This window comes from Buchnera aphidicola (Pemphigus populi) (genome assembly GCF_964058935.1).
Lineage (GTDB): Bacteria > Pseudomonadota > Gammaproteobacteria > Enterobacterales > Enterobacteriaceae > Buchnera_C > Buchnera_C aphidicola_D.
This window is the reverse complement of record NZ_OZ060372.1, coordinates 173,015-403,700: the sequence shown is the minus strand read 5'-3', so window position 1 is coordinate 403,700 and position 230,686 is coordinate 173,015. Positions and strand designations below refer to the sequence as shown.

171 protein-coding genes, 7 tRNA genes, 1 rRNA gene, 1 other RNA gene and 6 pseudogenes (2 of these 186 cut by a window edge) are annotated in these 230,686 nt (G+C 24.4%); 79 read left to right on the top strand and 107 right to left on the bottom strand.

Annotated elements, in window-relative coordinates; genetic code table 11:
- Together rplM and rpsI are read left to right on the top strand one after the other, a co-directional pair.
- A protein-coding gene (gene rplM / locus AB4W65_RS01680) for a 50S ribosomal protein L13 (RefSeq protein ID WP_367673438.1) crosses the window boundary here: on the top strand, positions 1–254 show its 3' portion. Its footprint begins 175 nt before the window's first position; only the last 254 of its 429 coding nucleotides appear in the window; the start codon falls outside the window, past its left edge; the stop codon is at positions 252–254.
- A 17-nt stretch (positions 255–271) separates the two neighbouring features.
- Positions 272–664 carry a 30S ribosomal protein S9 gene (rpsI, locus tag AB4W65_RS01675; protein WP_367673437.1) on the top strand — a complete coding sequence of 131 codons (393 nt, stop codon included), beginning with the start codon at positions 272–274 and terminating at the stop codon, positions 662–664.
- 367 nt (positions 665–1,031) lie between these two features.
- On the opposite strand, the gene cgtA is transcribed toward rpsI, so the two are convergent.
- The 4 genes from cgtA to AB4W65_RS01655 form a co-directional block, all read right to left on the bottom strand.
- Positions 1,032–2,042: an Obg family GTPase CgtA gene (gene cgtA, locus AB4W65_RS01670; protein ID WP_367673436.1), complete on the bottom strand. Its 1,011-nt coding sequence runs from the start codon at positions 2,040–2,042 to the stop codon at positions 1,032–1,034.
- A 187-nt stretch (positions 2,043–2,229) separates the two neighbouring features.
- Positions 2,230–2,484: a 50S ribosomal protein L27 gene (gene rpmA, locus AB4W65_RS01665; protein ID WP_367673435.1), complete on the bottom strand. Its 255-nt coding sequence runs from the start codon at positions 2,482–2,484 to the stop codon at positions 2,230–2,232.
- A gap of 14 nt (positions 2,485–2,498) precedes the next feature.
- Positions 2,499–2,813, bottom strand: a complete 315-nt coding sequence (gene rplU, locus AB4W65_RS01660; RefSeq protein ID WP_367673434.1) for a 50S ribosomal protein L21 — start codon at positions 2,811–2,813, stop codon at positions 2,499–2,501.
- A 1,334-nt stretch (positions 2,814–4,147) separates the two neighbouring features.
- The gene (locus AB4W65_RS01655) at positions 4,148–4,396 is read right to left on the bottom strand and encodes a BolA family protein (RefSeq protein ID WP_367673433.1); all 249 of its coding nucleotides are present in this window, start codon (positions 4,394–4,396) and stop codon (positions 4,148–4,150) included.
- A 574-nt stretch (positions 4,397–4,970) separates the two neighbouring features.
- Between AB4W65_RS01655 and greA the strand changes: the two genes are divergently transcribed.
- From greA to AB4W65_RS01595, 12 genes are all read left to right on the top strand, one after another.
- Complete coding sequence (gene greA / locus AB4W65_RS01650; protein WP_367673432.1) at positions 4,971–5,450, top strand: transcription elongation factor GreA; 480 nt, start codon at positions 4,971–4,973, stop codon at positions 5,448–5,450.
- 287 nt (positions 5,451–5,737) lie between these two features.
- The gene (gene rlmE, locus AB4W65_RS01645) at positions 5,738–6,343 is read left to right on the top strand and encodes a 23S rRNA (uridine(2552)-2'-O)-methyltransferase RlmE (RefSeq protein WP_367673431.1); all 606 of its coding nucleotides are present in this window, start codon (positions 5,738–5,740) and stop codon (positions 6,341–6,343) included.
- Positions 6,344–6,403: 60 nt separating this feature from the next.
- Positions 6,404–8,239 carry an ATP-dependent zinc metalloprotease FtsH gene (gene ftsH / locus AB4W65_RS01640; protein ID WP_367673430.1) on the top strand — a complete coding sequence of 612 codons (1,836 nt, stop codon included), beginning with the start codon at positions 6,404–6,406 and terminating at the stop codon, positions 8,237–8,239.
- A 1,694-nt stretch (positions 8,240–9,933) separates the two neighbouring features.
- A complete protein-coding gene (gene secG / locus AB4W65_RS01635) occupies positions 9,934–10,194 on the top strand; it encodes a preprotein translocase subunit SecG (protein WP_367673429.1) in 261 nt (86 codons plus the stop codon).
- 102 nt (positions 10,195–10,296) lie between these two features.
- Positions 10,297–10,385 (top strand) — tRNA-Leu (locus tag AB4W65_RS01630).
- Between the two features lie 391 nt (positions 10,386–10,776).
- Positions 10,777–12,264, top strand: coding sequence for a transcription termination factor NusA (gene nusA / locus AB4W65_RS01625; RefSeq protein ID WP_367673428.1), 1,488 nt, complete (start codon positions 10,777–10,779; stop codon positions 12,262–12,264).
- Between the two features lie 17 nt (positions 12,265–12,281).
- Positions 12,282–14,927 carry a translation initiation factor IF-2 gene (gene infB / locus AB4W65_RS01620; protein WP_367673829.1) on the top strand — a complete coding sequence of 882 codons (2,646 nt, stop codon included), beginning with the start codon at positions 12,282–12,284 and terminating at the stop codon, positions 14,925–14,927.
- Positions 14,928–14,975: 48 nt separating this feature from the next.
- The gene (gene rbfA / locus AB4W65_RS01615) at positions 14,976–15,377 is read left to right on the top strand and encodes a 30S ribosome-binding factor RbfA (RefSeq protein ID WP_367673427.1); all 402 of its coding nucleotides are present in this window, start codon (positions 14,976–14,978) and stop codon (positions 15,375–15,377) included.
- A 3-nt stretch (positions 15,378–15,380) separates the two neighbouring features.
- Positions 15,381–16,298, top strand: a complete 918-nt coding sequence (gene truB / locus AB4W65_RS01610) for a tRNA pseudouridine(55) synthase TruB (RefSeq protein WP_367673426.1) — start codon at positions 15,381–15,383, stop codon at positions 16,296–16,298.
- Positions 16,299–16,372: 74 nt separating this feature from the next.
- The gene (gene rpsO / locus AB4W65_RS01605; protein ID WP_367673425.1) at positions 16,373–16,642 is read left to right on the top strand and encodes a 30S ribosomal protein S15; all 270 of its coding nucleotides are present in this window, start codon (positions 16,373–16,375) and stop codon (positions 16,640–16,642) included.
- Positions 16,643–16,845: 203 nt separating this feature from the next.
- Entirely contained in the window at positions 16,846–18,927 is a 2,082-nt protein-coding gene (pnp, locus tag AB4W65_RS01600; protein ID WP_367673424.1) for a polyribonucleotide nucleotidyltransferase, read from the top strand.
- 378 nt (positions 18,928–19,305) lie between these two features.
- Positions 19,306–21,105 carry a DEAD/DEAH family ATP-dependent RNA helicase gene (locus AB4W65_RS01595; RefSeq protein ID WP_367673423.1) on the top strand — a complete coding sequence of 600 codons (1,800 nt, stop codon included), beginning with the start codon at positions 19,306–19,308 and terminating at the stop codon, positions 21,103–21,105.
- Between the two features lie 119 nt (positions 21,106–21,224).
- Here the strand turns inward: AB4W65_RS01595 and AB4W65_RS01590 are convergent, their stop codons facing one another.
- Both AB4W65_RS01590 and argF read right to left on the bottom strand, forming a co-directional pair.
- Positions 21,225–21,620: a Rid family detoxifying hydrolase gene (locus AB4W65_RS01590; RefSeq protein ID WP_367673422.1), complete on the bottom strand. Its 396-nt coding sequence runs from the start codon at positions 21,618–21,620 to the stop codon at positions 21,225–21,227.
- 1,123 nt (positions 21,621–22,743) lie between these two features.
- Entirely contained in the window at positions 22,744–23,754 is a 1,011-nt protein-coding gene (gene argF / locus AB4W65_RS01585) for an ornithine carbamoyltransferase (RefSeq protein ID WP_367673421.1), read from the bottom strand.
- Positions 23,755–24,319: 565 nt separating this feature from the next.
- Here argF and AB4W65_RS01580 point away from each other — a divergent pair.
- The 5 genes from AB4W65_RS01580 (at position 24,320) to AB4W65_RS01560 (ending at position 34,285) form a co-directional block, all read left to right on the top strand.
- A complete protein-coding gene (locus AB4W65_RS01580; RefSeq protein WP_367673420.1) occupies positions 24,320–25,831 on the top strand; it encodes a leucyl aminopeptidase in 1,512 nt (503 codons plus the stop codon).
- 183 nt (positions 25,832–26,014) lie between these two features.
- Positions 26,015–28,876 (top strand): valine--tRNA ligase, encoded by a 2,862-nt coding sequence (locus AB4W65_RS01575; protein WP_367673419.1) that lies wholly within the window; start codon positions 26,015–26,017, stop codon positions 28,874–28,876.
- A gap of 168 nt (positions 28,877–29,044) precedes the next feature.
- Positions 29,045–30,004 carry a rhodanese-related sulfurtransferase gene (locus AB4W65_RS01570; protein WP_367673418.1) on the top strand — a complete coding sequence of 320 codons (960 nt, stop codon included), beginning with the start codon at positions 29,045–29,047 and terminating at the stop codon, positions 30,002–30,004.
- A 1,673-nt stretch (positions 30,005–31,677) separates the two neighbouring features.
- A complete protein-coding gene (gene asnS, locus AB4W65_RS01565; protein ID WP_367673828.1) occupies positions 31,678–33,072 on the top strand; it encodes an asparagine--tRNA ligase in 1,395 nt (464 codons plus the stop codon).
- A gap of 115 nt (positions 33,073–33,187) precedes the next feature.
- Positions 33,188–34,285, top strand: coding sequence for a porin (locus tag AB4W65_RS01560; protein WP_367673417.1), 1,098 nt, complete (start codon positions 33,188–33,190; stop codon positions 34,283–34,285).
- Positions 34,286–34,706: 421 nt separating this feature from the next.
- Here AB4W65_RS01560 and AB4W65_RS01555 read toward each other — a convergent pair whose 3' ends face one another.
- The 10 genes from AB4W65_RS01555 to rluC form a co-directional block, all read right to left on the bottom strand.
- A complete protein-coding gene (locus tag AB4W65_RS01555) occupies positions 34,707–35,051 on the bottom strand; it encodes a histidine triad nucleotide-binding protein (protein ID WP_367673416.1) in 345 nt (114 codons plus the stop codon).
- Between the two features lie 162 nt (positions 35,052–35,213).
- On the bottom strand, positions 35,214–36,647 hold the full coding sequence (gene ptsG, locus AB4W65_RS01550; protein ID WP_367673415.1) for a PTS glucose transporter subunit IIBC: 1,434 nt from the start codon (positions 36,645–36,647) through the stop codon (positions 35,214–35,216).
- Between the two features lie 230 nt (positions 36,648–36,877).
- Positions 36,878–37,660, bottom strand: coding sequence for a YchF/TatD family DNA exonuclease (locus AB4W65_RS01545; protein ID WP_367673414.1), 783 nt, complete (start codon positions 37,658–37,660; stop codon positions 36,878–36,880).
- A 30-nt stretch (positions 37,661–37,690) separates the two neighbouring features.
- Positions 37,691–38,695 carry a DNA polymerase III subunit delta' C-terminal domain-containing protein gene (locus AB4W65_RS01540; RefSeq protein ID WP_367673413.1) on the bottom strand — a complete coding sequence of 335 codons (1,005 nt, stop codon included), beginning with the start codon at positions 38,693–38,695 and terminating at the stop codon, positions 37,691–37,693.
- On the bottom strand, positions 38,655–39,320 hold the full coding sequence (gene tmk, locus AB4W65_RS01535; protein ID WP_367673412.1) for a dTMP kinase: 666 nt from the start codon (positions 39,318–39,320) through the stop codon (positions 38,655–38,657). Before tmk ends, AB4W65_RS01540 begins: the two co-directional genes overlap by 41 nt.
- A 254-nt stretch (positions 39,321–39,574) precedes the next feature.
- On the bottom strand, positions 39,575–39,811 hold the full coding sequence (gene acpP, locus AB4W65_RS01530) for an acyl carrier protein (RefSeq protein ID WP_367673411.1): 237 nt from the start codon (positions 39,809–39,811) through the stop codon (positions 39,575–39,577).
- A gap of 55 nt (positions 39,812–39,866) precedes the next feature.
- On the bottom strand, positions 39,867–40,619 hold the full coding sequence (gene fabG / locus AB4W65_RS01525; RefSeq protein WP_367673827.1) for a 3-oxoacyl-[acyl-carrier-protein] reductase: 753 nt from the start codon (positions 40,617–40,619) through the stop codon (positions 39,867–39,869).
- Positions 40,574–41,539 carry an ACP S-malonyltransferase gene (gene fabD / locus AB4W65_RS01520; RefSeq protein ID WP_367673410.1) on the bottom strand — a complete coding sequence of 322 codons (966 nt, stop codon included), beginning with the start codon at positions 41,537–41,539 and terminating at the stop codon, positions 40,574–40,576. Before fabD ends, fabG begins: the two co-directional genes overlap by 46 nt.
- A gap of 96 nt (positions 41,540–41,635) precedes the next feature.
- Positions 41,636–41,806 (bottom strand): 50S ribosomal protein L32, encoded by a 171-nt coding sequence (gene rpmF, locus AB4W65_RS01515; RefSeq protein WP_367673409.1) that lies wholly within the window; start codon positions 41,804–41,806, stop codon positions 41,636–41,638.
- A gap of 229 nt (positions 41,807–42,035) precedes the next feature.
- The gene (rluC, locus tag AB4W65_RS01510) at positions 42,036–42,998 is read right to left on the bottom strand and encodes a 23S rRNA pseudouridine(955/2504/2580) synthase RluC (protein WP_367673408.1); all 963 of its coding nucleotides are present in this window, start codon (positions 42,996–42,998) and stop codon (positions 42,036–42,038) included.
- A gap of 616 nt (positions 42,999–43,614) precedes the next feature.
- On the opposite strand from rluC, the gene rne reads away from it, so the two are divergent.
- Complete coding sequence (rne, locus tag AB4W65_RS01505; RefSeq protein ID WP_367673407.1) at positions 43,615–46,644, top strand: ribonuclease E; 3,030 nt, start codon at positions 43,615–43,617, stop codon at positions 46,642–46,644.
- 346 nt (positions 46,645–46,990) lie between these two features.
- Here the strand turns inward: rne and AB4W65_RS01500 are convergent, their stop codons facing one another.
- From AB4W65_RS01500 to AB4W65_RS01455, 10 genes are all read right to left on the bottom strand, one after another.
- Positions 46,991–47,317, bottom strand: a complete 327-nt coding sequence (locus AB4W65_RS01500; protein ID WP_367673406.1) for a rod-binding protein — start codon at positions 47,315–47,317, stop codon at positions 46,991–46,993.
- A gap of 16 nt (positions 47,318–47,333) precedes the next feature.
- Positions 47,334–48,446: a flagellar basal body P-ring protein FlgI gene (locus AB4W65_RS01495; RefSeq protein ID WP_367673405.1), complete on the bottom strand. Its 1,113-nt coding sequence runs from the start codon at positions 48,444–48,446 to the stop codon at positions 47,334–47,336.
- A 179-nt stretch (positions 48,447–48,625) separates the two neighbouring features.
- A complete protein-coding gene (locus AB4W65_RS01490) occupies positions 48,626–49,333 on the bottom strand; it encodes a flagellar basal body L-ring protein FlgH (RefSeq protein ID WP_367673404.1) in 708 nt (235 codons plus the stop codon).
- 62 nt (positions 49,334–49,395) lie between these two features.
- Positions 49,396–50,178 carry a flagellar basal-body rod protein FlgG gene (gene flgG / locus AB4W65_RS01485; RefSeq protein WP_367673403.1) on the bottom strand — a complete coding sequence of 261 codons (783 nt, stop codon included), beginning with the start codon at positions 50,176–50,178 and terminating at the stop codon, positions 49,396–49,398.
- Positions 50,179–50,202: 24 nt separating this feature from the next.
- Positions 50,203–50,973, bottom strand: coding sequence for a flagellar hook-basal body complex protein (locus AB4W65_RS01480; protein WP_367673402.1), 771 nt, complete (start codon positions 50,971–50,973; stop codon positions 50,203–50,205).
- Positions 50,974–50,996: 23 nt separating this feature from the next.
- On the bottom strand, positions 50,997–52,211 hold the full coding sequence (locus AB4W65_RS01475; RefSeq protein WP_367673401.1) for a flagellar hook protein FlgE: 1,215 nt from the start codon (positions 52,209–52,211) through the stop codon (positions 50,997–50,999).
- A 33-nt stretch (positions 52,212–52,244) separates the two neighbouring features.
- A complete protein-coding gene (locus AB4W65_RS01470) occupies positions 52,245–52,928 on the bottom strand; it encodes a flagellar hook assembly protein FlgD (RefSeq protein ID WP_367673400.1) in 684 nt (227 codons plus the stop codon).
- A gap of 16 nt (positions 52,929–52,944) precedes the next feature.
- Entirely contained in the window at positions 52,945–53,355 is a 411-nt protein-coding gene (gene flgC, locus AB4W65_RS01465) for a flagellar basal body rod protein FlgC (RefSeq protein WP_367673399.1), read from the bottom strand.
- Between the two features lie 2 nt (positions 53,356–53,357).
- A complete protein-coding gene (flgB, locus tag AB4W65_RS01460; protein WP_367673398.1) occupies positions 53,358–53,765 on the bottom strand; it encodes a flagellar basal body rod protein FlgB in 408 nt (135 codons plus the stop codon).
- Positions 53,766–55,555: 1,790 nt separating this feature from the next.
- A tRNA-Ser gene (locus AB4W65_RS01455) sits at positions 55,556–55,640 on the bottom strand.
- Positions 55,641–55,814: 174 nt separating this feature from the next.
- On the opposite strand from AB4W65_RS01455, the gene AB4W65_RS01450 reads away from it, so the two are divergent.
- Positions 55,815–55,885, top strand: a tRNA-Cys gene (locus AB4W65_RS01450).
- A 17-nt stretch (positions 55,886–55,902) separates the two neighbouring features.
- Positions 55,903–55,986 (top strand) — tRNA-Leu (locus tag AB4W65_RS01445).
- A gap of 20 nt (positions 55,987–56,006) precedes the next feature.
- On the opposite strand, the gene rsmC is transcribed toward AB4W65_RS01445, so the two are convergent.
- The 5 genes from rsmC to zwf form a co-directional block, all read right to left on the bottom strand.
- A complete protein-coding gene (rsmC, locus tag AB4W65_RS01440) occupies positions 56,007–57,020 on the bottom strand; it encodes a 16S rRNA (guanine(1207)-N(2))-methyltransferase RsmC (protein WP_367673826.1) in 1,014 nt (337 codons plus the stop codon).
- Positions 57,021–58,495: 1,475 nt separating this feature from the next.
- Positions 58,496–59,152 carry a tRNA (adenosine(37)-N6)-threonylcarbamoyltransferase complex dimerization subunit type 1 TsaB gene (gene tsaB / locus AB4W65_RS01435; protein WP_367673397.1) on the bottom strand — a complete coding sequence of 219 codons (657 nt, stop codon included), beginning with the start codon at positions 59,150–59,152 and terminating at the stop codon, positions 58,496–58,498.
- Between the two features lie 79 nt (positions 59,153–59,231).
- On the bottom strand, positions 59,232–60,806 hold the full coding sequence (locus AB4W65_RS01430; RefSeq protein WP_367673396.1) for a TerC family protein: 1,575 nt from the start codon (positions 60,804–60,806) through the stop codon (positions 59,232–59,234).
- A gap of 662 nt (positions 60,807–61,468) precedes the next feature.
- Entirely contained in the window at positions 61,469–62,347 is an 879-nt protein-coding gene (htpX, locus tag AB4W65_RS01425) for a protease HtpX (protein WP_367673395.1), read from the bottom strand.
- A 585-nt stretch (positions 62,348–62,932) separates the two neighbouring features.
- Positions 62,933–64,408, bottom strand: a complete 1,476-nt coding sequence (gene zwf / locus AB4W65_RS01420; protein ID WP_367673394.1) for a glucose-6-phosphate dehydrogenase — start codon at positions 64,406–64,408, stop codon at positions 62,933–62,935.
- Positions 64,409–64,963: 555 nt separating this feature from the next.
- Between zwf and pyk the strand changes: the two genes are divergently transcribed.
- The 3 genes from pyk (at position 64,964) to znuB (ending at position 68,362) form a co-directional block, all read left to right on the top strand.
- Positions 64,964–66,409 carry a pyruvate kinase gene (pyk, locus tag AB4W65_RS01415; RefSeq protein WP_367673393.1) on the top strand — a complete coding sequence of 482 codons (1,446 nt, stop codon included), beginning with the start codon at positions 64,964–64,966 and terminating at the stop codon, positions 66,407–66,409.
- 411 nt (positions 66,410–66,820) lie between these two features.
- Positions 66,821–67,537 (top strand): zinc ABC transporter ATP-binding protein ZnuC, encoded by a 717-nt coding sequence (znuC, locus tag AB4W65_RS01410; RefSeq protein ID WP_367673392.1) that lies wholly within the window; start codon positions 66,821–66,823, stop codon positions 67,535–67,537.
- A 33-nt stretch (positions 67,538–67,570) separates the two neighbouring features.
- Positions 67,571–68,362 carry a zinc ABC transporter permease subunit ZnuB gene (gene znuB / locus AB4W65_RS01405; RefSeq protein WP_367673391.1) on the top strand — a complete coding sequence of 264 codons (792 nt, stop codon included), beginning with the start codon at positions 67,571–67,573 and terminating at the stop codon, positions 68,360–68,362.
- Positions 68,363–68,432: 70 nt separating this feature from the next.
- Here znuB and AB4W65_RS01400 read toward each other — a convergent pair whose 3' ends face one another.
- The 4 genes from AB4W65_RS01400 to trxB all read right to left on the bottom strand — a co-directional run bounded on the left by AB4W65_RS01400 (position 68,433) and on the right by trxB (position 72,782).
- Complete coding sequence (locus AB4W65_RS01400; RefSeq protein ID WP_367673390.1) at positions 68,433–69,164, bottom strand: YebC/PmpR family DNA-binding transcriptional regulator; 732 nt, start codon at positions 69,162–69,164, stop codon at positions 68,433–68,435.
- Positions 69,165–69,188: 24 nt separating this feature from the next.
- The gene (gene aspS / locus AB4W65_RS01395) at positions 69,189–70,961 is read right to left on the bottom strand and encodes an aspartate--tRNA ligase (protein WP_367673389.1); all 1,773 of its coding nucleotides are present in this window, start codon (positions 70,959–70,961) and stop codon (positions 69,189–69,191) included.
- 346 nt (positions 70,962–71,307) lie between these two features.
- The gene (gene infA, locus AB4W65_RS01390) at positions 71,308–71,526 is read right to left on the bottom strand and encodes a translation initiation factor IF-1 (protein ID WP_367673388.1); all 219 of its coding nucleotides are present in this window, start codon (positions 71,524–71,526) and stop codon (positions 71,308–71,310) included.
- A gap of 290 nt (positions 71,527–71,816) precedes the next feature.
- Positions 71,817–72,782 carry a thioredoxin-disulfide reductase gene (gene trxB, locus AB4W65_RS01385; protein WP_367673387.1) on the bottom strand — a complete coding sequence of 322 codons (966 nt, stop codon included), beginning with the start codon at positions 72,780–72,782 and terminating at the stop codon, positions 71,817–71,819.
- 459 nt (positions 72,783–73,241) lie between these two features.
- Between trxB and serS the strand changes: the two genes are divergently transcribed.
- From serS to tpiA, 7 genes are all read left to right on the top strand, one after another.
- Positions 73,242–74,537 carry a serine--tRNA ligase gene (serS, locus tag AB4W65_RS01380; RefSeq protein ID WP_367673386.1) on the top strand — a complete coding sequence of 432 codons (1,296 nt, stop codon included), beginning with the start codon at positions 73,242–73,244 and terminating at the stop codon, positions 74,535–74,537.
- A gap of 290 nt (positions 74,538–74,827) precedes the next feature.
- Positions 74,828–75,913, top strand: coding sequence for a 3-phosphoserine/phosphohydroxythreonine transaminase (gene serC, locus AB4W65_RS01375; protein WP_367673385.1), 1,086 nt, complete (start codon positions 74,828–74,830; stop codon positions 75,911–75,913).
- A 58-nt stretch (positions 75,914–75,971) separates the two neighbouring features.
- Entirely contained in the window at positions 75,972–77,252 is a 1,281-nt protein-coding gene (gene aroA, locus AB4W65_RS01370; RefSeq protein ID WP_367673825.1) for a 3-phosphoshikimate 1-carboxyvinyltransferase, read from the top strand.
- A 147-nt stretch (positions 77,253–77,399) separates the two neighbouring features.
- A complete protein-coding gene (cmk, locus tag AB4W65_RS01365; RefSeq protein WP_367673384.1) occupies positions 77,400–78,086 on the top strand; it encodes a (d)CMP kinase in 687 nt (228 codons plus the stop codon).
- Between the two features lie 108 nt (positions 78,087–78,194).
- Positions 78,195–79,877: a 30S ribosomal protein S1 gene (rpsA, locus tag AB4W65_RS01360; protein WP_367673383.1), complete on the top strand. Its 1,683-nt coding sequence runs from the start codon at positions 78,195–78,197 to the stop codon at positions 79,875–79,877.
- A gap of 58 nt (positions 79,878–79,935) precedes the next feature.
- Complete coding sequence (ihfB, locus tag AB4W65_RS01355) at positions 79,936–80,232, top strand: integration host factor subunit beta (RefSeq protein WP_367673824.1); 297 nt, start codon at positions 79,936–79,938, stop codon at positions 80,230–80,232.
- A gap of 128 nt (positions 80,233–80,360) precedes the next feature.
- Entirely contained in the window at positions 80,361–81,125 is a 765-nt protein-coding gene (gene tpiA, locus AB4W65_RS01350; protein WP_367673382.1) for a triose-phosphate isomerase, read from the top strand.
- Positions 81,126–81,262: 137 nt separating this feature from the next.
- On the opposite strand, the gene pfkA is transcribed toward tpiA, so the two are convergent.
- The 6 genes from pfkA to phrB form a co-directional block, all read right to left on the bottom strand.
- On the bottom strand, positions 81,263–82,225 hold the full coding sequence (gene pfkA, locus AB4W65_RS01345; RefSeq protein ID WP_367673381.1) for a 6-phosphofructokinase: 963 nt from the start codon (positions 82,223–82,225) through the stop codon (positions 81,263–81,265).
- Positions 82,226–82,290: 65 nt separating this feature from the next.
- Positions 82,291–82,989, bottom strand: a complete 699-nt coding sequence (gpmA, locus tag AB4W65_RS01340) for a 2,3-diphosphoglycerate-dependent phosphoglycerate mutase (RefSeq protein ID WP_367673380.1) — start codon at positions 82,987–82,989, stop codon at positions 82,291–82,293.
- Between the two features lie 819 nt (positions 82,990–83,808).
- On the bottom strand, positions 83,809–85,035 hold the full coding sequence (gene sucB / locus AB4W65_RS01335; RefSeq protein ID WP_367673379.1) for a dihydrolipoyllysine-residue succinyltransferase: 1,227 nt from the start codon (positions 85,033–85,035) through the stop codon (positions 83,809–83,811).
- Positions 85,036–85,043: 8 nt separating this feature from the next.
- Positions 85,044–87,815 (bottom strand): 2-oxoglutarate dehydrogenase E1 component, encoded by a 2,772-nt coding sequence (locus AB4W65_RS01330; protein ID WP_367673378.1) that lies wholly within the window; start codon positions 87,813–87,815, stop codon positions 85,044–85,046.
- Positions 87,816–87,941: 126 nt separating this feature from the next.
- A complete protein-coding gene (locus AB4W65_RS01325) occupies positions 87,942–88,685 on the bottom strand; it encodes a Nif3-like dinuclear metal center hexameric protein (protein ID WP_367673377.1) in 744 nt (247 codons plus the stop codon).
- Positions 88,682–90,127 carry a deoxyribodipyrimidine photo-lyase gene (phrB, locus tag AB4W65_RS01320; protein ID WP_367673376.1) on the bottom strand — a complete coding sequence of 482 codons (1,446 nt, stop codon included), beginning with the start codon at positions 90,125–90,127 and terminating at the stop codon, positions 88,682–88,684. The genes AB4W65_RS01325 and phrB overlap by 4 nt, the downstream gene beginning before the upstream one ends.
- 466 nt (positions 90,128–90,593) lie before the next feature.
- On the opposite strand from phrB, the gene fldA reads away from it, so the two are divergent.
- Positions 90,594–91,121, top strand: a complete 528-nt coding sequence (gene fldA / locus AB4W65_RS01315; protein ID WP_367673375.1) for a flavodoxin FldA — start codon at positions 90,594–90,596, stop codon at positions 91,119–91,121.
- 114 nt (positions 91,122–91,235) lie between these two features.
- Here fldA and gap read toward each other — a convergent pair whose 3' ends face one another.
- Positions 91,236–92,231 (bottom strand): type I glyceraldehyde-3-phosphate dehydrogenase, encoded by a 996-nt coding sequence (gene gap / locus AB4W65_RS01310; protein ID WP_367673374.1) that lies wholly within the window; start codon positions 92,229–92,231, stop codon positions 91,236–91,238.
- 722 nt (positions 92,232–92,953) lie between these two features.
- On the opposite strand from gap, the gene mfd reads away from it, so the two are divergent.
- On the top strand, positions 92,954–96,418 hold the full coding sequence (gene mfd, locus AB4W65_RS01305; RefSeq protein ID WP_367673373.1) for a transcription-repair coupling factor: 3,465 nt from the start codon (positions 92,954–92,956) through the stop codon (positions 96,416–96,418).
- A 363-nt stretch (positions 96,419–96,781) separates the two neighbouring features.
- Positions 96,782–97,771, top strand: coding sequence for a 6-phosphogluconolactonase (gene pgl / locus AB4W65_RS01300; protein WP_367673372.1), 990 nt, complete (start codon positions 96,782–96,784; stop codon positions 97,769–97,771).
- Between the two features lie 33 nt (positions 97,772–97,804).
- Here the strand turns inward: pgl and bioA are convergent, their stop codons facing one another.
- Entirely contained in the window at positions 97,805–99,094 is a 1,290-nt protein-coding gene (bioA, locus tag AB4W65_RS01295; protein WP_367673807.1) for an adenosylmethionine--8-amino-7-oxononanoate transaminase, read from the bottom strand.
- 84 nt (positions 99,095–99,178) lie between these two features.
- Here bioA and bioB point away from each other — a divergent pair, with 84 nt between their 5' ends.
- On the top strand, positions 99,179–100,243 hold the full coding sequence (gene bioB / locus AB4W65_RS01290; protein ID WP_367673806.1) for a biotin synthase BioB: 1,065 nt from the start codon (positions 99,179–99,181) through the stop codon (positions 100,241–100,243).
- 724 nt (positions 100,244–100,967) lie between these two features.
- A complete protein-coding gene (gene bioD / locus AB4W65_RS01285) occupies positions 100,968–101,642 on the top strand; it encodes a dethiobiotin synthase (RefSeq protein WP_367673805.1) in 675 nt (224 codons plus the stop codon).
- 110 nt (positions 101,643–101,752) lie between these two features.
- On the opposite strand, the gene glyA is transcribed toward bioD, so the two are convergent.
- From glyA to rlmN, 3 genes are all read right to left on the bottom strand, one after another.
- On the bottom strand, positions 101,753–103,006 hold the full coding sequence (gene glyA / locus AB4W65_RS01280; protein ID WP_367673804.1) for a serine hydroxymethyltransferase: 1,254 nt from the start codon (positions 103,004–103,006) through the stop codon (positions 101,753–101,755).
- Positions 103,007–103,229: 223 nt separating this feature from the next.
- Positions 103,230–104,498, bottom strand: coding sequence for a histidine--tRNA ligase (gene hisS / locus AB4W65_RS01275; protein ID WP_367673803.1), 1,269 nt, complete (start codon positions 104,496–104,498; stop codon positions 103,230–103,232).
- Positions 104,499–105,807: 1,309 nt separating this feature from the next.
- On the bottom strand, positions 105,808–106,890 hold the full coding sequence (rlmN, locus tag AB4W65_RS01270) for a 23S rRNA (adenine(2503)-C(2))-methyltransferase RlmN (protein ID WP_367673802.1): 1,083 nt from the start codon (positions 106,888–106,890) through the stop codon (positions 105,808–105,810).
- Between the two features lie 219 nt (positions 106,891–107,109).
- On the opposite strand from rlmN, the gene AB4W65_RS01265 reads away from it, so the two are divergent.
- The gene (locus AB4W65_RS01265) at positions 107,110–107,895 is read left to right on the top strand and encodes an inositol monophosphatase family protein (protein WP_367673801.1); all 786 of its coding nucleotides are present in this window, start codon (positions 107,110–107,112) and stop codon (positions 107,893–107,895) included.
- A 1,569-nt stretch (positions 107,896–109,464) separates the two neighbouring features.
- Here the strand turns inward: AB4W65_RS01265 and sohB are convergent.
- From sohB to AB4W65_RS01245, 4 genes are all read right to left on the bottom strand, one after another.
- Positions 109,465–110,457, bottom strand: a complete 993-nt coding sequence (sohB, locus tag AB4W65_RS01260; RefSeq protein ID WP_367673800.1) for a protease SohB — start codon at positions 110,455–110,457, stop codon at positions 109,465–109,467.
- Between the two features lie 135 nt (positions 110,458–110,592).
- Complete coding sequence (locus tag AB4W65_RS01255; RefSeq protein WP_367673823.1) at positions 110,593–111,108, bottom strand: pseudouridine synthase; 516 nt, start codon at positions 111,106–111,108, stop codon at positions 110,593–110,595.
- 23 nt (positions 111,109–111,131) lie between these two features.
- Positions 111,132–111,335, bottom strand: a complete 204-nt coding sequence (locus AB4W65_RS01250) for a S4 domain-containing protein (RefSeq protein WP_367673799.1) — start codon at positions 111,333–111,335, stop codon at positions 111,132–111,134.
- 217 nt (positions 111,336–111,552) lie between these two features.
- Positions 111,553–112,425, bottom strand: coding sequence for a DMT family transporter (locus tag AB4W65_RS01245; RefSeq protein ID WP_367673798.1), 873 nt, complete (start codon positions 112,423–112,425; stop codon positions 111,553–111,555).
- 426 nt (positions 112,426–112,851) lie between these two features.
- Between AB4W65_RS01245 and trpD the strand changes: the two genes are divergently transcribed.
- From trpD to hns, 9 genes are all read left to right on the top strand, one after another.
- Complete coding sequence (gene trpD, locus AB4W65_RS01240) at positions 112,852–113,844, top strand: anthranilate phosphoribosyltransferase (RefSeq protein ID WP_367673797.1); 993 nt, start codon at positions 112,852–112,854, stop codon at positions 113,842–113,844.
- Between the two features lie 7 nt (positions 113,845–113,851).
- The gene (gene trpCF, locus AB4W65_RS01235; RefSeq protein WP_367673796.1) at positions 113,852–115,216 is read left to right on the top strand and encodes a bifunctional indole-3-glycerol-phosphate synthase TrpC/phosphoribosylanthranilate isomerase TrpF; all 1,365 of its coding nucleotides are present in this window, start codon (positions 113,852–113,854) and stop codon (positions 115,214–115,216) included.
- Positions 115,217–115,240: 24 nt separating this feature from the next.
- On the top strand, positions 115,241–116,431 hold the full coding sequence (gene trpB / locus AB4W65_RS01230; RefSeq protein WP_367673795.1) for a tryptophan synthase subunit beta: 1,191 nt from the start codon (positions 115,241–115,243) through the stop codon (positions 116,429–116,431).
- Complete coding sequence (trpA, locus tag AB4W65_RS01225) at positions 116,428–117,231, top strand: tryptophan synthase subunit alpha (RefSeq protein WP_367673794.1); 804 nt, start codon at positions 116,428–116,430, stop codon at positions 117,229–117,231. The genes trpB and trpA overlap by 4 nt, the downstream gene beginning before the upstream one ends.
- A gap of 52 nt (positions 117,232–117,283) precedes the next feature.
- On the top strand, positions 117,284–118,027 hold the full coding sequence (locus AB4W65_RS01220; protein ID WP_367673793.1) for a YciC family protein: 744 nt from the start codon (positions 117,284–117,286) through the stop codon (positions 118,025–118,027).
- Between the two features lie 23 nt (positions 118,028–118,050).
- Positions 118,051–118,584, top strand: coding sequence for an inner membrane-spanning protein YciB (locus AB4W65_RS01215; RefSeq protein ID WP_367673792.1), 534 nt, complete (start codon positions 118,051–118,053; stop codon positions 118,582–118,584).
- Positions 118,585–118,609: 25 nt separating this feature from the next.
- Positions 118,610–119,020 carry an acyl-CoA thioester hydrolase YciA gene (gene yciA / locus AB4W65_RS01210; protein ID WP_367673791.1) on the top strand — a complete coding sequence of 137 codons (411 nt, stop codon included), beginning with the start codon at positions 118,610–118,612 and terminating at the stop codon, positions 119,018–119,020.
- Between the two features lie 181 nt (positions 119,021–119,201).
- Positions 119,202–120,668 (top strand): cardiolipin synthase, encoded by a 1,467-nt coding sequence (gene cls / locus AB4W65_RS01205; protein ID WP_367673790.1) that lies wholly within the window; start codon positions 119,202–119,204, stop codon positions 120,666–120,668.
- Between the two features lie 681 nt (positions 120,669–121,349).
- Entirely contained in the window at positions 121,350–121,757 is a 408-nt protein-coding gene (gene hns / locus AB4W65_RS01200; protein WP_367673789.1) for a histone-like nucleoid-structuring protein H-NS, read from the top strand.
- Positions 121,758–122,380: 623 nt separating this feature from the next.
- Here the strand turns inward: hns and ribA are convergent.
- The 10 genes and pseudogenes from ribA to mnmA all read right to left on the bottom strand — a co-directional run bounded on the left by ribA (position 122,381) and on the right by mnmA (position 133,865).
- Positions 122,381–122,965: a GTP cyclohydrolase II gene (ribA, locus tag AB4W65_RS01195; protein ID WP_367673788.1), complete on the bottom strand. Its 585-nt coding sequence runs from the start codon at positions 122,963–122,965 to the stop codon at positions 122,381–122,383.
- Positions 122,966–123,426: 461 nt separating this feature from the next.
- A complete protein-coding gene (gene pyrF, locus AB4W65_RS01190) occupies positions 123,427–124,137 on the bottom strand; it encodes an orotidine-5'-phosphate decarboxylase (RefSeq protein WP_367673787.1) in 711 nt (236 codons plus the stop codon).
- Positions 124,138–124,362: 225 nt separating this feature from the next.
- The gene (gene lipA / locus AB4W65_RS01185; protein ID WP_367673822.1) at positions 124,363–125,325 is read right to left on the bottom strand and encodes a lipoyl synthase; all 963 of its coding nucleotides are present in this window, start codon (positions 125,323–125,325) and stop codon (positions 124,363–124,365) included.
- A 161-nt stretch (positions 125,326–125,486) separates the two neighbouring features.
- Positions 125,487–126,122, bottom strand: coding sequence for a lipoyl(octanoyl) transferase LipB (gene lipB / locus AB4W65_RS01180; RefSeq protein ID WP_367673786.1), 636 nt, complete (start codon positions 126,120–126,122; stop codon positions 125,487–125,489).
- 63 nt (positions 126,123–126,185) lie between these two features.
- Positions 126,186–126,827, bottom strand: coding sequence for a YchE family NAAT transporter (locus AB4W65_RS01175; RefSeq protein ID WP_367673785.1), 642 nt, complete (start codon positions 126,825–126,827; stop codon positions 126,186–126,188).
- A gap of 202 nt (positions 126,828–127,029) precedes the next feature.
- On the bottom strand, positions 127,030–128,976 hold the full coding sequence (locus AB4W65_RS01170) for an exoribonuclease II (RefSeq protein WP_367673784.1): 1,947 nt from the start codon (positions 128,974–128,976) through the stop codon (positions 127,030–127,032).
- Between the two features lie 188 nt (positions 128,977–129,164).
- A pseudogene (locus AB4W65_RS01165) lies at positions 129,165–129,949 on the bottom strand (enoyl-ACP reductase).
- A gap of 677 nt (positions 129,950–130,626) precedes the next feature.
- A complete protein-coding gene (gene purB / locus AB4W65_RS01160) occupies positions 130,627–131,997 on the bottom strand; it encodes an adenylosuccinate lyase (protein WP_367673821.1) in 1,371 nt (456 codons plus the stop codon).
- A gap of 59 nt (positions 131,998–132,056) precedes the next feature.
- Complete coding sequence (gene hflD, locus AB4W65_RS01155) at positions 132,057–132,698, bottom strand: high frequency lysogenization protein HflD (protein WP_367673783.1); 642 nt, start codon at positions 132,696–132,698, stop codon at positions 132,057–132,059.
- Positions 132,699–132,749: 51 nt separating this feature from the next.
- Positions 132,750–133,865, bottom strand: coding sequence for a tRNA 2-thiouridine(34) synthase MnmA (gene mnmA / locus AB4W65_RS01150; protein WP_367673782.1), 1,116 nt, complete (start codon positions 133,863–133,865; stop codon positions 132,750–132,752).
- Positions 133,866–134,278: 413 nt separating this feature from the next.
- Here mnmA and lepA point away from each other — a divergent pair, with 413 nt between their 5' ends.
- The 5 genes from lepA to acpS all read left to right on the top strand — a co-directional run bounded on the left by lepA (position 134,279) and on the right by acpS (position 139,142).
- On the top strand, positions 134,279–136,075 hold the full coding sequence (gene lepA / locus AB4W65_RS01145; RefSeq protein WP_367673820.1) for a translation elongation factor 4: 1,797 nt from the start codon (positions 134,279–134,281) through the stop codon (positions 136,073–136,075).
- Positions 136,076–136,087: 12 nt separating this feature from the next.
- A complete protein-coding gene (lepB, locus tag AB4W65_RS01140; RefSeq protein WP_367673781.1) occupies positions 136,088–137,041 on the top strand; it encodes a signal peptidase I in 954 nt (317 codons plus the stop codon).
- 132 nt (positions 137,042–137,173) lie between these two features.
- Positions 137,174–137,854 carry a ribonuclease III gene (gene rnc, locus AB4W65_RS01135; RefSeq protein WP_367673780.1) on the top strand — a complete coding sequence of 227 codons (681 nt, stop codon included), beginning with the start codon at positions 137,174–137,176 and terminating at the stop codon, positions 137,852–137,854.
- Positions 137,851–138,699: a GTPase Era gene (era, locus tag AB4W65_RS01130; RefSeq protein WP_367673779.1), complete on the top strand. Its 849-nt coding sequence runs from the start codon at positions 137,851–137,853 to the stop codon at positions 138,697–138,699. Before rnc ends, era begins: the two co-directional genes overlap by 4 nt.
- Before the next feature lie 62 nt (positions 138,700–138,761).
- Positions 138,762–139,142 (top strand): holo-ACP synthase, encoded by a 381-nt coding sequence (acpS, locus tag AB4W65_RS01125; protein WP_367673778.1) that lies wholly within the window; start codon positions 138,762–138,764, stop codon positions 139,140–139,142.
- A gap of 38 nt (positions 139,143–139,180) precedes the next feature.
- On the opposite strand, the gene tadA is transcribed toward acpS, so the two are convergent.
- The 6 genes from tadA to dnaQ form a co-directional block, all read right to left on the bottom strand.
- Entirely contained in the window at positions 139,181–139,642 is a 462-nt protein-coding gene (gene tadA, locus AB4W65_RS01120) for a tRNA adenosine(34) deaminase TadA (RefSeq protein WP_367673777.1), read from the bottom strand.
- A 117-nt stretch (positions 139,643–139,759) separates the two neighbouring features.
- The gene (smpB, locus tag AB4W65_RS01115) at positions 139,760–140,254 is read right to left on the bottom strand and encodes an SsrA-binding protein SmpB (RefSeq protein WP_367673776.1); all 495 of its coding nucleotides are present in this window, start codon (positions 140,252–140,254) and stop codon (positions 139,760–139,762) included.
- A 442-nt stretch (positions 140,255–140,696) separates the two neighbouring features.
- Positions 140,697–141,272, bottom strand: coding sequence for a nucleotide exchange factor GrpE (gene grpE / locus AB4W65_RS01110; RefSeq protein ID WP_367673775.1), 576 nt, complete (start codon positions 141,270–141,272; stop codon positions 140,697–140,699).
- A 215-nt stretch (positions 141,273–141,487) separates the two neighbouring features.
- Positions 141,488–141,955 (bottom strand): xanthine phosphoribosyltransferase, encoded by a 468-nt coding sequence (gene gpt, locus AB4W65_RS01105; RefSeq protein WP_367673819.1) that lies wholly within the window; start codon positions 141,953–141,955, stop codon positions 141,488–141,490.
- Between the two features lie 432 nt (positions 141,956–142,387).
- Positions 142,388–142,461, bottom strand: a tRNA-Asp gene (locus tag AB4W65_RS01100).
- A gap of 75 nt (positions 142,462–142,536) precedes the next feature.
- Entirely contained in the window at positions 142,537–143,265 is a 729-nt protein-coding gene (gene dnaQ, locus AB4W65_RS01095) for a DNA polymerase III subunit epsilon (RefSeq protein WP_367673774.1), read from the bottom strand.
- A gap of 39 nt (positions 143,266–143,304) precedes the next feature.
- On the opposite strand from dnaQ, the gene rnhA reads away from it, so the two are divergent.
- Entirely contained in the window at positions 143,305–143,781 is a 477-nt protein-coding gene (gene rnhA / locus AB4W65_RS01090) for a ribonuclease HI (RefSeq protein WP_367673773.1), read from the top strand.
- A gap of 77 nt (positions 143,782–143,858) precedes the next feature.
- Positions 143,859–144,599: pseudogene (gloB, locus tag AB4W65_RS01085) on the top strand (hydroxyacylglutathione hydrolase); the annotation flags it as partial.
- Between the two features lie 17 nt (positions 144,600–144,616).
- Here gloB and AB4W65_RS01080 read toward each other — a convergent pair.
- The 3 genes from AB4W65_RS01080 to AB4W65_RS01070 all read right to left on the bottom strand — a co-directional run bounded on the left by AB4W65_RS01080 (position 144,617) and on the right by AB4W65_RS01070 (position 146,385).
- A tRNA-Ala gene (locus tag AB4W65_RS01080) sits at positions 144,617–144,689 on the bottom strand.
- 13 nt (positions 144,690–144,702) lie between these two features.
- Positions 144,703–144,779: transfer RNA gene (locus AB4W65_RS01075), tRNA-Ile, on the bottom strand.
- Positions 144,780–144,831: 52 nt separating this feature from the next.
- Positions 144,832–146,385 (bottom strand): 16S ribosomal RNA (locus AB4W65_RS01070).
- A 439-nt stretch (positions 146,386–146,824) separates the two neighbouring features.
- Here AB4W65_RS01070 and argS point away from each other — a divergent pair.
- Complete coding sequence (argS, locus tag AB4W65_RS01065; protein ID WP_367673772.1) at positions 146,825–148,555, top strand: arginine--tRNA ligase; 1,731 nt, start codon at positions 146,825–146,827, stop codon at positions 148,553–148,555.
- An 83-nt stretch (positions 148,556–148,638) separates the two neighbouring features.
- On the opposite strand, the gene flhA is transcribed toward argS, so the two are convergent.
- Both flhA and flhB read right to left on the bottom strand, forming a co-directional pair.
- Positions 148,639–150,732, bottom strand: coding sequence for a flagellar biosynthesis protein FlhA (gene flhA, locus AB4W65_RS01060; protein WP_367673771.1), 2,094 nt, complete (start codon positions 150,730–150,732; stop codon positions 148,639–148,641).
- On the bottom strand, positions 150,725–151,861 hold the full coding sequence (gene flhB / locus AB4W65_RS01055) for a flagellar biosynthesis protein FlhB (RefSeq protein WP_367673770.1): 1,137 nt from the start codon (positions 151,859–151,861) through the stop codon (positions 150,725–150,727). The genes flhA and flhB overlap by 8 nt, the downstream gene beginning before the upstream one ends.
- 271 nt (positions 151,862–152,132) lie before the next feature.
- On the opposite strand from flhB, the gene AB4W65_RS01050 reads away from it, so the two are divergent.
- Positions 152,133–153,836 carry a proline--tRNA ligase gene (locus AB4W65_RS01050; RefSeq protein WP_367673769.1) on the top strand — a complete coding sequence of 568 codons (1,704 nt, stop codon included), beginning with the start codon at positions 152,133–152,135 and terminating at the stop codon, positions 153,834–153,836.
- Between the two features lie 27 nt (positions 153,837–153,863).
- Here the strand turns inward: AB4W65_RS01050 and dnaE are convergent, their stop codons facing one another.
- Positions 153,864–157,361, bottom strand: coding sequence for a DNA polymerase III subunit alpha (gene dnaE, locus AB4W65_RS01045; RefSeq protein WP_367673768.1), 3,498 nt, complete (start codon positions 157,359–157,361; stop codon positions 153,864–153,866).
- 320 nt (positions 157,362–157,681) lie between these two features.
- On the opposite strand from dnaE, the gene AB4W65_RS01040 reads away from it, so the two are divergent.
- A complete protein-coding gene (locus AB4W65_RS01040) occupies positions 157,682–157,873 on the top strand; it encodes a hypothetical protein (RefSeq protein ID WP_367673767.1) in 192 nt (63 codons plus the stop codon).
- 247 nt (positions 157,874–158,120) lie between these two features.
- Here the strand turns inward: AB4W65_RS01040 and fabZ are convergent, their stop codons facing one another.
- The 7 genes from fabZ to rpsB form a co-directional block, all read right to left on the bottom strand.
- On the bottom strand, positions 158,121–158,570 hold the full coding sequence (gene fabZ, locus AB4W65_RS01035; RefSeq protein ID WP_367673766.1) for a 3-hydroxyacyl-ACP dehydratase FabZ: 450 nt from the start codon (positions 158,568–158,570) through the stop codon (positions 158,121–158,123).
- Between the two features lie 113 nt (positions 158,571–158,683).
- Positions 158,684–161,083 carry an outer membrane protein assembly factor BamA gene (gene bamA / locus AB4W65_RS01030; RefSeq protein ID WP_367673765.1) on the bottom strand — a complete coding sequence of 800 codons (2,400 nt, stop codon included), beginning with the start codon at positions 161,081–161,083 and terminating at the stop codon, positions 158,684–158,686.
- A gap of 170 nt (positions 161,084–161,253) precedes the next feature.
- Complete coding sequence (gene uppS / locus AB4W65_RS01025) at positions 161,254–161,967, bottom strand: polyprenyl diphosphate synthase (protein WP_367673764.1); 714 nt, start codon at positions 161,965–161,967, stop codon at positions 161,254–161,256.
- Between the two features lie 922 nt (positions 161,968–162,889).
- Positions 162,890–163,447: a ribosome recycling factor gene (gene frr, locus AB4W65_RS01020; protein WP_367673763.1), complete on the bottom strand. Its 558-nt coding sequence runs from the start codon at positions 163,445–163,447 to the stop codon at positions 162,890–162,892.
- A gap of 96 nt (positions 163,448–163,543) precedes the next feature.
- Positions 163,544–164,278: a UMP kinase gene (gene pyrH / locus AB4W65_RS01015; RefSeq protein WP_367673762.1), complete on the bottom strand. Its 735-nt coding sequence runs from the start codon at positions 164,276–164,278 to the stop codon at positions 163,544–163,546.
- 144 nt (positions 164,279–164,422) lie between these two features.
- Entirely contained in the window at positions 164,423–165,217 is a 795-nt protein-coding gene (gene tsf / locus AB4W65_RS01010) for a translation elongation factor Ts (protein ID WP_367673761.1), read from the bottom strand.
- A gap of 130 nt (positions 165,218–165,347) precedes the next feature.
- The gene (rpsB, locus tag AB4W65_RS01005; protein WP_367673760.1) at positions 165,348–166,061 is read right to left on the bottom strand and encodes a 30S ribosomal protein S2; all 714 of its coding nucleotides are present in this window, start codon (positions 166,059–166,061) and stop codon (positions 165,348–165,350) included.
- Positions 166,062–166,337: 276 nt separating this feature from the next.
- Between rpsB and map the strand changes: the two genes are divergently transcribed.
- Both map and dapD read left to right on the top strand, forming a co-directional pair.
- Positions 166,338–167,129, top strand: a complete 792-nt coding sequence (gene map / locus AB4W65_RS01000; RefSeq protein WP_367673759.1) for a type I methionyl aminopeptidase — start codon at positions 166,338–166,340, stop codon at positions 167,127–167,129.
- 227 nt (positions 167,130–167,356) lie between these two features.
- Positions 167,357–168,178, top strand: a complete 822-nt coding sequence (gene dapD / locus AB4W65_RS00995) for a 2,3,4,5-tetrahydropyridine-2,6-dicarboxylate N-succinyltransferase (protein WP_367673758.1) — start codon at positions 167,357–167,359, stop codon at positions 168,176–168,178.
- Positions 168,179–168,245: 67 nt separating this feature from the next.
- Here dapD and degP read toward each other — a convergent pair whose 3' ends face one another.
- Positions 168,246–169,676, bottom strand: coding sequence for a serine endoprotease DegP (gene degP / locus AB4W65_RS00990; protein WP_367673757.1), 1,431 nt, complete (start codon positions 169,674–169,676; stop codon positions 168,246–168,248).
- Positions 169,677–170,423: 747 nt separating this feature from the next.
- Here degP and AB4W65_RS00985 point away from each other — a divergent pair.
- The 7 genes and pseudogenes from AB4W65_RS00985 (at position 170,424) to AB4W65_RS00955 (ending at position 178,385) form a co-directional block, all read left to right on the top strand.
- On the top strand, positions 170,424–170,753 hold the full coding sequence (locus AB4W65_RS00985) for an FAD:protein FMN transferase (RefSeq protein ID WP_367673818.1): 330 nt from the start codon (positions 170,424–170,426) through the stop codon (positions 170,751–170,753).
- 127 nt (positions 170,754–170,880) lie between these two features.
- Positions 170,881–171,054, top strand: a complete 174-nt coding sequence (locus AB4W65_RS00980) for an FAD:protein FMN transferase (protein WP_367673817.1) — start codon at positions 170,881–170,883, stop codon at positions 171,052–171,054.
- Between the two features lie 302 nt (positions 171,055–171,356).
- Positions 171,357–173,087, top strand: a complete 1,731-nt coding sequence (gene ilvB, locus AB4W65_RS00975) for a biosynthetic-type acetolactate synthase large subunit (protein ID WP_367673756.1) — start codon at positions 171,357–171,359, stop codon at positions 173,085–173,087.
- The gene (ilvN, locus tag AB4W65_RS00970; RefSeq protein WP_367673755.1) at positions 173,084–173,560 is read left to right on the top strand and encodes an acetolactate synthase small subunit; all 477 of its coding nucleotides are present in this window, start codon (positions 173,084–173,086) and stop codon (positions 173,558–173,560) included. Before ilvB ends, ilvN begins: the two co-directional genes overlap by 4 nt.
- Before the next feature lie 114 nt (positions 173,561–173,674).
- A pseudogene (gene rsmH / locus AB4W65_RS00965) lies at positions 173,675–174,624 on the top strand (16S rRNA (cytosine(1402)-N(4))-methyltransferase RsmH).
- Positions 174,625–177,253: 2,629 nt separating this feature from the next.
- A pseudogene (gene erpA, locus AB4W65_RS00960) lies at positions 177,254–177,597 on the top strand (iron-sulfur cluster insertion protein ErpA).
- Between the two features lie 83 nt (positions 177,598–177,680).
- Complete coding sequence (locus tag AB4W65_RS00955; protein ID WP_367673754.1) at positions 177,681–178,385, top strand: 5'-methylthioadenosine/adenosylhomocysteine nucleosidase; 705 nt, start codon at positions 177,681–177,683, stop codon at positions 178,383–178,385.
- Positions 178,386–178,600: 215 nt separating this feature from the next.
- Here AB4W65_RS00955 and lpdA read toward each other — a convergent pair whose 3' ends face one another.
- The 6 genes and pseudogenes from lpdA to truA all read right to left on the bottom strand — a co-directional run bounded on the left by lpdA (position 178,601) and on the right by truA (position 189,810).
- Positions 178,601–180,010, bottom strand: coding sequence for a dihydrolipoyl dehydrogenase (lpdA, locus tag AB4W65_RS00950; protein WP_367673753.1), 1,410 nt, complete (start codon positions 180,008–180,010; stop codon positions 178,601–178,603).
- Between the two features lie 119 nt (positions 180,011–180,129).
- A complete protein-coding gene (locus AB4W65_RS00945; protein WP_367673752.1) occupies positions 180,130–181,353 on the bottom strand; it encodes a 2-oxo acid dehydrogenase subunit E2 in 1,224 nt (407 codons plus the stop codon).
- A gap of 13 nt (positions 181,354–181,366) precedes the next feature.
- Positions 181,367–184,033 (bottom strand): pyruvate dehydrogenase (acetyl-transferring), homodimeric type, encoded by a 2,667-nt coding sequence (gene aceE / locus AB4W65_RS00940; protein WP_367673751.1) that lies wholly within the window; start codon positions 184,031–184,033, stop codon positions 181,367–181,369.
- A gap of 646 nt (positions 184,034–184,679) precedes the next feature.
- Positions 184,680–185,729, bottom strand: coding sequence for a GMP reductase (locus AB4W65_RS00935; RefSeq protein WP_367673750.1), 1,050 nt, complete (start codon positions 185,727–185,729; stop codon positions 184,680–184,682).
- A 314-nt stretch (positions 185,730–186,043) separates the two neighbouring features.
- A pseudogene (gene secA, locus AB4W65_RS00930) lies at positions 186,044–188,536 on the bottom strand (preprotein translocase subunit SecA); the annotation flags it as partial.
- Positions 188,537–189,030: 494 nt separating this feature from the next.
- Positions 189,031–189,810, bottom strand: coding sequence for a tRNA pseudouridine(38-40) synthase TruA (truA, locus tag AB4W65_RS00925; RefSeq protein WP_367673749.1), 780 nt, complete (start codon positions 189,808–189,810; stop codon positions 189,031–189,033).
- Between the two features lie 498 nt (positions 189,811–190,308).
- On the opposite strand from truA, the gene dksA reads away from it, so the two are divergent.
- Complete coding sequence (gene dksA / locus AB4W65_RS00920; RefSeq protein ID WP_367673748.1) at positions 190,309–190,764, top strand: RNA polymerase-binding protein DksA; 456 nt, start codon at positions 190,309–190,311, stop codon at positions 190,762–190,764.
- Positions 190,765–191,001: 237 nt separating this feature from the next.
- Here the strand turns inward: dksA and hpt are convergent, their stop codons facing one another.
- On the bottom strand, positions 191,002–191,538 hold the full coding sequence (gene hpt, locus AB4W65_RS00915) for a hypoxanthine phosphoribosyltransferase (protein WP_367673747.1): 537 nt from the start codon (positions 191,536–191,538) through the stop codon (positions 191,002–191,004).
- A gap of 579 nt (positions 191,539–192,117) precedes the next feature.
- Between hpt and thrA the strand changes: the two genes are divergently transcribed.
- Genes thrA through thrC form a run of 3 tightly spaced genes read left to right on the top strand, consistent with a single transcriptional unit; the run spans position 192,118 to position 196,810 of the window.
- A complete protein-coding gene (gene thrA, locus AB4W65_RS00910) occupies positions 192,118–194,580 on the top strand; it encodes a bifunctional aspartate kinase/homoserine dehydrogenase I (protein WP_367673816.1) in 2,463 nt (820 codons plus the stop codon).
- A 1-nt stretch (position 194,581) separates the two neighbouring features.
- Positions 194,582–195,514 carry a homoserine kinase gene (gene thrB, locus AB4W65_RS00905; RefSeq protein WP_367673746.1) on the top strand — a complete coding sequence of 311 codons (933 nt, stop codon included), beginning with the start codon at positions 194,582–194,584 and terminating at the stop codon, positions 195,512–195,514.
- On the top strand, positions 195,515–196,810 hold the full coding sequence (gene thrC / locus AB4W65_RS00900) for a threonine synthase (RefSeq protein ID WP_367673745.1): 1,296 nt from the start codon (positions 195,515–195,517) through the stop codon (positions 196,808–196,810).
- A gap of 128 nt (positions 196,811–196,938) precedes the next feature.
- On the opposite strand, the gene ychF is transcribed toward thrC, so the two are convergent.
- The 3 genes from ychF to AB4W65_RS00885 form a co-directional block, all read right to left on the bottom strand.
- Positions 196,939–198,030, bottom strand: coding sequence for a redox-regulated ATPase YchF (ychF, locus tag AB4W65_RS00895; RefSeq protein ID WP_367673744.1), 1,092 nt, complete (start codon positions 198,028–198,030; stop codon positions 196,939–196,941).
- A gap of 56 nt (positions 198,031–198,086) precedes the next feature.
- Positions 198,087–198,617 carry an aminoacyl-tRNA hydrolase gene (gene pth, locus AB4W65_RS00890; protein WP_367673815.1) on the bottom strand — a complete coding sequence of 177 codons (531 nt, stop codon included), beginning with the start codon at positions 198,615–198,617 and terminating at the stop codon, positions 198,087–198,089.
- Positions 198,618–198,742: 125 nt separating this feature from the next.
- Positions 198,743–199,354: a Fe-Mn family superoxide dismutase gene (locus AB4W65_RS00885; RefSeq protein WP_367673743.1), complete on the bottom strand. Its 612-nt coding sequence runs from the start codon at positions 199,352–199,354 to the stop codon at positions 198,743–198,745.
- Positions 199,355–199,668: 314 nt separating this feature from the next.
- Between AB4W65_RS00885 and rnt the strand changes: the two genes are divergently transcribed.
- Positions 199,669–200,301 carry a ribonuclease T gene (rnt, locus tag AB4W65_RS00880; protein ID WP_367673742.1) on the top strand — a complete coding sequence of 211 codons (633 nt, stop codon included), beginning with the start codon at positions 199,669–199,671 and terminating at the stop codon, positions 200,299–200,301.
- A 185-nt stretch (positions 200,302–200,486) separates the two neighbouring features.
- Here rnt and grxD read toward each other — a convergent pair whose 3' ends face one another.
- Positions 200,487–200,819: a Grx4 family monothiol glutaredoxin gene (gene grxD, locus AB4W65_RS00875; RefSeq protein ID WP_367673741.1), complete on the bottom strand. Its 333-nt coding sequence runs from the start codon at positions 200,817–200,819 to the stop codon at positions 200,487–200,489.
- A 326-nt stretch (positions 200,820–201,145) separates the two neighbouring features.
- Between grxD and ssrA the strand changes: the two genes are divergently transcribed.
- Positions 201,146–201,501, top strand: a transfer-messenger RNA (tmRNA) gene (ssrA, locus tag AB4W65_RS00870).
- A 49-nt stretch (positions 201,502–201,550) separates the two neighbouring features.
- On the opposite strand, the gene nadK is transcribed toward ssrA, so the two are convergent.
- Positions 201,551–202,435: an NAD(+) kinase gene (nadK, locus tag AB4W65_RS00865; RefSeq protein WP_367673740.1), complete on the bottom strand. Its 885-nt coding sequence runs from the start codon at positions 202,433–202,435 to the stop codon at positions 201,551–201,553.
- Between the two features lie 111 nt (positions 202,436–202,546).
- Here nadK and grpE (AB4W65_RS00860) point away from each other — a divergent pair, with 111 nt between their 5' ends.
- On the top strand, positions 202,547–203,143 hold the full coding sequence (grpE, locus tag AB4W65_RS00860; RefSeq protein WP_367673739.1) for a nucleotide exchange factor GrpE: 597 nt from the start codon (positions 202,547–202,549) through the stop codon (positions 203,141–203,143).
- Positions 203,144–203,204: 61 nt separating this feature from the next.
- On the opposite strand, the pseudogene ung reads toward grpE (AB4W65_RS00860), so the two are convergent.
- Positions 203,205–203,871 (bottom strand): annotated as a pseudogene (ung, locus tag AB4W65_RS00855) (uracil-DNA glycosylase).
- 188 nt (positions 203,872–204,059) lie between these two features.
- Here ung and AB4W65_RS00850 point away from each other — a divergent pair.
- Complete coding sequence (locus AB4W65_RS00850) at positions 204,060–204,665, top strand: peroxiredoxin C (RefSeq protein WP_367673738.1); 606 nt, start codon at positions 204,060–204,062, stop codon at positions 204,663–204,665.
- A gap of 134 nt (positions 204,666–204,799) precedes the next feature.
- Here AB4W65_RS00850 and AB4W65_RS00845 read toward each other — a convergent pair whose 3' ends face one another.
- Complete coding sequence (locus tag AB4W65_RS00845; RefSeq protein WP_367673737.1) at positions 204,800–205,516, bottom strand: DUF2076 domain-containing protein; 717 nt, start codon at positions 205,514–205,516, stop codon at positions 204,800–204,802.
- Between the two features lie 562 nt (positions 205,517–206,078).
- Between AB4W65_RS00845 and gyrA the strand changes: the two genes are divergently transcribed.
- From gyrA to yfaE, 4 genes are all read left to right on the top strand, one after another.
- Positions 206,079–208,646, top strand: coding sequence for a DNA topoisomerase (ATP-hydrolyzing) subunit A (gene gyrA / locus AB4W65_RS00840; protein ID WP_367673736.1), 2,568 nt, complete (start codon positions 206,079–206,081; stop codon positions 208,644–208,646).
- 214 nt (positions 208,647–208,860) lie between these two features.
- Positions 208,861–211,146 (top strand): class 1a ribonucleoside-diphosphate reductase subunit alpha, encoded by a 2,286-nt coding sequence (nrdA, locus tag AB4W65_RS00835; protein WP_367673735.1) that lies wholly within the window; start codon positions 208,861–208,863, stop codon positions 211,144–211,146.
- A 71-nt stretch (positions 211,147–211,217) separates the two neighbouring features.
- Positions 211,218–212,348 (top strand): class Ia ribonucleoside-diphosphate reductase subunit beta, encoded by a 1,131-nt coding sequence (gene nrdB / locus AB4W65_RS00830; protein ID WP_367673734.1) that lies wholly within the window; start codon positions 211,218–211,220, stop codon positions 212,346–212,348.
- Positions 212,349–212,351: 3 nt separating this feature from the next.
- Positions 212,352–212,618 (top strand): class I ribonucleotide reductase maintenance protein YfaE, encoded by a 267-nt coding sequence (yfaE, locus tag AB4W65_RS00825; RefSeq protein ID WP_367673733.1) that lies wholly within the window; start codon positions 212,352–212,354, stop codon positions 212,616–212,618.
- Between the two features lie 44 nt (positions 212,619–212,662).
- Here the strand turns inward: yfaE and pta are convergent, their stop codons facing one another.
- The 5 genes from pta to prfA all read right to left on the bottom strand — a co-directional run bounded on the left by pta (position 212,663) and on the right by prfA (position 220,122).
- The gene (pta, locus tag AB4W65_RS00820) at positions 212,663–214,741 is read right to left on the bottom strand and encodes a phosphate acetyltransferase (RefSeq protein WP_367673732.1); all 2,079 of its coding nucleotides are present in this window, start codon (positions 214,739–214,741) and stop codon (positions 212,663–212,665) included.
- A gap of 45 nt (positions 214,742–214,786) precedes the next feature.
- On the bottom strand, positions 214,787–215,998 hold the full coding sequence (locus AB4W65_RS00815) for an acetate kinase (RefSeq protein ID WP_367673731.1): 1,212 nt from the start codon (positions 215,996–215,998) through the stop codon (positions 214,787–214,789).
- A gap of 1,097 nt (positions 215,999–217,095) precedes the next feature.
- The gene (gene sirB1, locus AB4W65_RS00810) at positions 217,096–217,905 is read right to left on the bottom strand and encodes an invasion regulator SirB1 (RefSeq protein WP_367673730.1); all 810 of its coding nucleotides are present in this window, start codon (positions 217,903–217,905) and stop codon (positions 217,096–217,098) included.
- 305 nt (positions 217,906–218,210) lie between these two features.
- Positions 218,211–219,041, bottom strand: a complete 831-nt coding sequence (gene prmC / locus AB4W65_RS00805; RefSeq protein ID WP_367673729.1) for a peptide chain release factor N(5)-glutamine methyltransferase — start codon at positions 219,039–219,041, stop codon at positions 218,211–218,213.
- Positions 219,028–220,122 (bottom strand): peptide chain release factor 1, encoded by a 1,095-nt coding sequence (prfA, locus tag AB4W65_RS00800; RefSeq protein WP_367673728.1) that lies wholly within the window; start codon positions 220,120–220,122, stop codon positions 219,028–219,030. The genes prmC and prfA overlap by 14 nt, the downstream gene beginning before the upstream one ends.
- Before the next feature lie 1,175 nt (positions 220,123–221,297).
- Between prfA and AB4W65_RS00795 the strand changes: the two genes are divergently transcribed.
- Complete coding sequence (locus tag AB4W65_RS00795) at positions 221,298–222,245, top strand: ribose-phosphate pyrophosphokinase (protein ID WP_367673727.1); 948 nt, start codon at positions 221,298–221,300, stop codon at positions 222,243–222,245.
- 101 nt (positions 222,246–222,346) lie between these two features.
- Here the strand turns inward: AB4W65_RS00795 and folC are convergent, their stop codons facing one another.
- From folC to nuoI, 8 genes are all read right to left on the bottom strand, one after another.
- Positions 222,347–223,609, bottom strand: coding sequence for a bifunctional tetrahydrofolate synthase/dihydrofolate synthase (gene folC / locus AB4W65_RS00790; RefSeq protein ID WP_367673726.1), 1,263 nt, complete (start codon positions 223,607–223,609; stop codon positions 222,347–222,349).
- Between the two features lie 148 nt (positions 223,610–223,757).
- The gene (locus tag AB4W65_RS00785; protein WP_367673725.1) at positions 223,758–224,738 is read right to left on the bottom strand and encodes a TerC/Alx family metal homeostasis membrane protein; all 981 of its coding nucleotides are present in this window, start codon (positions 224,736–224,738) and stop codon (positions 223,758–223,760) included.
- 183 nt (positions 224,739–224,921) lie between these two features.
- Positions 224,922–226,388 carry an NADH-quinone oxidoreductase subunit N gene (locus AB4W65_RS00780; RefSeq protein ID WP_367673724.1) on the bottom strand — a complete coding sequence of 489 codons (1,467 nt, stop codon included), beginning with the start codon at positions 226,386–226,388 and terminating at the stop codon, positions 224,922–224,924.
- Positions 226,389–226,419: 31 nt separating this feature from the next.
- Entirely contained in the window at positions 226,420–227,904 is a 1,485-nt protein-coding gene (nuoM, locus tag AB4W65_RS00775) for an NADH-quinone oxidoreductase subunit M (protein ID WP_367673723.1), read from the bottom strand.
- A gap of 71 nt (positions 227,905–227,975) precedes the next feature.
- Positions 227,976–229,838 carry an NADH-quinone oxidoreductase subunit L gene (gene nuoL, locus AB4W65_RS00770; RefSeq protein ID WP_367673722.1) on the bottom strand — a complete coding sequence of 621 codons (1,863 nt, stop codon included), beginning with the start codon at positions 229,836–229,838 and terminating at the stop codon, positions 227,976–227,978.
- Entirely contained in the window at positions 229,835–230,137 is a 303-nt protein-coding gene (nuoK, locus tag AB4W65_RS00765; protein ID WP_367673814.1) for an NADH-quinone oxidoreductase subunit NuoK, read from the bottom strand. The genes nuoL and nuoK overlap by 4 nt, the downstream gene beginning before the upstream one ends.
- Positions 230,138–230,168: 31 nt before the next feature.
- Complete coding sequence (gene nuoJ, locus AB4W65_RS00760) at positions 230,169–230,666, bottom strand: NADH-quinone oxidoreductase subunit J (protein ID WP_367673721.1); 498 nt, start codon at positions 230,664–230,666, stop codon at positions 230,169–230,171.
- A gap of 10 nt (positions 230,667–230,676) precedes the next feature.
- Positions 230,677–230,686: the final stretch of an NADH-quinone oxidoreductase subunit NuoI gene (nuoI, locus tag AB4W65_RS00755; protein ID WP_367673720.1), read on the bottom strand. Its footprint extends 533 nt past the window's final position; only the last 10 of its 543 coding nucleotides appear in the window; its start codon lies beyond the right edge, outside the window — the gene reads right to left on this strand; its stop codon occupies positions 230,677–230,679.

Genomic DNA, 230,686 nt, shown 5'->3' with positions numbered 1-230,686 from the left:
CAAAAAATATTTTGGTTTCTGGAAAGAAAAAAAGAAATAAAATATATCATCATCATACAGGTTATATTGGAGGAATTAAAAGTTTCTCTTTTGTAGAAATGATACAGAGATGTCCTGAACGTGTTATAGAAAGAGCTGTAAAAGGTATGTTACCGAGAGGACCATTAGGGCGTATTATGTTTAAAAAGTTAAAAGTTTATGCCGGCAATACTCATAATCACATAGCGCAAAATCCACAGTTATTAAATATTTAAATTGGGTTTATATAATAATGACAGTTATTCAAGGTTATGGAACAGGTCGTAGAAAAAGATCTTCTGCTCGAGTTTTTATGAAATTAGGTACAGGTGAAATTGTTATTAACAAACGTAAGTTAGAGGATTATTTTGGTAGAGAGACGGCGTGTATGATTGTTCGTCAACCTTTAGAATTAGTAGATTTACTCACTAAATTTAATTTTTATATTACTGTAAAAGGAGGCGGTATTTCTGGACAAGCAGGTGCCGTTCGCCATGGTATTGCTCGGGCTTTAATTAAATATAATGAATTATTGCGAATTGATTTAAGAAAAGCTGGATTTGTCACTCGTGATTCACGTCAAGTAGAACGTAAAAAAGTAGGTTTCCGTAAATCTAGAAAACGTCCACAATTTTCTAAACGTTAGTTAAAAATATTGTTAATACCATCTTATAAGGAATCCGGAATAGAACGTTACCGGATTTCTTTTTTAAAATTATTTATTATTTATGAGTATAGTATGTGGATGCATAATTTTTTATTAAAATTTAAGAAAAAAATTTTTATTGATAATATAAGTACATTTATTTTAAAAAATATATTTAATAATAAAAGTATACTGAATATCAAAGCTGTTATATATAAAATATTTTTATTTTTTTAGCATGATTTTCTATAAAATATTATTTTTTACTATTTCTTTTATTAAATTAAATTCAAATTAAATAATTTGAAAAATAATAGACTATAGCAACATTCTTATGAAATAATGTTTTATTGTATATTTTAAATCTTTATTCCATCGTTTTTAAAAAATTAGATATATCAGAACAGAGTAATTTTGTTCCAGTTTTATAAATTGCAGAAATAACATAATATTTTTCTAACTTATTTAGAGATAATAATACTTTACTTATTATCTTTTTTGTTTTTTTTATTTCTAATAAATCAGTTTTATTAAAAATAATCCATCTTGGTTTATTATATAATGTTACATTATAATGTTTTAATTCATTTAAAATGACATGAATATTATTAATAATATCTGTAGTATTATTTGAAGAAATATCGATAATATGAAGTAATAAACGACATCTTTCTAAATGTTTTAAAAATTGAAATCCTAAACCAATTCCTTTAGATGCATTTTTTATTAATCCTGGGATATCAGATATAATGAATTTTTTTTTGTTATTTATAAAAACCGTACCTAAAGTGGGAGTTAATGTTGTAAAAGGGTATTCAGCTATTTTAGGTTTAGCAGAAGATATTGCTTGAACTAAAGTAGATTTTCCCGCATTAGGCAGACCCAATGTACCCACATCAGCTAATAGCATTAATTCTAATAGAATTTCTCTTTTTTCTCCTGGTGTTCCAAGAGTTTTTTTCTTTGGTGTTCGATTAATACTAGATTTAAATCTAGTATTTCCTAATCCATGCCAACCTCCTTTTGCAATTAATAATGTTTGATTATTGTCTAGCATATCACTGATAATTTCATTGGTTTTTATATCAATTATTCTTGTTCCTATTGGAACAGGAATAGTGATATCAACGCCTTTTTTTCCTGAACATTTCCCTGACAGCCCATTTTTTCCGTTACCGGCTAAAAAAAATTTTTTAAATTTAAAATCTATCAGTGTATTAAGATTATTAGTGGACTGTAACCAAATATTTCCACCATTACCACCATCTCCTCCATCTGGTCCTCCTTTTGGTATATATTTTTCTCTCCTAAAACTTATACAGCCATTACCTCCATTTCCAGCAATAACATGAATTACCGCTTGATCTAGAAATTTCATTTTTTCTCCGAAATTTAATTTTTTATGAAAATATATTTTATTTTTTACAGTATTTTTCTTAAAAGCATAATGTATGCTATTTTTAAAATTTAAAGATAGTATTTATTTTTATGTTTCAAGAAAGTAAAAAGATCTCTTAATATAGAAAGAGATCTTTTTTATTTTAAAAAGTTAATTTTTATTATTTTTATTTTATTATACTGACATATTTTCTCTTTTTTATACCTTTAATTTCAAATTTTACTATTCCATTTTTAGTTGCAAATAGAGTGTGATCCTTACCACAACCTACATTATCACCAGGATGAAATTTTGTTCCTCTTTGTTTAACTATAATACTACCAGAAGATATCAATTCTCCTCCAAAATGTTTTACCCCCAAACGTTGGGAATGGGAATCTCGACCATTTCGTGTAGAACCACCTGCTTTTTTATGAGCCATTAATTCAAACCTTTTTAGTTGTTAAATATTTTTTTAATTTTTACATCGGTGAATGCTTGTCTATGACCTTGGGTTTTTTTATAATGTTTTCGTCTATTAAATTTTATAATTTTTATTTTTTTATGTTTTCCATGATTATCAATATAAGCTTCAATATAACATTTTGATAAAATTGGTTTTCCTATTTTAATATTTTCTTTATCCGAAAGCATTAATATTTTTTTGAATTCTATTCTTTGTCCTATCTTTAAATCTAATTTTTCTAATCTTATTATTTGTCCTTCTTTTACTCGATGTTGTTTACCGCCATTTAAGAATACTGCGTACATAAATCACTCCAATAGTTGATTTTTATATAGAGGTTGATATTAATATAGATAATTTTAAATGAGCAGTATTAATATAAATATATTTTAGGATTAAAGAGTATAGATATATTGAATAATATTCATTATATAAAAAGTGATTAAATTTTATTAGTATTTTTAAAATATACTTAAAGATTAAATTATCTTAATTCTATTTCTTAATATTTTGATATTAATTGCATTAATGTATTGTAAATAAAAAATATAGATAGTATTTGCTTATATAAAATAACTATTTTAAAATTAAAGTAGATAATTATATTATTTTTTAGCAATGATATTTTTAAGATTTATAACTCATATTAATAATTTTTCTTTAATAGATGTATAATTTTTACATAAATCATGGATTTATTAATTTTAATTTCTTTTATTAAGAAATTATTAAATATTCTATTTTTTATACATATTATTAACTGTAAGTGAAGAATAGATTTATTTATTATTTTTATTTTTTTATTATGAATTAAAGAATAAATGTAAACTTATTTTTAATAATATTCTGATCGGCGGTATTGATACTGTTATTCCATTATGTTTAATAACATGAATTATATTTTTACTCATTTTTACAATATTTGATAAAGGTATATAAATATTGGTAGATTCTAATCTTTTTATTTTTTAAGAAAATATAGTTTTTAGTACTAATTTAATTTTATTTTTTACAGTAATAATCTATTTTGATAAATGCATTTTATGCTATAAAACGTTAATTATATAAATTATCAATAATAATTTAAAAATTTGTTGATTCCAATTTCATTGGATACAATGTAGGAAGAAATATTTGTAATATTTTTACAAATATGTAAATAGAGATACTTTCGGTTTATATTTTATTTTTTAGATCTGTATTTATTGATTAATTAGTAATGTAAATGATTTCTGGTGTACCGATATTATTAATTTAATAGAAATTGGTAATTATGATCAATAATATCAGTCTTTGCAGTAATTGTAATGGATTTATTTTTAATTTGATTTAAGCATGATATGCTTGTCTTTTTTATTTAACCAGAATAGATATGTAGAAAATTTATCAATAAAAATTTTACTTTTTAATTTATCAAAAATTTATAACTATGTTTTAATGTTGATCTATTTTATTTTGATTATACTATTATATAGTAACGTAGAAAAAATAGTTATATTAAGTCTTTTTAAAAATATCATTTTATCTTTTAATACTATTTTTATATAAAAAAAGTTAATTTTATTATATTAATATATGATTGATCATTTATAATTATTATTTCCAGTAATACAAATCTATTTATTCATGTAGTTATGAACTATAAGTGTGATTTTTTTTTATTCCATTCTTTAGGAGAATAAGACTTTATAGATACAGCATGAATTTTTTTTTCTAAAATATATGATATTAAAGGTGTATAAATAGATTGTTGTCTTTTTACTTCACTCATTCCTGTAAATATTTCTCCAATAGCGATAATCTTGATAAGATTGCTATCTCCTTTTACATATATTTCTTTCAGTGATAATGTATTCATAAGTAGATTTTCTATTTTTTTATTGTACATAACTAATTTTAGTTTAATTGAATAAAAATGTTTTTAAAAAATATTCTATATTTATATATATATTATTAGTATTGTTTCTTTAGTAAAGTATAAATTTTATTTACAAAATAAAAAATATTTTTTAACCGAGTAAAATTGTATTTTGATCTGCATAAAAAATAAAATATACGTAATATAATTTATTTTAAAAATAAATTATGTATAAAAATACAATTTTATGAAAAATTATAATGTTTTTATATGATATTGTATATCAATTAAGTATCTTACTTAATACTATTTTATATAAAAATGGTTATTTTAACATTGGTATTTATTTTATTATTTAATAATACGATAGAAAAAATTAGGAGTTATAAAAAATTAACAAATTATAGCATAAATTTCATTTTTTATAAAATATATTTTATTTATAAATTTTCATTTACAAATTTTTATGTATATAAAATATTTTTTAGGAAAATAATTTTGTATTTAAAATACACTAGATTAATTTAGTATGTTTAATATTCTTTATTTTAAAAAAATATAGTCAGAAAAATAATAAATAATATTTATTATTGATGAGGTTATTATGAATAATAAGATTCCAATGACGGTAATTGGTATAAATAAACTGCGTAAAGAATTAAAAGAATTGAAAGAAGTTATACGTCCCCGTATTATTTCTGATATCTCTGACGCAAGGTCTCATGGTGATTTAAAGGAAAATGCGGAATATCACTCTGCCAGAGAAGCGCAAGGATTTTGTGAAGGAAGAATTCAAGAAATTGAATCTAAACTTGCTAATGCTGAAATTATTGATGTTACTAAAATATCGAATAATGGTACAGTAATTTTTGGTGTTACCGTAACCATATTAAATACACATACAAAAAAAGTATTTACTTATGGTATTGTTGGAGACGATGAAGCTGATTTTAAAAAAAAATTAATTTCTATTAATTCCCCTATTGTTCGTGGATTACTTGGTAAAAAAATAAAAGATATGGCTGTAATAAAAACACCAGGTGGAGTAATAAAGTATAAAATATTAAAAATAGATTATATTTAATATTTTTATTTTTAAACATAAAATATACTTGCATAAAATTAGAGATCGTATCATATAACAATATTTATGTTTTTCTTATATAAATACTCTGAAATACAGAAATATTTTAATAAAATTAACATAAATTTGGTAACAGTTTATTATTAATAATAATATTGTCGTGCATAATCGCTTATATAAACAATATGTCGGTATGGATATATAGTTTTTTATTTTTAGTAAATATTATATGTTAATTTAACCTTTATATTTTTAGGATATAATTTTGATGATTAAAAAAAAAATCAATGTATTCCAATAATTGGTTGCATAATCATTTTTGTGATAAATATGTAAAATTAGCTCATAAAAAAGGATTTAGATCAAGAGCAACATTTAAGTTAGCAGAATTAAATAATTCTGATAAAATTTTTCAATTGGGTATGACTGTGATAGATTTAGGATCAGCACCTGGTAGTTGGTCGGAATATGCTGTTTCTAAGATAGGAGAAAATGGTAAAATTATAGCATGTGATATATTGCCTATGGTGCCTATTAAAAATGTACATTTTATTCAAGGAGATTTCAGAGAGAAAATTATTTTTGATAAACTATTGAACCATGTAAGATCAACTTCTGTTAGTGTAGTAATGTCTGATATGGCTCCTAACATAAGTGGACATTCTTGTATTGATATTCCTAAATCTATTTTTTTATGTAATTTAGCTCTCAACATATCTAAAATAACATTAGTGTCAGGAGGAACATTATTGTTAAAATTATTTCAAGGAGAAGGATTTGATACATTTTTAAAAAAAATTCATAATTTGTTTTCAATAGTAAAAATTCGTAAACCAAATTCTTCTCTAGCTAGTTCTAGAGAAGTGTATATTGTAGCAGCTAAGAAAAAATAATTATCTCTTATGCTGTTTTTTAAATATTATTGTAATAATGAGGTTAATACCTTGAGTGACATGGTTAAAAATCTGATTCTTTGGTTAGTCATTGCAGTAGTATTCATGTCTATATTTCAAAGTTTTAATTCCGATGATGGAAATATTCGCAAAATAGATTATTCAACTTTTTTATCAGAAGTCAACCAAGATCAGGTCCGAGAAGTGCATATAAATGGGCACGAAATTAATGTTGTCAAAAAAAATAATAATAAATATACAACATATCTTCCAATTAATGATGTTAAGTTACTTGATAATCTTTTGGTAAAAAATATTAAAGTAGTAGGAGAAGCTCCTGAAGAAACAAGTTTGATAACATCTATTTTTATCTCTTGGTTTCCGATGTTTTTATTAATAGGGGTTTGGATTTTTTTTATGCGTCAAATGCATCTTGGTGGTGGTAAGGGAGCCATGTCGTTTGGTAAAAGTAAAGCTCGTATGCTATCTGAAGATGAAATTAAGATTACTTTTTCTGATGTAGCTGGTTGTGATGAAGCTAAGGAAGAAGTTGGTGAATTGGTCGAATATTTAAGAGAACCTAGTCGTTTTCAGAAATTAGGTGGTAAAATTCCAAAAGGAATTTTAATGGTAGGTCCTCCGGGCACAGGAAAAACATTGCTTGCAAAAGCGATAGCTGGAGAAGCTAAAGTTCCTTTTTTTACTATTTCTGGATCTGATTTTGTTGAAATGTTTGTTGGAGTAGGAGCATCACGGGTACGTGATATGTTTGAACATTCTAGAAAATCTGCTCCATGTATAATATTTATTGATGAAATTGATGCAGTAGGTAGGCAAAGAGGTACCGGTGTTGGTGGTGGACATGATGAAAGAGAACAAACATTAAATCAGATGTTAGTAGAAATGGACGGATTTGAAGGGAATGAAGGGATTATTTTAATAGCTGCTACAAATCGTCCTGATGTTTTAGATCCTGCTTTATTGCGACCCGGTCGCTTTGATAGACAAATAGTAGTTGCTTTACCTGATGTCAGAGGAAGAGATCAAATCCTTAAAGTACACATGCGTAAAGTTCCGTTAGATAAAGATGTTGATGCAATGATTATTGCTCGTAGCACTCCTGGATTTTCTGGTGCAGATTTAGCTAATTTAGTCAATGAAGCAGCTTTGTTTGCGGCTAGAATGAATCGGCATACTGTATCCATGTCAGAATTTGAAAAAGCTAAAGATAAAATTATTATGGGTTCTGAACGTCGGTCTTTAGTTATTACGGATGCACAAAAACAAGCTACAGCTTATCATGAAGCCGGTCATGTAATTGTAGGTAGATTAGTACCTGAACATGATCCTGCTCATAAAGTAACAATTATTCCAAGAGGTAGGGCTTTAGGAGTGACGTTTTTTTTGCCGGAAAGTGATACTATCAGTATCAGTCGTCAAAAGCTAGAAAGTCAAATATCTACTTTATATGGTGGTCGTTTAGCTGAAGAAATTATTTATGGTGAAAAAAATGTGTCTACTGGTGCTTTTAATGATATTAAAATCGCAACTACTTTAGCAAGAAATATGGTTACTCAATGGGGTTTTTCGGATAAATTAGGACCTTTATTATATGCCGAAGAAGATGATGAAATATTTTTAGGTCGTTCGGTAGCTAAAGCAAAACATATGTCTGATAAAACAGCTAGAATTATTGATGAAGAAGTGAAATTATTAATAGAATTTAACTATCAACGAGCAAGGAGTATTTTAAATAATAATATGGATATATTACATGCTATGAAAGATGCATTGATGAAATATGAAACAATTGATTCTTTACAAATTGATGATTTAATGGCTAGAAAAGAGGTTCGCAAACCAATAGATTGGAAAGATCATTCTTCTATTAATTAAATGAAGTAAAATATTTTTATATTTTAACTTTCAAAGGATTGTAGAAATATATTGGTTCATAGAAATATTTAGTATTATTTTAAGTTAATAAAAATAGGAAAATAATTTAAGAGTATTGTAAATTTTATATCTATTTTTTTAAAAAATAAAAAATAGATATAAATCCAATAAATATTCCCGTGTTTAAATTGAATAAATTTTAGATATAAAATTATTATTTCTTGTTATTACAATAATATACGACTATCTCTTTATTTTATAGGAGATAGTTGTTTTAAAAGTGATTGTTTTATCAATATTATCATTGACTAATATTTTAAATTTTTTAGTAGTATTTAATTTTTAATTTTTATATAAAAATTATTTTTTATTAAAACAAATAAATCATTTTTATATCATATTTTATATATTTCGAAGATTTAATGTCAATTAAATAAAAAATGATATAAAAATCATTAAATAATTAGATGTTTAATTTAAATAACAATATTTGAAATAATGAAAGTATTTTTAATGTGTGGGAATAAGAGAAATATAAAGATAGTACTTATTTGTATACTTTTTATTATATTATGTGGTTATAGATGGTTTATATCACGATAGTGAAATAGAAAATTATATTTGTAAAATATACCCGTATTATTAGTTTTATGTTATTATTAGTAATAAAAAATTTATCACTAATTTTAGATTATTAAAATAATATAATAAATGTTAAAAAATATAAAATATGATTTTATATCACGTATATTTTAAATATTTTTCTAAAAAAGTCAATATACAGATGTTGAAAATTTTATATATATAAAATATTAGTCAATTTTATTAGTACTAAAAAACAATAGGATAGCTAAAATATTTGCAGAGTGTAGTATATTTTATCACTAATTTCAATTAATTCATGTGACTAATATCAATTAGTTTTAATGTTTAATAAAAATACTCATTTTAATAATAATTAGTACTTATTAAAATAAGTAAGACATATCTTATATTTTAAATATTGTTATTATGATAGATTAGTTTAATAATGGAGTATTTAGGAATATTATTAAAAAGTTTTAAGTAAATTTATAATTTTAATTTTTTATATCAAGTATCATATATTATATATGATTACTGTTTTTAAAAAAAAGTAACTGTATATTTTATTTTTTAAATTTATAATAAGAATTATTTCATATTTAAAAATAATAAAAATCATTGAACATAAGAGAAAATGTTTTGCAATTTAACATTGCACAATGAAAAAATTAAAAAAATATTTTTTATATTAAAAATTTTAAAAAATTAGTTAATTGCGTACAGAATACTATTCTGTTTTTATTTAAATAAATTTATGTAATTTTTTTGATATATTTAAAAAGATAAAAATCTATATACTAATAAAAAGTTAAAAAATATAGACGACTAAAATAAAATTTTAACCAGTAAGTAAATGATAACATCACATTCATTTAGAACTAAATTATTAATTAAAATTGTATGATCAGCAAAATTTACTAAAAAATTATATTAATTTCACTTTATAAAAAGTATAACATCTATTTATATCTAAGTAGTATTTAAATATGGTATTCATTATCAATACGATAAAAAAATTTAAAATATATAAATATATTTTATATTGTTATTAAATTTGTTTATATACAAAAAAATTTTTCAATAGTGATGAAAATAGGAATCTATTTCGTATGTATCATTTTTTTTTAAGCGTATTTTTTTTCGTATCAGTTATTTTGATTTTTTTAATTATGGTACAACAAGGTAATAATATAGATTCATCTAGTTCTATTGCCAGTTCTGAAAAATTATTGACTCATTCTAATCGTAATAAATGTATTACTTATATTACTATTTTTTTTGCAATTATATTTTTTATTACTAGTTTAGCATTATCTAATATTCATATTAATAATAATAAGATTAATGCAAGTAGTATACTGGATGATTAATAAATTTAAAAATTAAAAGAATATATTTTCTTATAGTAGATTATAATTAATTTTTTATCTGTAATATTTTTTCAATTTAGAACAATATTAATTAAGAATTAAGCCGAGGTGGTGAAATTGGTAGACACGCTACTTTGAGGTAGTAGTATCTTTTTATCCAAGATATACGGGTTCAAGTCCCGTCCTCGGTATAGATCATTAAATAATTAATATTTTATTTACTATATAGTGGTTTTATTTTCATTTTTTTAATATTATTTAAAATAAAGATATATTTTTTATTATTAATAATAATATTGATTATATGATAAGCATCATCTTCCCCGACTATTCGGGGTTTTTTATTATTAAAAATATTTATTTTTTTTAAAAATTGTTTTCTTATTATTTTTTACAAATTCAAAAAAAATATAATTTATATTATATCAGCATATAAAAATTATATTAAATAGTTTTTTTAAAAAAATATCATTGGATAAGATGTTAAAACATTAATATTGGTGGTATAAAAAGTGTTTTTTAGTAATTTTAAAAAAATAAACTTAGCTTTATTTTTTCAATTTAGAATCGAGGCTAATTAAGGTGAATAAAGAAATTTTAGCTGTTGTGGAATCTGTTTCTAATGAAAAATCTTTACCACGTGAAAAAATATTTGAAGCTTTAGAATGTGCGTTAGCTACGGCAACAAAAAAAAAACATGATCAAGAAATAGATATACGAGTAAAAATTAATCGCAAAAATGGAAATTTTTACATATTTAGACGTTGGATCGTGGTATCGCAAGTTACTCAACCAACAAGGGAGATTACATTAGAAGCGGCTCGTTTAGAAAATAATACAATACAACTAAACGATTATGTAGAAGATGTAATTCAGTCTGTTACTTTCGATAGAATTGCTACTCAAACAGCAAAACAGGTTATTGTTCAAAAAGTAAGAGAAGCTGAACGTGCTATGATAGTGGAACAATTTCAAGAATATAAGGGTAATATCATTACTGGAATTGTAAAAAAGATAAATAGAGATAATATTATTTTAGATTTAGAAAACAATGCTGAAGCATTAATTATGAAAGAAGATATGTTACCAAGAGAAAATTTTAGATTAAGTGATCGTATCAGAGGAGTTCTTTACGCTATTCATCCTGAAGCTCGTGGAGCTCAATTGTTTATGACTAGGTCTAAATCAGAAATGTTAATTGAATTATTTCGTATTGAAGTTCCTGAAATTGGAGAAGAAATCATTGAAATTAAAGCTGCAGCTCGTGATCCAGGTTCAAGAGCGAAGATTGCGGTAAAAACGAATGATAAACGAATAGATCCCGTGGGAGCATGTGTTGGAATGAGGGGTGCGCGAGTTCAAGCGGTATCTAGTGAATTATGTGGGGAAAGAATTGATGTTGTTTTATGGGATAGTAATCCAGCGCAATTTGTAATTAATGCTATGGCTCCAGCGGATGTATCTTCTATCATTATGGATGAGGATCGTCATACTATGGATGTTGCCGTAGAAACTGCTAATTTAGCTCAAGCTATTGGTAGAAATGGTCAAAATGTGCGATTAGCTTCCCAGTTAAGTGGATGGGAATTAAATGTAATGACAGTGGATGATTTAAAATCAAAATATAAAGAAGAATCACATTTGATTAAAAGTGTATTCAGTAATCATTTAAGTGTTAGTAAAAATATTATTAATATTTTAATTGAAACAGGTTTTTCTTCTTTAGAAGAAATAGCTTATGTTCCTTTTAATGAATTATTGTCCATTCCTGGAATTGATAAAGATTTAGCTCAAATTATTAGACAGAATGCAAAAAATGCTTTAAATATACAGGAATTAGAAAAAAAAGAAAAATTTGAATCAATTAGTATTAAAGAAGAGTTATTGAATTTACATGGAATGGATCGATCTTTAGCCATCAAGTTAGCCAATATAAATATATCTTCTTTAGAAGAATTAGCCAATCAAGGGGTTGATGACCTTATTGATATTGAAGGTTTAGATACTGATAAAGCAGGTGCGTTAATCATGGCAGCACGTAATATTTGTTGGTTTGGAAGCAAAAGTTAATAACAGGAAGGAATGGAATGACAGATGTAAGTATAAAATCATTAGCAAAAGAATTAAATATTCCGATAAAAAAAATAATTGATATTTTTTATAAAATAGGTATATCAAAAAGCATTAGCGATTTAATAACTCAAGAAGAAACAACCGTTTTATTAAGTTATTTACGTAAAGAAAAGAATTTTTTTCAAGAATCATTAATTTTAAAGAGAAAAACATGTAGCTTTTTAAATGTTTCCAGTACTGGAGGGAAAAATAAATTAGTTAGAATTGAAATAAGAAAAAATCACACTTATTTTAAAAATAATGTAGAAAAAGATAAGTTTTGTTTTAATAAAATTAGCATGAATGATACTAAAAAGGAAAAGGAGACTATAATTATTAATAGTAGAAAAAAAATTATGATTAATATTAAAGAAGAAAATAAAAAAAAAATAATTAATAAAAACACACGTGAAGTAATTAATAATAGTACATCTAATATGTTAGGTGATAAATTAATTACTTCTAAAAGAGTTGAAAAAAATAATCGTGATTATAAAGTGAAAAATACAAAAAAAAATATAGATAGACGAAATTCTTCCATAGAAGAAAAAAAAATATTTAAAGATAGATCGCATAACCAAATAAGTAAAAAAAATATAAAAGAAGATTATCATTTAACTACGTTCTTACATGCTCGTCAAGCTGAAGATGATAACGATAGAGCAGTAGAAATTAGTCGTCGTATTAGAAATAAAAAGATTAGAAATACTCGTTATAAGAAAAATAATAAAAACTTAGAATCTAAAAAAAATCGTGAAGAAATACAATCAGAAATTCGTACTATAAAATATAGTAAACAAAAAAATAAATCTAGCATATTACAACAATCTTTTAAAAAACCACTTTTGACTATCAATAGAGATATTATAATAGGTGATGCATTAACTGTATCTGAATTAGCAAATAAAATGGCAGTAAAAAGTTCTGAAGTTATTAAAAGAATGATGAATTTAGGTTTAATGATTACAATAAATCAAGTTATAGATCAGGAAACAGCTCAATTGGTGGCTGAAGAAATGGGTCATAAAGTCACCATACATCGTGATAATCAAGCAGAAGAATTATTAATGCAAGATAGAAAAAAGAATTGTGGGATAATGGAATCACGACCACCAGTTGTAACTATTATGGGTCATGTTGATCATGGTAAAACGTCATTACTAGATTATATACGATTAACTCAAACAGCATCTAAAGAAGTCGGTGGTATTACTCAACATATAGGTGCATATTATGTACAAACAAAAAATGGTATCATTACATTTTTAGATACACCTGGGCATGCTGCTTTTACCGCGATGAGAGCAAGAGGAGCTAAAATTACCGACATAGTTGTTTTAGTTGTTGCCGCTGATGATGGTGTTATGCCTCAAACCATAGAATCTATACAGCATGCAAATGCTGCTAAAGTTCCCATCATTGTTGCCATTAATAAAATTGATAAGATAGAAGGTTCACTTGATCCATTAAATAAAGAATTAATAAAACATTCTATTGTTTCTGAAGAATGGGGGGGAGAAAATATATTTGTTAAAATTTCTGCTAAGTCAGGATATGGTATTAAAAATTTACTTGATGCAATTTTATTGCAAGCAGAAATATTAGATTTAAAAGTGGTGTTTAGTGGAATGGCCAGCGGAATTGTAATTGAGTCTTTTCTTGATAAAGGACGGGGTCCTATTGCAACGGTATTAATTCGTGAAGGAACATTAAGAAAAGGAGATATTCTGCTGTGCGGTTGTGCACATGGTAAAGTTCGAGCGATGAGAAATGAAAGTAATAACAATATTATAGAAGCAGGTCCTTCTATTCCAGTACAAATATTGGGATTATCTAGATTGCCAGAGGTTGGTGATATATTTAACGTAGTGAATAATGAAAAAAAAGCTCGTGAAGTGGCTTTTTATCGACAAGGTAAATTTCGTGAAATTCAATTGTCTAAAAAGAAAAAGATCAAGTTAGAAAACATCTTTGATCATATAGAATCGGGTGACAGCTCTGTATTGAATATCGTCTTAAAATCTGATGTTCAGGGTTCTTTAGAAGCTATTTCCGATTCTTTAATTAAATTATCTAGTAATGAAGTAACAATTAACATAGTAGGATCAGGTGTAGGAGGAATTACTGAAACAGATGTTTCTTTAGCAGTAGCTTCTAGTGCTATTATTGTAGGATTCAACGTTAGAGCGGATACTTCTGCTAAACGTATGATTATATCAGAAAATATAGATGTGCGTTACTATTCGATAATTTATAAGTTAATTGATGAAGTAAAAACAGCTATGTTGGGTCTTTTATCTCCTGAATATAAACAAGAAATTATTGGATTAGCGATGGTTAGGAATGTATTTCAATCACCAAAATTTTCTGCTATTGCTGGTTGTATGGTAACTGAAGGTGTTATAAAAAGGAATAACCCTGTACGTATATTAAGAAATAATATAGTAATATATGAAGGGGAATTAGAATCACTGCGTCGTTTTAAAGAAGATGTAAATGAAATTAGAAATGGAATGGAATGCGGTATTGGTATAAAAAATTATCACGATATTCGTATTGGAGATATCATAGAAGTATTCGAAGTTACAGAACATCAACGTAGTATTGAAATTAACCATTGATATATCAATAAATTTATTTCTTATAAATTATATTTAGAGAATTTTTTTATGTTACATGCAGTTAGCCGTGCTCATAGAGTAGCCCAGGAATTAAAAAAAATATTATCATTTATTATTCAATATTCATTAAGAGATCCTCGTTTAAATAAGATGATAACAATATCTGAAGTTCTTTTATCTACTGATTGCAGTTACGCTAAAGTTTTTATTACTTTATTAGAAAATGAAGATAAACTAGTTATCATCGAAACTATTAAAGTTTTAAACAATGCTACTGGTTTTATTAGAACATTATTGAGGAAGAAAATAAATTTACGTATTATACCAAAATTGTTTTTTATTTATGATAACTCATTTATTAATGGTATTAAAATATCTAATATTATTTCTAATGAAATAAAAAAAGAAAAAATACATAATAATACTATTGACTATAAGAAAGGAAGATAAATATTGTTTCCCAAATTTAATAGTATTCATGGTGTATTATTAATAGATAAACCGTCTGGTTTGTCTTCTAATAACGTATTACAGAAAATAAAAAATTTTCTTGGTATTAAAAAAGCTGGTCATACAGGTACTTTAGATCCCCTTGCTACAGGCATGTTACCAATTTGTTTTGGTGAAGCTACTAAATTTGCACAATATTCTATTAATTCTGGTAAACATTATAGAGTTATTGCAAAATTAGGTGAATCAACTACAACATACGATTCAGATGGAGAAATAATAAAAAATCGTTTGATAAATTTTACTGATGATGAATTTAGTAAAGCATTAAAACAGTTTCAAGGTAACATTAAACAAGTACCTCCTATATATTCTGCTATCAAATATAAAGGAATACCATCTTACAAATATGCAAGAAAAGGAATTAAGACACCTCGTATTAATCGAACGGCGGTTATACATCAATTGATATGTATTGAAAGAAGAAAAAATTTTTTTGAACTAGAAATAAAATGTTCTAAAGGTACTTATATTCGTACTATTATTAATGATTTAGGAGAAATATTAGGTTGTGGTGCTCATGTAATATTATTGCGTCGTTTACAGGTTGGAAGTTATCCAATAAATAAAATGATTACTTTAAATAAATTATATTCTCTAGTAAAAATTAATAATTTTTTTTTGAAAGAAAATATATATGATTTTTTAATGCCTATTGATTCTCCTATTGCGTCTTTTCCAGAAGTCATAATTTCCAGTAGATCTGCATCTTATTTTAGAACGGGAAAAATGATTAAAATTTCTTATTTTCATAAGAGTCAATTTGTGCGGGTAATGGAAGGGAAAAAATTTATTGGATTAGGTGAAAGTGATAATCAAGGTCATATAAAACCAAGACGTCTATTATCTAATTACAAGTAACGGATAGAAATTAATCATAGTAATAAATATAAGTTCATTACAATACTAATTCACTTTAAAATATGGAGAATAAAATGTCTCTTGATGAGATAGAAAAGAAAAAAATATTTAAAAAATATGGATTGAATGATAAAGATAGTGGTACATCTGAAGTGCAAGTAGCTTTACTAACTTCTCAAATAAATTATTTACAAAATCATTTCTTAATACATAAGAAAGACCACTCTGGAAGACGTGGTTTATTAAAAATGGTTTCTAAACGTCGAAAATTATTAAATTATTTAAAAAGAAAGAATATGATTCGTTACAATAAAATTATTGAATTTTTACAACTACGTCGTTAGAAAGTAAAGATATCCGTCTCAATAAACTAATTTTTTCGTATCAATAATATAAGATTTATAAGAGATTCATATTTTTTAAAGGGCTGAATTAGCCCTTTTAGTCTATAAAAAATTATAAAAACATATATTCACAGCAATATATAATGTAATCATATATATTAGATTACATGTATCATTAAAATTTATATATTAAGGATGTTATTTTGTTAAATCCGATTGTTCGTAAATTTCAGTATGGTAGGCATACTGTTACTTTAGAAACTGGCATAATGGCACGACAAGCTACTTCTGCTGTAATGGTTAGCATGGATGATACTGCTGTATTTGTTACTATCGTTGGTGAAAAAATATCAAAATTAGGACAGAGATTTTTCCCTTTAACCGTTAATTACCAAGAAAGAACTTATGCTGCAGGAAGAATTCCAGGAGGATTTTTCCGTAGAGAAGGGCGTCCTAGTGAAAATGAAATATTGATAGCAAGATTGATAGATCGTCCTATTCGTCCTTTATTTCCAAAAACATTTTTGAATGAAATTCAAATAATAGCTACTGTAGTCTCTGTTAATCCTCAAGTAAATCCAGATATTGTATCTATTATTGGAGCGTCAGCAGCATTAAGTTTGTCTGGTATTCCTTTTAGTGGCCCTATTGGTGCAGCCAGAGTAGGTTATATTAATAATAAATATATTTTGAATCCTACCGTAGAAGAATTAAAATCAAGTCATTTAGATTTAATTGTTTCCGGTACAGAGACTGCTGTTCTCATGGTTGAAGCAGAAGCTAATGTATTAAGTGAAGATAAGATTCTTAATGCTATTTTATTTGCTCATAAAAATCAAAAAGTAGTAATTGACAATATTCGATCTTTTTCAGATGAATATGGTAAATCTGAATGGAATATAAATTTATTACCAATAAGTAATCATTTAAATTTTTATATTTTAGAATTATACAAGGAAGAAATTAGCAGCGCTTATAAAATTATTGCAAAAAAAGAAAGATTCGAAAAGCTTAAATTAATTAAAAGTAGTATAATGGAACGATTGATTAATGAAAATATTACGTCAGACGAATCAGAAATTGAATATATTCTTTATGATATTGAAAGAAATATTGTACGTAATCGTATTTTAAATGGAGAATTACGTATTGATGGAAGAGAAAATGATATGATTCGTGCTTTAGATGTAAGGACTGGAATTTTACCTCGTACACATGGTTCTGCTTTGTTCACCCGAGGTGAAACACAAGTATTAGTATCTACTACTTTGGGAACATCTCGAGATGCTCAAAGTTTGGATGATTTATTGGGAGATAGAACCGATAATTTTATTTTTCATTATAATTTTCCTCCTTATTCTGTGGGTGAAATAGGGATAGTTGGTTCCCCCAAAAGACGTGAAATAGGTCATGGTAGACTTGCAAAACGAAGTATGTTAGCAGTTATGCCTAAGGTAGAAGATTTTCCTTATACTATAAGAATAGTATCTGAAGTTACTGAGTCTAATGGATCTTCTTCTATGGCGTCTGTTTGTGGAGCATCATTAGCTTTAATGGATGCAGGTGTTCCTATTAGTGCAGCAATTGCTGGTATTGCGATGGGGTTAGTGAAAGAAGGTGATAAATATGTAATATTATCTGATATATTAGGAGATGAAGATTATCTTGGTGATATGGATTTTAAAGTTGCAGGAACCAAAGAAGGTATTACAGCATTACAAATGGATATTAAGATTGAGGGAATTACCAGTAATATAATGAAATTAGCATTAAATCAAGCGAAAAGTGCTCGTTTGCATATTTTACAAGTTATGGAAAAAGCATTAAGAATTCCTCGTACTGATATTTCCGAATTTGCTCCTCGTATACATAAAATAAAAATAAATCCAGAAAAAATAAAAGATGTTATAGGTAAAGGAGGATCTGTTATTCGTATGTTAACTGAAGAAACAGGTACTACTATTGAAATTGAAGATGATGGTACAGTTAAAATTTCTGCAATTGTTAAAGAAAAAGCCATGAATGCTATTCGTAGAATTGAAGAAATTACTGCGGAGATTGAAGTAGGTAAAATTTATATTGGTAAAGTTACACGAATTGTTGATTTTGGCGCTTTTATTTCTATTGGTATAGGGAAAGAAGGCTTAGTACATATTTCTCAAATATCTAACAAAAGAGTAGAAAAAGTAACGAATTATCTTAAGATTGATCAAATTGTATCTGTAAAAGTTTTAGAAATAGATCGACAAGGGCGTTTACGGCTTAGCATTAAAGCTGCAGAATAACTGTTTATTAATAAAAATAAAAATTTTTATATTTAAAATATTTATATATAATTTTTATATATGAAAATAGTGTTTTTTATTTAAAATTATTCTATTATTTTTAATAATAATATAAACTTATTTTTTACTAAAAAATTAAATTAAATTTACTTTTTATGATATTAAATAAACTTTTCTATGTTATAGATAATGTATAATAATATGATCTTTTTTAAAGATAGAAGATTTTATTTACATTTATTCCCCATTTTTTATGTAATAGAAATATTTTTTTATTTTTATTATTTTATTTTATACAGTTTATACTTTTTAATAAAATAATTTTTTATTATAAATTGTATTAACTAGTATTTGTCACTTAAGAGGTACATGTACTACATGAATCACACTGAAACTACATTTTTTGCTCTTGGTTTAAATTCTCAAATAATTCAAGCATTAAATGAAATGGGATATGTAAAACCTTCTCCTATTCAATTAGCTTGCATTCCTCATTTATTACTAGGTAAAGATGTATTAGGGATGGCCCAAACAGGTAGTGGAAAAACCGCTGCTTTTTCGTTACCTTTACTAAATAATATTAAATTAGCTTTAAAAGCTCCTCAAATTTTAGTTTTAGCTCCGACTAGAGAATTAGCTGTTCAAGTCGCTAAAGCTTTTTCAGGTTTTTCAAAATATATACCTGGTATACAAGTATTGGCACTATACGGTGGACAAAGATATGAATTACAATTAAGGGCACTTCGTCAAGGGCCTCAAATCGTTGTAGGCACCCCAGGTCGTTTATTAGATCATTTAAAAAGAGGAACTTTAAATCTTTCTAATTTACATGGATTAGTCTTAGATGAAGCTGATGAAATGTTACGAATGGGATTTATAGAAGATGTAGAAACCATAATGGCTGAAATTCCAGCATGTCATCAAACGGCATTATTTTCTGCTACTATGCCCGATGTTATTCGTCGTATTTCACGTAGATTTATGAAAGAACCTCAAGAAGTACGTATTCAATCTAATGTTACTACTCGTCCTGATATTAAACAAAGTTATTGGATGGTATATGGTCGTAAAACAGATGCTTTAATACGTTTTTTAGAGGTAGAAGATTTTTCTGCAACTATTATTTTTGTAAGAACCAAAAATGCAACTTTGGAAGTATCAGAAGCTTTAGAAAGAAATGGATATAATAGTGCTGCATTAAATGGAGATATGAATCAATCTCTTCGTGAACAAACGTTAGAAAGATTAAAAAATGGACGTTTAGATATTTTAATAGCTACTGATGTTGCAGCTCGTGGATTAGACGTAGACCGTATCAGTTTTGTAATTAATTATGATATTCCGATGGATGCCGAATCGTATGTTCATAGAATCGGTCGTACCGGTAGGGCGGGTAGAGCTGGTAAAGCATTATTATTTGTTGAACACAGAGAACGTCGTTTATTAAGAAACATAGAACGTATAATAAAATTAAGTATAAAAGAAGTAATGTTACCCAAAGCAGAATTATTAAGCCAACGTCGCCTTGAGAAATTTTCTAAAATAGTAGAGCAACAATTAGAAAGTAAAGATTTAAATGATTATCGCGCTTTGTTATCTAAAATACAACCAGAAAAAAAATTAGACATGGAAAATTTAGCAGCAGCGTTATTAAAAATGGCTCAAGGAGAACGACCTTTAATTATTAAACCAGATATTCAAATACGAAAACATAATATCTTGAATGCTTATGAAAATCGTCAGTACAATGATGTTAAAATTAATAAAGTACGTCGTGAACGTCGAGGGGATATGGTTAAAGACCTTGATTTATATCGAATTGATGTAGGTCGTGACGATGGAGTAGAGGTACGACATATAGTAGGTGCTATTGCTAATGAAGGTAATATTAGCAGTCGTCAGATTGGTAATATAAAACTTTTTGCTTCTTATTCTATGATTGAATTACCTTATGGGATGTCTCAAGATTTATTAAAACGTTTAATGCGTACTCGTATTCTCAATAAAAATATTAATTTAAAACTATTGTGTCGTAATAATTATGGTTCTTTCAATAAAAAAAATACACGAACTAGCGATCGTTCAGATACGCGTAGATGCAATGAACATTATCAAAATTCTAGAGGAATTCGTCGAGACAATAAAAACTTTACCACCTCTCGTCGTCGTCATGTTTAATTAATATTTAAATTTTATTTATGCCACTTTGTGGCATATTTTTTAAAACAAAATTAATTTTAATTAAATATATGTAAATATTTTTTACAGATTAATAACTATTATTTAGTATAACTGCATTATACTGTATTTTCTAGCACTAAAGCTTCTATTTCAATCTTTACATTGTTAGGTAGCGCTGATACTTGTACGCATGATCTAGCTGGAAATATAACTTGTTGGTGAGTTAAAAAAAAATTTTTATAAACTTTATTTACAGTATTTAAGTCATTCATATTAGTTAAAAAAATTGTTGTTTTGATGATATTTTTTATTGTTAAATTAGCAGCTTCTATTATTGATTTGATATTTTTTAAAGTTATTATTGTTTGTTGAGTAATATCATTTGTTATTTTTTCGCATTTTACATCTATAGGTATTTGTCCTGATAAAATAAGTAATCTTCCTATTTTAATAGCTTGAGAATATGGTCCTATTGGTTGAGGAGCTTTTTTAGTATTAATTGGAATTAACATATTTATCCTTAATTTTATTTTGCTAATATCTCATATTTAAAAGAAATATAATACGTTATTTTAGGTTTGTCTACTTTTGTATATATAAAATATGGAATCAATTTTATTGATTGATATTTATTTCATAGTAATTAATCTATTAATTTTATTAACATGAATGTTTATTAGTATAAAATTATTTTTATATTTTTTATAACATAAAAATGATAGAGATAGCATATAACTACTATAGTTAGTTTTGATAACTAAGTTTGTTAATATTGTTGATTACCTATATAGAGTATGTATATCGTTGGATATAGGTTCTTATATGTTTTTAAATTGTATATTTAGTATTATATTCTTACTAAATATTAATTGAATATTGGAAATTATAGTATAAAATATATATAAAATATATATATCTATTTTAAATATAAATCTATATCTCAGTATATATTATTTTTCATAAGAAATAGTATATTTACACTGTAAAAATATTAATATTGTTTACTAGAATATACATTTAATTTTATTACATAAAATTTTATATTATAATCATTCTAATAATTTGACATTAATTTTATTTTTTTATTTTTTTAAGATATAAAAATTAAGAGTAATGTTTATTTTGCAGTTTCTATCAACATGATATCAATCAATACATCATATATCTTTATATTGTACATAAAATATAGTAAGGAATTAGTAGTTAATATTGTATCAAATATTAAATAAAATATATTTTTTTAATCATGTATTAATTAATAAAATTTAGTTTGATCCTATATTTATTATATAAATGATTTATCAAGACAGTTCTTTTTAAATATGATTATTTTATTTATCAATATTTTATTGACATTTTATTACTAATAAAAATCAAGTATGTTACTTAATGATATTAAGTAATTTTTTAAAAAATATTTCCAAATATTTTTATAGTAATAAAATTAGTGTATAATTAAATTGGAATTTATTTTTATAAAATATTGTTATAGTGAATTTTTATTTTTATGATATTACGAATATAGTTTATTTTTTTATATTATTTATTATGCCCTTAAGTTGTCAAAATTTTTCTTATATTTATAATACCAAAAAAATTTTATTCTTGATTTAATAATAAAATAGCTATTGCTAATTATAATATTTTTATTAAAGATGAAATCATTAGTGCTTTAATAGTATGTAATTTATTTTCAGATTGTTCAAAAATAGTACTAGAATGTTCTTCAAAAATTGAATTAGTAATTTCTAATCCATTATGTAAATTAAATTTTTCTAATATTTTTTTACCGATAATAGTATTATTATCATGAAAAGCAGGTAAACAGTGTAGTATTTTTACATTTTTATTTTTTGTTAATAAAATCATAGAATCATTTATTTGGTATTTTTTTAATAATTCAATTCTTTTTGTCCATAATTTATTTGATTCTCCCATAGATACCCAAACATCGGTGTATATAAAATCTACATTTTTCACACCTTTTGCAATATTTTCAGTACATATAATTTTACCTTTATTTTCTATTGATTTTAATTGACATTGAGATAATAATTGACGATTAGGCCAATATTTTTTAGGTGCCACTATTCTTAAATCAAAACCTATAATTGCTGCCGCTTCAAGTATGGTGTTAGCAATGTTATTGCTTGCATCGCCGACATAAGCACAACTGATTTCGTTTATTTTTCTATTTTTAATTATTTCTTGCATAGTTAACAAGTCTGCCAACAATTGAGTAGGATGAAATTGATCTGTCAATCCATTCCATACAGGAATTTTAGAAAATTTTGCTAAATTATTTATTACATTATGGTCATGACCCCTATATTCTATTCCATCATACAGGCGACTCAATACTTTTGCTGTATCTACAATAGATTCTTTATATCCCAGATGTGTATTACCAGGACCTAAATAAGTTACATGTGCCCCTTGATCAAAAGCCGCCACTTCAAAAGCACATCTGGTTCTGGTTGATTCTTTTTCAAAAATTAAGACAATATTTTTTCCTTTTAAATATTTTATTTCTTGTTGATCTTTTTTTAATTTTTTTAATTTCTTAGCAAAATTAATTAAATATTGTATTTCTGAGTTATGAAAATCTAATAACCTGAGAAAATGATGTTTATATAATGTTAACATAAATAATACCCGATTTTATTAAAAATAAATGGTTAGTTAATTATTCGATATATTAGTTTTATAGATTTTATTTTATTTAATTTATAATTTAGTTTTTTTTAAAAAACATGTCATTTAACATTGTTTATTTAAATAAAATCTTAAATAATAGTTTTTATTAGTAGTTTTATTCTCTAAAAATATTTTTTTAATTTAAAGATATGGAGATAGTTACATATTTTATTTGTAAATATATTAATTGTAGTATAAATTTTAGGTAATAGGTGTGATATATGCAATATTAATGTTAAATTAATATTTAATTTAAAATTTTAATGTTCAAAAAATTATTTTTTTTTATGTATAATACACTAAATAAATATTTTATTTATTCATAATTATTAAATATATATAAAGATATATATTTGATCAACTCATTTTAAATATTATTAAATGTAATTTCGGTATTAAATGGGTTTTATCTTTTTTAAAAAAAAGACATTAGCTTGGGTAGATTCTTAAAAAAATCAGTCATTATATTTTAATAATATAATATATCTTATGATGATGTATTTAGGTTGATATTATGAAATTCCATATAAATTATATAAGCATAGAAAAATTAAAAAATGAATGTCTTATCGTAGGTGTATTTGAGAATAAAAAACCATCATTTTCCGCTCAAAAGTTAGATGAAATTAGTCAAGGATATATTAATAAATTTATTATGTCTGGAGAATTAGATGGCAAAATAAATCAATCACTATTATTGTATCATGTACCGTATATTTTTTCTGAACGAATTTTATTGATTGGATGTGGTAAAGAATCAGAATTTGATGAAAGAAGATATAGGACAGTTATAATTAATAGTATCAATATTTTAAAAAATACGTCTTCTACAGAAGTGGTATTCTTTTTAAATGATTTATGTGTTAAAAATAAAAATATGTATTGGAAAATTAGAGTAGCCCTAGAGGTTATTGATAGTGCTATGTATAATTTTAATTTATTAAAAAGTGGAATAAAAAAAGAAAATATTTTACTTCATAACATATTTTTTAATGTATATAAGAAATCAGAAATTATTTCTGGAGAAGTTGCAATAAAACATGGTGTAATTATTAATCAAGGAATCAGGTTAGCAAAAGATATTGCTAATTTACCACCGAATATTTGTACTCCAAGTTATTTAGCAGTAAAATCGCAAAATTTAGTACAAAAATATAGTAAAAAGATTATATTAAAAATAATAGATGAAAAAGAACTTAAAATTTTAGGAATGAATGCTTATTTATGTGTCAGTCAAGGTTCAAAAAATAAACCTTATATGTCTGTGATTAAATATAATGGGAATTATGATACAACAAAAAAATCTATTGTTTTAATTGGTAAAGGAGTGACTTTTGATTCTGGTGGTATTTCTATTAAGCCTTCTCGATTAATGGATGAAATGAAATATGATATGTCTGGTTCTGCTGTTGTCTACGGTATTATGCATATAGTATCTCAGCTGAAATTACCGTTAAATGTTGTTGGTATTTTAGCTGGATGTGAAAATATGCCCGGAGGTAATGCATGTCGTCCCGGAGATATAGTGACGACCATGTCGGGGAAAACTGTAGAGATTTTAGATACAGACGCCGAAGGTCGTTTAATATTATGTGATGTACTTACTTATGTAGAAAAATTTAATCCAAGTATAGTCATTGATATAGCTACTTTAACTGGAGCATGTATAGTAGCATTAGGTCATTATGTCAGTGGTTTATTCTCTAATGATGATACTCTTGCTAATGATATATACCATGCTGGTGAAGAGGTAAATGACAAAGTATGGCGTTTACCTATGTTGCTTGAATATTATGATGATTTAGTTTCTAATTTTGCTGATTTTTCTAATGTTGGTTCTAGATCAGCAGGAGCAATAACTGCAGCTTGTTTTTTATCTCATTTTACAAAAAAGTATCATTGGGCTCATATAGATATAGCAGGAACTAGTTGGAAATCTGGAAAAGAAAAAGGATCAACAGGACGACCTATTTTATTATTATCTCAATTTTTATTGAATAAATCTGGTTTAAATTTAAATAATTAAGATTAAATTATTATTTAATAAACATTATATATAATACTTAATATTATTTACTTCATTATATATTTTATTATTTGATGATGATTAAAAAAATCATTTATAGTTGTATGATGATGTTTTATATATAAGATATTATATTTCTTCGTATTTCATACTGAGTGAATATCTATTTTTTAAAAAATAAATATGAAAAAAAATTTTGATCCGCAAGAAATTGAAAAAAGATTGTATTGTTTTTGGGAAAAAAATGGTTTTTTTAAATCCAATAATAAATCTAATAAAAAAAATTTCTGTATTGTTATTCCACCTCCTAATATTACTGGTAGTTTGCATATGGGTCATGCTTTTCAGCAAACAATTATGGATATTTTAATTCGTTATCACCGAATGCAAGGTGAAAATACATTATGGCAAGTTGGTACTGATCATGCTGGAATTGCTACACAAGCGATAGTTGAAAAGAATCTTATTCTAAAAGAAGGAAAAAATCGTAAGGAATATACCAGACAAGAGTTTATAAAAAAGATATGGGACTGGAAACAACAATACGGTAAAAAAATAATTAATCAAATGCGTAGATTAGGTAATTCTGTTGATTGGGAACGTGAGCGTTTTACTTTAGATCCAGATATGTCTAATGCAGTAACAGAAGCATTTATTATGCTTTATAAAGATCATTTAATTTATAGAAAAAAAAGATTAGTTAATTGGGATCCTGCTATTCAAACTGTGATTTCTGATTTAGAAGTAGAAAATCGTCTTACAGAAAGCTTTAAATGGTATATAAAATATCCTTTATTAGAGGATTGTTCTTCTTGTTATGATAAAAAATATTTAATAGTAGCTACTACTCGTCCAGAAACTTTATTGGGAGATGTAGCTTTAGCGGTAAATCCTAAAGATAGACGATATTCTCGATTATCAGGGAAACATGTTTTAGTACCATTAAGTAATCGTGTTATACCTATTATTTTTGATGAACACGCCGATTTAGAAAAGGATACTGGATGTGTTAAAATTACCCCCGCTCATGATTTTGATGATTATCAAGTTGGATTAAGACATAATTTACCAATGATAAATATTTTAACAATTGATGGAAGAATAAGAGATATTCCTGAAATTTATAATAGTGATAGCATACTTAACACTTTTGATTGTATCTTAATTCCTGAAAAATTTAAGAATTTAGATCGTTTTGTTGCAAGGGAAAAAATAATATATGAAATAAAATTACTAGGCTTACTAGAAAAAGTAATACCACATGTCAACATGATACCTTATGGAGATCGAAGTGGTGGTATTATTGAACCTATGTTAACTAATCAATGGTATTTGCGTGTTTCACGGTTAGCCCCAATGGCTATAAAAGCAGTAAAGGAAGGTATTATTACTTTTATTCCCAAACAATATAATAATCTGTATTTTTCTTGGATGAAAGAAATTCAAGATTGGTGTATTTCTAGACAGTTGTGGTGGGGTCACCGTATTCCTATTTGGTATGATAAGCATGAGAATGTTTATTTAGGGAGAAACGAGATTGAAGTGCGTAAACAGTATTCTATAGATACAGATATTAAATTAGAGCAAGAAGAAGATGTACTGGACACTTGGTTTTCTTCTAGTTTATGGACATTTTCTACTTTAGGTTGGCCAAGTAAAAATAAGTTTTTAGAACTATTCCATCCAACTAATGTATTAGTAAGTGGTTTTGATATTATATTTTTTTGGATTGCTCGAATGATAATGTTAACTATGTATTTTATAAAAGATAAAAATGGACAACCTGAAGTTCCATTTAAAACTGTATACATAACAGGTTTAATTCGAGATGAAAATGGAATGAAAATGTCGAAATCAAAAGGGAATGTTATTGATCCAATAGATATGATAGATGGAATTACCTTAGAAGCATTAATTAAAAAATGTACTAAAAATGCATTAAAACCAAATTTAGAAAAAATAATAAAAGAAGGAATACAAAACAAATTCCCTAATGGTATAATTGCTACCGGTACTGATGCAGTTCGTTTTACTTTTTCTGCTCTTGCTTCAACGACAAGAGATATTATTTGGGATATGAATAGATTAAAAGGATATCGAAATTTTTGTAACAAATTATGGAATGCCAGTCGTTTTATTTTAATGAATGTAAAGTATGAAGAAGTAATAATAAAAAAAACATTTCATGAATTATCATTAGCTGATCAGTGGATTACATTAGAATTTAATAATACAGTAAAAATATATCGACATGCTTTAGATACTTACCGATTTGATCATGCTGCTAATATATTATATGATTTTTTATGGTATAAATTCTGTGATTGGTATTTAGAATTTGCTAAAATTTTAATAAATCATGATGATTCCATATATTTAACAGGAGTAAAATGTACTTTGGTTAATATATTAGAATCTTTATTACGATTAGCTCATCCTATTATTCCATTTATTACTGAAGAAATTTGGCAACGTATTAAATTATTAACTAATATTAAAGATAAAAGTATTATGATACAAAAATTCCCTGAGTATAACATTAATTTAATTAATAAATCGGTGATCCATGATATGGAATGGATTCAAAATGCTGTCATAGCAATACGTAATATTCGTTTATCTATAAATGTTTCTTCAAAAAAATCAATTCCTATTTTATTTTATAATATAAACTCTACAGTAAAAAGAATTATTCAATTATATGGCATTTATTTAAAATTGTTAACTAATTTAAAAAGTATTACAATTTTATCATCTAATGAAAAAGTTCCATTTTCCGTCACGAAATTAATAGATGGTGCAGAAATATTAGTTCCAATGTCTGGATTAATAGATAAAAATTTAGAAATTAGTCGTTTATATAAAGAACTGAATAAAATTAAATTAAATCTACAACGATTAGAAGTAAAATTATCTAACAAGAAATTTATGATGTTAGCACCGTTAGATATTATTAAAAAAGATAAATTAACTGTAATTAAATTAACTGATATGAAAGTCAAACTAATTAAAAAAATTAAATTAATATCAGATTACAGAGAATAATATTTTAGTTTTTTCATGTTTTTTAATAATTGATGTGATGTATGCGTTAGCGTGACTATTAGATCATTAAGGATCTATATACTTAACAAGTAAATTTTTATTTATATAAAAATAAATTTTAAATAGTTTATATTTAGATTTAATAGTAATTTATTAGGAATATTTCATATGTCGGTTTTATACAATCGCATTGCTAATGATGTTTTAAAAAAGCGTATGTTGTTGGATACTGAAAAACGTATAACAATATCATTTTATAAATATTGTAAAATAAATTCTCCTAAAAATTTTAGAGATATGTTGTATATAGGTTTGATTCGATTAAATATTCTTGGAAGAGTCTATATCTCTACAGAAGGTATTAATGCACAAGTCAGTATCCCTATTCAATTTTATTCTGCAATGAAATCATATTTAAAAAATATACACCTTGATTTTAATAATTTAAGATTTAATAAAGCATTAGATGATAAGAAATCTTTTTGGGTATTAACCATTAAAGTGAGAAAAAGAATTGTATCAGATGGGATTGATAATAATATAAAATTTGATCCGAACCGTGTTGGTATATATTTAAAATCAGTTAAAGTTAACAAAATGTTATGTGATAAAAATGTGATATTCGTTGATATGCGTAATAAATACGAATATGAAGTCGGTCATTTTAAAGGAGCGATACCAATACCCGCCAATACTTTTCGTGATCAATTTAAAATAATGATTAATTTACTTAAAGATTATAAAGATAAAAAAATTGTTATGTACTGTACAGGTGGAATTCGTTGTGAAAAAGCTACTTTTTGGATGAAATATAATGGTTTTATGAACATATATCATATTGATGGTGGTATTATAGGATATTGTCATGATGCTAAAAAAAATCAAGTCCCAATATTGTTTCAAGGAAAGAATTTTGTTTTTGATGCGCGTTTAGGAGAACGGATTTCTGATGATGTAATATCCTATTGCCATTATTGTGGGGTAAAATGCGATGTCCATATCAATTGTAGATATAGTTTATGTCATACCCTATTGATTCAATGTGTTCGATGTAGTGAAAAATTTAAAAGTTGTTGTTCAGAGCAATGTTTAAATAATTTAATATTAATAAAACAAAATAGAAATTAAAAATATTTAATTTTTTGAAAATTAATATCAAGATATTGATAATATGTGTTTTGGTATAAAAATTACTTTACTTCCATAAAATATATTATAATTTTATATAAAATCGTTAATATTTTTAAACATTTCATTTTTGTATTATTTAAATTTCATTTTTATTTGTTTAGTTGATCTAAACTAAGTTAATATTTTATATCTCATAATATTCAATATTGTATATTTAAAAAATATGAATCAATGTTTATAAGTTTAAAAGATGTAAAAAATAGAATGCTATTCTGTGTTATGAAAAAATTAATTATCTAATATTAAAAATTTTTTAGACACTGATGTTTAAAAGTTTTATAAAATAAGTTATTTTTATCATTATCTTATACTGCTATTTTAGTAGCATTTTTTTTTGGGATAAGATATATAATGTAATTAATAAAAAAATTTAAGATAAAATTTAGTATGATATATTTACCTTCTTTAAGTTATAAAGATACATCTTTATACTTTTTATTTTTTAAAAAATGCTTAAATTGGTTAAAAATTTTCATTAAGATAGTTTTTAAATAATTATAAAAATTATTATTGATATTTATATATATGAATTAGTAGTTTTTGGATAGAAGTGGTTTTACGGGAAGTATTGGTTTTATAATTAATTGGTGCATTATATTTAGTCGATTTATATGAATTGTAAAATATTAGTAAATAATTTAAACAAAAAATTAATATTTTTTATAAAATAGGAAAAATTTAGATTTTTCCTATTTAAAATTAATAGATTTTTATTTTTTAGACAGTTTTCTTACTATTTTTATTTTTATTTTATTGAAATATTAAAAAATAAAGTGCCTTATTTATTTAGATTTGATATATATTATATCCCTTTATGTTAGAATTTTAACTTATGATAATGATATGATTTCAGGAATAGTGTCAAGATAATTAGAAAAGTAGTTCAATATTAGAAAACCGTTAGAATTTAAATTTAAATTACAGTTAAAGAGATATAAAAAAGAATTAAGTATAGCTATAATTAATTCTATTAATATAGAAGAATTTTAGAAAATTTTGAAATATAGTTTATACCAGTTATACAGTTATAAGTTATAATTCAGCAGAGATCCTATCTATAGGGAGAAAAAATCTATAGCTTATTATAAAATCTTAAGTATTTATCCGTTAACTGAAAAAATGATTATTTTAGATAATTTAAATGTTTTAAAATACTATCTCTGTACTTTTATTTTTTTAAAAAAATTCATGTTATGTTTGGGATTGGAACTAAATTAACGTATAACATTCCTAAAATAAAATTGTTAAATGTTGTAATGTAATTTATTAAATACAATGGTAAATCTTTGGATAAAGTATCTAATGGTTAAGAAAATACCTGGATTAGATAAAAAATTTATGTATACATTGTGTAAAGATTTTAATGTAGATTAAAATAATTTTATTAATAAAAAATATATTAAAGTAAGAAATAAAAACTATTTGTATCAACTTTAATCTTTTTTAATATAGAAAATATTAAATTTTACAAAATTATAGTAACATAACTGTTATACTTTAGATTATGAATAATCTATGAATTGATATTCTTTAGAATTATTTTAGTTTTTTATAAAATTTTTTTAAAAATTTAATTTTAAATCATACATGATGCCGTTATGAAAGAATTGATTAATATGGTACCTATATTAAATTTGTATCTTAATCGTATTAAGATAAATAGTATCATTAGTATTCAGGGATGGATAAGAAGTAGAAGAGATTCAAAATCTGGAATATCATTTCTTAATGTTTATGATGGATCTTATTTTTGTTCGATACAAGTAGTGGCTAATTGTAATTTATCTAATTATAAAGAGGAAATATTACGTTTAACAGCAGGTTGTTCTGTTATTATCACCGGTCTTTTGATTTTATCAGCTGGGAAAGGACAAAAATATGAAATTCAGGCCACGAAAGTTGAAGTTATTGGTTGGATTAATGATCCTAAAAGTTATCCTATTTCAGCAAAAAAACATACTGTAGAATATTTAAGAGATTTTACTCATTTAAGACCTCGTACTAATTTTATTGGAGCTATTACTAGAATTAGACATACTTTAATAAAATCATTACATAGATTTTTTGATGAAAAAGGATATTATTTAGTATCTACGCCAATTATAACAGAAATAAATGCTGAAGGAGCTGGGGAAATGTTTAGAGTATCTACATTAGATATGAAAAATATTTCTAAAAAAGATGCTACTGACTTTAGTAAAGATTTTTTTGAAAAAGAGACTTTTTTAACTGTATCTGGACAACTAACTTTAGAAACTTATGCTTGTGCTTTATCTAAGGTATACACTCTTGGACCTACTTTTCGTGCAGAAAATTCAAATACTAGTCGACATCTAGCAGAATTTTGGATGTTAGAAGTAGAAACATCTTTTTTTAATTTACAAGACATTTGTATATTATCTGAAAAAATGTTGAAATATGTTGTATCAGTTGTTTTAAAAGAATGTGAACCAGATATTATTTTTTTTAAAAAATTTTATGATGATAATATCATAACGAGATTAAAAAATTTTTTAGAAAATGATTTTTTTAAAGTTGATTATAAAGATGTGATAACTATTTTACTTAAATCAAACATTAAATTTAAAAAATCTATTTTTTTAGGAGTAGATTTATCTGCTGACCATGAACGATATATTGTAGAAAAATATTTTAAAAAACCTGTCATAGTTATGAATTATCCTAAAGAAATAAAAGCATTTTATATGCGTTTAAATGATGATCAAAAAACAGTATCAGCAATGGATTTATTATTACCTGGAATTGGAGAAATAATAGGTGGTTCAGAAAGAGAAGAAAGAATTGAAATTTTAGATAAACGATTGTCAGAGTTAGGATTAAAAAATAAAAATTATTGGTGGTATCGTGATTTGAGACGTTACGGTACAGTTCCTCATGCAGGTTTTGGATTAGGAATAGAGCGTTTGATTATGTATATTACAGGAATAAAAAATATAAAAGATACGATTCCTTTTCCAAGAACTGTACGTCATGCTAATTGTTAATTAATAGAAATATTCTAATAAAAAATATTGAACAAATATTGTAATATTTTTATAAAATAAATTAATAATTTTAATTTTTAAAAAACTCACTTAAATAATGAGGTAATAAATAACAATGATAAAACGTATGTCTTTACTAATTATGATTCCGATCATATTAATGATCAGTACAGTTAATGCAGCGGAAATATATAATAAAAATGGTAATAAACTAAAAGTTTATGGTGGAATGAATCAAAAACATCAATTTCTTAATCTTTCTAAAACTACGACTAAAAAATTTAATAAAGATCCAAATGAATATATGTTAGGTTTTCTTGGTGAAACAAAGATAAATGATAAATGGGTGGGATATGGTTGTTTAGAATATAGAGGACAAGGATTTATTGCAGAAAATAACCATGTTAATACAATGGGTTTGGGATTGATAGGTATTAAGTTCGGTAAGTGGAGCTCTTTGGATTACGGTAGAAATCATGGAGTGATATATGAGGCTAAATCTTTAACTAATCGTCATTCATTCATTAATACTAGCAATATGTTTAAAGAAAATGATGTTTTTTTAATGGATAGAGCTAGTGATGTAGTAACTTATCGTAATTATAATTTTTTTGGTTTATCCAATAGTGTGACTACTAGTTTACAATATCAAGAAAAACATAAAAATAATAATTCTATGAGAGAGAATGGCAGCGGATGGGGGAGTTCTATAAAATATAAAAATAAAAAAGGAATAACAGCGGTAGCTTCTTGGTTTTCTGAAAATCGTACTTCACGTCAAATTACTGATGGTCAAGGAGATAGTGCTGATGCATATGGAGTTGGATTAAAATATGAAAAGAATAATATTTACATGGCAGCATTCTATGGAGAAGGACGAAATATTACACCATATGCAAAATTTACAAAATTTTCTAGTCAATCTGGTAATTTGGAATTTTTCGGTGAATATGATTTCAATTGTGGTTTGAGTTCTTCTTTGGCATATTCTGAATCTTTTGGTAACAATATGAAATCTATTAATTCTATATTATTTGGAAAAAAAAGAATTTTTAATAAACAAGTAAATATTTCTAGTCATTATAATTTTAATAAAAAGATATATACTTACATAGATTATAAATTTAATTTTTCAAAAAATAATAATGATGGAAATATTGCAGATCAATTTAATGATAATGTTTTAAGTGCAGGTATGGTTTATAAATTTTAATAAAATATATTTTCTTTGATTTGTAGATAAATTATTAATCAATAATATATAAATTATATCTCTGCTGATTTTTGAAATTATTTTTTAAAAAATAAACATTCAGCAGAGAAAAATGTATTATTGAATAATACTTATTTTTTAAAATATTATTTACTTCTTAAAGGTTTTTTATGAAAAGTAATTTATGTTTGATTGATTAGTAATAAAATATTTATAGGTTAATTAATGTATATTAAACTTTTAATAAATTTTTATAAGATAGTAAATATTAGATTTCTATCTGATATAATTAAAAATTAACCTAATATGAGAAATGATTTTCTATTAAATTTTTAATGATTTGGATATATAAAAATTAAATTTATTTAGCGTATTGTATAAAAAATTTTTTTAGCAAAAATTTTATAGGAAATTAACATTTTTATAATATAGATCCAAGATATTTTCCTCCAAGTAAATGCAGATGTAGATAAGGAACCTCTTGACCTCCATTTCTATTACAATTTAATACTAAACGATATCCTTTTTCATGTATTCCTATTTTTTTTGCTATTTTAATAGCGGTAATGAAGACATGAGTTAAGATGTCTTTATTTTTTTCATTAATTTGATTTGCTGAAACAATTAAAACGTTAGGTATAATCAAAATATGTATTGGTGCTTTTGGTTTTATATCCTTAAACGCTGTTACTATTTTGTCTTGATATACGATATCAGATTTAATTTTTCCTTTTATAATCTGTTCAAAAATATTTTTTTTATTCAAAATTTAATCTTATTTTTTAATAAATTATATTTGTATACTACACTATATTTTATTTTAATCTATATCAAATTAATAATATTTTTTTTTAAAATAGTTGATAACATATTCATATAAAATAAGGGTAAGCATATAATTCTTACCCTTTAATATGATTAAAAATTTTTATAATTTTACTATATAATGATCTATAGCTGTTTTTAAATTATCAGATTTTGTGCCGAATACAACTTGAACTCCTGATCCAGATATAAATATTCCAGCAGCTCCAAGCTTATATAGTTCTTTTTTATTAACTTTAGATATGTTGTTTACAGTAACACGAAGACGTGTAATACAGGCATCGAGATGTTTTATGTTATCTTTTCCACCAAATGCTTTGGTAAGATATGGTGCCATTTCATCTGCATTTCTATTTAAAAAAATATTGTTTATTTTTTCTCTTCCAGGTGTTTTTAAATCGAGTTTTTTTATTAAAAAATAAAAAATCAAATAATATATAATACCATAAATAATTCCTACTATAGGGAATAACCATAATCTGTTGCTATTACCGCTAAGAATAATGAAATCTATAATTCCATGAGAGAAGCTAGTTCCTGCTCTCATATCTAATAAAATACAGACTGGAAAAGACAATCCTGCTAATATAGAATGGATAACATAAAGCATTGGTGATGCTAAAATAAATGAGAATTCTATAGGTTCTGTTATCCCAGTCAAAAAAGCAGTTAATGCAGCAGATATCATTATTCCTCCAATTTTAGCTTTATTTTCTAATTTAGAAGTGTGCCATATAGCAATAGCAGCAGCAGGAAGACCATACATTTTAAAAATAAAACCACCTGACAATTTACCTGCAGTGTTATCTCCAGCCATATATCTGGCAATATCTCCATGGAATATTTGTCCCATGGTATTAGTATATTCCCCTATTTGCATTTGGAATGGAACATTCCATATATGATGTAATCCAAAAGGAACTAGAGCCCTTTCTACTATGCCATAAATCGCAAAAGCAAACATAGGATTTTGATAAGCAGACCATTTAGAAAAAATTTGGATATATTTTCCAATAGGAGGCCAGATTAAAGATAAAAAAATACCAACTAGTATGGCAGTAACACCTGATATAATTGGAACAAAACGTTTTCCAGAAAAAAAACCTAAATATTCTGGTAATTGAATACGATGAAATTTATTAAACATGTATGCTGAAACTGAACCTGCTATAATACCTCCTAAAATTCCGGTATCAGCAAGATGTTTACTATTTATTTCTGTTATTGGTATATTCAAGAATATCGGTGTTACAACAGATAATGTTTTAACCATGATACCATAAGCAATAACTGAAGCTAATGCTGACACTCCATCATTATTAGTAAATCCTAGTGCTACTCCTATAGAAAATATTAATGGCATATTAGCAAATATTGAACCTCCTGATTCAGCCATAATTTTGGAAATAACATCTGGGATTATACTCAGTTGAGCTGATCCTATTCCAAGTAAAATACCAGCAATGGGTAAAACAGATACTGGTAACATGAGTGATTTACCTATTTTTTGTAGGTAAGAAAATGTATTTTTAAACATATATAAAAAACCCTTGAATATTATTACAATAATTGACGTATATCAATTATTCATGTGTTATTTCAGATAATACTAGTATTCAGTAATATTGTTAATAAAATAGATATTTTAAATAGGTAGAGTATTTTTAAACATATATAAAATATTTTAACATGAAATATACATTTTAATATTACAATAGATTATTTATTTATATTTTTTAGAATTTTTTAAACAGTTAAATTATTTAATTATTCATTTAACTGAAATAGTGTATAGAAATTTTTTTTTGTAACATACATAAAATATTCCATATCTATTTTCTTTAATTGGATTATATAATCAGCGATATATTGTAAGTATGCAGGTTGATTTTCCTGCCCACGTTTAGGAATAGGAGATAAATAAGGTGAATCAGTTTCTATTAAGAGACGATCTAAAGGTACATATTTGGTTGTTTTGCGGATATCTTCTGCATTTTTAAAGGTAACTATTCCTGAAAAAGAGATATAAAATCCTATATCTAATATTTTTTTAGCAGAAGATACATCTCCAGTAAAAGAATGGATAACACCTTTACATTTTTTTGATTCTTTTTCATTCAAAATAGAAATAACATCATCAATAGATTCTCTTGTATGTACAACAATTGGTTTATTTAATTCGGTACTAATTTCAATGTGTTTTCGAAATACATATTTTTGATTATTTTTGTTGTTTTTTTGATAAAAATAATCAAGTCCAGTTTCTCCTAATGCAACAACACTTTTTTTTTGAGCTAGTATTTTTAAATTTTTTAGATCTTTTTTATCATTTTTAGTCAAATATAAGGGATGAATGCCGCATGAATATAAAATGTTTTTATTAGTGCCTATTTTTTTTTTTGCATCTAGGAAATTTTTAATAGAAGTAGATATTGTTAAAATTAATCTTATATTTCTCTTAGCAGCTTTCTTCAATATATCTTCTATTCCATTATGTATTTTTTTATCATCTAAAAGATCTATATGGCAATGCGAATCTATTAAGAACATAGTTTTTCTCTCTACAATACTTATTTATTATCATTTTTTGTGATGAGGTAAATTTTTTTCCCATCTTAATAATTGTTCTGTTAAAAGTAATTCGTAATTAACACCTATAACATGCATTAATTGATGTTTACATATTATCCATGATTGAATACTTTTATCTAAAAATGTAATAGAATAATTTAAAGATAGATATATGATAAATTTTTCTTGATCTAAGTTTTTTATATATGCAAATAAGCTATATTTCCACTTAATAGAATCAAATAATAAATAGCAAATCCAATCTATATAAATTATTACATGCATTTTATTTTTAGTAAAAAAAGGTAATAAATTAAATAAATCTTTTTTATTTATTGCATTTTCTAAATTTAAAAAAAATAACTGTCTTTCTGACCACAATGTTCCTTTAATAATTTTTTTTGCTAAAATTGGTGCTCCTTCTGTAATGCGTAAAGCAGTTAAAGATAATAATTCATTTTGGTAACAATTATTTTTTTTTAACCAATATATTCCTTTTTCTTCTGAAGGTGGAGATAAATAATAGGATAAACAACGACTACGTAAAGTAGAAGAAAGTTTAAAAGAATTGTAATTTATTAGGAAGAACCATGTATTTTTTGGAGGTTCTTCTAAAGTTTTAAGTAAAGAGCAAATTCCAGCATAGGTAATATATTTAGTATTCGGAAACCATATAACCTTTTCTCCATTTTGTTGGGCTGTATAAAATATTTTGTCAATAGTATTTCTAATTATTTCAACACCTAATAAATCAGTATTATTTTTTGTTTTAAGATAATACCAATCAGGATGATTATTGGATGTCATTAAATAACAACCGTGACATTGTCCACAACTCCTTATACCTTGTTTTTTTTTACATAATAGCCAACGAGTAATGGACCAACAAAGATTTAGTACTCCTATTCCTGGATAAGTATTAATTAAAAGAGCATGGTGAGCCTTTCCTACTTGATGTTGATGTATAATATTTTTATACGGTTTTATTAACCAGGGGTACCGATTTATGATCATGTTTTTTTAACCAATTTTTTAATTTTTTTTTCAATATTTCTTTTACACTTTTTATTTTTTGATTGGTATTAACAGTAATAATATTGGGATCAGATCCCACTAGTTCTAAGTATTTATCCCTGGTTCGTATAAAAAAAATTAGTTTATTTTTTTCTATACGATCTGGTATTCCTCTAGCATGAACACGCTGTAAACCTATTTCTGGATCAATATCTAAATAAAAAGTTAAATCTGGATTAAAATTTCCTAATAATATTTTATGTAATATAAAAATTTTTTTTATATCTATATCATTACCTCCTCCTTGATAAGCGAAAGAAGATAAATCATGTCGATCACTAATTACCCATGTTCCTTTTTTTAATGCCGGTTTTATTACATTTTCTACTAATTGCATTCTAGCTGCATACATTAATAATAATTCACTTATATTAATTAATTTTTCTTTATGATTTTTTTTTATTAAATGACGTATTTTTTCAGCAATAGGTGTGCTACCTGGTTGACGTACACAAATTATATTTTTTATATTATTTTTTTTTAATATTTCTGATATAAATATACAAGTATTAGTTTTTCCAGATCCCTCTATACCCTCAATTGCAATAAATTTACCTTTATTCATTTTATGAAATCACTTATATATATTCTTTGAATTTAATTTTATAAAAATAAAGTTAATATTTTTTATTAATTTATATTAAAATATATTAATATTAACTTTTAAAAAAAATAATAAAAATTTTTTTATTTTAATTACATATAATACTAAAATATTTTTATTGATAGAAATAAATAAACTTGCATAAGTGAAAATTATATTTCAAATATAAGTAAAATTTTTACTTAAAGTATTAATATTTGATTAAAATATATTTTTTATACTATTATAGTATTGATATAATCAATCATATTTTTTACCGTATTAAAATTTTCAGAGGCTTCATCTGATATTTCAATATTAAATTCTTCTTCTAATTTCATGATTAACTCAATAGCATCGAGTGAATCAGCTCCAAGATCTTCTAAAAAAGAATTATGATCAAGGATATCTTTTTCTTTTATCCCCAATTGTTTAGATATAATTTTTTTGATACGTATACTTATAGTGTTCATATATTCTATATCCTAGTATTTTACTATATAGAGATAATTATGTTAATAAACGCAATCAACTCATGTACATGCCACCATTGATATGTAATGTTTGACCTGTTATATAAGATGCTTTATCAGAAGCTAAAAAAAATACTGCTTCGGATATATCACTAACTTCTCCAAAACGTTTCATAGGTATTCTTGCAATATATTTATCATATTTTTTTTTATTAAGAGTTTTAGTCATATCTGTTTTAATTAGTCCTGGAGCAATCATATTTACGGTAATACCATAAGACGCAACTTCTAATGCTAGAGATTTATGAAATCCTGTTAATCCAGATTTAGTTGTTGCGTAATTTGTTTGTCCGTAGTTGCCAATATGTCCGGAAATTGAGCCAATAGTAATGATACGACCTTTGCGTTGTTTTATCATTTTAGGTAAAATTGATTTTGATAGATAAAATATTCCTGTTAAGTTAATATTTAATACATCATTCCAATTTTTTGGGCTCATATTAATTAATAATTTATCGTTTTTGATTCCAGCATTATTTACTAAAATATCAATATTGCCAAAATTTTTATAGATTTCATCTATTGTTTTTTTGATAGTAGAAAAATCACCTATATTTAAAATTACTCCTTTTCCTTGGTCTTGTAAATGATCATCGATTTTATCAATACCTAATTGGTTTGTAGCAGTTCCAATAACTCTAATTCCTTTTTCTATTAGCTTTTTTGCAATATTAAGTCCAATCCCACGAGATGCTCCGGTTACTATTGCAGTTTTTTTTTTATTTTCATATTTTTTGTTTTTATTAATTTCAGGGCTTTTAAAAAATTTTTTTTGTTATGTAATGATATCGATTCTAAAAAAATGTTTCTTTTGTTAATATTCGTTAGAATAGAAGTAGGTCCTACTTCTAAAATTAATGATACGCCTTTTTTAACCATATATTCTATACTTTCATGCCATCTTACTGGTTTAGTAAGTTGTTTAGTTAATGCATTGCAGATATTTCTTTTGGAAAATTCACATTTTACATCAGCATTGTTAACAATAGGACATATTGGTGTATTAAATTGAATATTTTTTAGAGCATTCATGAGCTTTTTTTTAGCTGGGTGCATTAAACTACAATGAGCAGCAGTACTGATAGCAAGTGGTAATACATACTTAGCACCGGCTTTTTTACAATATGTACCAGTTCGTTCTACTGCTTCTTTATGTCCAGAAATAACTATATGATCTAATGAATTAAAATTTGATAAATCCACAATTGAATTTTTTTTGTGTATTTTACAAATATTAATAATTTGCTCTTTATTTAATCCAATAATTGCCAACATAGCAACAGGTATATGATGTACTAACCTTTGCATTAATTTACCACGAAATTGGACTAATTTTACTGCATCATAAAGTTGTATAACGTTAGAACATACTAAAGCAGAATATTCTCCAAGAGAATGTCCTGCCATCATAAAAGGTAAAGGACCTTGTTTATAAATCCATAAACGGTAAATAGCAACAGATACTGTTAAAATTGCTGGTTGAGCAAATTCACTTTTATTTAATTTTTTTTTTGTATCATTTTTTATTAATTTTAATACATCATAACCCAGAGCACATGATGATTCATTGAATGTTTTTACTATAATAGGATGATTGACTAATTCAGCAGTTAGCATTCCTTTTTTTTGTATACCCTGCCCTGGAAAAATCATGGAAAATAAATTCATTTCCATAGCCTTAAAATTAGATTTTTAATCTGGTTAACTATTAAATATAATAAATAGTCGACTATATTTAGTATTATTTATAATAAGTAATTAATTTTATTTTTTTAAAACCTTTTTTCCTTTGTAATATCCCTTTTCTGTAATATGATGTCTAAGGTGTATTTCTCCAGATAAACGATCTATGGATAAATTTGATGTATTTAGTTTATCATGAGATCTGCGCATGCCTCGTTTTGAACGAGTAGGTTTATTTTTTTGTACAGCCATAGATATAGGTCCCTTTTATGAAATATATTTTCAATTATATGTTTTAAAAAATGTAAAAATTATAATTATTTTATAATAAACTAAATATTAATAAAAAGTAATATTTTTTATATTAAAAATAATATATATTTATATTTTTATTCAAAAAAAATTTTAATAAAAAAAGATTAGTATGATGAGATTTATATTGAAAATGTATTACATTAATTTTTTGTTAAAATAATATTTATTACATTAGTGAATCTAAATATTTTTTAAAAATTTTTTCTAAGGGTGCCAATATTGTCATGTCATGTTTATGACATGGGTGTATAAAGTGAATTTTACAAGCATGAAGTAGCAATCTACTTTTTAAATTTTTTATTTTAATTTCAAAGTCTAATTTTTTTTCTCCATAACGTGTATCAAAAACTATTGGATATCCTGCATGTGCAGCGTGTGCTCTTATTTGGTGGGTTCTTCCGGTAATAGGAGTAGCTAATAATAGAGTGTATTTAGAATATTGTTGTTTAATAGAAAAATGAGTTTCTGCAATTTTACCTTGCTTACTAATTTGAACAATATTTTTTTTATTTAATAGTTTTGTTTTTAATAAAGGAGCAGAAATGTTATTTCTGTATTTGGGCCATTTTCCATGAACTAAAGTTATATATTTTTTTTTTATTTTTTTTTCTCTTAATTGTTGATGTAAATCACGTAATGCTGACCGTTTTTTAGCTAGTATAAGAATTCCAGATGTATCACGATCTAAGCGATGTACTAGTTCAAGAAAACGATTTTTTGGTCTTAATTTTCTAATAATTTCTATTATACCAAAATTTATTCCACTGCCGCCATGTACTGCTATACCGGATGGTTTATTTATTATTAGTAAACAATCATCTTCATATAGGATTTCTTTTAATATATTATTTATTTTTTTATTACTACATATTATATTGTTATTTTGAATCTTTTTTATTCTTTTTACGTCTATTTTTATTGAAGGTATTGAAATTTTATCTCCGATTTCTAATTTATATTTTGGTAATATTTTTTTTTTATTGATTTTAACTTTACCGGTTCTTATGATTTTATAAATCATACTTTTAGGTATCTTTTTAAATTTTTTTATTAAAAAATTATCAATGCGTTGTCTTTCCATATCTTCTTTGACAGATATACTATATGTATCAGGTATTTTTTTTTTCATATATTTTTTATTTATTTTCATTCATAAATATTAATGTTTTAAAAATATTTTATTTTCTATTTATTATAGATGATTCATTATATATAACATATATTTATTAATTTTTATAATATAGATATTTTATATCTAATAAATATATTTTTATTTTAGGTCTGTTATGTATAAAACATAATTTTTTTATTCTTTATTTAGAGTATATTTTATTAAATAATAGTTTTTTATTTTTTAAAAATTATTGATCATATATATGATAAAATATCAATCAATATTATATTTAATGAATATATTTTATGTTTGATATAAAAATTGTATATATTTGTAATATAAGAAAAATAAGATTAATACGTTAAGAAAATAATGTAACGTAATTAAGATTAATATTTTAAATATATAATTTATGCTTAAAAAATATAAATAAAAATTATATATCATAAAAATTAAATTAAAATAGGTATTTATCAAAAATAATTAAATATAAAAAATATTTTATTTATTTTTGATTACTTATAATGTAATTAACAAGCACAGAATGTAAGATATATAAATTTATTTTTTATTTTATTTCTATATTTCCTACCATTTTAACACTTATCGAAAAAATACGAGAGATGTTCTAATGAAAAGAATGTTAATTAATGCAACTCAACAAGAAGAATTACGAGTTGCCCTTGTAGATGGACAACGGTTATATGATTTAGATATAGAAACACCTAGATATGAACAAAAAAAATCGAATATTTATAAAGGAAAGATATCTCGAATTGAACCTAGTTTAGAAGCTGTTTTTGTTGACTACGGTTCTGAAAAACATGGATTTCTTCCTTTAAAAGAAATTTCTAAAGATTATTTTTTGAAAAATGACACATTTTGTGCTAAGCCTAATATAAAGAATATTTTAAAGGAAGGACAAGAAGTAATTGTACAAGTAGATAAAGAAGAAAGAGGGACGAAAGGTGCTGCATTAACTACTTTTATTAGCTTAGCTGGTAGTTATTTAGTATTATTACCTAATAATCCCAAAGCTGGTGGTATTTCTAGAAGAATAGTAGGTTATGAGCGATCTGAATTAAAATCAACTTTATCTTTATTAACATTACCTGATAATATGGGTTTAATCATCAGAACAGCTGGTGTAGGAAAATCTTTAGCGGCACTGAAGTGGGATTTAAATTTTAGATTGCAACATTGGGATGCCATTCAAGAATCTGCAAAAAAACGTTCTGCTCCTTTTTTAATTCATCAAGAAAGTAATGTAATTGTACGTGCGTTTCGAGATTATCTTAGACCGGATATTGGAGAAATACTTATTGATAATCCTAAAATTTTATCTTTAGCTCATCAGCATATGACTGCATTAGGTCGTCCTGATTTTAGCAGCAAAATTAAATTATACACAGGAGATATTCCTTTATTTAGTCATTATCAAATAGAATCACAGATTAACTCAGCATTTCAAAGAGAGGTAAGATTACCTTCTGGTGGATCTATTATGATAGATTCGACAGAAGCTTTAACAGCTATTGACGTTAATTCTGCACGTTCTACTAAAGGTATTGATATTGAAGAAACAGCACTGCATACCAATATTGAAGCTGTTGATGAAATTGCTCGACAATTGAGATTACGTGATGTGGGAGGATTAATAGTTATTGATTTTATTGATATGACACCTATTGGAAATCAACGTAAAATTGAAAATCAATTTCGTGAATCCGTCAGACAAGATCGTGCTAGAATTCAAATAGGCAATATTTCTAAATTTGGTTTATTAGAAATGTCTCGACAAAGATTGAGTCCCTCTTTAGGAGAATCAAATTATCATATTTGTCCTAGATGTAGTGGTACTGGGACCATAAGAGATAATGAATCTCTTTCTCTTTCTATTTTAAGAGTTATTGAAGAAGAAGCTTTAAAAGAAAATACTCATGAAGTTCATGCTATCGTACCTGTAGAAGTTGCATGTTATTTATTAAATGAAAAAAGAGAAGCTGTTAATGCTATTGAAAAACGTCAAAGCGGTGGAAAAACTATTATTGTACCTAATGACCAGATTAAAACACCACATTATTCTGTTTTACGTATTAGAAAAGGTGAAGAAATAGAAACAATTAGTTATCATCTTCCAAGATTTTATGAAAATGGAATTATTCGTACTGTAGAAGAAGATGTTTTAGACAGAAAAAAAAATAAAAAATCTATTCTTTCTACTTTATCTATTTATAATACATTTTTATTAAAAAAAGAAATAAAAAATAAGAAAAAGCCAGAATCAAATGTTTTAAAAAAAAATAAATCAGTTTCTCCGTCTGTATGTAAATTGAATTTGTTAGAAAAAATAATTTTTTGGTTGAAATCTCCTTTTTTTAATTTTAACTTAAATATGAAACATAAAAAGAATAGTAATATCGATGTATCAAATAAAAAAAATAAGAATTTGAATAATATTCGAAATAGATGTGATAAGGAAGAAAACAAAAAATTTAGATTTTTTCAATTTAATAAATATAACACTAACTTTTATTATAACAATACTTATTGTTTAAATGATAATAACTTGATGAAGATAGAAAAAAAGAATTATGAACACAATTCTTATAAAAATATATTTAAAAATCCATATCAACTCAATAATTTAAATTTAAATATAAAGTATAATGATATAAAAATAAAAAAAGATAAATCTTTACTAAAAAATGAATATTATAGATTAGATAAAAAATTAATTTTACCTAGAAAGAAATTTAAAAAAATAAGTTTTAAAAATATTAATTTAATAATATATGCTTTACATATGGCTCATTATACCAATCGTATATTATATGAAAATATTATTAAATTATATTTTACCAAAATGGGTAATACTAGTTTTTTAAAAAAAGAAAATATTATTCTAAATAATCTTATTACTACATCATATAGAATAAAAAATAAAAAAATAAAAGAGGAGAGTCATTTCTTTTTTAAGAAATTTACTTTTTTACCATCTAATATTATTTCTAATTATTCGAGAAATGATGTAAATAATTGGAATGAATTTAAATCTCCTATGCCTATTATATCTGGGGTTTCTTCATTAGAATTAGCTTTAGGAAAAATATGGATTCGTTATCCTATAAGTAAACCTCATAAAAAAATAAATCATCAGCATAAAATATATGAAAAATATTTAATGAACTTATTTCCTATAAATAAGAATAATATTAAGCAACGTCATTATATAACGTCTATTGATTATACTACAAAAAAAGTAATGTTTCGTAGATATGGTAGTGTAATAGAAAATAATATAATAAAAAAAAAATTGAATAAAGAAAACAGTAATATCGGATTACATGAAAAAAAAACATTATTAAATAATATATTTTATAAAAAAATAAAAGAAAAATCTAAATCAAAATTTAAAAATAATAAAAAAGACGTGTTTTTTTTAGATTCAAAATATAAAAAATTTAATAAATCAGAAAAAAACAAAAGTAAAAAATGTATATCCAGTGCTCCTATTACAAAAGTTCCAATATCAATGAAAAACAGAAAAAAAAAATTAAGTTATGGTTTTAAACCATATAAAATGAATTATAAAACAAAAAATGCTGCAGGTGGTCACGCAGCAAGTAATATTTCAAGTGCTCCTGTTACACGTGTGTAACTTTTTATTTATTCATGTAATATTGATATTTTTTATTGCATCCCATTTTTTATTTATTAATGAATTAAGAATTAAATATGGGATGCTTTATATATATTGTATAATTCTTTGCCATAAAAATAATATTATATGATTCGTAAAAATATTTTTTAAAATTTTTTAAAATATATGTAAAAATATTTAGCAATAGGATTTTTCAAATACAGTATTTTATAATATCAAAATATTAGAAATAAAGTTTTTATAAACGATGATATCTATATATCAATAGATATTAGTTTATATAATACTATACTTTTATTATATTTGCGATGACTGATATTTTCATCAATTTAATGTGTATTTTTTACTGGTAATTTTTTTTTAAAATATTTTTTTTTAGTATTTGTTCTACAATAATTTCTGCTAAACCAAAACCTTTTTTACTTATTTGTTGTGACATAGTTTGATCATATATATCTGTATACATTCTTTCAGTTTCGTTATTAAATAAATCATTTTTTGGTAAGCTATTTCTCATATTAGTTAAAATAATATTAAGAAATAGCCCTTCAACTTTTTTAGCTGTATTAAATAGATTGTTTTTAATATTTTTTTCTGATTTTTTAGCGGATAGAGATAAAGTATTGTTACTATATGTTGGAGTAATAAAAATATTAAAATTATTTTCCATTTTATTTTTCCTTTTTTTATATAATTTCTAATTTAGCATGAAGACAACCAGCATTTTGCATAGCTTGTAATATTGACATTAATTCTATAGGAGTTGTTCCTAAAATATTTAAGATATTAACAATATTGTTAAGGTTAACATTATTTTCATTAGATTGTATATTAGTAGTAACAGATTTTATCTTATTATTTTTTTTTAATACACCTCTTACTTGTGCATTAACAACAAATGAATGAGATTGGTTGATATTATGCTTTTTGTTAATAATAACTGATATATTTCCATCTGATACGGCACATGCATCTAATCGTACTGTTTTGTTCATAACAATAGATCCAGTACGTGCATTAAGAATTATTTTTGCATCTTGTTCTGGTAAATCAATATTAATATTTTGAATATTAGAGATCATGCGAACTTGCATGCTGCTGCTATTTGGTGCTTTCAATTGAACAGTTCTGGAATCTAATGCCACAGATGTATTCGGATAATGAATATTAATTATATCACTAATACGTTGAGCTAACGTAAAATCTTCTTGATTCAATTGTAAATTAAACTTTTTATCTTGACCAAATTGTGTTCTTATTTCTTTTTCAATTATTGCTCCATTACTGATTCTTCCGCCATTTAATTGATTAATAGAATTTTGATGATAATGTGTAAAAGATTGGTTGATATTACCACTGATTATAATATTACCTTGTGCAATAGCATAAATTTTATTATCTATTCCCTTTAATGGAGTCATCAATAGGGTACCACCTTTTAAACTTTTAGCATCACCTATAGAAGATACGACCACATCTATTTTTTGTCCCTGATGACTAAAATTAGGTAATTCAGCTGTTACTACAACTGCTGCTATGTTTTTTAGTTGGACACGTGTATTTGATTGAACGTTTATTCCAAATTGAGATAACATATTATTTAACGTCTGAAGTGTTAAAGGAACATGTATGATTTGATCTCCTGTACCATCTAACCCTACTACTAAACCATAACCAATTAATTTATTTTCATGTGTCCCTTGAATGCTAGTAAGATCTCGAATCTTATCAGCATATATGACAGAGCTTGTTGCTAAAAAAAATAAAAAAATGAATCTTAAAAATAGTAAATAAAACATGAATATACCCTAATATATATAATACGATTATCAAAAGTAATAATGATAAATAGAATATATTGAATTCAATAATTTTAGAGCTTACTTTTAATAGTATTAAATATTTTTTATTTTAGTAAGACTCTAAAAATTATTGATAATATACCAAAATTGTATCTTAATTCAAGCAATATATGTATCTACATTGGTGAAATTTTAAATAAAAAACGTTGTAACCAACCCATTTTATTTGATGTTCCAGCATAGGTATCACTAATATATTCTATGTGTGCATCAGCAACTTGGGTAGATACAGCAGAATTATTTTTTGAAATTACACGAGGATTAAGAATACCAGAAAAACGAATAAATTCTTTTCCTTTATTAATTGATATTTTTTTTTCTCCAGTAATCTTAAAATTACCATTTGGTAATATTTCATTAATAGTTACCGTAATAACACCTAAAAAAGAATTTTGTGCAGATGCACTACCTTTTCCGGAAAAGTTATTTTTTGCTAATGTATCCAATCCTGATTTATTTCCATTGCTGGATGAAAAACTGTCTGCTAGACTTGGTATACCTACAGCAATGCTGCTGTTTCCATTTCGACTGATATTAGAATACATTTTATTACTGGTACTTAAGTTTTCCTGTAATATAATGGTAATGGTATCTCCGATATTTTGGGGTTTATAATCTTCAAATAGAGGACGATATGTGTTATTTATAGGTCCAATTTCTTTCAATAATGAGTTGTTTTTTATTTTCATACCTGGATTAGATAATTTAGTATTCATTATTTTTTTTTCTTTTTCTGGATTAAAAGATAATGAACTACAACCATTTAGCATTAATAACAATATAGCTACTAAGCAATATTTAAATTTTAATAATAACTTTGACACTAACAATACCTTATAATAATGAATGGATGGATATAATAATAATTAATTATTAAAATAATATATTATAGTTGAGATAATTTTTGTAACATTTGATCAGATGCATTAATAGCTTTACTATTTATTTCATAAGCTCTTTGAGTTTGAATCATATTAACTAATTCTTCTGCTACATTAACATTAGATGTTTCTACATAACCTTGATATAATAGACCCGTTCCGTTAAAACCCGGTATGGTATCAATAGGAGCACCTGAAGAGGACGTTTCTTGATATAAATTTTCTCCTATACTTTCTAATCCAGAACTATTAATAAAATTAACTAAATTTAATTGTCCAATTTGTGCAGATTTAGATTGATTTTGTATTTTAGCTGTTACTGTGCCATCTCGTCCAATGGTTAAGTCAATGGTATTTGTTGGTATATTCATATTAGGTAAAATAGGAAATCCACTATTAGTTACCAATTGACCATTTTGGTTAATTTGAAAGGATCCATCTCTTGTATATGCTAAATTACCATCTGGTAATTGTACTTGAAAAAAACCCTGACCATTGATTGCAAGATCTTTTGACGAATCAGTTTTAGACAAATTTCCTTGACTATGGATACGTTCTGTCGATACTGGTCTTACTCCTGTTCCTAATTGTAAACCTGAAGGTAAATTCGTTTCACCTGATGAATCCGAACCAGGTTGGCGTATATTTTGATAAATTAAGTCTTCAAATATAGCTCTCGATTTTTTAAATCCATTAGTACTGACATTTGCTAAATTATTTGAAATAATGTTCATATTCGTTTGTTGAGAATCTAATCCAGTTTTTGCTATCCATAAAGAAGGAATCATAATATTTTAAATCCTTATTTTTAGTTAACTATTAATATTAAGTAATTGATTTGCACGTTGTGAATTTTCATCGTCATTAGAAATAATTTTCATTTCTATGGAAAAACTTCTTTCATTAGAAATCATATTAATTAAATTTTCATTTATATTAACATTACTATCTTCCAACATTCCTGAATTTAAGCGAATATGATGGTTATCAGGTATCACTTTTCCCAATTTTTTTCGTCCTTGCTTATTAAGATAAAATATTCCATTATTTCCTCTTTTAAGGTATTTAGGATCGGTATCAATTAATTTTAGTTTTCCTAAAATTTTGTTTTTTATTTTTTCCTTTTTTAAGTCCATGAGATAAATTATACCAGATGATGATATGGAAATTTTTTTATTCTTTGGTAAAGAAATTGTTCCTGATGTACCCATTACTAAATAATTATTAATCATTAATTTTCCATCGGAATTAATTTTTAAATGTCCATTTCTGGTATATCCTTCTTGATGTTTGGAATTATAGTCTTTAACTACAAACCATCCATTTCCTTTAATAGATAGATCTAAATTTCTTTTTGTGTAATTTATTGGACCTGATGAAAAATTCGAATATAGATAATTTTTTTCTGAAATAATAGAGTCATTTTTATATAATTTTGAATTATTGATGGATGATAATGTTTGAGTTACTAATTGTTCTTTAAAACCAAGAGTAGATATATTAGCTAAATTATTAGCTATTATTGCTTGTTTTTCTAACATTCGATTAGCAGCCATCATACTGATATACATTATTGAATTCATAATATAATCCTGTTTTCTAGTTATTATAAATTGATTAGTGTATTAAACATTTTTTCTTCTGTTTTAATAACTTGAGCATTTGATTGATAGTTTCTTTGAGCAATAATCATATTGATCAATTCTTTATTCAAATCAACATTAGATTTTTCTAATGAACCTGATATTATTTTTCCAAAATTTAGACTATTAGGTAATCCTATCGTTTCCAACCCAGAATAATTATTTTTAGACCAAATACTATTTCTTTCGTATGTTAAATTTTCAGAATTAGTAAAATGAGATAATATAATTTTACTTAATGGTATTTTTTTTTGATTAGAATAAATACCGTAAATGGTTCCAAATTTATCAATTTCATAATTTTGAATTGTACCTTCTGTATATCCGTTTTGAGAAAAATAGTTTCTATTATTGGTGGTTTTTTTTTGTGATAGATTTGTTAAATCTAATAAAATTTTTTCTTCTTTTTTTTCTTTATTTAGTTTTATTTTTATTAAAATTGTTTTTTTAGAAATTACATGTCCGTTTTTATCAAATTCTATTTTGAATGGTATAATTTTTTTTTGTCTATATTTTTCGCATGGATATACATACCATATTTTACTGGTAGCTTTTATAAAATAAAAATATATGAATCTTTCTTTTCCTAAATGATCGATAATTTTTGTTTTTAATTTATGGTTATACGTGGTTGCTGTTTTTATATCAAATGGTTTATTTATTTTGATATCATGATTATTATTTAAAGTAACAAAGAATTTTAAAATGGTAGTAGGTTGGATCATTGTTTTTGTAAAATGAGATAAATTAATTGGAATTAATTTGGAATAATTATTCTCTAATTTTGTGGAAGAGTGATCAATAGGATATCCTGTGAGATACATACCTAATTTGTTAATAATATGATAGTTTTTATCAATATAAAAATGACCGTTTCTGGTATAATATATTTCTCCATTATCTGTCGACAAACGAAAAAAACCGTTCTTAGTTATGCTTAAATCTAAATTTCTATTAGTGTAAAATATTTCTCCAGAATTAATATTATATTTTTTTTTTAAAATATTTACACCCATTCCTGTTGTTTTATTGATTATATTTTTATTATTTTCAAGATTGGTAAGTACAACGCTTTTAGATTTAAATCCAATAGTAGAAGCGTTGGAAATATTATCACTTATTACATTCATAACAGTGTTAGCTGTATATAATCCACTAATAGCTTGTAATAACCCCATTTTATTTTCCTAATGTAAGTATTTTGGAATGAGCTAAAAAATTTTACGAATATTTTTAAACTCTATCATTCCTAATTTTCCTAAATCAATCATTGTTTCCTTATTAGTAAGATTGATAATTCCATGAATTACTGCATATTTTAATGGTTGGTAAGATATAATCTTGTTTTTATTTTTTGTATATATAGAAATATGATAAGTTTCATTATTCACTTTTTTACCATTATTATTAATTCCATTCCAAGTAAAACTATGTACGCCAGATTTTAAATGACCCACTTTTTTTAAAAATAATATTTTTCCATTTTTGTCATTGACAACAATATCTGCTGATGAAATATCTTTAGGTATATCTACCCCAAAAATAGTATCTTTTTTGCCATCATGCGTAATTGTAGAATTAGGAAAAAGAATACCACGTCCGATTAATTCTGAAGATCGAATTAATTTTTGTTGATTAACATTTTCTAAGATAGTTGACAGTGTTTTATTTATGTTTGTAATACCGTTATCCATGTTTATTTGTGCTAATTGAGATGTTAAATCATTATTTTTTAACGGATCAGTAGGATCTTGGTTTTTTATTTGTGCTAAAAATATATTTAAAAAATTATTTTTTAAGTCAAGTTGATTATTATTTTTTAATAAATTATTATTAACATCTATATTTATCATAGGTGCGTTTTTTTTAAAAAAAAAATTCACAGGTATACTCATTTTTTATTTTCCTATTTTATTTACCAATATTCAGTGTCTTTATAATCATGAGTTTTACTGTATTAATAACTTCTACATTTGCTTGATAATTTCTTGCTGCAGAAACAGTATTTACCATTTCTGTAATAATGTTTACGTTAGACATATGTACATAACCTTTTTTATCTGCCATTTTATTACTTGGGTTATATATTAATTTACAAGGATTAGGGTCATTTATAATTTGATCTATATGTACTCCGCCAATATTTTTTTCAAAATTAGTATTTTGTTTTAAAATTACTTGTTTAGCTATATATGGATAAAATTTACCATTCCTATTAGTTATACTTTCCGAATTAGCTATATTTTTTGCATGAATTCTCATTTTTTCAGCTTGTGCTATCATTGCAGAACCTGAAATATTTAATATATTTAGTAATGACATATTTATTGTCCTAATATAGTATTCATGATATTTTTTATTTCATATGTTAAAAAACTAATTTGAGATTGGTATTTTAAAGAATTTTCTATGAATGAAATACGTTCTTGATTCATATCTATGACATTTTTATTAAAAAACGTTTTTATGGGATAGTCAGGTACTATATTAAATTTATTCATATGATGTAAAGATAAATGATTTGAAGATGTTTTTTTTAAAAAAATCTGTTTTTTTTTATTTATTTTATTATGTAGAATATTATTTATTTCATTTTTAAAATTAATATTTAAAGGACGATAATTTGGAGTTTCAGCATTTGCTATATTAGATGATATTATTTTTTGTCGGTATGCCATAAGATTTAAAAAATTTTTGTTAATTTGAAATAAATTGTTGATTTTAGTAAACATTTTATGTTCCTTATTTTCTAATAATATTATATATTTTTTATTAATATTTGTTTTTTATTTAGTTAATCCACTTATAGAAATAAAATTCTTTAATTCATTAATTATTTCTAGATAAAACTTATGTATAATGTATTATGCATAATAAATCTAGTATTAGTATTTTATATTATAAATATATTTATAATTAAAAACAGAATTTTTATACAAAAAATCACGAATTAACAAAAATAGGTGAACTTTAAATAGTAAAGGATATGTATTAATTTATATTAATAAAAATATAAATAAAAAAATAGATGATGATTTTTATTAATGTTATTTTAATTTTATTACCATTTGAAATTTGTATGTCTTATTATGATTCATAAGATAGAAATTAATTATTGATATAATAAATATCTTAATAATATATATTATATTGTACGCATTTATAAAATTTATATTTCATATTTATGAAAGACTTTTTATTAATTTTCATAGATTTTAATATATAAAAGTATATTTTTTATTTTGAACAAATAAATAATATTTTTTTTATTAATTAATATTTTTTTTAAAATGTTTGGAAAATTTAGTTTGATTAAGTTTTATGCTTATATTTTATTTTTGTATGGAATGTTTCAGAAATATATATTGATCATTTTATTGAAGAATATTTATTCTATAATTTTTTTTGATAAAAAATTTATGGTAAATTTTTTATCAAGTATGGATTCGATTAAATGTAAATATTTTACGTATAAGTATATTACTAAACATTTTATTTTTTATATGTCGAATTGTAATAATATTAATATTTTTCTATATTTAGGATTTGTAATCCTGTTTTAATTCAACCATAAAGTGATGGTTATTTTAAATATAAAAAACGGTTTAATCTATCTAAAAATTTATAATACTTAATAATGGATTATTTAAAAAAATAGCACTATTATTGACATGTAATATTAGTGTTAAAAAGTTTTACTTTTTAAGTAATGTTGAACTTTGTTTCAGCTAATTTAAGATTTTTAGCTACTTTAATATTCAATTTATAATTTACATTTTTTTTATTTTTTTGATTGTATAACTTATATATTTCATATATATCAATCAGTTAAATAATTTTACATTATTGTAAGTTTTCTTTATTAAGAAGTAAATTACTGATTTTATTATCTAATTCTTTAAAATTATAAAAAATTAAAGGTATTAAATATTATTTAATTTAGAATTTTATATTAATTTTTTTTTGATAATAATTTTTTTATTTTTATAAAAATTATTACTTTTTTAGCTATATAATATTTAATAATGATTAATTTAATTTAACAGATTAAATTTTATCAATATTTTCCTATTGGTAGAATTAACTATTTATGCAAATGCTAATATTATTAGTAATAATACCTATTAAAAATGTATTGTAATAATACAAATGCTGTATTCACTGTTATATTTATAAATACTATATCCATATGATCATTTTTTAAAATTTCATTTTTAAAAAAAACTATTTTATTTTTATTGGTTGGTTTTTATTTTTATATTATTAATTATTTATTAATATTTTAAAGAAAATAACTTTTATCTCTGAATTTTACGTATGTATCATGTTAATAATTATTAATACATTTTCTTATTTTAATATTAATTATTTTTAAATGAATCTATTTTTACGTTATGTATAACAATTGATTTATATTCAAAATTAATATTTTACTATTATTAAATAGTATATAGAATATTATATATTTAATTTTTTTATTTAATTTAATCAATGCAAGTTGATAAAAATATATTTTTTATTTTGGAGGAGGAGAGATTCGAACTCTCGGATAATTTCTCATCGGCGGTTTTCAAGACCGCTGCCTTAAGCCTCTCGGCCACCCCTCCTGATTATTTTTAAATTTTTTTATAAAAATAACATATATCATTTTATTCAATTTTGAAATAAAATTCAATAAAAATATTTTATAAATACTATTTCAAGAGTATTGTAAATTTTTAATATTTTGATATACTAATATCAGCAATTTTTAAATATTTTCATATAAGATTTAATATTTAGGCGTATTGGCAGATTGGTGATGCAGCGGATTGCAAATCCGTATAACTCGGTTCGATTCCGGGATACGCCTTAATAATAAAGTAATAAGCCCGGATGGTGAAATTGGTAAACACAAGGGATTTAAAATCCCTCGGCTTAATAGCTTTGCGGGTTCAAGTCCCGCTCCGGGTATTTATTTATTAAAGACTCTATTAATTTAATTTAGCTTGATATACTTTAAAATGATTATTTTTTTTTAAAATTACATGTTTATGGAAAGTTTTATCAAGTATTTTTTTATAAGATAAAAATGTATTCGTAACGATTCTCAATTCTCCTCTTGGGGTTAAATAATTGATAGATTCTTTTATCATATTAGTAGTTATTATAAGAGATAATTTTAAATCTCTATGTATTGGTGGATTGCAAATTATCATATTAAAACGTTTATCAATATTAGAATATAAATCACTAGAATATACTTTCCCTTGAATTTTATTATTTAATAAATTTATTTTACATGATAACAATGCGGTAAGATTAATATCTGTTAAAGTCAGACTCGTTTTTTTTGATATATCAGCCAATGACATAGATATAATACCTGAACCAGTTCCTAGATCTAATATATTTCCTTTAATTTCTTTGTTAAAAGTAGAAATCAATAATTTACTACCAGTATCTATTTTTTTATGTCCAAATACACCTGGTAAAGTTTTTATTTTTAAATAATTTAGTGTATGATTATTAAAATAATTCTCTAATTTAAAATATGTTTTTTCATGTAATATTCCATAAAAAAGAATTGAATGTTTAGCTGTATCTATTTTTTTTAATTTAATCCAATTTTCTAATATTAATACTGCACTTTTTACTCCACTGTTATTTTCTCCTACTATAAAAATATGAGATTTTTTTTTAAAAATTGAAAGTAAATACTGCAATTGAAAATTAGCTTCAGATTTATTTTTTGGCCAAAAATAAATCAAAGAATCATGTTCTAAAATTATTTTTTTGTTAGGAAATAAAGAGTAGAATACTTGATTTTCTTTAATATTACTTAATATTTTATATGTATCATACATATGGGTAAATATTTTAGTTGAAATAGTTTCAATATAAGATGCAATCTTATCTTGTATATTTCCTGAAAAAATAACTTTTTTTTTCTTAAAAAATGAATTATTTTTTAAAAGTAGTTTACTGGATTGTGTTAGGTTAAATATAATAAACTCCTTATTATTTATATATTTTTATTTATATAAATGTATTTATATATTAGTTATGGTCCAAATTCATAAAATAATTTTAAAAATGTTATACATAGTAATGTACTATATGAATCAAATATTTTATTTTTTATTTAAAATGCATCTTAAAAGCTAAACACAATTGATATTAACTATTAGTTATTTTAATCACTAAATATTATAAGTTATCGTAAACTATATTCATTAAAAAAATTATATTTGAGTTTTTTATCTATAAGTAAATATAAAATTAGTCACAATAAAAAATATATTTTTTCAATAATCTATAAATGAATATTTATGATTCACTTTATACATATATATGTACTAAATATTTTTTATTCATATTCAAAAATAATGTAAGAAAAAGAGCAAATATTGATTAAAGATAAACATCTTAGTATTTAGAATGTCATTCATAATTAGATTTTTCTTCAATTTATCTGAAGGATGCATATATTTTTTATTAAAAATATTGTTCTACAAATTAATATTTAAATTAGGATGATATTGATTTATAAGGGAATAAAATTAGATTATTAAGGTAGTAATGCTCTGATTATTTTAAAATCAGTAAATGTTACATAAATAAATATGAGTATATTATCATAATATGATATGGTATATCATTACCACAATAATGCCAAGTAAATAAATTTTATTATTTAATTTTTTAAGTTAAATAATCAATAAATTTGATAAAAATGTAAAAATTATTTATTTTTATTATTTATAATAATTAGTATTTTTTAACAAAATATAAAATATTAATGATATTAAAATTTTATATAAAATATAAATTTTTTATTTTATTATTATTGATGAATTTATCAATATAGAAGAAGCATGGTATATACAATATATTTTCCTGATGATAAAACGATAATCGTCCATCCTAAATATTTTTATTATTACTTCATTTATATATAATATAAGTAATAATACTTATTATTATCAAAAAACTTTTGAAGTTATATTCAATAAAATAAAATTTATGTTATTTATTTACTCAATTTTAAAATAGTTTTATAGATAAATATATCTAAGTATAGATGATGTAGTTAATATTATATTAATTGCATCAATAGATTTTTTTACAAAAAAAATACTATTATTTTTATAGTTTCTATCAGTAATTCGTTTTTTTAGGTTTTAATATAACATTAAACAATATTTTTGAATGTTGAAATGTATTTTCTTAGAAAAGAATGTAATTCTATTGATTAGAAAAGAAAAATAATATTTCTTATACCATTATTTAGAAGGCACAATAGGATTTTTTTTGAAAAATCCTATTGTGCCTTAGATAGATAAAAATCGTTATCAATGAATAAAAAATAAAACTGAACTAAATTATGCATTTCATTTTAAATAACATGTAACATATTTTAAAAGTATATTAAAATTTATTTATAAATATTTAACATTTGACCATATTTCATCTAGTATATTTAATATATAGGTGTTATATTTTTAAATACAAGATAATAATTTTTTTTTAATAATAATTCAACAAAAGTAATTATATCTTTTGAATGAGACGCAGTAATATTAGTAGATACCAGTTTTATTTTTTCTGTATTTTTTATATTAATTTTTTCCCATCCATCACCAACAGCCGTCCATAAACCAGATAATTGATTAATTTTATTACTAATATTTTCTATTTTTAAACATATTTCTGTATCTTCTCCTTTCCATGTTCCATTTTTATTTCTTTTATATTCAGCCCAAAATATACCTCTTTTTTTTGCATTAAAAGCGATAAGTACTTTTTTAGCAGAATGTTTTCTCCAAGCTTGTTCAGCCATACTAGCAAAATTAGATATTCCTATTAAAGGCAATTTATTTTGTAAAGCCATTGCCTGCGCTATACAAATCGCAAGACGAATACCAGTAAAATTACCTGGTCCTTTAGAACAAGCAATAATATTAAGTTCATTAATATTGGTATTAGAAACGTTTAAAATATTTTTAATCATAGGTAAAATAATTTCTGTATGTTTTTTTTTGCATAATTTAAATTTATTTGCTATTGAATTATTTTTTAATAAAGATACAGAACACCTGTCCATGGAGGCATCAATTGCTAAAATTTTTTTACACATATTATTCTCAAATATTTTTTTAAGAAAATGACGTTATCGATATATTTATTATGTGATTATATCAGTCAATCTATTATTTTTAATTTTTTTTATTTATTTCTTTACATTTTGTAATACGAACGAGGTTAATACGATATTGTGTAGCCTCTACAATATGAAAATATAATGGAGCAATATAAATAGTTTCTCCTGTTAGAGGTAATTGTCCTTTTTGTGAAATTAACAAACCAGCTAAAGAAGCATAAGTATTTTTTGTTTGTATCAATTCTTTTGTATTTAATAATTGTTGTAAAGAATGTAAATCTGTACCTCCTTTCACTAACCAACTATTTTTTTCTACTATAACTTCCGGAGTTTCATCTTCATCTGGAAACTCTCCTGCAATTGCTTCTAACATGTCTAAAGGAGTAATTAACCCTTGAATAACTCCAAATTCATTAGTAACTATTACTAAACCACCTTTAGCTCGTCTTAAAACTCCTAATAAATTAATAGGATCTGAGGTATCGGGAATAATAATAGGAGGAGTTTTGGATGCAAATGTGGTTACATCTATATTTTTATCAATAGCAACTAATAACTCTTTTGCTCTAACTATACCAATAATTTCATCTAGTTCATTTTTACATACTGGGAATAAACTATGAGGTGTATCTAATAATTGCAATCTAATACTGCATGTATCTTGATCTGCATTGACCCAAGATATTTCTCTTCTAGGAGTCATTATGCTTCTAATAGAACGAGCAGCAAGAGTGAGTACACCGTTTATCATATATCTTTCTTCATCCTTAAAATATTCTGTTTCTGGTACTGATTTATACGATATTTTTTTATTTTGTTCTTTATTTAAAATCGTAGTAACATTATTTTTTTGTTCTCTAATAATTAAACGTAGAATAGCTTCAGCTGCTCTTTGTCTCATGGGACGACGAGATTGATGAAGAAGAAAATTTCGACGTGCTATTTGATTAAATAATTCAATTAGGATGGAAAATCCTATGGCTGCATATAAATACCCTTTGGGTATATAAAATCCAAATGCTTCTGAAACTAGACTTAATCCTATCATAAGAAGAAAACTCAAACATAATACCACAACAGTTTGATGTAGATTTACAAATTTAGTGAGAGATTTCGAAGCTAATAACATTAAACTCATGGCAATAATTACTGCTATCATCATTATTATTAAATTATTAACCATACCAACAGCGGTAATTACAGAATCTAATGAAAAAATCGCATCTAATAAGACCATTTGAATAATTACAGTCCAAAAATTAGCACAATTTTTATTATTATTATTTTCTTCTGGATGATTTTCTAATCTTTCATGCAATTCTACAGTTGCTTTGAATAGTAAAAAAAAACCTCCAAATAGTAGAATTAGATCACGTCCTGACAGGGTAAAATATTGATTAGTAATTAATACAGATCGTAATGTTACCATCCAGGATATTAATGATAGTAATATTAAACGCATTAATAAAGTAAGACTGATTCCTAATATACGAGCTTTATCGCGTTGATAAAATGGAAGTTTGTCCGCTAAAATAACTATGAATACTAAGTTATCAATTCCTAGTATTACTTCTAATACAATGAGTGTAAGTAATCCAACCCAGGTTGATGGGTCTAAAAGAAATTCCATTAAAAACTCCATGGAAAAATAAGCAGCATAACATTTAGTATGTTTAGTAAAAAAGTAATTAATTCAAGGAATATAAGATTAGAATAAAATATTTATTTAATTTTAATAACATTATATTATGACATGAATTTTAATAATATTAAAGATACGATTGGTGTGTATCTATATAATGTATATAGAATATTATTTAGATATATAAATCATAAAGACCTATGTATTGATATGTAAAAATCTTTAAAAAATATTTTTATTTTAATATGCAAGTGTTTACAATATTACATATAAAAAGGTTCTCTGTAGCAGAAACTTTTTTCTGTCTTGAACTCTAAATGTAATATTTTACTCTTTAATAATTTTTTAAAAATATTTCCTTTAACAGAAGAAAAATTTAAAAAACGTATTTACTACCGTTATCTGGTATAATCAGGATAAAATATTTAAAACTAATAATGACTGAAAATTTTTTACTACAAAATATTTTAAGGTGAATTACAATATAAAAAATATCAGATGTATAATGAAATTAATCGTATTGCTTAATCTCATTATACATATTTTTATACTATCTCTAGTATATATATTTATTAAAAATTTTTTATTTAAAAATTGTATAAAGTAAAAAATACTTAAAATAAAAACACTATTTTATTTTTTAATATATATCATAGATATGAATTATTATACAATGCAGTAATTCTTTTATCTAATGGAGGATGAGACATAAATAAATTTATTATTGATTTATTTTTTCCATTAATACAAAATGCAAGTATACTGCTTGATACTTGTGGTTCATAGCTCATTTTTAACTTTTCTAATGCAGCAATCATCTTATTACGACCAACTAATCTGGCAGATCCTGCATCAGCATGAAATTCTCGGTAACGTGAAAACCACATAGTAATAATACTAGCTAGCATTCCAAATATTAACTCTAATACAATTGAAGTAAAAGAATATATCATAGAATGACTACTTTTAGACTCATTTTCTTCTTTATTTCCTGATATAATAGCAGAAACTGATTGTGCAATCAGACGTGATATAAATATTACAAATGTATTCACAACTCCTTGTACTAAAGTCATAGTAACCATATCACCATTAGCAATATGACTAATCTCATGCGCAATTACTGCTTCTGCTTCATCTTTAGTCATATTACTTAATAATCCAGTAGATACAGCAATTAAGGAAGAATTACGACGTGCACCTGTAGCGAAAGCATTCATATCTAAAGCGTCATAAATAGCTATTTCTGGAGTAATAATACCCATTTTTTTAGCTTGTTGTTTAACTACTTTAGTTAACCAAATTTCATTTTCATTAGATGGGTGATGAATAATTTTTCCGTTAACAGATCGTAAAGCAATCCATTTTGACAAAAGTAATGATACTATGGCACCACTGAATCCAAATAATCCAGATATAATTATTAAACCATATATACTATGAGATTTAATTCCTGTAAGACTAAGAATTATTCCAAATATGAACATAACAGATAAATTAGTCAACATAAAAAGAATAATACGCATCATAATATTTTTCCTTGAATTCGCAAAATATAAGTATATAAAAGAATTATTTTTATAATACATTTGTTTAAATGTTTTTAACTAAAAGATTACACTTAATGAAATCATTTTTATTTAAATATATTTAATATATAGTAACTTTTACTAAGATTATTTTATCATAAATACCTTTACATTTTAAAAAAATAATCTCATTAATAAAAAAAATATAAATTTTATTTAATAAGTAGATTATTAATAATATTCATTTCTTTATAATATTCACAAATAATTTTTATATATAAAATATTTTTATATATAAATATGATGAAAAAATTTTATTTTTGATATGATAAAATTAATATTTTTAATGATTAATTAAATTATAATATTTTTAAAAAATATTAAGAATAGTAATTCTGATGTGATTTTTTAAAAAAATTTACAATACTAATTGTAAAGATTAAAAAATATTTATTTCAATAATTAAAATTAAATGTATCGAATAATTATTCAACGTGATCTGTTTATTTATTAACGTTTAATATATTCAAATATATAAATATTAATTTAGTAATGATTATGTTGAATAGATATTAATAGTATTAATTAATAATTAATGTTATGCCAAATTCTGCCATCTTGTTGAATGATTTTCTTAGATTCATGAGGACCCCATGTACCAGCTGTATAAAGCTTTGGAGATTTTTGTTTTTTATCCCAAGTATGAATAATTGTATCAATCCATTTCCATGATTCTTCTACTTCTTCTCTACTAACAAATAATGTTTGTATGCCCTTCATGCTTTCTAATAGCAATCGCTCGTAAGCATCCGATAAACTATTTTTATCCAGTGTATCGGAATATTTAAAATTTAAATCAATATTATTTAATATGTGTTCAGAATTTAAACTAGGTACTTTGTTTAAAATTTGAAGAGTAATTCCTTCATTTGGCTGTAACGTAATGATGAGCTTGTTAGATGATAATCTTTTATTATTATCATTAAATAAATTCATTATAGGTTTTTTAAAAGAAATCACTATTTCTGAACATTTGATAGGTAATCTTTTTCCTGTGCGTAAATAAAATGGGACACCAGACCATCTATGATTATCGATATTAACTTTCATAGCAACAAAAGTTTCAGTATTGCTATTATTATTAGCATTGTCTTCATTAATGTAAGAAGGTACTGAAATACCATTTAATTGACCAGATGAATATTGACCAAGAATAATATTTTTGTTAAAATTAATCGGATTTATATGACGTAAAGCACGTAATATTTTTATCTTTTCTTTTCTAATACTATTTGTATTCAAATTTTTAGGAGGAGACATTGCAACAATAGATAAAATTTGTAATAAATGATTTTGAACCATATCTCTAATTTGTCCAGATTGATCAAAATATCCCCATCTGCCTTCTATCCCTACTTTTTCAGCAATAGTAATTTGTACATGATCAATAATTTTATTATCCCAATTATTAAAAAATAAAGTATTTGCAAAACGTAATGTAAGTAAATTTAATATGGTTTCTTTACCTAAATAATGATCTATTCTGAATATTTGATATTCTTTAAAATATTTACTTACTTGATTATTTATTTCTTGTGATGTTTTGAAACATGTGCCTAATGGTTTTTCTATTACTATCCGGGTTGGAGGAGTATTTAATTGGATTGCTCCTAGCCCTCGGCATATGGCACCAAATATACTAGGGGGGACTGCAAAATAGCTGATGATAATATTATTTTTTTGATTTAGTATATTTTTTAATTTTATAAAATTTTCTATATGATTAACATCTAGATTACAAAAAAATAATCGCGTACATAATTTTTTTAAATAGAAATTATTTATCTTATCTTTCATAAAAACACTTAATGATTCTTTTACAATAGAATGAAAAAAAAATTTATTCCAATTAGCGCGTCCTACTCCAATAATTCGTGTATTTTCATGCAATTGATTATTTTTTTCTAATTGGTAAAGAGCTGGTAAAAGTTTTCTACGAGTCAAATCACCTTTAGCACCAAAAATAACTAAATCACAAGCTTCATTTATTTTCGTGACCATTTTTATCCCTTTTTTATCGTCTTGAATCTATTCTTTCAAAAATCAATATTATTAATAATAATTTATGTTAAAAAATTATTTTAGATGAAATAATATATGACTACGTTTAATATTTTTTCTAATTTATATTAGAAATAATGTTATATATTAATAATATATTTTTTAGTATATATAATATTTTTAAATAAAATAAATTTTTGTACATAAAGTTTAATATTGATTGATATATGCAATATTTATTTTTATTTATATATACATATATTAATTATTGATTGATATATTTTATATATAATAATAATGTCAATACGTATTTTATAAGTTAATTATATACATAATTGTTTTTAATAAATGATGATAATATCATAGATAATAATCTAATTTAGATACCATTTTATTAATATAAAATACTTTTGTTTTTAATTACGTATAAATTATTTTTATTATTTGACATCACTATATTATACTTGTATTTATTATCAATAAAAGTATAAATAAGTTTTATAAAATATTATTTTTTTAAAAAATATTTTTAATTTTTTTTAACGAGGACAATATATGTTAGAACGTCTTAGAAGAACAAAAATAGTTGTTACGTTGGGACCAGCTACAGATAAAGAAGATGTTCTTGAAAAAATTATTAAATCAGGAGCTAATGTATTAAGATTAAATTTTTCTCATGGTAAAAAAGAAGAACATCAATATAGAGCAAAAATAGCTAAAAGGATAATGAAAAAATTAGGTTATCATTTAGCTTTGCTTGGTGATTTACAAGGACCTAAAATTCGTATTTCCAAATTTAAAAAAAATAAAATAAATTTAAATATAGGAGATTTGTTTACATTAGATTCAACTTTAAATCCTAATTTAGGAGATCAAAATCAAGTAGGTATTGATTATAAAAATTTACCTAAAGATGTTGTATCTAACGATATTTTATTATTAGATGATGGAAGGATTCAATTAAAAGTATTGGAGTCTACTCATGAAAAGGTATTTACAATAGTATTAATAGGTGGATGTTTATCAAACAATAAAGGAATCAATAAATTAGGAGGAGGATTATCTTCAGAATCTTTAACGAAAAAAGATAAGAATGATATTATTTTAGCATCTAATATTGGAGTTGATTACCTAGCAGTTTCCTTTCCAAGATGTGCTCAAGATCTACATTTAGCTAGAAAATTAGCACATCAAGCTGGTAGTCATGCAAAAATAGTTGCTAAAATAGAAAGAGCCGAAGTGGTGGAAAATGATTGCATCATTGATGAAATTATATTATCTTCTGATGCTATTATGGTAGCAAGAGGTGATCTAGGTGTAGAAATTGGAGATCCTGCATTAGCAGGTATTCAAAAAAATCTTATAAGAAGAGCTCGTCAATTAAATAGAGTAGTAATCACTGCAACACAAATGATGGAATCCATGATTGACAATCCGATGCCTACTAGAGCAGAAGTGATGGATGTAGCAAATGCTGTATTAGATGGAAGTGATGCCGTCATGCTTTCGGCAGAAACTGCTTCAGGAAATTATCCTTCAGAAACAGTGATGATGATGTCAAAAATATGTCAAGGAGCAGAGAAAGTACCGAGTATCAATGTTTCAAGACATCGATTAAATTTAAAGTTTACTAATATAACAGAAACTATTTCTATGTCTGCTATGTATGCAGCGAATCATTTAGAAGGAGTTCGTGCTATAATTGCTATGACAGAATCAGGAAGAACTGCTCTAATTACTTCTCGAATTACATCAGGTCTTCCGATTTTTGCTTTATCTCGTCATAAAAATACATTAAATTTAGCGACTTTATATAGAGGTGTGGTACCAATATATTTCAATAACGAAAATTTAGGTACATCTGCTGAAAAAGATGCTATTATTTTGTTATATAAAAAAGGATTTCTATCATTAGGTGATCTGGTGATTCTTACAAAAGGTGATAAAATAGGAAAAAGTGGTCAAACTAATACAACTAAAATACTAAAAGTTTTTGAATGATTTTTAAGTAAATTTATATAATCATTTTTTATATTTTATATAAATTTAATATATTTCACTTAATAATTATTAATTATTAATTATAATTTTTTTTACATATAGTTTAAAAAACTACCATGATTATAAATAATGTATTCTTATTTCTTTATTGAATATAGTATTCTTAAGTAATATAGAAATACCTTATTTTATTTAACGTAAAAAACAATGTTATATATAACATCAATATATTATTTATTAATAAATAATATAAATTATAATTTAAATATATGAATTGTTATTCGTATATTTTTTAAGAAATAAAAAATAAATATTTTTAATATAATATTATATAACATCAATATGTTTTAAATATTTTAAAACTGGTGTGGTAGTATAATTTAATTAATTTTAATATTTTATATACTAAACATGTACTCATTAATTCAATTGAAAAATATTTTTATCAATTTCAATCATCGTTGTATTCTTTCAAATATTTCATTAAATTTAATACCAAACCAAATTCTAACTTTAATAGGACCCAATGGTGCAGGGAAATCTACATTAGTAAAAGTTATTTTAGGTTTATTAAAACCTAATTCTGGGAAAATTTTTCGTAAAATAAATTTAAAAGTTGGTTATGTACCTCAGAAATTATATTTAAATACAGCTCTTCCTATTACAGTAGATCGTTTTATGAGATTATCTAAAGGTATAACTAGATCATTAGTCACTGCAGTTTTAAATCGCATCAATATAGTACACATACAAGATTATCAATTACAAAGATTATCTGGTGGTGAAATGCAACGTATGTTACTAGCTCGAGCTTTATTAAAAAAACCAGAATTATTAATATTAGATGAGTGTACTGAAGGTATAGATATTACGGGACAAATTGCTTTATATAAATTAATCAATAATATTCGTTACGAATTACAATGTTCTGTATTAATAGTTTCTCATGATTTAAACTTAGTTATGGCAAGAACAGATGAAGTAATATGTTTAAATCAACATATATGTTGTTCTGGTACACCTGAAATAGTTTGTAAAAACTCAGAATTTATTTCTATCTTTGGTGTATCAGGAATAAAAAATTTTGCTTTATATCGTCATGAACATAATCATCATCATGATTTTTAATACATAATATATGAGGTAAAATTATTTTTAATTATGACTGAATTACTTTTTCCAGGATGGTTAGCAGGGATTTTATTAACTTTAGCTACTGGTCCTTTAGGTTCTTTTATTGTATGGCGTCGCATGTCTGCTTTTGGAGATACGTTATCTCATTCTTCTTTACTAGGATTATCTGTAGGAGTTTTATTTAATATTAACTCTTTTTATATGATTTTATTTTTTTTGTTATTAATTTCCAGTTTCATCGTTTTGTTAGAACATATTTCTTTTCTTTCTTTGGATACAATATTAGGTATAATATCTCATAGTGCTTTATCTTTAGGAATGATCATATTAAGCATAATGTCAGAAAAAAAAAGAATTAGTATTGCTAATTATTTTTTTGGAAACTTATTAAAAGTTAATGATGTAGATTTAATGATTATAGTATCAGTTATTATTGTTATTTCATTTTTTTTAATTTTTTATTGGAGAGAAATATTATTTCTTACAATCAATCCAGAATTAGCAATAGTAGATGGAATTAATATTGCTAAAATTCGTTTAATTTTCATCTTAATGACCACTTTAGTGATAGCGATTTCTATAAAATTTATAGGTTCTTTAGTTGTAACTGCATTACTAATCATCCCTTCTTCTACCGCAAGAAGATTTGCTACTTCTCCAGAAAATATGGCTATGCTTGCTTCATGTATAGGCATGTTGGGAGTTACTATTGGAATGGGAATAGCTATATTTTTTGATATTCCAACTAGTCCATCTATCGTTTTGTTTTTATCATTTTTCTTTTTATTAAGTAATTTTAAAAATTATAATTTTAAATAGGTACACATGTATTAGTTTTTATTTTTTTATATAAATAATATTTATTTGTAATAAAATTATATTTTTTATTTTATTCAGTATTAATTATTTTTAAATTATGATAAATGTTTTTAATGTCTGCATTATTTTTTAATTTTTTAATGAATTTACTAAAAATAATATTTTCTTCTTTATTTAAACTAAGAAAAACATAAGGGGAGACGAATAATTCTGTATAACTGGGTTTGATATTAATGGAGCTCAGTTTTTTTTTAACAATATTTAACGAATTTATATCAGAAATTACTTTAACATATTGAGTATTGTGATTAAAAATATATTCAGCACCATATTGTATGGATATATTTTTTATTTTTAAAATGTCAAGTTTTTTTAAATAAAAAATTGCTCTTTGTTTTTTAAAAATATGATTTACAGATGCAATAGGTACTAAATTAAAATTAAATTTAGAACAGATGTAACGTATATCGGAAACAGTTCTATTTTTGTTATTACTTAAACAATCTAACATAATAGCTATTCCTTTTTTACCAAATATTCCGTATTGGGTTTTTTTAAAATCAGAGTTTTTAGCAATAGATATATTTTTACTAATAGTTTTTTTTATAGTATTTCGAGACATGTTATAATTCAGAGCTTTTTCTATAATAGTACGTAAATTTGGATTTGTGTCGGGATTTTCTCCTCCGGATTTAGAGGCAACGATAAGTTCTTTAATTATTTTTGTAAAAATTTTACTTTTTTTGAAATCTTGAGCAGCCTTACGATGTTTCGTATTAGCCCATTTGCTATGTCCTGCCATTTTTTATTATTCTCTAAATCATTCTTATAAAAATTTTTTATTGTTTTTTTTGATATCAATATATAATTCTTTTAGAATATTCATATCAATGTTACTTGGAGCGTTGGTCATAAGACAAGATGCTGAAGTGGTTTTTGGAAAAGCAATTACGTCTCTAATATGATTACTATCGGTCAAAAGCATTGTCAATCTATCTAATCCAAAAGCGATACCTGCATGAGGAGGTGCTCCATAACCCAATGCATCAATAAGAAAACCAAATTTTTCTTTTTGAATAGCAGAATTCATACCAAGAATTTCAAAAACGGTTTTTTGCATTTTTTTAGTATAATTTCTTACTGAACCACCTCCTACTTCATATCCATTAATAATCATATCGTAAGAATTAGCAATTGCTAATTCTGGTTTTTCCTTTATTTTTTCGATGGACATGTTTTTAGGAGCTGTAAAAGGATGATGTATGGAAGAAAAGCTACCTGATTTATGTTTTTTAAACATAGGAAAATCAACTATCCATAATGGTTTCCAACTCAACTTTTTAGTAATATTGGTATCATTTCCTATTTTTAATCGTAAAGCACCTAATGCTTTATTAACTATATATTTTTTATCTGCCATTAATAATAGTAAATCTGTATTTTTTGCTGATGTTCTTTTTATTATTTTTTTTAATGTTTTTATATTTAAACAATTAACAATTGAACCTTGCATACCTTTTTTCTCTAATTCTATATTGTTAATTTTAATATCGATTAAGCTTTGTGCTCCATACTTTTTTACGAAACTTATATATGAATTTATTTTTTTTCGGCTTAATATATTCCCTCCAGGAATACATAAAACTGCTATTCGATAATTATCATTATTTATGTATTTTGAAAATATAGAATGATTATCACATGCTAATATATCAGCAATATCCGTTAATTCAATTGGATTTCTTAAGTCTGGTTTATCAGAACCAAAACGTTGTAAAGACTCGTTAAAGGTTATTATAGGAAATTTTTTTAAATCTATTTTTTTTATTTTTATCCATAGTTTACGTATTAATTTTTCCATAATATTACGCAATTTTATGGGATTAATAAAAGACATTTCGACGTCGATTTGTGTGAATTCAGGTTGTCTATCAGAACGTAGATCCTCATCTCGAAAACATTTTGTGATTTGGTAATATCGATCAATTCCTGAAATCATTAATAATTGTTTAAATAATTGAGGAGACTGAGGTAATGCATAAAATTTTTCTGGATGTACACGACTAGGTATTAAATAATCTCTAGCACCTTCAGGTGTTGGTTTTGTTAATATAGGTGTTTCAATTTCTAAAAATCTATTTTTTTTCATAAAAGATCTTACGATATAATAGATATGATTTCTTATTTTAATTTTTTCTATCATATCAGATCTACGAAGATCTAAATACCTATATTTTAAACGTAGTTCTTCGGTATTATTTTTTTTGTAATCTATAGGTAAAATATCAGAGGTATTTATAATTATTAATTGATATGCAAATACTTCTATATCTCCAGTATTTAAATTAGGATTTTTGTTTTTCTTTTCTCTTTCTCGAACTATGCCTTTTACTTGGATACAAAATTCATTTTTAAGCCTTAAAGCATCTTGAAAACATATTGTTTTGGAATCAAAAAAAATTTGAATAATACCTTCTTGATCACGCATATCAATAAAAAGAATATTTCCAAACATACGACTTTTATTAACCCAACCGCACAGAATTACTTTTTTATCAATATCTGATAATCTTAATTCTCCACAATATTTCGTTCTCATTATTTTCCTTTAATACAAATATACTTTCTTTTTTTATATAAAAAATTATGCTATTTTTATAATTTTAAATATTTTAAAAATTTTTATAATATAGTCTAGAGGATCTTACTTATTTTAAAACTAGATCAATTATAAAATAAACAATATTTTTATTAAAAATAAGTATAAGAATATAATTTATTTAAAAAATAAAAAAATAACAATCTATATTATTTTTTATGTTATTTATAAGATAACTCTTAGAGAGTAAATATATTAATTATTTTTAAAATAAACATTTCCTTTAAAAGAATAACATTATTATAAAAAATAATAACTTTATAAATACCATAAAGAGAATTGATTATTATCTGCTTCTAAATATAATTCTACCTTTACTAAGATCGTATGGAGTAAGTTCTACCGTAACTTTATCTCCAGTTAATATACGAATATAATTTTTTCTCATTTTTCCTGATATATGAGCAATAATAATATGTGTGTTCTCTAATTCTACTCGAAATGTGGTGTTTGGTAATGTATCGATTACAACACCTTGCATTTCTATATTTTCTTCTTTTGTCATTGAATTCTCTAAATTTAATTTTGATAGTTTTTGCTGATTTATAAAAATATGAAATCAATTATAATATATATAACACTATATAAGAATATATTTTAAATTAATATTTTTTAGCACTTAATATTAATAATAAAGTGCTATTGATATAGCAAAGATATTAAAATTATTTAACATAAATATATTTTATATACAATATACCAAACTAAATTATAATATTTATATGTACATATAATTTTCTTTAATATTTTTATGCAGAATATATGTTCCATTTTATAATAATTTTAGGCAATAAATTAGTTTATTTTGTCTAAATAACGTTCGGCATCTAATGCAGCCATACATCCGGTTGCAGCAGAAGTAATAGCTTGTCTGTATACATGATCTATAACATCTCCTGCAGCAAAAACACCTGGAATACTGGTTTCAGTTGAGTTTCCATGAAGGTTAAAATTTACTTTTATGTAACCATCATGCATTTCTAATTGATCTTTAAATAAATTACTATTAGGAACATGTCCTATAGCTATGAACAATCCAGATATACTTAATATTTTAAACTCTTTTATATTACTCATTTTTTTAATAAGTATTCCAGTAACACCATTTTTATCACCTAATATTTCATCTATAAAAAAATCTGTATGTAAAATAATTTTTTTTTCGTTAACTTTTTTTAAAAGACGAGATATTAATATTTTCTCTGCTCGAAATGTTTTTTTTCTGTGAATAAGATGAATTTTGAAAGCTATATTAGATAAATATAATGCTTCTTCTATGGCTGTATTTCCACCTCCCACAACAGCAATATTTTTATTTTTATGAAAAAATCCATCACAAACAGCACATGATGATACTCCTTTCCCTTTAAATATAGTTTCAGATGGCAATCCTAAATAACGAGGTGATGCACCGGTTGCAATAATAACAGCGTCAGATGTATATTCTTTTTTATCTTCTGTAATGAAGTAAAAAGGTTTTATTTTAAAATTAACATTTTTAATTGTATCTTCTAAAATATATGTGCTAAATTTTTTTGCATGCAGATTCATTTTATACATTAATTTTAAACCAGTTAATTTTCCATAATTTCCAGGCCAATTTTCAATTGTATCAGTATTCATTAATTGTCCACCAGGATTGGGTCCTGTAATCAATACTGGTTTTAGATTAGCTCGCGATGCGTAAATTGCTGCAGTATATCCTGCTGGACCAGAACCAATTATAATTAACCTTTTATGGTTATTCATTTTTTTTTTCATTTATGCTATCATTTTTATACATATAAGATATTATATTTTTATTTCATAGTAACCATAAAAGGAACAAATTACAATATATGGTTTATGATATTATTATAGTTTATTAATCAAAAATTAATATTTACGAATTAATAAGTTGATTTCCTTGCTAATTATTTTATACATTAGGAATTTTTATTGAAATCTATTTAATAAATTATTTTAAAAATCAATTATTAAAAATATTTTAATTATTAAATTAATATATGAAATTTTATCATATTATTTTCTTTTTAAAGATAAATTTAAAATAAAATAAATAATTTAACATATTAAAATTATTATATACAGAAAATCATGATATATATGACATATATCAATAAAATAATTCGTCTATATTACGAATAATGATTAGATTAATATTTAATTATAAAAAATACTCACTGTTATTAATATAATATACACATACTAAAATATATTATGCTTGATTATAATCTATTACGCAATGAACCTCAATTAATTGCTAAAAAATTAGCACGACGCGGTTTTCTTTTAGATGTAAAAAAATTTTTATCTATGGAGGAAAAAAGAAAAGCATCACAAATAAAAACTGAAAGATTACAATTTAATCGCAATAAATTGTCAAAATTAATTGGACAAAAAAAACATATACACAAAGATATGCAATTATTAATAGAGAAAGTGAACAAAATCAATCAAGATTTAAGTATCGCTAAATTAGAATTTGATAAATTAAAGAAACAACTTGATAATTTTTTAATAGACTTACCTAACATACCTGATAATGATATACCTGATGGTATGGTATCTATGAATAACAAAGAAATCCTGCGATGGGGGAAGATAAAAAGATATAATTTTTTTGTTAAAGATCATGTTGATTTAGGGAACCATTTAAATGGTTTTGATTGGAGTACAGCAGCAAAAGTATCTGGATCTAGATTTGTAATTATGAAAGGGAAAATTGCTTTGTTACATCGTGCTCTAGGTCAATTTATGTTAGATTTACACACAAAAAAACATGGATATATAGAAACTAATGTACCATATTTAGTTAATCGTAAAAGTTTATATGGCACTGGTCAGTTACCTAAATTTAGTGATGATTTATTTTACACAAACTATTTATCTGAAAAAAGTAACCAAGAAAATTATGTGTTGATACCAACTGCAGAAGTGCCATTGACTAATTTAGTACAAAATACAATTTTAAAAGAAAAAGAATTACCTATCAAAATAACTTCTCTTACCCCTTGTTTTCGTTCAGAGTCCGCTTCTTATGGAAAAGACACTAGAGGTTTGATCCGTATGCATCAATTTGATAAAGTAGAAATCGTTCAAATTGCGCATCCTAATAAATCTATGGAAACATTAGAAGAATTAACTAATCATGCAGAAAAAGTACTACAGTTATTAAAATTACCATATAGAAAAGTATTGTTATGTTCAGGAGATATAGGTTTTGCTGCAACTAAAACATATGATTTAGAAGTATGGTTTCCAAGTCAAAATATTTATCGAGAAATTTCTTCATGTTCTAATATGTCAGATTTTCAAGCTCGTCGTATTAAAGCGCGTTTTTATAGCAATAAAGATAAAAAAAATTATTTTATTCATACTGTCAATGGTTCGGGATTAGCTATAGGACGAACATTAGCAGCGGTTTTAGAAAACTATCAGTGTGATCATGGTGTCATTGAAATACCTGAAGTGTTAAGAGTTCCTTATATGAATGGTTTAGAATTTATCTCTTAGTATCACGTTGAACTAATGATATATATGAAATATTTAATATATATTAAAAATAATAATTTTATTTGAGAAAAACTTTATTTTAAATTCTACATTAATAATTTTATTGTAAATAATATTCATAATAATACGTATTTATTATTAATAATAATAATAATTAACTCTATTGATGACCATTAATTTAATTAAATCAATATAATAGGTTGTAATAAAAACTTTTTTTCTTTAAATGTATGTATGTATAAATTTTTATTTAATGTAAAAATTATAAATTTAAAAAAGAGATAAAAATAATGGAAAAAATTTATAATTTTAGTGCAGGTCCAGCAATGTTGCCGATTCCAGTAATGAATCGAATAAAGCAAGATTTATGTAATTGGAAAGGATTGGGTACATCAGTAATGGAAATCAGTCATCGTAGTGAGTATTTTCTTAGATTCGTAAGAGAAACTGAAGAAGATTTAAGGGAGTTGCTAGAAATTCCATCTAATTATAAAGTATTATTTTGTCAAGGAGGAGCTCGAGGCCAATTTTCTGCTATTCCTGTAAATTTATTAAATCAATCTAGTTGTAACCCTGATTACATAGAGAGTGGTTATTGGTCTCAAGCTGCGCGTATAGAGGCAGAAAAATATTGCACACCTAATGTTATTAATATTAGAAAAAAATTTAATAAAACAAACGCTATTTTATCTATATATGATTGGAAAATATCGTCACAATCTGCGTATATTCATTATTGTCCAAATGAAACTATTGATGGTATTGCTATTTATGAAGAACCTAGTTTTGATGATAAGATCATTATAGGTGATTTTTCTTCAATGATTTTATCTCGGATTATTAATATAAAAAAATATGGTCTTATTTATGCTAGTGCACAAAAAAATATTGGAATAGCTGGAATAACATTAGTCATCATTCGAGATGATTTATTAAAAAATAATAATATTGCACCTTCTATATTAAATTATCAAATATTATCGAATAATAATTCGATGTTTAACACTCCTCCAACTTTTTCCTGGTACATCTCTGGATTAATTTTTAAATGGTTAAAGAATATAGGTGGTATTAAAAAAATTCAAGAAATAAATAACAATAAAGCAGATTTATTATATAAAACAATAGATAATAGCAATTTATATATTAATAATATAAACAATATTAATCGGTCTAATACAAATGTTACGTTTCAATTGTTAAATAATAATTTAAATAATTTGTTTTTAAAAGAATCTTATGATAACGGTTTACATGCTTTAAAAGGACATTGCATAGTAGGAGGTTTTAGAGCATCTATTTATAATGCCATGCCAATAGAAGGAGTTGAAAAATTAGCAAAATTTATGATTGACTTTGAAGATAAATATGTCTAATTACTTTTACAGTATTGAATTTAAATATTAATTTAATTATACGGAGATTATTTTGAATATTCAGGATTCTTTAACCTTAAATTCTATTACCTATATTAATGGAAATATACAGTTACCTGGTTCCAAAAGTATTTCTAATAGGGTTTTATTATTATCTGCTATAGCGGATGGAAATACATACTTAAATAACTTATTAGATAGTGACGATACTAGATATATGCTCAATGCTTTAAAAAAAATAGGTATTAAATATATCATGTCTAATAATAATACAACATGTAAGGTGTATGGTCGTGGGTCACCATTTAATATTAAAAAAAAATGTTCTTTATTTTTAGGAAATGCAGGCACTGCTATGAGACCATTAGTCTCTTTGTTATCTTTAGAAAAAAATAACATTATACTTACTGGTGATAATAGAATGAAAGAAAGGCCTATTGATCATTTGGTAGATGCTTTAAGGCAAGGTGGAGCTTGTATTAAATATTGTGAGAATGATGGATACCCTCCTATTAATATTGAAGGAGGTTTTTTAGGTGGAAAATTGATCATAGATGGGAGTATTTCTAGTCAATTTTTAAGTTCATTATTAATGGCAGTACCTTTTGCTCCATTAGATACAGAAATTTGCGTTAAAGGAGAATTAGTTTCTAAGCCTTATATAGACATAACTTTAAACATAATAAGATTATTTGGCGTATATATTAAAAATAACGCTTATAGTACTTTTTTTATAAAAGGGAATCAAAAATATCGATCTCCTGGAAAGTATTGGATAGAAGGAGATGCTTCTTCAGCTTCATATTTTTTAGCAGCATCAGCTATAAAAGGTGGTACAGTATGTGTAAGTGGAATTGGATCAAATAGTATACAAGGAGATATAGATTTTGCTAACGTATTAAAATCCATGGGAGCTATAATAAATTGGGGATCTGATTTTATTTCATGTACTAAAAATAATTTAAAAGCGATTAATTTAGATATGAACCATATACCTGATTCAGCAATGACAGTAGCCATGGTAGCATTATTTGCTAAAGGAACTACTGTTATTCGTAACATTTATAATTGGAGAGTGAAAGAAACTGATAGATTAACCGCAATGTCTACCGAATTAAGAAAAATCGGAGCAGAGATTATAGAAGGAAAAGATTACATATCTATTTCTCCGCCAAAAAAATTTTTAAATGCTAAAATTGAAACTTATAATGATCATCGAATAGCCATGTGTTTTTCTTTAATTGCACTTGCTGATATTTCCGTTACTATTTTAAATCCAACATGTACTTCAAAAACATTTCCTAACTATTTTCCTATGTTATCAAGCATTAGTTTTTAATTAACAATTTTACTGTATGTTAGTGATGAATATTTATTAAAAAATCAGTTTAATGATTTTATTACGCAATAATATTTTTATTATCAAGTGTTATTTCATTATTGTACAATACTTAAATAAATTTTCTTATATATCTTAGGATTATCAATGAAAAAACTAGCTCCTGTAATTACAATTGATGGATCTAGTGGGGCTGGAAAAAGTATTCTTTGTAAGAATATTGCTGAAGCGTTGAAATGGAATTCTCTTGAATCTGGTTTTATATATAGATTGGTATCGTTTATTATATTAAAAAATAAAATTTCCATTGGTATAAAAAATATTCATATTATTGAAAAACATTTAAATTCTTATTTATTTTTTGAAAACAATATTCTAAAAAATATTATTTCTAATAAAATTTTAGAAAAAAAATTAATGCTACAAGATATTGCAAATCTTTCATCAAAAATTGCTACTTTACCTTATATTAGAAAATTATTGTTTGATAAACAAAAAATGTTTAGAAGATTTCCAGGTTTAGTGACTAATGGACGTGATATGGGTACAGTGATTTTTCCAGATGCTAAGATTAAATTTTTTTTAGATGCTGATATTAATATCAGGGTAAAAAGGCGTGTTCTAGAGTTGCATAATAAAGGCATTAATGCTAATTTTAATACGATTTTATTCGATATGAAAGAACGAGATCAACGGGATCGTAAAAGATTATATTCTCCTTTATTAGTAGCAAAAGATGCTATTATAATAAATTCTACTAATAGTAGCATTGAAGAAGTATTTAATACTTCCATACAATTCATATATAAAAAATTTAAATTAAATTTAACATGAAATTTAATATTATAATTTTATGATAAGGATATCATAAATCATACAAATAACACTAATTTGGCATGAAGCTAAATCGACGTTTATAAAAAGTATTTTAATATTATTAATATGACTGAATCTTTTTCTAAGTTATTTACCGAGTCTCTACAAGAAATTGAAACTCGACCAGGTTCTATTATTCAAGGAGTAGTTGTTTCTATAGATAAGGATATTGTATTAGTTGATGCAAGTCTTAAATCTGAATCAGCAATTCCTATTGAACAATTTAAAAATCATCAAGGGAAATTAGAAATAAAATTAGGTGATGTTGTGGATGTCGCTTTGGATGCTATAGAAGATGGATTTGGTGAAACTATTTTATCTCGTGAAAAAGCAAAAAGACATGAAGCTTGGATAATTTTGGAACAGGCACATGAAAAATCTGATACAGTATTAGGGATAATAAATGGTAAAGTTAAAGGTGGTTTTACGGTTGAACTAAACGATATTCGAGCTTTTCTACCTGGATCTTTAGTTGATATCAGACCAGTTCGTGAAACTGTTCATTTAGAAGGAAAAGAATTAGAATTTAAAGTAATTAAATTAGATAAAAAAAGAAATAATGTTGTAGTCTCACGTCGAGCAGTTATTGAATCAGAAAATAGTGCAGAACGAGATCATCTTTTAAAAAACTTGCAAGAAGGTATGGAAGTTAAAGGTACAGTGAAAAATCTTACTGATTATGGTGCTTTTGTAGATTTAGGTGGAGTTGATGGACTCCTTCATATCACAGATATGGCCTGGAAAAGAGTTAAACATCCAAACGAAATAGTAAGTATCGGTGAAGAAATTAACGTAAAAATTTTAAAGTTTGATCGAGAAAGAACCAGAGTATCGTTAGGTCTTAAACAATTAGGAGAAGATCCATGGATAGCTATTTCTACTCGTTATCCTGAAGAGAAAAAAATTAAGGGAAGAGTAACCAATTTAACAGATTATGGATGTTTTGTCGAGATTGAAGAAGGAGTGGAGGGTCTTGTACACGTCTCAGAAATGGATTGGACTAATAAAAATATCCATCCTGCTAAAGTAGTTGAAGTCAATAATATAGTAGAAGTCATGGTATTGGATATAGATGAAGAGCGTCGTCGTATTTCCCTTGGTTTAAAACAATGCAAAGTTAATCCTTGGAAAAAATTTTCTGAAACACATAATAAAGGTAATCGAGTTGAAGGTAAAATTAAGTCTATTACAGATTTTGGAATATTCATTGGATTGTTAGGTGGAATCGATGGATTAGTTCATTTATCTGATATTTCTTGGAATATTCCTGGAGATGAAGCTGTTCGAGAATATAAAAAAGGAGAAGAAATCTCTGCTGTTGTATTGCAAGTAGATGCAGATCGGGAACGCATATCTTTAGGTATCAAACAATTAAAAGATGATCCTTTTCAAAATTATATTATGAATAATAAAAAAGGATCAACGATTAATGGTACGATTATTAAAAGTGATGAAAAATCTTTTACTGTTAAGTTATCTGAAGGAGTTGAAGGTTGTTTAAAACATTCTGATATATCTATTCCTATAACTCATGCTTCAGAAAAAGAATTTAAATTACATATTGGAGATTCTATAGAAGCTCAATTAAACAATATTGATCGTAAAAATAGACTAATTTATTTGACTGTTCAATTAAAAGAAATAATAAAAGAAACGGAACCAGTGTTAAATATTAATAAAAAAAAAGAAGACAAGAATTTTTCAAATGCCATGATTGAAGCATTTAAAGCAGCAAAAAATGTGGAATAATTGGTTTATTTAGTAAATAAGAGTATTTTAGGATTCTAGTTGATTCTTATATATAGTAATATTTACTAGAGGATTTATGACAAAATCAGAATTATTTAAAAGAATTTTTAAATCAGTACCTTATATTCCAAAAAAGGTAATTGATGCAGCAGTAAAAGAAATTTTAGAATATATGGTTTTTTCATTAACACAGGGAAATCGAGTAGAAATAAGAGGATTTGGTAGTTTCTCTTTACATTATCGACATTCTAGAACAGGTAGAAACCCAAAGACAGGTACTATCATTTATCTTGAAAATACACATGTGCCTTATTTTAAGGCTAGTAAGCAATTACGGGATAGAGTGAATATATAATTAATTATTATTTATAAATAAATAAATGTTCTATTATTTAATACAACTAAGTAGCTACGATTATAGTATTTTAACTTAGTTGTATTAATAAAATAAAATACTATGGATTTTAAAGGTGATTTTAAAATATGAAAAAAAAGTTAATTATTGCAAATTGGAAATTAAATGGTAATAAATCTTGTATTTTTAATTTTTTGAATTTATTAAATACATATCATGATCAAAAAAAAGATAAATTATGTAAAATAGTAATAGCTTTTCCAGTGATATATTTATATTTAGCGCAACAATTTTTTTTAAAAAAAAATATTTTTTTAGGGGCGCAAAATGTAGATTTTAATCTTCAAGGTGCATTTACAGGAGAAATATCTGTCAATATGTTAAAAGATATGGGTGTTAGTTATGTTATTTTAGGTCATTCTGAACGTCGCAGATATCATAAAGAAAGTGATAATATTATTGCAAAAAAATTTAAAATTATTAAAGAAGCAAACTTAATACCAATATTATGCATAGGTGAAAATAAGGAAGAAAAAGAATCAGGTAAGACTCAAGAGGTATGCATAAGACAATTACAAGCTATTATTTCAATGTTGGGTCCTCATATATTTAATAATACCATTATTGCTTACGAACCAATTTGGGCCATTGGTTCAGGTGATACTGCTCAACCACATCTCATACAAAAAATACATAGATGTATTAAATCGTATTTAAAAAAATATAGGATGATAGATCCTGAAAAAATATTAGTGCAATATGGGGGATCCGTAGATGAAAATAATGTATCAGTATTACTAAATGAACGTGATATCGATGGTGTATTAGTAGGAGGGGCTTCTTTAAATTATAAAAAATTTATAAAAATTATTGATATTGTAAATCAATTATAGATAAATATATAAAATAAATTATTTTTATCCATGTTCAGTTATTTTTAGTGTTCTGGATAAAATATTTTTTATATATATAAAAAATATTTAATATAAATATTTATATTTATTGATAATAATATTTAAATAAATATTATTTAATATAATTTTTTTGCAATTTTCAACCAATCTTTCTTAAATGTACGTTTCATATTATTAAGAGCATAGGTAATATCGTTATGTATCATGTTTTCATTCCTTATGCCTATACAACGACCTTTATATCCTTTTAATAATATTTCTACAGCATATGCACCCATTCTTGAGGCCAAAATACGATCATAAGCAACGGGAGATCCTCCTCTTTGGATGTGTCCTAAAATAGTAGCTCTTGTCTCTCTTTTGGTTTTTTTTTCAATATATTTTGCAAGTTCTTCAACATCACAAATATATTCGGTTATCACTATTATAGCATGTTTTTTTCCTTTTTTTATTCCATTTTTTATTTCGATTAGTAATTCTTCTCTTTTATAATTAATTTCTGGTAACACAATAAATTCACATCCTCCTGCAATAGCAGCAGATAACGTTAAATCACCGCAATATCTTCCCATAATTTCTACGATAGAAATGCGTTGATGGGAAGAAGATGTATCTCGTAATCGATCGATAGCATTAACAACAGTTTCTAATGCGGTAAAATATCCTATGGTATAATCTGTGCCCGCTACATCATTATCTATTGTACCTGGTAAGCATACACAAGGAAAACCCATTTCTGTTAAAAGTTTCGCGCCAATATAAGATCCATCTCCACCAATCACCACAAGACAATCTATTTCTTTTCTTTTCAAATTTTTAATAGCTATTTCCCTTATTTCAATTTCTTTAAATTTATGGAAACGTGCAGATCCTAAAAAAGTTCCTCCTCTATTTATCATATTAGAAACACTATATCTATCTAGTTTAGAAATTTTATTATTATACAATCCTAAATACCCATCATAGACACCAAAAATTTCTAATTTTTTTCCAAGACCAGTCCTGACCACACCTCTAATGGCTGCATTCATGCCAGGAGCATCACCTCCACTAGTAAGTATTCCTATCTTTTTAATCATATATTCCTCATAATAAATATTATTAAAATAAATTATAACAACATTTTTACATTCAAATATTATAACTATTTTTTTAAATAAAAATATTTAATAGGTTCAAATTTTTTATTAAATTCATAAACAATAGGTGCAGCTGTAGGAATTTCTAATTTTAATATTTTATCATTATCAATATTATTTAAATATTTTATCAATGCACGCAATGAATTACCGTGAGCCACAATGATAATTTTTTTATTTTGTTTTAAACATGGTAGAATTATATTATTCCAATATGGTATGACTCTATTTATTGTTAATTCTAAACTTTCAGAAACAGGTAATTGATTTGATTTTAAATTAGTATAACGAATGTCATTACCAGGAAATCGTTTGTCTAATATATTTACTTCAGGAGGTATGCTATCAAAACTTCTTCTCCATTTTTTGACTTGTTCTATTCCATATTTCTTAACAGTTTCTAATTTGTTTAAACCTTGTAAAGATCCATAATGTCGTTCATTTAAACGCCAAGATTTATTAATTGGAATCCAAGATTGATTTAAATCTTTTAAAATAAACCATAAAGTATGAATGGCTCTTTTTAACATCGACGTATATGCTATATCAAAAGTAAATTCTTTTAATTTTAATAATTTTGCAGCATTTTTAGCTTCTTTTTCTCCTTTAGACGATAAGTCTATATCCTCCCAACCAGTAAATTTATTGAGTGCATTCCATTGACTTTCACCGTGTCTAATTAAAATTAATTTAGTAAATATCATAGGTTTTCTTTTATATTATGTGAATTTTATAGTGCGTATTATTTTATAATAATATTTTTTTTATAAAATAACGAATATACCGTTAGTATAATTTTTTATTAATATTAAAAAATATTTTTTAAATTTTCTATGTATAAATCAACCTTATTATTGCAAGTATTACTATAAAAAATCAATTTTTATTTATATTTTATAGAAATGAAAAACTTTTATTTTTTATATAATTAAATATATAAAATATATTTTTTATATAACATATATTCTATATATTGATATCTATATTGTCTATTATACCTATTTTATATAATAATAAGATTATTAAAAATAATAATTTAAAAAATAGTAATAGTACGGGTACTTAATAAAAATAAAAAAGAAAATTACATATGTTTCTCATATTTAATATTTATGATAAAATTTATATAAAAGTAACATGATATATATTAATCTAATATTAATTAAATATTTTTTAAACTTCTTAATCATATTACCAGTTTTTTACTGTAATAAAAGAATTAAAATATTAATAGAAATATATATTAATGACGTTTATATAATACATAAAACTTTATATTATCGAGGATAAAATCTAAAAGTAGTAAAGTCATATTGTATTAAAAAAAATATTAGAAAAAATTATTTTGCTAATTATTTTAAAGACTAATAAATTATTAATAGTAATATCAAATAATTGCATGAAAAAACAATAATAATTTTTTAAATAATTATTATTTATTAAATAATAAAATTGGTGCTAAGATTCATCATAGCACCGTACAATTATTAAACTTTATTTTTAAGTAAATTATTTAATGTATATTAAATATTAAGTATAATTCTATTAAAATCTTCTAATATTTCCTTTATAGTTTTAAGAAAACTAATAGCTTCTTTTCCATCTATAACACAATGATTATAAGAAAGAGCCATATACATCATGGGACGTATACAAATTTTATTTTCTATGGCTACCGGACGATCTTGAATATTATGAATTCCTAAAATAGCAGATTGGGGTGGATTAATAATTGGTGTAGAAAATAATGAACCAAATACCCCCCCGTTTGTAATGGTAAAATTACCTCCTGTTAAATCTTCAATATTTAGTTTGGATTCCTTAGCTTGTATAACAAAGTTTTTTATTTTCTTTTCAATTTCATACATATTCATTAAATTTACATTTTTTATAACTGGTGTAATCAAACCTTTTTCAGTGGCAACAGCGATACTTATGTCATAATAATTATAACGAATTATATCTTCATTATCAATAGTAGCATTAATTTCTGGAAAACGTTGCAATGCTTCTAATACTGCTTTTACATAGAAAGACATAAATCCAAGACGTATACCGTATTTTTCTTTAAATTTATCTCCGTATTTTTTTCTTAATTCTATTATTGACTGCATATTGACTTCATTAAAAGTAGTTAACATCGCCGTATTATTTTTTACATTTAGTAGTCTTTCTGAAATACATTTTCTTAAATTACTCATTTTAATTTTAGTAATACTTCTTTCACATGTACTCTGTAATTTTTTTTCTACATCGTATTTTATTTCATTTTTTTTATTATTTTTATTTTTATTATTCATATAGATTTCAATATCTTGAGGAGTAATTCTATTGTTTACACCAGTACCTTTTACTTCAAAATTTTTAAGATTATGAAAAGATATTAAGCGTCTTACTGTTGGGCTAAAAGTATTATTTGTTTTTTTATTTAATGATTTATTATTTTGAGTAATTTCTGTTTTTAATATTTTTTTATCTATGTGACAAAGAGATTGATTGTTATTATCTTGAATATATGTAATCGTTCCTAAAATTTGTTGAGATCGTACTATAGCACCTTTGACTTCAAGAATAGAATTTAAGACACCAGAAGAGGTAGCTGGAACTTCTAAAATAATTTTATCGGTTTCTATTTCTACCAATATTTCATCTATTTTTACAATGTCTCCTATTCTTTTATGCCAAGTTACAATTTGAGCTGTATTTACCGATTCAGGTAAATTAGGAACAAGAATATCCACACTATTCATATATTATTTTATCCTTTTATCAAATTTATATTAAGTGCATCATTTATAATTTTTTTTTGCTGTTTCTTATGGATATAAAAATTCCCTACAGCTGATGCTGAAGATGATGAACGTCCAATATATTTTAAATATGAATTCATTGGTAATACTTTATTCAAGTGGTATTGAATATAATTCCATGCTCCTTGATTAAAAGGTTCTTCTTGACACCATACAAAATTAAATATTTCATTGTAAGATTTCAAAATTTTTAATAGTAACAATTTAGGAAAAGGATATAACTGTTCAATACGAATGATTGCTACATCATTCTGTTCATTTATACGACGTTGTTCTAACAAATCATAATATATTTTTCCTGAACAAAAAATAATCTTTTTTAAAAATTTTGTTTTTACCATATCTATTTCATCTATAATTTCTAAAAATTTTCCATTATGCAAATCAGTTAAATGAGAAAAAGATAAAGGGTATCTTAAAAGTGATTTAGGTGACATAATGATAAGAGGCTTCCTTACAGATTGTAATACTTGATGACGTAATGCGTGATACATTTGAGCAGCTGTAGTTGGTATACATATTGTGATGTTATTTTCAGCAGAAAGTTGTAGATAACGTTCTAATCTAGCTGAAGAATGTTCAGGACCTTGTCCTTCATAGCCATGAGGTAGTAACATTACTAATCCACATTTGTATCCCCATTTTTGTTCACCAGAAGTAATAAATTGGTCTATTACTACTTGTGCTACATTCGCAAAATCACCAAATTGTGCTTCCCAAACCGTTAAAATATCATAATTAGTACTAGAATATCCGTATTCAAAAGCTAATACAGATTCTTCTGATAAAACAGAATCCCAAATATAAAATTTTCCTTTTGGATTATCAATATGTTTAATAGGTATATACATAGAACCATTTTTTTGATTATGTATAACAGAATGACGGTGAAAAAATGTACCACGACTAATATCTTCACCAGATAAACGACAAGAAATCCCTTGACTAACTAAAGAAGCATACGCCAAATTTTCAGCTGCTCCCCAATCTATTTTTTTTCTTTCATAAGCCATTGCAATTCTATCTTCATATATTTTTTTTACTCTTGGATGAATATTTATTTCAGACGGTATGGTATTGATAGAAATGGCTATTTTTTGAAGTTCTTTAAAACTTATTGTTTTTATAGAAATATTTTTTATTATTTTATATTTTTTATTTTTTTTTGTATTATCAGTATTATTTTTTATGAACAATAAATATTCTTCTTCTAATTTAACTTTATTGTTATACAGTATTTGATTAACATAATCTACGGTGATAATATTTCTTATTATTAAATTATTTTGATATATATTTTTTACTGTAGGATGTTTATTAATTTTTTGATACATTATTGGTTGAGTTACGTAAGGTTCATCAGATTCATTATGACCTCGTCGTCTATATCCAACTAAATCTATGAATACATCTCTTTTAAAGTGAAAACGAAAATCTAATGCCATTCGTGTGATAAATATTGCTGCTTCTGGATCATCAGAATTGACGTGAAATATTGGACTATTAATCATTTTAGCAATATCGGTACAATAATAACTCGATTGTAAACTATTTTTATCTGAAGTAGTAAAACCAATTTGGTTGTTAATCACTAAATGAATAGATCCTCCAACACTATAACCTTTAGTTTGAGACATATTTAGTGTTTCTTGAACTATTCCTTGTCCCGTAATCGCTGCATCACCATGAATTAAAATAGATAATATTTTATTAGAATCATAATTATCAAACATATCTATATGAGCTCGTGTACAACCCATTACTACTGGATTAATAATCTCTAAATGAGATGGATTACATTTCAAGATTAAATTTATAATTTTATTATTTTTTTTTATTTTCGAGTGATAACCCAAATGATATTTTACATCTCCACTTTTAGAAACATCTCGATAAGTATTAGAGAATTCTTTAAATAAATCTCGTTCTTTTTTTCCAAAAATATTTACCAACACATTTAATCTGCCTCGATGAGCCATTCCTACGATTATATCAGATACTTGCAGCGATTCTGAATAATTTATAATTTCATGTAGCATTGGAATTAATGTTTCGGAACCTTCTAAAGAAAATCTTTTAGAACCTGGAAATTTATTAGAAAGAAATATTTCTAATTCTTCCGCATGTATTAATGCTGTTAATATTTTTTTTTGTTCATCTGTATTTAATAAATTTTCTTTTTTATAATTTTCTATATAATTTTGAATCCATTTTTTTTCTTTATTATTTTCAATGTGCATGTATTCAAAACCTATTGAATCACAGTATGTTTTTTTTAGATTTTGATATAAATGAGTTTTAGAATATATTGCATTACTTTTTTTTAAAAAATCAATATTATTATCGATATATAAATCTGTTTCCATTAAGTTATAATAATTTAAATTCAGGGTTGAAAGATCTCGTTGTGGATACATATTTAAAGGATCTAATTTAGCATTTTTATGACCATCTTTACGAAAAGCATCAACTAATTGTAATATTTTTTCCCGTTTTAGAAACGTATTATATTTACTTATAGTATCGTAATTACATTGTTTTTTAGACTTATGTTCTTTTTTTTCTCTTATATTGTTTATTTTTGAGAAAAATATTCTCCATTTTTTTTCAATAGAATTAGGATTGATTAAAAATGTATCATACAAGCTTTGAATATAACTTTGATTATTTCTGGATAAACAAGAATAGTTTAGCCAAGATATTAATTTATCATCTTTCATGATGTTCTCTTAAACTATTTTTTTATAAAAATTTTAGTCATTAATATATATAAAGATAAATATCTTTATATATAAAAATATATTTTTAATTATGTATAAAATGAGTAAAAATTTTTTCATTAAAAATTAGATAGGATTATCAGTATCAATAAATGTTACATCGAGATTATATTTATTAATTAACCAATTACTAAGTGCTATGATACCATCTCTTTCGCTGGCATGATGACCGATTGAAAAAAAATGTAAGTCATTTTCTCTAGAAATATAAATAGTTTCTTCAGATACTTCTCCTGTTAAAAAAGCATCTAGATTTGAAAGATTAATTTTTTTCATAAATCCTTGTCCTTTTCCGCTACACCAAGCTATTTTAAAAATTTTAGAATTGTATTTTTGAGGTTCATAGAAAGGTGTACGATTGTATTTCTTTATTATTTCTGTTAATAATTCCGATCCTGAAATACCATATTCAAATATTCCCCATGGAACCAAAGGAAGTAGATATCCTTTGATTTTTATATTTAATTTTTTTGCTATATGTACATTATTTCCTAATTCTGGATGTGCATCTAAAGGTAAATGCCAACTATATAAATTAATATCGTTACTAATAATAGTTTTTAATCTTTTTTTTTGTATAGAATTGATAATTCTATCTGTATTGTTCCAAAAATAACCATGATGAACAATAATAGCAGAAGCATGCAATTTCACAGCTTGATCTAATAAATCTTGACAAGCACTAACACCAGTAATTATTTTTTTGATATTGGAAGATCCTTCTACTTGTAATCCATTTGGGACAAAATCTTGAAATAAGTGTATTTTTAACTTTTCATTAATAATTTTTTCTAAATTTAAATTATTCATTTTAGATTATTTTCTTTTAAAGAGAGTAATTTAGCCAATTTAAAAACAGTAATAACATTTTTTTTTGTTTTTTCATGATCAACTATCGGAAAGGGGTAATTAATTTTCTTTCCTATTTTTTGAGACCATAAATGGGGATTAAAAATGTATAAATTTGGTACCATGCGTAGTTCAGGAATATATTTTTTAACAAAATAACCTTCTTTATCAAATTTTTTAGCTTGATAGATGGGATTAAATATCCTAAAGTAGGGATTGCTACCATAGCCTATGGAAGCTATCCATCGCCAATTACCATTATTGATAGCTGTATCTCCATCAATTAATTTTGATATAAAATATTTTTCTCCTTCTCTCCAATTTATTAAAAGATCTTTTACTAAAAAACTTGCAGTAATCATTCTAATTCGATTATGCATCCATCCCAATTCATTTAATTGCCTCATGCCGGCATCGACAATAGGATATCCTGTTCTCCCCTCTTTCCAAGCTATTAAGTTTTTTTTGTTATTATTCCATGTAATTTTATTTTCTAAATTATATTTAGATTTGCATTGAATTAATGTAGGATATTTAACTAATATATATTTATAAAACTCGCGCCATATTAGTTCATTTAACCATTTGCATTCATTGATGTTGATTTTATTTTTATAAATTTTTTTTTTCAATAATAACTTTATACATTGACGAGATGATAAGATTCCTATTGATAGAGATGCAGATAAAAAACTTGTACAATTTACATTGGGAAAATTATGTTCTAATTCATATTTATTTATTTGTTTATCTATAAAAAATGATAATTTATTTAGAGCAGAATGCTCTCCGATAGGAAATAAATTTTCATCAATATTTTCACGTGGATAACTAAATTTTATAGCATATGTTTTTATTTTTAGAAATGGTCTAATATCGGGCACAGGGAAGGATTGTGGCAATTTTCTCTGTATTTTTTTTATAATATTCTTTTTAAAAAAAGAAAAATTATTATATGATTGTCCATTTTTTTTATATATTTTATCAGGAGATATAAGTGTTGCATCATGAAATGTACGCACAGAAATATTTTCTTTTTCGAGCATTTTTTTAGTTAAAAAGTCTCTTTTTATCTCATTAGTTTCGTATTGATCATTATAAAAAATAGAATTTACTTTATTTTTTTGACAAAAATTTATTAAAAATTTAACTGATGTAAAAGAATTTTTAGATTCATAAAAATATAAAGGAATACCTATTTTCATGATATTTTTTTGTAACATTAATAAATTTTTATAAATGTATTCTGATTTTTTAAAAGACATGAAGTTTTTTTTCCATTTTTGAGGAGTAGCAATAAAAATAGATAACACATTCGCTTCTTTTTTTTTGCAGGCAGCGTACAACGCGATATTATCATGTATTCGTAGATCATTGCGAAACCACATAAGATTTACTGTCATATATGTTCCTCAATATTTTTATGTACTTACAATTGATAATATTTTTATTTTTGTATTACATAAATACATTTTAAAAATAATATATTGCATACAATATTGATGTTTTGGTAACAATTGATTAATTCATTTTAGTAGAAATTTAATCTGATATATTTTATATTTTTATTTATTCATAGTATATAAAATTATTATAAAAATAAACATATTAACGTCATTTGTTTTCAAGTAAAATAATAACTAATAAATATTGGTGTATGATTCTGATTAATAAAAATGTAATTATATTGTAGAGAAGTAAAAATAATCTAGTTGATAGTAGATTTTTAATCTATAGTAATTTTATATAAACAGTTTCATATAAGAAAATAAAATTTTTTAATATAAATTAAAATGTTAGATATTAATCTAAACATATTTTAAAAAAATACTTTATGTAAAAAGTATATAATTATTTTTAGGAAAAAAGATGAAAAAAATTGGAATATTTTTTGGTAGTGATACTGGTAATACAGAAAAAATTGCAAAACTAATTCAAAAATATATGAGTTCTAATTGTGCTCAAATTTATGATATTGCTCATACTAAAAAAGAAAATATAGAATATTTTGATATTATAATATTTGGTATACCAACTTGGTATTATGGTGAAATGCAATGTGATTGGGATGATTTTTTACCAGTTTTAAAAAAAATAAATTTTAAGAATAAAATAGTTGCTTTATTTGGATGCGGTGATCAAGAAGATTATTCAGAATATTTTTGTGATGGAATTGGTATTATTTACAATATTATTCATAAAAAAGGAGCAAAAATAATTGGAACATGGCCAACAAAAGAATACACATTTATATCATCTAAAGCTTTAAAAGATTCTAATAATTTTTATGGTATGGTAATAGATGAAGACAGACAGCCAGAAAAAAGCGAAAAAAGAGTAGAAAAATGGGTAAAACAATTATATTGTGAGTTATCAAAACCTATATCAAATATCTAGTATAGATACTAAGATAAAAATGTACTACAAATAAAATTTTTTATTTGTATAAATAAACGAACATTAAAAAAAATAAAAAAATTTATTTTTTTTAATGTGGTGATTTTTATTTCATTATGATGAAATTAAAGCAACTAAATCGAGAACTTTACTAGAATAACCACTTTCGTTATCATACCAAGCAATTAATTTAAAAAAATTACTATTTAAAGATAATCCTGCTTTCGCATCAAAAATGGATGTTAATATCTCTCCATTAAAATCTGTAGATACTACATCATCTTCCGTATAACCAATAATTCCTTTCATTTCATTTTCTGAAGCATATCGAATAGTTTCGCAGATGTCTTTATAAGAAGCCGATTTTTTTTGTCGAATAGTTAAATCAACAACTGAAACATTAGGGGTTGGAACACGAAATGCGATGCCAGTTAATTTACCATTTAGTTCAGGTAAAACCTTACCTACTGCTTTAGCTGCACCTGTTGAAGAAGGAATGATATTTTGTAATGCACTTCTGCCTCCTCTCCAATCTTTATGAGAAGCGCAATCTACTGTTTTTTGAGTAGCAGTAGTAGCGTGGACTGTTGTCATTAGTCCTTCAAGAATAACAAATTTGTCATTTATTACTTTAGCGAGAGGAGCTAAACAATTAGTTGTACAGGATGCATTGGAAACAATTTTTTGACCAGCGTATTTATGAAAATTAGCACCTCTAACGAACATTGGTGTATCATCTTTAGAAGGTCCGGTAATTACTACTTTTTTTGCCCCAGCAGAAATATGTTTATAAGCACTTTCTTTAGTTAAAAAAATACCTGTAGACTCTACAACAACATCAATATTTAATGATTTCCACATTAATTTAGTTGGATCTTTTTCTGAAGAAAGATAAACATTTTTTTCATTAATAATTAATATATTATCTTTAACCATTATATTTTTAAAAAATCTTCCATGCGTGGAATCGTATTTCAGCATATAGCCAATATATTTTGCATCTAAAATATCATTAATAGCTACTATTTCAATATCAGAACGCAATTGAGCCATACGAAACACTATTCTTCCTATTCGTCCAAAACCATTTATTCCTACTCTAATAGTCATATTAATTGCCAATTTTATCAATTCAAAGTTAATATATTTAATTAATAAGTACTGATTTAAATATAGTATTTTAAAAAATTTCATATTTTAAAATATATAATATACACTAATATAAATATTTTATCTAATTTTATTAAAAAATTTAAAAAAATAGAGATACTAAATTGGAGATAATATATTTTATATATATAAAAAATTGCATACTAAATACACAATATATCTTATATAAAATTAAGTTTTTTAAAATTATATTTTTTATTGTAAGCAGTATTTTTTAGTAAAAATATAAAATTATACTGATATAATTTTATATAAAAATATTATTTTTTATTTTTCTTATAGACTATGCGTATAAAGTAAATATATTAAATGAGTATATCAATATTTATCAAATTAATATGTTTTAATAGGTATTTTAAATTTATCAAATTTACATTTTTAATTTAAATAAATATCAAAAATTCATTTTTTATTATTATGAAAATTTAGAAATTTTTATAATAATAAATAGATATTTTAATTTAATTATATACTAATTTTTTTATATTTATACATGTTTCATTTATATAAAAACTATTTATTTATTTTTATAAAAAATAGATTTATGTTGATTTTAGAAATTTCTATTAACGAATAGTTAATATTAATTATTTTTTTAAATACCGATATGTTTTTCAAGTTTAAAACTTTTAGTTAACTATAAATCCATAAGGATAAACATTGTGTTAAAATATACTACGTATAAACTGCCCAATCAATTGGGAGAAAAAAAAATACTCGGTCAATTAACCGAATCAGCAATTGCTTTTGAATCCGCTAAAATTCTTGAAAGTTCAGATAACTTAATACTATTAATCACAAAAAATATACAAGAATCACTAAAACTCAAAAATGAAATACAATTGTTTACGAAAAAAAATATATATATTTTTTTTGATTGGGATACTTTACCATTTGATGTTTTTTCTCCTAATCGAGATATTATTTCTTCTAGAATGTTTTTATTGCACCAATTACCTAAATTAAAAGAAACATTATTAATTATTTCTATTAATTCATTTTTGCAAAAAGTTTGTCCTTATAAATATTTAAATAATGAAGTATTAGAAATAAAAAAAAATATGAGTCTATCAAACGATGATTTAATAAAAATATTACAGGATAAAGGTTATAAACTGGTTAATCAAGTAATACAACATGGGGAATATTGTATAAATAATGATTTTATTGAATTATATACCATGGGTAACAATTTTCCGTATAGATTATATTTTTTAAACAATAAAATCTTGTCTATAAAAACTTTTGACATTCATAGTCAAAGATCTATAGATGAGGTGAAATCAATAAATTTTATGCCGGCACATGAATTCCCAACCAATAAACATGGAATAAATTTGTTTTTTAACCAATGGAAAAAACATTTTCCTACAGATCCAAAAACAGATGTTATTTTTCAGCAAGTTAAAAAAGGTATTTTTTCTTTAGGAATTGAGTATTGGCAACCTTTTTTTTTTCAAGAAAAATTAGAAACAATATTTAATTATTTACCTAAAAAAACTTTGATACTTTATTCTGGAAATATAAAAAAAAATATTACCTTTTTCTGGAAAAAAATACAAAAAAGATATTGTCATCTACTTTTAAATAAAAAAAGATTATTAATTCAACCCAATCAACTTTGGATAGATTCAGATTTTTTTTTTCTTAATTTACGCCAATGGCCTCAAATTAAATTTAAAAATAATAGAATATCAGAAGATAGTAGTCATATTAATCTACAATATTATTGTTTACCTGATCTTTCTGTCTCTTTAAACAAACATAAAGAAAATTATAAAAAATTATATAATTTTCTAAAATCATTTTTGGGTTCAATTATTTTTTTTATAAAACATGAATCTAATTATAATAAATTTTTAAAATTATTAATTTCTCTTAACATTGAGATTAAAAAAATTAATACTTTTGATATATTACAGAATTGTAAAAATATTAAAAATAAAAAAAAATATTTCTATATCATTAATTCTTATGAATGTGGATTTATTAATAAAAATCAAAATATAGCATTAATTTCTGAAAATGATATCAAAATTAGCGATAATATTCGTCATAATTCCGAATTAATTAAAGAAAATAATTTTAACTCTGCTATTAATAATTTATCTGAACTTACTATTAATCAAATTATAGTTCATTTTGAACATGGTATTGGTAGATATAAAGGATTAAAAACTATAGAAACTTCTGGTATTAAAGGTGAATATGTAATATTAGAATATGCAGAAAAAGCAAAATTATACATACCTGTTTCTTATTTACATTTAATTAGTCGATATACAGGATTTTCAGAAAAAAATATTACTTTACATAAATTAGGTTCTGATTATTGGAATAAAGAAAAAAATAAAGCTATAAAAAAAATTAATGATACCGCGGCTATTTTGTTAGATATATATGCAAATAGAAAATCTAAAAAAGGTTTTTCATTTAAAATGGATATAAAGCAATATGATCTTTTTTGTAGTGATTTTCCATTTACAATTACTCCAGATCAAAAACAAGTAATAGATTCTGTTTTATATGATATGAGTCAACCTATCCCTATGGATAGACTGGTTTGTGGAGATGTTGGATTTGGGAAAACGGAAGTTGCTATGAGAGCTGCTTTTTTAGCTTTTTTAAATAATAAACAAGTAGTAGTATTAGTACCTACTACCCTCTTAGCTCAGCAACATTTTAATAATTTTAAAGAACGTTTTTTTAACTTTCCTTGTAACATTACAATGTTATCTAGATTTTGTAATTCTAAAACATTATCTTTTGGTATACAAGATGCACAAAATGGAAAAATCAATATTTTAATTGGTACACACATAATTTTATTTAAAAAAATTAAATTAAAAAACTTAGGATTACTTATTGTTGATGAAGAACATAGATTTGGAGTCAGACATAAAGAAAAAATTAAATCAATGTATTCGAATATAGACGTATTAACCTTAACTGCTACACCTATACCTCGTACATTAAATATGGCGATTAGTGGTATTCGAGATATGTCAATTATCACAACTCCACCAGATAAAAGATTAACGGTAAAAACCTTTGTACGAAAATACAATGATATTCTTATAAAAGAAGCAATTTATAGAGAAATATTAAGAGGAGGACAGGTATTTTATGTATACAATGAAGTAAAAAAAATTCATAATAAAGCTAAAAAAATTATAGAATTGGTACCAGAAGCAAATATAGCAATTGCACATGGTCAAATGTGTATTCATGATTTAAAAAAAATTATGAATAATTTTTTGAAGAAGAAGATTAACGTATTAATATGTACTACCATTATTGAAACAGGTATTGATATTCCTAACGCAAATACAATTATTATAGAACAAGCGGATCATTTTGGTTTAGCTCAATTACATCAATTACGAGGTAGAGTTGGTCGATCCTGTTATCAAGCATATGCTTGGTTGTTTATATCAGATTTTAAAAAAATCACGTCAGATGCAAAAAAAAGACTTGATGCAATTATTTCTCTTGAAGATTTTGGTTCAGGTTTAACTTTAGCGATGCAAGATCTTGATATCAGAGGAATAGGTGAAATATTAGGCGATGAACAAAGTGGACATATTGAAAATATTGGTTTTTCTTTATATACAGAGCTACTGCATCATGCGGTAAAAAATATAAAAAATAATACCCAATTATCTTTAGAAGAAACTATAAATAATCAACCAGAAGTTGAGTTGTATATTTCTGCATTAATCCCTGCAAATTATGTTTCCAATATTAATTTTCGTCTCTCTTTTTATAAAAGAATGGCTACAGTAACACATATAACAGACTTAAAAAAAATAGAATATGAATTAATCAATAAATTCGGATCTATTCCTTATGAAACAAAAAATTTAATTATTTTATCTAAAATAAAATTAATAGCAAAAAGAATAGGTATTAAACGTATTGAATCTAATAAGAAAAGAGGTATTATTATTTTTTTTGAAAAAAATAAAATTGATACTATATCATTATTGAAAATATTAAAAAAAGAATTAAAAAATTGGAAATTTCAAAAATTTAATCGTTTAACATTTGAATATAAATTTTACTCATGTCGTATTAGGATAAAATGGATATTAAATTTTATAAAAAAAATAGAAGTAATAAAATAATTTGACATTGGATAAATCTACCTTGCTTAATTTTTACATTCGATGTAGAAATATATTTTATATAACAAAATTATAGTTTTATCAAAAATTTAATGTATATATTTTATTACTAGTTATATATGAATATATTATTCATTTTATCAAAACAATTACTTAAAACAAGTAAATTATTAACTTGTTTTATTTCTATATTGAAATTTTACTGTAATATAATTTTTTCTAAAATTTTCGCTTTAAAAGATAAATTTATATACAATAAAGCGAATATAATAAGAAATCTAATAGTATTTAAAAATTTTTAATTTAAATTAATATTTATAGAACATAATTTTTTATTAAGTATTTAATGAATAGTGAGAACATATGAAAACTATTATTTATGTTGCAACTCCTGGGAATAATCAGATAAAAATATTAAAAATGGGTAAAGACTTGAACTTTAATATTATTCAAACATTAAATACTGATGGAGAAGTTCAACCAATACATATATCACAAAATCGTCTTTATGCAGGAGTAAGACCTAAAAACCGTATTATTACATACGAAATTAAACTTGATGGTAAATTAGAAAAAATTGGAGAATCTCCTATTCCAGGTAGTCCAAATTATTTATCTTTAGATAAAGAAAAACGTTTTTTATTTTGTGCTTCTTATGGAATGGGATGTCTTAGTGTTAGCCCCATGAATTCATTAGGAATTCCTGAAAATCCAATACAAATATTATACAATATTGAGGGTTGTCATTATTGTAGTACTGATTTCAATAATCAATATTTATTTGTAACATCACTTAAACAAAACTGTATTTATATTTATGATTTAATAGATAATGATTTACCATTAAATAATACACCTTATATATTGCATACAGATTCAGGATCTGGACCAAGACATATGGCTTTTCATCCAAATAGAAAATATACTTATAGTATCAATGAATACAAAGGTACTATTGATGTATGGAAATTAAAAAGTAATAGAATGCTGATAAAATCTATTCAAAATATTAGTTTATTACCAAAAAAATATAATTATCAACCCTGGTCCTCCGATATTCATATCAATCCATCTGGATCTTATTTATATGCATCTGATCGTACTGCTAACTTAATATCGATATTTAATATTAATAAAGATAATAATCGATTAAATAACATAGGTGTTTTTCATACAGAAAAACAACCAAGATCTTTTTCTATTAGTCCAAACGGTCAATACTTGGTTGTTGCAGGAGAAGTTTCAAATAGTATTACATTATATGAAATATCTAATAATATTTTTTGTTTTCAAAAAAAAAATCAATTCACCGTACATAAAAGACCTATATGGGTATATATACATCAATTTTAAAATATTTATTTAACATAAAAAATAAATTAGTATTTAGTAAATAAAAAAATTATCATTATCCAATGCTTCTGAAATAACATCTGCAAGTTTTTTAAGTGAATATTGATCTATTATATAAGGAGGTATTAAATATATTAATTTATTGAATGGCCGAATCCATACTCCGTGTTTAATAAAAAAAAATTGGATTCTTTTAATATTAATTTTATACAAACATTCTACTACACCTATTGCTCCTAATACACGAATATTCAATACTTTAGGATGTTGTTGTAACGGTAATAATTTCAATTTTAATATTGATTCAATATTAAATATTTGTTTTTTCCATTTTTTTTCTTGCAATATTGAAATATTCTCAGTTGCTACAGCGCATGCTAAAGGATTACCCATAAAAGTAGGACCATGCATAAAACAATTGGCTTTTCCATTACTTATAGTATGTGCTATATTTTTTGTAGTAATAGTTGCTGATAAACTCATCATACCACCAGTAAGAGCTTTACCTATGCAAAGAATATCAGGAATAATATTAGCATATTCGTAAGCAAATAATTTTCCGGTACGTCCAAATCCTGTAGCAATTTCATCTATAATTAATGGAATTTTATAATGATTGCATAAATATCTTACTTTTTCTAAATATTTAGGATGGTAAAATTTCATACCACCTACTCCTTGTACTATTGGTTCCATGATTACAGCAGCAATATCACTTTTATTTTCTTTAATTAATATATCAAAAGAATATATATCTTTTTCATTCCATGTTTCTCCAAAAACACATTTTGGTGCATTGGCAAATAAGTGAGTGGGCAATAATGTGCTATATAAACTATGAATAGAATTAGCAGGATCAGATACTGACATAGCAAAAAAAGTATCACCATGATATCCATTTCTAATAGTTAAAAATGTACATCTTTTTTCACCTAATGCCTGCCAATATTGTAATGACATTTTCATTGCTACTTCAATAGCTACAGAACCTGAATCACATAAAAAAATACATTCTAATTTTTTTGGTGTAATTTCAATTAATTTCCGACATAATAAAATAGCTGAAGGATGTGTAATTCCACCAAACATAACATGAGACATTTTTTTAATTTGATCTTTTAATGATTTATTTAATCTAGCATTATTATATCCATGTATAACAGACCACCAAGAAGACATACCATCTATTATTTTTTTTCCATTATTTAACTTTAGATGGATACCTTTAGCTGATATAATGGGGTAACAAGGTAACGGATTTATCATTGAACTGTATGGATGCCAAATATGTTTAAAATCAAAGTTTAAGTCAGATTGATTCATAATTAGAGTATACTTTTATATAAAATTTTTATTATGTATTATAAACTTTTATAAATATAAGAACATCAAACTTTTGGAGAACATATGAAAGAAATATGGATACTTAAAGATATAAAGTCACTTTTTAATAAACCTCTTTTAGAATTAATATTTGAAGCACAAAAAATACATAGAAAATACTTTAATCCTAATCAAATACAAATTAGCACTTTACTATCTATCAAAACAGGAGCTTGTCCAGAAGATTGTAAATATTGTCCTCAGAGTGCTCGATATAAAACCAATATAAAAACTGAAAAATTATTGGAAACACATAAAATATTAGAAGCTGCTAATCAAGCAAAAAAATCAGGATCAACTCGTTTTTGTATGGGAGCGGCTTGGAAAAATCCACATAATCGGGATATACCTTATTTAGAAAACATAATTAAGGAAGTAAAAAAACTAGGTTTAGAAACTTGTATGACCTTAGGTTCACTAACTGAACAACAAGCCAATCAATTAGCTCAGGCAGGCTTAGATTTTTATAATCATAATTTAGATACTTCTAAAAATTTTTATAGTAAAATTATTACTACTCGTACTTATGAAGAACGTATGAGTACTTTAGCAACAGTCAGAAAATCTGGAATGAAAATATGTTCTGGAGGTATTATAGGGCTTGGAGAAAAAATAAAAGACAGAATGGAATTGTTAATGCAATTAGCTAATTTACCAATCCCACCTGAAAGTGTACCAATTAATATGTTAGTTAAAATAGAAGGAACTCCTCTCGAGAATAATGTTGAAATAGATGATTTTGAATTTATAAGAATTATATCAGTTGCACGTATAATGATGCCACGTTCATATATACGTCTTTCAGCTGGTCGTGAAAAGATGAATGAACAAACACAAGCAATGTGTTTTATGGCTGGAGCCAATTCAATTTTCTATGGTTGTAAATTACTAACAGCTCCAAATCCAGAAGAAAATAAAGATATACTCTTGTTTAATAAATTGGGACTTAAAATAAAACAAAAAAATATTCATTCTGTGAGTAAAAATAAATCAATGTCTATCTTGAATCAATTATCAAAAATAGATCATAAAAAATATTATAATGCAGATTCTGATAAAATAGAAGATAAAAATATTTTAAAAAAATAAATTAAAATAATTTTATTTAAAAAAATAATAAAATATATAAAATAGTTAAGATCCAGATTTCTAATATTTATGGAAACAAAAATCATATATAATGATCACAGAATAATTTTTTAAAATAATACAAAATTATTCTCTATTAATTAGATAAATGAAAAGTAGAATTTTTACGTAAATAAATTATGTAATAACTATATTTAATACGGTTTATTTAAATATTAATAATATTAATATCGTATTTTACGTTGAGATATTATTATATATACTATATTTTACCAAAAATATAATCCAAAATTAATATAAAATAGTTATATAGAACCACTCAATTTTTTAGAATTAAATAATATTATTCATATTTTACTTAAATAAAATTTTACTTTTAGCAATAAAAATTTTTATAAAGTTATTTTAGTTTTTATATTAAAAAATATAAATATCGTATTAAATAACATATAAAATTCAGAGAATAACATTTTTAAAAATGTATGTAATCTGATAAAAATTTATTTTATAATAAAGAATTTTATATGTATGATATATATTTATGAATATCAGGTTTGTAAAGCGCATATAAATAATAAAATTTTTAAAAAATACCTATTTTATAAAAAATTAATATTATTAGTCTATAAAAAAATTATTTTAGAAAATATGTTGATAATTATTCTATATATTTAATGGAATAAATCATATAAATATACAATTATTTTTTTTGGAGATCTTAAAAATGAATAACTGTTGGTTTATTACTGGAACTGATACTAATGTAGGAAAAACTATTGTTGGTAGTCTTTTATTAAAATATGCTAAAAAATTAGGATATCAGACAGTAGGTTATAAACCGGTATCTTCGGGTGTAAAAAAAATATATGAAAAATTTAAAAATAATGATGCCATGACATTACAAAAATTTAGTAGTATTAAACTTAAATATGAAGAAATTAATCCATTTTGTTTCCGTGAACAAGCAGCTCCACATATTTTAAGTGCCAAGAATAATATAAATATTAGTTTTAAAAAGTTATCTTTAGGATTATCTGAACTTAAAAGACAATCTAATTGGATATTGATAGAAGGTGCTGGGGGGTGGTATACTCCGTTATCTAATAAAAATACTTATGCAGATTGGGTTTTACAAGAAAAAATTCCGGTTATTTTAGTAGTAGGTATAAAATTAGGTTGTATCAATCATGCTATTTTGACAAATCATGCTATTTTAAAATACAATTTACATTTTTCAGGATGGATAGCTAATAATATTTTTCCAAAAAAAAAATTTCATAAAGAAAATATTTTAACTTTAAAAAAATATTTACAAGCTCCATTTTTAGGAGAAATTCCATATTTTAAAAATATAAAAAAAATTTATAATTATGATCTATCACTTATATTACCTCAGTAAATCTACTGTCAATGAAAATAAATAATTTTTATTAAAAATTATTTATTTTAATAATAAATATTATTATATTAATATCGTATCACTACCTAAAATATGGCGTTATACAAAGATTATGTATATACTGGGTATTCTATACAGATTTTTAAAATTTTATTTTTTATTTGATATATTTTATTTTTATTTTCAATATTATTTAATATATCTATGATTAAATAAGATAAATTTTTTACTTCATTTTCTTTTAAACCCCGTCTCGTAATAGATGGTGTTCCTATACGTATTCCAGAAGTAATAAAAGGACTTTTTTGATCATTTGGTATACTATTCTTATTTACGGTAATATTAGCTAAACCTAAAGCTAATTCTGCTTCTTTACCTGTTATATTCTTATCACTTAAATCTATTAGAAAAAGATGATTATAAGTATTATTAGATATTACTTTATAACCACATGTAATAAATATATTAGCCATGCATTTTGCATTTTTTAACACTTGTTTTTGATATTTTTTAAAAGATGGCTCCATTGCCTCTTTGAATGCTATTGCTTTAGCAGCAATGACATGCATCAAAGGCCCCCCCTGAGATCCTGGAAAAACAGCTGAATCTATTTTACGATATAAATCTATTGTACCATTTTTAGATAAAATTAAACCACCTCTTGGTCCTGCTAAAGTTTTATGAGTAGTTAATGTTACAACATGTGCAAATTGTAATGGACTAGGATATAAACCTGTTGCAACCAAACCGGCAATATGAGCCATATCAACTAATAAATAAGCGTTAATACTATCTGCTATATGACGCATTTTTTCCCAATCGCATAATCCAGAATATGCGGAAAATCCGCCAACAATAATTTTTGGATGATGTTTTTTAGCTAACTTTTCTAACGTTATATAATCAATTTCACCATTATGATCCACTCCATATGAAATTGAATTGTATAATTTTCCAGAAAAATTTACTGGAGAACCGTGAGTTAGATGACCTCCATGAGATAATTCCATTCCAAGTATTAAATCACCTGGTTGTAATAAAGCATGATATACAGCAAAATTAGCTTGTGATCCAGAATGAGGTTGTACATTAGCATAATCGGCGCTAAATAACAATTTGGCTCTTTCAATAGCTAATTGTTCTATTAAATCAACATTATGACATCCTCCATAGTATCTTTTTTTAGGATATCCTTCTGCATATTTATTGGTAAGTTGTGAACCTTGAGCCATCATCACCCGAGAACTAGTATAATTTTCTGAAGCGATTAAAATAATATGATTTTCTTGATGCCATCTTTCTTGTTCCATAAATGTCCAAAGATCGGGATCATATTTAGAAATAGTTGTGTTATTTTTTAACATTTATTTTCCTATTTTTTATAAATGATTTTTATAATATAAAAATATTTTTTTAATTTTTTTAAAATTAAAGATATTATACTTAGTATAATACTACTAATATACAGATATTAACTTTTAAATTAAAATATGAAGTTATTTTTGATTAGTTTATAAAAACTATATCAAAAAGACTGTTATATAAAAATAATATTTTTTTTAAATAAAACATATTTATTAAATTATCTTACAATAAAAAAGATAACTCTTCTATTAATTGAGTTTTCAAAACTATTTTTTGTTTTCTGTTTATTAAATTTTTTATTAATATAGATTCTTTTTTTTGTTCTTCAGGACCTAATAATAACGCTACTCGTGCATTATGTTTATTAGCTAAACGAAATTGTTGAGTAATATTACCTCCATGAAAATTAATCATTATTTTTAAAGTAGGAAATTTATGTCTAATGAATTCACTTAATTTAATAGAACTTAATTTAAAAGAATCGTTAAAAACAAGAATATATATATCTATAAAATAAAGCATGGTAAAAGATGATACTTCTTTTATTAATAGAATTAAACGTTCCATACCTATAGCAAAACCAACAGCAGGTATATTGGGTCCTCCTAATGTTTCAATTAATTGATCATAACGACCGCCGGCACAAATAGTATTTTGTGAACCTAATTTATTTGTTTTCCATTCAAATACAGTGTCATTATAATAATCTAATCCTCTGATTAAATTATTATTAATAGTATAAATAATTTCTAAATCTGACATAAAACAACATAGTTTTTTGAAATGAAAAGCGGAATTTTCATCAATATAATTACTTAATTGAGGTCCTTTTTTTAGTAAGACTTGCGTAGATTCAACTTTACTATCTAAAATTCTAAAAGGATTCGTATGAAGACGACATTTAGAAGCGTGATCTAAAAATGATTCATTGATTTGTAAAAATTTTAGTAAATCTTTCTTATACTGATTTCTAATATGGATTGAACCTATAGAGTTGAGTTCTAAAATTAAATATTTATCAATTCCTAGTTTTTTCCAAAAACTTGCTGTTAGCAAAATTAATTCAAGTTCTATATCAGGTCCTTTAAAACCAAATGCTTCTGCTCCCATTTGATAAAATTGACGATATCTGCCTCTTTGTGGTCTCTCATATCTAAACATGGGACCTAAATACCATAATCTTTGTTCTTTATTAATTAATAAGTTATGTTGAATACTCGCTCTTGCACAACCAACAGTACCTTCTGGACGTAAAGTTAATTGATTGTTTTTACGATCTTGAAAAGAGTACATTTCTTTTTCAAAAATATCTGTATTATTACCTATTGTATTATTAAATAATTTAGTGTGTTCCAAAACAGGCAAACGAATTTCTCTGTAACAATAACTAAACAATATTTTTTTAAGTAAATTTTCAACATGATTCCAAATCATTATTTCATTAGGAAGATAATCATGCATACCCCTTATAGATTCATTTTTTTTATTCATTAAAAAAATTCTCTTTAATCATTTAAAATGATTTAATAGTTTTAATTACGAAAATAGAATATTTATTTAAATATTATTTATAATATAATTCATAAATTAAAATAAACATAAATTATATATTTTTGCATAAATATTTTTAATATTGATATATTTTAAAGTATTTATATAGTAAAAAGTTTTATATTAAAAATATGAGAATTTATTGATGTTGTTCATTGCTTATTATTACAAATCATATGTATGTCTAGTATACTATTTTTTTTATATAATTTAAATAGTTGATAATTTAATTTTATCTATACTATTACCATATATTAAATACAGATATTTATTTAAATTTCTATATCTTTAATATTTTTATAAAAGATATAGAATACATATGTATTGAATCTAATAAAAAAGTAAATAAAGAATAAAATATAGTGATTTAGTGAAGCAATAAGTGATTCATGCATATAAAAATTTATCTTAATTTTTAATAATATTTATAGCTAATACAATATTTTAGAACAATTAATACCTAATAAATATAACATTTGTTTAAGTAGTTGCTTTTATTATACAATTTTTAAAATCTATAATTTTTTATTATTACATGCATAAAAAAATTTATGGATGATAATTAAATAATTTTACCAAAAAAAGATTTATTCATGCTTATTTAAAATTATTAAATATTAAAAATATAATTTTTATATATTCCATGATTCAATATCATGATTCATGATATTTCTGATATCAAGATATTTTACAGATTTTTTCTAATAGATTTAAATTATACTAATATAGATCAATAAGTGTTTATCTTATAAAATTCACCATTGATCGAATATAACTTTATTATTTTTATCATTTCTATTTATTTATAAGTAATTTACTTATATTTAAATATTTTTAAAATTTGATATGCATTAAAGTTTATATATGGTATAAAAAACACATGCTGTATATTTTATAAGTCAGATATATTTTAATTTTTAATTAAAAAATTGCAATATAAATTTGTGTAAAATATTTTCTTTTTAAGAAAACTAGTTAATTTTTTATTTAATTATATCAGTTCTGTGGTTATCAATTATTAATTGAATGTTATCACAGTTTATTATTACCAATTACTGTTTTTTCAATGTGCATTGATTAAAAATTTTTTACCTTTTTAGGTATAATAAATTTTTATGGTTCATAGTTTTTATTACTGATAATAATATTTATTGTAAGTATTATGTATAATGAGTCATATGTAATAATTTTACTATTTTTTATGGAGTAAAAATAAGTGACATACAAAATTAATATATTTATTTTTATTTTAAATAATTTCCCCAATTAATTGACCACATGCAGCTTTTATATCTATGCCACGATTTTTTCTAATAATAGTAAAAAATCCTTTTTTTATTAGAATTGAAGCAAATTTTTTTATTCTGACAAAGTCACTACTTTTATAGATAGAGTGTGTAAAGATGTTCCAAGGGATTAAATTAATTTTACTGGGTATTTTTTTTAAAATAAATGCTAATTCTTCAGCATGAAAAACTTCATCATTGATACGATCAAGCATAACATATTCAATTGTTACACCTCCTCGATTGGCTTTGGATATATTTAAGTAACGACTAACTGAATATAAAAGATCTTGGATATTATATTTTTTATTAATAGACATTATTTTATTTCGAATCAAATTATTAGGAGCATGAAGAGAAATAGCTAAATTAACATCAATCATACTACTTAATTGATCTAAAGCTGGTACTATACCGGCAGTAGATAAGGTAACTTTATTTTTTGAAATATTAAAACCGCAATAATTTAATATAATTTTTAATGAATTGACTACATTTTTTAAGTTTAATAACGGTTCACCCATTCCCATAAAAACTATATTAGTAATAGGACGTTTTTTTTTAAATGGGTCATTATTGATAATTTTAGCAGCATTCCATATTTGACCAATAATATCTGAAACCTTTAAATTTCCTTTAAAAACCATTTTTCCAGTGGCACAAAAGGTACATTCTAAAACACATCCAATTTGAGAGGAAACACATAATGTAGAACGAGTTTTTTCAGGAATATAAACTGTTTCTACTAAATGATTATTTACTGCTACTTGCCATTTTATAGTACCGTCAATAGATTTTTTTTCTTTCACAAAGTTGGGTGCTTTAATAACACATATATCGTGTAGTTTCTTTCTTAATACTGTGCTAATATTAGTCATTTTGTTAAAATCATCACAATATTTATGATAAATCCAATGCATAATTTGATCTGCACAAAATTTTTTTTCTCCAATAGAAACAAAAAATTTACACATTTGTGTATAATGTAAATTTAGCAAATTTATTTTATTATCTCCATATGGAGATTTATGTACGTCATTATCCATTTTAAATACCTTGAATTATGGTTTTTATATTTATTAACATTTATTGTTTATAAAAACAAATGTTTTGAAATGGCTTATATAAATTATTTTATTTAATATCCATGAATAGTATAAAGAATATAACACTTTATTATAAATTTATGAGATTATATTTAAATCCTAATATTTTATCTATTATAGATATAATTTTTTTATTAAAAAGTAGAAAATATGTATCCTATGTTAAATATAGCAGTACGCGCTGCTAGAAAAGGGGGGAGTATAATAATTCAAAACTATGATACTCAAAAACACCTTATAGAAAATAAAAGTCATTATAAAGAAAATATTATTAATAAAATTATACATATTACACAAAAAGCAATAATAGATGTTATTCATAAGGCATATCCTAATCATTTTATTTGCACTACAAAGTATCATAATATTTTCAAAGAAAATAGTATCACGTGGATTATTAATCCTTTAGATGGATTAAATAATTTTGAAAAACAATTTCCTCATTTTTGTTTATCAATATCTATTGTTATTAAAAATAGAACTGCAATTTCTGTTATATACGATCCTTTAAAAAATGAACTTTTTACTGCTATTAAGGGACAAGGAGCTCAGTTAAATGGTTATCGAATGAGATGTACAAATGTGCACTCTTTAGAAAATAGTACAATAGGTATTAATTTTATAATGAAGAAACAGTATGAAATAAGAAACTATTTTAAAACAATAAAATTATTATTTTCAAAAAAAATACATGTTATATCTTCTGGTTCTGCCGTACTAGATTTAGCTTATTTAGCAGCAGGAAGATTAGATGGTGTATTGAATTTCTCTTTAGAACCACGTAATGTTTTATCTGGAGAATTACAGATCAGAGAATCAGGAGGAATAGTTAGTGAACTAACAGGAGGATGTTTTAATTATTTAAATTCAACATCACTGGTAACAGGTAACCCTAAATTTCTTAGAATTGTTTTGTCAGAAATGAGAAATACAGGAAGTATATAAATTACAAGAAAAACTTTGTTTTTCTTAATAAATGTAAGAGTAAATATAAAATAACATTATTTTAAAATATTTTAAATTTACATAAAATTTTTAATTAAACAAATATTAGTTATTTATCAATACAAGTTTACTGTTAACTTCTTTATCTTCCTTTAAAAATATAATTTTTTTAAAAAATGAATATTTTATCTTGATAATCTACCATACTATTATAATTTCAATTAAAATAAATATTTTTCTAGTAGTTAGTACTTAAAGATTATCAATATTTTTTATCCATGAAGAAAAATTTTAATAATATATAAAATATATATGATCTTACTATTTTGAACTTTTTAATATTTTTTATTTCATTTTATTTATTTTATTAATTAATTTATTCTATTATTTATGATAATATTATTTTTTAGATCTTATTTTTTTACCATATAGATAAATATTGTATTTTATATATCTTATATAATAGTTATAAATTATAGAATTTTTACTAAAATAGTAACTTAAAATATCGATCAATAAAAAAATATTGATTTCTATATTACATGTTAACGTTATTTATTTTCCTCACTTGATATCGATCATTTTTAATATTAGCAGAATCATGATAGCTTATAAAATTATAAAAATATTTGATTAATCCATCGGAAACTATTTTTATATTTAGTATAAAATATATTGTGTATAACAATTTCGCATCTCACTTCTTGTGTAATAAAGATTGCTTAATAGCAAGAAAATAAGATTTTTATACTTTTTTATTGTTAATGATTTTACTAAATTAGATTTTCTAAACCAAGAGAATAATTTTATATAATATTTTATTTTAAGAATCTTTATAGATCAGTATATCTCTTAAATCTAATTGTTATGCGTATTATTTTACCTGTTATGAATTATTTTAGTTTTTAAAAAAACATTTCAATTATTTTATAAATTAATTTTTAAATTTTACAGTGATTTTTATATCCTATATTTAACATCTTTACTCGATATAATGCAAATTATAATTCAGTAGGTAAACATAGTTGTATATATTTTTTAAAATTTTTATTTTAAAAATTAAAATAATTAGTAACTATCATTTTTTATAATTTATTTGATATAGATTTTTTCGTGCTTTTTTTAAAACTTTCAGTTTATAAAATGATCATATATATGGTGTTTATATCCTCATTTATAAAATTTTATGCTAAAAAAATACTTAACATATACTGGAATATAGAAACTCATTGATCAAATATTATCATTTATACGAAATAAAAATAAGTTTTAGATTCAATTGAATTATAGAATAAATTTATTTTTTTTTATTTATTATAGATATAAAGTTATTAAAATTAATTCAATTATATATTGAATTAATTTTAATATTAAAATAAAAATTTTTCATTCAGACAAAATTTTATTTTATGTAAATATATTTACAGTAAATCAAGCATAGACTATTAACTTTGTATCATAAAAAAATTAATATTTTTTATTTTTAAATTTTTATCTAATAAAAATTTTTTATAAATTGTAAATATTTATACATTATATTTCATAATATGATGATGAAATATTAATTCATTACTTCATAATCATACTATATATTTTTTTTAAAATATTATTAATAATATTATTCATAACATTTTTTTTAGGTGTATACTTAATTTCTAATAAAGTAAATTTATTTCTTTTTGAAATTAAAAAATCGTCACTATTATCAATGCTATCTATAAGATTTTTTTTTAATGCAAGACTACCAAACCAATATTCTCCAGTAGAAACGGCTTCAATATCTAAAATTGGTCGCATTTCATGAATAAAATCTTTAAAAAGATGATAAGTAATATCTAATTCACAACAGAATTTTTCACGTGCTGCCTGTGTATTTTCACCAAATAAAGTTAAAGTTCGTTTATATCGACCGGCTGTGTGTAATTCTATGTCAATATTATTTTTTTTTAATATTTTATTAAAATTAGGTATTTGTGCTACCACTCCAATAGAACCAATAATAGAAAATGGTGCAGCCATAATATGATTCGCAACACTAGCCATCATATATCCTCCGCTTGCAGCAATTTTATCTACAGAAACTGTTAAATAAATACCTTTTTGACGTAATCTTTGTAGTTGAACAGCAGCAAATCCATACCCATGAACTGTTCCTCCTGAACTTTCTAACCTTAACAGTACTTCATCATTCTCTTTTGCTACTGAAAGAATAGCAGATATTTCTTTTCTTAAATAACTAACTGCGCTTGCATATAAGTCTCCTTTAAAATCTAAAACATATAATGTCGGTTTTTTATTTTTTAAACACATGTTTTTATTATTTTTTTGTTTTTTTTTATTAATTTTATTCCATACTTTTTTTTCATAAGATGTCATTTTTGAAAAAAGTATATTTTCTTTTATATTATTATATTTTTCCCCTAATAAAGTTAATTTAAATTTTCCTTTATTTTCATTTTTACGTCGTACTATATGTGTAATAACTAGTATTATCGTTAATACTGATGCTAACACTGTAATATTTTTTATTAAAAAAAGTCCATAATTTAAGATAAAATTCATAGATTCCACGCTAATATTAAATATTAAAAATATTTCTTATTGATGATTACTATTACATTGATAAAAATTAAAAATATCTATAAATAATTTGATATAATTTTTACAATTTTAAAAAATATATTTTTTATAAAACAATCAATTATATTTTAATTGAATTAAATTATATAAATTCTTCACTACAGTACCTTTGAGGTATTTCCATGATCCAGGAGATAAATTTTTAGGTAAAATAATATTCGCATAGCTAATACGAATTAACTTATTTACTTGTACTTGTACAGTTTCCCAAATACGTCTTACTTCTCGATTTCTACCTTCTATTAATGATACTATAAACCATTTATTTTTAGTATTATTAGATTTACATTCGATACTGTTGAATACAGCGTATCCATCTTTAAGATATACTCCCAGTTTTAATTGATTAATTTTTTTATCATCTATATACCCAAACACACGCACTGCATATTTTCTAATAATTTTAAATTTTGGATGCATAAGGCGATAAGCTAGTTCTCCATCAGTTGTAAATAAAAGTAAACCACAACTATTTAAATCTAGTCTTCCAATCATAATCCACTTGTTGTTATTTAATACTGGTAATGTATCAAAAACTGTATTACGTTTTTTGGGATCAGATTGAGAACAAATATATCCTTCTGGTTTGTAATAAATTAATATGCGTGATTTTTTTTTTTATTAAAAATAAAAGAATTTTTATTAATAGTAAGAAATTTAATATTTCTTATGGAAAATCGTTGACCAATCTTAATTTGATCACCATTGACAAAGATAAGTTCAGATCTAATCATATTTTCTATATAACGACGGGAACCGTAACCAGCATTAGCCAATATTTTTTGTATTTTTTCATTCATATATAACTCATTAATTAAAAAATTTTTTATATTTAAATATAAATTTATTTTTTTATTTATATTAAAATATTTTTCGTTAAGATAAAATCTTAAATGAATTTTTTTAGATATAAAAATAAACCATTATTAATTTTAATCGAAATTAAAACATATCATGGATTACCTTTGTTTAATAGATTATTTTATATAGTAATTATTTTTTATTAAAAATTACTTTTTATTCTTTTGAAATTAATGTTAATAATATACCAAATATTAAAGGTAACATTAATAACAATTGATTGGTAGGAATACTATATTCAAAAATATAATAATCTAAAGTAGTAGCAATAAAGGGAAAAATTAGAAAGACAGTAGAAGCATGAAAAGAATTAACTTTTTTTTGTAAATAAAAATAAGACAATATACCACATATTCCAGAAAAATCTCCTAGATAAATGGTTGCTAAAACTGATATTTTTGAAAAATTATTAATAACAGGATGTTCGAAAAACCAAGCAAAAGTGAGTAAAATTATACCAGAAATTAACGAAGGTAATGCATTAAATGTTAAAACAGATATGTTATAGGATTTTTTTTTACATTCTACATACATAACAGCATGGCTAATCACTGATAATATTAATGCAAAAATTCCTTTATATTGACAATCATGAATGATAAAAACTGCATTAAATAAAATTGAAACAAGAATACATATAGATATTATTAATCCTATCTTTTGTAAAAAAAATATTTTTTTTTTCAATATAAAATAAGAAGTAATTAAGATAGCAATTGGCATATTTGAAAAAATAACAGAAGATACGTATGCATTAACATATACTCCACCGTATAACATTAATGAAAATGGAATAGAAAAATAGAATATACAAATAATTAATTGAAAAAATCGTTCTCCTGGAGGAAAAAGTAAAGGAGTTTTGTTATAATATGCCATTGTAATTAATAAAGGAGAGGCAAGTATAAAACGCATTCCAGTGGCAAAAAAGGGAGGGATAGTATTTACGGCAAGTTTCATTGCGATCCAAGTGGTGCCCCATGTAATCGATACTAAAAAAAATAGTATTATTATTATAATATTGCGCATAGTAATATCTCTGATTAAAAGTAATATAGTTTTATAAAAATAAAGTAATACTATCATTTATTTTTAAAATCTGTTTATTATTTATTAATGATAAATAATTTTTTTATTAATATATGAAAAATTTTTAATAACTTATTTAATATATTAAAATTATTTTTTATTTTAAAAAAGTTAATAACTTTAAAAAATTTTAAGAAAATATTATTCTTACTATTAAAATGCAATATTATTTATATATAAACTATGTATTTTATTTAAAATTAATTTTTTTTATCAAAAGAAATAGAATGAATTTAATATATTCATATTTTAAGATATTACATAATGGTATTATTATACTAATAATATTTAGTGTTAATAAATAACGTCTTTTTGAAGTTAATTTATTTTTATTATCAAAATAATATATTAGGATAGGATATTAACATGGAAAATATTTTAAAAAAAGTATATGAATCACAGTTGTTAACTAGTTTAGAAACTTACAAAGTGTTTCAAAAAATTATTAAAAATAAAATAAATGATGTACAATTAGCATCTTTATTAATATCTATGAAAACAAGAGGTGAATCAACAGATGAAATAACTGGAGCTATAAATGCATGTTTAGAAAAAGTAAATTACTTTCCTAAACCTACTTATGATTTTTCTGATATAGTGGGAACAGGAGGTGATAAAAAAAATACTATTAACATATCTACCGCAAGTTCTATTGTTGCTGCAACATGTGGATTTAAAATTGCCAAACATTGTAATACTGGAATTTCAAGTCAATCAGGTTCATCTGATGTATTACGTCAATGGGGAATAAATCTTAATCTATCACCTCAACAATCGCGTGAAATGTTAGATAAATTTAACATTTGTTTTTTATTTGCACCTCAATATCATACTGTATTTCAAAATACTCTCAGAGTAAGAAAAATACTACAAACGAAAACTTTATTTAATATTTTAGGTCCTCTTTTAAATCCATCTAAACCTCCATTAACAATAATTGGAGTTTATGCTAAATCTCTTATTTCGAATATAATACAGACATTAAAAAAAATTAATTATAAGCGAGCTATTGTATTACACAGTAATGGTAATGATGAAATAATGTTGTTTGGTAAAACATATATATCTGAATTAAATAATGGAAAAATTACTTCATATGAAATCGAAGCTAAAGATTTTGGATTTCATTCTCACCCACAGTATGCATTAACTGGAGGTTCTTCAAAAGAGAACTGTGATATTATAAAAAAAATATTTCAAGGTCGTGGTAATATAGCACATGAAGAGACAATTTCGGCAAATGTGGCAATGTTATTAAAAATATTTGGGAATGAGGATATAAAAGAAAATGCACAATATGCACTAGAAATAATTCGTAGTGGTAAAGTTTATAAAAAATTAATATCTCTTATTAATTAGGATAATTATGCAGCAAACAATATTGCAAGAAATTATAAAAAATAAATTAATTTGGTTAAAAATAAACAAAAAAAAACAACCATTAATAAATTTTAAAAATAAAATACAAAAAACGAATAGAAATTTTTATCAATCCATAAAAAATGTTCATCCATTTTTTATTTTAGAATGTAAACAATCTTCTCCTTCTTCAGGAATTATTAGAAAAAAATTTGATATTGTTGATATTTGTCATATATATAAAAAATATGCTTCTGTAATCTCCGTATTAACAGATAAGCAATATTTTAATGGAAAATTAGAATTCATACCAAAAGTTAGCGCTATAGTATCTCAACCTATATTATGTAAAGATTTTTTTATTGATCCATACCAAGTGTATCTAGCTCGGTATTATCAAGCTGATGCTATTTTACTTATGTTATCTATCTTAAGTGATCAAGAATATAAAGTTCTTTCTAAGATTGCAACAGATATGAATATGGGAATCTTGACTGAAGTAAATAATAAAATAGAATTAAATCGAGCAATTTTATTAAAAGCAAAAGTTATAGGAATTAATAACCGTAATTTACATGATTTTTCAATAGATCTGAACCGAACTAAAATAATGGCACCTTTGATTCCAAATGATATAAAGATTGTTAGCGAATCAGGAATTAATAATTATTCACAAATTCGTGAATTAAGTAAATTAGTACACGGATTTTTAATTGGTTCTTCATTAATGTTACAAAAAGATTTAGATATGGCAATTCGTAAAATGATTATGGGAGACAATAAAATTTGTGGTTTAACCAGAGAAAAAGACGCGGTTATATCAAAAAGATATGGAGCTATTTACGGTGGATTAATTTTTGTAAAAAATTCTAAACGGTATATTAATGAAAATGTAGCCATTAAAATTATTGATTCAGCTAATTTGAATTATGTAGGAGTCTTTAGAAATGAGCACATATCTTATATTTTAACCTTATCTAAATTATTAAATTTAAAAGCTATTCAATTACATGGTAATGAAGATCAAAATTATATTAATAAATTACGTGTTCAATTACCGTATGAGATAGAAATATGGAAAGCATGTGGTATTAAAAATATCAGTCCTAATTATAATTTTAAAAATGTTAATTATTATATCTTTGATAATTCAGATGGAGGAAGTGGAAAAAGTTTTAATTGGTCTATATTATCAAATTGTAATCTCAGTAATGTAATTTTAGCTGGTGGATTAAATTCTAAAAATTGTATTTTTGCATCAAAATTAGGTTGTGCTGGATTAGATTTTAATTCAGGAGTAGAAGATGATTTTGGGAAAAAAAATTCTAAAAAAATTGCTTCTGTTTTCCATTCTTTAAGAAATTATTTTTAATAATAATAGTTGAGAAAATAAAATATGACTTTATTAAATCCTTATTTTGGTGAATTTGGTGGAATGTATGTTCCTCAAGTATTAATGCCAGCATTATATGAATTAGAAAAAACATTTATAGACGCTTGTAAAGACCCTAATTTTAATATTAATTTAAAAAATTTGTTAAAAAATTATGCAGGTAGACCCACCCCTCTAACTTTATGTAACAATTTAACAAAAGGTTCTAAAACACGTCTTTATTTGAAAAGAGAAGATTTACTACATGGAGGAGCTCATAAAACTAATCAAGTTTTAGGTCAAGCATTACTAGCAATAAAAATGAAAAAAAAAGAAATTATTGCAGAAACGGGAGCTGGACAACACGGAGTATCTGCAGCTATGGCATCTGCTTTATTAGGTTTAAAATGTAGAATATATATGGGTAATAAAGACTTTCGAAGACAATCACCTAATGTACTACGAATGAAATTAATGGGAGCAAATGTTATACCGGTAAAAAATGGATCGGAAACCTTAAAAGACGCTTGTAATGAGGCTTTACGTGATTTTTCTGAAAATTATAAAAAAGCACATTATATGATAGGAACAGCTGCCGGACCTCATCCTTATCCTACTTTAGTAAAAGAATTTCAGAGTATTATAGGAAAAGAAGTAAAAGATCAAATTTTAAAAAAAGAAAAAAGATTGCCAGACTCAATTATTGCGTGTGTTGGTGGAGGTTCTAATGCTATTGGTATATTTTCTAGTTTTATCAATGAAAAACAAGTTAATCTCATAGGAGTAGAGGCTGCAGGAAAGGGTATTACAACCAATCAACATGGAGCTGCTTTGAAATTAGGAAAATTAGGAATCTATTTTGGTATGAAAGCCCCTTTGATACAAACAGAAGAAGGTCAGATAAAAGAATCATGGTCTGTTTCTGCTGGATTAGATTTTCCTTCAGTAGGACCTGAACATGCATGGTTAAATAGTACAGGGCGTGCTAAATATGTATCCATTACAGATCAAGAAGCACTATCAGCATTTCAGTTATTATCTAAAAAAGAAGGCATTATTCCAGCTTTAGAATCATCTCATGCTTTAAGTTATGCATTAAAATTAATTAAAGAAAATCCAATGAAAAAACAATTATTGGTGGTAAACCTTTCAGGTCGTGGTGATAAAGATATATTTACTGTTTTAAATATTCTAGAAAAGGAGAATATTAAGTGAATCGTTATCAATTATTATTTAATAAATTAAAAATTAAAAAAGAAGGTTGTTTTATACCTTTTGTTACGTTAGGAGATCCCTCTATAGAAATATCGTTAAAAATAATTAATACGTTAATTAAAAATGGAGCTGATGCTTTAGAATTAGGTATTCCTTTTTCAGATCCAGTAGCAGATGGTATCATTGTACAAAAAGCAAATTTAAGAGCTTTATCTTCTGGTATTACATTAAAAAAATGTTTTAAGATATTATCTATTTTAAGAAAAGAAAATCCAACTCTTCCTATTGGTTTATTAACTTATGCAAATATTATTTTTAATAAAGGAATTGAAGATTTTTATATATTATGTTCACATGTAGGTATTGATTCGGTATTAATAACAGATGTACCTATAGAAGAATCGAAATATTTTTATAAATTATCTGTATTATATAATATTAATCCGGTTTTTATTTGTCCTCCTGATGCAGATGAAAATTTAATACGTAAAATAGCTATATATAGTAAAGGGTACATATATTTATTATCTAGATTAGGTGTAACAGGAATTAATAAATATAAAGAAAAATCTTTAAAAGAAACAATAAAAAAATTAAAAAAATATAATTCTACTCCTATTATTCAAGGTTTTGGAATTTCAAATATATTTCAAATAAAAAATTCTCTTTTATCTGGCACATCAGGAGTTATTTGTGGATCTATAATAATAAAAATTATTGAAAAAAACGTTTTTAACTTAAAAAAAATGTTCTTAAATTTAATTGATTTAACAAAAAATTTAAAAAATGCAACTAAATAAAAATAATTATATTTTTATATTATATTCTAACTTTTAAAAAATAGGAGTTTACATGTTTATTACTAGAAATCTTTTGTATCGTGATACACGTTATTTCCTTTGTAATAATATAGCATATATTGTATTAATTGTATGTTTTACTACTTTTTTTACAATGTTCTTGGATACTTTAATTACACCTGACATAAAAAAAATATCTTTTTTATACGAAGTAACACCAAAAAATTTTTCTTTGTTATTAGATATAATAAAAAATATGAATATTGAACAAAAAAATATATTACTACAATCATGTATATCAAAAATTTTTTCTTCTTTAATTAATAATACTTTGTTAGTAGGAAGTACGATTAGTTTAATTACCATTCTTTCTTCAGGTAAAAAAATAACGTTATCTTTATTTTTCTCTATTTTAAAAAAATTATTCAATAATTTATTAATATTAACATTTATATTAATATTGATCTTAAAAATTAGTTTTATATGTTTTATTATCCCTGGAATATTAATTTCCACTTTATTATCATTATCACCTATTATTTTATGTATGGAAAGAAGTTCTATATTAAAATCTATGTTATCCAGCATATATATAGTGCGTAAAAGATTTAAAATTATTTTTCCCTCCGTATCATTATGTTTGTTTTTAAAATTTCTATGTTTATCTATACCTTTTTTTTATGATTTATCACATATTCATATGATTTTTTTATTCTTTTTTTTCACACAAAATTTAATTACATTAGCTTTAATTATTTATTTATCACGTTTTTATATGTTATTTCGTATCTCTTAAAAAAATATTTTGAGTATTACTGAATGAAATACTTTTTTAATTTTGCACCTACTTTTATATTTTTTATTATTTATCAAATGTATAACATTTTTTTAGCCATAAAGTTACTAATATTATTTTCTGGTTTCATGTTAATTATTGATTTTTATATTTTTAAAAAAATAGATAAAATTTGTTTGTTTAATTTTGTTAATATTTTTATATTTGGATCTTGTAGTATATTGCTGCATAATAGTAATTATATAAAATGGAAAATTACTATTATTTATTTTTTAATGTTTTTATACTTATTTTTTTACCAAAAATGGAAAAAAAAATTATTTTTTGAAAACATATTAAGAAAAAAATTAGTATTACCTCATGAGGTATGGATTAATTTAGATTTTATATGGGCTATCTTTTTTTTATTTTGTAGTATTATTAATCTTTATGTGGCGTTATTTTTTCCAGAAAATATATGGGTTAATTTTAAAGTTTTTGGTTTAACAACATTAACTCTTATTTTTATTGTAATTACCGTTATCTACATTCGATGTTTTATCTCAAAAAAAAAATAATTTTATTACTGTGTACAATTATATTATGAACATAAAAAAATCAGATGATTATAATAGATCTCCAAAAGGTGAAATAGTACTTAAAACTCTTGCTATGCCAGCTAATACTAATGCTAATGGAAATATTTTTGGTGGATGGATTATGTCACAGATGGATATCGGAGGAGCTATTTTAGCAAAAGAAATAGCTGAAGGACCAGTTGCCACGGTGCGTGTTGACAATATGATCTTTTTAAGATCAATATCTATTGGAGATATAGTAACATGTTATGCAAATTGCATTAAAATAGGAATTAGTTCTATTACTGTTTATGTAGAAATATGGATTAAGAAAGTATTTTTTAGAAAAATCGGTCAATTTTATTGTGCCGCTGAAGGAATATTTATTTATGTTGCCATTGATAAAAATGGAAAATCTCGTGCAATTTTTTTTTAATTTTTTAAAAAATATACTTAATATAAATTAAATACCTTTTTTATATAAAATATATATTTCTATTTAACTAAAATTATAAAAAACCATTATTTATGGGTATTTTATATTGATATTAAAATAAACTGTTTAAACCAGTATAATCAACTGTATTTTATAGTAGCATGAAGAGGATTGGAATTATATGACTACTCTATACATGACTCTATTAGCTTGGCTATTATTTTTGGGATATTGGATAATAGTAATTAGAATAATTTTCTGTATACTTACCAAACGACACTCTACACCTTCTGCAATATCGTGGTTTCTAGTTATATATATCTTTCCTGTTATCGGAATAGTCACCTGGCTATTTTTTGGCGAATTATATTTAGGTAGAAGAAGATTTCAATTAGCTAATCAAATATGGTCAAAAACTAATTTGTGGTTAATTGATTTTAAATCTTGTGATGCAATTTTTGAAAAAAAAAATAGCGATGTTGCTACTTCATTATTTCAGTTATGTAAACATAGGCAAGGTCTATTAGGAATAAAATGTGATCAGTTAAAATTATTAACTAATGCAAAAGAAATAATAAATACTGTAATACATGATATTTATTTAGCTAGAAACAATATAGAAATGGTATTTTATATATGGAAACCAGGTGGATTTGCAGATGATGTTGCAAATGCTTTAATTTCATCGGCAAAAAGAGGAATACATTGTAGATTAATGTTGGATTCAGCAGGTAGTGTGGATTTCTTTCGTAGTAAATGGGCGAAGATAATGCGAAATTCCGGAATACAGGTTGTTGAAGCTTTAAAAATTAATATATTTCGTATATTTATTAATCGTTTTGATTTAAGACAACATAGAAAAGTAATATTAATAGATAATTACATTACATATACTGGTAGTATGAATTTAGTTGATCCCCGTTTATTTAAGAAATCTTCTGGTGTTGGCCAATGGATAGATTTAATGGCTCGTATAGAAGGTCCTATAGCAGGAACTATGGGAATTATCTATTCCTGTGATTGGGAAATTGAAACAGGGAAAAAAATTTTACCTAAAAAACTAAAAAAAAATAAAGTTATTTTAAAATCTAAAAGAAAACATGGTTCTATACAAGTTATTGCCTCAGGTCCTGGGTTTCCTAAAAATATGATTCATCAAGCTTTGTTAACTGCTATTTATGCAGCTCGTAAAGAATTAATTATAACTACTCCATATTTAGTACCAAGTGATGATTTACTTTATGCAATATGCACTGCTGCACAACGGGGTATAGAAGTAAGTATTATTATACCAAAATATAATGATTCTGTTTTAGTAACATGGGCTAGTCGAGCTTTTTTCAGTGAATTATTAGAAGCTGGTGTAAAAATTTATTTATTTGAAAAAGGACTACTACATAGTAAAAGTGTTTTAGTAGATAAACAATTAAGTTTAATTGGAACAGCAAATTTAGATATGCGTAGTTTATGGTTAAATTTTGAGATTACACTTGTGATAGATAATGGCCAGTTTGGTAAAGATTTAGCTTCCATACAATATGAATATATTTCTCATTCAAGATTATTAGATAAAAAATTATGGTCTACTCGTTCAAATTGGAACCGAATATTAGAAAATTTTTTTTATTTTTTTAATCCTCTATTATAAATCAAAATTTTCTATTTTTTTTAAAAAATAAAATATGTTATTATCTAATATATTTAAAATATTATCTTATTTTTTATAATATTATTATATTATTAAAATAATGAAATTTTACAAATATAAAATCTTTATTTTTAAATAAAAATAAACTATTATATTATATGTTTGCAATATTCATTGCGGAATATTGTAATAATTTATTAATACATTTAACTTTATTTTTTAAATATGTAATAATTTAAAATATTAAATATTTTTAATTTTTTTAAAAAATAAAATTCTGATATATAAAAATAATTTTTATATGAGCTATATAATATATTTCATATATAATTAGTGATTTTAATTAAGTTTAAAAAATTTATGATAAAACATAGATTTTTTATTAATTGTTAATATATGTATGAAGCGAAAATATAGGTATTGATACTTAAATATTTTTTTATTATTATAAATATAAAAAACATAATATTTATTTAATTTATATTTTATAAATATATAAATATATGAATATATTCACATATTTATATATATAAATAAAGATGATATTTAATTCAATATTATATTATTAATAATAATAACTAATCTTTTTTGAATTAATCAATATAAAAATATTTCTTTAAAGTGTATTTTATTTTTTTATAAAAAAATAAATTTTATTTCATTATATTTTGAGATGGTACTATGAACGAAACACTGAAAATACTTAATAATATTCGTACATTACGCGCTCAAGCACGAGAATGTTCTTTAGAAACTTTAGAAGAAATGTTAGAAAAATTAGAAGCAGTTGTTAATGAACGAAGAGAAGAAGAAAATCAGGTTCAAGCTGAAATAAAAGAAAGAACAAGAAAATTACAACAATATCGTGAAATGCTAATGGCGGATGGAATTGATCCTAATGAACTATTAAAAACCATGACATCAAATAAACATATAAGTAAACCTAAAAGGGCTACAAGACCTGCAAAATATAAATATATTGATGAAAATGGTGATTATAAAACATGGACAGGTCAAGGTCGTACACCTGCTATAATTAAAAATGCTATTTTAGATAAAGGCAAAAATTTAGAAGACTTTTTGTTATAGCTATCTAGTAATTAAGATTAAAAATTAGTTTTATTTGAAATTAATTACTAAAGATTAATATAGAGATTCTATCTTATATAAATAATATAAATTTAAGAAATATGTATGTATTACATTATAAAGAGATTAAAATTAAATGATTTTATATATTTAATGAAAAAATAAAATATTAAACTGTATTAAATATACAAATATATTTTATTAAACATCAATAAATTAATGTAAATTTAAAATTTTTATTATAGTTAGTATAAATATATAAGATATTGATTTTTTAAAATATATTTTATACATGAGTGGTTTAACACCTTCTATTGGTAGAGTAGAAGGTTTAAACGTTTAAAATATTTATTTTTGTTATTTTTTAATAAAAAATGAAAATAATTAAAAAAACTATTTTTATTCATTTGAAAAAATAAATAATAATGTTTATATAAAGGATATTTTTTAAAAGTTATTAACTTTAATTAACATTTATTTTTTTTTAAATAAAAATATTATCGTTCAGACTATAAAGGTATGGTCTATCATAAAATGCTAAATATACTTGATACATTATTTTTTTAAATACTTTTAAAGTATATTTTTAATAAAAATATAATATTAAAAATAAATTAATTTTTTTAAAAAAAATGACCCATTTTATCGGCTTTAGTATCTAAATATTTAGTATTTTTAGGATTTCTTCCTACAATAAGATCTATCCTTTCCACAATATCTATACCGGCATTGCTTAATTTTTTTATTTTAAATGGATTATTCGTTAATAATTTAATTTTATTAACTTTTAATAATTTTAATATTTCTACACAAGATGTAAAATCACGCTCGTCTGCAGAAAATCCCAATTTATGATTGGCTTCCACGGTGTCTAAACCTTTATCTTGTAAATGATATGCATTTATTTTGTTTAATAAACCAATATTTCTTCCTTCTTGTCTATGATAAATTAATATTCCATTACCTGCTTTAGCTATAATCATTAATGCTGATTCTAATTGAAAACCACAGTCGCATCTCAAACTAAATAAAGCATCTCCAGTTAAACACTCTGAATGAATTCTAGTTAATACAGGATTATTAAAGGGAAAATCTCCATAAACAAGAGCAATATGATTTTTAACTCCTATTTCTTCTTCAAATCCTATAATCAAAAAATCGCCCCATGGAGTAGGTAATTTAGCTTTGGCTATTTTTTTAAAATTCATAAATTCTCCAAAATTCTTACTAATTTAATAACAATAAATTTATATATTACTGTAAATTAAAATTTAATTTTATTACTTTATATGAGTTGATAAGAAAAATTTTAAAAAAATTGTGCATTTTAATGAGATAGATATAGATCTAAGATTAGTTTTAATAACATCGCATGTATATTTAATAATACATATTGAATAAAACTTTTTTTAATAATTAAAGAAAAATAGAAAATGTTAATTTTATTAAAAATACATAAAAAATTTGATAAATTTTTAAAAAAATTAAAAATTTTTTAATGCATTTTAATAATACTATTATTAAATATTGAATAATTATCAAATATTTAATAAACATGATATATGTATATTTTTATTAAAATTTTTATCCAAAAGCAAAATATATATATTTTTTATGTAATTGATTTTTATATAAAATATATAAAGTAAAAAATATTCAATAAACTATTTTACAAAAAAGAAGTTATTTTTTTTAATTTATTTAAAGGATTTTTTGAAAAGGTGACAGTACGACCAACAATAATGTAATCTATATTAAATTTTTTTGCTAATTTTGGTGTAATTACTTTTTTTTGATCATATGCAGGATCTTCAATTAATCTGATAGCAGGTGCAACAATTTTAAAACCAAAACCTAATTTTTCTTTTATATTCATAGATTCTTCACCCGGACAAACTACTCCATCTAAGCCATTTTGTTTTGCTAATCTAGATAACATTAATACTTGATTGGTAATAGAACTATTAATTCCTACTTCTCGTAAATCTTGTTCGGTAAAACTAGTTAATACTGTAATACCGATTAATAAAGGTGTATCTTTTTTAAATGGATTTAAAGCTAATTTTGCTGCTTGTAGCATTTTACTGCCTCCAGATATATGAATACTAATCATCCATACACCTAAATCGGCAGCAGCTGATACAGCCCCAAAAACTGTATTCGGTATATCATGAAATTTCAAATCAAGGAAAATATCAAATCCGAGATTTTTTATTTGCACTACTAAAGATTTTCCAAAAAGAGAAAACATTTTTTTTCCAATCTTCAAACGATATATAGCAGGATCTAGATTATTGATTAACTCTAAAGCTTGATTTTTATTAGAATAATCCAATGCAAGTATAACTTTTGTAGTAAATTTAGAAATAACAGCCGACATTAAAAAACCTTAATATAAGAGTACACTTTTATAAAATAATAATATGTTATTTAACATAAAATAATGAATATTATCAGTATTTTATTTTTGATAAATAATCAGATTTTTCTTATAAAAAATAAAAAATATAATTTATATTATTAATTAGTGATATTAGTATTAAAAACAATTCTATAATTTTAAATTAAAATAAAATAATATTTTTATATTATAAATTAATATAATTTAAGCATAGTATTGTAAATTAGCATGATACGACGAACGAACTAAAGGACCGCAAAAAGCATTAGTAAATCCCATTTTGTATGCCTCTATTTTAAGTTGTTCAAACTCTAATGGTGTAATATATCTTTTTACAGGAAGATGCTTAGAACTAGGTTGTAAATACTGACCTAATGTAATCATTGTGACTCCATGATAACGAAGATCACGCATAACTGATATTACTTCTTTGTATTTTTCCCCTAATCCTAACATTAGACCTGATTTTGTGGGTATTGTAGGATTATCTAATTTAAATTTTTCTAATAATCGCAGTGATAAATAATAATCAGCACCCGGACGAATATAGGAATATAAACGAGGAACATTTTCTAAATTATGATTAAACACATCAGGAGGTGCTTTATTAATAATTTTCAATGCTTTTTTTGTACGACCTCTAAAATCAGGAACTAATATTTCTATGGTAATATTATTTTCTTTCCTAATTTGTTGAATACAATCTATAAAATGTTGAGCCCCTCCATCATGTAAATCATCACGAGCAACAGAGGTGATAACCACATAACTTATTTTCATTTTTAATATTGCTGAAGACAATTTTATAGCTTCATTTTTATCAGGAATTAATGGTCTTCCATTTTTTACAGCACAAAATCCACAACGACGAGTACATATGGCACCAAGAATCATAAAAGTAGCTGTATTATTATTGAAACACTCTGATAAATTAGGACATAATGCTTCTTCACAAACAGAATGTAAATTATTTTCTTTTAAAATATTTTTTATTCTGTTTATTTTTTTCGAATCAGATTTTATTCTTACTTTTATCCAATTTGGTTTTTTTAAAGAACTAATATGGTGTTCATTCATTTTAATGGGTATTAAATCTGATTTTAAAATATTTCTATTTTTATATTTTAGTTTTTTATGGTATAAATCATTCATCAATATTTTATTAATATAGTAATGCAATCTTATTCATTAAAAGGATTTACGGGTAATATATATAAAATATAATTATCTTTTATGAAGTAATTAATATTAAAATTTTTTAAAAATACTAATTTTAAAATACAATAATATATTGTATACGGATCAATATAAAAATTCAAATTTTATATTTATTTATAAAAAATACTGCTAATTTTTAAAAAATTAACTATTTTTTTTATTAAAACTAATTTTATAGTTGTACAGTTAATATTTTTTTTAAAATCATATATTTGTGTCATATTGATTTTTTTATTCCCACATGGATAAATATAGGAAAATGGTCTCATATCCATACAAACATTTAATGAAAAACCGTGTAAAGAACAACCTTTTTTAATACGTAAACCAAAAGAACAAATTTTTTTGTTTTTCACAAATACACCAGGATATTCATGCATAATATGTGATTTAATGAAAAAATAATTCAATGTATCAACCACACTATTTTCTATTAAGGAAATGATATTTCTTACACTTATATTTCTTCGTTTAAGATCAAGTAACAAATATATTATCTGTTGACCAGGTCCATGGTAGGTTATTTTACCCCCTCTGTTAGTATGCATGATTGGTATTTTTACAGGTTTAATTATATCTTTTCGTGTACCTAACGATCCTAAAGTAAAAATTGGATAATGCTCTACACACCATAATTCATCTAATGTTTCCACAGTTCTAATAGTGGTAAATGCTTGCATTAAATCAGATACTATTTTCCAATGTTGTAATCCTAAATCACGAACAATAATTGAGTTATTATACAAAATTAATCCTATTAAAATTTTAAAATAAATTAATACTAATTATTAATTAGTAAAAAAATAACTTTAATAAATTAAAAAAGTAGATTTTATTCCGGTAATAATAAATTCAACACCTAGCGACATAAGCAATAAACCCATAATACGTGTAATAATATTAATACCAGTATCTCCTAACATATATACGAAAAAAGGAGCAGATCTAAATAATAACCAACATAATATTGAAAATAATATGATTGCTATCATACAACCCAATATATGTCCAAAACCAGGATAATTGGTGCTCCAAACAATAGTAGAACTAATAGCTCCAGGTCCAGCAATTAAAGGCATAGCTAATGGCACAACTGCTATATTTTTAGAAATAGCAGATTTTATAGTATTTTGTGTTTTTTTCATATCTGATATTAATTTACCATTTAACATGGACATAGCAATAATAATAACTAAAATACCACCTGCAATACGAAAAGAATTAATTGAGATCCCAAAAATATCTAAAATAGTATTTCCTAAAAATAAAGAAGTACATAAAATTATTATTACTGATATATTTGTTAAAAAATTAGTATTATTTCTTTCTAGTATAGTTTGATTACTGGTCATGCTAGCGAAAATAGGAATCATACCTATTGGATTCACTAAAGCACATAAACTAATAAAAAACTTTATGTAAGTAGAAATATCAGACATTGAAATACCCACATGTAACTCCTAATGATAGATAAAGGTTTAATAGGATTAAAAACAATAATTTATTGAAAGCTATGTAATTTATCACTGTACTTTATCATTAAAAATAAAATTACTAATCATACATAAAATAGTAATTAGTATAACTAATCCAATATAAAAATACTGATATAATTTATCGTATATTGAATTAGTTACAGATCCGAGATCCATGTCAGGAAAGCTCTATAGGTATGGCTATAATACTACGTGATCTTATTCTTATCTCTCTTAATTTTACTTTAATTATGTCAGAAAGACGATAAGCTATTTTATTCATAATATTTATTATGCCTTTTTCTTGATTACAAACTAATTCATTTCTATTTTTATGTAAAAATGGCATAGGAATAAAAATATTTGCACCATTTTCTATTATTTTCGCTCTAATTCCACCACGGGTGATATCAATCACCTCCGCATCAAAAATACTTTTTTTATATTTTGTTTGATTTAAAAAAATTGTATATAACCAATCTTCTACATCTCTTTCAGACATTCTATTTTTACGACGACAATCACTAATTTTAGAAGTAATGGAACTATTTGGTTTAATTACTTTTTTATTTTGAATAATTGCTTTTAAAAAACGATGATTAATTATATCACTATATTTTCTAATAGGAGAGGTCCATGTAGCATAAGATTTTAATCCTAAACCAAAATGAGGATTCGGTATTGTAGCGATTTCTCCAAAAGATTGTAAACGACGAATACGATTGCTGATATAATTATTGGATAATTTATTTAGTATACGATGAAGCTTACAAAATCCTGACAATGTAGTAATTTCTTTTTCTGTAATGGTGATATTGTAATGCAATAAAATTTCAGCTACATTTTTTGCATTAATAGGATCAAATCCAGAATGCACATTGTAAATACCAAATCCTAGTTTTTCTGATAAAATTTTTGCAGAACAACTATTAGCAGAAATCATTGCTTCTTCAATAATTTTATGAGCAATGCGTCTATAGTTACGGGATATATTTAAAATTTCTCCATTATCAGATATATTAAATTTATATTCTGCACGTTCTTTAAATATTAAAGCGTGAGTATTACGCCATATAGTACGTATTTTAGAAAAATGATTTAGTAATAAAATTTGATTACCGATTGCATCCGTTTGTGGTTGCCATGATCCTATATTTTCCAACCAATCTGATACATCTTCATATACTAATTTTGCTTTAGATTTAATCCATGCTAAGAAAAAAAATATTTTTTCATATAAGATATCACCTTGATTGTTCACAACAATACGACAAACTAGCGCTGGTCTTTTTACATTGGGTTTTAGAGAACATAAATCTTCAGATAATGTACGTGGTAACATAGGAATGTTAAATCCTGGTAAGTAATTAGTAAATCCTCTTTCCAATGCTATTTTGTCTGTATTGCTATTTTTGGAAAAATAAGATGTTGGATCTGCAATAGCAACAAATAAACTAATATTATTATTTTTTTCTTTTTTAATAAAAAGAGCATCATCAATATCTTTTGTATTTAAACTATCAATAGTTATAAAATCTAAATGAGTTAAATCTTTTCTATCAGACGATTGATCAAAAATAATTTCTTTGGGATACAATTTAGGTTCATTCATATTAAGATTGTGACGAGATAGGCTTACTTTCCATGGTACTAAGAAACTATTCTCTTCTATAATAAATTTTATTATTTTAGCACGAAATTTTTTTTCTCTTTGTAGCCCATGCATAATTAATTGTGCGACCACCCAATCACCTGTTTTAAAATTATGTGAACTATTTTTATCAAAATGACATAATATTAATTCTTTTAATAATGGATAATCAGGTAATATGAAAATATTATTTTTTTTTATTTCTATTTTTCCTATAAATGTATTTAAAAAAGGTTCAATTAATCTTTCAGGTTTAGCGATTTCTCTATTTTTTTCTACCTGTATTCGTGCTGCTATTTTATCACCATGCATCACTTTTTTCATATCGTTAGGAGGAATAAAATAACTTGTTTGTGCATCAACATCTAGAAATCCAAAACCTTTTTCGTTCCCTTTAACAATACCTTCAACTTGAGGTAATTTATCGTGTAGTGTCTTTTTCAATTTTTCAAGTAATGGATTATTTAAGAACATAATGATTAGACCTAAGTTTCAAAATAACAATAATTTTTTTTAAAATAAGAGAAATGTCTAGAATGCTAATACATATATCTAATTTTATTTTAAATAAATAAAAATATTCATTAATATAAATTAATTATAAATGTATTTCTAAAAACAATAGACATTGATTGCATTGACAGAGATATTATTAAATAATATTAATAATCTGATAAATTCATAGATGTAATATTAAAACCACCATCAACATAAATTATTTGTCCTGTAATACCCCTAGATAAATCAGAACATAAAAAAGAAGCTGTATTACCTATATCTTTAGACGTAATAGGTTTACGAATTGGTGCCATTGAAGGATAAATATTTAATATTTTTTTAAATTTTTTAATACCACATGCAGATACAGTTTTAATAGGAGCGGAAGAAATCGCATTAACACGAATATCATTTGATCCTAAAGCATTAGCCATATATCTCATATTAGATTCTAGAGATGCTTTAGCTAATCCCATTACATTATAATAAGGAACCACTCGTTGCGAGCCTAAGTAAGATAAAGTTACTAAAGAAGAGTTTTTATTTAATATGTCTTTACATTCTCTAGCCATTGCTACAAAACTATAAGAACTAATATTATGTGCTGTTTCAAATATACTTTTAGTAATAGTATTTACATAATTACCCGATAAATTAATTTTTGAAGCGAAAGCGATAGAATGAACAAAACCGTCAAATGTCCCCCATATATTAAATAGTTGAGCAAACAAATTTTTAATATTTTTATCTTTAGTAACGTTACATATTACAACAATATTGGAACCTAATTCTGAAGCAAATGATAATATTTTTTTTTTGATTGATTATCTCGGCAAGTAAAAGCTAATTCTGCTCCATGGGCATACATTACTTTAGCTATACCAAAAGCTATTGAGAATTTATTTGATATACCAGTAATGAGTATTTTTTTTCCTTTCAGAATGTTTATATTATTCATTGTTTTTTATAATAAAAAAGATTTTTAAAAAATGATATTAATATAGATTAATATGACTAATAGAATATTAATTCTAAATTGTAATATTTTATTTTGATATAAGTTTTTTATTAATTTATTTTATATATAAAAATATTTATACCATGTATGTTAGATGTAATACGTTTATAATATTTCACACTAATATGTAAAATTAAAATACTCCCTAATCTATAAAATTTATAGAGAAAAAAAAATTTTCATCATAGTCTATAGTAAAAATTAATTTATTGTTTTTGAAAAAATAAAATATTTATATTAGTTTTATTAAGATCGGATATATTTTATATTAAAAAAGTAATACTATTGCTAATAGTAATATTTTAACTGCGTATATTTGACATAATTTTGTTAAAAATATTTTAAAAATAACTTTTTTATACTACATAAATAATATATTTAATTAATTTTATTTTTTTATAAAAAATTAAACCATCATTTTTAATGATGAATGGTACTACTTGAAAAGTAAAACAATAACGATCATTATTTTAATAAATTATAAATAATCTTATTAATAAATACTAATTTATATGTACAGTGTTTTTTATTAAAAAATATTTATTTAATTTTTAAAAATATTATCTGGTTGATAAATATTAAATTAAATGTAATATTTAACATTCTCATCAAACACTGTTTATCACTAATTGTACTGCATCTCCTATGTAATTACTAGGAGTAAAATTAATTAATCTTTTTTTTTCTTCTTCAGGAATACCCAAACCATTAATAAATTTATGTAGTACAATACTATTAATAGTTTTACCTCTAGTTAAAGTTTTTAATTTTTCATAAGGTTTAGAAATACCATATTTTTTCATTATAGTTTGTATAGCTTCAGATAAAACTTCCCAGTTCTCATTTAAATCTTTTAATAATTTTTCTTGGTTAATATCTATATTTTTTATTCCAGATAACACTGAATCATACGCTATAATTGAATATGATATAATCATTCCTAAATTACGCAATACTGTTGAATCACTTAAATCTCTTTGCCAACGAGAAATCAATAACTTAGACGTGATATGATTAATCATTGAATTAGCTAATCCTAAATTTCCTTCTGAATTTTCAAAATCAATAGGATTTATTTTATGGGGCATAGTTGAAGAACCAATTTCATTAGAAATGCATTTTTGTTTAAAATAACCCAGAGAAATATATCCCCACATATCCTTATTAAAATCTAATAAAATAGTATTAAAAATTGATATGCAATTAAATAATTCAGCTATATAATCATGTGGCTCAATTTGCGTAGTATAAGGATTCCAATATATTCCTAATGATGTCACAAATTCTTCACTAATTTGATGCCAATTTATATTAGGATATGCTGCTAAATGAGCATTATAATTTCCTGTAGCTCCATTAAATTTCCCTAATATTTCTATATCGTTTAATTTTTTTAATTGCCGACTCATTCGATAAGAAAAATTAAGCATTTCTTTTCCTACCGTAGATGGGCTGGCTGGTTGCCCATGAGTACGAGATAGAATAGGTATAGATTTATAAGCAATAGCCATATTTTTTATTTTTTTAATTATATTTTTCCAATATGAAACTATTATTTGCTCCTTAGTGGTTTTTAACATTAAAGCATATGCTAAATTGTTAATATCTTCTGATGTACAAGCAAAATGAATATATTCCATAATACTTTTTAATTCTGGTTTACTCAAAAACTTTTTTTTTAAAAAATATTCTACAGCTTTTACATCATGCTTTGTATTCTTTTCTAAACATTTAATATATTTAGCATCTTCCTCATTGAAATTATTAATAATTTCATCTAAAAATTTTTTTGTATCCTCTTTAAAATAAGAAATTTCTAATATATTTGAAATTTCAGATAATTTTTTAATCCAATGAATTTCAATTTTAATACGAAATTTTAATAAAGCATATTCACTAAATATAGGTCTTAAAAAAAAAGTTTTTTTCCCATAACGACCATCAATAGGAGAAATAGCTGTTAAATTAGATAATGTCATTAGTATTCCTAAGTGTTGTTGATTCATGTTAGTATAACTGAAAATTTAAAATATACTGTTTACTTTTTTTTATTTATCTTAACCAGTATACGCTGTACTTCAGTATTAAAACAATTACGAAAAAATATAACTTGTAACCGACTTCCACCTACTTGACGCCATAGTGCTACTGAACGAATTCCTGCTAGCAATATCGATCTTAATTTGTTTTGAATTTCTATTTTATTTAATATTGATTCTATACCCACAATTTTAATTCTTGAACCAAGATTACTAATTATTTCTAAATAAATTCTAGACAAATCATTAATTAAGCTATCATGTATTTCAAAATTAGTAATAGTATTTTTTTTTATTATTTGTAAACAATAAGATAATTTCTTTAATGCAATCACATTTTTTGTTAATTTCTTTTCCAGTATCATCATACCAAAAATATATCTTATTAAATAAATAGATAAAGAATTCTTATAAGTAATATTTAAAATATTGAATAAAGTATTAAAACCTATATTTAAGTTTTTTTCTTCATTCCCATATACCGATAAAACTGTTTTAGGATTAATATTTAAAATACTTTCTATACATACTTTAAAAGCTTTATTATCACAATGACCTGTTTGAGATAACTGATATACCAATTGAGCAGATTGGCATAAACCAGCTAGTGATAACGTAATAGAATAAATATTTTTAGGCATTATCATAATTTTCCAAAATATAAAAATTTATAATAGAACTATTAACAATAATTATTGTATTTTTTTTAATGGAATAGATGCATCAATAATTCCACCTCCAATACATATTTCTAATAAATAAAATACAGCTGATTGTCCTGGGGTAACAGCAGATACCGGATAATTGAAAATTACTTTAATACAGCTATCATTAATAGGTATTAAATAACATGGTATATCTTCCTGACGATACCTAGTTTTAACACTACAAGCCATTTCTTTTTTCAATATTTTACCATTTGTCCAATTTAATTTTTTTACTATCATTCCAATAGACATTAAATAAGGATTTCTATTACCTTGGGCCACAATTAATGAATTAGAGGATATATCCTTATTTACTACATACCATGCTTGATTACTAAAATCTTTCATTCCTCCTATTCTTAAACCTTTTCTTTGTCCTAATGTATAATACATTAAACCGTCATGTTGACCTATTTTTTCTCCTGAAACAGTAATAATATTTCCTATTTTCTGAGGAAGATAACGACTTAAAAAATTATTAAATTTTTTAGGAGAAATAAAACATATTCCAGTTGAATCTTTTTTTTCTGCAACATCTATGTTTAATTTTTTGGCAATCTTACGTACTTGAGTTTTTTTTAGTTTTCCTACTGGAAATAAAATTTTTTTCATTTTTTCTATATTTAAATTATACAAAAAATAACTTTGATCTTTATTAGTATCAATACCTCTCAATAATCTTATTCTTTTATTGATTATTTTAGTTCTTGCATAATGTCCTGTAGCAATAAAGTTCCCTTTTAATATCTCTAAAGAAAATTGAAAAAATAATTTAAATTTTATTTCTTTATTACACAAAACATCTGGATTCGGTGTTCGTCCTTTTTCGTATTCTGATAAAAAATCTTTGAAAACATACTCCCAATATTCTGAAGAAAAGTTAATTTTATGTAAATAAATTCCTAATTGATCACATACTTTCTGCGCATCTAATAAATCTTGGTAAGCTGAACAATAATTATCGGTATCGTCTTCTTCCCAATTCTTCATAAATAATCCTTCTACCTTATATTTTTTTTTAAGCAATAACCAAGCTGATACAGAAGAGTCTACACCTCCGGACATAGCTAAAATAACTTTTTTATGAAAATTTTTATACATATATATCCAAAATTTTATACAAAGATTGAAAAATATACTAACATAATCTAAAAAATGACCACAAATAATTATTTATTAAAATTTTAAATAAAAATATAAACTTAATATCATTAAAATATTTTTAGATAGCAAAAAAAATAAAATTTATATTATAAATATAATATAATGATCAAACTTGTTTTTTTAAAAAAATAAACTAATCATTTCTAATGATTATATTTTATTTATTGAGAAAAAGGTAAAACCCTATAAAGTATACCAGCGATCATTAGTATGATCTAAAAAACAAAAATTATACGTAATATAATGTAATTTTTATTATTGTTCGATATTATAGAAATATCTAATTTAAAGTAAAATAGACGAATATTCAATTCATAAAATATTAAAAAAAATGGTATCTTTATTAAATGATAAAAAAAATAAGAAATTTTTCTATTATTGCGCATATTGATCACGGAAAATCAACTCTTTCTGATCGTTTTATTCAAATTTGTAAGGGTTTATCAAAAAGAGAAATGCATAACCAAGTCCTTGACTCCATGGATTTAGAAAAAGAAAGAGGCATTACTATTAAAGCACAAAGCGTAACTATTAATTATAAAAATAAATATAATGAACTTTTTCAATTAAATTTTATAGATACACCTGGTCATGTCAATTTTTCTTATGAAGTTTCACGTTCTTTATCTGCATGTGAAGGAGCTTTATTAGTTATTGACGCTTCGCAAGGAGTTGAGGCGCAAACTGTAGCTAATTGTCATACAGCATTAGAAATGAATTTAAAAATTATTCCAGTATTAAATAAAATAGATTTATCAACTGCTAATCCTATTCGGACATTAAAAGAAATAGAAGAAATCATAGGAATTTCAACATCCAATGTTATGAAATGTTCTGCTAAAACAGGAGATGGGGTAATAGATTTACTAGAAAAAATTATTATCGATATCCCTCATCCTAAAGGAAATGAAACAAAACCCTTACAAGCATTAATTATCGATTCATGGTTTGATAATTATTTAGGAGTTGTATCATTAGTATGTATTAAAAATGGATTACTTGAAAAAAATTCAAAAATAAAAGTCATGGATACTGATAAAAGTTATAAAGTAGAAAAATTAGGAATTTTTACGCCAAAAAGAAAAAATAAAGAGTGTTTGAAATGTGGAGAAGTAGGTTGGGTAATATGCGGTATAAAAGATATAAAAAGTGTACCGGTGGGGGCTACACTTACTTCATATCATAATCCAGCTAATAAAAAATTAATGGGATTTAAAAAGATCACACCACAAGTATATGCTGGACTGTTTCCTATAAGTTCTGAGCAGTATGAAATATTTCGAGATGCTTTAGGTAAGTTACATTTAAATGATGCTTCATTATTTTATGAACCAGAAAATTCTACTGCTCTTGGTTTTGGTTTTAGATGCGGTTTTTTAGGAATGTTACATATGGAAATAATTTTAGCAAGATTAGAAAGGGAATATAACCTAGATTTGATTGCAACTATGCCTACAGTGATATATCAAGTAGAAACAATTGAAAATAATATTCTTTATTTAGATGCTCCATCTAAATTATCTAGTTTAGGTAATATTAAAACAATCAGAGAACCAATTGCTGAATGTAACATGTTGTTACCTCCTAAATATTTAGGACAAGTAATAAAATTATGTATAGAAAAAAGAGGAATACAAAGTCAGCTTATCTATCATGCACATCAAGTAATTTTAACATATGAAATTCCAATGTCTGAAATTGTTCTTAATTTTTTTGATCAATTAAAATCCGTTTCCAGTGGATATGCTTCTTTAGAATATCATTTTAAAAAATTTAAGATTTCTAGTTTGGTATGTATAGATATATTAGTAAATACTGAAAAAGTAGATGCTTTATCATTTATTACACATGAAGATCGTGCACAATATCAAGCACGTGAAATTGTAAAAAAAATGAAAACATTGATTCCTAGACATCAATTTGATATTCCTATTCAAGCTGCTATTGGAAGACATATTATAGCTCGAGAAACAATTAAACAATTACGGAAAAATGTATTGGCAAAATGCTATGGTGGAGATATTAGTAGAAAAAAAAAGTTATTACAAAAACAAAAAATAGGAAAAAAGAGAATGAAAAAAATTGGGAATATAGAAGTTCCAAAAAATATATTTCTTTCTATTTTAAATATTGATACAAATAAATAATAGGGGAATCATATGTCTGATATTTTAGCTATAATGTTTTTTCTGGCTACATTAATAACAGCCATTTTTTGGCTTATAAATAAACATCAATATAATAAATTTAACAAAAAAAAAGATATTACATTCGGCGACAAGATAAATCATCATGATTTTTTTAAAAAAAATAGATATATTGAATATATAGCTTCATTTTTCCCAATATTCATCACTATATTTGTAGTTCGTTCTTTTATTTATGAACCATTCCAAATACCTTCTGGATCCATGATACCAACATTGTTGATAGGAGATTTTGTTTTAGTAGAAAAATTTTCTTATGGTATTAAAGATCCAATTTTCCATTATACTCTGATGAATGTCGGAAAACCAAGACGAGGAGATATAGTGGTATTTAGACATCCGTATAATAAAAAAATTAATTATATTAAAAGAGTTATTGGTTTACCTGGTGATCGAATTACTTACAATACGATAAATAAAATGTTTACAATTCATCAAGAATGTAATAATACAAACAATTGTAAAAAAGAAATATTTGTTTCTCATAAAAGCTATATATTAGAAAATTTTAAAAAGTATAATACCAATGATATAAGAAATAGAAAAGATGTAACTTTTTATTATAGTAATAATAAAGATGAAAAAATTAATCCTTTATTATTTCACTTATTTCAGGAGAAAATAGATAAAAAAGTATTTGATATTCTTTTATCTAATCAAATTAGAGATCAATTAAATGAATATTATCAACAACCTGGTCAAAAAAAAGGTATTTGGATTGTCCCAAAGGATCAGTATTTTATGATAGGAGATAATAGAGATAATAGTTTAGATAGTCGTTATTGGGGATTTGTTCCTGATAAAAACTTAATAGGTAAGGCGACTATAATATGGATGAGTTTTGATAAAGAAGAACATAAATGGCCAGTGGGTATTCGTTTAAATAGAATAGGTAAAATAAACTGAAAATATATCATTTATTGATGTATCGTATTTATAATGAAATATTATAAAAAATATACTTTCCAGCTGTTAAAATCTATTTTTATTATTTTACGCAGCTGAAACATTTTAAAAAACATTAAATTTTATAATTATATGAATTATATCCTAATTAATAGGCTACAACAGATACTTGGCTATACTTTTGTGCAAAAAGAACTTTTAACTCAAGCTTTGACTCATCGAAGTGCTAACAGCAAACATAATGAACGTCTTGAATTTTTAGGTGATTCTATTTTAAGTTTTGTGATAGCTAACGCTTTATATCATCATTTTCCAAATGTAAATGAAGGTGATATGAGTAGAATGAGAGCAACTTTAGTGCGAGGTCATACTTTAGCTGAAATAGCAAGTGAATTTGATTTAGGAGACTATTTACAATTAGGACAAGGAGAACTTAAAAGTGGAGGATTTCGCCGTGAATCTATTTTAGCAAATACGGTAGAAGCTTTAATTGGTAGCATTTTTTTAGATAGTAATATTAATACAGTAGAAGACTTGATCTTAAAATGGTATGCGAAACGTTTAAAAATAATTAGCCCTGGAGATACACAAAAAGATCCTAAAACTAGATTACAGGAATATTTACAAGCTAAACATTTACCCTTACCGGCTTATTTAGTAGAAAAAGTATATGGTGAAGCTCATAATCAAGTATTTACCATTCATTGTGCAATTAGTGGTATTACTGCGTATTCTGTTGGTATAGGGGCTAGCCGTCGTAAAGCAGAACAAGATGCTGCTCAAAATGCATTAATAAAATTAGGAATAGAATGAAATACAATCAATATTATTCTGGAATAATTTCTCTTATAGGCCAATCTAATACAGGGAAATCTAGTATATTAAATAGATTAATGGAAGAAAAAATATCTATCACCTCTCATACGTTACATACTACTCAAAAAAATATTTTTGGTATACAAACTAAAGGTAATTATCAGTGCATTTATATCGATACGCCTGGTATTCAAAAAATAAAAAAAAATAATAATATAATAGATAAAAAAATAGATGGAACGATACTTAATTCAAACATTATTTTATTCGTTATAGAACATATCAAATGGAATATAAATGATGAATTAATATTAAATAAAATAAAAAAAAATAATATTCCTAAAATACTTTTAATAAATAAAATAGATCTTATTAAAAATAAAAAACTATTCTTACCTCATATCGATTTTTTACAAAAAAAACTATATTTTGAGGAAATTATTTTTGTTTCAGCAAAAACTAGAGAAAATATAAAAAAATTATCCGAAATAATAAAAAATTATTTACCAGTTTCTAGACATATTTTCTTAAAAAAAGAGAAAACAAACTATTCAAAAAAATTTATTATCTCAGAAATAATACGTGAAAAAATCATACGTAATTTAAGTCAAGAATTACCATATATAATTAAAGTTAAAATTCAAGATTGGATAAAAAAAACAGAGAAAATAGTAATTCATGCTCTTATTTTTGTGAAACATGCTAGCCAAAAAAAAATACTAATAGGAAAAAATGGTATGAATATAAAAAAATTTAGCATATTAGCAAGAAAAGAAATAGAAAAAAAATTTAACATTAAAATATTTTTATATTTATGGATTAAAATAGGATATAATAGCTAATTATTGATTACTTAATAACATTAAGTACTATCTATAAAAATAAATTAGGCAGAAAAAACATAATGACTATTATTGGTATTGGGATAGATATCATAAAGATTTCTCGTATAAGAAAAATAATTGACAACTTAGGATCTAAGTTAGCAAAACGAATTTTATCAAAAAAAGAATTTTACCAATACTCAATAAAAAAAAATAGAATTAATTTTTTAGCAAAACGGTTTTCAGCTAAAGAAGCAGCAGCAAAAGCATTAGGTATTGGAATAAGAAATGGCATAAAATTTAGTGATTTTGAAGTTTATAATGATAATTATGGTAGCACTAAATTAGTGTTATTAAATCAAGCAAAAATATTAGCAAAAATAATGGGAATAAAATATATTCATATTAATTTAACTGATGAAAAAAAATATGCGTATGCAATTGTGATTTTTGAAAAATAAGAACTTATTATAAATATAATAAAATTAATGATATTAATTTAAGATTTTCTTCTTTTTTTAAAAAATTTGTTAAGTACGTCACTGCATTCTTTTAGTAAAATCGATTCAGTAATATTAAATTTATGATTAATAATATTATTTTTTAAATATTTTTTTAATATGGATAATTTGTTTGTTTTTTCTTTTGCTCCAAAAACTAAATGACCAATACGACTTTGTATTATTGCTCCAAAACACATTATACAAGGTTCTAATGTGACGTAAAGAGTTGTATTTAATAATCGATAATTCTTTAATTTTTTCCCTCCTTGACGCAAAGCTAATATTTCTGCATGAGCGGTAGGATCATTATGACAAATAGATGCATTGTAACCTTCTGCTATAATTTTTTTTTTAAAAACTAATATAGATCCGACCGGTACTTCTCCTTTTTTTCCAGCTATAATAGCTAACTTTAAAGCATATCTCATCCAATACTGGTGATTCTTATATGTATACATATATTTATATCTTAACTTAAGATAAATATTTTAAAAAAAATATTTAATATAAAAAACATATTTTAATAAAAATCTTCTATATTAAAATAATAATATTATTATTATTATTCTTTTATACTAAAATAATATTTTATTTTTGGTGTTTTTTAATATTCTATTTTTATCTAATTGCCATTGATTTTTCTTTTCACGTTCGCGTTTATCTAATTTTTTTATTCCTTTACCTATACCTATTTTTAATTTACACCAATTTTTTTTCCAAAATAAAGATAAAGCAATTAATGTATAACCCTCTCTATTTACCTTACCTCTCAAAAAATATATTTGTTCTTTATGTAAAAGTAATTTTCTATTTCTCATTGGATCATACACCACATGAGTAGAAATAGTAGGTAATGGTTCAAATGTAGAACTAAATAAAAAAGCTTCATTGGCAAACAATGATATGTAACTGCCATTAATATTTACTTTCTTTGACCTAATAGATTTGACTTCCCATCCTAGAAGGATTATACCAGATTCATATTCTTCTTCAATATTATAACTATATTTAGCTTTTTTATTGATAACAATAATTGATACTTTATTATTTAAATATTCTTTTTTTTTCATTTAATTATATAAATCCTATTTTACTAATTTATGAAATTATTTTATATATCTGAAGCATTAAACATAAATAATAAGTACATTTATAAAAAAATATCTGTCATCATTGTTTATGTTGTACCATATATATAATTTCTAAAAAAATAATAATCCTATCTGGATCAACAGTTAAATCAACAACTTTACAATCAAATATAATTTAAGTAGATAAAAATAAATATTTATAAAAGCAAGATTGGTATATATAGTTCTACCACTCACTTATAACATATAATTAAAGCATGAGACCAAATTGAAATTGATTCTGATCTAATTATTGATCCAAAAAATTAAGAAGAAAAATATTCGATACAAGTAAAATACTAATACATTACAAAAAAAATATATTTGCAGAGTTTTTAGAAAAATTATTAACTAATATCTCTGCATATTCATTTCAAAAAAATTATTGTTTTCTCTTGGAAACTATTACCATTGCTGGACGTAACAGTCTGTTATTAAGTAAATAACCATTTTGTAAAATAGATATTACATAATTTTCTTTTATCGATTCAGAAAATTGTATAGACATTGCTTGATGAATATCTGGATTAAAAGGTACACTAACTTCATTTATTTTTTTTAAACCAAAAATTTTTAAAGTATCTAAACATAACTTTAGAGTTAATTCTAATTTATTAATTACTTCTTTAAAATTAGTATTTGATTGATCTGCTAATGCTAATGCCAATCCTCTTTCAAGATTATCGATTATTTGTAACAATTCATTTATAAATTTTTCTAAAGCAAATTTATAAGTATTCTCCATATCTTTTTTAATTCTTTTTTTTACCTTTTCAATTTCTTCTGCTATGTATTTTTTTTTGTTTAATAAATTATCTTGTTCTAATAAAATTTTTTTTTCAAGTTCTATGATTTCTTTATTTATGCATTGTTGAGATGGTTCCAATTGATCAACAAATACTTCAGTAAGTGATTGTTGTAAATTATCATTTTGTATTTTTTTTTTATCTTTATTCATTATAAGTTATCCTTTAGTCTTAATTTTAAGATATTAATATTAAAGTATATCAATTTAATCTTTTAAAAGTTTATTTTAAAAATTAGTTAAAAATAATTTTTAAATAAAAAAATACTTATTTATAGGTAGATATTTTATAAAAAACATAATTTTTTTAAATGAATTTAAATAATTTTGTGAACTATATTATTTTTTACTTTTAAAACCAATTTTAATCATTTTTCAATATCTTTAACTAGGGGTTTTATATAAGAAATGCCCATATCCCATGGCTGTTCAATCCAAATATTTTGAGGAATATCTATAATATAATCATCCACTAATAAACGACCGATTGGTTTAGCAAAAATAGTTACAAAATATGCTTTGGGATACATTTTTCTAATTACTTGAGCCGTTCCACCTGTATCTACTAAGTCATCTACAACAACAATATTTTCACCATTACCCTTTGCTTGTTTAATTATTTTCATATTACGTAAACAATTATAGTCATAACTGGAAATACATACAGTATCTACAAAACGAATCCCCATTTCTCTTGCTAAAATAGCAGAAGGAATTAAACCACCTCGACTAACTGCAATGATTCCTTTCCACTGATTTACTGAAAGTAACTTTTTAGCTAATTTTCTGGCATGAATTTGAAGCATATCCCAAGTAACAATGTATTTCTTGCTCATATCAGACATCTCGCAACTATCAGGTGCCATGAATTCAGTAATAAAAAATAAGTGACATAATTTTAAAATATATTATCGATAAACATCGTATGTCCTATTTATATATACTTTGATACTTCAAGTTATGCTTTTTATGTAAAAATATTAGATTTTTCTTTAAACTTAAATAAATATATATATTAAATAAAGTTCATATTTATGAAATATATTTTTTAGATAAATTATTTATCTTATAAAAGATTATTCAAATAAATTAAATGTATTTAATACAAGTGTAATTTAAAAAAACTATCTTTAAATTTTTTTTAAAAGAATATTGATAATTAATGAAGAGATAAAGAAGGATGATTAAAATATAAAATTTTTATAGTTTTTATATATAAATATCTTTATATATATAATATATGTATTGACTATTTTTTAAATATAATTCGGTGCGGACGGGACTTGAACCCGTGACCCCCGGCGTGACAAGCCGATATTCTAACCAACTGAACTACCGCACCAATATCACTAAAAAGATAATTTTATATCAAAAAAATCACTCTGTCAAATGAAAAATAATAGAATTAATTATCTAATTAATCATTATACCAAAGGCATTTTTTATTTTTTTTTAACATATATTTTAAATATAATTTATGTGATTTATTTTCATCTATGGAAGCCATATGTATTTTAGAAGAACAATGATTTTTATTTTTTTTTATAACAATATTGCTATTATATTTTTGTGCTTCATTGCTAAAAAAATCTATTGATTCTTGAAAACTAGTCATAGATAAATATACTTTAGCTAATAATTTGGCATCTAGTAATGCACTATGAAAACCTCTTTCATCATTCTTGATATGATATCTAGAACATAAAGCATCCAAAGTATTTTTTTTACCAGGAAAGAGTTTCCTAGAAAGGAATAAAGTATCGATTACAGTAGTAAAAGAAGAAATATTTTTTATATTCAGATTTAACATGCTTAATTCATAATCTATAAATCCAATATCAAAACTAGCATTATGTATAATTAACTCTGCACCATTTATGTAGTTTAAAAAATTTATTGCTATGTCACTAAATATAGGTTTACATTCTAAGAATGTATCTGTAATTCCATGTATAGCCAAAGCTTTAGGATCTACTGAACGATTTGGTTGAATATAACTATGAAAATCATTTCCTGTAAAATTACGATTGATTATTTCGATAGCACCGATTTCGATAATACGATGTTTTTCATAAAAGATACCTTTACTATTAATTCCTGTGGTTTCGGTATCAAGTGCAATTTGTCTTATTATTGATTTTTTCATATAATTATATTTTATAATATTAAAGAGTTATTTTTTATAATGTTAAAATTAGTTTATATTTTTACAGATGGTTCATGCTTAGGAAATCCTGGTCCAGGAGGTTATAGTGTTTTGCTTTGTTATAAAAAACATAAAAAATTTTTAAATGCTGGGTTTTATTTAACTACAAATAATCGTATGGAATTAATGGGAACTATTATAGCATTGGAATCTTTAAAACAATCTTGTGAAGTACATATTGCAACAGATAGTCAATATGTAAAAAAAGGTATTGAAAACTGGATATATAAATGGAAAAAATATGGTTGGAAAAATAAAAAAAAACAACCAATAAAAAATATAGATTTATGGATAAGATTATACAAGACATTAAAACCACATCAAATTCACTGGAAGTGGATCAAAGGTCATTCTAACCATATGGAAAATATTATATGTGATAAATTAGCACGCCTATCCGCAAATAATCCTAGTTTCAAAGATACTGGTTATAGAAAAATAACTTCTATCATATAAAAATATCAATTACTATTTAAAATAGTGAAATAATATTTTTTATACATATAATTTTAATAAAGATAAGGAATGATTTGATGATATTACATCATATTAAGATTTTTCTAGATAATTATATTTGGATATTAAGTAATACCGAAGGTTTATCTATCATAGTAGATCCTGGAAAATCTTTACCAGTAATAAGATATATAAAAAAAAATAAATTATATCCTGTATGTATTTTTCTTACACATTACCATGAAGATCATATTGGAGGTGTTGAAGCGATACTAAAATACTATCCAAAAATAAAAATATACGGTCCTCCTGGAACAACATATATTAAAAATGTTAATTTCGTTTATGAGAAAACAATTATCGATATCATTAAATACAGATTTTCTGTTATTTCTACACCAGGTCATACAATTAATGATATATCCTATTATTGTCCTCCTTATCTTTTTTGTGGAGATACATTATTTTCAGGTGGATGCGGAAAAATAATTACAGGAAATATGAAATTAATGTTTCATTCATTAAAAAAAATATTTTCCTTACCCAATAATACTTTAATTTGTTTTGGACATGAATACACTGTATCTAATTTATATTTTTCACGATATATCTTGCCTGAAGATAGAATAATATTTAATTATCTTAAAGTAATACAAAAAAGATTAAAAAAAAATAAATCCATCCCACCGGGATTACTAGAAAATGAAAAAAAAATAAATTTATTTTTAAGAACAAATGAGTTTTTTTTAAAAAAAAGAATAGGATCAGAAGAGATGAATTGTAATGAAGAAGAATTTTTTTATATATTAAGAATAATGAAGGATAATTTTTATTATGGAGCTAAGCGGGATCGAACCGCTGACCTCCTGCGTGCAAAGCAGGCGCTCTCCCAGCTGAGCTATAGCCCCTAGATTTTGATATTGGTAGGCCTGAGTGGACTTGAACCACCGACCTCACCCTTATCAGGGGTGCGCTCTAACCAGCTGAGCTACAAGCCTTTTTATAATCTATTAGATAATTTGTGTGGGCACATCTCGTAAGTATTATTTTTAAGGAGGTGATCCAACCGCAGGTTCCCCTACGGTTACCTTGTTACGACTTCACCCCAGTCATGAATCACAAAGTGATAGGCGCCATCCAATAAAATTGGTTAAGCTACCTGCTTCTTTTGCAACCCACTCCCATGGTGTGACGGGCGGTGTGTACAAGGCCCGGGAACGTATTCACCGTGGCATTCTGATCCACGATTACTAGCGATTCCGACTTCGTGGAGTCGAGTTGCAGACTCCAGTCCGGACTAAGATGTACTTTATGAGGTTTGCTTATCTTTACAGAGTTGCTTCTCTTTGTATACACCATTGTAGCACGTGTGTAGCCCTGGTCGTAAGGGCCATGATGACTTGACGTCGTCCCCACCTTCCTCCGGTTTATAACCGGCAGTCTCCTCTGAGTTCCCGGCCTAACCGCTGGCAACAGGGGATAGGGGTTGCGCTCGTTGCGGGACTTAACCCAACATTTCACAACACGAGCTGACGACAGCCATGCAGCACCTGTCTCACAGTTCCCGAAGGCACTGTCTCATCTCTGAGACATTCTGTGGATGTCAAGACCAGGTAAGGTTTTTCGCGTTGCATCGAATTAAACCACATGCTCCACCGCTTGTGCGGGCCCCCGTCAATTCATTTGAGTTTTAACCTTGCGGTCGTACTCCCCAGGCGGTCGACTTAATGCGTTAGCTTCGGAAGTCATTTCTCAAGGAAACAGCCTCCAAGTCGACATCGTTTACAGCATGGACTACCAGGGTATCTAATCCTGTTTGCTCCCCACGCTTTCGCATCTCAGCGTCAGTATTCGTTTAGGAGGCCGCTTTCGCCACAGGTATTCCTCCAGATATCTACGCATTTCACCGCTACACCTAGAATTCTACCTCCCTCTACGATACTCTAGCATTTCAGTTTCAAATGCAGTTCCTAGGTTGAGCCCAGGGATTTCACATCTGACTTAAAATACCGCCTACACGCTCTTTACGCCCAGTAATTCTGATTAACGCTAGCACCCTCCGTATTACCGCGGCTGCTGGCACGGAGTTAGCCGGTGCTTCTTCTGCGGGTAACGTCAGGAGAAATAAGTATTAGTTATTTCTTTTTCCTCCCCACTGAAAGTACTTTACAACCCTAAGGCCTTCTTCATACACGCGGCATAGCTGCATCAGGCTTTCGCCCATTGTGCAATATTCCCCACTGCTGCCTCCCGTAGGAGTCTGGACCGTGTCTCAGTTCCAGTGTGGCTGGCTATCCTCTCAGACCAGCTAGAGATCGTCGCCATGGTAAGCCATTACCTTACCATCAAGCTAATCTCATCTGGGTTCATCCGAAAACATGAGGCTTATAAATAAGTCCCCCACTTTGGTTTAAAAAAAACATTATGCGGTATTAGCCACCGTTTCCAATGGTTGTCCCCCTTTTTCGGGCAGATCCCCAGATATTACTCACCCGTTTGCCGCTTGCCGACAAGAAAGCAAGCTTTCTCTCGCTGCCGCTCGACTTGCATGTGTTAGGCTTGCCGCCAGCGTTCAATCTGAGCCATGATCAAACTCTTCAATTAAAAAACTGATCTTAAATAAAAATTTAAGAATTTAAATAAATTAAAATAAAATGAACTTATTTGATGTGCCCACACAAATTATCTAATATATTTTAAAAGAGCATAAATCTTAAAGTGTTTTAATACTATATCTTTTTTTATGTATTGTCAATCTTTATTATATATATTTTATAATATTTTATTTCCAAATATATTATAAAAATAATATTATCACTTATATTTTATAAGCATTTTCAATACTCATAAAAATTTTTTAATTAAAAAAATTATTTTTTAATTCTAAAATATATATAATATGTAAATTTATTAATAATTTTTATAAAATACTTACTTTTTTAGAAAAAATATTTTTATATTGTACTAATTTTTTAACATTACCATAAATTATACTATATGATTGAAAATCACATAAACATTAAAATAATTTTAGGCTACTTATATGAATATAAAAAAATTGATTTCAATAGATATCCAAAATGCTTTAATAAATTCTGGAGCACCAAAAAATTCTGATCCTTTAATATGTAGAACTGTAAACTTAAATATCGCTGATTACCAATCTAATGCAGCAATGAAAATTGCTAAGATATTAAAAATTGATCCGTATCAATTTGCAAAAAATGTTATTTTAAAAATAAAAAAAAGAGACATGTATCATAACATTAAAACAGCTAAACCTGGTTTTATTAATATTGTTCTTAATCGAGATTGGTTATCAAAAAATTTAGAAAAAGCACTGTATTCATCTCGATTAGGTATATCTGTTGTTCATCCTAAAAATATTGTTGTAGATTATTCTTCTCCCAATATAGCAAAAGAAATGCATATTGGACATTTACGTTCAACTATTATAGGAGATGCTACTGTAAGAATTATTGAATTTCTTGGACATAAAGTCATTCGTTCAAATCATCTAGGAGATTGGGGAACACAGTTTGGTATGTTAATTGCATATATAAAAAAAGATAAAAATATTTCCATATCAGAAATTACTTTATCTGATGTAGAAATATTATACCAAAAATCCAAAAAAAAATATGATACTGATCCTACCTTTGCAAAATTATCGAGAAAATGTGTTGTTGAATTACAAAAAGGAGATCCATACCACCAAAATATATGGAAAAAATTGATTGATATTACAGTATCATGTAATTCAAAAATATATAAAAAATTAAATATTACGTTAAAAAATCGACATATTATGGGAGAAAGTTCATACAAAAATATGTTACCAGATATCATTACTGATCTTAAAAAAAAAGGAATTGCTATAAAAAATAAAGGATCCCTTGTCGTCATGCTAGAAAATAAGAAAAATAAACATGGGAAACCTATGGGAGTTGTCATACAAAAAAAAGATGGCGGATATTTATATTCTATTACGGATATTGCATGTCTGAAATATCGTTGTGAAGTATTACGAGCAGATAAAATTTTATATTATATAGATTCTAGACAACATCAATATTTATTACAAATTTGGGAAATAGCTAAAAAAGCTGGATACGTACCTCCAAATGTGGTATTAGAACATCATATGTTTGGAATGATTTTATCAGATAATAAACGTCCTTTTCAAACTCGTACAGGAAACACAATCAAACTATCTTTATTGCTTACAGAAGGAATCAATAAAGCAAAAAAAATAATAAAAAATAAAAATCCATATTTTTCTGAAGAAAAAATTTGTAAATTAGCTCATATTATAGGTATTGGTGCAATTAAATATGCTGATTTATCTAAAAATAGAATGACTAACTACATCTTTAACTGGAAAGATTCCCTATCTTTTGAAGGCAATACAGCACCTTATATTCAATATGCTTACACAAGAATAATGTCTATTTTTAATAAGTTGCAAACTCCACCTTTATCTTTAAAAGGTAATATTATATTATCAGAAAAATTTGAGATTGAGCTAGCACTTTGTCTTTTACAATTTGAAGAAAAAATAATACATGCTGCAGACAAAGGTACTCCTCATATTATATGTAATTATCTTTATAAACTTGCAGGAATATTTTCTAGTTTTTATGAAAATTGCACTATTTTATTTCCAGAAAAAACAGAAATATCTACCAGTCGACTAAAATTATCCTTTTTAACAGCAAGAACTATTAAAATAGGATTAGACCTACTAGGTATCCAAACTATACATTATATGTAATAAATTTAAGATTAATAAAATATAAATATTTTGATTTTAAAGAACTAACTATAATATCTTTCTAAATTAAATTACTGCGTGATCTAATTTTTTTTACCAATAACACTAGTCATTCGTATTTTTTTAACATTATGCACTTCCATATTAGATAACACACTTAATTCCGGGAAACTATCATGAAAAAATTGAAATAAACAACCTCGAAGGGTATGATTTACTAATAAAACAGGTGATACTCCTATCGATTGTTGATATTGAATTGCCGCATCCATATCTTTTAATAATTGATTTGCCAATTCTGGTTCAATACTATTGTTCCCATTTTGAAACATTTTTAATAACAAATTTTCCAAATCTATATCCAATCCTATAATTTGAATGGTATTTTTATTAAATAGTTTTTGAATGATTGATTGACCTAATGAGATACGAACCATACTGGTTAAAGTATTAATATCATGCTTTTTTGTAACCGCATATTCTATTAATGTTTCTAAAATAGTACTCATATCTCTAATGCTAACATTTTCCAATAACAAGTTTTGTAATACTCTATGAAATACAGTTAAAGTCATTATATTCGGAATTAGATCTTCAGTCAATTTTGGTAATTTTTTAGTAATATGATTTAATAAATCTTGAGCTTCTTGTCTACTAAATAACTTATCCATATTTCTATTCATTATATGATTTAAATGAGTAGCAATGACTGTACTGCTATCAACAATTGTGAAACCATTTTTTTTAGCTTCCTCTACATGATCTAAATTTATCCAAAATGCTGGCATATTAAAAACAGGTTCAATAATTTTTTCTCCGTTTAATAATACAGATTTATTTTCTGTATTGATAGCCATAAAAAGATTTAAATACACTTTACCTATAGTTACTTCCACTCCTTTTATCAAAATTCTATAAGAATTTGGAGATAAATGAATATTATTTTGAATGTGTACCAATGGAGGTAAAAAACCTATTTCTTGAGCAATTGTTTTTCTAATACCACGAATCAAATATAATAATTGTCCACCTTTCTTCATGTCAACAATTGGAATAATATTACTTCCTATTTCAATACCTATTGAATCTTCTAGTTTTACATCATTCCATGATACCTCTGAAATTTTATCTGTATTTTTAATACTATTTTTTTTATTTTCTAAAGAAAAAAAATGTACATCTTTATTTCTATTAAACAACCATCCAGATAATGCAAACAATATTACTGTAAATAATAAAAATATCACATTAGGCATACCTGGAACTAACCCTAATACACCGAGAACTACTCCACTTAATAGTATCACCTGAGGATTATAAAATAATTGACTAATTATTTGTTCTCCCACATTTTCTTCCGTACTAACACGTGTGACCATTACACCAGCTGCTGTAGAAATCACTAAAGCTGGAATTTGAGCCACTAAACCATCTCCAATCGTTAAAAGTGTATATACTTCTACAGCTTGTCCAAAAATCATATTATGCTGAACTATACCAATAACTAATCCTCCAAGAATATTTATTATCATTATAAGAATACCAGCAATGGCATCACCTCTTACAAACTTACTAGCACCATCCATAGAACCATAAAAATCCGCTTCTCTAGTAACTTCAATACGTCTTTTTTTAGCTTTTTTTTCGCCAATTAATCCTGCATTTAAATCTGCATCAATAGCCATTTGCTTTCCTGGCATTCCATCTAATATAAATCGAGCTCCTACTTCTGCTATCCGACTAGCTCCTTTGGTAATAACCATAAAATTAATGATTACTAATATAATAAATACTACTATACCAATAGCATAGTTACCACCAACTAAAAAATGTCCAAATGCTTTAATTACATTACCAGCTGAATAAGCGCCGGTATGACCATATAATAAAATTACTCTAGTAGAGGCAACATTCAGAGCTAAACGTAATAAAGTAGAAAATAATAGAATAGTAGGAAATGCTGTAAACTCAAGTGTTTGTCTGGTAAACATAGAAACTAACAGAATAATTATTGCTAATACAATATTAAAAGTAAAAAATATATCTAAAAAAAAAGCAGGTAATGGAAGTACCATCATTGATAAAATCATTAAAATTAATACTGGCCCAGATAAAGCTTGCCATTCTGCATGTTTTAAATATTTAATTCTTTTAATAAAAGACATAAAATTAATCACTAATAGAGTCCTCTTTTAAAATATTTAATTCTGAAGGAATCAACAAATTTTCAGGTTTTTTAGGAAAACTGCCTCCATTTTTTTCCCATATTTTAACTTGCCAAACCCAAGATAAAACTTCAGCCACTACTTTATATAAAATACTAGGAATATATTGACCTAATTTACTATGAAAATATAAAGCACGAGCTAAAACAGGTGCTGAAATAACTGGTATCTTATATTTTTTGCCAATCTTGCTAATTTTAAATGCTAATTCTCCTGCTCCTTTTGCTATCACTTTAGGAGCATACATAGTTTTTTCATTATACAATAATGCTATTGAATAATGTGTAGGATTAGTTACAATAACATCTGCTTTCGGAATTTCAGACATCATACGGTGATTAGCTAATATTTTCATTTCTTGACGTATCCTCCATTTAATATATGGATCCCCTTCCATTTGTTTTAATTCATCTTTAACCTCCTTACGACTCATTCTAAATTGTTTCTGATAGCTATAATTTTGCCAAAAAATGTCAATAACTGCTATTGGAATTAAAGAGACTACTGATAGAAAAAAACATGAAATTAAAATATTAAATCCAGTTTCTAAGGCTATTTTTGGTGTTTTATTCACTAATTCTAAGATATCTAAAATATGCATAGAAATATAAAAACAAGATATGCTGATTACTAAACATAATTTTAAAAATATTTTAAACATTAAAAATAACATATGAAAAGAAAATATTGTTTTAAAACCTTTTAACGGATTTAATTTAGTTACATTAAACTTTAACAACTTTAAATTAAATGAAACGCCTCCAAATAATTTTGCAATTATGATTACCCAAAAAGTTGGAATAAAAATAATAAACATGAAATAAAATATATCAGATAAAAATGTGGCATTACCATAAAAAATAAAATTATTATCATTAATAATAGAATAATTAAAATTAAAATGAGAAAATAAAATTTCAGAAATACGTGAAATAATTGTATTTTTATTCCAAAAAAGAAATGCGCCTCCAATACTTAAAATAACTAATGAATTTAATTCATGAGAATAACGAATCCTCCCTTCTTTACGAACTTTTTTAAATCTATAATCAGTAGGTTGCTCTGTTTTATCTTCATTCATACCATTATCTAAATATCTATTTTTACATATTATGTATATATGATAAAATAATAGTATGCTATATACTAATACTATTATAATAGAGTTAGTATATAGCATATTAAAATTATTAAATTATGATTAATTTTATTCTTTTAATATTAAATATTAATTTTCTTAAATTAACATTTTTAGATTTTTTAACAAATAACAATTTTTTTTTATTTACTATTAAAAACTACAATTAATATATTTTTTTAATAAAAATTATTATATTTAAATGAGATAATATATGAGAGCAAGTAAATATCTTTTTTGTACCGTGAAAGAAATACCACATAATATTGACATGACTAGTCATCAATTAATGTTAAGATCCGGTATGATTCGCAAAACTACTTCTGGTATCTATACTTGGTTACCAACTGGTCTAAGAGTTCTAAAAAAAATAGAAAATATTATAAGAGAAGAACTGAATAAAATAGGTGCCATAGAAATCTTAATGCCTATTCTACAACCTGTAAATTTATGGCATACTAGTGAAAGATGGTATACGTATGGAAAAGAACTATTGAAAGTAATTGATAGGAATAATAATATACATATATTAGGACCTACCCACGAAGAAGTCATAACATATTTAATTAAAAAAGAAATACATTCTTATAAACAATTGCCTTTAATATTATATCAAGTACAAACAAAATTTAGAGATGAATTACGACCTCGTGGTGGAGTAATGAGATCAAAAGAATTTTTAATGAAAGATGCTTATTCTTTTCATGCCAATTTATCATCATTAAAAATAACATATCATAAAATTCATGAAATATATTCACATATCTTTCAACGTATAAAATTAAAATTTGAAAATATAGAAGCTAATAATGGAGAAATGGGAGGTAGTATATCACATGAATTTCATGCATTTTCTCATAATGGAGAAAACAAAATTTCATTTCCTAATAAATTAAATTATTCTTCTAATTCTGAAAAAAAAGATAATATTAAACAATTTTATAATATTAAAAAAATAAAAGAAAAAAAAAATAATCCATTTTTAACACCAATAAAAAAACCCTATTATTTAAATGAAAATTACATAAAAACAATTTTAGTTAAAACAAACGAAAAAAACAAACATCAATTGGCTGGATTACTAATAAAAAATCAAGATAGTATTAATAAACATAAAGTAGAAAAAATAGACATAATATATAAACCTTTAACATTAGCCAATAAAGAAGAAATTTATCATCTAACACAAAGTAATACTGAATCAGTAGGACCAATAGGTTTAAATATTCCATTAATAGCTGATCTATCAGTAATTAATATGAAAAATTTTATTATAGGTGCCAATGAAAATGGAAAATATTTAAAAAATATTAATTGGGGAAAAGATTTACCATTACCTAAAATTGCTGATATTAAAAAAAATAAAGAAGAAAAAAATAAATTAGATAAGGATAATACAGTAGATGTAAAACGTAGTATTGAAATAGGACATATATTTCAACTAGAACAACAATATTCTAAAAAAATAAACGCTTATGTTTTAGAACCCAACGGTCACAAAAATTTTTTATACATGGGATGCTATGGAATAGGAATAACACGTATAATATCTGCTATTATTGAGCAAAATCATGACCATAAAGGAATCATTTGGAATTCTGAAATTTCACCTTTCCAAGTCGCTATTCTTCCAATAAATTTACATAAATCCACTATCGTACAAGAAATATCAGAAATAATATATAATATATTAAAAGAAAAAAATATTGAAGTTATATTAGACGATAGAAATATACATCCAGGTGTTATGTTTTCTGAAATTGAGTTAATTGGTATACCTCATTCTATTATAGTAAGTAATCGTCACATTCATGATAATCATATTGAATATAAATCAAGATGTGATAATAAGAAAAAATTAATAAAAATAGAAAACATTGCTAATTTTATTATAGATGAAATAAAAAATACTAGTTAAACTTTTTAAAAAATATTTCATAACTAATTAATTTCTTAAAAATACTAATTTTACTTGATTCGGTCCTACTAATAATCTTAATTCATCTAAAAAATCATTACTTAATAAAAAAAATTTATTAAAATAATAAGGAAAATTAAATTTTATGTCATAATTCTCATAAAAAAAATAAATAGGAATCGTTCCTCTATTATTTAATTCTAAAACTTTTTTTAACAATTTTAAAAAAACAGGATTATTTTGTTTTTTCTTTAATAAAATAAATACCTTAGAAACATTTCTATTTCTATAATGACATAAATCTAAAAAAATACGAGCAATGAACTTATAATTATTACTGAATGTATCAATTTTAATATATCCAGAAATCATGATAATACGATTATTTTCTAGTAAATCTTCATATTTTTCTAAAATATCGTTAAATACTACTACCTCTAATTTTTTTGAACTATCATCTAATAAAAAAAATGCCATACGATTTTTATTTTTTGTATATTTAATACTAAACTTAGTAATCATACCAATAACCATGATATTTTTATTAATAGATACTGTAGAACATATATCCTTTAACATCTTACCATTCATATAATATTTAATTTCATCTAAATATTGATTTATAGGATGTCCTGTAAGATACATTCCCAATGTTTCATACTCATGATTTAACTCAACGTTCTTAGACCAAATTTTTATTTTAGAATCATTAATATGCTTTAATTCTTTTAAATCACTTAATATAAATCCAAACAAATCTTGTTGTTGTGTCAACCGAGCAATTAAATATTGATTAGCCGCTTTTATATTATCATTTAAAATATTCATTAATATTCCTCGATTCAATTTAAAACAATCACAGGAACCAGAAAGAATCAATTTTTCTATTACACGACGAGTAACTTTTTTAGAATCTGTACGTACACAAAAATCTAATAAATCCTTAAAAATACCAAATTTTTCTCTATTTTTAATAATATCTAGTATTGAATTTTCACCAATTCCTTTAATTGCTCCAAGTCCGTAAACAATTTCATTTTTTTCATTAACATAAAAATAATATTTACTATAATTAATACTTGGAGGTAATATCGTTAATCTCATTCTTTTACATTCATCAATTAAAATAACCATTTTTGCTATATTATCCATATCTGTACTCATTATTGCAGCCATAAATTCAGCAGAATAATTGGCTTTTAACCACAAAGTTTGATATGATATCAAAGCATATGCCACAGAATGAGACTTATTAAAACCATACCCCGCAAATTTTTCTACTAAATTAAAAATTTTTACAGACAATTCTTCATCTATTCCATTTTTTTTAGCTCCTTCTTGAAAAATACGACGTTGTTTACACATTTCTACAGGATCTTTTTTCCCCATAGCTCGACGTAATATATCAGCACCTCCTAAAGTATATGAAGCTAATACCCGTGCAATTTCCATTACTTGTTCTTGATATAAAATTATTCCATAAGTAGATTCTAATACCGGTTTTAATGATATATGTTCCCATCTTCTATCTGGATAATAAATACTTTCTTTTCCATGTTTCCTATTAATAAAGTTATCTACCATTCCAGATTGCAAAGGACCTGGTCGAAATAAAGCAACTAAAGCAATCATATCTTCAAAAGAATCTGGTTGTAATCTTTTAATTAAATCTTTCATACCTAAAGATTCTAATTGAAATACACCAGTTGTTTCTGCTTTTCGTAACATTTCAAATGTTTTAATATCATTTAATGCAATTAAAGAAATATCAATTTTTTTTTTATTTTTTTTTACTCTATTTTTATTAATCATCTTTAATGCTAAATTAATAACAGTTAAAGTACGTAAACCAAGAAAATCAAATTTTACTAAACCTACATATTCTACATCATTTTTATCAAATTGCGTAACAGGATTCTTACCATATTCATCACAATATAATGGTGAAAAATCAGTAATTTTAGTAGAAGCAATTACCACTCCTCCAGCGTGTTTACTAACGTTCCTAGTCACTCCTTCTAATTTTTTAGAAATATCAATTATTTTTTTTACATCTGTATCAGATTTATATAATTCTAGTAATTCTATTTGACTAGATAAAGCTAAATTTAATGTCATACCTATATTTAATGGAATCAGTTTAGAAATACGATTTACAAAACCATATGGATAACCCAATACCCGACCAACATCTCTAACAACTGCTTTTGCGGTTAAAGTACCAAAAGTGATAATCTGCGAAACCGAAGCAACGCCATATTTTTCTACTACATGTTCAATAACTTGGTCTCTTTTTTGCATACAAAAATCGATATCAAAATCAGGTAAAGAAATACGATCAGGATTTAAAAATCTTTCAAATAATAAATCAAAAAATAAAGGATCAATTTCTGTTATTTTTAAAGCATAAGCTACTAGTGATCCTGCACCAGATCCTCTTCCTGGACCCACCGGTATATTATTGTCTTTTGACCATTGTATAAATTCCATAACAATTAAGAAATAACTAGGAAATCCCATGTTATTTATTACCGATAATTCAGCCTCTAAACGAATATCATAGTTTTTTCTTATTTTATTACGAACATTTTCTTCTGGATAAGATATATTTAAGCGTTCTTCCATACCTTGTTTAGCTTTTATAATTAAAAATCTTTTAGCAGTGATATTTCCAGTGGGAAAGTTAGGCAAAAAAGATTTACCTAAATCTAATATAACATTACACCGTTTTGCTATTTCAACACTGTTAATTAGAGATTCTGGAATATCGGAAAATAATTCACACATGGTTTTTTCATCACGCATAAATTGCTGACAACTATAATTATGAATAAATTTAACATCATCTAATCGATAAGAATTATTAATTGCTACACGAATTTTATGCGCTTCATAATCTTCTTTATTTATAAAATACACTTCATTAGTAGCCACTAAAGGAAGATTATTTTCTATAGCTAACGTGACAGCAACATCCAAATATTTCTCTTCATTTACACGTCCTGTACGCATGATTTCTAAATAGTAAAAATCTAAAAAATTTTTTTTATAAAAATTCAAACACTGATCTGCTAATTTAACATTATCTCTCAATATCAATTTACCTACCTCACCATCACAACCTCCAGATAATAAAATTAATCCTTTCTTATACTCTAACAACCATGATGGCCTTATCGTTATTCCAACACTATTATTATATCCACATTGGTATCCACGAGATATTAATAATATAAGATTTTTATATCCAATATTATTCATTGCCAAAGCAGTAATTTGTGCACATTCTCCATTTAAAAATTCAGAAATTATTTTAAAATCTGCGCCTATAATAGGTTTAATACCTTTTTCATGAGCACATTTATAAAATTTAATGACACCGTAAAAATTGCTAAAATCTGTTAATGCTAAAGCAGGCATTTTTAAATTTACTGCCTTCTGAACCAACAATTCTGGTTTAACCAATCCATTTATTAAAGAATAATCACTATGAACACGAAGATGAATAAACCGTGCACTACTCATATAAAGATTTCCTTGTAATAAAAATATTAATAGAAATTAATTTTCTATTTAATAATATTGCTAATATTTCTAATAGGTGAAAACGTATGATAACGTTGAAATATGGAACCATATTTTATTAATATTGAGAGATATTTTCAATTGGATAAATTTTATGTTCCGAAAATCTATATTAAGGAAATAAATAATCTAATTCCAATATTTTTAGCTCATCAATCACTTGAGCTACAATAAAATTCGCACTAATTTCAGAGAATGAAGTATCACTATATACTATAAACGTAGAAGGAATAGCAGTATTAATAAAATATTTATCATCTATGATAACAATATACGACTTAAATTTTAAATTATTTATAGCTCTTTGTATTGAAAAAATGGATGCATTTAAAATATTTAAAAAATCTACTGCTATTGAATTATTTCATCTTATGTTCTATACTTACACTTTATCTTTTGTTTCATTCAATAAAATAAATCTATCTTTATTAGATACTTTTTATAATTTTTAAGTCATAAATTATAAAAGATGAACTTAATATCACAGATATAATGACTACATTACTACCAACGATCCACATTCAATTTCATCTATACTAGCTATTAATTTCATAAAAAAATAAAATTTGTCCATTTTAAAAAAATTATATTCCTATTAAATCAATTTATTTTTTAATAAAAACTATATTTAAATTTATAAAAAATAAATTTTAAAATCATTAAACATTAAAAGTTTTATACATAAAAAATAGTATAATTTTAATATTTTTTAAGCATGCATGTAATTATAGCTGTACAAACAATCTTATCATCTACCTTAGCTAAACTTTTAAAACGAGTCAAAACGCTTTTACTCTTTTCAATAAAAACTTCAATAAAAATTTGATCTCCAGGTATGACAATTTTTTTAAAACGAACTCGATCAATAGCAACTAAATAATATATCGAGTTCAATGGTAAATTAGAAAAACTTTTTAAACCTAATAATCCTGAAGCTTGTATCATAGATTCTAAAATTAATACACCTGGAAAAATAGGCTTTCCAGGAAAATGTCCTTGGAAAAAGGGTTCATTGAACGAAACATTTTTAACCACATAAATAAATTCACTTTTTTTTATTTTTAATACACGATCAATAAGAAAAAATGGGTATCTATGAGGTAATAAATTAAAAATATTTTCTATGTCTGTAAAATTTATTTTTTTCATATTAATACCGGTAAAAATGAATAGAAAATAAATATTGTAAATACATATTTTGATACTGATTACAAAAAATATTAATAATTATTTAATTATCAGTTTCAAACTGTAAGTATTTATTACCAAATTTTACCTACATTAAATTGAAATGGTTCTATTTTATCTCCGTGATAATATTTTATAGGATAAGCGAATGAAAAATTTAAAGGACCTAATGGAGAAATCCACTGCAACGCAATACCAGTCGATATACGAATAGCACAAGGATTGCTATAATCAAAAAAATTAGATATTTCAGTATCCAAAGAGTTAATCCAATGAGTATTCCAAACAGCAGTAGAATCTAAAAAAATAGATGCTGTAATTATATTAAAACTTGTATTATTATTTAATAATAATGTTTTCATTAATTCTAAATTGGTAACAATTATTGCATTACCACCTGTAGTCATATCAGATTGACAAAATTTATAATATTGCTGACCCATACAAAAATCTTTTTTATTATTATAAAAAATATCTTTTGGACCTATACTATTATATTTAAAACCACGTACCGAACCTATTCCTCCAGAATAATAATTCTCATAAAAAGGTAATACCTTATTAAATATCTCACTATTACCAAATCCAAAATAAGTACGAATAAAAAATATTAAATTTTTATTACTATTAAATTTAAAATATTCCCTTGATTCTAATTCTATTTTATTAAAGTTGCTGTCAGAACCTAAAGTTGTTATTTTTCCACTAAATATTGTTTGATTTCCCAAAAAATAAAAATTTTTATGATTTAAATTTTTAAAAATCCAGAAAAAACTTATAAATATATCGTCAGTATGATATTTTTTATAGTCTGATTGTAAAGATTTAAAATAACGCCATATAGAGAATTGCGACTTTATATTAGAAATATTATTATGTACATAATTAATTCCTATATTAAATTCATTTTTTTTATTAATTAAAAATCCTAAAAAAGTTTCTATACCGTAACGTTTATTCTGATAAAACATATTTTCAACTTCATGAAATTTTAAATAATTATAAAATAATTTACCTTTTAGGTTATATTTGAAGATATTAAAAAAAGGACATTTAAATACTGATTCAAAAGATGTTTGATTGATATCTTTAAGAATACTAATATGAACTTTAGATCCTATGTTTAACAAATGATTTTTAATGAAGTTTATATTTAAATTGATACCACTATCCATTCCATAACCAAAACCAAAATTAAAATTACCAGTATTATTTTCTTGTATGGCATAAATTACATCAATTTTCTTAAATTTATTTTTAACATTATATAATTTTAATTTAATATCTTTAAAGAATCCAGTTTCTAAAAGTTTTTTTCTTCCTTCCATTAATAAAAAAATATTAAACCAAGTATCTTCTTGATGTTTAATTTTACTGCGCAAGAATGTATTTGTAGCGAATTTGTTTCCTACAAAATATATTTTATTAAGTAAATAACGTTGATTGAGAAATATGTGAAAGTAAAAATCTAAATTATTATTAGAATTATTTATTTTAAAATAAGATAAAATATTTACGTATGGATAACCATCAGAGAGAAATATATTTTTTATTATTTCTTTTAATTTAATAATTTGATTAAAATCACAACTTTGTTTTATTTTACTATGAATAATCGTATTGATTTTCCTAAAATATAACAAAGTATTCCCATGAACAAAAATCTTAGATAAAAAACATTTCACTCCTTCTGTCAAATAAATATTAATAATAACGCTTTTTTTGTCTATAGACGATACAACATGAACTTTATTAAAGTTAAAATAGATATAACCTTCCTGTAAGTAAAAATTTTTTAGATTTTTTAAATCTGAACTAAATTTTTTTATACAATACCTATTATTCTCTCTGAATAACCAAAAATTAGATAAATGATACGATTGAAATAAGGAGAAAATTTTTTTTGAAGAAATAATATGATTACCAAATATATTTATTTTATCTATCACAGCATATTTTTTTTCAAAAATTAATATTTTAAAATAAGCTATTTTATTTTTATTAACTAAAAAAATTAGTTTAATATCAATATTATATTTTCCTATACTTATATAATATTTTTTTAATATCTTTAGAAATTGATTTAAATAGTTTGGATTTAACCTATTCCCTATTTTTATATTGCAGTTATTTAATAATCTCTTTCTAATATTATCAGAAATAGAAATATGATCAGAAAAATTAATATTATAAATATTAGACTGTTCTTTAATTTTAAATATTAAATTATTTTTAAATTTTATTACTTTAATATCTTTAAATTTCCCTGTCTCTAATAGATTATAAATTACTTTATGTACATTTTCTAAACTAATTGTATCAGAATTATACTGTTTTATATAATGAGTAATAGTATCTCTAGATACTCTGTGTAACCCACAAAAAGTGATATTTTTTATATACCACTTATTTTTGGCATATCCATTAATACTGAAAAATAAAAAAAATAGAATTAGTAATTTTCTTATAAACATTATCATTTTTTAACGTTATTAAATCTATTTGATGACTGAGAGTTTTATTTATTAATACAATACATAAAATTATATTAATAAATATTACTATTTTAAAAAACTGTGAGACATACTTTTTAATAATTTTATATTATACATAGATACCACAAATAAAACATATTATTATTCATCTAAGAACCAAATCTACGTTTTCTTTTTGCAAAAGATTCTATTGCAGATTTAAAAGTAAAATCATTAAAATCAGGCCAAAGAACATCAGTAAAATATAATTCTGAGTAAGCTATTTGCCAAATTAAAAAATTACTAATACGATACTCTCCTCCAGTTCTAATAACTAAATCTACAGGAATTAAATCTTTAGTATTTAATAGATTTTCTAGAGTACTTTCCTGAATTTCATCGATATGTAAAAACTTTAGCTCCACTTTTTTTATAATTTTTTTTATTCCTTCAATAATATCCCATCGACCTCCATAATTGGCAGCAATATTTAATATTAATCCATCATTATACATAGTTGATTTTTCTGCTAATTTAATTTTTTTTTGTAAAATAGAGTTAAAAGATGTAGTATCTCCAATAAACTTTAAACGAATATTATTTTTATTAAAATTATTAATATCATTATCTAATATTTTCAGAAAAAATTTCATTAATAATTTTATTTCTGATATAGGACGATACCAATTTTCACGACTAAAAGCATATAAAGTAAGCATCTCAATCTTATTCAAGATTGCAAAATTTATGGTACGATGAATAGCTTTAATACCAGCTTTATAACCTAAAGTTAAAAACTTACCTTTATTTTTAGCCCATCTTCTATTTCCATCCATGATAATTGCCACATGACGTAAAAGATTTTTTTTAATAATACTCTGCATGTTTATTAATTCATGAAATACATAAAATGTAATTATTCACTTTAAATTTAGATAACAGTTTTTAACTAATTTTTTCTATTAATTATTACATAAAAGGATTTAATCCTTTCTTTATTTAAGATTTTTATACTATTTAATATTTTTTAAATAAATTCTAAGTAAATTTAGTACATACTAAAAAAATAAATATAATAATATTATGTTAAAATTTAAGATAGTTATCTTTTCTTATTCCTTAAAAAATATTAATCTCTAATTTTAAATACAATATCTTAAAATAATTTAGTAATAAAATATTTACCATAAAGACTATAAAAATATAGTTAAGATAAAAAACTTCATCAACTTTGATAATAAGTTATGAAAATATTCATATATTAAGATAAAAAATAAGCGTCTGCCAACCATGAATACTGTCAATATCAATATATTGTTCTTAATACCGTATAAGTAAAAACTTATAACAACCTATCTCTATTAATAATAGATAAACATCAAAAATACTTTTTTAAAAATTATATTCTGATTTTCTATTTTTTATAGTAAAAAATTAATAAATATTCTATGAAATATCAATCCATCTTAATAAGAGTATGTTATAAAATAAAATTTTATTGCATATATATGAAATAAATATGGAAAATTTTACTCTTTTATTTAATATAATTACTAATTCTTTATTTTATAAAAATTATATTATACGTAAATTTTTTATTTTTCTAAATTAGTAACATATTTTTATTGTTAAATTATTTATAAATAATAAATTTTTATTATTTAATATTTTAATACCGTAAACATCATCTAAATAATATATCTAAATTTTTACTATTTTCCATTAGTTTCAAATAAATAACTAAAAATATTTTATTTATAACTATGCAATACCATAAATAAATTTTAAAAATTAATCATATCTGCACTAAAATATCATTAGATCTCTTCTTTTTTCTAATAAAAGATTATCAATTTTTTTTACAAAATTATCTGTAAGATTTTGTATTTCAGTTTGCAAAAATTTTTCTTTATCTTCACTAATTATTTTTTTTTTAAAAAGATTTTTAACTTTTTCATTAGCATCTCGTCTAATATTCCTAATACCAATACGACTACATTCACTTTCGTTTTTTATTACTTTTATTAAATCTTTCCTTCTATTTTCTGTAAGCAATGGTAAGGGGACACGAATAGAACATCCTCTAGTACATGGATTAAAACCGAGATTTGAATTTATAATTGCTTTTTCAATGGGTTTTATCATAGATGAATCAAAAATGTTAACTTTTAAAGTATGAGAATCTTCCACTATAATACTGGCAAGCTGACCAATAGGTGTCTTTTTACCATAATATTCTACCGATATTCCATCTAATAAATATGGAGAGGCTCGATTTGTTCTAATTTTCATTAGATTTTTTTTAAAATTATGTAAACATTTTTTCATGTTACTTTCTGTGTCTTCTTTAATACTAGCAAACATAATGTACCTTCTAAAATATTATTTTCTAAATAAGAGAAAAACATAATTTTTTATTATAAATTATATTTATAAAGAATTACGAACATTATCACTTCATTAAGTAGCAATTAATGTTCCTTCTTGCTCTCCCATTACTATTCTATGTAATGCTCCAGATTTATACATATTAAAAACACAAATAGGCAAATTATGATCACGAGCAAGTACTAAAGCAGTTTGATCCATTATCCCAAGACTTTCGATCAATGCATCTTGATACTTAATATATTTATACATTATGGCATTTTGATGTTTTTTAGGATCAGAGGAATAAACTCCATTAACTTTAGTAGCTTTTAAAATAATATCAGCTTTTACTTCAATTCCACGCAAACAAGCTGTCGTATCAGTCGTAAAAAATGGATGACCGATACCTCCAGAAAATACCGCAACATATTGGTTAGATAATAAATTAATTGCTTGTTCTACATTGTACTGTTTACAAATACTAGAGACTGCAATAGCAGATAAAAGATAAGTTTTCATACCATAATTCGTTATTGTATCTGTAATCACTAATCCATTAATAATGGTAGCCAACATACCCATATAATCAGATGTAATATTACTAATACCAATTTTCTTTACACTAGCACCACGAATTAAATTTCCACCACCTACAACAATACCTACTTCAATACCAAGTTCCATCAAACTTTTAATTTCTTTAACTATACGGTTTAATAATGTTAAATCAATACCATATTCATAGCTATCTTTCAATACTTCTCCACTAATTTTTAGTATAATACGTCGATATAAAGGAATTAAATTATTTTTATTTTTTTTCATATGTTTAAACTTAATACATAGTATTAATATAAAATATATTATACTAAAATAACACCAATAAAAAGAACCGCTTACTGGCGGTTCTTAAAATTAAAATTTTAAACATCTTTAATTATATTTTAACATCTTACAATAAATTTCAATTTATTCTCCTATTTGAAATCTAATAAAAGAAGTTACTTCAGAATAGGTTTCTAAAAGTAACTGACCAATAGTTTTTTCAGAATCCATAATAAATTTTTGTCCTATTAAAGTAATTTCGGAAAAAAACTTATTCATTCTTCCTGCTACTATTTTTTCAATTATTAACTTATTTTTTTTATATCTTGTAGCAATATCCAGTTGAATTTTATATTCTCGATCAGTAACATCATGAGGAATATCATTTTTCGTTAAAAACAAAGGTTTACTGGCAGCAATATGCATAGCAATTTTTTTTATCACTTCCTCATTACTGCCTAATCTAGATCCAACTAACACTCCGATTCGACAATCGTGTATATAAGAAATGATCTTATCACTTTTCAGTAGTGCTATTCGAGTAATATTAATATTTTCACCTACTTTCAATAATAATAAAATTCTTCTTTCTTCAAAAGTTTTTTTTAAAATATTAATATCACTGATCTGTTTTAAACAAGCCTCTTCAACCATCAGTTTTCCAAAAGCAATAAATTCAATATCTTTAGCAACAAAATCACTCTCGCAATTTAATTCTAAAATTGAAGCTATATTGTTCCGTACATAAGTAAAAATAGAACCTTGTGCGGTTATGCGACTATTCTTTTTTTCTGCCTTTGCATGTCCTGACTTTCTTAAATTATCAATGGATAGTTCTATATTTCCACCAGATTTTATCAATGCTCTTTTGCATTCCATTATTCCTGCTCCTGTTCGCAACCGCAATTCTTTTACAAGCGAAGCAGTAATGTTAATCATAATTAATAGTTCTCCATATTATTTTTAATATATATTTAATTAATTAAATCTATTTAATTGGTATTAGTAATATATTTTTACATCGTAAGTATAATTTTAACATTATTAAAATATGGTATATCTAATTCTATTAACTGATAGTAATATCATTACCTGAAATATTCTTAGAAAACCCATTTATAATAGAAAGAGTGATTGATTTTAAATACAAACTTACTGATCTGATAGCATCATCATTTCCAGGAACAATATAATCTACTCCATCAGGATTAGAATTTGTATCAACTATCGCAAAAACAGGAATACCTAAATTATTTGCTTCTTTTATCGCAATATGTTCATGTTCTGCATCAATTACAAATAATGCATCTGGTAATCCTCCCATATTTTTAATACCACCTAAACTGTTTTCAAGTTTATCCAACTCTCGTGTGCGCATTAAAGCTTCTTTTTTAGTTAGTTTATCAAAAGTTCCGTCTTGAGATTCGATCTCTAAATCCTTTAAACGTTTTATAGATTGTCTTACTGTTTTCCAATTTGTTAACATACCACCTAACCAACGATGATTCACATAAAATTGTTTACACGCTATAGCAGATTGTTTAATTTCCTTACTTGCTGCTCGTTTAGTACCAACAAATAATATTTTTCCTTTACGAGAAGATATTTTCTTTAATTCCATTAAAACAATATTAAACATAGGTACTGTTTTTTCTAAATTAATAATATGTACTCTATTACGGGATCCAAATATAAATGGTTTCATTTTTGGATTCCAATAACGCGTCTGATGACCAAAATGTACACCAGCTTTTATCATATCTTTCATGGAAATATCTGTCATAATTACCTCATTATATATTTTAAAAACCATATTAATAATACATGATATATTTTTTTATTTTCTATTTTTAGAAAAAATATTTTTAATAAAATTGATACATAAAATATATATCTATAAATATAAAGAGTATTTTAAAAAATCGTAATATTTTAAAATTAAAATAAATTATAGTATTATCATTAAATTAATTTTAATTAATAATACAAACACTGTTATAAATATAATACTATAAAAGAATCTATTTTTTATTAAGTATATTTATATCAAGAGAAAAATATGAAATCAATATCAGTTAAAAGTAATGCAGAAATAAAAAAAATGAGAACAGCAGGTAAATTAGTTGCAGAAGTTTTAGATATGATTGAAAATTACATATTACATGATATTACAACAGAAGAATTAAATGAAATTTGCCATAACTATATTATTCAAAAGCAAAAATCTATTCCTGCTTGCTTAGGATATAATGGATATCCCAAATCTATTTGTACTTCTGTAAATGATGTGGTCTGTCATGGTATCCCTAATATCAAACAAAAATTAAAAGAAGGTGATATCATAAATATTGATGTTGCAATCATTCATAATGGATATTATAGCGATACATCAAAAATGTTTATTCTTGGAAGTCCTAGTATACTTAGTAAACGTTTATGCCACGTTGCAAAAGAGAGTTTATATTTAGCACTACATTTAATTAAACCAAATTTACCTTTATATAAAATAGGTCAGGAAATAGAAAAATATGTTAAAAAACAAAATTTTTCTGTAGTACGAGAATACTGTGGTCATGGCATTGGAAAAAATTTTCATGAAGATCCTCAAATTCTTCATTGCGATAATCAAGATCAAGGTATAATATTAAAACCAGGCATGACTTTTACGATTGAACCCATGATTAATGCCGGTAGTAATCAAGTAAGATGTATGAAAGATGGTTGGACTGTAAAAACTAAAGATCGTAGTTTATCAGCTCAATATGAGCATACCATTTTAGTTACAAAAAATGGATGTGAAATTTTAACATTGCAAGAAAAAGAAAATATTTCTGCTGTACTATACAATTAAAAAATATTTGTATAAAACATATCAAATAATTTTTTTTAAAAAATTAAAATATGCTTAAATTAATTTAAAATATATAATATTTAAATTGTTCTTCAAAAAAATCTATACTCTGAACAGAGTATTTTCTATAATATTAATATTCAACTATTGCTATAATAGAAATATTTTTTGTTAAAAAATAATTATTTTTATTTAAAAAATAAATAACACTTAGGTTAACTTGAAATATGCAAGAATTAAAAAAAATAATTGAAGATACTTTTGAAATAAAATCGAATATTAATTCTGAAAATATTAATCTATCCTCCATTAATGCTATAAAAAAAGTAATATCTATGTTAGATCGCGGAATATTACGTGTTGCAGAAAAAATAAAAGGAATTTGGATAACTCATCAATGGTTAAAAAAAGCAGTATTACTTTATTTATATTTAAATGATAGTACAATTATAAAAAATACATACACTGCTTACTATGATAAAGTTCCCTTAAAATATAAAAATTATGATAAAATAAGATTTAAAAAAGAAGAAATACGCATAGTTCCTCCGGCAACAATAAGAAAAGGATCCTTTATAGGAAAAAAAACAGTACTAATGCCTTCTTACGTAAACATTGGAGCCTATATTGATCAGGGTAGTATGATAGATACATGGGCTACCGTGGGTTCTTGTGCTCAAATTGGAAAAAATGTGCATATTTCTGGAGGTGTAGGAATTGGAGGTGTCTTAGAACCAATACAAAATAATCCCACAATTATTGAAGATAATTGTTTTATTGGAGCTAGATCTGAAATAGTAGAAGGTGTAATTATAGAAGAAAATTCTGTTATTTCTATGGGTGTTTATATTGGACAAAGCACCAAAATATATGATCGAGAAACAGGTGAGATATTTTATGGTAGGGTACCAAGAAAATCTGTTGTCGTAGCTGGTAGCTTGCCTTCTCACGATAAAAGTTATAATCTGTACTGCGCTGTTATAGTAAAAAAAGTAGATCTAAAAACCATTGAAAAAACTTCTATAAATCAACTTCTTAGGAATATATAATCATTATTATAAAAATATTTCCCGAATGGTAAAACCATTCAGGAAATATAATATATATAAATATTTTTTATTGTAAAAATAAATAAATATCCATGTCACTTCGCTTTACTTTAAAAACGAATACCGAAGATTTAGTTTCAAAAATATCACGCAATCCAGATACATCCAATATATCATTTTTATTAACTTCAACAATAATATCTCCTTTTTTAAATCCTATATGATATGCAGCTGTCCCTATTTTTACATCATCTATATATACTCCTTTTACTCCATTAAATACATAATTACTTAAATCGGCTCCTTCAATTCCAGCAAACAATGAAGATGATTTTACTTTATTTTGAATATGATTCTGCAATTCTACAATGATCAACTTTATTTTTTTATTTCTTAGTACTACCAATTCTATTTTTGTATTAACTGGGAAAGCGCTAAGCTCCGCTCTTAAAGAAGAAAAACTGTATACTGGTTTTTTGTTAAAACCAATAATTACATCTCCAGCTTTAATTCCTTCTCTTTCGGCAGCAGAATTAGGAATTACTTGACTAATAAAAGCGCCTCTTTGAGTATCAATTTTCATTACTGTCGCTAATTGAGAATTTAATTCAGTGCCAATTATACCTAATTCACCCCGTTTTACTTTTCCATATAATGCTATTTGTTCAGTTAAACTTTTTACCATATTTCCAGGAATAGCAAAACCAATACCAATGTTTCCTCCTTCTGGAGCTAAAATAGCAGTGTTTATACCTATTAACTCTCCTTTTAAATTAACTAATGCTCCACCAGAATTTCCACGATTAATGGCAGCATCAGTTTGAATAAAATCCTCATAATTCTCAGTATTTAAACCACTACGACCCAGAGCAGAAATAATTCCTGAAGTTACAGTTTCTCCTAATCCATAAGGATTTCCAATAGCTATTGTATAATCTCCTACACGTAATAAATCTGAATCTCCTAATTTAATGGAAATTAAATTTTTTGTATTGTTTAATTTAATTAAAGCTATATCAGAACGTGAATCTTTACCTATCACTTTTGCTTCATATCGGGTTCCGTCATGTAAAAAAACTATAATTTTATTTGCATGATCTATAACATGATTATTAGTAACAACATAACCCTTTTCTGCATTAATGATTACTCCAGAACCCAGGGCACGAAATTTTTCTTGAGTAGAATGTCGACCAGATGTTAATTGACACAAAGGAGAAGAAAAAAATGGAGATCTTCTTTGACAAAAGGGAGAGTCTTTACTCCAAAATGGCTCAAATTTTTGAGACAAATGAGCACCTCTAATTGAAGTAGTGCCTTCAATATTAATACTAACTACTGAAGGCATAACTTTTTCTAACATTGGAGCCAAACTAGGTAAATTAAATTCAGAATCATTCTTATTAGAAGATAACATGCTATTCCAAGACATTCCTAAACTGAATAAAAAAACTGGCAAAAAAAATATTGTTTTTAATACAATAGGAAATTTTTTCATAATTAATTCTCTAATGATAGTTTATCATGTAGATCTACATTAATATTTTATATTATTAAATTACACTAATATTTAATGTAATTTAATATATAAATTTAAACTAAAATAGTTTACTCTTTTATTGTGATTTATTAATATATTAATTAAATCGTATTTTAAATATTTAGAATAGTATTCTATTTTCTAAAACATAAAAAATATTATTTAATATATAAATGAACTAATTTTTATAAAAAAATAATATGAAAATATTTTGAAAAAATATTAAAGAACAAATATTTAATATCTTAAAATTATTTAATAATATCAAAAAAAAGTAATATATATAATGTTTTTTTATTTTATAAATTAATATACTGTTTTCATAAGTTTTAAAATTAACTAGAATTTATATTCTTATATATAGAAAATAAATATTTAAAAAACTATTAAATAGTCAAATAAAAAAATATTTTTCCATATTACATCAATTCAATCAGAAATTATCATTTATCCATGTTATGGACTTTAATTTTAAACACAATTTTTATTATTATGTTAATATGCATAGAGAACAAACAAAACTATTAATATCAAAAAAATATGATTTTAATATTTTACCGGAAAAATGGAAACCACATGGAAGATAAAACTATTAAAAAAAAGAAAACAAGTATACCTTCAACATATACTACAAAAAACACTTAATCAAGATGAACAAGAGATATCTAACTGTAAAAAATAATTTTCCGTATCTAAATTCAATAGATTTTAAAAAATAAATTCTATCCCATTAGTAAAAATATGAAAAATATTATTACTACAAATTTGAATATAGAGAAGAAAATATCTGGATCTTTAGACATCACTATTAGAAAACTAGTAAATACATGTGGATTTGATCCCAAAAAAGCACATGTAAGATGCCAATATTTAAAAAAATTAATAACACTCATTGCTTTACAGAAAAAGAATATAAAAATAATTCAAAACAATTCAGAATTTTTTAAAAAAGATTTAAACAATATTCAAATTAATCTTTCTACTTTAAGAGAAAGTTTTACTGTAGATCATATAGATACTATACTGAATAAATAAAAAATTATAAATTATACGATAAGAGTTAGTGGATCGATTTTTAACACAGTTTCGGAAAAATGGTATAAAATCTCCAATAAGTGATCATTACACAATACACATTACTGTACATTTAAAAAATTAATCCATTAGTGCATCAGGAAGTTATCTGGATTATTTCTATTTAAAAAATATTTGTCATATTATTAATCCACCAACCAGTTTTCCCATAAAATATCATTTAACATCAGTTAGTGTGATTGCTAATATTGCATTAGAACCTGATGCATGGGACACAGGATTAATGATAATGGGATTTTAAAAAACAAAAAAAATAATTTTCCAAGAAAAATTAAATGCATGCTTTATTACTAAAAAATAATAAGTTTTTAACTTAGATTTCTCTAGAATTTAAATAGAATCTGATTAAGGTGGTATCTTAACTATAATAATAAAAATAATATAATGAAGTATGAAAAAATAAAAAAATTATAAAACATAAAAATGTTTAATTTATTTTATATATATATAAAATATTGATTAAAAAAATAATATACATTATATAAAAATATTTAAATAATATTCAAATATTATTTAAATATTAAATAATAATCAGGAGAAAGAATGAAAATTCTATCAGGCGCTGAAATGGTTATTCAATCATTAATCGATCAAGGTATTAAATATATTTTTGGTTACCCTGGAGGAGCTGTTCTTGATATATATGATGCATTGAAAACTATCGACGGTATAAGTCATATCTTAGTACGACATGAACAAGGGGCAACACATATGGCTGATGGCTATGCCAGATCCACTGGTAAAGTTGGAGTGGTTTTGGTTACATCTGGACCTGGAGCAACTAATTCCATTACCGGAATAGCAACTGCTTATATGGATTCTGTTCCACTTGTCGTTATTTCAGGACAAGTATCTTCAGAGCTGATTGGATATGATGCATTTCAAGAATGTGATATGGTAGGCATATCTCGTCCTATTGTTAAACATAGTTTTTTAGTAAAAAAAACAGAAAATATTCCTGAAACTTTTAAAAAAGCTTTTTGGATAGCTTCAACAGGACGTCCAGGACCAGTGGTCATTGATTTACCTAAAGATATATTAAGTTCTACAAATAAAAAACCTTATATTTGGCCTAAAACTGTCAATATAAGATCATATAATCCAATTATAAAAACAAATAAAGCACAAATCAAAAAAGCCGTAGTAACTTTATTAAATGCTAAAAAACCAATTATATATGCTGGAGGAGGAGTAATTAGTTCTCATAGCCACTATGAACTACGTATTTTAGCAGAGACATTAAATATTCCTGTTACTACATCATTGATGGCATTAGGAAGTTTTCCCGGAACACATCCACAAAATGTTCATATGTTAGGTATGCATGGTACTTATGAAGCAAATATGGCTATGCACCATTCAGATGTTATTTTTGCTATTGGAGTAAGATTTGATGATCGTACTACCAATAATCTGAAAAAATATTGTCCCTTTGCAACTATATTACACCTTGATATCGATCCTACATCTATATCTAAAACTGTAATTGCTCATATTCCAATTATAGGTGATGCAAAAACAGTACTAAAAGAAATATTAGAGATATTAAAAATAGAAAAAGAAAAAATTAAATTAAAAAATTTAAATTCTTGGTGGAATACTATTAATAAATGGAAAAAATTAAATAATTTATATTACGATAAAAATAGCCTTAAAATTAAACCACAACTAGCTATTCAAGTATTATGGAAATTAACTAAAGGACAGGCATATATTACATCAGATGTTGGACAGCACCAAATGTTTACTGCTTTATATTATCTTTTTGATAAACCCAGACACTGGATTAATTCAGGAGGATTAGGAACTATGGGTTTTGGTTTACCAGCTGCATTAGGAGTCAAATTAGCTTTACCAAAAGAAACTGTTATTTGCATTACCGGAGATGGAAGTATTCAAATGAATATTCAAGAACTATCTACCGCTATGCAATATAAACTTCCAATATTAATTATTAATCTAAATAATCATTCACTAGGAATGGTAAAGCAATGGCAAGATATGATCTATTCTGGAAGACATTCGCATTCTTATATGAAATCTTTACCTGATTTTATTAAATTAGCAGAATCTTACGGTCATTTCGGTATATCGATTACTACTCCAATGGAATTAGAAGAAAAATTAAAAATAGCACTGATAAAATTAAATAAAGGACATTTAGTATTTGTAGATATATTAATCGATACCTCAGAACATGTATATCCTATGCAAATTAAAGGAGGAGGTATGAATGAAATGTGGTTAAGAAAAAAAGAGAATAAAAAATTATGAAAAGAATTTTATCTATTTTATTAGAAAATGAATTTGGATCATTATCAAGAGTAGTAGGATTATTTTCACAAAGAGGTTATAATATAGAAAGTGTAACTGTTGCCCCTACTGAAGATTCTTCTTTATCAAGAATGACTATTCAAACTATAGGTGATGATAAAGATATTGAACAAATTAAAAAACAATTACATAAATTAATTGATGTATTGGATGTGGTAGAAATTGGATATATTTCACACATAGAAAGAGAAATCATCCTAGTAAAAATTTACAGTATAGGGTCTGCCAGAGAAGAGGTAAAAAGAGCCACCGAGATTTTTCGAGGACAAATTGTGGATATCACTGCAACTATGTATATAGTCCAATTATCTGGTACTAGTATAAAATTAAATGCTTTCTTAAATTTTATAAAAAATATAGCAGAAATTACTGAAATTGCTCGTTCTGGTACAGTAGCTTTATCCAGAAGTTAAAAATCATCTATCTAAAAAAATGACACATATACTAAAATCAGTTATAATTAATTTTAATAACATTTTTATAGAATAGTGTTATTCTACAATAATTAATTTTTAAAATAGTAAACCATGAAAAAAATAAATCAAAAACATATTCCTGTATTACTACAGGAATCTATAAATTCACTCAATATTAAAAAAAATGGTATTTATATTGATTGTACATTTGGAGAAGGTGGACATTCTTTAAAAATATTAGAAAAATTAGGGAAAAAGGGTATTTTGTACGCTATAGATAGAGATCCTAATGCCATTATTGTAGCCAATAAAATTAAAGATCCTCGTTTTCATATAATTCATGGATTATTTTCTAATATATTACACTATGCTAAAAAAAAAACATTTTTGGGAAAATTAATGGTATTTTATTAGATTTAGGAACATCATATTTACAATTGAATAATCCTGAAAGAGGATTTTCATTTATGCAAGATGGTCCTCTTGATATGAGAATGAATCCTACAAATGGTATTTCAGCAGCATGTTGGTTAAATAAAGCAAAAAGGAATGAAATCTCTTCAATACTAAAAGATTTTGGTGAAGAACGATTTGCAAATCGTATAGCAATATCAATTTTAAATCAAAAAAAAATAAAACCCATATTACGTACTAAAGAACTTGCAAATTTAATTAAAAGTTGCACTCCCGTATATAATAAGTTTAAACATCCAGCTACTCGTAGCTTTCAAGCCATCAGAATTTATATCAACCAAGAAATAGAAGAAATAAAAACCGTATTAATAAATGCCTTAAAGATATTAATACCCGGAGGACGGTTATCTATTATTAGCTTTCATTCATTAGAAGACCGTATTGTAAAAAAATTTATTAAAAAATACAGCCAAAAAGCTCAAGTTCCTCTTGGATTACCTATTACAGAAAAAAAACTTAACGCACTTAAAAAAATAAAATTAAAAATAATTGAAAAAACATTCCCTAGTAAAAATGAAATAATATTCAATCCGAGATCACGCAGTGCTATATTACGAGTAGCTGAAAAAATGTATTATAATGAATAAAATTCATTACCTTTTTACATAAAAAGTAAAAATTTTTTATTAATATCAATTTTATTTAAGATAATAATTATTATTTCTATTCCCATTCCCTTAATAAAAAGATATATTATATTTCAAATATAATAATAACAAAATATACCATAATACATTAAATTAATTACATAAAAAAAATTCACAAAACCTTAAATGAAATTTATATAAAATAACTATGTTAAAAAAATAACTATTATGCAATATAAAATTAACCAATTGACTAATATTAAAAATATTAAAATAAATAAAAATTTTTCTATTAAAAATAGATATCACTACTTCATACTTGTCATATATTAGTATCAATATTCATGTTATTAATTCAATAAAATAGTGTTATCTAAAATAGATTATATTAAACATTTTTATAAAATCATTAATCTACATTAAAAAATAACCTTTAGAAAAAATATATTAATTACAAAACATCAAAATATCAATAAAATATCTTATTAAAGACAAAAAGAGTTTTTTCTTTAAACATAAAATTTGAATAAATTTATACTTAATACTAAAAACTATAATTAAAGCAAAATTTAATAAACTAGTTGTTAGATTATAAATAAATTAAGCTAATAATGACTATTACGATATAAATTGTATTAAATAATAATATCACCATTACTATAAGAGTAAAATCATCAATAATTAATATGTTCTGTATTTTCTATTTATTTCATAATTAATAACAATATTTTTTATAAATATGAAAAATATTGTTATTATTGTTTTTAATAATTAAGCAATATAAAAAATACAGAACATGTGATAAATGTTGTAAAATTCTACGAAAATTAATCATTAATATAATGTTTTCTATAAGTTTTATAAGAAAAATATCAGAAATAGAATGATATGATATTAAATATTAATCCAGTTGATTTGAAATAAAAAAATATAATTTTTATGAACGTAAACTATATAATCATGATTATAAAAATTATTGCAAAAAATTAATTTTTAAATTTTCTACTAAAAAACTTTAAAAAATAAAAATAAATCTATACGTTTACTTTTAAAAAAAAGAGAATGATGATAAATATTGCAATTATATTTTTAAATCTCTAAAATTAATTGTACTTTTGATTACATGTAAAAATGATTTATTAACTAATGATATTAGCTATCATTTGTCATGATTAACATGCTAAATTATTAAAATACTAATCTATAATTCTACTCATTATTATAATGATAAAAATATTTTGAGTATTTAAATTTATATTAAATAGCCGTATAAAATAAAAAAATGAAAAATGTAAAAAAATCTCGGTGCTGTAATAAATAAAATTTATTAGATTATTTAAAATAATGTTTTTTATATAAAAAATAAATATTAAGAAAATTATTCTCATATAAAAATAATCACTGATTTAAAATTTTTTATCATTATAAAAAATAAAAAATATAATAAAATGATAAAAAATACATATAATACAATCATTATACTGATAATTATAGAATGAATTTAGAATTCAATAATAGAAGTAAGATAGGAAATACTATGGATACATGATTTAAAAAATTGAAGAAATTTATTACTTTAATTTTCACTCATTCCAATTAGAATTATTGATAAAACACATATCAATTAAAAAATATTAAAAAAATTACGTCTAACTTCTATCTAAAAGTTAAAAACTATATAATAAAAAAGATTAAAATTTAATAATATCAGTAATATCAGAATAAAATAAGGTTTAATTATAAAGTGAATAAATTAAGAAATAGATACATAAGCATTTCTTATGCTTAATAAAAATAGAAAATAATTAATATTTTAATTATCTCCGCACTTACCATATGATTTAATTTTAAAAAAGAAAATTTTTAAATATATCTGAATAACAAGTAAAAATTTAGAAAAAATATCGATTCTATTGAATATTTCAAATAATAAAGCATTAAAATATTAAATATTAATATTCTCTACTGTATACTTTTAATATATTCAATATATATATCAAACAGAATACTATAAAGTATTTACAAAACTATTACTTAACTAAGATTAAAGAATCTAAATTTTTAAAATTGAAAACTTTAATATCTAAAAAATGAATAATATATATAAAAATATATTTATTTTCCTAAAATTAAGAAAATATTTTATTTAAAAATCTTATCTCATACAATTAGATAAGATCATTTTTATTAGAAGCTAAAATGCATTAATAAATACTATTTCTAAATTTAATTTAGATTCGATACACTTGGTATTGTTAATACTAAAATTCGTTGCATTATTTAAATAGTAAAAATTAAATTATTTATACTATATAATTAGATTGTAATACAAAGTATCTATTTTACACATATTAATTAAAATATTCATATTGATTAATAATAAATTATAAATATATTAGGAATATTCTGCTCAATATTTTCAAATATACTTTAAGTATGTAAACTATTCTTTTATTATTAATAATAACATAAAAGATTATGTAGAATATCTATATTAATAAAAATAATCTAATTATTTAGATTGTCTTCATTTATTAGTAGTAAAGCAAACTACTGAATATTGTATATCTTATCCAGATATGAAAATATCTATCACAATTTTTACATTTTAATATAGATGGGATCCATAATGCATAAGACATTAGAAAAATCTTTACAGATTTCAGATCTAGCTGTAAAAAAAATCAAAACATTAATAAAAAAAAAAATAATTCAAATCTTAAATTAAGAATATATATTACAGGAGGTGGATGTAGTGGTTTTCAATACGGATTTACTTTTGATCAAAATAAAAATGAAAATGATATCATTATTGAAAAATGTAATATTTACATAATAATTGATCCTGTTAGTTTACAATATTTAATCGGTGGAAAGATTGATTATAAAGAAGATTTAACAGGTTCTAAATTTATAATATCTAATCCCAATGCAACACATACCTGTGGATGTGGTTTATCATTTAGTGTATAAATATTAATTATTTGAATCATTAAACATATAATAGTTCTATTATATTAAAATAATGAATTACTAAAATATGATCGTATAAAATAATGAAAATTGGCATTATAGGCGCTATAAAAAAAGAAATTGTTTTTCTTATTAAAATAATAAGACAATACCACATAAAAAAAATAGAAAACTATAAATTTTATAGTGGTTATTTACACGATATTAATGTGATAATATTAAAATCAGGTATTGGAAAAGTTTCTGCAAGTATAGTTACCACTTTACTAATATCATATTACAATCCTGATATTATTATTAATATTGGTTCAGCTGGAAGCATAAGTCCTCTATTAAACATAAAGAATATTATTATTCCTAATAAAACCTGTTACCATGATGTAGACGTAAGTATCTTTAATTATTCTATAGGTCAAATTCCTCTATATCCTCGATTCTTTTTTATAAATACTCAATTGCTAGCTTTAGCAAAGCTGTGTATGCTTAATATTAATTGTACATTTAAAGAAGGTCTTATTTTAACAGGAGATTCGTTTGTTTATAAAAAAAAATCATTACTATCAATACTCAATAATTTTCCATCAGCATTAGCCATCGACATGGAATCCACTTCAATCACTCAAGTATGTTATATTTTTAAAAAACCCGTTTTAATTCTTCGTTCTATTTCTGATTGTGCGAATAAATATGCTCATTTGAGTTTTAATAAACATATTGAGGAAGCAAGCTATCGCGTTACGCTTGTTATCGAAGAAATTATAAAAAATATCTCAATATTGAAAAAATAGTTTAAATAATATTTATTATACAATTTTTTAAATAAAATTTTTATCAAAAATGATTAAACTGCATCAGTTTTAATATTTATTAACATCTTTAAAACTAATATTAATATTAAAACACTACATAAAAATCAGCACCTGGAAATAGAGAAAATTATAAAATTTTATATCATAGTTCTCTATTTCCTAAATATCTTTACTATTTATATATCAAAATATTTTTATTTAATATTAATTAAATCTGTAACAGTCCCTTGAAAAACTTCTGCTGCCAATCCAATTGATTCATATAAAGTAGGGTGAGCATGTATAGTTAAAGCAATATCTTCTGCATCACAACCCATTTCAATAGCTAAACTAATTTCTGATAATAATTCACTAGCATTTCTTCCAATTACAATTCCCCCTATAATTCTGTTTGTATTTTTATCAAAAATCAACTTGGTTAATCCGGGATGAGAATGAGAAGTAAGTGCCCGACCAGAAGCTGACCAGGGGAAAATTCCAACTCGATAATTAATATTCTGTTTCATGGCCTCTTGCTCAGTTAAACCAACCCAGGCAATTTCCGGATCAGTATATGCCACACATGGTATTACTTTAGGCATAAAAAAATGTTTTTTACCAGCTATTACTTCTGCTGCTAAATGTCCTTCATGTATTCCTTTATGAGCTAACATTGGTTGTCCAATTACATCACCGATGGCATAAATATTTGATATATTAGTACGTAATTGTTTATCTGTTTTAATAAAATTGGATGAATCCAACTCTATTCCTATAGAATTAATATTTAAATCCTTATAGTTAGCTTTGCGACCAATAGCAACTAATACTGAGTCGTAACAATTACTTTTTTTTATATTATTACTATCTACCATCGTTACAGTAATACCTTGCTTATCAGATTGAATTGTAGAGATTTCTTGATTAAGTATTAAATTAAATTTATTATTTATTGAATGAATAAAGATATCAATCACATCTTTATCTACAACAGGTAAAAGTTGTGTTCCTGTATCCAAAATATCAATTTTGGATCCTAAAGCACTATAAATAGTGGCCATTTCTAAACCAATAACTCCCCCTCCAATAATTAATAATCGATTAGGTATATTCTTTAAACTTAAAGCATCTGTAGAATTCCATATGCGTTTATCATTTGGTATACCAGGTAACTGTATAGCATGAGAACCAGTAGCAATAATTACATTTTCAAATATCACTAATATTTTTTCTTTTTTTGATTCTACTAACAAAGATTGATTACTCAAAAATTTAGCTGTTCCTACAATAACTTTAATATTACGTTTCTTAGCCATACTACTTAAACCTATATTTAGTGAACCAATTACTTTTTCTTTCCATCTCTGTACTTGATTTATATCTATTATAGGTGTATTAAATAATATACCAGATTCTGACAACTCCTTAGCTTCAGTAACCACCTTAGCTATATGCAATAAAGCTTTAGAAGGAATACATCCTACATTTAAACATACCCCACCTAATTTTCTATACCGTTCTATTAATATAGTATTTAAACCTAAATCTGAACAACGAAAAGCAGCAGAATATCCAGCAGGTCCCGATCCAATTACAACCACTTGAGCATAAATTTTTTTTTCCATCATCAGTCCATTATTGTTAATAAATATAATTTTAAAAAATATCTCTTTTTTAAAAAAATAAATTTTTAATTGTTACTGATATAAAAATTTTTATATAAAAAGTAATTTTTATACACTTTTTACATCATCATAAAACGAATATCTTCTAGTAAGATATGTATAAAATTCATAAAACGAGCAGCATATACACCATCCACCACTCGATGATCATAAGAAAGCGAAAGGGGTAAAATTAATCTGGGTATAAATTCTTTTTTTTTCCACACTGGTTTTATTAAAGATTTAGAGATTCCTAAAATACCAAATTCAGGATTATTTATAATAGGAGTAAATCCAGTTCCTCCTAATCCTCCTAAATTAGATATTGTAAAACAACCACCTTGCATATCTGATAAAGTAAGATGACCTTCTCGTGCTTTTTTAGAAATACTTATTAACTTTCTTGCAATCTCTAATAAATTTTTATTTTCTGTGTATTTTAATACCGGTACCAACAAACCTTTAGGTGTATCTACAGCAATACCTATATTAATATATTTTTTCAATATCAATTTCTTTTTATTACGAGACAGAGTACTATTAAATCTTGGAAATTCTTGTAAAGCTTTGGAAACTATTTTAATAATAAAAGTTAATATTGTTAATTTAACATTCATATTTGTATTCTGGTATTTAGTATTACACTTCTTACGGAATTTATCTAAATGTGTAATATCAGACTCATAAAATTGTGTTACATGCGGTATTTGTTTCCAACTTTGATATAAATTCTCACCTGAGATTATTTGAATATGACTTAATTTAATTTCTTTTAATGCATTAGTATTATTCTTGCTTGCATCATTATAATTAACGTTTTTCCCATTATTATAAATATCTACATCTTCTTTTTTAATATTTTTTTCTTTATAATTTTGTAGATCTTCTTTTAAAATTCTGTTTTTTGGGCCTGTTCCTATAACATATTTTAAATTAATATCTAGCTCTCGAGCTAAACGACGAATTAATGGAGTAGCGTGTATATTGTCTAGATATTCCTGATTTTTATCATTTTTAAAATTATATAATATATCTTCTTCTGATAACTTTTTAGTATGTAAGCCAGTATCATCCTGAACTGAAAATATCATTATTACATCATCAGTATGCACTACGGTACCAATATTAACTTTAATTTCTTTTACAATACCATTTATTGGTGCAGGAACTTCCATAGCAGCTTTTTGTCCTTCTACAGTAATTAATCCTTCTTCTAATTCGACTGTATCTCCTATATTAACTAAAATTTCAGTCACTTCTGCCGCATCTGTACCAATATCGGGAACTTTAATTTCAATATTCACTCATCATACCTCATTACGCTAAACGCGGATTAATTTTATTTATATTGATATTATACTTTCCAATGGCATCAGAAATAACCTGTTTATTAATTTTACCCAATTTAGATAATTCTACCAAAGAAACCAGAACAATATAATAAGCATCAACTTCAAAATAATGACGAAGCTTCTCTCTACTATCAGAACGACCAAAACCATCTGTACCTAAAACTCGATAACTTACTGCTGGTATATATGAACGAACTTGTTCACCAAACAATTTCATATAATCAGTGACTGCAATAGCAGGTGATATATTCATTATCTTTGTAATATAAGGTATTTTACATTTTTTTTTTGGATTTAACATATTCCATCTATCGCAATCTTGTCCATCCCTAGCTAATTCTGTAAAAGAAGTAACACTATATATATCTGATCCAATACCATAATCTTTTAATAAAATTTGAGCCGCTACACATACAATACGTAAAATAGCTCCAGAACCCATTAACTGCAAAGAATAATCATGTATACCTTTTATAGTTTTTAATTTATATATACCCTTACAAATACCTTCTTCTACACCTTTAGGCATAGCAGGCATAAAGTAATTTTCATTTAAAGTAGTAATATAATAATAAATATTTTCCTGTTTAGGACCATACATACGATGTAATCCATTACATATGATAACAGCTATTTCATATGCATAAGCTGGATCATAAGACACACAATTCGGCACTGTTAAAGATAAAATGTGACTATGTCCGTCTTCATGTTGCAATCCTTCACCATTTAAGGTCGTTCTACCTGATGTTCCACCTATTAAAAAACCTCTTGCTTGTTGATCTCCTGCAGCCCAAAATAAATCTCCTATTCTTTGAAAACCAAACATAGAATAGTAAATATAAAATGGAATCATAGGAAAATCATTCGTACTATATGAAGTGGCAGCAGCTAACCAGGATGCAGCAGCTCCCGATTCGTTGATTCCTTCTTGTAAAATTTGACCTCTTTTATCTTCACGATAATACGCTAATTGCTCTCTATCTTGAGGAGTATATTGTTGACCTTGTAAACTATAAATACCTATCTGACGAAATAGCCCTTCCATACCAAATGTACGTGCTTCATCAGCTACAATAGGTACAATTAAATTTTTAATTTCACTACTTTTTAGTATTATATTTAATACACGTATAAACGCTATTGTTGTAGAAATTTCTTTTTTTTGTTCATTTAATAATGATTTAAAATCATTTAAAATTGGTAATTTTAACGTAAAAGTAAAATTAGATAATCTTATAGGTAAATAACCTCCTAAACTTTTTCTTCTTTCATGAATATAACAATATTCTGGACTATTTTTGCTAAATAAAACGTAAGGTAAATCTTTAACATTATCATCTTTAACAGGAATATTAAATTTATCTCTAATATATAATATACCTTCTAAATTCATTTTTTTTATTTGATGAGCTATATTTTTTCCTTCTGCTATTGGACCCATTCCATATCCTTTAACTGTATGAGCTAAAATAACAACAGGTTTACCTTGAGTTTCTTTAGCTCTTTTGAGAGCTGCATATATTTTTTTAGGATCATGTCCTCCTCTATTTAGATCCCAAATTTGAGAATCAGTCATAGCATCTACTAATTTCATTGTTTCTCTATATTTTCCAAAAAAATGTTTTCTTATATAAGAACCATTTTTTGATTTAAAAGTTTGATAATCACCATCTAAAGTTTCATTCATCAAACGAATTAATTTACCACTTTTATCTTTATTTAATAATTCATCCCAACCGCTACCCCATATAACTTTAATAACCTCCCAACCAGCACCATAAAAAATATTTTCTAATTCATTAATTATTTTTCCATTGCCAATTACTGGTCCATCTAATCTTTGTAAATTACAATTTATTATAAAAATTAAATTGTCTAATTTTTCTCGTGATGCTATAGAAATAGCTCCTTTAGATTCTGGTTCATCCATCTCTCCATCTCCTAAAAAAGCATACACTGTTTGATTTGAAGTATTTTTTAAACCCCTATTTTTCAAATATTTTAAAAATTTCGCCTGATAAATGGCACAAATAGGACCTAATCCCATAGATACAGTAGGAAATTGCCAAAAATTTGGCATCAACTTAGGATGTGGATAAGAAGATAATCCTTTTCCATCTATTTCTTGTCTAAAATTATCCATTTGTTCCTTCAATAACCTTCCTTCAATAAAAGCTCGAGCATAAACACCTGGAGCAATATGACCTTGAAAATAAACTAAATCACCACCATCAATACTATTACAAGCTCTAAAAAAATGATTAAAGCAAACCTCATAAAGAGATGCTGAAGACTGAAAAGAGGATAAATGTCCACCTAAATCTAAGTTTTTTCTAGAAGCACGTAAAACCATCATGATAGCATTCCAACGAATTACAGAACAAATACGATCTTCTAAAATAAGATCTCCAGGGTAATCCGGTTCATCTTTTACAGAAATTGTATTGATATAATCATTTATTGATGTATCTTTTAAAAAAATAGCACCATATTTTTTTACTTTTTTAAGAATATTTTGAACCAGAAATTCTGCTCGTGCCACCCCTTCTTTATTAATGACTGATTCGATCGCCTGTATCCAATCAAGGGTTTCGATTGGATCCACGTCATGATATAAATTTTCTGACATGGTATAATTCCTTATTTATATATTATGTTTATTAATAAAAAGTAGAACATAGATCTATTTTTTATTTTAATTTGTATTTAACTAATTTTTTAATAACCATACATAATAATTTCATTAAACTATTTTAAAATAAAAAAATAAAACTTTATTTTACATTTTTTTGCTTACATACTTAAAGATATTTATTTCAAGTTTTTTAAAATAGATATGTTTATATTCGCAATTAAAAATTGTATTAAGTTAATTTTTTATAAAAGATTCAATAGATATTAAAATAAAATTGTTAATTTTATATGTAATAAAGAAAGGTCAAGATAGAGAATAGTTTCTAAAAAATATAAAATAAATCAACTATAATTATTAAAAAATAGTAATAATGCTATAATATACAAAAATATTAAAGTTTATTTAGAAATATATGTGCTGACATAATTTAAATATTTTAATAGATTTTTAATATAAGAATTGATATTTCTTTAAAAATATTTAATCCAATGAATCATTGGATTCTCAATATCAAGTATTTTTAGATACCATCTTTAGTACGTAATCACTTTCTATTAGAAAAATAGAAATTAGACATGAATCTAATAAAAATATTACTTATAATGAATGTTATCTGATAATATTGAAAATTAAATTAAATTTAATACGACGTATTGTTAAAAACATGATTTTCCTGTTCAGAAACACGTATAAAAGTAGTTCTTTTAGTTAATTCTTTTAAACTTTCTGCTCCAATATAAGTACAAGCAGAACGCAATCCCCCTAAAATATCTCTTATAGTTGTTTCCACTAAACCCCGAAATAATAATTTTATTGTCTTACCTTCTGTCGATCTATATTGAGCAACTCCTCCAACATAGAGATCCATAGCAGATTGTGAACTCATACCATAAAATAACATAAACTTTTTTCCATTTTCTTTAATGATTTCACCCAAACATTCTGTATGACCAGCTAACATACCTCCCAACATAACGAAATCTGCTCCTCCTCCAAAAGCTTTTGCGATATCTCCTGAAAAAATACAGCCTCCATCACTAATAATACGACCTCCCAAACCATGAGCTGCATCGGAACATTCTATAATAGCCGATAATTGTGGATATCCTACTCCAGTTTTGAGACGAGTGGTACATACAGAACCTGGCCCAATACCTACTTTGACTATATCAGCACCAGACAATATTAATTCTTCTACCATTTCACCTGTGACTACATTTCCAGCACAAATGGTTTTATCAGGAAACTGATCACGAATTTTTTTTAAAAAATTGATAAAATATTCAGAATAACCATTCGCCACATCTATACAAATATACTGTAAACTAGATGATAAAGAAAAAATTTTCTTTATTTTTAAAAAATCAGAATCTGATGTACCTATAGATACAATCACATATCTTAATATTGATTCCGATACACTATTTATAAATTTTTCCCATTCAGCTATAGAATAATATTTATGTACCGCTGTTAATATATGAAAGTGAGATAAAGATTTTGTCATACTAAAGGTCCCTATTGTATCCATATTAGCAGCAATAATAGGAATTCCAGTCCATGTTAATTTTGAATTTTTAAAAACAAATTTGCGATGTAAATCTACTTGAGATCGGCTTATTAAGGTTGAACGTTTAGGACGAATAAGAACATCTTTAAAACCTAACTTTATATCTTCTTCGATACGCATCGATAATCTATTCCTGATTGTATAAAAATAAAATAAAATATATCATAGATGATATTAAAGAAAAACGGTATATAAAAATAATTTTTACAAGATTACACTACTAATACAATAAAATATTTTTCATTAAATAATATTTAATCATCAAGGAATAGAAAAGTATATGAGACATATTATTACTTTTATTATAAATTGATCTAGTAAAACCTATTAAAGAACATTTTTATTTCACTTTTAAAATATAATAATCAATTATATATTGTATTTTGCCAATTTTTAAAATTAAATAAACTATGAGTAACATCACTTAAATTAGATATTTTAATTTTACTAAGTATCAAAATTACTTCATATTTCAAATCTTCTAACATAACAGAAAATATCTCAAATGCCTCACGCTGATACTCTTGTTTAGGATCTTTTTGAGCATAACCTCGCAAATGGATTCCTTGTTTTAAATCGTCCATCACAGACAAATGTTCTTGCCAAAATAAATCTAATGTATGTAACATAACTGATTTTTCTAATTTTCTCATTTGCGAAGCACCAATAATATATTCTTTACTCAAATAATTTGATTTAACTTCCCCTATGATTATATCATTTATTTTTTTTTTATCTAAAATATTTTTTTTGCTTAAAAAATATGAAAAAGATAATTTTAAATTAAATAAAATATTCAATTTATTTTCTAAATTTAAAAATACGTCTTCTACTTTTAATGATGTTTCCAAAAAATAACTATTGATGATTTTATTAAACACATCCTCTAAAATACTATTTACTGTCATGCTGATATCATTAGAATCTACTAAACAATTTCTCTGCATATAAATTATGCGACGTTGTTCATTTACAACATCATCATACTCTAGAATTTGTTTGCGAATATCAAAATTATAATTTTCTACTTTTTTTTGAGCATTTAAAATTGCTTTTGTTACAAAGGGATGAGTTATCGGTTCTCCAGATTTAATTCTTAATTTCTTCATGATAGATATCACACGATCAGAAGAAAAAATTCTCATTAACGAATCTTCCATAGATAAATAAAAACGAGAAGAACCATCGTCACCTTGGCGACCGGATCTACCTCGTAGTTGATTATCAATTCGACGAGACTCATGTCTTTCCGTACCAATAATATGCAATCCACCTACAGATAAAACCATATTATGTTTATTTTTCCAGTCCTCTTTAATACTGTTGATTTTTTCATTTTTTACTTGATAAAAACATTTTTTATCCATATCTATACTACCTCCTAAAACTATGTCTGTACCTCTTCCTGCCATATTAGTGGCTATAGTTACAGCTCCTAGTTGTCCTGCTTCAGAGATAATTGCAGCTTCTTTTTTATGAAATTTAGCATTTAAAACATTATGTTTTATCTTTAAAGAACTTAGTTTAGAAGATATTACCTCTGATTTTTCAATAGATATTGTACCTACTAAAACAGGCTGTTTTCTTTTAATACAGTTTCTAATATCTTTAATTATAGCATCTATTTTCTCATCTTCACTGATAAAAACTAAATCTGGTAAATCCTTTCTAATCATGGGACGATTAGTAGGAATAATTACAGTATCTAAATTATAAATATCACTAAATTCAGATGATTCAGTCTCTGCAGTACCTGTCATACCTGCTAATTTTTTATATAATCGAAAATAATTTTGAAATGTAATAGAAGCTAAAGTTTTATTTTCATTATTTACTATCACACCTTCTTTAGCCTCGATAGCTTGATGTAAACCATCTGACCAACGACGTCCTTTCATAATGCGTCCAGTATGTTCATCTACTACCATTACTGCATTATCTTTTACAATATAATCAACATTTTTGACATATAAGCTATGTGCTCGTAAAGCCGAAGTAATACAATTTATTAATACTATATTTTTTTTAGAATAAAGGGATTCATCTTCCTTTATGATATTATGATAAACTAACAAATTTTCAATTTCTATCAAACCACGTTCAGTCAAATAAACTTGTTTCTGTTTTTCATCAACTGAAAAATGTCCAGATCCAAGAAAAGAATCTGAATCTTCTTTTTCTTGTTTTATTAAATTTGGTATAATTTTATTAATTTTAATATATAATTCAGCATTATCTTCAGATTGACCGGAAATAATTAAAGGTGTACGCGCTTCATCTATTAATATAGAATCTACTTCATCAATTAAAGCATAATACAATTTTCTTTGCACCCTTTCTGAAGCATGAAAAACCATATTATCTCGAAGATAATCAAAACCATATTCATTATTTGTACCATATGTTATATCAGCGAGATAAGCCTCTCTTTTTAATTGAAGCGGCATACCTGTTAAATTTAAACCAACTGTTAAACCTAAAAATTCAAATAAAGGTTTATTTTTTTTAGCATCACGTTGTGCAAGATAATCATTCATAGTAACTATATGCACACCTTTACCAATTAAAGCATGCAAATAAGCTGGTAAAGTAGCTGTTAAAGTTTTTCCTTCTCCAGTACGCATTTCAGCTATACATTGATAATTTAATACTATTCCACCAAGCAATTGTACATCAAAATGACGCATATTAAATACACGCTTACTTGCCTCCCTGACAGTGGCAAATGCTTTAGGAAGTAAACTATCTAAACTTATACCTTTATTTAAAGCATAGCGAAATATTTCTGTTTGTTTTTTTAATTCTTGATCTGATAATTTTTCAAAAAAAGATTCTATTTTATTTATTTTATCAACAATTTTTTGCATTCGTCGTAAAATACGATTACTGTAATTACCCAATATTTTGGTTAATATTTTTATTAACATATCAATATGCTCATAGCAACAAATAAAATTCGTATAATTTTATATAATTACTAAAATATTTTAAAACTAATTTTCAATTTAGAAAATATATAAAAATTTAATCAATATAATTAAATATTATTATTAAAAGTATTTGACATAATCAACTAAAAAACTCTCCCAATATTATTTTATTTAGCATTGATATCACGTATATTTTTATATTTTATAAAATTCTATTAATTTAATAATTATTATTAATATTTATTAAAAAATTTTTATTTAAGATCCATACTTTTTTAAAAAATATAAAAATTAAATATCATAAAAAATAAAAATTATCTAATTATACTTCAACGTTCTATGGAATATATACTTACTATATCTAATTATCTAACAATAATATTTAGTATCGATATTGTATTTATATATAAATTTAACTCTAAATATTTAATATAAAATGTTATTATTAAATTCAACATATTAACTAATATTTTAGTATTATTTCTTTAATTTTAAAATAGTAAAGGACCTTTGGGTGACCGTGGAAGATCAAAGTCATTAGGATAATCCACCGAAACTAAATACAATCCTTTTGCTGGTGCTGTAGATCCAGTTAAATGTCTATTCTTCAAATTTAATACTGTCGATATCCAATTAACTTTTTTTTTTAAAACACCTATGTCTAATAAACAACCAACTATATTACGAACCATACGATATAAAAAAGCGTTTGCTGTTACCTCAATTATTACAAAATTATCTTTACGTATTACTTGCAAACTGATGATTTTACGCCAAGGTGTATACGATTGACAAGTTTTTCCTCTAAATGCACTAAAATCATGTTCTCCTATTAAATATTGTCCAGCTTCATTCATTTTATCAATATCTAATCCTTTATGAAAATTCAATAATTTATTGTCTAAAATTGCCGAACGAATAGATTTATTATAAATAATATAACGATAAGTACGTGATAATGCGCTATAACGTGCATGAAAATCTCCCGATACTCTTTTAATCCATAATACTGCAATATCATTAGGTAAATAACTATTTACTCCTATAGTCCATGTAAATTCTGTCCGTATTACATGTGTTTCAAAATGAATAACTTGTGATGTAGCATGCACACCAGAATCAGTTCTACCTGCACATATTATCTTAATTTTATGATTCGCAATATAAGATAAAACTCTCTCTAATTCTCCCTGAACAGTTTTTACTGATTTTTGAAATTGCCATCCATGATATGAATTACCATTGTATTCAATTCCTAATGCAAATTTCATAAAATTATTTTTTTACCATTTTTAAAAAAGGAAATATTTTAATCCTTATACTTAAATAGTATGTATCAACTTTTAAATAAAATTTCAATTTAGATTGAAAACTATTTTTATTTAAAATTTAAAAAAAATATATATATTTATATAAAATATCTTATAATAAGTTATATATCTTATTATACCTTTCTATCGATTATCAAATATAATAAAAAAGAAAATAATAATTAATGACTTAATTTTATCTGTATTATTTCAATAATATATTTATATTAAAAATTAATAAGTTAAAAAAATATTTCTAATATTTAATTTTTTTTATTTGAGAAACATAATCTTATAAAAAATTAATATTGCGATAATAATGTTTTATAAAAATATTATATAAAAAGAATTAAAATTAAAATGGAACACTATAAATATCCCTCTTCCTTAATCATGAATTAAAAAAATATAATTCTATTTTCTATTAAATTTTATAAAATATATTACATAGGAATAAATATGGAAAAAAAACAAAATCGTAAAAAATCATCTTTAAGCATTCTTTCTATAGCTGGAGTTTTACCATATCAAGTAAAAAAAGATGAACAATATATGAACAAAAATCAAATTAATCATTTTAAAAGAATACTTGAAGCCTGGAAGTATCAATTACAAAATACAACAAATCATACTACTCCCTATATGAAAGATCAAGCTAGCAACTTTCCCGATCCGATTGATCGAGCTACACAAGAGGAAGAATTTAGTATTGAACTAAGAAATCGAGCTCGAGAATTAACATTAATAAAAAAAATACAAATTACTTTAAAAAAAGTAGAAAATAAAAATTTTGGATATTGTAATTCTTGTGATATTGAAATTGGTATTCGTAGACTTGAAGCGCGTCCAACTGCTAACTTATGTATTGATTGTAAAACATTAGAAGAAATTCGTAAAAAACAAATGTCTGGTTAACTTTTTTATATAATTTATTATTAGTGAAATGGGAATAAATCCTATTTCACTTATAAGTTTTGTTATAGTATAATCCATTCATCAATGTTATTTTTTATACTAAAAATTGATATTTAGTTTTTTAAAAAATTTTACTTTTATTCGAAATTCATCATGTCTAATTTGAAATAAATAAGTATTATATTCTATATAAAAATATTATTTATTTAATAAATACTATAATAATAAATTATTATACTATTTTTTAAATAAAACTACTTTCCCAATATAAGGTAAATGACGATAACATTGTGCGTAATCAATACCATATCCTACCATAAATTCATTAGGAATAGAGAAACCAATATAATCTATAACAATATTCACTTCTCGACAATCAGGTTTATCTAATAACGTACATACTGCTAACGATTTTGGCTTTCTGAGTGTTAAAATATTCAACACCTTACTTAAGGTGTTACCTGAATCAATAATGTCTTCAACAATTAATACATGTTTACCTAAAATATCTTCATCTAAATCTTTTAAAATCTTAACATCTTTACTGAACAACATACCTCTTCCATAACTGGAAGTTGTTATAAAATCTACTTCATGAGAAATCTGAATTGCTCGACATAAATCAGCCATGAAAATGAAAGAACCTCGTAACAATCCAACTAATAAAATATTGCTATTACTGTTTTTATAATTATCAGTAATTTGCTTTCCTAATTCATTGATACGTTCATGTAATTCTTCTTCAGAAATAACAACTTTCACTGTATTTTTCATAAAAATTAACATAATAAGTTAAATAGATTTAATAGAAGTTCTAAACAAAATATATACTTGATTTAATTTAACTAAATGTATTTATTTTCACAAATAAATAGTTTATTTTAAAATATAATATAATCTATATTATTAATCTTGTATGTGATACATAAATTTTTTCGCTAAATATAAAACTATTCTAATAAAAGATAATTTTAAAATAAAATTTTTATATGATGTTATATATATCAAAAAACTGGATAATTAACCACTTCAAGTTTTATGAAAAGATAATAATAATTAAATCCAATAATAATACGCCAGTAAAATAAAGAATAATATACAAATTTATGTTATAATTTTAAATGTTTTTACTTTTTTATTTAATAAAATTTAATTTTATTAAAAACGTAAAAAATTAATATAAAATATACATACTGCTAAAAATAATTTTAATGAGATCTAAAATATATGTTAATCACCTGAAATTTAAAAATATTATATATTATTCAGGTTACACTGTATAAAAAATATAAAAGCTCGCATCATAAACTAATGCGGCTTTTTTTTGGCATAAATTCAGGAGAATTAAAAACTATGCGTACGCTGAAATTTGGCGGAACCTCACTAGCTAATGCAGAAAGATTTCTACATGTAGCTAACATTATTGAAAATAAAATTAAATACGAAAAAGTGGGAATTATACTATCTGCCCCCGCAAAAGTAACTAATAATTTAGTTAATATTATAAAAAAAACTATTAAAAATGATAATACTGAATCCAGTATGCATGAAACAAAACATATCTTTTTAAAAATCCTAGAACAAGTTAATCCATTGCAAAATAACTTTCCTTATGAAAAATTAAAAACAATCATTAATAATGAATTTATTGAATTAAAAAAAAATATTTGTGGAATCAATTTATTAGGTCAATGTCCAGATAACATTTATGCTAAAATTATTTGTCGTGGTGAAATATTGTCAGTTGCCATCATGAATGCCATACTACAAGCTCGTAATCATAAAATTACTATTATTAATCCAGTAAAAACATTACTGGGTATAGGTACTTATCTAGATTCTAAAATTGATATTATTGAATCCACCAAACGTATTGAGTCCATGAATATTCCTAAAAATCATAATATTCTCATGTCTGGATTCATAGCTGGCAATAAAAAAGGAGAATTAGTAGTATTAGGTCGCAATGGTTCTGATTACTCAGCTGCAATTTTGTCATCTTGTTTGCATGCAGATTATTGTGAAATTTGGACAGATGTAGACGGAATTTATACTTGCGATCCAAAACAAGTACCAGACGCAAAATTATTAACATCCATTTCATATCAAGAAGCAATGGAGCTCTCTTATTTTGGAGCAAAAGTATTACATCCACGTACTATTGAACCAATAGCTAAATTTAACATTCCCTGTTTAATTAAAAATACATCTAAACCAGATGCCAAAGGAACATTAATTTGTGCTCAAAATAAAGAAAAAAAACACTCTGTAAAAGGTGTTACTTATCTTAACGACATAGCTATGTTTCATATTATAGGACCAGGAATGAAAGATATGATGAAAATGATAGCACGAGTATTTTCTTCAATTTCACGTGATAACATTTGGATAATTCTCATTACTCAGTCTTCTTCAGAACATAGAATTAGTTTTTGTATACCTCAAAAAGATGTAGTACGTGTTGAATATATATTAAAAAATGAATTTTATCTTGAGCTAAAAAATAGATTATTGAAACCTTTTAATATAATAAAAAAATTATCTATTGTATCAATAGTAAGTACTAATATGAAAAATAAACCTCATATTACTGCTAGTTTTTTTTCAGCTCTATCTTATGCTAACATTAATACTTTAGCGGTAGCACAAGGATCATCTGAAAACTCTATTTCCGCAGTTATTAAAAATTCAAATGTAATAACCGCAATACGAACAGTCCATCAAATTTTATTTAATTCCAATCAAATTATTGAAGTATTTTTAATAGGAATTGGTGGAATCGGCAGTACACTATTACAACAATTTTATCGTCAAAAGAAATGGTTAAAAGAAAAGCAAATAGATTTAAAAATATGTGGAATCGCTAACTCTAAAACATTACTAATTAATATGAAAGGAATTAAATTAAAAAACTGGAATTCATATTTTGAAAAAGAAAAAAATTTTTTTACTACAACAAAAATAATTAATGCAATTAAAAAACACCCGTTAATTAATCCTGTTATTATCGATTGTACGGCAGATACACTTTTATCTTATCAGTATAGTCATTTTATTTCTCATGGATTCCATGTCGTTACGGCCAATAAAAAAGCAAATACCACTGATTTAACATATTATAAAAAAATAAGAACAGCTGCAATTCAATTTAAAAAAAAATTTTTATATGATACCAATATTGGAGCAGGACTACCGGTTATAGATAATCTGCAAAATTTACTTAATTCTGGAGATAAATTAATTCATTTCAGAGGTATTTTATCTGGTTCTTTATCATTTATTTTTGGTCAATTGGAAGAAGGCATTACTTTATCTCAAGCAACAGAAAATGCTAAAGAAATAGGTTTTACTGAACCTAATCCTCGCGATGATTTATCAGGAATCGATGTTGCTCGAAAATTACTTATTTTAGCTCGAGAAGTGGGATATCAAATAGAATTAAAAGATATAAAAATTGAAAATTTATTACCTGATACATTACAAAATATTCCAGATATAAAAACTTTTATGAGAAAATTAAAAGAACTAGATTCTATATTCGATATACGAGTAAAAAAAGCAAAAATTGAAGGGAAAGTATTACGTTTTGTAGGGATAATAAATAAAACGGGTCAATGTGAGGTAAAAATTGATTCTGTAGATAAAAATGATCCTTTGTATAACGTAAAAAATGGAGAGAATGTACTAGCATTTTATAGTAAATATTATCAACCTATTCCTTTAGTATTAAGAGGATACGGTGCGGGAAATAATGTGACAGCAGCTGGTGTATTTTCTGACTTACTACGTACTTTACCATGTAAAGTAGGAGTATAAAATGATAAAAATTTTCGCTCCTGCTTCCATAGGAAATGTAGGAGTTGGATTTGATATCCTTGGTGCAGCAATATCACCTATAGATGGAAGTTTATTAGGAGATACTATAGAAATAAAATGCTCTAATCAATTTTGTTTAATTAATAAAGGGAAATTTGCCAATGAATTACCATCGAACAATAAAAAAAACATTGTATGGCAATGTTGGTATTACTTTTCTAAAATAATTGGAAAAAAAGTTCCAGTTTCTATTACTTTAGAAAAAAATATGCCTATTGGATCCGGATTAGGATCTAGCGCCTGCTCTATTGTTGCTGGATTAGTTGCAATGAATGAGTTCTATAACAGACCTTTAAATCCATCAGAACTATTAATTTTAATGGGAAAATTAGAAGGTAATATATCTGGAAGTATACATTATGATAATGTTGCGCCTTCGTATCTTGGAGGACTACAGTTAATTATTCAAGAAGAAAATATTATTAGTCAAGCTATTCCTACGTTTAAAAAATGGATATGGATTATCGCTTGGCCAGGGGTAAACCTTTCTACAGAAAAATCTCGATCTTTATTGCCTTTGCAGTATACTAAAGAAGTATGTATTCAACACAGTAAAAATTTAGCAGGATTTATTCATGCATCTTATACACAACAATCTCATTTAGCTACTAAACTAATCAAAGACGTCATTGCAGAACCACATCGTGTAAAATTAATACCTAACTTTTCTTATGCAAAAAAAAGTATTTTAAAAATGGGAGCCTTAAGTTGCAGTATTTCTGGATCAGGACCCACTTTATTTACCATATGTAACAATATTATTTTAGCAAAAAAAATAGCTAAATGGCTTACTGCTAATTATCTACAGAATAATAAAGGATTTGTACATATCTGTAACTTAGATAATATAGGTGCACGTAAAATAGGAGAATAAATGAAACTTTATAATCTTAAAGACAAAAATGAAAAAGTAAATTTTTCTAAGGCTATTAAATTAGGTTTAGGACGAAAACAAGGTTTATTCTTCCCTGTAGATTTACCTAAAATTAATATAAAAGAAATAGAAAAACTGCTAAAAATGGATTTTATTACAAGAAGTAGCAATATTCTTGAATACTTGATTGGTGATGAAATTGATAAATATGAATTACACAATCATGTAAAAAAAGCATTCTTATTTTCTCCACCAAAATTGGTAAAAATAACAAATAACATAGCATGTTTTGAATTATTTCATGGACCAACACTAGCTTTTAAAGATTTTGGTGCACGTTTTATGGCTCATGTATTATCGTATCTCAATCAAAATGGAAATAATAAAATTATTACCGTCTTAACTGCAACATCAGGTGATACAGGAGCAGCAGTAGCTCATGCTTTTTATGGTATGAAAAATATACGTGTAGTTATTTTATATCCAAAAGGTAAAATTAGTGAATTACAAGAAAAGTTATTTTGTACATTAGGTAAAAACATTAAAACTATAGCTATTAATGGTAGTTTTGACGAATGTCAACAACTCGTAAAAAAATGCTTTAATGATGAAATATTAAAAAATAATATAGGATTAAATTCTGCAAATTCTATTAATATAAGCAGATTATTAGCACAAATTTGCTATTATTTTGAAGCTTTTGCACTAATTGCACCAGAAAAAAGAAAAAAAATAGTGATCTCAGTACCGTGTGGAAATTTTGGAAATTTAACTGCAGGATTGTTAGCAAAATCTCTTGGTTTATCTATTACATCATTTATCGCATCTACTAATGCTAATGATACCGTACCTCGTTTTCTTAGAACTGGTCAATGGAAACCTAATCCAACAATTTCCACTATCTCTAATGCTATGGACATTAGTCAACCAAATAATTGGCCAAGAGTAGAAGAATTATTCTATCGGAAAAAATGGGATTTAAAAAAACTTGGATTTGGTAGTGTTTCTGATTATGATACAAAAAATACATTATTAGAATTAAAAAAACTTGGTTATATTTCAGAACCACATGCTGCAATAGCGTATAAACTACTAAAGAACCAATTAAAAGACAATCAATTTGGATTATTTTTAGGAACGGCGCATCCTGCAAAATTTAAAAAAACTGTCGAAAATATTTTAGATATAACCCTACCTCTACCAAAAATATTAGCTGATCGTGCCGATCTACCTTTACTATCGTATAATATGTTACCAAATTTTTCTAAATTACGTAAATTTTTACTAGATATATAAAAATATTATTACCTAATAGAGAGGAGAATGATAGATTCTATCCTCTCTTTTTTATAAATAAATTTTATAAAAATAAAATTCTATAATTATAGTTTATATCTTTATAAAATGAAAACGATAACGTTACATTAAATATTAAATAAAAAATTTATAATATCACCATCTTGAATGCAATAGTTTTTTCCTTCACTTCTAATTTTTCCTAATGCTTTTACTTTTTTAAATCCTTTATATTTAATAAAATCAGAATAAGAAATCACTTGTGCACGAATAAAACCTTTTTTAAAATCAGAATGTATTTTCCCTGATGCCATGACTGCTGTAGTACCCTTAGAAATAGTCCAAGCTTTAACTTCTTTTATCCCAGCAGTAAAAAAAGTATGTAATTTTAACAAAGTATAACCTAATGAAGCAATAGTATCCAATCCAGACTTTTTTAATCCTAATGTTTTTATGTATTTATTTTTTTCTATTCGATTTAGATGAATCGAGTCCGCTTCAAGTATTATAGATAATGGAATCACTTTAGAATTTTCTTTTTTAGCTATATTATAAATTTTTTCTATATTTTTATTGTCGTCATATAATGGATTATTTGTATTTATTACATACATAACTGGTTTCAAAGTAATTAGTCTCAAATGACTAATTAATAAATATTCTTCTGAACTTATTATTAATGTTCTCAACATATTAAATTCTTTTAAATGAGAAATACACCTTTCTAAAATAAGAATTTCTTTCTTTAATAATGAATTTTCTAAATTGATTCTTTTTTTAACTTTTATCATCTGTGATTCACATAAAAATAAATCAGATAAACACAATTCAATATTAATTATTTCAATATCATTAACCGGTTGAATTTTTCCATAAATATGTGTAATAAGAGGATCATCAAAAAAACGTACAACATGTATAATGGCATCAGTATCTCTAATATGATTAAGAAATTTGTTTCCTAAGCCCTCTCCTTGTGAAGCCCCTTTTACTAATCCAGCGATATCTACAAATTCTATGCAAGTTTTTACAATACGTGTAGACCCAATTATATCTGCAATTTTATAAAGACGATCGTCAGAAATAGGAACCATACCTATATTAGGTTTAATAGTGCAAAATGGAAAATTTTCAGTCGCTGCACATCCTTTGGTTAAAGCATTAAATAAAGTTGATTTTCCTACATTAGGTAAACCTATTATCCCACATTTAAAAGCCATATCGATATCCTATTATACTTATATAATAATTTAAGATAATATCCTATTTTATATTTTTAAGAGGAATCGATTAATTGAACAATTATATTAATTGATTCCTCTATAGCTTTATTAATTAATATATTTTCCTTTCTTGTTGGTGGAGATAATACAAAATATGCCACTTCTTTTTTTTTAATAGGACGACCAATTCCTATTGCAATACGTGGAAAAGATTTTTTTTCATTAAATAGATTAATAATATTTCTTAATCCATTATGACCATTATGACCAATACTATTTTTATATTTAATTATTCCTGGAAATAAATCTAATTCATCGTGCACTACTAAAATATCATTTAAAGTAATATGATAAAAAGCAGCCATAGAAAAAACAGATTTTCCACTAATATTCATATATGTATCTGGTATTAATAAACGAATTATTTTTTTTTTAATTAAAACTAAGCTCGTATATCCAAAAAATTTTTTTTCTTCTTTAAAGGATTGATGATAGCGTTTAGCTAATGTTTGAATATATCGGGAACCAATATTATGTCTGGTTTTATCGTATTTCATGATTGGGTTTGCTAAACCTACCATCATTTTTATGTTATTCAACTCATACCTTATTTAAATTTATGATAAATTCCACTTATAAAAAATTAAAAAATATTCTAAGTATTCATAAATACCACTACTAATAATAATATATGTATTATTTTTTAAAATTAACTTTCAAAACGTTTTAATGCCTCATCCCAATTGACTATGTTCCAAAATGATTTAATATAATCCATTCTTTTATTTTTATATTTTAAATAATATGCGTGCTCCCATAAATCTAAAGATATAATTGGTGTTCCATACATTCTTACAATACTAGTATCCATCAATGGATGGTTTTGATTTACAGTGGTTATAATCGACAAAGAAGAATTATTTTTTACTAACCATATCCAACCAGAACCAAAATGATTCATGGCTATTTTTTCAAATTTTTGTTTAAATTCTAAAACAGAATTAAAATCTTTTTCAATGGCTTTTTTTAAAATCAAACTTAAATTAGTTCCAATTTTTAATCCTTTCCAAAATAAACTATGATTAAGATGCCCTCCGCCATTATTTTGTATAATTGTTCTTTTATTAAGATCAATTTTTCTAAGTTGAGTTATTATCTTATCAATAGATAAATTTAATAAATCTGTTCCAATCAATGCAGTATTTAAGTTATTAATGTATGCTTGATGATGCTTGGTATGATGAATAAACATAGTTTCTTTATCAAAATAAGGTTCTAAAGCATCATATTCATAAGGTAGGGTAGGTAATGTATGAATCATTTTTTTCACTCCATAGATACTTAATAAAATACATTTAAATTAATAATGCTGCATAAAACAATATTAAAATACTAGATTTTATTATTATTTAATATAAAAAAATGTTATATTAAATAGATAATTATTTTTATATTCATAAAATAAATGCTATATTTTCGTAAAATTAATATTTTTACCATATATGGTATTAATACAATCATGAATATACGTTTATTATATCCAAATAAAAAAATAAAATACATTTATTCTTTTTTAAAAAATTATAATAACACTATATAAATAATATCATACTAATATTTTTATATGAGATTTAGATGTCTATAAATCAAGAATGCAATTCATTGAAAAAAAGATTCCGTGGTTTTTATCCCGTAGTAATAGATATAGAAACAGCAGGATTTAATTCACAAACAGATGCACTCTTAGAAATAGGAGTTCATACATTAAGTATGGATCAACAGGGGTGGTTAAAAAAAGAATCTTGTTTACATTTTCATGTAATTCCATTTAATGGGTCTTCTATTCAACCAGAAGCTATTGCTTTTAATCGTATAGATCCATTTAATCCATTAAGAGGTGCAATAAGTGAACAAGAAGCATTATATGATATAATTAAAAAAGTAAATAAAGGTATGGAAATTGAAAATTGTACTCGTAGTATTATAGTTGCGCACAATGCAAGCTTTGATCATAATTTTATTATGGCTGCAATACATAGAATAGGAATAAAAGATCATCCTTTTCATCCATTTGTCACATTTGATACAGCAACGTTAAGCGGATTAGCTTTAGGACAAACTGTATTAGCAAAATCATGCAAAGCTGCTGGATTATTATTTGATAACAAACAAGCTCATTCAGCCCTATATGACTCTCAAAAAACCGCTGAACTATTTTGCGAATTGGTAAACCGTTGGAAACGATTAGGAGGATGGCCTTTAATATAAATTATTTTTTATACATATTATTTTTAATAGTATTAAACTTATTGCAAATAATACCATTATATACGTTCGTCATATCCACTATATATTTTTAAAATATATAAAATATATAGTAGACATGACATTCAATATTCGAAAAATGGTGTTATTGATAACAATCGTCATATCTACTTTTTTTTAAAAAAATATTATTTATCTTTTTTATGTTTTTTTACCGTTTCTGTAATTAACTTTTTAAGGGTCCCTTGTCGAAGCATCTCCATAATAATATCACATCCTCCTATTAATTCACCACCTATCCATAGTTGAGGAAATGTTGGCCAATTAGCATATTTAGGTAATTCAGCACGAATTTCTGGATTTTTTAAAATATCTATGTATGCAAATTTTTCTCCACATAAAGATAATGCTTGTACTGCTTGAGCGGAAAAACCACAATTTGGTGTATCAGGTGTTCCTTTAATATAAATTAAAATGATGTTTTCTTTAATTTGACGCTCAATTTTTTCTATAATACTCATGTTTAAATTCCTAAAGATATTCTCAATATAATTACTGATTTTAAGTTTTATTTAAATATTACATATTATTAAATAAATTTATAAATATCGTTATTATAACAATATCTACAAAAAATAATATATCTTAAATATCACTTTAATTATTTAAATAAAATATACCGTAATACAAATTTTAATTTTTTTTAAATAAATAAATAACTAAGTATATATTTAAAATATCTACTATATTGATAAATAATAAAATTATATCCACCATAAAAATTATAAAATAAAAATAATATATAGACTATTTTATTTTATTTTGTCATACTAGACAAAATGGTTTTGGGGCTGTTTTGGATTCGACAAGATTATCAAAAACTCAAGTGCATGCCGAGGAACGGTTTGCCTCGTTAAAAGCCGTACAAAAATAAATGCAAAAAAAGAACACTACGCTTTAGCAGCTTAATAAACTATCTAAAGCCCTTCTATCAAATTTATTCTCTTAAAATTAGATATTTAAAGAAGGTAAAAATATAAGAGATGCGTAAGAATTTTTTAATATTTCATGTAGTAAATTTAAATTAAGATAGAATCTTATTCTTCGTCTATAAAAATAAGAATTTTTAAAAAAGAGACTAAGCATGTAGTACTTAAGTCGTAGAAATTTTGGACGCGGGTTCGACTCCCGCCAGCTCCATATATTTATATTTTATATTGTAAAATAATTAATAATAAAATATAATAATCAATTAATTAAAAATTTTTTTTGACCAATTTAATTTCGAATTTAATGTATCAAAATAGTTATAATTTTTAGGATGAATAAAATTTAGATAATAATGACTACGACGAATAAATATCTTATCTCTGTTACCAACAGTAAATACTCTTTGACTATCACAACTTATTTTTAAATTATTATCAGAATCAGGAAACTTTAAAAATATTGTACTAGCACTACTAATAACTAATGGACGAGAAGATAAAGTGTGAGGAAACATAGGAACTAATACTATTGCATCTAAAGATGCTGATAAAATTGGACCACCTGCTGAAAGAGAATAACCAGTAGAACCAGTAGGTGTAGAAATAATTAAACCATCTGATCTTTGAGAAAAAGCAAAAGATTCATCAATATACACTTCAAATTCTATCATGTGAGCTACTTTATCAGCATGTAATACCACTTCATTTATAGCAGTGTTAATATAACATCCTCCACATTCCTGACATATCTGAATTTCTAATAAGAAACGATTTTCTACCACATATTTTCCTGATAATACATCTGATAATTGTGTCAACGCTGTATCAGGATTTAAATCGGTAAGAAAACCTAAATTTCCTCTGTTAATCCCAATAATTTTTATATTATAACTGGATAAAACATATCCTGCGCATAATAAATTACCATCCCCTCCTACCACTATTGCTAAATCGCAATATTGACCAATTTGTGATACTGTTCCAGTGGTAGGTTTTTTAATCGATAATAATTTCTCAGCAATTTTATATTCAATCATGACTTCATAACCATTTTTTACTAACCAATCATAAAGAATTTTATGTGTTTCTAATGCCTGAGAATTACGAGGAAGACCAACTAATCCTATATATTTTAAAAATGGTTTCATATATTTTATCTTCCTATTACTAAAAAAAGTTTTTTACTAAAATAATCTTGAAAATTTTTTTATAACCCTCATATTACACTAATTAACAAAATTAATATAAAAATAGGAACCATGATGGACGATAAAAAATCAATACTAAAAAATGAAAAAAAAGAAAATAATATTAAAGAAGCATGTCATTCTGAACAAAGAAAAAATTTAAATCAAATAGATGATGAAAATAAAATAAATATACTTAATGAAAAAGAAAAAATAATAGATTTAGAAAAAAAAATACTGAACATTAAAAATGATATCACTGATATTCAACTACGAGGACAGGCGGAAATAGAAAATATAAGAAAAAAAAGTAAAAATGACATAACAATAATTAAAAACCAACAATTAGAGGAATTTTCAAAAAAAATACTCCCTATTATTGATTCTTTAGATGAAATATTTATAATAGCTTCTAAAAATAAAATTCAAGACACTCTTATGATACAAGGAATTTTTTTAACCTTAAAATCTATGTTAAGTATTATTTCAAAATTTGGAATCAAAAGAGAAGGGGAAAAAAACAAAATATTTCAACCACATTTACACCAATCTATATTAAGTAAAAAATCTACGAATCTAAAATCTAATCATATTGTTTCTGTCATTAAACATGGCTATACATTAAAAAATACCGTATTAAGAAAAGCTATAGTTGAAATATCTCTTTAAATATAGCCATATATCATTCATTAAATGAACTATATTACTAAAATAAATAGTTTATTTGCCGTTATGCAAACCAATTAATTGGTCTTTTACCCTGTTTTATTAATATCTGATTAGTTTTAGAAAAATGTCGGCATCCAAAAAATCCACGATAAGCTGATAAAGGTGATGGATGCGACGCCTGTAAAATATAGTGTTTATTGCCATCTATAATACCCACTTTATTTTTTGCATGACTTCCCCATAATAAAAAAACAACACCGTATAAATATTTATTTATTACTTCAATTACTTTATCTGTAAAAAATGTCCAACCAATCTGAGAATGAGAACCTGGTTTTCCAGATTCAACTGTCAAAATAGTGTTCAATAATAAAACACCTTGTTTTGCCCAATTTTTAAGCAATCCATTTTGAAATACATAATTTAATAACATATCATTAGATATCTCTTTGTATATATTCTTTAAAGAAGGTGGAATTGTTGCTCCTATATTCACAGAAAAAGCTAAACCATGTGCTTGATTAAAATTGTGATATGGATCTTGTCCTAAAATTACTACTTTAATAGAACTAAACTCAGTTAAAAGAAACGCTGTAAAAATTTCCGAATGAGGAGGATATATTATTTTTTTTAATCTTTCTTTAGATAAAAAACGGATAATATCTAAAAAATATTTTTTTTTTTTCATTTTTTAATAAATATTTCCAATTCAAAATATTATTTGACATTATTGCTCCAATATTGATAAATATAATAATATTTTTATAATATATATTCATATATTATAAAAATATTATTTAAAAACGCAAAAATTAATTATATCTAATATTAATTAGATTAAATTTCAAGTTTCATTTAAAATAAAATAAATATATATCGTACTATTATTTATATAATAAAATAATGAGGAAATATAATGGTTTTAGTTACCCAAAAAGCACCTGATTTTACTGCTCCAGCAATTCTACATAACGGTAAAATTATCGAAAATTTTAATTTTAAAAAATACACTTCCAATAAAGCTACAATATTATTTTTTTGGCCCATGGATTTTACATTTGTATGTCCATCAGAAATTATAGCATTTAATCAATTTTACGAAGAATTTAAACAACGTGACGTAAAAATCGTTGGCGTATCATTTGATTCAGTATTTGTACATAACGCTTGGCGTAATACTCCAATAAACAAAGGTGGTATTGGAGAAATTAAATACACAATGGTTTCAGATTTAACAAGAAATATACAAAAAACATATGATATTGAACATCCCCATTTAGGTATGGCACTAAGAGCATCCTTTTTAATTAATAAAAACGGTATAATTTGCCATCAAGTAATTAATGATTTACCTTTCGGTAGAAATATAAAAGAAATGTTACGTATGGTTGATGCCATGCAATTTCATGAAAAAAACGGCTCAGTCTGTCCTGCTCAATGGGAAAAGGGTCAAGATTCTATGGAAGCTTCTCCTTCTGGAGTCTCTAAATACCTCAGTAAAAATAGAAATTATTTATCTTAAATCTATAAGATAAAATCCTTACCAGATATTTAATATTTTTTTAAAATATGCATTATATAAAACAAAATGTTAAAAAAGCTGCATAGCAATTAACAAAAAATATAATGCATATTTATGCTTATTCTTACTGATTATTAAATAAAATTACTATCATCTGATACATCAGTATCGGTATCTATATCAACATCATTTACCATATCATCATCATTAATATTTTCATGAAAATTAGCATTGTTGTGGTTAATATAACGCCCATGAACATCTTGATGATCTATATGAGAATCTAAATTAGCCGTTGAAGAATCATTTACATTATTAAATAAATCTTCTCCAGAATTTTTATGTTGGAAAAGATTCATCAACATATTACCCATAATCATACCACCAGCAACACCAGTTGCTGTTTGTAAAGCGCTTCCAAGAAAACTGCTAATATGTCCAGAACTATTGTTCGTTCCTATGTTCCCTGACGGTATATTATTAACTGGTAAAGAATTATAATCCTGTTTTCCAGATGAATTTCCCCAAGTATTTTTTATATTATTTGGTGCAGATGTAGAATGATTAGAACCGAATAAACCAGATAAAAAACTAGTAGTACTATTCTTTTTTTCTTTATCTTTTGTTAATAATATTTCAGATTCTAATTGATTTATTCGTTCATTAAGTTTCTTAATCGCCTCTTCTTGTACCAAAATAATTTGAGTCATGTAATATGGCGCATTATTTTGTTTCACCAACAATTCTTGAATTAATTTTTCAGCTAATACATCGCGAACAGAAGATTTTTTTTCTACATCTTCTAATCTATTAAATAAATCTTCTATTAAAATTTTCTCTTTTTGTTCCATAATCAACCTATTATCAATATTTTATATTTTAAAAAATAACGGATACTCTTTAAGTGTTCATGTTTCTTAATGAATACAATGAATATTGTAAAATACAAGAATATTAACTATTCTTATATATAAAATATTTATATATCCATATAATAAAACTAATCACTACATTACCATAGAATATACCAAAATAATGATTTTTTTATTTATATAACAAATAATCAAATACATTTGCTATTTTTAAAAAATTATTATCAGTAATAAATATACTGCGTATTATAATTTCAACATATATTAAAATAAACAAATTGTTTATATGTAATGAATATTACTAAAATAACACTAATCTATTTTATTTAAAAAATATATTTTTAATATATATAGAATTACATTAATTACTAAATATGATAACATAATTTCTTGTAAAAAATAAAAATGAATATAATTCCTTTATACTTTTAAAAATATTTCTTTAAACTAATATTTATCTTTTCATTCACTGCATTTATCCATTATGGTATCATTTACTACTTTTAATCCTATAAATAATTTATAAAGAGATGATACCTCTATGAAGGATCTTAATAAAAAAATTGTAAAGGTCGATATTGAAGAAGAGTTAAAAAATTCTTACTTAGATTATGCTATGTCTGTAATTGTTGGTAGAGCTTTACCAGATGTTAGAGATGGTTTAAAACCAGTACACAGACGCATATTATTTGCCATGAGTGTATTGAACAATGACTGGGATAAACCATATAAAAAATCAGCAAGAGTGGTGGGAGATGTAATAGGAAAATATCATCCTCATGGTGATTCAGCTGTATACGATTCAATAGTTAGAATGGCTCAAAATTTTTCATTACGTTATATGCTGATCGATGGACAAGGTAATTTCGGATCTGTAGATGGCGATTCAGCTGCTGCAATGCGTTATACAGAAATAAGAATGTCTAAAATTGCGCACGAATTACTAAAAGATTTACAAAAAAATACTGTTCCATTTATACCTAATTATGATGATACCGAGCAAATACCTGCAGTTCTACCGACTAAAATACCTAACCTTCTTATTAATGGTGCATCAGGAATTGCAGTAGGTATGGCTACTAATATTCCACCACATAATTTAATTGAAGTTATAAACGGATGTTTAGCTTACATTGAAAATAATAATATTAACTTAAAAAAATTAATGGAGTACATACCAGGACCAGATTTTCCTACAGCTGGAATAATAAATGGTCGGTCAGGCATAGAAAGGGCGTATAAAACAGGAAAGGGTAAAATTCATATTCGAGCACGCAGTACAGTAGAAACAAATGTAAAAACACAAAAAGAAAGTATCATTATAAATGAAATTCCTTATCAAGTAAACAAATCGCGTTTAATAGAAAAAATAGCAGAATTAGTCAAAGAAAAAAGAATTGAAGGTATTAGTGCATTGAGAGATGAATCTGATAAAGAAGGCATGCGTATTGTGATTGAAATTAAAAAAGATGCAATAGCAGAAGTAGTCTTAAATCAATTATATTTACTCACACAACTACAAACTTCTTTTGGTATTAACATGGTTGCTTTATGTCAAGGACAACCAAAAACCTTATCTCTAAAAGAGATATTAAAATCTTTCATTTTACATCGTCAAGAAATAGTTACTCGTCGTACGATTTTTGAGCTAAAAAAAGCACGTAAAAAAGTTCATATTCTTGAAGGTCTTATTATTGCGTTATGTAATATTAATAAAATAATTGAACTGATCAGAAAAACAAAAAATTCGTCTACAGCCAAAACTTTATTAATGACTAATATATGGAACTTTGAAGAAAATATTTTTTTTCATGATAAAAAAGAAAATAAAGTATCATTATTAAATGATAAAAAAAAATTTACCTCTATTAATAATAATCAACATTTACTTAGTGAAATACAAGCACAAGCTATACTAGATTTACGTTTACATAAATTGACAAACTTAGAAAAAGAGAAACTGATAGAAGAGTATAATGCTATTAAAAAAGAAATTTTTAAATTAATTAATATTTTAGAAAACCCTAAACGTATGACTACTGTCATCCAAGAAGAATTGATAATTATTAAAAATACTTTTGGGGACCCAAGAAGAACAAAAATTACTTCTAATACTGCAGATATTAATATGGAAGATTTAATCACTCAAGAAGATGTTGTAGTAACTCTATCACATTCAGGTTATGTTAAATATCAACCCTTATCAGATTATAATGCACAAAAAAGAGGAGGTAAAGGAAAATCAGCGGCAAAAACAAAAGAAGCAGATTTTATAGAAAGTTTATTAGTTGCTAATACTCATGACACTATTCTTTGTTTTTCTAGTACAGGAATATTATATTGGATGAAGGTATATCAGTTACCTGAAGCTAGTAGACTTGCACGTGGTCGTCCCATTATTAATCTTTTACCTTTAAATAAAAAAGAAAGAATAACAGCAATACTACCAGTACAAAAAAATCAAGATAACAGTATTAATATTTTTATGGCTACTGCAAAAGGAATAGTAAAAAAAACTGCTTTAAGCGAATTTAGTAGACCACGTAGTAAAGGCATTATTGCTATTCATTTAAAAGATAATGATGAATTAATCGGAGTCTCTTTCACTAATGGAAATAATAATATTATGTTATTTACTGCTACCGGAAAAGTAGTTCATTTTTCTGAACAATCGGTTAGAAAGATGGGACGTACGGCTGCAGGAGTTAAAGGAATTAAAACCTATAAAAAAGACCAAGTGGTATCTTTAATCGTACCTAACGGAAAAGGAAATATTTTGACAGTAACAGAAAATGGTTATGGAAAAAGAACTAAAATATCTGATTTTCCTATTAAATCAAGAGCAACACGAGGTATAATCGCTATTAAAATAACAAAAAAAAATGGAATAATGATTGGAGCTATTCAAGTACTGGATAACAATCAAATAATGATGATAACAAATGCCGGCACTTTGGTAAGAACCAGAGTATCAGAAGTCGGTATTTTAGGAAGGAATACACAAGGTGTGATTTTAATACGTACTACAGAAAAAGAAAAGGTAGTGGCCTTACAAAGAGTAAATGAATCTTATTTATCCGAACAACTCAATACGCCAAATGTAAAATAATATTAATATATTTTAATACTATTTTTAAAAAAGTATATTTAAATTTATTTTATATTTTTTATTTTTTAATAATCTTATTTCTAACATTAATATAAATTAAAAAAATTTTATAAAAAATAAAATATTAGCATTACAATACTATTTTTCTTCTTTAACATAATAAATATTTAAGCAAATTAAAAATTAAATATTAAAAAATAGGTATATGTCTCACATGCATCATAGTTTATTCATTACAAAAAGAGATGGTAGAAAAGAACCCATTGATTTAGATAAAATTCATCGAGTTCTAAATTGGGCAGCAGAAGGTTTAGACAATATTTCTGTATCTCAAGTAGAATTAAGTTCACAAATACAATTTTATAATGGAATTAAAACTATCAATATCCATGAAACTATCATTAAAGCTGCTGCAGATCTGATTTCTGAAGATACACCAGATTACCAATATATGGCTGCTAGATTAGCTATTTTCCATCTTCGAAAAAAAGCTTATGGTCAATTTGAACCTCCTTTATTATATACACACGTAAAAAAAATGGTAGAACTAGGAAAGTATGACAAACGTTTATTAATTGATTATTCACCACAAGAATATATAATTATGAATTCTTTTATTAATCATTGGAGAGATATGAACTTCTCGTATGCAGGTGTGCAACAATTAGAAAAAAAATATTTAATACAAAATAGAGTAAACGGAAAAATTTATGAAAGCGCTCAATTTCTTTATATTCTTATCTCTGCTTGCTTATTTTCTAATTATCCTTCAAAAAAAAGAATGCAATATATTCAAAAATTTTATGATGCTATTTCCACTTTTAAAATTTCCTTACCCACACCTATTATGTCAGGTGTGAGAACTCCTACTCGTCAATTTAGTTCTTGTGTACTGATTGAGTGTGCAGATAGCCTTAATTCTATTAATGCGACTAGTAGTGCCATTATTAAATACGTTTCTCAAAGAGCAGGTATAGGTATTAATGCTGGTCAAATTCGAGCAGTTGGAAGTCCAATTAGATCTGGAGAAGCTTTCCATACAGGCTCTATTCCTTTTTATAAACATTTTCAAACTGCAGTAAAATCTTGTTCTCAAGGTGGGATTAGAGGTGGTGCAGCCACTTTATTCTATCCTATTTGGCACTTTGAAGTAGAAAATTTACTTGTATTGAAAAATAATAGAGGAATAGAAGAAAATAGAGTACGACATATAGATTACGGATTGCAAATTAATAAATTAATGTACGAACGTATGATACTAGGAAAAAATATTACTTTATTTAGTCCATCTGATGTACCCGATTTATATGATACTTTTTTTTCTAATCAAAAAACTTTCGAAAAATTATATGTTCAATATGAACATAATATAAAAATAAGAAAAAAACATATAAAAGCAATGGATTTATTCTCACTTATCATGCAAGAAAGAACATCTACTGGACGTATATATATTCAAAATGTGGATCATTGTAATACACATAGTGCTTTCAATCCTGATATTGCACCAATTAGACAATCTAACTTATGTTTAGAAATTACGTTACCAACAAAGTCTTTAAACGATATTCATGATAAAAATGGTGAAATAGCATTATGTACCCTTTCTGCTATAAATTTAGGAAGTATAAAAGATCTTAACGATCTCGCAGATCTGACAAAACTAGTGGTTAGAGGACTAGATGCAGTACTTGATTATCAAGATTACCCATTATCAAGTGCTAAAAGAGGAGCAAAAGGGAGACGATCTTTAGGGATAGGGGTAATTAATTTTGCATATTATTTGGCAAAAAATGGAGTTCGTTACTCAGATGGATCTGCAAATAACTTAACACATAAAACTTTTGAAGCAATACAATACTATTTACTGAATGCATCCTGTGAACTTGCAAAAGAAAAAGGACCTTGTCCTTGGTTTCACCATACTACTTATTATCAAGGAATTTTACCAATAGATACTTATAAAAAACATATTGATACCATATGTAGTGAACCGCTGCATTTAAATTGGGAATCGCTTAGAAAAAAAATAAAAAAATATGGTTTGCGTAATTCAACACTATCAGCAATTATGCCATCTGAAACATCATCACAAATTTCTAATGCAACAAATGGAATAGAACCACCTCGCGGTTATATCAGTATTAAAGCATCAAAAAATGGTATGTTACGTCAAGTTATTCCTGAATATGAAAAACTAAAAAGTAATTATGAACTACTTTGGAACATTCCAAACAATAATGGTTATTTACAATTAGCAGGTATTATGCAGAAATTTATAGATCAATCTATTTCTACTAATACTAATTATGATCCATCATTATTTCCTAACGGGAAAATACCTATGAAACAATTGCTAAAAGATCTACTTATTGCTTATAAATTAGGACTAAAAACATTATACTATCAAAATACTAGAGACGGTGCAGAAGATAATCAATCCATTTTTGAAATATCTGCAACAGATGAAAATTGTGATAGCGGCGCTTGCTCAATATAGAACAACACTATGATAAAAAACTATTATATTAAAATAATAAAATAATCTATATTATATCGGACGATATTATCATGACCTATACCACATTCTCAAGAAAACAAAATAATCAACTACATGAACCAATGTTTTTTGGACAACCAGTAAATATTGCTCGATATGACCAACAAAAATATAATATTTTTGAAAAATTAATAGAAAAACAACTCTCTTTTTTTTGGAGACCTGAAGAAATAGATCTTTCTAAAGATTTTATCGACTTCCAAAATCTACCTAAACATGAAAAACATATTTTTCTTAGTAATTTAAAATATCAAACACTACTGGATTCTATTCAAGGTAGAAGTCCAAATGTTGCTTTTTTACCAATAGTATCCATTCCAGAATTAGAAACATGGATACAAACATGGTCTTTCTCAGAAACTATTCATTCGAGATCGTACACCCATATAATAAGAAATATAATACATGTACCATCATTAATATTTGATGATATTGTTACCAATAAAAATATCTCATCACGCGCAAAAGATATTTCACGTTATTATGATGATCTCATTACAATGACTAGTTATTGGCATCTTTTAGGAGAAGGAACTTATTTTATCAAAAATAAAAAAATTAATATCAATTTAAATTTGTTGAAAAAAAAATTATATTTATGCTTAATAAGCGTAAATGCATTAGAAGCAATCCGATTTTACGTGAGTTTTGCTTGTTCTTTCGCTTTTGCAGAAAGACAAATTATGGAAGGAAATGCAAAAATAATTAGATTAATAGCTAGAGATGAAGCATTACATTTAAATGGAACCCAACATATTTTAAATATTTTAAAAAACAATAAATATAATGAATCGATGCAGGATGTTATATTAGAATGCCAAGATGAAGCATTTCAACTATTTAAATTAGTCGCTTATCAAGAAAAAAAATGGGCTGAATATTTATTTCAAGATGGTTCTATGTTAGGATTAAATAAAAATATCCTTTGCCAATATATAGAGTATATTACTAATATTCGAATGAAAGCCATAGGATTAAAAACACCATTTAAAATAAACACTAATCCTATTCCCTGGATTAATTTTTGGTTAAATTCAGATCACGTGCAAAACGCCCCCCAAGAAGTAGAACTAAGTTCATATTTAATAGGTCAAATTGATTCACAAATTAGCGATTTTGAATTTAGTGATTTTAAATTATAAAATATGAAAAACATTAATATCCAAATACATAATAAAAGTTATAAAATAAAATGTAACAAAAAAAATAAAACTATTTTAGAAATACTAGAATCACATAATATAATAATTGAATATCAATGCCGACAAGGATACTGCGGATCATGTAAAATGTATTTAATTAAAGGCACAGTTATTTCCTCTTCTAAATTTCAACCAATAGCTTATCTGAATCCAGGAGAAATTTTGCCTTGTTGTTGTAAAATCCAAGATAATATTGAAATCAAACTTTAAACATAAAAATAAATAACTAAGAATAATAGTATTCTTATTTATATTTATATAGATTGAATTGCTGTTATTGCAATAGTGTAGATTATATCTTCAACCATTGCACCTCGTGACAAATCATTTACTGGTTTTTTCAATCCTTGTAGAATCGGACCAATAGCAATGACTTTAGCTAAACGTTGCACTGCTTTATAAACTGTATTACCTGTATTAAGATCTGGAAATATTAATATATTAGCATAACCAGCGACACATGATTTAGGTGCTTTCACAATTGCAATTTCTGGAATTGTGGCTGCATCATATTGAAGTGGTCCATCTATAATTAAATCTGGACGTCTTTTTCTTGCTATAGATGTAGCCTCTCTTACCTTATCTACTGTCTGACCAAATCCAGATGTATACGTCGAGTACGAAATCATAGCTATTTTAGGATCTATTCCAAATAATTTAGCAGAATCTGCCGATTGAATAGCAATATCAGCTAATTCTTTCGCATTAGGTTCAGTATTAATTGCACAATCTGCATATATTAGTACTTTGTTTGATGTTAGCATAAAAAATAAAGACGATACCAAAGAAATAGCATCTTTCATTTTAATTAATTGTAACGCAGGTCGAATAGTATTTGCGGTTGTATTTATTACACCAGAAACCATACCATCAACATCATTATTTTCTAACATTAGAGTTGCTAAAATTATATTATTTTTCATCATTTCTTTAGCATATAAAAAAGTCATTCCTTTATGACTTCTTAAACTAACCAAACGGTTAATATAATTATTTCTTATTTTTTTAGGATCAATAATATTATTAGTATTTTCTAAATCAATACCGTCCTTTAATGCTAAATCATATATTTTTTTAGGATTTCCTAATAATATACAATCCGCTATACCTTTTTTTTGACAAATAGATGCAGCTTGAATAATCCGACTATCATAACCTTCAGGTAATACAATTCTTTTTTTAATTTTATTAGATAATTTTATTAAATGATAAGTGAATAAATTAGGCGATACATTTTTATTTAATACAACGGCATTATGTAAAGAAGATAACCAGTTACGACAAATAAAACCAGAGACATAACTTTTTATTTTTTCTATTTTAATAGAATCTTTATAATTAACTTTTAAACTAAAAAAATGTAATTTTGATAATATTTGTATTGTACTAGCGTCTATAGAAAAAATAGGGATACCAGTATCCCTATAATAATTAAAAAAAATAGTATTGTGATAATCATCACCTTTTATTCCAGTTAAAATTATAGCAATAATATTATTTTTTTTTATCTTATCCAAATATATATTGTGTATATACTTACATTGATCAAACGAAACAATAAAAATAGAATTTAACGTTTTTTTATCTTTTAAATTAAACAAATCTTGATCAAAATATATAATATTTTCTATAAAACAACAATTTATTATACCTGTATCAATGATATGCATATTAAAACATTGAAATAAATAAATTATTGGTATCTTTACTAATTCTATAATACACGGAATAACTGCTAATACTCTCAACTTATTTTTTTTAAAAAATAGATTTTTATTTTTATAAAAATTATCATCTTTATTTATTTTTTTATTTTGACTATTTATAATCAAACCTGAAGTCTTTATATGTCTATCCTCTTTAAAAACTCTTTTTAAAAAATAAGTACATTCTACAAAAGAACTATTCAGATAGTCATCTTCTTGCATAATAAAAACTATTTCAGCATTTAATATTGTAGCAATCTTATAATTTAATGTGTTGGATAATACACCTATTTCCGTAGATCTAAATCCTTCAATAACTAAAATATCGTATTGATTTTTATATTTATAAAATTTAGAAACAATTTTATCTATCAATATATCGGTATAATTTATATTAAAAAAAGATTCTGTATAAATTAATTTAATCGGTTCTATACAAAATATAGAATCATTCTTAAGAATTAAATTTGTAGTATTATTAATAATTTTATTATTATCATATCTAACAATAGGTTTAAAAAAACAGACTGTTAAATTTTGATCTGTTATCGCCTTTACTAATCCAATACCAGAAGTCGTTATTTCAACATTTTTACCTATTGGTATTAACATTATCGTTCGTAACATCGAATACCTCTCATATTTTTAAAAATATAAAATCTATAAAAATATTTATTTTGTCTTGTTTATTACAGTCATAGTTTCCTGCGCTATAATCCAATCTTCATTGCTGGGAATAACTAAAACTGGTATAGTTCCTTCTACATTAATATTGCTATAAAAACCCGACCTCACAGTTAAGTTACGAGAAATATCCATTTTAACCCCTAAAAAAATTAATTTAGACAGAGTTAATTCTCTAACTAAACATGAATTTTCTCCAATACCACCTGTAAATATAATAGCATCTAATCGACCTTCCATTAAACAAGTGTAACCCGAAATATATTTCGCCAGACGATGACAAAAAATATTAATAGATCTTTTTGCATTTTTATCACAATAATATTTTTTTTCTATGTAACGTAAATCACTACTAACACCGCTTAATCCTAATAAACCAGAATCCATAGTTAAAATTTTATAGATATCCTGTAAATTAATACCTAACTGTTTATTTATAAAAAAAATAATAGCAGGATCAATATCCCCACTACGAGTTCCCATTACTAAACCTTCTAAAGGAGTTAAACCCATTGAAGTATCTACACAAACACCTCGACAAATAGCAGCAACAGAAGCTCCATTACCTAAATGACATGAAATAATATTTAATGATTTCAATGATTTATTTAATATCTTTGAAGTCTTATAAGTAATATATTGATGACTAATACCATGTGCTCCATATCTTCTTATACTATAATTTTTATAAAAAAAATAAGGTATTGCATATAAATATGCAGTTTCTGACATAGTTTGATGAAAAGCTGTATCAAATACTGCTACATTTTTTCTAGATAAAGAAGGAAAAAGATTTAAAGTTGTTTTTATTCCATAAATATTTGCTGGATTATGTAATGGCGCAAAACAAGCAGCTTCTTCTATGAATTTAATTACTTTATTATTAATGATAACAGATTTTCTTAGCTTCTTTCCCCCATGCACCACGCGATGTCCTATAGCTACTATAAATTCAAATAATTTTTTTTCTTTTTTTAAAATATTCTCGATAATAAAATTAATAGCAGTTTTATGAGCAATTTTTTCATTTAAAATATGTTTATATTTAATTCCATTATTACTCCAAGTAACACATGATTTTGATGTTAACAAAGAATCTACCATACCAAATAAAAATTTTTTACCATTATAAGGATGAATTACAGAAAACTTTAAAGAGGAACTCCCACAATTCAATATTAATACTAATTGTTTCGACATTTATTTTCCTATATGATAAAAAATAAAACTAGAAATTATATTTTTAATAAAAAAATTTATTTAAAAATTAGTTTTTACTACAAAATAGTAATTATTATTATTTTAATATTATTATATTATTTCTCAAAACTTTAATTGGTAAAGGATATTATTAATACATAAATATTTAATTGTTTAAAAAAATATAAAATTGTAAGAAATTATTATTACAGTGTTGAGCATAAAAACTAAAATAAATAAAAAATATGAAATCAAATCTATCTCTAAAAAATTAAAATATACTTACAGATATACAGTAATGTTAAATCATTAATTATTATTAATAATGAAAGTTAATAAAAATTACATTTAATAAGAAAATGATATAAAATATCTATTGATACATTAAAACACCAATATCAATATTAAATTCCAAATTATTTCTGTAAGCATACTTAATGGACAAAAATCAGATAAACAAAATTATCTTTAAATAATTAATTTTACTAATCTAGAAAATGAATTCACTTTTAATATAAAGCATGCTATTTGAAATAGTGAACTATCATTAAAAAATTAGGTATTATAACATCTAGTTATGTTAAAAGAAATGAAAAAAAAGAGAAAAAATGAAAGTACTATATAGTATTGCTTCTATGAAACGTTATAGTAGTAGGAAAACAACATAATTCAGAAAATAAAAAAACTTATTCACTAAATATTCAAATAGAGGAAGCGATATTAATCTTGTCGCTAACCTTAAAAAAATCAGGGAAGGACCTTACTAAAAAGCTGAATTTCAATTTAATCTTTATCTTAAAGATCTTACCAAAAATCTCAAAGAAAGAAGTCGTTATCTAACAGATGAAAATATTTTAGAAATTAAATACTCTAATATAGATTATTATTTAGAATAGGGAAAATAAAAATAAATATCTCTAATATAATTAAATCTATGTTTATAAAAAATATAAACGAATATTTAAAATTATTTAATTCTATTAATAAAAATGTTTTCATAATACTAAAAATATAAAAAATATTTATATTTAACGTTTTTAAAAAAAATTTAAAATTAATAAAATCATATTAATTTTCATTACACTTATTTTAAATATTCAATGCAATATAATCTGCTTTTGTTCAATAGAATGAATTTGTACTTTTATAATTTCACTAATCGGATCTTCAGGACAATGTTCCACAAAATAAATTAAATCTGTTAAAGCAATGTGATTACATTCTAACTGAGCATAAATTAAACCCCGATCACGAATTTCATAAGGATCATCTGGACTGATATTGAGTAATACATTACTCACATTTAATGCTAACTCCATTTTTTTTTCTTCCATTAACGCAGATTTTAAAGTATCCAGGATTTTTCTCATCACTGCAATAGAGTCGGATTCATCTAAATCATTTTCATATAATTCTGCTGTTGGACTAATATTCCCCTTTAACCAAACCCCTAGAATATGCTCATCTAAAGTTTCACCATTAAAAGGATTTATTAACCATACTTCATTATTATTTTTGTCAGAACGTAAAATTAATTGAGTTGGAAAAATAACAGGCATCAAAGGTAATTCTAACTGCTGAGCAATATGTAATAATATCACTCCCAGTGATACAGCTGTTCCCTGACGTGTTTTTAATACACAATCTAACCACAGTACATCTGATAGTAAATATTTACCATCAGCTCCTCCAAATCGCCAATGATGATAAAACAGTTCAATTAATTTCTTTAACTGATTAGTTTTATTAGTTTCATTAGATATATACGATCTAGCTTCATCTACTCTCTCTTGTAATTCAAAAAAAACATCTTTCGTAGGAAAATCTTTACGAATAGTCTGAAAGATAGTTATAATAGTTTCACAAAGCGGTGATTTAGAAAAATTCATATTAACAAATGATGTCATATTATTCCCAATAATAATATTTTATAACTTACTGTAGATATATGATTTTAAAAATAAATCGACTAAAATACGTTTTCCTTCTTCGCATTAAATACTAGTTTTATTTTTCAATTTAATATTTTACGTGTATCCATATTACGGATTATCATATCATAAATATTTTAATTAATAAAAATGAAAAATATAAATGAATATAATTTACATGCAAATATTTATTTGCAAATAATTCATAATTACTGTTACATTTAATTTAATATATTCTTGAAGAATATAAGTTTTATTTTTAAATAATAATCATTATATTTTTATATATTTCTTCCAATAGTAATACGATCGTTCCCAGAATAATCTTTATAAGATGCTATTTCTAAAAAATCATAATACTTGAATATATTTTGAACTTCATTTTTTTGATTATACCCATGTTCAAGTAATAACCAACCAGAGTGAGTTAAATATTTTTTTGCATTCTTTATAATATATTCAATATCTGATAATCCATTATTAGATGATATTAAAGAAACAAAAGGTTCAAAAAAAATATCTCTTTCTAAAAGATCAATCTCATCTAATTTAATATAAGGCGGATTACTAACAATTATATCAAATTTTTCTATTGAAAATATAGAAAACCAATTACTATAAAAAAAATTTACATTTTTTATTTTTAATCTATTAGCGTTATATTTGGCTAAATTAACAGCTTCTGTTATACAATCAATACCAGTAATATCACAATCAGGTCTCGTTTTAGCTAAAGATAAAGCTACCGCTCCACATCCGGTACCTAAATCTAATATCTTACATGGAGAATTATTCATTTTTTTTAAACTGTATTCTACCAAAACCTCTGTATCTTCTCTAGGAATTAATACAAACTTTGAAACAAAAAAAGTCAATGACCAAAATTCTTTTTTTCCTAATAAATATGCTATTGGTTCTCCTAACATACGACGTTTAAGCAAATTATTTAATTTTTTTAATATTTTCATATGTAATTGACATTCTTCATGTATAATTAACCATGTCTTAGATTTTTTTATAATTCCAGTTAATAATACTTCTGCCTCTAGTTTTAAATATCCGATACTAGATAGTTGTATTTTTGCAGAAAGCAACCAATCACGAATATTCATGATATTTATCAGATAAACTAGCAAGTAGTTCTGCTTGATGCTCTTGAATTATAGGATTAATGATAAGATCTAAGTGTCCTTGTAATATTTCATCTAAACTGTACACAGTTAAGTTAATTCTATGATCTGTAACTCTGTTTTGTGGAAAATTATAAGTTCTAGTGCGATCGGATCTCTCTCCAGATCCTAATAAATTACGACGAATTAATGAATTTTTTTCATGTAATTTTGTTTCTTCAGCAGCATGAATACGAGCTGACAAAACTGATAAAGCTTTGGCTTTATTTTTATGCTGTGAACGCTCATCTTGACATTCCACTACATGCCCTGTAGGAAGATGAGTAATTCTAATAGCTGAATCAGTAGTATTTACGTGTTGTCCACCCGCTCCAGAGGAACGAAATGTATCTATTTTTAAATCACTTGGACGAATAATAACTTTCTTTAATGTAAGAACCTCAGGCATTACAGCTACTGTACATGTTGAAGTATGAATACGACCTTGTGATTCAGTTTTAGGAATCCTTTGTACGCGATGCCCTCCAGATTCAAACTTCAATCTTCCGCACGCTCCTTTCCCTTTAATTTTAGCTATAATTTCTTTAAAACCACCTTTTTCACTTTCACTGGTACTGATTACTTCTGATCTCCACGATTGAATTTCAGCGTATCGTATATACATACGCAATAAATCACCAGCAAATATTGCGGCTTCATCTCCACCTGTCGCAGCACGAATTTCAATAAAGCAACTATGAACGTCATAAGGATCGTTAGGTAATAATAATTTTTTTAATTTTTTATCCAATACTTCTGCTCTTTGCTTTACTAAAAATAATTCTTCTTCAGCTAAAATACGCATTTCGTTATCACTTAGTAATAACATAATTGATTCTATTTCTTTTTGACTTTTTTTCCAATCTATAAAACAACGACTAATTTCAGATAATTTTAAATATTCTTTAGATAAAGCGCAAAATTTATCTGGATTTGATATTAGATTAACTTCAGAGAGCATAACCTCTAATTCTTCATAACGATCTTGTAGATGTTGTAATTTAACAATCATAGATTTGTTCATTAATATAATACCTTATCAAATACCATCATATATTATTAAAATAATACATCAATCACAATATAACTATTCTGGTTTTTATATAAAATTAATTATATTTAAATACATAAAAAATATTTTATTAACATTTACTCCTTAAAATCTTTAATAAATATTCTATAATAGAAAAATTCTAGAATACTGATTTAAAATTTACATATCTATATATTTTTTTATATTTTAAATAATCACTTACATATTAATAAAAAACTACTTTCAGATAAAATCTATAACTATAGAAATAATATTGCTATTATTAAAAAAACGATTTATTACTTTCAACGAAAATTTATTTTAATAATTAATATTATATGTACGTAATGGCATCATATTTACACATATATCCCGTTTAACCATCAATTTAAAAAACTCCTTCGATAATACTATTGATAAAAAATGTAAAAATTTTACCACTATCTCAAAAACTTTATTGAGATAACAGAATCTGTTATTTGAAAACTATATTTACAAAACAACGCATAATTATTCAAATAATACTAGAATCAATCTTTATTAAAAATAAACAGTAATATTTTTAATAATAAATTAAGATATGGCTAACCTAAAAACCTCTTTGATATTAATTCAACACTAATTAAAGACAAAATATTTATTTTGCTTAAAAACATTGAATAACGTTTAACGTTATTTCTTTTATTTCAGAAAATATCTTTAAAAAATAAGAGAGAATAATATTCTTTAATAAAAAATAACTTATTAATACAAATATCATGGTTTTAAAAAATAGTAATGTCATTCATACGAAATGATACATTGATCAGTCATATATAAAAAATAATTTTAAAAAACCATTTTAAAAAAATATAAAAATTTCTTATAAAAAACCTCTTACTGTTTTTAATATGTTACTAACTTTTATAATTAGAGATAATGATCTTATTATTTCTAAATCTAACAATAAATAACACATTTGTCAGTATTTTAGATTAATGCTTATTAATTTAATTATTTATATTTCATAAAAAATAATTTTTATTTTTATTAAAAAAATGATTATCATATCCAATATATAATATAGCATTATCATCAATAGTAAAATAAATTGTGGTATATAAAATATTCAAATTATAAACATTAAAAACATTCTTGTGGCTAACAAATCAATTGAGGTTGATCTTGTGTCTAATATTAAATTATTTTCTGGTAATGCCATACCTAATTTAGCAAAATCTATTGCTAAACGACTGTATACCAATTTAAGTAACGCATCAGTAACTAGATTTAGCGATGGAGAAATAAGTGTACAAATAAATGAAAATGTAAGAGGAAGTGATGTATTTATTATTCAATCTACATGTGCTCCCACTAACGATAATTTAATGGAACTACTTGTCATGGTTGATGCATTAAGACGTGCTTCTGCAGGTCGTATTACTGGAGTTATACCATATTTTGGATACGCCAGACAAGATCGTCGTGTACGTTCTGCTAGAGTACCCATAACAGCAAAAGTAGTAGCAGATTTTTTATCTAGTACCGGAGTTGATCGCGTTCTTACTGTTGATTTACATGCAGAACAAATTCAAGGATTTTTTGATGTACCTGTTGACAACGTTTTCGGTAGTTTAATTCTGTTAGAAGATATGCTTAAAATAAACTTTAAAAATCCTATAGTTGTCTCTCCAGACATTGGTGGAGTAATACGTGCTCGGGCAATAGCTAAATTGCTAAATGACGTAGATATGGCTATTATTGATAAAAGAAGACCTAATGCTAATACCTCTCAGGTAATGCATGTCATAGGAGATGTAAATGACCGTGATTGCGTATTAGTTGATGATATGATAGATACTGGAGGAACTTTATATAAAGCAGCAGAAGCTCTTAAAGAAAGAGGAGCCAAAAGAGTGTTTGCTTATGCTACACATGCTATTTTTTCTGGAAGCGCTATAGAAAATTTAAAAAAATCTGTTATCGATGAAGTCGTTGTTTGCGATACAATTCCTTTGTCTAAAAATATTCAATCGCTGTCACATGTCAGAACTTTAACTTTATCTGGAATGCTAGCAGAAGCTATTCGTAGAATTAGTAATGAAGAATCAATATCTGAAATGTTTCAACATTAAAACTGTAAAATATATTTACTTTGTAAGTACATTAAAATACTTAATGATTTTAGTGTACTAAAAATAAAGCAATGAAAATTGTTTTTTAATATACAACTAGACTAGATTTTATCTAAATTGATAATATTTAAAGCTTGTGCAACTAAATAAAAAGATCCAAATACTAAAATTGTATCTTCTTTTTTCACTTTTAATTTAATTTTTCGCCATGCTTCTTGAAAATTTACTGAAATATTAAATTTTTTAGGTAAAATTTTCATTAATTGTGATATACTAGTTCCCCTACCTGTATATATAGGAACAAAATACCAATAATCTACCAATAATTGCAAATTTAAAATCATACCAGTAATATCTTTATCTTTTAATACACCAACTATTACATATATTTTACCCATCTTAGGAATATTTTTCAATTTTTTTGCTAAAAATAATACAGCATGAGGATTATGTGCCACATCCAATATTACTTTAGGAAAATGAGATATAATTTGAAATCGTCCAGGTAATACAGTATTTTTAATAGAATTAATGATAATGGTCTTATTAATATTAAATGGAGCATAGAACAAAGCTGTTAAAGCTGTTGCAACGTTTTCTAATGATACTTGAGGATAAGGAAGAGAATATAAGTTTCTTTTATAAGAGTAATAATTCCAATTATTTTTATTATTTTTTATAAACCAATCATAATTAATTTTTTTTAAAATAGCTTCCTTTTTTTTTATAACTTGTTGCATCCTATTAGGAATGTATTTTTCCCCAACAATAATAAATTTATTTTTTCTGGCAATATGCGCTTTCTCATAACTAATACTAGATCTGGTAAAACCTAAATAATAAGTATGATCAATACCTATATTAGTAATAATAGACAAATCAGAATTTACAATATTAGTAGCATCTAATCTACCTCCTAAACCTACTTCTAGTATGATAGAATCTAATTCGTATTGTTTAAATAAAAAAAGTGCAGATAATGTAATAAATTCAAAATAAGTTAAAGATAATTCTTTTCTAAAAAAATTGATTATTGAAAAAACATAGGTATATTCAATATCACTTAAATACTTACCATTAACACGAATCCTTTCGCAAAATTTAAATAAATGAGGAGATGTGTAAAGTCCTACCTGATAACCAGAATCTAATAAGATACGCTCTAATAAAAAACAAGTAGTTCCTTTACCATTTGTTCCTCCAACAATAAAAACGAAAGCAGAAAAATTTAACAAATCTAATTCTTTTGCTATAAAAATACAATTTTCTACACTAATATTTCTATTATTAGAATTTAATTTTTCGATATAATCTAACCATATTGATAAAGATGAATTAGCATTTAAAACACCATGTATTCTCATATTTTTTATTATCTATTATTAAAATCTGTAATTTAATATAATTATTATTATCAAACTAACTAATATAGTATATATATATATAAATCTTATTTATTTAATTACTTTATATATAAATACGTACAATATATGTATACCGTACTTATCGGTATCATGATAGTTTTTTATTAATTTTAAAAAATTTTTTCTTTAATACATAAAAAATGTTTAAAACAATACTAATACTTAAAAAAACACCTATAACTATTAAATAAAAAAATTCTGGAATATATAAAAAGTGTTCAATTAAAATCTTAATACCAATAAAAATTAATATAAATCCAACACTATATTTAATAATATTTATTTGTTTTCCAAAATAAGATAATAAAAAATAAATAGAACGTAAATTAAATATAGCTAATAAATTTGAAGTAATAATAATAAAAGGATCAATCGTTATAGATAATATAGCCGATACACTATCTATAGCAAAAATAATATCACTTAACTCGATTAAAATAGTAACCAGAAATAAAGGAGTAAAAAAAAATATCTTATTTTCCCATAAAAAAAAATTATCTTCTTCTAATTTATTAGTAATCCTAAATTTTCTATAAAACCAAGAAATCCATTGGTTATTTGATAATACTGTAACTGTAGAATGTGTATAAAATATGGTTTTAATACCAGTATATAATATAATAACACCAAAAATATATAGTATCCAGTTATATTTATATAAAAACCAATTTCCGATAAAAATAATAATTATACGAAATACTACAGCTCCCAATAAACCATATATTAAAACTTTACGCTGATAAATAACCGGTATTGAAAAATACTGAAATAATAAAAACCATACTATGATATTATCTATAGATAAAAATTGCTCGAGACAATAACTACTAAAAAAAGATAATGTCTTTATATTAGCGACATCATAACCAATATTTTTGTTAATAGAAGACCATAGTATTATGGTAAATAATATTACAACACCTAACCACAGTAAAGAAAAAAAAATAGAACATTTTAAAGGTGTTTTTACTAATATATTTTTTTTTTGTAATCCTATTTCAATTGCTATCATAGCAATAGATAACAAACTAAAAATTGTCCAAAGAAAAGGTGTTCCTATGGTGTACATATTCTATCAATCTCTATAATAAAAAAATTAAAAACTAAAATTATTTTTTAATAATATTCTTATATTAATAAGAAATAAAAATATAATATACTATTTTTTATAAAAAAATATATTTAATAATTTTTTCTATCATAAACCGTAATTATATATGTAAGAATTTCCATAACTTTAAAATATTTATTTTTATATGTACTGCTGTATAATTTTAAGTAAATCGATTAAAAACTCTGGAAATATACCAAATAATACTACCATTAAAGACGATATGAATATTAATACACTATAAAAATTATATTGTGTAACATTCTGAACACTGTATTCAGTATATTTGAGTGGAGTTAAATAAAAATTAATAATTATTTGTAAATAATAATAAAATCCTACAGCACTACCTACAACCATAATTAAACCTAATAATAAGGATTTTTCATTAATAGTTAATAAAATTAAATAAAATTTTCCAATAAAACCAATACTCATTGGAAGTCCTGCCAAAGAAAACATCATTATTGTTAATAAGACAGCAATAATAGGACTTTTCCAAAATAACCCACGATAAAAATTCAGTATATCCGTATCATATAAGTTATACTGTATTGAAATCCTATTTACTAAACCAAGTATAGTAAAATTAGTTAATATATAACTTATGAAAATAATAGCGGTGGCTTCCAAAGAAATATGTTCATTATTAATCAATACCAATGCTATCAGCATGTATCCAAAATGAGATATTGATGAATAAGCCAATAATCTTTTTAATTTTTTTTGAAATAAAGCCATGATATTGCCAAAAAAAATAGAAAAAAATGCTAATAATTCCAGAATTAAATACAGTAATTTTATTTCATTTTTAGGAAAATACATAAAAAGTCTACTTAATATACTAAAAATAGCAATTTTACTGGAGGTAGAAAGAAAAAATAATGATGTATATGAAGTTCCTTCGTATACGTCCGGAGCCCATAAATGGAATGGAATTATTGATAATTTGAAAGATAATGCAACTAAAATTAAAAAAAATCCTAATAAAAATACTATATCATTATCTTGTAATAAATTATGTACATTAATAATACTAACTAAAGAAATAAAACTCAGATTTCCTGATACAGCATATATTAAAGCTATACCAAATAATAAAAAAGATGATGCAATACCAGACAATATCATATATTTTAAAACCGCTTCCAATGTTTTTCTTTGACAATATTCATAACCAATTAAACCCAACATAGGTAACGACATTAATTCAATACTAACAAACAAACTCGACATATGATTAGAAATTACTATACTCATACAACCTAAAGTAGAAAAAAATAAAAAAAGATAAAATTCTTCTTTATTTAACATTTTATTTGATAAATAAGGATAAGCTAAAATAACAGATGCTAAAGTAGAAAAGAGAATAATGCCAATATAAAATATAGAACCTTGATTAATATAAAACAACATACTAATATCAATTGGAACTACATCATACACAAAATATAAAGATAATATTGAAAATAACAAACCAATTATACTAATAGAGTAGATAATAAAATGATTACGCTTTAATGAAATAAAACATAGCAATACCAGCACTGTTAATAGTGCAATAACAAAAGGCATAAATCCAATTAATTGCTGAAAATTGATCATCATTATAAAAAACCATTTAGTTGAATAAAAAATACTAAAATTTATACAGTGATAAGTATGCAGTATCTAAAATAATTTGAGGGAAAAAACCTAATAAAACTGATACCAAAACCAGACAAATTACTATAAAAAACTCTCTACTCGTTATATTTTTACTTTTTATTTTATTCTTTCCTCGACCATAATAGGTACCTTGTATCATTTTTAATGAATAAATAGTAGAAAAAATCAAAATAAAGATAGAGATACCAGAAAAAAATGGAGAAAAAGTAAAAATACCTAACAAAATCATAAATTCACCAACAAAATTCCCCGTACCAGGTATGCCTATATTAGCTATAGAAAAAAATAAAGAAAAAGCTGGAATCCATTTTATTTTTGACCACAATCCACCCATTTCATTAATATCTCTAGTGTTCACACGTTCATATAATTGACCGATAAGAATAAACAATGCAGCAGTAGATATTCCATGAGCTAACATTTGCACTATAACCCCTTCAAAAGCAATTTTATTATTGGCATAAATAGCCATCAAAATAAAACCCATATTGGAAATAGATCCATAAGCCACTAATCTCTTTATATCTTTTTGAGAAAAAGCCATCCATGCACTATAAAATATAGTCACAACACCTAAATACATCACAAATATAGAAAAAATAGATGAAGAATGTGGAAAAAGATAAATAGTAAATCTTAATAAACCATATGCTGCTGTTTTTAATAGAATTCCAGATAAATCAACAGAACCCGCTGTTGGTGCATAAGCATGAAAGTCAGGCAACCAAGTATGAAACGGAACTATAGGCATCTTTACTGCAAATGCCAAAAAAAAACATAACATCAAAAAAAATTCTAATTCCATATCCATCGGAGTATTCAATAATAAATTATAATTAAATGTCCAAATATTAGTAATATAATAATGTGAAATAACTAAAGATATAATACCAATCAACATTATTAAGCCAGATGATTGGGTATAAATGAAGAATTTATTTGCTGCTTTTACACAATCTTGATTATATTCTGCTTTGTATCCCCATAATGAAACTAAAAAATACATAGGTACTAACATCATTTCCCAAAAAAAGAAAAACAAAAACAAATCAATTGCTAAAAAAACACCCAATACTGATCCTAACAACCAAATTAAAAAAAAATAAAATAAACCTTGATTCTTTTTAATTTCAGACCAAGAACATAAAATAGACATAATGCCTAAAAAACCCGTTAAAATAATCATTAAAATAGATAATCCATCTATTCCTAAATGAAAATCTATACCAAATCTTGGAATCCACGATACTAAAAATTCAGATTGCCAAAATTTCAAATATAATGGTTTTTTATTCATTAAAAAAAACTCTTTAAACCAAATTAGTAATGAAAATGATAAAGTTGTTCCTATTGTCATTAACGCTATCCAACGAGGCAATTTAAAACTAACACGCTCTGATTGCCAACATAGTACAGCACCGAAAAAAGGAACAATTATTAATAATGGAAGAAGCATTGTAATTGTTGTCCTATGATTTATTTTAAAAAATTATCTATTAAATCTTATTAATTTAATCTCTAATTTTATTAAATAAATATAAAATAATTTTGGCAAAAAATTAGCATAAAAATTAAAATAACTATTACACTCATAATCATTGATGATATATACCAACGTAAATAACCATTGACAGTCATGAGTAAAATTTTATTAAAATAAATTAAACAATTAACAGGAATATTTACTATATACCTACATGGATCATGTAATAATAAATTAGAAAATATTAAATATGATTTTGTAAATAAAACATGATATAAAAGATCAAATTGAAATCCATTTAAAAAAAACTTATAAAAAAAATGAGATAATCTAGTATTCAATAACAGAATAATTATTCTATTCCTTTTAATCCATAAAGCATATGCAATATAAATACCAGTTATAGTCAACATACTAGCATAAAGTTCTAGTAAAAATTTTCCAGATTCCGATAAATATGTTTTTAAAAATACATGAGATAAAGGCAGAACAAAAAAAGAACTTATAAATGTAGAAAATATTCCTAATATTATTAATGGAATTCTAAAACTTATTGATGTATATCGAGTTGCAATAATATTTATTTTTCCATAAAAAACCAAAAAAATAATCTTACATGTATATATAGCGGTTAAAAAAACACCAATTAATGCTATTGTTAAAAGATAAAAATCTTGACTTCCATATACTGCTAGTAAAATAGAACCTTTACTATAAAATCCTGCACTAATAACAGGAAAAGCTATTAAAGAACTACCACCTAGTAAAAAACATACATGTTCTAAAAATAAAACATTATATAAACCACCAATTTTAAAAATATTTTTTTCATTCTTACACCCTAAAATAACTGATCCAGCAGAAAGAAATAATAATGCTTTAAAGATAGCATGAACTACTAAATGAAAAATAACAGCATACCAAGCCTGTACACCTAATCCTAAAAACATATAACCAATTTGACTCATAGTCGAATATGCTAATATACATTTAATGTTATTTTGTACTAAAGCAGATAAACTAGAAATTAATAAAGTTATTGCTCCTATAACAGATAAAAAATATAATATTTCTGGAGTTAAAATAAAAAAACTATGCATTCTAGATACTAAATAAACTCCTGCTGTCACCATAGTCGCGGCATGGATTAATGCTGAAACCGGAGTAGGTCCAGACATCGCATCAATTAACCAAGTATGTAATGGTACCTGCGCTGATTTACCTAACGCCCCAATCATTAAACATAATACTATCCATTTCAATGACATGTGATGTAGTATAAAAATACTATTTTCTGAAATTAATTCTAAATTATAAAAACTGAAAGAACCAAAATTACGGTAAATTAAAAAAATTGCGAATAATAAAAAAATATCTCCTATACGCGTAATAATAAATGCTTTTATTGCAGAAAAACAATTATTCACTTCTTTATAATAAAATCCAATTAATAAATAAGAACATAATCCAACTAATTCCCAACCAAAAAACATGAGTATTAAATTATCAGATAAAATTAATAACAACATACTAGAAATAAAAAGATTTATATACGCAAAAAAACGAGAAAAACCTTCTGAATTTTTCATATATTCGCTGGAATATATACTAATCAATAATCCTATGCAAGTAATCATCACCAACATCGTTGCAGACAAACCATCTAGCAATAAATTAAAACTTAAAAAAAATTTTTCGATATTAATCCAATTCCATAATTTATAAAAAAAAACTTTTTCTCCAAAGTATAAAAAATTATTAACAACATAAAATGTTATTAATGTAGACATAGCAATAGAAGATATACCTATCCATGCTGTAAATTTTTTAGATAAAAATTGATTTAAAAAAGATAACAAAAAAAAACTAAATAATGGAAAGAAAATAATAAGACAAATAAGACTCATTCTCGCATCCTACTTAAAATATCAATATCTAATATTTTATGACGTTTATAACACTGAATTAAAAGAGCTAATCCTATACTAGCTTCTGACGCAGCAACAGTTATAATTAAAATATACATTATTTGTCCGTCAGTTTGACCCCAATAACTCCCCACAACTATAAAAGCTAATGCTGCAGCATTCATCATGATTTCTAAACCAATTAACATAAATAAAATATTACGACGAATAATAACAGCAATAGCACCTAATGCAAATAAAATACAAGATAAAACTAATCCATGAAACATAGATACCATTTGTTCTTCCTTATCATTTACTATGTTAAATCTATTTTTTCGTTGGTTCTTTTCCAAAATAGAAAACAACTACTAATGCACTTAATAATAATATCGATGATAATTCAACAATAAATATATAAGGACCAAATAAATTTATTCCAATTTCTTTTGTATTAATAAACGTGGTACACATATGATTACTATCAATAAATGAAACTCCATAAATTAAAACAATTAAAAAGGATAAAAACAAAATATTAATTATTATCCAATTAGTAGTTTTTAACCATATTTTCTCTTTTATTTCTATTATTTTACCAAGATTTAATAACATTAAAACAAATACAAACAATACCATTATTGCCCCAGCATAAATAATTATTTCCAATACAGCTGCAAATATACCCCCTAATGTAAAAAAAATACCTGAAATAGACAAAAGAGAAATAATAAAGTAAATTAATGCATACACTGGATTAGAATTTAAAATTACAAATAGAGTAGAAATAATAGATACTATTTCCAAAATATAAAAAACCAATGCCACAATAATCTCCTTACGGTAAC

What these genes read in the sequence shown, in the direction of transcription:
- rpsI (WP_367673437.1), top strand. Translation starts at nt 272, where the DNA reads ATGACAGTTATTCAAGGTTATGGAACAGGTCGTAGAAAAAGATCTTCT.
- cgtA (WP_367673436.1), bottom strand. Translation starts at nt 2,042, where the DNA reads ATGAAATTTCTAGATCAAGCGGTAATTCATGTTATTGCTGGAAATGGA.
- rpmA (WP_367673435.1), bottom strand. Translation starts at nt 2,484, where the DNA reads ATGGCTCATAAAAAAGCAGGTGGTTCTACACGAAATGGTCGAGATTCC.
- rplU (WP_367673434.1), bottom strand. Translation starts at nt 2,813, where the DNA reads ATGTACGCAGTATTCTTAAATGGCGGTAAACAACATCGAGTAAAAGAA.
- AB4W65_RS01655 (WP_367673433.1), bottom strand. Translation starts at nt 4,396, where the DNA reads ATGTACAATAAAAAAATAGAAAATCTACTTATGAATACATTATCACTG.
- greA (WP_367673432.1), top strand. Translation starts at nt 4,971, where the DNA reads ATGAATAATAAGATTCCAATGACGGTAATTGGTATAAATAAACTGCGT.
- rlmE (WP_367673431.1), top strand. Translation starts at nt 5,738, where the DNA reads ATGTATTCCAATAATTGGTTGCATAATCATTTTTGTGATAAATATGTA.
- ftsH (WP_367673430.1), top strand. Translation starts at nt 6,404, where the DNA reads ATGGTTAAAAATCTGATTCTTTGGTTAGTCATTGCAGTAGTATTCATG.
- secG (WP_367673429.1), top strand. Translation starts at nt 9,934, where the DNA reads ATGTATCATTTTTTTTTAAGCGTATTTTTTTTCGTATCAGTTATTTTG.
- infB (WP_367673829.1), top strand. Translation starts at nt 12,282, where the DNA reads ATGACAGATGTAAGTATAAAATCATTAGCAAAAGAATTAAATATTCCG.
- rbfA (WP_367673427.1), top strand. Translation starts at nt 14,976, where the DNA reads ATGTTACATGCAGTTAGCCGTGCTCATAGAGTAGCCCAGGAATTAAAA.
- rpsO (WP_367673425.1), top strand. Translation starts at nt 16,373, where the DNA reads ATGTCTCTTGATGAGATAGAAAAGAAAAAAATATTTAAAAAATATGGA.
- AB4W65_RS01595 (WP_367673423.1), top strand. Translation starts at nt 19,306, where the DNA reads ATGAATCACACTGAAACTACATTTTTTGCTCTTGGTTTAAATTCTCAA.
- AB4W65_RS01590 (WP_367673422.1), bottom strand. Translation starts at nt 21,620, where the DNA reads ATGTTAATTCCAATTAATACTAAAAAAGCTCCTCAACCAATAGGACCA.
- argF (WP_367673421.1), bottom strand. Translation starts at nt 23,754, where the DNA reads ATGTTAACATTATATAAACATCATTTTCTCAGGTTATTAGATTTTCAT.
- AB4W65_RS01580 (WP_367673420.1), top strand. Translation starts at nt 24,320, where the DNA reads ATGAAATTCCATATAAATTATATAAGCATAGAAAAATTAAAAAATGAA.
- AB4W65_RS01575 (WP_367673419.1), top strand. Translation starts at nt 26,015, where the DNA reads ATGAAAAAAAATTTTGATCCGCAAGAAATTGAAAAAAGATTGTATTGT.
- AB4W65_RS01570 (WP_367673418.1), top strand. Translation starts at nt 29,045, where the DNA reads ATGTCGGTTTTATACAATCGCATTGCTAATGATGTTTTAAAAAAGCGT.
- AB4W65_RS01560 (WP_367673417.1), top strand. Translation starts at nt 33,188, where the DNA reads ATGATAAAACGTATGTCTTTACTAATTATGATTCCGATCATATTAATG.
- ptsG (WP_367673415.1), bottom strand. Translation starts at nt 36,647, where the DNA reads ATGTTTAAAAATACATTTTCTTACCTACAAAAAATAGGTAAATCACTC.
- AB4W65_RS01545 (WP_367673414.1), bottom strand. Translation starts at nt 37,660, where the DNA reads ATGTTCTTAATAGATTCGCATTGCCATATAGATCTTTTAGATGATAAA.
- AB4W65_RS01540 (WP_367673413.1), bottom strand. Translation starts at nt 38,695, where the DNA reads ATGATCATAAATCGGTACCCCTGGTTAATAAAACCGTATAAAAATATT.
- tmk (WP_367673412.1), bottom strand. Translation starts at nt 39,320, where the DNA reads ATGAATAAAGGTAAATTTATTGCAATTGAGGGTATAGAGGGATCTGGA.
- acpP (WP_367673411.1), bottom strand. Translation starts at nt 39,811, where the DNA reads ATGAACACTATAAGTATACGTATCAAAAAAATTATATCTAAACAATTG.
- fabD (WP_367673410.1), bottom strand. Translation starts at nt 41,539, where the DNA reads ATGAATTTATTTTCCATGATTTTTCCAGGGCAGGGTATACAAAAAAAA.
- rpmF (WP_367673409.1), bottom strand. Translation starts at nt 41,806, where the DNA reads ATGGCTGTACAAAAAAATAAACCTACTCGTTCAAAACGAGGCATGCGC.
- rluC (WP_367673408.1), bottom strand. Translation starts at nt 42,998, where the DNA reads ATGAAAAAAAAAATACCTGATACATATAGTATATCTGTCAAAGAAGAT.
- rne (WP_367673407.1), top strand. Translation starts at nt 43,615, where the DNA reads ATGAAAAGAATGTTAATTAATGCAACTCAACAAGAAGAATTACGAGTT.
- AB4W65_RS01500 (WP_367673406.1), bottom strand. Translation starts at nt 47,317, where the DNA reads ATGGAAAATAATTTTAATATTTTTATTACTCCAACATATAGTAACAAT.
- AB4W65_RS01495 (WP_367673405.1), bottom strand. Translation starts at nt 48,446, where the DNA reads ATGTTTTATTTACTATTTTTAAGATTCATTTTTTTATTTTTTTTAGCA.
- flgG (WP_367673403.1), bottom strand. Translation starts at nt 50,178, where the DNA reads ATGATTCCTTCTTTATGGATAGCAAAAACTGGATTAGATTCTCAACAA.
- AB4W65_RS01480 (WP_367673402.1), bottom strand. Translation starts at nt 50,973, where the DNA reads ATGAATTCAATAATGTATATCAGTATGATGGCTGCTAATCGAATGTTA.
- AB4W65_RS01475 (WP_367673401.1), bottom strand. Translation starts at nt 52,211, where the DNA reads ATGGGGTTATTACAAGCTATTAGTGGATTATATACAGCTAACACTGTT.
- AB4W65_RS01470 (WP_367673400.1), bottom strand. Translation starts at nt 52,928, where the DNA reads ATGAGTATACCTGTGAATTTTTTTTTTAAAAAAAACGCACCTATGATA.
- flgC (WP_367673399.1), bottom strand. Translation starts at nt 53,355, where the DNA reads ATGTCATTACTAAATATATTAAATATTTCAGGTTCTGCAATGATAGCA.
- flgB (WP_367673398.1), bottom strand. Translation starts at nt 53,765, where the DNA reads ATGTTTACTAAAATCAACAATTTATTTCAAATTAACAAAAATTTTTTA.
- tsaB (WP_367673397.1), bottom strand. Translation starts at nt 59,152, where the DNA reads ATGTGTAAAAAAATTTTAGCAATTGATGCCTCCATGGACAGGTGTTCT.
- AB4W65_RS01430 (WP_367673396.1), bottom strand. Translation starts at nt 60,806, where the DNA reads ATGGAATTTCTTTTAGACCCATCAACCTGGGTTGGATTACTTACACTC.
- htpX (WP_367673395.1), bottom strand. Translation starts at nt 62,347, where the DNA reads ATGATGCGTATTATTCTTTTTATGTTGACTAATTTATCTGTTATGTTC.
- zwf (WP_367673394.1), bottom strand. Translation starts at nt 64,408, where the DNA reads ATGGTCACGAAAATAAATGAAGCTTGTGATTTAGTTATTTTTGGTGCT.
- pyk (WP_367673393.1), top strand. Translation starts at nt 64,964, where the DNA reads ATGTTAGAACGTCTTAGAAGAACAAAAATAGTTGTTACGTTGGGACCA.
- znuC (WP_367673392.1), top strand. Translation starts at nt 66,821, where the DNA reads ATGTACTCATTAATTCAATTGAAAAATATTTTTATCAATTTCAATCAT.
- znuB (WP_367673391.1), top strand. Translation starts at nt 67,571, where the DNA reads ATGACTGAATTACTTTTTCCAGGATGGTTAGCAGGGATTTTATTAACT.
- AB4W65_RS01400 (WP_367673390.1), bottom strand. Translation starts at nt 69,164, where the DNA reads ATGGCAGGACATAGCAAATGGGCTAATACGAAACATCGTAAGGCTGCT.
- aspS (WP_367673389.1), bottom strand. Translation starts at nt 70,961, where the DNA reads ATGAGAACGAAATATTGTGGAGAATTAAGATTATCAGATATTGATAAA.
- infA (WP_367673388.1), bottom strand. Translation starts at nt 71,526, where the DNA reads ATGACAAAAGAAGAAAATATAGAAATGCAAGGTGTTGTAATCGATACA.
- trxB (WP_367673387.1), bottom strand. Translation starts at nt 72,782, where the DNA reads ATGAAAAAAAAAATGAATAACCATAAAAGGTTAATTATAATTGGTTCT.
- serS (WP_367673386.1), top strand. Translation starts at nt 73,242, where the DNA reads ATGCTTGATTATAATCTATTACGCAATGAACCTCAATTAATTGCTAAA.
- serC (WP_367673385.1), top strand. Translation starts at nt 74,828, where the DNA reads ATGGAAAAAATTTATAATTTTAGTGCAGGTCCAGCAATGTTGCCGATT.
- cmk (WP_367673384.1), top strand. Translation starts at nt 77,400, where the DNA reads ATGAAAAAACTAGCTCCTGTAATTACAATTGATGGATCTAGTGGGGCT.
- rpsA (WP_367673383.1), top strand. Translation starts at nt 78,195, where the DNA reads ATGACTGAATCTTTTTCTAAGTTATTTACCGAGTCTCTACAAGAAATT.
- tpiA (WP_367673382.1), top strand. Translation starts at nt 80,361, where the DNA reads ATGAAAAAAAAGTTAATTATTGCAAATTGGAAATTAAATGGTAATAAA.
- pfkA (WP_367673381.1), bottom strand. Translation starts at nt 82,225, where the DNA reads ATGATTAAAAAGATAGGAATACTTACTAGTGGAGGTGATGCTCCTGGC.
- gpmA (WP_367673380.1), bottom strand. Translation starts at nt 82,989, where the DNA reads ATGATATTTACTAAATTAATTTTAATTAGACACGGTGAAAGTCAATGG.
- sucB (WP_367673379.1), bottom strand. Translation starts at nt 85,035, where the DNA reads ATGAATAGTGTGGATATTCTTGTTCCTAATTTACCTGAATCGGTAAAT.
- AB4W65_RS01330 (WP_367673378.1), bottom strand. Translation starts at nt 87,815, where the DNA reads ATGAAAGATGATAAATTAATATCTTGGCTAAACTATTCTTGTTTATCC.
- AB4W65_RS01325 (WP_367673377.1), bottom strand. Translation starts at nt 88,685, where the DNA reads ATGAATAATTTAAATTTAGAAAAAATTATTAATGAAAAGTTAAAAATA.
- phrB (WP_367673376.1), bottom strand. Translation starts at nt 90,127, where the DNA reads ATGACAGTAAATCTTATGTGGTTTCGCAATGATCTACGAATACATGAT.
- fldA (WP_367673375.1), top strand. Translation starts at nt 90,594, where the DNA reads ATGAAAAAAATTGGAATATTTTTTGGTAGTGATACTGGTAATACAGAA.
- gap (WP_367673374.1), bottom strand. Translation starts at nt 92,231, where the DNA reads ATGACTATTAGAGTAGGAATAAATGGTTTTGGACGAATAGGAAGAATA.
- pgl (WP_367673372.1), top strand. Translation starts at nt 96,782, where the DNA reads ATGAAAACTATTATTTATGTTGCAACTCCTGGGAATAATCAGATAAAA.
- bioA (WP_367673807.1), bottom strand. Translation starts at nt 99,094, where the DNA reads ATGAATCAATCTGACTTAAACTTTGATTTTAAACATATTTGGCATCCA.
- bioB (WP_367673806.1), top strand. Translation starts at nt 99,179, where the DNA reads ATGAAAGAAATATGGATACTTAAAGATATAAAGTCACTTTTTAATAAA.
- bioD (WP_367673805.1), top strand. Translation starts at nt 100,968, where the DNA reads ATGAATAACTGTTGGTTTATTACTGGAACTGATACTAATGTAGGAAAA.
- glyA (WP_367673804.1), bottom strand. Translation starts at nt 103,006, where the DNA reads ATGTTAAAAAATAACACAACTATTTCTAAATATGATCCCGATCTTTGG.
- hisS (WP_367673803.1), bottom strand. Translation starts at nt 104,498, where the DNA reads ATGAATAAAAAAAATGAATCTATAAGGGGTATGCATGATTATCTTCCT.
- rlmN (WP_367673802.1), bottom strand. Translation starts at nt 106,890, where the DNA reads ATGGATAATGACGTACATAAATCTCCATATGGAGATAATAAAATAAAT.
- AB4W65_RS01265 (WP_367673801.1), top strand. Translation starts at nt 107,110, where the DNA reads ATGTTAAATATAGCAGTACGCGCTGCTAGAAAAGGGGGGAGTATAATA.
- sohB (WP_367673800.1), bottom strand. Translation starts at nt 110,457, where the DNA reads ATGAATTTTATCTTAAATTATGGACTTTTTTTAATAAAAAATATTACA.
- AB4W65_RS01250 (WP_367673799.1), bottom strand. Translation starts at nt 111,335, where the DNA reads ATGAATGAAAAAATACAAAAAATATTGGCTAATGCTGGTTACGGTTCC.
- AB4W65_RS01245 (WP_367673798.1), bottom strand. Translation starts at nt 112,425, where the DNA reads ATGCGCAATATTATAATAATAATACTATTTTTTTTAGTATCGATTACA.
- trpD (WP_367673797.1), top strand. Translation starts at nt 112,852, where the DNA reads ATGGAAAATATTTTAAAAAAAGTATATGAATCACAGTTGTTAACTAGT.
- trpCF (WP_367673796.1), top strand. Translation starts at nt 113,852, where the DNA reads ATGCAGCAAACAATATTGCAAGAAATTATAAAAAATAAATTAATTTGG.
- trpB (WP_367673795.1), top strand. Translation starts at nt 115,241, where the DNA reads ATGACTTTATTAAATCCTTATTTTGGTGAATTTGGTGGAATGTATGTT.
- AB4W65_RS01220 (WP_367673793.1), top strand. Translation starts at nt 117,284, where the DNA reads ATGTTTATTACTAGAAATCTTTTGTATCGTGATACACGTTATTTCCTT.
- AB4W65_RS01215 (WP_367673792.1), top strand. Translation starts at nt 118,051, where the DNA reads ATGAAATACTTTTTTAATTTTGCACCTACTTTTATATTTTTTATTATT.
- yciA (WP_367673791.1), top strand. Translation starts at nt 118,610, where the DNA reads ATGAACATAAAAAAATCAGATGATTATAATAGATCTCCAAAAGGTGAA.
- cls (WP_367673790.1), top strand. Translation starts at nt 119,202, where the DNA reads ATGACTACTCTATACATGACTCTATTAGCTTGGCTATTATTTTTGGGA.
- hns (WP_367673789.1), top strand. Translation starts at nt 121,350, where the DNA reads ATGAACGAAACACTGAAAATACTTAATAATATTCGTACATTACGCGCT.
- ribA (WP_367673788.1), bottom strand. Translation starts at nt 122,965, where the DNA reads ATGAATTTTAAAAAAATAGCCAAAGCTAAATTACCTACTCCATGGGGC.
- pyrF (WP_367673787.1), bottom strand. Translation starts at nt 124,137, where the DNA reads ATGTCGGCTGTTATTTCTAAATTTACTACAAAAGTTATACTTGCATTG.
- AB4W65_RS01170 (WP_367673784.1), bottom strand. Translation starts at nt 128,976, where the DNA reads ATGTTCTTAAATAATCCATTACTTGAAAAATTGAAAAAGACACTACAC.
- purB (WP_367673821.1), bottom strand. Translation starts at nt 131,997, where the DNA reads ATGACATTATCTAATTTAACAGCTATTTCTCCTATTGATGGTCGTTAT.
- hflD (WP_367673783.1), bottom strand. Translation starts at nt 132,698, where the DNA reads ATGCCTAAAAATATTTATTCTATTACGTTATCACTAGCTGGTTTATGC.
- mnmA (WP_367673782.1), bottom strand. Translation starts at nt 133,865, where the DNA reads ATGTATAAAAATTTTCATAAAAAAGTTATTTTAGCTATGTCCGGAGGT.
- lepB (WP_367673781.1), top strand. Translation starts at nt 136,088, where the DNA reads ATGTCTGATATTTTAGCTATAATGTTTTTTCTGGCTACATTAATAACA.
- rnc (WP_367673780.1), top strand. Translation starts at nt 137,174, where the DNA reads ATGAATTATATCCTAATTAATAGGCTACAACAGATACTTGGCTATACT.
- era (WP_367673779.1), top strand. Translation starts at nt 137,851, where the DNA reads ATGAAATACAATCAATATTATTCTGGAATAATTTCTCTTATAGGCCAA.
- acpS (WP_367673778.1), top strand. Translation starts at nt 138,762, where the DNA reads ATGACTATTATTGGTATTGGGATAGATATCATAAAGATTTCTCGTATA.
- tadA (WP_367673777.1), bottom strand. Translation starts at nt 139,642, where the DNA reads ATGTATACATATAAGAATCACCAGTATTGGATGAGATATGCTTTAAAG.
- smpB (WP_367673776.1), bottom strand. Translation starts at nt 140,254, where the DNA reads ATGAAAAAAAAAGAATATTTAAATAATAAAGTATCAATTATTGTTATC.
- grpE (WP_367673775.1), bottom strand. Translation starts at nt 141,272, where the DNA reads ATGAATAAAGATAAAAAAAAAATACAAAATGATAATTTACAACAATCA.
- gpt (WP_367673819.1), bottom strand. Translation starts at nt 141,955, where the DNA reads ATGAGCAAGAAATACATTGTTACTTGGGATATGCTTCAAATTCATGCC.
- dnaQ (WP_367673774.1), bottom strand. Translation starts at nt 143,265, where the DNA reads ATGAAAAAATCAATAATAAGACAAATTGCACTTGATACCGAAACCACA.
- rnhA (WP_367673773.1), top strand. Translation starts at nt 143,305, where the DNA reads ATGTTAAAATTAGTTTATATTTTTACAGATGGTTCATGCTTAGGAAAT.
- argS (WP_367673772.1), top strand. Translation starts at nt 146,825, where the DNA reads ATGAATATAAAAAAATTGATTTCAATAGATATCCAAAATGCTTTAATA.
- flhB (WP_367673770.1), bottom strand. Translation starts at nt 151,861, where the DNA reads ATGAATGAAGATAAAACAGAGCAACCTACTGATTATAGATTTAAAAAA.
- AB4W65_RS01050 (WP_367673769.1), top strand. Translation starts at nt 152,133, where the DNA reads ATGAGAGCAAGTAAATATCTTTTTTGTACCGTGAAAGAAATACCACAT.
- dnaE (WP_367673768.1), bottom strand. Translation starts at nt 157,361, where the DNA reads ATGAGTAGTGCACGGTTTATTCATCTTCGTGTTCATAGTGATTATTCT.
- AB4W65_RS01040 (WP_367673767.1), top strand. Translation starts at nt 157,682, where the DNA reads ATGATAACAATATACGACTTAAATTTTAAATTATTTATAGCTCTTTGT.
- fabZ (WP_367673766.1), bottom strand. Translation starts at nt 158,570, where the DNA reads ATGAAAAAAATAAATTTTACAGACATAGAAAATATTTTTAATTTATTA.
- bamA (WP_367673765.1), bottom strand. Translation starts at nt 161,083, where the DNA reads ATGTTTATAAGAAAATTACTAATTCTATTTTTTTTATTTTTCAGTATT.
- uppS (WP_367673764.1), bottom strand. Translation starts at nt 161,967, where the DNA reads ATGCAGAGTATTATTAAAAAAAATCTTTTACGTCATGTGGCAATTATC.
- frr (WP_367673763.1), bottom strand. Translation starts at nt 163,447, where the DNA reads ATGTTTGCTAGTATTAAAGAAGACACAGAAAGTAACATGAAAAAATGT.
- pyrH (WP_367673762.1), bottom strand. Translation starts at nt 164,278, where the DNA reads ATGAAAAAAAATAAAAATAATTTAATTCCTTTATATCGACGTATTATA.
- tsf (WP_367673761.1), bottom strand. Translation starts at nt 165,217, where the DNA reads ATGATTAACATTACTGCTTCGCTTGTAAAAGAATTGCGGTTGCGAACA.
- rpsB (WP_367673760.1), bottom strand. Translation starts at nt 166,061, where the DNA reads ATGACAGATATTTCCATGAAAGATATGATAAAAGCTGGTGTACATTTT.
- map (WP_367673759.1), top strand. Translation starts at nt 166,338, where the DNA reads ATGAAATCAATATCAGTTAAAAGTAATGCAGAAATAAAAAAAATGAGA.
- dapD (WP_367673758.1), top strand. Translation starts at nt 167,357, where the DNA reads ATGCAAGAATTAAAAAAAATAATTGAAGATACTTTTGAAATAAAATCG.
- degP (WP_367673757.1), bottom strand. Translation starts at nt 169,676, where the DNA reads ATGAAAAAATTTCCTATTGTATTAAAAACAATATTTTTTTTGCCAGTT.
- ilvB (WP_367673756.1), top strand. Translation starts at nt 171,357, where the DNA reads ATGAAAATTCTATCAGGCGCTGAAATGGTTATTCAATCATTAATCGAT.
- ilvN (WP_367673755.1), top strand. Translation starts at nt 173,084, where the DNA reads ATGAAAAGAATTTTATCTATTTTATTAGAAAATGAATTTGGATCATTA.
- AB4W65_RS00955 (WP_367673754.1), top strand. Translation starts at nt 177,681, where the DNA reads ATGAAAATTGGCATTATAGGCGCTATAAAAAAAGAAATTGTTTTTCTT.
- lpdA (WP_367673753.1), bottom strand. Translation starts at nt 180,010, where the DNA reads ATGGAAAAAAAAATTTATGCTCAAGTGGTTGTAATTGGATCGGGACCT.
- aceE (WP_367673751.1), bottom strand. Translation starts at nt 184,033, where the DNA reads ATGTCAGAAAATTTATATCATGACGTGGATCCAATCGAAACCCTTGAT.
- AB4W65_RS00935 (WP_367673750.1), bottom strand. Translation starts at nt 185,729, where the DNA reads ATGCGTATCGAAGAAGATATAAAGTTAGGTTTTAAAGATGTTCTTATT.
- truA (WP_367673749.1), bottom strand. Translation starts at nt 189,810, where the DNA reads ATGAAATTTGCATTAGGAATTGAATACAATGGTAATTCATATCATGGA.
- dksA (WP_367673748.1), top strand. Translation starts at nt 190,309, where the DNA reads ATGGAAAAAAAACAAAATCGTAAAAAATCATCTTTAAGCATTCTTTCT.
- hpt (WP_367673747.1), bottom strand. Translation starts at nt 191,538, where the DNA reads ATGAAAAATACAGTGAAAGTTGTTATTTCTGAAGAAGAATTACATGAA.
- thrA (WP_367673816.1), top strand. Translation starts at nt 192,118, where the DNA reads ATGCGTACGCTGAAATTTGGCGGAACCTCACTAGCTAATGCAGAAAGA.
- thrB (WP_367673746.1), top strand. Translation starts at nt 194,582, where the DNA reads ATGATAAAAATTTTCGCTCCTGCTTCCATAGGAAATGTAGGAGTTGGA.
- thrC (WP_367673745.1), top strand. Translation starts at nt 195,515, where the DNA reads ATGAAACTTTATAATCTTAAAGACAAAAATGAAAAAGTAAATTTTTCT.
- ychF (WP_367673744.1), bottom strand. Translation starts at nt 198,030, where the DNA reads ATGGCTTTTAAATGTGGGATAATAGGTTTACCTAATGTAGGAAAATCA.
- pth (WP_367673815.1), bottom strand. Translation starts at nt 198,617, where the DNA reads ATGATGGTAGGTTTAGCAAACCCAATCATGAAATACGATAAAACCAGA.
- AB4W65_RS00885 (WP_367673743.1), bottom strand. Translation starts at nt 199,354, where the DNA reads ATGATTCATACATTACCTACCCTACCTTATGAATATGATGCTTTAGAA.
- rnt (WP_367673742.1), top strand. Translation starts at nt 199,669, where the DNA reads ATGTCTATAAATCAAGAATGCAATTCATTGAAAAAAAGATTCCGTGGT.
- grxD (WP_367673741.1), bottom strand. Translation starts at nt 200,819, where the DNA reads ATGAGTATTATAGAAAAAATTGAGCGTCAAATTAAAGAAAACATCATT.
- nadK (WP_367673740.1), bottom strand. Translation starts at nt 202,435, where the DNA reads ATGAAACCATTTTTAAAATATATAGGATTAGTTGGTCTTCCTCGTAAT.
- grpE (WP_367673739.1), top strand. Translation starts at nt 202,547, where the DNA reads ATGATGGACGATAAAAAATCAATACTAAAAAATGAAAAAAAAGAAAAT.
- AB4W65_RS00850 (WP_367673738.1), top strand. Translation starts at nt 204,060, where the DNA reads ATGGTTTTAGTTACCCAAAAAGCACCTGATTTTACTGCTCCAGCAATT.
- AB4W65_RS00845 (WP_367673737.1), bottom strand. Translation starts at nt 205,516, where the DNA reads ATGGAACAAAAAGAGAAAATTTTAATAGAAGATTTATTTAATAGATTA.
- gyrA (WP_367673736.1), top strand. Translation starts at nt 206,079, where the DNA reads ATGAAGGATCTTAATAAAAAAATTGTAAAGGTCGATATTGAAGAAGAG.
- nrdA (WP_367673735.1), top strand. Translation starts at nt 208,861, where the DNA reads ATGCATCATAGTTTATTCATTACAAAAAGAGATGGTAGAAAAGAACCC.
- nrdB (WP_367673734.1), top strand. Translation starts at nt 211,218, where the DNA reads ATGACCTATACCACATTCTCAAGAAAACAAAATAATCAACTACATGAA.
- yfaE (WP_367673733.1), top strand. Translation starts at nt 212,352, where the DNA reads ATGAAAAACATTAATATCCAAATACATAATAAAAGTTATAAAATAAAA.
- pta (WP_367673732.1), bottom strand. Translation starts at nt 214,741, where the DNA reads ATGTTACGAACGATAATGTTAATACCAATAGGTAAAAATGTTGAAATA.
- AB4W65_RS00815 (WP_367673731.1), bottom strand. Translation starts at nt 215,998, where the DNA reads ATGTCGAAACAATTAGTATTAATATTGAATTGTGGGAGTTCCTCTTTA.
- sirB1 (WP_367673730.1), bottom strand. Translation starts at nt 217,905, where the DNA reads ATGACATCATTTGTTAATATGAATTTTTCTAAATCACCGCTTTGTGAA.
- prmC (WP_367673729.1), bottom strand. Translation starts at nt 219,041, where the DNA reads ATGAATATTCGTGATTGGTTGCTTTCTGCAAAAATACAACTATCTAGT.
- prfA (WP_367673728.1), bottom strand. Translation starts at nt 220,122, where the DNA reads ATGAACAAATCTATGATTGTTAAATTACAACATCTACAAGATCGTTAT.
- folC (WP_367673726.1), bottom strand. Translation starts at nt 223,609, where the DNA reads ATGAGAATACATGGTGTTTTAAATGCTAATTCATCTTTATCAATATGG.
- AB4W65_RS00785 (WP_367673725.1), bottom strand. Translation starts at nt 224,738, where the DNA reads ATGTACACCATAGGAACACCTTTTCTTTGGACAATTTTTAGTTTGTTA.
- AB4W65_RS00780 (WP_367673724.1), bottom strand. Translation starts at nt 226,388, where the DNA reads ATGATGATCAATTTTCAGCAATTAATTGGATTTATGCCTTTTGTTATT.
- nuoM (WP_367673723.1), bottom strand. Translation starts at nt 227,904, where the DNA reads ATGCTTCTTCCATTATTAATAATTGTTCCTTTTTTCGGTGCTGTACTA.
- nuoL (WP_367673722.1), bottom strand. Translation starts at nt 229,838, where the DNA reads ATGAGTCTTATTTGTCTTATTATTTTCTTTCCATTATTTAGTTTTTTT.
- nuoK (WP_367673814.1), bottom strand. Translation starts at nt 230,137, where the DNA reads ATGGTATCTATGTTTCATGGATTAGTTTTATCTTGTATTTTATTTGCA.